The sequence below is a fragment of the Clostridium sp. CM039 genome, assembly GCF_055081075.1.
In genome coordinates this window covers 749,729-980,414 of the sequence record NZ_CM143649.1, presented here as the reverse complement: position 1 = coordinate 980,414, position 230,686 = coordinate 749,729, and the positions used below count along the sequence as shown (strand labels likewise).

Sequence of the window (230,686 nt, the reverse complement as noted above, 5' to 3'; positions counted from 1 at the left end):
TTTCACCATGGTGAAGCTGCCATCCTCTACTGTAAATTTTTTTTCGGGCCTTAGAATAGCAGCAACCTATAGTATTATGGGGGCAGTTATTGGAGAATGGCTTGGAGGAGATGAGGGTCTTGGGGTATATATGATTAGAGCTAAAAATTCATATGCACTTGATAAAGTTTTTGCAGTGATTATAATTATTGTAATATTAAGCATGGGACTATTTGGACTCTTGAATTTATTACAATATTTTTTTACTCCTTGGACTAGAAATAAAGCAGATAACAATGACTAAATTTAAATAGGACATATTATTTTATTTGGAGGTAAAATCATGCTAAAGAAAGTAATTTCATTATTATTAACAGTTTCAATGACTACGGTTTTATTTGTGGGTTGTGCTGCAAAAAAAGAAGATGTAAAGAAGGAAGAAACTTTAAAAAAGGTTACTGTTATTTTAGATTGGATACCAAACACTAATCATACTGGATTATATGTAGCGAAAGATAATGGATATTTTAAAGAAGAAGGACTTGACGTGGAAATTATTCAACCAGCGCAGGGAAGTACTGCAAGTTTAATTGCAGCGGGCAAAGGAGATTTTGGCGTAAGCTATCAAGAAGATGTAACTTATGCTAGAACTGCTAAAGATCCACTTCCAATAAAAGCTATAGCCACTATTATTCAGCATAATACTTCCGGGTTTGCATCGCCTAAGGAAAAAAATATTAAATCTCCTAAGGATTTTGAAGGAAAAACCTATGGCGGATGGGGGTCGCCTTCTGAAAATGCAATTTTAAAGGCGGTTATGGAAAAAGATAATGCGGATTTTTCAAAACTAAAGATGGTAGATGCAGGATCAGAGGATTTCTTTGCTGTAACTAAGAAAAATATTGATATTGAATGGGTATTTTATGGATGGACAGGAATAGAAGCGAAGCTTAAAAATATTCCTATTGACTATATTGATATTGGAAAATTAAATAAAGATTTAGATTATTATACTCCGGTAATTATAGCCAATGAGAACAAATTAAAAGCGGATCCTGAAATGGCAAAGAAATTTTTAAAAGCAGTTACAAAAGGATATGAATACAGCATGGAGAAACCTGAGGAAAGTGCTAAGGTTTTACTGAAAAATGCACCGGAGACAGATGAAGCTCTTGCCGTCGCAAGTCAAAAATATTTAAAGGATCAATATAAAGCTGAAGATGAAAAATGGGGCGTAATGAAAGAATCGGTTTGGAATAATTACACCAAATTTCTTTTAGATAAAAAGCTTATAGGAAAAGATATGAAGGCGAGTGAGGCATTTACTAATGAGTACTTACCGAACTAGTAATGAAAAATTAAGAGTAGAAAATATTAAAAAAACTTTTGGAAGTATGAATATAATAAAGGATGTTTCTTTTTATGCAAGAGAGAATGAGTTTATAAGTTTACTAGGACCAAGTGGCAGTGGTAAAAGTACAATTTTTAATATTATATCAGGCCTTTTGCGTAAAGATTCGGGTGAAATTATATTTGACGGAGAAAAATGCTGCGATACTTTTGAAAAAGTAAGTTATATGCATCAAAAGGACCTGCTACTTCCATGGAAAAACATTGTGGATAACACTACACTGTCTCTTATTATAAAAGGAAAATCTAAAAAAGAGGCAAGGGCTCAGGCGCTTAGTCATTTTAAAACATTTGGGCTTGAAGGCTTCGAATATAAATATCCTTTTCAACTTTCAGGAGGTATGAGGCAGAGAGCTGCATTGCTTAGAACATATATGTCATCATCTGATATTATGCTGTTAGATGAGCCTTTTGGTGCACTTGATGCAATTACTAGGGCAAAGATGCACTATTGGCTAATAGACGTAATTAAAGAGCTAAAAGTTACCATAATATTTATAACTCATGATATTGAAGAAGCAGTATTCTTATCTGATAGAATATATGTATTATCAGATAAACCGGCAACTATAAAAAAAGAAATAATCGTTGATTTACCTAAAAACAGAAATAAGGATATTGTTACATCAGAAAAATTCAATGAAATAAAGAAAATCATTTTACAGACATTATAAGGAAAACACCCAGCTTAAAAGCATTTAAGTTGGGTGTTTCATTTATATTGAGATTGAAAAATGTATGATAAATTTATAGTTGTGAGAAAATAGAACAATAAGCCACATGGAAATAAATAAAAAGTCAATATTGGAGGAAACAAAATGAAACAAGGAGCTATAGAAAGGAATTTTAAAAAAATAAAAAGTCAATTTGCTCAGATTGAAGAAATAGTAAAGCATACTAAGTCAAATGTACTATGGGAACATGAAGCTGCTGTAAGAAAGAAACTAAAGGAATTAAATGAGTTTAAGAAAGAAAATTTTAAAGACTATAAAAGGGTTCATGAAAATTATTCAGCATTACTTAAATATATATCAATAAGGCTTGTTGAGGACTATAACAAGAAAAATAATACAGATTTTAATTTTGAGAACATTTTAAAGGACAAGGGTGAAAGCTATTTAAAATCAGGAATTATAAGTGTGTTAATAACGGAGCATATTCCTGAGATTATATCTAGTGAGTTTGAACGCGTGTTTCCAACTAATCCTAAAAATGAATATGAGGGATCAAGAAAATTTAAAAGAAAATTTTATCTCCATTTAGGTGAAACTAATACTGGGAAAACATATAATGCAATGATGCGGCTTAAAGAGGCAACAAAAGGAATTTACCTTTCTCCCTTAAGAATATTAGCACTTGAGAATTTTGAAAGATTAAATAGAGAAGGTGTAAAATGTAATCTTGCAACTGGAGAAGAAGAAATAATCATTGAAGATGCAGCTCATGTATGTTGTACTATAGAAAAATTAAATATAAATGAGGAATATGAAGTTGGTATTATAGACGAAATTCAAATGATAGATAATGACCGGAGGGGAGCTGCCTGGACAAGAGCTGTTTTAGGATTAAAAAGTAAAGAGATACACATTTGCGGGGCTACGAATGCGAAAGAATTGCTAATAAAAATAATAGAGGATTGCTCTGAGGAGTACGAGATTATAGAGTATAAAAGGGATACCCCTCTTGTAATGGAAAATAAATCTTTTGTATATAAAAGTATTGAGGTGGGTGATGCGCTTGTTACATTTTCGAAGAAGAAAGTATTAGAACTAGCTTATCATTACTCAAACCTAGGTATAAAAGTAAGTTTAATCTATGGAGATTTACCGCCAGAAGTTAGAAAAAAACAGTACAATCAGTTTATTAACAAGGAAAGCACAATTTTAATATCTACTGATGCAATAGGTATGGGAGTTAATCTTCCTATAAAAAGAATAATATTTATGGATATTAAAAAATTTGATGGTAATGAGATAAGGTATTTAACTTCTCAAGAAGTGAAACAGATCGCGGGAAGGGCAGGTAGAAAAGGGATATATGAGGTTGGATATGTAGCATCTTATGGCGATTCTCAAGATTTTATAAGAGAAAGTTTAGATACAAGGGATGCAACTATAGAAAAAGGAGTAATAGGCCCAAGTGAAGCTATATTAAAAATCAGTTCGCTTTCTCTTAGAGAGAAATTAGCGTTATGGAGTACAAAAGAAGAAAAAACACCTTTTTATAGAAAAATGGATATAAGCGAGTATTTAGTGGTATTAGATAATTTAAGGAGTTACAAATTGGAAGAAAGAATTCAATGGAGACTACTAAAAATTCCTTTTGATGTATCTAATGATAAGATGATGAATGCGTTTTTAAAATATGTAGATGAATTGTTTATAACTAAAAGAGAGATTATCTCAAAACCACAGCGTCTATTAGAGGATCTTTATGAATTAGAGCTTTACTACCAAAAACTAAATATTTATTATTCCTTCTCAAAAGTTTTTAAATTAAATTTTGATGAACAATGGGTATATGAGAATAGAATAAAAGTCAGTGAAGATATTAATAAAATTTTGAAAAGTATATAAAACAAATGATAACATCGATGATTCTTATAGAAAATAATATTTAAAAGTATAGCTATTACTTGCTATACTTTTTTTACCTTTGTGCCCATCAAAACGCTGTTATAAAATATATTAAATATGTACATTATATTAATATAACAAAAAATCAACTTAAAGGAGGCACATAGTATGTCATACAGGAGTTTAGTACCAGAAGCAAAAGCAGGATTAAACAAATTCAAAATGGAAACAGCAAATCAATTAGGAGTAAACTTTACGGACTATAATGGAGATTTAACATCAAGACAATGTGGTTCAGTTGGTGGACAAATGGTTAAATTAATGGTAGAACAATACGAAAAAAACTTATAAGTTAAAATTAGATAGGGTGTGCAGCAAAACTGTATACCCTATCTTTTATTAAGGCATATTCACATAAATAATTAATTGGAAATTTATTTTTTATATATAGTTGACTTATACTACATAATGAAGTATACTAGATCTCGTAGTGTTAATTACTAATAAGGCTCCTTGGTCAAGCGGTTAAGACACCACCCTCTCACGGTGGGATCAGGGGTTCAATTCCCCTAGGAGTCACCATTAACACTTTTTTTTATTGGGATGTAGCCAAGCGGTAAGGCACTAGACTCTGACTCTGGCATCCGCAGGTTCAAATCCTGCCATCTCAGCCAAATATATTATCATGATGAATATAAATAATTCTAGCATAATGTTTATTTTGCTGGAGTTATTTTTTTGTATATTTTTTCCTTGAAATAATATTAATAATTATATTGTTAGATGAAGAAGTTAGGCATAATAAAAAGTATTAGTTAGACATTTATAGTTAATACTATATTTAAACTTTGAATTGTTTTGTACTTCAGAGAAGGACAAGGAGGGAAATATATGAAAACAGGTATAGTAAAGTGGTATGATGTTGAAAGAGGATATGGATTTATATCCGCTCAAGAGGGTGAAGATGTATTTGTTCATCATTTAGCAATAAAAGAACAAGGGCCAAGAAAGGATTTACATGAGGGAGAAGAAGTGCAATTTGATGTTGTAGATGCACCTAAAGGCCCTCAAGCTATTAATGTTCAAAAAATGTAAAAATATTCGTTATTATTAAACAATATAAATGGAAAAATTCCGGCACGCTCATTTAATCCTTTGAGTGTGCTTTTTTACAATGTATTTTGAATTTATTTGGTTGAAAAATATGGGCGTGCGTATAGTTTATAATGGTAACACATTCTGGAATTTATAATATATAAAAATAGAAAAAACTCGATGGGGTGAAACTTTTGATTGCTATTAATGAAGAGATTATACGAGAACACAGTGATAAAGATTCTTATAAAAGTGGAACAGAGTATTATTTAAGTAATAAGGTTAAGCATATTGATATAGAAATAAAGAAGCGGGAAGATTACAGGGAAACTAAGATAACTTCAGATGTGGAGTCAACAAATTTCACTCGGTATAAAGTAGACACAAGTTTTAATAATAGTAATTCTTTTATAAGTTATCATTGTCAATGTAATGATTGTTATAGTTATTATGGAGAGGTGAGCATGTGCAAGCATGTAGTGGCTACATTATTAAAGTATTTTTATGAGAAAGACGAAATTATTAAAGCAAAAAGAATGGCTAAAACAAATAGTTTAATTAAACAAATAACTAAAAGTATAAATGGTGATCAAAGGATAAAATCATATCTAAATGTAGATGTAAAATATGAGCATGATCCTAATAGTGATAACCGAAAATCTTTTGTGAGTCTAAAGGTTGGAGAGGATAAGCAATACGTAGTTAAAAACATAAAAGAATTTTTTATTTGCTATAATAAAAGTTTTGAGTCTATGGAGTTTGGGAAAAAATTTACATACAATCCCTATTTGCACTCATTTAAAGAAGGTGATTTAAATATCATAGAACTTTTTAAAGAAGCGAGTGAACTTGAAGCGGTGGCTGGGGCTGCAAATACATATAAGGGAAATACAGTGAAATTTCTGTCTGGTAAAAAAGCTTATTTTACAGATAGCATGGTTAAAAGGTTATTTAAATGCTTATACAATAGGGATCTAACTGTGGTAATAAAAGGCGAAACGTTTACTAATGTACACATAAGGCAGAAAGCCATGCCCTTAGAATTCGAAATCAATAGAGAAGATAGTAAATTTATACTTCAGCAAAAAGAAGATATGCCTATTGCAATAAGCAATGATGGGGAATTCTTTTTCTATAAAGGTGAAATATATCAGCCACCTATTGCTCAAAGGGACGCATATTTACCTTTTTATAATAGATTTAAAGAGGAAAATAATAATTGCATAGAATTTTATGAACAAGAGAAAGATGATGTAGCATCATTTGTACTTCCAACTTTAAACAAGATAAGTGATAGAGTTGCCATAGACACATCATTAGAAAAAGAATTTTATATAGAAGAGCTTAAGGCGGTTGTTCATTTTGAAAAAAAGTCTAAAAATGTAGAGGTGTTCATAACTTTCAAGTATGGAGAGGTTGAGATAAATCCTTTTAATAGTAAAGAAAACAAAGCACAAGAGGGAAGAGTACTTATAAGAGACATAGAGAAGGAAATGGGTATCATAAATCAATTTCTTGAATTTGGTTTTGTTAGTACAAATAAGGGGTTTGATATTCGAGATGAAGCAAAGCTTCTAGAGTTTTTAGTTTCAGGACTGGAAAAGCTTCAGCAAGTGGCGGAGGTATATTATTCTGAAGAATTCAAGAAGATTAAGGTGCACGGAAATGCTGGATATAAGTCGAATATAAAGCTTAATAAGGATAATCTTTTAGAATTCAGCTTTAGCATTGAGGGGGTAGATAATACTGAACTCAGTAATGTTTTCTCAGCTTTAAGAGAAAAAAGAAAGTATCATAGGCTTAAAAACGGCAGTTTTGTTTTATTAGATTCAAATAATTTATTAAAAGTTGCTCAAATGATAGAGTATCTAAATATAAAGGATAGCGATATTGCGAAGAATAAAATTCTACTTTCAAAATATAATGCCATATATATAGAAGAAAAATTAAAACGAGAACAAATGGATTTTGTGAATACAAATAAAAAATTTAGAGACCTAGTTAATACTGTTAAGGATATTAGAGAATTGAAAGTAATAGTTCCTAAAACCTTAGATAGTATAATGAGAGATTATCAAAAGGTGGGGTTTAAGTGGTTAAAAACGCTTGCAAGTTGTGGATTTGGAGGGATACTAGCGGATGAAATGGGGCTGGGTAAAACACTTGAGGCTATAGCATTTATTCAATCAGAAGTGCAGGAAAATGAAAATAAGCAACCATCCCTGGTAGTATGCCCTACGTCGGTTGTATACAATTGGAAGGATGAAATAGAAAAATTTGCACCATCACTAAATTGTATAGTAATATCCGGAAATAAAAGTCAAAGAGTGCAACAAAAACAAAGCATTGATGAGACTGATGTGATTATTACATCATATGCACTTATACGGCGAGACCTTGAGGACTATCAAAAGATAAAATTTAGATATTGTTTCTTAGATGAGGCACAGTATATTAAGAATTTTAATTCGCAAAATGCACATTCTGTGAAAAGTATAAATGCTATAAGTAAATTCGCACTTACAGGAACGCCTATTGAGAATTCTCTTACGGAGCTTTGGTCAATTTTTGACTTTATAATGCCAGGTTATCTTTTAAATCATAGTGCTTTTTCAAAAAAATACGAAGCGCCAATTGTGAAGGATGGAAGTCATGAAGCGCTACAAGAACTAAATAATCATGTAAAACCATTTATACTTAGAAGGACTAAATTAGAGGTTGCAAAAGATTTGCCTTCTAAAATAGAACATAGAATTTCAGTAGAAATGACGGAGCAGCAGAAAAAGGTGTATTTAGCCTATTTAAAGGATGCAAAGGGAGAACTAGAAGAAGATATTAAGGCGAAAGGGTTTAATAAAAGCAAGTTTAAAGTACTGTCAATTTTAACAAGGCTAAGACAGATATGTTGCGACCCTTCTACTTTTATAGAGGACTATGTTGGGGGTAGCGGTAAAATGGAAGCTCTAGATGAAATTTTAAGAAATAGCTTAGAAGAAGGTCATAGAATATTAATATTTTCTCAATTTACTAGGGTGCTTAAAAACATTTCTAAGAGGTTAGATCCTAAAGAGATAAAGTACATGTATTTAGATGGCTCTACTAAGGCAGAAAAAAGAGTAGAAATGGTAAAAACCTTCAATGAAGGAGACACACAGGTATTTTTAATTTCTCTTAAAGCTGGGGGTACGGGTATAAACCTTACAGGTGCAGATATGGTAATACACTTTGACCCTTGGTGGAACCCGGCTGTGGAGTCTCAAGCTACAGATAGGGCTCATAGAATTGGGCAAAAGAAGACAGTAGAGGTGATAAAATTAATAGCAAGAGGGACTATAGAAGAAAAAATATTTAAGTTGCAACAAAAGAAAAAAGAAATTGTTGAAAGCGTTATTAATGATGAAACAGGAGCAGAATTATTTCTTTCTCAGATGAGCCAAAATGAAATTGAAGATCTATTTGTTTAATAATGCAGCTCCGCAGGAGATGATTTAACTGAATAAATTTATTAAGTAGTATCTTGCTATGGGGAAATAATATTGGGATTTTTAGTGAAAAAACGAAAAAAATGTTGACTTATGTAGAAATGAATGTTATTATTTTGAAAAATGAATAATAATAATCCGTATAATCTTGATAATAAGGTTCAAGAGTTTCTACTAGAAGGCCATTAACCTTCTAACTATGGATTAATCCTATAAGTAAAGATTTTTACTGAAATTATGCCCGTGGATTAATCCTTTCCATGGGCATTTTTTTTTTGCTTAATAAGGATTTATAAATTCAACATTATATTTTACCTAGGAGGAAATGGCATGAAATCATTTTTGCAATCATTTTTTAAACTCAAAGAAAATAATTCAAACGTTAGGACCGAAATATTAGCGGGTGTTACTACCTTTATTACTATGGCATATACTATATTAGTAATTCCTAATATTTTAAAGTTTAGTGGTATGAATCTTCCTGGAATAAAGGGCGATGGTGCTGCAGTTTTTACAGCAACAAATGACCCTGTGGTAGGAGCAATTTTTACAGCAGTATGTGTAGGCTCTGGAATTGGTACTATTTTAATAGGTACCTATGCAAATTTACCTTTTGCAATTGCACCAGGTATGGGATTATGTGCTTTCTTTACATATAGTGTATGCTTAACACTCGGCTATACTTGGAATCAGGCTTTAGCAGCTGTATTTATTTCTGGAATTTTATTTATAATAATTACGGTTACTTCAATACGCGAAAAAATAGTAGATGCGCTACCAGCAAATCTCAAGATAGCTATTTGCGGTGGTATAGGATTATTTATTGCGTTAATAGGTTTTAAAACTGGAAGCATAGTAGTTCCGAATCCAGGAACTCTTATAAGTTTTGGTGAATTCACAAATCCACACGCTGCTCTTACAATTATCGGTATAATTATAACAGCAATTTTAATGGCTAGAAATGTAAGAGGAGCTATGCTTATTGGAATAATCGCAACGACAATAATTGGAATACCTATGGGTATAACAAATTTAGCTGGAATAAAGCTCTTAAGTACACCACCATCCATTGCTCCAACTTTTATGGCTTTTGACTTTAAGGGTCTTTTAGGAGCTGGAGGAACAGGTGTTATAGGAGCGATAACTAGCATAATTATGGTGGTTTTAACTTTTAGTTTAGTAGACTTATTTGATACAATTGGTACTTTGGTTGGAACAGCAGAAAAAGCCCAGATGTTAGATGAAAATGGAAAAGTTCGAAATATGAGAAAAGCGCTCTTATCAGATGCTATCGCAACAACTATAAGTGCCTGTATTGGTACACCCACTATGGCAACTTATGTTGAATCTACTGCGGGCATAGCTGAAGGAGGAAGAACTGGGTTAACATCTTGCGTGGTAGGCGTTTTATTTCTATTCTCTTTATTCTTTGCAGGTATAGTTGGGATAGTGCCACCAGAAGCAACAGCACCTGCGCTTATAATGGTTGGAGTCCTTATGATGGGTGCAGTTACTAAATTAGATTTTGATGATTTTACAGAAGCACTTCCAGCTTTTTTTACTATGGCTATAATGCCTTTTAGCTATAGCATAGCTAATGGTATAGCGGCGGGAATAATATTTTACCCTATACTTAAGGTTAGCACAGGAAGAAGGAAAGAAGTTCATCCAATAGTTTATGTGCTTGCAGCGTTATTTATTTTAAGATTTATCTATCTACCGGATTAAGAAGTTATAGTTAATTAATTAAAGATATCATAAATATAACTTCTTGTTTATAAAAAAACAGGCCTAGACTTATTTGAAAGTTCTAGTGCCTGTTTTTTATTTTGTTTAAATCATTATAATTTTACAGTTTGACCGATATCAATAATTTTTATGCTTCCATCATTTATTCTTTTTAAAGTATCACAGGTAACCTCATCTTCATCCTGAGCTAAAATATAGGTTTTATAATGAACTGGGATCATGATTTTAGCTTCTGTCATTTTAAACATTTTAAAGCTCTGCTCAGGAGTACAATGCATTTCTTGAAACTCATCAGGTTTATAGCAGCCTACAGGCATGATAGCAACATCTGCTATTAAATTTTTATATGTATCAGTATATGCAGTATCACCAGCAAAAAAAATCTTTTTTGAACTACTTTCAATTATATAGGAATTGCTCTCAGCTTCAGCTCCCCAAGGATAACGTCTACCATCATGATTTGCTTTTAAAGCCTTTATTTTTATGTGATTATCATTATACGTTTCATCATTGTTTAGAAGAATTATACTTTTAAAACCTAAAAGTTTTAAAGGAACCTTTAGGTTTTTAGGAGCAATAATTATAGCACTTTTATTTAGTTTCATTAGAGTGGAGTAATTCATATGATCCATATGACCATGAGACAGCAATATATAATCAATATTAATGGAGGCTAAGTTTAAAGATGGTTTAACTAATCTTTTTAATTGACCAAGATATATACTAGTTACAGGGTCAGTTACTATAACCTTACCACTTAAATTAATAACTACAGTAGCATGGCCTACCCAATGAATAGAATTTGTTACTACGGGCTCATACGATGGCACACTAATGGGATTGAAGTACAATTTAAAGTTTCTACGATGTAATTCATACATATATTTAAAGATTTTCGGGAATTTATTAAAGCTCATTTTATACCTCTTAATTTTAATATATTCGTTTTATAATAAGATTAAAAAATCTAATTTAATTATAACATAACCTGCTATATTATATATATATATATGTATTAAATTACTAAATAAAAAACAATTGAACTAATATAATATATAATATATAATGTACACAAGAAAGTGTGTACATTATATATTATATACATATTCTATTATTTATGTAAACGGAATCAAAAAAGGGGGACTTATACATGATTGGCTTCTTAAACGCTTTACTAAAAATATCACCAGTATTTTTAATGGCAGGATTAATGATGTCTAAAATGGATGCATTACTAGCGGCACCAATAGCAACTATTTACGCAGCTATAATAGCATCATTAGTATGTAAATTTAAATTTAATGACATTGTTGATGGTGCGGTGGATAACGTAAAAGAAATGCAATTAGTTTTCTTTATACTGATGGCAGCTTATGCAATGGCAGAGGCTTTTATGTCAACAGGAGTGGGTGCATCAATAATTAATTTCTCATTAACACTTGGATTAACAGCTAGAACTGTAGCTGTAACAGGATTTATGGTAACGGCAGTGCTTTCAGTTGCAACTGGTAGTTCATGGGGAACCTTTGCAGCTTGTGCTCCGATTTTTCTATGGCTAAACCATATAGTAGGAGGAAATTTATTACTTACTACAGCAGCAATTGCTGGTGGAGCTTGTTTTGGAGACAATATAGGGCTTATTTCTGACACAACGGTCGTAAGTTCAGGTATTCAAAAAGTGGAAGTTATTGATAGAATAAGGCATCAAGGTGTTTGGTCACTAATATGTTTAACAATAACTGCAATTATGTTCTATGCTGTAAGCGTTGGAATGGGACTTCCAACAGTAATTGGTAATGCAGCGGATGCAATAGATAAAATTCCAAAAGATGTATGGGTATCACTTGAAAAAGCTAGACCTTCAGCAGTTGAACTTTTAAATCAAGTTAAAACCGGGGTTCCATATTATATGGTAATTCCATTATTGGTTGTACTTGTAGTAGCAATTAAAGGACTTCCAACACTTGCATGTTTAGGGCTTGGAATAATAACATCTTTAATCCTTGGATTGACAGCGGGAACAGTAGAATCTGTACCTCAATTTTTAGGATTAATGAAAATAGGTTTCGCAGATGCAGGTTCATGGGTTATTGTCATGATGATGTGGGTTGGTGCCTTTGGAGGCATCATGGGTAAAATGGATGCATTTGCTCCGTTATCAAGATTAGTTTCTAAAATTTCAAAAAATGTACGCCAACTTATGTTTTGGAATGGAATGTTGTCAATTTTAGGTAATGCTGCATTAGCAGATGAAATGGCACAAATAGTAACAGTTGGACCAATAATCAAAAATTTACTTGAAGATAACGTAGAGGGTAGCGAAGAAGATATGTATACATTACGTTTAAGAAATGCTACTTTCGGTGATGCGCTTGGTGTATTTGGGTCACAGCTTATTCCATGGCATGTATATATAGCTTTTTATATGGGGATAGCTTCATCAGTTTATCCACTTCACAAGTTTGTACCTCTTGATATAATAAGATATAACTTTATGGCTATGGTGGCAGTAGGTTCATTATTACTACTTACTATAACAGGACTAGATAGATTTATACCATTATTTAAATTGCCGACTGAACCCAATGTTAGATTAAAGAAAAATATTAAGACGGATAGTAAAGATGAATTATCTGCTTAAATGTAAAGTTTTAATAATATGTAATAAAGCACTATATTGTAAATATACAATATAGTGTTTTTATTAAATATCAAAAAAATAATGAATTTGCTTAAATTAGCTCCTGCGGAGCTGAAGTCGTTAAATTGAGGAAAAGAAAAATTTTATATAAACATACTAGTTGATAAATAATTTAATAGTTATTCATGGTAAAATGTTTATCTATAATCATTTTTGAATCTTCTTCGGAGTCTTCTTGAAAATTTTCTTGGAAATTTTCTTCGAAATCTTCGTTTTTTTCTGGTTTTTGTCCCCATTTAACTTTAATTGAGAAATCACCATAATTTTCGTCCCTAACAAATTTAAATTCATAACCTAATTCTTCATTGTCAGGTATTAAAACACGGGTTCCGTCTATTTTGAGTTTGTCTTTGAATAATCTTATAACTTCATCTTTTAGGAAAAAGTAAAACTCTTCTTTGCTTCCAACATATCTTTCTATAGAATTCATGTATAAACCCCCTTTCATTATAATAATATTCAGATTTAATCATAAAGGTGATAGTAATTGTGTGTATTTTTACTAAAAAGCAATTTTTAACGACATTTTAGAAGGAAAGTCTCCCACTTCTATAAGCGGGAGTTACATAACCTAACAAATAGAAAACTTTAGTGGGAGTATAAATCTCCTTCTGAAGTCGTCAATGCAGCTTCTGTGAAGCTGTTGCAGCTCCGCAGGAGATGATTTAATTATAGCGAAATTAGGATATAATACTTGTTGATAGGCATAGCTAAATAAATAATTCAATAATATTCAATAATATGATATATTAAATAAAGAATATATGAAAATTATATAGGTAATGCACTTGTATGAAATAACTGTAGAAGGAAGGTTTTTTTATGAAAATTTATTCATGGAATGTAAATGGCATAAGAGCTATAAAAAATAAAGGATTTATTGAATGGATTAAAGAAGAACAGCCAGATATTTTATGTGTTCAAGAAACTAAAATCCAAGAAAACCAAATAGTTGAGGAGCTTAAAAATATAAAAGGTTATTACTCATATTTTTCGTGTGCGGAGAAAAAGGGGTATAGTGGTGTAGCTACTTACACTAAGGAAAAACCAATATCTGTTACGTACGGTATTGGAATAGAAAGATTTGATAGTGAAGGCAGAATATTAATAACTGAGTTTGAAAAGTTTACTCTATTTAACATATATTTTCCTAATGGGCAGAGAGACGAAGAAAGGTTAAATTATAAAATGGACTTTTATGATGCACTGCTCTCCTACTGTGAGACGCTTAAACTAAAAGGGAAAAAATTAATTATTTGTGGGGATTACAATACTGCACACAAAGAAGTAGATCTTAAAAATCCAAAAGCAAACGAAAAATATTCAGGGTTCTTACCGGTAGAGAGAGCTTGGATGGATAAATTTATATCATATGGTTATGTTGATACTTTTAGATATCTCCACGGGGCAGAAACCAAATATTCTTGGTGGAGTTATAGATTTAAGGCTAGAGAAAAAAATGTAGGATGGAGAATTGACTATTTTTTTGTAACTGAGGAGTTAGTAAGTGAATTAAAAGAAGCTAATATTTTAAATGATGTTTTAGGATCGGATCATTGTCCTGTGAGCATTATTTTATAGATATATATAAGAAAGGAAGTTATAGTATGAAGAATGAGAAAACATTATATCCTGTGAAATCAAAAAAAAGGTATGGGTATATAGATAAGGAAGGCAATGTAGTTATAGAATGTAAATATAATTATGCTGAGGAGTTTGAAGGCGAACTAGCCATAATTGGAATAGAGGAAAAGTATGGATTTATTAATAAAGCTGGAGAGGTTGTAATAGAACCTAAATATGATGAAGTTCAACAGTTTAGCGAAGGATCTGCAGTAATAAAGTTGGAAGGAAAGAAAGGCTATATTAATTTAAACGGTGAAATTATCGTTGAGCCTAAATATGATGAAGCTAACTACTTTATGGAGGGAAGAGCAGCAGTAAAGAATGGATATATGTGGGGATATATAGATGCTGAAGGTACGGAAATAGTGCCGGTAAACTTTTTAGATGCAAGCGACTTTAGTGAAGGGTTAGCAGCAGTGCAAATAGGTGGTAGAATAGCCTATATTGATAAATATGGAAAAGTTATAATAGATGCGATCTATGAGTATGCCCATGCATTTAACGATGGGATGGCATCTGTTTGCGCTAATGGAAAGTATGGCTATATAAACAATAAGGGAGAAATAATTATACCCCTTCGATATAATGTTTGTGGGGAGTTCAATGATGGACTCGCACCAGTTGAAATGAGGGAAAAATACGGCTATATAGATTGCAGCGGCGAGCTTATTATAAAACCTAAGTTTCAATGGGCAGATAGTTTCTATGAAGGCATAGCTGTAATTTGTGAGAATGAAAAATATGGTTGCATTGATAAAAATGGAAGCATTATAATACCCACTAAGTTTGAAGATGTAGATATTATGAGTGAAGGTTTAATAGCAGCTCAAATAGGAGAAAAGTGGGGTTACATAGATTGCGTTGGGGAAATAGTTATAGAGCCAAGTTTTGAAGAAGCATATGAATTTATTGGTGGAATTGCAAGGGTTGAATTAGGTAAAAGAATTGGATATGTTAATAAATTAGGGGAATATGTTTGGAAATTACAATCATAAAATTTTAATGAATGGAAGTTTCTTAAGTCTATTATAATTAAATAAGTATTGAAACCTCTACTGGAAATCCAGTGGAGGTTTTGTTGTATTGATGACAACATTTACTGTATAATAAGACTTACAACACTAATTAGGAGAGATGTAAATGGAAAAGATTGAATTACTAGCCCCTGCTGGAAGTATGGAAAGCGTATATGCAGCAGTGCAAATGAGGGCAGATGCAGTTTATATAGGAGGAAGTAAATTCTCAGCAAGAGCTTATGCTTTTAATTTTGATAATGAGAACCTCGCTCGGGCAGTAGATTACTGTCATATTTATGGAGTTAAAGTATATGTTACTTTAAACACATTACTAAAGGATAACGAATTAAAAGAAATTATGGAGTATGTAGGCTTTTTATATAGTGTAGGAGTAGATGCACTGATTGTTCAAGATACAGGATTAATATACTTAATAAGAAATAATTTTCCTGATTTTGAGCTTCATGCGTCCACACAGATGACGATTCATAATGGCGAAGCTGCCTTGTTTTTAAAAGAGATGGGATTTACTAGGATAGTTCTCTCAAGAGAGCTTAGTTTAAAAGAAATTGATTACATATCTAACACTTTAAAAGTGGAAACAGAAGTTTTTGTTCATGGAGCTTTATGCATATGTTATTCGGGACAGTGTCTTATGAGTAGTATTATTGGAGGGCGGAGTGGAAACAGGGGCAGATGTGCTCAACCCTGCAGATTACCTTATACACTAACAGATAAAAACACTGACAAAATGTATAAGGCATACCTTTTAAGCCCTAAAGATACTTGTACAATAGAAAACTTAAAAGATATAGCTAAAAGTGGCACGTCTTCACTAAAAATTGAAGGAAGAATGAAAAAACCGGAATATGTTGCAGGTGTTGTGGAAATATATAGACGAGCGCTGGACAATATTTGTAATAATAAAATACAAAAATTAGATAAGGATACTAAAGTTTTAACACAATTATTTAATAGAGAAGGGTTTTCAAAAGCTTACCTATATGGTAATAAAGGAAAAGATATGATGGCATATAAAGTGCCTAAAAATTCTGGGCTACCAATAGGCATCGCAAATGATGATTTGTCAGTAACACTTTTAGAGAATGTAGCATTAAAAGATGGTGTAATGTTTTTAGAGGATGGGTTTGCTATTTCAAAAATAATAAAGAATGGAATAGAGGTCGAAAATGCAGTGACCTCCGATAGAGTTTTATTAAAACCAGCTAAATTTAAAGCTGGAGACTTTTTATACAAAATTTCTGATGTTAAGTTAATGGATGATCTTTCAAATAGGTATAAGGATAAATTTAAGAGGAAAATAGAAATAAATCTTTCGATTGAGTTCGCCACAAATAAGCCTTTAAGTATAAGTACAAGTTATATGGGAAAAGGCTTTAATGTTAAGGGAGATATTGTTCAAGAAGCTTTAAATAAACCACTTGAAAGAGAACGTATAACCAAAAATCTATCTAAAACAGGAGATACTCCTTTCAAAATAAATGAAGTGAATTTTGAAAGCTTTGAAGAAGGTTTTGTGCCAATGGCAACATTGAATTTAGTTAGGCGAGAATTAATAGATGACGTTCAAAATTATATAATAGCAAAATATAAAAGAGAAAAAAATAATGTGCAGATTAATTACAATAAAGGACTTAGCCTACAGGGAGAAAAGAATTATTTAGAATTTAATGAGAATAAAAATAACATTATACCTGAGACACTTATATATGTAACAAATGAAGAGCAATTAAAAGCGGTACTTGAAATGGGTTTTGATAATATTGCTATAAATCCTTTTATGAGAAGATGTAACATCAACTTTAATGAGTATGATGTAAATATTTATTTTAAGGCTCCCAATATTATCAAAGAAGAATTTGAAAGTATTTGTGAATTTATTGAGAATAACTTAGGTAAATTAAAAGGTATTATTACTGCTAATCTAGGAATAATTAGTAGATTTTATAAAAAAATCACTGTAATTGGGGATTATAAATTGAATATTTTTAATAGCTATGCAGGAGATTTTTACAAGGATTTTCTAACGGGAACTTGTATTAGTGCTGAGTTAAACCAAATGGAAATCAAGAAAATTGCAACTAAAAGTTCTTTGCCACTGCAAATTATGATTTACGGAAAATATGAGCTTATGGTTAGTGAATATTGTGCTATAGGAAGCGTTTTTGGAAACAAGAGTGATAATAATACCTGCAAAGAGAAATGCATCAAAGGATTGTATACACTTAAAGATAGAATGGGCGCAGAATTTAGTATTGATACTGACAAATATTGTAGAAGCTATATTTATAACAATGTGCCTGTGAATTTGATCTCAAATATGGATGAAATAAAGAAAAATAATATTTCCTCTTTTAGATTAGATTTTATCCATGAAAATTATGAGGAAACTATAGAGGTTCTTAGAAATTATATCAATAAAGAATGGCAAGGAGAATTTAAAAATTATACTAGAGGGCACTATAAAAGAGGAGTCGAATAAATAATAGTAGGCTTTTAAATTTTTTAACAAAGGAAAGATGGTGAATTATTATGAATACAAAATCATTAAAGGTTTTAGAATACTATAAAATTAAAGAAAAAATCAAAGCATACACGCACACTACGGCAGGTAAAGACCTTATAGAGGGTTTGGAGCCTTACACTAATATTTATGAAGTAAAAGAACACTTACAGGAAACTAATGAGGCATTACTGCTTTTATCAAAAAAAGGAAGTGCACCATTTGAAGGTATATATGATGTTCGATCTGCAATAATAAGGGCATCAAAAGCAGCATCACTTATGCCAACGCAGCTTTTGAGGATAGCGCAAATGCTTAGGTGTGCTAGATTATTTCAAAATTATGTTGGTAACAAGTCAGATGAGCAGTCCTCTAGAGTTTTAGAAGATATATGTATAGGGATTGTCCCAATAAAAAAATTAGAAGATGAAATTTTTATAGCAATAATTAGTGATGAAGAAATTTCTGATAGGGCTAGTAGTTTGCTTTTTAGCTTAAGGAAATCTTTAAAAGAGAAAAATGCTTCAGTAAAAGATAAGGTAACTTCACTAGTTAGATCAAATGCAAAATATCTTCAAGAAAGCCTTTATACTATAAGAGGGGATAGATACGTAATTCCTGTTAAAATAGAACATAAGGGTAGTGTGCCAGGAATTGTGCATGATCAGAGTTCTTCAGGGGCTACACTATTCATTGAGCCAATGAGTTTAGTGAACCTAAATAATGAAATTAAGGAAATTATGCTAAAGGAAAAGGCTGAGGTTGAAAGAATTTTGGCTGAATTATCCTATAAGATATATGAAAATATAAATATTGTTGGTAACAATGCAAATATAGTATGGGAATTAGATTTTATTTTTGCAAAGGCAGGGTATGCAATAGAAATTAATGCTATTATTCCAGGGGTTAATGAAGAGGGAGTAATAGATATAATTGAAGCAAGGCACCCTTTGATAGATCCGTTGGTTGTAGTACCTAGTAATATTTATTTAGGAGGAGAATTTACTTCACTAGTAATAACAGGACCCAATACCGGGGGTAAAACAGTAACTTTAAAAACTGTAGGCTTAATTCAGTTAATGGCTATGAGTGGGATTTTAATTCCAGCTAGAGAAGGGTCCATGGTAAGCTTTTTTCATGAGATTTTCGCAGATATAGGTGACGAGCAAAGCATAGAGCAAAGCTTATCTACCTTTTCTTCCCATATGGCAAATATAGTAAATATAATTGAAAAAGCAGATATAAAATCTCTAGCTCTATTTGATGAATTAGGAGCTGGAACAGATCCTACAGAGGGAGCAGCACTTGCTGTTTCGATTCTCGAAAATTTAAGGGCAAGAGGTACAAAAGTAGTTGCGACTACCCATTATAGTGAATTAAAAGGATATGCTTTAAAAACTACAGGGGTTGAAAATGCTTCTGTAGAATTTAATGTAGACACGTTAAGCCCAACATATAGACTGATAATTGGAGTACCAGGTAAATCAAATGCTTTTGAAATATCTAAGAGACTAGGTCTCCCAGATTACATTATTAAAAATGCAAAAGAGAATATTTCTAAAGATACATTAGAGTTTGAAGAATTAGTTCAAAGTTTGCAAGAAAAGAGCATAAAGGCAGAGCGTGATGCTAGGGAAGCTGAAGCTTTGAAGCTAGAAGCTAGTAAGTTAAAAGACAAATACCAGGAAAAATTATATAAACTTGAAAACATTAGAGAAAATGCAATGTATGAAGCTCAAAGGGAAGCAAAGAGACTTATAAAAGATGCCAAGGAAGAATCAGATGTCATTCTTAAAAACATGAGACAACTTGAAAAGCTTGGATATTCCTCTGAAGCAAGGCAAAAGCTTGAAGAGGAAAGAATGAAAATTAAAAATAAGCTTGAAACATTAGATAGACATGTAGAAAAAAGCAATGACGAACTAGGAGAAAAATTAAAAAATGTAAAACAAGGTCAGGAAGTATATTTACCATCTCTTAACCAAAAGGTTATTGTAATCTCAAAACCTGATAAAAAGGGTGAGGTGCAGGTTCAAGCTGGCATTATGAAGATAAATGTCAAAGTGGGTGATCTGAGAGAATCAAAGCTTACGCAGGAAGATAAGAAAAAGGCAAAGATAATTAAGAGAGAAATGAAGCTAAATATAAGAAGTGTGTCAACTTCTGTAGATTTAAGAGGTATGGATTCGGAGGAAGCTCTTTATACTGTTGATAAATATTTAGATGAAGCTTGTTTAGGAGGACTTAAAGAAGCTACCATTATTCATGGCAAGGGGACAGGAGTTTTAAGAAAAGCTATTACAGATATGTTAAAGAGGCATGGCCATGTTAAAACATATAGATTGGGAAATTACGGTGAAGGCGGTAGTGGAGTTACTGTAGTAGAACTAAAATAAAGGATGGTTATGATATGATTATTGCAAGTGCTTGTTTATGTGGAGTTAATTGTAAATATAATGGTGGCAATAATTTAGATTTAAGGGTGCTTAAACTATTGAAAGAAGGAAAAGTTATGCCTGTTTGCCCAGAACAGTTAGGGGGACAAGAAACCCCTAGGGCTCCTCATGAAATTGTAAACGGGAATGGTAGAGATGTGCTAGAAGGTAAAGCTAGAATTCTTGGGCCAGAGGATGATGATGTAACTGCAAAGTTTATAAAAGGGGCTTATGAAACTCTTGAAATTGCACAAAACGTTGGAGCTAGTATTGCTATTTTAAAAGCACGAAGTCCTTCTTGTGGAACTCCCCAAATATACGATGGAACTTTTAGTGGAACCAAAAAAAAAGGTAATGGAGTTACTGCGGAGTTATTATTATCCAGGGGTATAAAAGTTTTTACAGAAGAAAATCTAGATGATTTAGATTATAACTAAGGGGGAAATAAAATGAATTATAAAGATGTTTTAAAAGATGCTAGAGGGAATTTAAACAAAAGCTGTAGAGTTTGTCCTATATGTAATGGAGTAGCTTGTGCTGGAGAGGTACCTGGAATGGGCGGAAAAGGAACAGGGGATGCTTTTAAAATTAATATAGAGTCACTGGCAGCTTATAAACTTAATATGAGAACTATACATGATGCAAAAAATCCAGATACTTCTATAGAATTATTTGGAAGAAAAATGGATATACCTGTATTTGCAGCTCCCGTATCTGGAACTACTTTAAACATGGGTGGTAAATTTAGTGAAGAAGAATATATATCTTGGGTTATTAGTGGATGCCTTAAGGGTGGTATAATCCCAATGGTGGGAGATACTGCTGTAGATTCTTTTTTTACAACTAATCTTTGTGAATTAGAAAAACAGGGTGGAAACGGCATTGCAATAATAAAACCTTGGGAAAATGCAAACGTTATAGAAAAAATTAAATTAGCAGAAAAAGCAGGCGCATTTGCTATAGGTATGGATATAGATGCTTGCGGTCTTATTACGTTAGCACTTCATGGCAAACCAGTTATGCCTAAAACCGTAGAAGAGATTAAAGAAATTGTTGAATCAACGAAGCTTCCATTTATTTTAAAAGGAATAATGACAGCAGACGAAGCAAAACTTGCGGTGGATGCAGGGGTATCCGCAATTGTAGTGTCAAATCATGGTGGGAGAGTATTAGACCAAACCCCGGGTGTAGCAGATGTTCTTACGGAAATTGCGAAGGAAGTTAAGGGTAAAGTAATTATTTTAGCTGATGGTGGAGTTCGAAGTGGAGCAGATATACTTAAAATGCTAGCACTAGGTGCAGACGCGGTACTTATTGGGAGGCCATTTGTAACCGCATCATTTGGAGGCAAGGCTGAAGGCGTAAAATCTTATATTGATTACCTTAGAGGTGAATTAAAATCAGCTATGGTGCTTACAGGGTGTAAATCTATACAAAATGTTAATAATAGAATTTTATATTAAATTTATTAAAAGGTCACTGAAATATTGTGATCTTTTTAATTCTCTACTCCTTTTAGTAGATTAAATCATCTCCTGCAGAGCTTCACAGCTTCGAGGAAGATGCATCGACAACTTCAGAAGGAGATTTATACTCCCACTTATAGAAGTAGGAGACTTTCCTTCTGAAATGTCGTTAAATTGGCAAAAACATTTGTAAAAACCTTAGAATCGTAAATGAGAAAACAAAGGAGGAATAAAAATGCCAATATACATACTAGCATCTAAAGAAATATTAGAGCATATAAAGCAATATACAAAGAAAGGTGAAGTAGTTAGGATCTCTACCCCTTTAGAATATAATAATATATTATATAGAGAGATTGTATTTTCTAAGAAATTGTTCGGAAATTTTCGTAAAGAAAATTTGGGATATCTTTATATTAATGAAAAAAATGAAACTGCTACTGAAAAATTTTTACAAGAAAGACTAGCGAAATTAGCTTATTTTTCAGAAATATTTTATAATACAGAAAACAGAGCATGCATAGTAAATTCATTTCAAGATGAATCTACAGTTGAAAAGGATAAGAAAGAGTATAAATTAGTGGCTAAGGGTTTAGAGTTATTAACTAAAGAAGGAGTTGTGGACTCAGAGCAGGTAAAACAAATTGTTACTCAATTGCCTGATATTAGAAAAAAGAATAATGAAACTTTAAAACAACTTATAGATAAATCTCAGGAATTTAAAGAGGAGAAAAAATATTTTAATGAACATATGTTGCAAGAATTATTGCCAACATACAGAGATGCCTTAAGCATAAATTTACAAAAGATAAGATTGGTATATTCTGCAAGCGAATGCTATGAAAATATTAAAAGAATTTCCGAAAATAAGAGAAAACAAATGTCCATTAGGCTTAATCAAAAATTAGCTGAACCCTTAAAAAAGATAATTCATGTTATGGAGTATTTTATTAAAACAGTTAATACCTGTGAAAAAATAAGTGAAATGCAAGACACTGAATATTTCAAGTATTTAGGAACTATTGAAAAAGCAAATGTTGATTATAGAGTAAAATTGAATAGAAGAAAAAAGAACTCCTAATTTAGGAGTTCTTTTTCTTCTATTCAACAGTTATATAAACAGCATCTTCTTCTCTAACAACTTTTATATATTCAACTTCAGGGTCTTCAGTTCCTTGAACATATAATCCAGTGTTTTTTAATTTTTCAACATAATCTACGATTTCTTGAGTTATTCTCTCACCGGGGCAAAGTACTGGAATGCCAGGTGGATAAGCCATCAAGAATTCTCCGCTTATCATACCAACACTATTTTTGATTTCAACAGCAGTGTTTACGCTGTTGAAAGCCTCGCGTGGAATTTGAACTTGCTCTGGAATACTAGGAATATCAATAAAATCAGATTTTATTGTGCCTTTGCCATAGTACTCATTGCTTATTTCTACTAAAGCTTGAAGTAATTGCTCCATTCCATCTTTTGTATCTCCATACGAACCAACGGCTAATATGTTATAAAGATCAGATAATTCCATTTGGATATGATATTTGTTAGATAAAATCATATCCAAGTCATAACCAGTTATTCCTAAATCTCTACAAGTTATTGTTATTTTAGTTGGATCAAAAGCGTAAGCACCAAAACCATCTAAAACCTCTTCGCCAAAACAATAAAATCCTGGGATTTTATTTACTTCATTTCTTACATAATTACATAAATCAATAGTTTTTTCTAAAAGCTGAGTGCCCTCTAATGCAATTTGTCTCCTAGCACAATCCAGTGATGCCATTAGAATGTAGGAAGGTGACGTTGTGTGCATTAGGTTTATTAGTTGTTTAACTCTAGCGGGGTTAACACGCTTTGAATTAACATGTAGCATTGAACTTTGAGTTAATGAACCTATAATTTTATGAGTGCTTTGAGCACAGATGTCTGCACCAGCTTCCATTGCTGACATTGGTAATTTGCTATTAAAATTAAGATGAGGGCCATGAGCTTCATCAACTATAAAAGGAATATCGTATTCATGAACAATATCTGCAATTTTCTTAATATCAGTGGAAACTCCATAATATGTTGGGTTAATTATAAGTACAGCTTTTGCATCAGGATTATTCTTTAAGGTTTCTTCCACTGTTTCTGGTGAAACTCCATGAGCAACACCTATTTTTTTATCTAGTTCTGGTTGCATATAAACTGGAACTGCACCTGATAAAATGATACCACCAGTTATGGATTTATGTACATTTCTAGGTACAATGATTTTATCACCAGATCCAACTACAGACATAATCATAGCTTGAATAGCGCCAGAAGTTCCATGTACTGAGAAAAATGATGCATCAGCACCATAAGCATCCGCTGCTAATTCTTGTGCCTTTTTGATAGGTCCAGTTGGGTGGTGAAAACTATCAACAAGTTTAAAAACCGTAACGTCAATTTTAAAAGGGTTTTCCCCCATAAAATTTCTAAATTGTTCATCAGCGCCTATTCCTTTTTTATGCCCAGGTACGTGAAAAGGTAAGGTTTCTCTGTCTACATATTCCATTAGAGCATCAAATAGTGGAGTTTCATTTTGATTTAATCTATACAATCTATACACCCCTTTCAAAAGAATTTATATTAGAAAACATTTAAATAAATAACGAGTCAGTATGTTAGACTATTATATCCTAGTCTATTTATTTAAATGTTCCAAATTTTTAAAACTGTTCTTTATAGTATATTCATTCAGCCAATTTATAATTATAAATGATTAGATATATAAATGCAATTATAATCTTCAAATAAAAGATAATCATGTCGTAAATGCTAGGCAATTAAGCTTTTTAGTAGAAATACAGTAATTGAAAACATGAAAAAGTGGGTTATTTGTAAAAAATGCCTTTTATTTGTAATGCATTGATAGTATAATATAATAGACTAAAGATAGATTAGGAGGAATAGAAAGGAAGATAATAATTGTTTGCTTCCTCAGGGGAATATAAGGAGGGTAATATAAAATGTACAAAGAAAAGTATAAAAGTTGGATTAATTCTAATTTGATAGACTTGAAATTAAAGAAAGAGCTAGAGCAATTAGTAGATGAAAAAGAAATTGAAGATAGATTTTATAAGGATTTAGAGTTTGGTACAGGGGGATTAAGAGGTGTAATTGGAGCAGGAACAAACAGAATGAATATACATACCATAGGTAAAGCTACTCAAGGGTTAGCAGATTATTTGAACTCAAGATATAAGGGGAATATATCAGTTAGCATAGCGTATGATTCAAGAAATATGTCTAAGGAATTTGCAATAGCTGCTGCAGAAACTCTTTGTGGGAATGGTATTTTCGTTAATTTATTTGAACAATTAACACCAACTCCAATTTTATCTTATGCTGTACGCGCACTAAAAAGTAAAGCCGGTATTGTTATTACAGCATCACATAATCCTAAAGAGTACAATGGATATAAGGTTTATGGAGATGATGGTGGACAAGTCACTGATGAAGCTGCAAGCCAAATTATAAATTGTGCAGCTAGCATAAAAGATTTTTCTAAGGTTAAAACTATGGAGTTTCATAAAGCTAAAACCAATGGAATGTTAACAATAATTGGAGAAAATCTTTATTTATCATACATTGATAAGGTTAAAAATTTAACTATGAGAAAAGACCTAGTTAAGGAATATGCCAAGGATTTAAAAATAATTTATACTCCTATTCATGGATCTGGAAACGTACCTGTGAGGAGAGTTTTAAAAGAATTAGGATATGATAATGTATTTGTTGTAAAAGAGCAGGAAATGCCAGATGGGAATTTCCCTACGGCGCCATATCCTAATCCAGAAGAACCAAAGGTATTTGAATTGGCGCTTATTATGGCAAAAGACATTAATCCTGACATTATTTTTGGTACGGACCCTGACTGCGATAGGATTGGAGTAGTAGTTAAAGACAAAGAAGGAAAGTATAAGGTTCTTACAGGAAATCAGACAGGTGTATTATTAAGTAATTATATTTTAAGTTCATTAAGTGAAACTAATGGGTTGTCTAAAAATGGCGTAGTAATAAAAACTATTGTTACTACAAATATGGTAGAGAGTATTGGGAAAAAATATAATGTTGAAGTGTTAGATGTACTCACAGGATTTAAATATATTGGAGAAAAAATTAAAGAGTTTGAAAATGCGGGTGAAAAAGAATTTATATTTGGTTTTGAAGAAAGCTTTGGTTATTTAGCAGGAAATTTTGTGCGTGATAAAGATGCAGTAATAGCTGCAATGCTAATTTGTGAAATGACACTCTACTATAAAAACAAAGGCATGAGTTTGTATGATGCTTTGATGGATATTTATAAAGAACATGGATACTACGAGGAAGGTTTAGTTTCAATAGAACTTGCAGGAAAAGATGGCGCAGAAAAAATAGGTAATATAATAGAACATTTAAGACATTCAATGAATGGCTTAATAGGTAATAACAGAATTATAAAAAAAATGGATTATAGAGCTGGTTTAGAAGTGGATTTAATCACAAATAAAGAAAAAATAATTAAATTGCCAAAATCAAATGTATTAAAGTTTGTCTTAGAGGATGGTTCTTGGTTTGTAGTTAGGCCTTCTGGAACTGAACCAAAAATGAAAATTTATTTATCTGTTAAAGGGAATTCATTAGAGAATACATATAAAAAAATAACTGAGCTAAAAGAAAATGTTATGTCAATATTTGATGAAGCAGGCATAAATTAAAAACGTATCGTAGGTAGTTATTAAATGCATAAAAAACCATAATTTTCATTTTTATGATTTTATATGGTTTACAAAACAACCTCAGTATACTATTATTATTAATAGTAACATTTGTAGCATAAATTTTTAAACCAGTAGGAAGGTGTAATCATGGATATTAAAACATATTTTTCTGAAAAATTATCAGTTCTTCTTTTTCTAGAAATAAAAAAAGACAGCAAAATTAATGATTTTGTGATTTTGGAGGACATATATTTCCCAGTGAGAACTAATGAGATAATCCAAAAAGTAAAGAATAAAGAAGATTTCGATAATATACCAGTTAATCTATTTATAGAAGGGATGTTCTATGTTTTAGGAGCAGATGAACTTTTTAAATACAATAAAGAGTATAAACAAATTATAAATACTATTCCAAATTCAATAGGATTTATTAAGGGCGTGATATTTAAAGAAATTCAGAATGAAAAGTACGAAGAAGCATTTATCTTCTTAAAAGGATTGTTAACTATAGAAGAAAATAAAGATAATTACGATAAGATTTTTTTGTTAGTTGATAAATTAAGAGCTACAAATAGTATATTCAAGGATGAGCAACTAAAACTTGTAGAAAAAGCTAAACAAATCACTAATTACAGTAATCCATATTTATATGAGGCACTAGTTTTAAATAGTGAAAGTAAACATGAATTAGCATTAATAGCAATAAGCAATTATACTATAAATGGTGGAGAACAAACGGAAGCTGTTATTGAACTTAAAAACGATTTGGAAACCATAACAAATTTTCATAAAGCGAAAGATTTAGTATCTAATAACCCTAAAGGTGCACTTGAAATTTTTATTCCTTTAATGGAACAATTAGGAGATAGAGCAGATATATATTATCACACTGCTGTAGCATACAGGAATTTACAAAATTATGAGAAGGCTATATACTATTTAAACGAAGCACAAGCAATTGACAACGATTTGATAGAGGTAGTAAATGAATTTGGTATTAACTATGCTTGTCTTGAAAATTACGAAGCAGCTATTCAATATTTTAGGAAAGCATTTGAGGTTACAAAGTCTATAGAGATATGTACAAATCTTGTTATGTGTTATTTAAATGTTGAAAACTTTGCGCAGGCGAGAATACATTTAGATATGGCTAAAAAAATAGATCCACAAGATGAAATTGTAATGCAACTAGAAAATCAATTGGCGGAGGGTAAATAATGGAGTTAGTGGAGTATTTTAATATTATAAAAAAGAGGTTACTATTAGTAATTTTAGTAACAATAGGAGCAACGGTGCTTAGTGGGGTTTTAAGCTATTTTGTTATTACACCTAGTTATAAATCTGATATATCAGTAATAATTGGAAAACCAGAAAGTAAATCTGCGGCGCCGCAGGATAGTTATAATGATGTAATTATGTATCAAAAATTAGTCAAAACTTATAGTGAATTTTCTAAATCACGAAAAGTTTCAGAACATGTCATTAAAGCACTTAAGTTAAATATAGAGCCTAATCAGCTTCAAGGAATGATATCAGTAGCACCTAAAGGAGATACTGAATTTTTAACGATAACAGTTAAATCTAAGGATCCCAAAGAAGCTATGAACATTGCTAATCAGTTAGCGAAGTCATTAAAATACATAAGTAACGATGTCAAAAAAGTGGATAATGTACAACTTTTAGATGAAGCACTACAACCTACAAGACCAGATAGTCCAAATTCAAAGTTAAACATAGCAATTGCATTTTTTATTGGACTAATGGTTTCGCTTGGAATAGCATTTTTATTGGAGTACTTAGATAACACTGTAAAAAGCCAAGAGGACATAGAAAAATTAACTGGGTTACCAGTTATAGGTATTATTCCTTTAACTCAAGATAAAAAATAGGAGGGTGAGAATATGTTAAAAAAATTAGTAACATTAAGAAATCCAAAATCTAGAACGGCAGAAGCTTTTAGAACATTAAGAACAAATATTCAATTCTCTTCCTTGGATAAAGAATATAAATCCATAGTAGTTACTTCATCTGGCGTTGGAGAAGGTAAAAGTACAGTAATGTCAAATTTAGCTATAACTATGGCTGAAAGTGGTAAAAATGTTATTCTTGTAGATTGTGATTTTAGAAAACCTTCAATCCACAAGAAAATGGGAATTACCAATTCTGTAGGATTAACAAATATATTAGTTCAAGGTGTGAAAAAAGAGGAATGTGTTGTTAAGTCAACTGTTAATAATCTTTTTATACTAACTAGTGGTCCGGTGCCCCCAAATCCAGCAGAATTATTAGGAAGTAAAAAAATGCGGGACTTTATTGAAGTGCTAAAAAGTGAATTTGATTTAGTTCTTATTGATGCACCACCAGTTCTTGCGGTAACGGATGCACAAATTATATCTACAATAGTAGATGGCGTGATTTTTGTAGCTTCATATGGTGAGGCTCAAAAAAAAGCATTGGTAGATGCGAAACAATTGATTGATAAGGTTGGTGGAAAGATACTGGGAGTTGTATTTAATAAAGTTCCTCAATCTGTAAGCGGTTATTATGGAAAATATTATAAGGGCTATTATGGAAATGAAAACTAAAGGTTTAAAAGGTGTAAATTTATGATAGATTTTCATAGTCATATAATATATGCTATTGACGATGGATCAAAAAACTTAGACATGTCCATAGAAATGTTGAAAACAGCAGATAGTGAAGGTGTAGAATATATTTGTGCTACTCCTCATTTTATAACTGAAGAATTTGAATTTAGTCACGAGGAATATATTGAAAAAATAGATAGATTAGTTTTAGCCTCTAGAGAAGAAAATCTTAATATTAAGATTTTATCTGGACTAGAAATTTATATGCACCCCGATTTGCCAAAACTCTATAAAGAAAAGAAGATTTGGGGAATTAACGACTCGGAATATCTACTTATTGAGCTTCCTATGGGGCAGTTTCCTCTGTACACTGAAGATGTATTTTATGAGTTAATGTTACTTGGGGCAAAACCCATTTTAGCACATCCAGAGAGAAATCTTAGGATTATGAAAAATTATGATTTAGTTATTAATTTAATTAACCAAGGGGTATTGATGCAAATAAATTCTGGTAGTTTATTAGGTGATTATGGTAAGGAAGTTAAAAAAACAGCTGAAGAATTTGTAAAAAGGAACATGATACATTTGGTGGGTAGTGACGGACATAATATTACGAGCAGAAAAACGAAGATAAAAGAAGCTTATGCAATTATAAAACATAAAAATCAAGCTGTATATAACTGGATTGCTGAAAATCAAACTAACATTATTAATAATGTTTCCTCATTGGAAGTCTTAGAAATAAAACTTAAAAAAGAAAAAGGCAAGATTTCATTTTTAAGTTTTATCAAATGAATTTTGAGAAATAAGGTTGAAATATAGAAATGCATTATTTGAGGGGAGAAAAACTATGAGAGTAAAAAAAGCTATAATTCCAGCAGCGGGGCTTGGTACAAGATTTTTGCCAGCAACAAAGGCACAACCGAAAGAGATGTTACCAATTGTTGATAAACCAACAATACAGTATATTATAGAGGAAGCGGTTGCGTCTGGGATTGAGGAAATATTAATTATAACAGGAAGAAATAAAAGAGCAATCGAAGATCATTTTGATAAGTCGATTGAACTTGAACAACAATTAGAGAAGAACGGTAAGGAAGATACCTTAACAATGGTTAGGGATATATCTAATATGGCAAACATTTATTACATACGTCAGAAAGAACCTAAAGGACTAGGTCATGCTATAGGTTGTGCAAAAACCTTTGTGGGGAACGAACCTTTTGCTGTAATGTTGGGCGATGATGTGGTGGATAGTGAAGTACCTTGTTTAAAACAACTCATAGATTGCTACGGCAAATATGAAACTTCAATTTTAGGAGTTCAAAAGGTTCCTTTAAGTGAAGTTAGCAAATATGGCATAGTAAAGGGAACTTCAGTAGAAGATAGAGTTTATAAGGTTGAAGATGTTATTGAAAAGCCTAACGCATCCGAAGCACCATCAAACATAGCAATACTCGGAAGATATATTATAACACCTAGAATATTTGATATTTTAGAAAATACAAAGCCTGGTAAGGGTGGGGAAATTCAACTTACAGATGCTTTAAAAACTTTAATAGCAGAGGAAAATATGTATGCTTATAATTTTGATGGCAGAAGATATGATGTAGGGGATAAAGAAGGATTTTTAGAAGCAAATGTAGAATATGCACTTAAAAGAGATGATCTTAAAGAAGCATTTATGAAATATCTCCTAACTATTAAGGATAACGATACCTTTAAAGAAATTTATAATAAATGTAGTAATAATTTATAACAGAGAGTATTAGTAAAAAGCCAAGTGAAACTGGCTTTTTTTTATTTGGTGCGCTCAGTATTGGGGATGAACCAAGTAAATTTATTAGAAAATAGATTACTTGATTTTTAAGAAATTTTAAATAAATAGTTAATAAACTCCCATAGATTGAACAAATAGAAATATTTGGGGTAAAATATTATATGCTAGTATAAAAAATATATTGAGAGGTTTTGGGTAGGAACTTATAATGTGGTAAAATGTAGCCATGAAGCTGTTGATAAAAGATTTGTCAAAATCATATGATCTAAGGCTATAGGAGGTAACAAAATGTTTCAATTTAAAGAGGAGTTATTATTAAAATTGAAAAATAAAACAGCTAAACTTGGTGTAGTAGGCTTGGGTTATGTGGGATTGCCATTAGCTGTAGAAAAGGCTAAAGTAGGATATGAAGTAATAGGGTTTGATGTTCAAGATCAAAAGGTTCAAATGGTAAATGAGGGACACAATTACATTGGTGATATTGTAGATTCAGATTTACTTAGATTAGTACAAGAAGGAAAACTTAAAGCTACCACAGACTTTAGCTTTGTTAAGGATGTTGATACAGTGTGTATTGCAGTCCCTACGCCACTAGATTTATATAAGCAACCGGATTTATCATATGTAGTGGAATCAACTAGAAGTGTAGCTAAGTATTTACATAGGGGGATGTTAGTAGTACTCGAAAGCACTACATACCCAGGAACAACGCAGGAAGTACTAAAACCAATACTTGAAGAATCAGGTTTAAAATGTGGAGTAGATTTTTTCTTGGCATTTTCTCCAGAGAGAGTTGATCCAGGGAATAAGCAGTTTAATACAAAAAACACCCCAAAGGTAGTTGGAGGATGTACTCCTAATTGTACTGAAGTAGCAGGAATGTTGTACAGAAGTGTACTAGAGGGAGAAATATTGGAAGTGTCTTCTCCAGCAGTGGCTGAAATGGAAAAAATTCTTGAAAATACTTTTAGAAATGTAAATATAGCACTAGCTAATGAAATGGCTATTCTGTGTAAAAGGATGAATATAGATGTTTGGGAAGTAATAGATGCAGCTAAAACTAAGCCTTATGGATTTATGCCATTCTACCCAGGCCCAGGGATTGGTGGACACTGTATACCACTTGATCCATTCTATCTAGAGTGGAAAGCAAAAGAGTATGATTATCATACAAAATTAATAGAAGCGTCGGGTATAATTAACGATTATATGCCTGAATTTGTGCTTGAAAATGTTATGAAACTTTTAAATGGTAATAAAAAGGCACTAAACGGAGCAAAAGTTCTCCTTATGGGTGTAGCTTACAAGAAAGACATAGATGATGTGAGAGAATCACCAACATTAAAGGTTATTGATCAATTAGAAAAAAATGGTGCGGATATAATTATAAATGATCCATTTATTAAAAAATTCACACACAAGGGTAAAGAATATGTATCTGTAACTTGGGAATATGAAATAAAAAATGCGGATATAGTAGTAATAACCACAGATCATAGTGGTTATAATTATGAAAAAATTGTTGAAGAAGCTAGCTTACTATATGATACTAGAAATGCTACAAAGCATGTTGTAAATAATAGAGAAAAGATAAATAAACTCTAAATAATGCATGCAAGCATTGTAAAATATTTTATAATATTGCATGCCAAAATCCTAGGAAGGCACCTTTAAGAGTAATTGCAAGGAGGGGTTTAAATGAAAAAATTAAAAATTGCAATAATAGGATGTGGAAGAATAGCATACAAACACGTGGAGGCTATAACACAAAATAAAACAGAAGTTGAACTTGTAGCAGTTTGCGATGTGTTAGAAGTTAATGCTAATTCCAAAAGAGATGAGTATATAGAAGCAATAGGTGAAAATTCAGATGTAAAAGTTTATATAGATTATAAAGAAATGCTTGAGAAAACTGATATTGATATGGTTTCTATAGCTACTGAAAGTGGGTATCATCCAGAAATAGCTATATATTGCATGAATAGTGGGAAACATGTAATTGTTGAAAAACCAATGGCATTATCTATTCAAGATGCTGATAGAATGATTAAATGCTCAAGAGAAAATAATGTAAAGCTTTGTGTTAGTCACCAAAATAGGTTTAATGAGCCAATAAGAAAACTTAGAGCTGCAGTCGACAAAAACAGGTTTGGAAAATTAGTTAATGGAACAGCGAGAATTCTTTGGAATAGAAATATGGAATATTACACGCAAGCACCTTGGAGAGGAACGTGGAGCCTGGATGGTGGTACTTTAATGAATCAATGTATTCACAATATTGATTTATTACAATGGATGATGGGTGGAGAAATAGATACGGTTTATGCTCAGTGTGGTACTTTCCTTCGAGATATAGAAGGTGAGGATTTTGGAGCAATAATTATAAGATTTATAAATGGAGCTATAGGTATAGTTGAAGGATCGGCTTGTGTATATCCTAAGAACTTGGAAGAAACATTGAGCATTTTTGGTGAAACTGGTACTGTTTCTATCGGAGGCATTGCAGTTAATTCAATAGAAACTTGGAGATTTGCTGATAATAAGGATACTGAGCAGGAAATATTAACGCAGCAAAAGGGAAATCCAGATTCAGTATATGGCTTCGGACATACCCCCTTATTTAAAGATATGATAGATGCTATAAATATGCATAGAGAACCGCTTATAAATGGCGAAGAAGGAAAAAAAGGTATGTCTATTATACTTGCAGCTTATAAATCAAGACTTACAGGTCTCCCAGTTAAATTTCCAATGGGGGATTTCTCAACACTCGAAATGAAAAAATAATTTTGAAGATATTATATGAAAAGAGGGTATTTTTATGAATTATGTTTCAGAAAAAAGCAAAATTGGCAATAATGTAACAATGGGACATTTTGTGGTAGTAGAAGATAATGTAGTAATAGGTGAAAATTGTATTATAGGAAGTAATGTAGTTATTCACATAGGAACTGTTATAGCAGATAATGTTAGAATAGATGATAATACGGTAATAGGTAAACAACCTATGAGATCAGTAAACAGTATATTCAAAAGTGAGGAAAAATTGCTTCCAGCTGAAATAAGTGAAGGTTGCATTATAGGGGCAGGAGTGATTATTTATTGTGGATGCGCAATTGCAGAAAAAACACTTATTGCTGACACTGCTGTAATAAGAGAAAATGTAATTGTAGGTTCAAAAACAATTATCGGCCGCGCAGCAACTATTGAAAATTTCTGTAAGGTTGGTTCTAATTGCAAAATACAGACTAATGTATATTTAACAGCTTATTCAGAAGTTGAGGATTATGTATTTATTGCGCCATGTGTTACAACCTCTAATGATAATTATGCAGGCAGATCAAAAGAAAGATTTGGAAAGTTCAAAGGGGTAACTATAAAAAAAGGTGGTAGAATTGGAGCAGGAGCAGTTATCCTACCAGGTATTGTTATACATGAAGATGGTTTTGTGGCAGCAGGTAGTGTGGTCACAAAAGACGTGGAAGCAGGTAAAATCGTAGTTGGTAATCCAGCTAAAGTGCTTCGATCTGTACCAGAGGATCAATTGCTTAAAAATCAATAAAAGGAAGCAAAAGGTGATAATTATGTATAAGAATAAGAAGTTTCTAGCTATTATTCCAGCAAGAGGTGGTTCGAAAGGTATACCAAATAAAAATATTATGGCTATAAGTGGTAAACCACTTATAGCTTATACAATTGAATCAGGAAAAAAATCTAAATATATAGATGAATTAATTGTATCAACAGATAGTGAGGTTATTAAGGTTATAGCACAGCAATATGGGGCTAAGGTACCTTTTTTAAGACCAGAAGAACTATCAAATGATACTTCAAAATCCATAGACGTAGTTATACATTCAATAGATTTTTACAAAAAAAATAATATAAGTTTTGATTACGTAATATTATTGCAACCCACATCTCCATTAAGAACGTTTAAGCACCTGGATGAATCTATAGAAAAGCTTATTGAGAGTAATAGTACCTCTTTAGTAAGTGTATGTGAAGCCTATGAAAATCCTGTACTTATGAGAAGCATAGAAAATGAAAAGCTAAAAGAAGTTATAAGTTTTGAAGGAACAAATATCAGAAGGCAAGACTTACCTGCTTTTTATATATTTAATGGTGCACTATATATAAATTCAAATGATATGTTAGTTAACAAAAAAAAATTTGTTGATGAAAACACAATCCCTTATGTAATGAACAAGGAAAGCTCTATAGATATTGACACGATGCTCGATGCAAGAATTGTAGAGATGATAATAGATACGAGTATTCATGTTTAAGATAGGAAATAAGGCTATAGGCGATGGAAATTCAACTTTTATTATAGCAGAGGCTGGGGTTAATCATAATGGAGACATAAAAATAGCAAAAGAGATGGTAGATAAAGCTGTATTTGCAGGGGCCGATGCCATAAAATTTCAAACATTTATTACAGAAAAATTAGTTACTGGATATGCAGAAATGGCTGAATATCAAAAGGACAACATAGGAAAAATTGACTCACAGTTTAATATGTTAAAGAAACTAGAACTATCGCACGAAAGTTTTATAGAAATACAAGAATACTGTATACATAAGGAAATTATGTTTTTATCTACACCTTTTGATTTTGAAAGCGCTGATTTTTTAGCGTCTATAGGCGTGGAGGCTTTTAAGATTAGTTCGGGAGACTTAACTAATATTCCATTTTTAGAACATATAGCAAGATTTAATAAACCTATAATTTTATCTTCTGGCATGGCGACACTTTCAGAAATCGAAGAAACAATAAATGTAATAAATTTCCTGGGTAATAAAGAAATAGCAGTGCTTCACTGTACTTCAAATTATCCAGCTAAATTAGAAAGTGTTAACTTGAATGCAATGAATACCATAAAAAAATCTTTTGAAATTGTGTCTGGATATTCCGATCACACTGAAGGAATAACAGTGCCTATTGCAGCAGTGGCTATGGGAGCAAATATAATAGAAAAGCATTTTACAATGGACAAAAGTATGGAAGGGCCAGATCATAAAGCTTCTCTGAATCCAATAGAGCTAAAAGAGATGGTTAAAGCGATTAGAGATGTAGAAATAGCACTCGGAACTGGAATTAAAATGTATAATTTTAGTGAAGTTGATACCATTAAGGCAGCTAGAAAAAGTATAGTCGCAGTTAGATATATAAAAGCAGGGGAGAGTATAAGATTCTCGGACTTAGATTATAAAAGACCAGGAAACGGACTTTCGCCTAAATTCTACATTGATATTGTTGGGCGAAAAACTAATAGAGATATAAAAATTGATGAGCAAATATCCTTAAACATGGTGGAATAAAAATTAGCTAAATTATTTCGAGCTCATGGAACATGAGTACATAGAATATGCAATTATAGAATGGGAGATTAAATATGAAAAGAAAAATAGCAGTTATAACAGGTACGAGAGCAGATTATGGTATATTTTATCATGTTCTTAAAGAAATTGAAAAACATGAGGAATTGGATCTTAAGCTTATCGTTTGTGGAATGCATTTATGTCCTGAATTTGGCATGACTATAAATGAAATAGAAAAAGATGGCTTTGTAGTATCAGATAAATTTGAAACTGTTTTAGCTTCTGATACAGGGGCGGCAATGGCTAAATCTATAGGACTTTCAATTATAGGTATGGCTCAAAGCTTTGATAAAATAAAACCGGACCTAGTACTAATACTAGGTGATAGAGGAGAAATGCTAGCGGCAGCAACTGTAGCTATCCATATGAATATTCCTGTGGCTCATATTCATGGAGGAGAAGTAACGGGAACAGTAGATGAGTCTGTAAGGCACGCTATAACTAAACTTTCTCATATTCACTTTCCAGCAAATGAGGACAGCATGCAAAGAATAATTAAATTAGGGGAGAAGGAAAAAAATATTTTTGTAGTAGGAGCGCCGGGACTTGATTATATTGCGAAAGCAAAATATTTATCAAGGGAAGAAATACTAGAAAAATTTAAATTAAAAGATGATAAGATATTTTTAATGACTCAGCACCCAGTAACTACAGAAAGGGACATGGTGGAATGGCAAGTAAGAGAAACTTTAGATGCGGTTGTAGAACTTGGATATCAAACTATAGTTTCATATCCTAACAGTGATAATGGAGGAAGCGAAATTATAAGGGTTATTGAGGAGTATAGCGCTAAATATCCATTTTTAAAAGTATTTAGAAATTTAAGTCAAGTAGAATACCTAAGTTTTTTAAGTATAGCTCAGGTAATGATAGGAAATTCATCGTCAGGTATAATTGAAGCACCTAGCTTTAAACTGCCTGTAGTAAACATAGGGTCAAGGCAGGACGGAAGACTAAGAGCCCTCAATATAATAGACGTACCTTATGGAAAGGAAGCTGTAAAAGCAGGCGTTAAAAAATCAATAGACGATGAGAACTTTAAGAAGCAATTAGAAAACTGCACAAACCCTTATGGTGATGGGAATGCAAGTGGTAAAATAGCACAAATTTTAAGTGAGATAAAGATAGATAGGGAACTTATACAAAAAAGGATAACGTATTAGTTGATAGTTAGGGGTGAGATTATGGAGAAAATCGTACTTGTAGGTGCAGGTGGCCATTGCAAGGTTATTATAGACATTATAAAAAGTGCTTCTAGATATAATATTGTGGGGGTAACTGATAAAGATTATAACTACGATAAATTTGTATTAGATATACCTATAATAGGCGATGATAGCATTTTAGAAGAATTATATAATACTGGTGTAAAAAATGCATTTGTATGTGTTGGTGCACTCCAAAACATTTTAACTCGCGAAAATATATATAATAATTTAAAAGCTATAGGGTTTAACATACCGGTACTTATACATAAGGATGCAATGGTTTCACCTTATGCAAATGTTGCAGGAGGAACTTGTATAATGCCTGGAGCCATAATCAATCCAGGAGCTTACATAGAAGAAAATTGCGTAGTAAACACCGGTGCAGTAATAGAACATGATTGCAAGCTGCAAAGGAATACACATATTTCACCTAAGGCTTGTTTAGCTGGCGGAGTTAGCATAGGGTGTAACACCCATATAGGTATGGGAAGTTCTATAATTCAATCAGTGCATATAGGGAATAATGTAATTATTGGAGCAGGAGCTGTGGTTATTGAAAATATAGCAGATAATGCAGTTGCTGTAGGAATTCCATCGAAAATTATAAAGTGTAGGTGATGTTATGAAATTTCCAATTGATGATTATTGTATAGGAGTGAATTCTACTATAAAAGAAGCTATGAAGGTTATAGATAAAAACTTAACAGGGGGAGCTTTAGTTGTAAATGGAAATAATGAATTAGTGGGAACTATTACAGATGGGGATATACGGCGTGCTATACTTAAAGGCCACAGTATAAATGAGGGTATAGAGAATACATATTTTAAGGATTTTAAATTTGTTACAGAAGAGTATGGCAAAAAGAAAGCAAAAGAGTATATGATTAAGAAAAAGATAAGGCAGGTACCTGTTATTGATAAAAATAAAAAGCTCATAGACTTATATTTTTTAGATGACATATTATCTTATGATAAAAAGCTAAATTATGTTTTTATTTTAGCAGGAGGTTTGGGAACCCGGTTAAGACCATTAACTGAATCACTACCTAAACCTATGCTAACAGTTGGTGATAAACCTATCTTGGAGCTTATAATAGAACAATTTAAAGAATATGGGTTTACGAACTTTATTATTTCTCTTAATTACAAAGGGAAAATGATAGAGGAACACTTTAAAGATGGAAAAGAATTTGATGTAAACATAGAATACATTAGAGAAACTAAAAAACTAGGCACAGCAGGCTCAATAGCATTAGTAAAAGAAAAGTTTACAAAACCTTTCATAGTTATAAACGGAGATATATTAACAGGAATTGATTTTGAAAAATTTTTAAATCATCATATGAATAATAACTTTAATATAACTGTAGGTGTTAGAAATTATGAAATTAACGTTCCTTATGGAGTCTTAGTCACTGATAATATGATTATAGAGTCTGTAGAAGAGAAGCCTACATATAAATTTCACATTAATGGTGGAGTATATGCTGTTAATCCTGAAATTATAAAATACATACAGGAAGATGGAGTCTATAATATGACTGATTTAATAGAAGATGCAATTAACAATAATTGCACGTCAGGTATTTATGAGATAACTGAATACTGGAAAGATATAGGTAGAATGGAAGACTATAAAATGGCCAACACGGATATTAACAAATATTTTAAACTATAAGAAAGGAGTAGATGAAATGAACTGGCAAGGGAAAAAAGTTTTAGTTACAGGTGCAGAAGGTTTTATAGGAAGCCATTTAACAGAAAGATTGGTGGAACTTGGAGCAGATGTTACAGCCCTAGCTCAATATAATTCATTTAATAACTGGGGATGGATTGATACTTTTGATAAGTCAGTAAAAGAAAGTATTAAAGTTGTTACTGGAGACATAAGAGAATACGATGGAATGAAAAGAATTATTAAAGGACAAGAGGTAGTGTTTCATCTTGCTGCACTAATTGCAATCCCGTATTCTTATTTATCGCCTATGGCCTATGTAAGAACAAATGTGGAAGGCACTACTAACGTTTTAGAAGCCTGCAGAGAATATGGGGTAGAAAAGATTGTACACACATCAACGTCTGAAACCTATGGAACAGCACTTTATGTACCAATTGATGAAAAACACCCAATGCAGGGTCAATCTCCATATTCAGCATCAAAAATAGGAGCAGATAAAATGGCGGAAAGTTACTATAAAAGTTTTAATATGCCTATAGCAACTATTAGACCGTTTAATACATATGGACCAAGACAATCTGCAAGGGCTGTAATTCCAACAATAATATCACAGATACTCGCAGGGAAAACAGAAATCAAGCTTGGAAGCCTAACTCCGACTAGAGACTTTAACTTTGTATTGGACACTGCCCAGGCATTCATAAAAATAGCAGAGAGTGAAAAAACTAATGGTGAAGTTATAAATGCTGGTTCAAATCACGAGATAACTATAGGAGAAACAGTTAAAAAAATAATAAGTATAATAGGTAAGGATGTAAAAATTATTTGCGATGATGAAAGGTTAAGACCTATAAACAGCGAAGTTAATAGATTATGGGCTGATAATACTAAAATAAAGGAATTAACGCTCTGGAAGCCTAATTACACTATAGACAGAGGTCTTGAAGCGACAGTAGATTGGATAAAAAATAATATGCAACATTTTAAGACAGACATATATAATATTTAGCAAAAGAATAATGTTTAAAAAGCGGGAGGGTTTTGTTATGATACCTTTATGTATACCAGAAATTAGAGGAAATGAACTTAAATATGTTAAGGACTGTATAGATACTAATTGGGTATCTTCAGTAGGTAGTTATGTTAATTTATTTGAAGAAAAATTTAGTGAATATGTAGGTAGCAAAAGTGCAGTTGTCACAAATAATGGTACATCAGCACTTCAATTAGCGTTAGTAACCCTTGGAATAGGATACGCAGATGAAGTTATAGTTCCATCTTTAACTTTTATATCACCAGTTAACACTTTAAAATACGTAGGAGCACAGCCTGTATTTGTAGATGTATGTAGAGATACCTTTGTCATGGATGCAGAAAAGATAGAGGAATTAATAACACCTAAAACAAAGGCTATAATGCCAGTACATATTTATGGCCATCCTGTAGATATGGATAGAGTAATGCAAATAGCTAAAAAACATAATCTATTTGTTATAGAAGATGCAACTGAATCATTAGGATCTACTTTTAATGGCAGAATGACAGGTACCATAGGGGATATAGGCTGTTTTAGTTTTAATGGGAACAAAATTATAACTACTGGAGCAGGTGGAATGCTTGTAACTAATAATTCAGAATATGGCGCACGAGCGAAATTTTTATCCACTCAAACAAAAGTAGTTACTGAAAATAAAGCGTTCTATCATCCAGAAATAGGATATAATTTTAGAATGCCAAATCTTTTGGCTGCATTTGGAGTGGCTCAACTTGAAAATATTAAAGAATATTTAAAAATTAAAAGACAAAATTCAGCATATTACAATGAACTATTAAGTGAAATTAAAGGAATTACCTTACCGATAGAAAAAGAGAATGTAGAAAATTGTTTCTGGCTATACTCAATCCTAGTTGAAGAAAAGTATGGTATAACTCGCGACGCGCTTATACAAAAATTTAATGAAGAAAAAGTAGAGGCAAGACCATTCTTTATGCCTATACATGATATGATTCCATATAAAACTTGTACACATGGGGATTTAAGTATTACAAATGAGCTTTATCAGCGTGGAATAAATCTTCCAAGTTCTGTTGGACTTAAAAAAGAAGACATTGCAAAGGTATGTGAAATAATAAAAGAATGCAATAAATAACTCTGTTATTTATTTGCATTTAAGGGCGAAAGTCATTAATTAAGCCGCTTTAGTGGAGGGTTATGATACATTGGTAAGGTGGATAGGAGATAATATGAATATAGATTTTATAAAGAAATTGTACAAAAGCAGATTGGTGAGAAGTGGAATTTGGTTTACTATAGGGACCTTTTTTGTTCAAGGCATTTCATTTGTAACTATGCCTATTTTTACGCGGTTACTTAGTACTAGTGATTATGGAATAACTGGGGTATATACCACATGGCTTTCCGTTTTTACAACTATAATTACATTAGGGCTATTGGCTACAGTTAATAATGCCAAAGTGGATTTTCAGGAAAGATATGATGAGTATGCTTCATCTATACTTTTTTTAGTCACACTATTTGCTATTATGTGGCTTATAATTGGATTTGTGTTTAAAAAGCAAATATCTTCTATTATAAATTTAAATTCTATATTAGTCATCTTCCTTATTATTCAAGGTTTTTTTGGATTTATCGTGGATTTTTCTAATGCCAAATTAAATGCTGAATATAAATATAAGAAATATTTACTTATATCAATAAGTAGTGCTATTATAAACACAATTCTGGCTATAATACTCATAAGTAATATTAAAAGTGATAAGTATTATGGTAGGATTGGTTCTTTAATTATTGTAGCTTTAATTTACGGTACAGTTTTATATGTAATTGCTATGAAAAAAGGCAAAAAACTAATTAGTTTTGAATACTGGAAGTATGGATTAGCCATATCTATACCGGCAATTGTACATCTTTTATCAGGCGTGATTTTGCAGTCTGTGGATACGGTTATGATAAATAGTATGATAGGATCTAGTGCTGCAGGAATATATACCTTTGCATATAAAATTGGAATGATAATGTATATTGTATGGTTGGCGTGTAATAAGGCTTGGGTACCGTGGTTTTATGAGAATATGAAAGAAAAAAATTATGATGACATAAAGCTGAAAATTAAATGTTATATTATGTTGTTTTCTGTGATGGGGTTTATACTTATATTTATATCTCCTGAAATAGGAAAACTAATGGGTACAAAAAAATTTTATAAAGGGTTAGATTACGTTCCATTAATCATAATAGGATATTATTTTCAATTTCTATACAGTATACCAGCTAATATTGAATTCTATACTAAAAATACAAAGTTCCTTTCCCTAGGAACCCTTATTGCAGCTTTAATAAATGGTGTATTAAATTATATTTTAATTCCAAGATACGGCGCAGTTGCAGGGGCATGGACAACAATAATATCGTATATCTTATTATTTTTATATCATTATTATATATCTTTACGCATATTAGACGTAAGAATTTATACGTTTAAACCTTTTGCATATGGCATTTTATACATAGTACTTAGCAGTGTAATATTTTTTATAGTCAAAAACAATTGGGTTTTGAGATATGGAATATTAATAGCAACATTAATTGTATTAGGATATGAGATTAAAAAAATCAGTGGAAAATTAATGCAAAAATAAGTTAATAGAGATGATTCAACGACATTTCAGAAGGAAAGTGTCCCACTTCTATAAGTGGGAGTACAAATCTCCTTCTGAAGTCGTTGATATTGCAGCTCCGCAGGAGATGATTTAATGGTTAAATTAATCTATACAGCACAAAAAAAAGAACTGATAATAGATAGAAAAGTTGTGGATTTATTTGAATATATAGGAAATATAAACGCAGAAAAGGAAGCTTTTGAGTATTTAACTTATTTAGAAAATCAAAAGGTTAATGGGTTAAAGCTTGAAGAGTTATATTTATATGATGAAATACCATTATATATTTTTAGTAGACCCACTATTTATAGAAAATTAAATGGTTTGATTTTCTGTATTATGGTTATAAGATATGCTAAGTATAAAACGAATGAAGAAATACAAGTAAAAACAGATGATGACTTTATGGAAAAGGTTTGTGTAGAGGTATTCAACCTTAAATGTGAGAGAATTTATAGTAAAAAAAACATTCAAGCTATAAGTAAAGGCAAGTTAACTAAACGGTTTATTAGGGGAATAGGGAGTTACTGCAAATTTATATTTAAAAACTTTTTAACGAAGAGTAGAAATTATAAAGAACCATTTTTAATTATTTCACATGCTTCAAGTTTAAACTTAGTTAAAGGCAATACCGATGGCTATTACGATACTCAATTAGGGAAAGTTATAAATAAATTAAAAGACACTTATAATATTTTAAATTTTCAACTCTTAAACAATAAATACATCATAGATAAGACTCTAAATTGTCATGAAAATTTTGTACCATTTGAATTATTTATTTTATACAAAAGGCTTAAAGCCAAGAAAAATGTAAATAATAATTTATTAGTAGATAATTTAATTTATTTAGATAAGTTAGATTTTCACTTAAATGAACTTGATCTTAAAAATATACTTTTAGGATTTGTGATGAAGGATTTAAGAACGAGTTATCTTTCCTATTTATATGAACTATTAATGGCAGGAAAAATTATTAGAAAGTTGAAAAGTAAAAAATGTTTGGTAGTAGGAGAAGGCGACAGGGGAAGGTGCTTTATAGTCGCAGGAAATAAGTTGAATATAGATACTTATGCTGTGCAACATGGAATAATAAATGAAACCTCATCTACTTACATAATTAATTCAAAGTATAAAGATTTGTTGGTGCCACGTAATACATTTGTCTGGGGGGGAAAGTATAAAGAATTATTGATAGCTTATACAAATGTATATAATAAAGAAAATGTTAATGTAGTTGGTCAAGTAAGAACAGACATTTTAGTTCAAAATGGATATTTGAAAAAGTCTAAAAAAAATGGGACACTGAGAATACTTTATGCCACCCAATATTTTAGGGATTTACTTGAACCGGCTACCTTAATGCTATTTAAGGCATTAAATTTAATGAAGGAAGATTACGAATTAATTATAAAACTTCATCCTGTAGATTTGAATTTTGAATTTTATGAAGTTATGGTGGAAAAGTTCCACATTAAAAACTGTAAAATAATGAAGGATGGAGATTTGTATGAATTAATTAAATGGAGTGGTTTGGTAGTAAGCGTACATTCTACAGTAGTTGTAGAAGCGGCACTTATTAATAAACCTTCTATATGTATATTACTCCCTAAATATAATGATGCTGGTGGTTTTGTTAAAGAGGGGGTATCCTTTGGAGTTAAGGATGAAAATGAGCTTTTAGAGTGTATGATTAAAATAAATATAGGTGACGTGACACTAAACCACGACATGCAAAAGTATATCCATGAAAATTTCTATAAGTTGGATGGAAAAGTAACAGAGAGGATAATAAATATTATAGTAAATTCTCCTGAGAAGCTTTTAGAAACAATAAAGAATGAGTAATTAAAGATAACTTTCTAAGATTCTTAATTATACTTAAATAGTGTAAAAGAACAGGAGGAAATTTATGAGAAAAATTTGCTTTTTAGCAGATGCACATAGTATACATACAAGAAAATGGGTTCAATATTTTGCGAGACTTGGTAATGAGATTCATATAATTTCTATGAGAGAAACAGATTATGTGTATGAAAACAATGTAAATTTGCATGTGTTAAGAACTATAGGTACAAATAAGTTAAGTTATTTTTTATTAATTAAATCAATTAAAAAATTAGTAAAAGACATTAATCCAGATATATTACACAGTCACTATGCTACTAGCTATGGACTTTATGGGAGAATGTGCAATTTCCATCCATTTGTAATATCTGTTTGGGGTAGCGATGTGTATGAGTTCCCTAAAGATAATAAAGCTAAAGAATTGCTACTTAAGTATATATTAAAAGGAGCGGATAAAGTTTGCTCTACAAGTTATAGTATGACTGAGGAAACAAAAAAATACTACAACAAAGAGATAGTGGTAACCCCCTTTGGTGTAGATTTAGATAAATTTAAATGTAACACACCTATACTAAATAGTAGTTATATTACCATAGGTGTTATTAAGGGATTAGAAAAAATATACGGGTTAAATTATCTTATTGAGGGATTTTCAGAGCTTATACGTAAATACAGTGGAACCAAAGATTTAAGACTTTTAATTGTTGGAGATGGTACCCAAAAATTAGAGCTTAAGTCTTTAGTAAAGAAATTAAATTTAAATTCTAAGGTTACATTTACAGGTAAAATAGATAATGAAAAAGTACCTGAATACATAAACAAGATGGATATAGTATGTCTGCCATCCTTAAGTGAAAGTTTTGGAGTTTCAGCTGTCGAGGCCTGTGCGTGTGGACGGCCAATAATAACTACAGATGTAGGTGGATTAAAAGAGATAATTTTTAATAACTATAACGGTTTTGTAATCAAGCAAAAGAGTAGTTATGATATAACATTAAAACTTATGAAAATCATTGAAAATGAAGATCAAATGAAGGAATTTTCAAAAAATGCAAGAAGATTAGTCCGGGAGAGGTATAATTGGTTTGACAATGCAAAAATCATGAATGATATATATAAAACACTTGAGAAGGTTAGTAAATAGTAATGGTATATTCTAGCTTGCAATGCACTTGTCATTTGAAAATATCAGAAACTATGTAGGAGGATAAAAATGCAATTAACGCAAGAGATTAAAGAGTATTACTATTATTTGAAAAAGTATATTCACATAATTCTAATATTATATGCTGTTATAGAAATAGGGTTGTTTATAAAGATGGGTACATCAAATGTGCTCATGTTCGTAAGTAGCATATTTGTAACCTTGTTCGTAATTTGTAGTTTGATTTTAATGTTTAAAGATTTTGTTACCGCAAGTTTAGTTTACGCGGTAGCAATACCAATAATACCTATGGCATTGTATATTATGAATAGGTTAAATATAGCTGGGATAGGTGAAGTGGTATATTTAGCTTATTTTGCTATATATTTAACAAATATGGCTCGCGAATTTAAATATGGAGGATTTGATTTTTCAAAGCTTACGGTTAAATACACCAAGCTAAGTGTACTCTATATTATATTGTTATTATTAGCGACTATATCTTCTATGCTAAGTATTCATGTTTTAGAAGCATTTAAGCTAGTGCTACTTAACATGGTTTCAATGATGACCTATAGCATAGGTATACTTTGCTATAAAAAAAGCAATAAAGAGTTTTACAAGGATATATTGCTCTATTTATGTATTGGAGTTACGTTATCATCAATACCAGATATAATAGTAACTTTATATAATTTAATTGTACGTAGCAATAATCAGCATCTCTATGGGGTATTAGGTAGCAATTTCATGCTTGGATATACTATAATAGTAATGCCTTTTATATTGTTATATGCTATAAATAAGGAGCTATCAGGGAGACATAATAAAATATATATATTCTTATTATTAATTCAAATAATTAATTTTAGTACTCAAAAATCAAGGGGCATTCTACTAACATTAGCTATGTGTTTTTTTATTGTAATTATAGTAGATATAAATAATTGGAAAAAATATATACTAATTTCTATAGTTGTGATTTTTTGCATGACATTTAATGTTATGCATAGGTGGGAAGTTGAAGAAATTGCAACAGACATAAAGATAAACAGTATAGAAGACCTAGTCAGCAACAATGCCAGAATGCTTAAAAGATTAATAGAGCAAACTAAAAGTCGAAGACCAATATGGGCCTTAGCTTTTGAAATGATAAATGACCACTTTTATTTTGGTGTGGGACCAGGGCACTTTAAATATTACTATTTACAATATGGTGGAAACCCTAAAAAATTGTACATTGATGCTCATAATATAATTCTTAATTTAATTACAGAATTTGGAATTATATTTACTTTTACTTTTATGTTAGCTTGGCTAAGCAGCTTAATAAAGTCAGTATTGGATATAATTAAAAATAATAAGAAAGATTTCAAAGAATTTAAATGGCCAGGAATTATTGGGCTTTTATGTCTCTTAGTTTATGGAAATATTACAGGCCAATCTTTTATGGCCTCAAGAGATCCAATAAGTGTAGTGCCTGCTTTTGTTTTTACTGTAGTGATGATACTAATGATATATTCAGAAGGGAAATCTGTTAGTTAAGAGTTAGGACAATGAGAGGTGTTAATAATGAAAAACATATTAATTGTAGCTTATGTTTACCCACCACTAGGAGGTGCAGGAGTTCAGAGAACTTTAAAATTTGCTAAGTTTCTAAAGAAATTTGGATACAACGTAAACGTGCTTACTGTAAATAATGAAAAGAGCACTATAAAGGATGAGTCTTTGGAAGCTGAATCAACGGATGGAATAAAGGTATTTAGGGCTATGCAAAGAGATAATTTTATTGTCAATACTATTGCTAATAGGAATATAACCCATGTTAAAACCATGAAGGTTGAAAATAAAGAGGATATAATAAAAATAACCTCTGAAATTACACTTAAATCTAAAGTTAAGAGAAAAATAAAAAAAACCTTATTAAATATTTATAGAAATATGTACATACCGGATGATAAAATTTCATGGAAAAAAGATGCGGTAGAATTAGGACTTAAAATAATTAAGGAAGAAAAAATTGATATAATATACTCTACCTCAGCACCATATACTGGGCATTTAATTGCTTGTGAATTAAAGCAAAAATCTAACATAGCGTGGATTGCTGACTTTCGTGACCAATGGGTAACTAACCCATTCGCAGATTACACGCCCTATGCTAAGAGAAAAAATGAAAGGATGGAGACGACAGTTATTGAAAAAGCGAATGTTGTAATATCTGTAAGCAAACCTATAATAGATGATTTTATTGATAGATATAAGAATCAGAGGGCAGATAAATTTAAAATAATTACTAATGGATATGATGAGGATGATTTTGATGATTATAATATAGATAGGATACCTCCCAAATATATTATAACTTATAATGGAACCCTGTATGGGAAGATATCACCAAAGAATTTCTTAATAGCTATAGATAGGCTTATTGAGGATAAAAAAATAAAACTGGAAGAGCTTATCATTAGATTTGTCGGGCAAATAGGCAAGGATGCCCAGGAAGATATTACGTTTTTTCTTGCAAAATATGATAAGGTTATTGAATTTATATCATATTTGCCCCATAAAGAAAGTTTGAGGGAATTAGAAAATTCTTCAGCAGCGCTTCTAATTATAGGAGCTTTTGAAAGAAGCGAAGGCGTATATACAGGAAAGATATTTGAGTACATAAGAAGTGGAAGGGTTGTTATAGGCATTGTACCGGACGGTGTTGCTAAAGATTTAATACTTGATACGAACACAGGATTTTGTTGTCATCCTGAACAAATAGATGAAATTAAAGCAGTTATATATAAATCCTATGGCATTTGGAAAGGCACGCAGGAAAAGTTAGATATTCATTGGGAAAAAGTTAAAAAGTACAACAGAGAAAATTTAACTAGAGAACTGATGAGTATTATAGAAAGTTTATAAATGATGATTTGAAAAGGAAGTGCAATTCTAATTTTTATAAAAAACTTTATTAAAAAAACTTATTAAAAGTCAGGAGTCTATATGAAAATATTAACAGTCGTAGGAGCAAGACCGCAGTTTATAAAAGCAGCTGCAGTATCGAATATAATTAGAAATGAGCATGAAGAAATTTTAATACATACAGGTCAACATTATGATGAAAATATGTCAAAGATTTTTTTCGAAGAACTTAAAATACCTAAGCCTAGTTATAATTTAGAGGTAGGTTCAGGTGGACACGGCATGCAAACTGGTAGGATGTTAATAGAGCTCGAAGAAATTTATATAAAAGAAAAGCCAGATATGGTTTTAGTTTATGGGGATACGAACTCAACCTTTGCTGGAGCAATTTGTGCAAGTAAGTTACGTATTCCAGTAGCACATATAGAAGCGGGACTTAGAAGCTTTAACATGAATATGCCGGAGGAACAAAATAGAATCTTAACAGATCATATTTCAAAATATCTGTTTGCACCTACAACTTCAGCGGTTAAAAACCTAAGTACTGAGGGCATAACTAAGGGTGTTCATAATGTAGGGGATGTAATGTATGATGCGACCCTTAATTTTTCAAAGATTTCAAAAGAAAAGTCTAAGATTATGAAGAAACTTAATTTATACCAGGAAGAATTTATTTTAGCTACCATACATAGAGCAGAAAATACTAATGATATAAATAGATTAAGAAATATTAGTGAGGCATTAAATGAGAGCGGCAAAAAAATAATATTACCCCTACATCCAAGAACAAAAAAATATATGGATGATTATGGTTTGAAATTTAATAATAATATAAAGATAATTGACCCAGTTGGGTATTTAGACATGATCATTTTAGAAATGTACTGTAAAAAGATTGTCACAGACAGTGGTGGAGTTCAAAAGGAAGCTTTCTTTATGAGTAAGCCTTGTATTACTATGAGAGAAGAAACAGAATGGGTAGAAACAGTAGAAAATGGATGGAATATTATTGTTGGAACTGATAAAACTAAGATTTTAGAGGGCATAGTTAATTTTATGCCAAATAAATCTCAGCAAAATGTTTTTGGAGATGGCCATGCTGCAGAGAAAATTTTAAAAATTATAAACAAACAATAGAGGTGAAAACATGCGTATTTTATTTTTAACTCAGTACTGTCCCCCAGAGGTGGGGGCACCTCAAAATAGAATTTTTGAGTTTGCTAAAAAATTACAGGAATTCGGCCATGAAGTTACAATATTAACAGCAATGCCTAACTACCCTAGAGGAGAGATTTTTGATGATTATAAAGGTAATAAGGTGGTCCTAGAAGAAATTGAAGGTATAAAGATAATTAGAACTAGTATTTATGCTACAAAATCTAAGAGTTTTACTAAGAGATTAAGAAATTATTTATCTTTTACTTTTTCTTCTGTACTTCAAGGGGCTATTCATATAAATAAGCAGGATGTAGTAATAACGGAATCTCCACCACTGTTTCTAGGCTTTTCAGGGTATGTAATAGCTAAGCTTAAAAAAGCTAAATTTGTTTTTAACATATCTGATTTATGGCCAGAATCAGCTATAAAATTAGGTGTGCTTCATAATAAGTTATTCATTAAAATGTCTGTATGGTTAGAAGAATTTTGTTATAGACGTGCAGTAGCTGTTACTTGTCAAACAGAAGGAATAGTTGGTGATATAGTCGGTAGAGGATTTGATAAAAACAAAGTACATCTGCTAACTAATGGAGTTGATACAAAGCTATTTAAAAGTGAAAATAGGGATGAGAACTTTAGAAGTGAAATTGGAGTGGAAAATAAGTTTGCACTATGTTACGCTGGTATTCATGGACTTGCACAAGGACTACAAGTTATAATAAATGCAGCAGAGATAGTAAAAGAGGAAAAAAACATTCAATTTGTTTTTGTAGGTGATGGTCCGGAAAAACAAGATCTTGTAAATATGGCAAAAGAAAAAGGATTAAAAAATGTTACCTTTTTACCTCTTCAGCCAAAGGTAAATATGCCTAAAATTGTAGCTTCTATGGATGCTGCAATAATTCCTTTAAAGAAGTTAGAACTTTTTAAAGGTGCTCTACCTTCAAAAATGTTTGAGACCTTAGCTTCAGAAATACCTATTATTTTACCAGTAAAGGGTGAAGCTGCTAAACTAATAAACAGTGCAAATGCAGGAATTGTAGTAGAACCAGAAAATTCAAAAGAAATTGCAGAAGCGGTGTTAAAGTTATATAATAACATGGAGCTTAGAAATAGGTTGGGTGAAAATGGAAGGGCTTATGTTATGGAGAATTATGCTAGAGAGGATATAACAAGAAAATTAGAAAAAATATTGATGAATTTATAAAAATTATAATATTAGTCTATAAAGAGGTGTAAAAAATGAAAGCTAAGTGTAGTATTTTGTATTATTTAATGTGTGCTTATATAGTGATAATGCCTCTGATTCAAGAGGGAACAAATTTAAAAGGAGTATCTGTTTCAGATATTTTATTAGGAATAATTATGTGCTTATATCTCATAAAGTTGATTTTTAATAAGGATACGAGGGGAAGGTTTCTTTATGGGATTAGAGACTTCTTTAGTAGTACTTTAAGTATTTGCATAGTGATGTTATTGGGTATTATGTTATTATCAACCTTTTATGCATTAGAAAAGGGATTAGCATTAAGCGAAAGCGCAAGATTTTTAACATATGTATTTATATTTTTTATAATTAAGTATGAATTTAATACAAAAAAATTAGTGAAAAACTTATTGAGATGCTTTATATTCACATCAGGAGTCTTGAGTATTTTTGGTATAATTCAATACTTTACAATAATTGGATTAGATAAAAGGTTTATTGTGAAATACTCCTATGGATATAGAGCAAGTAAGATTGCTGCAACAATGCAAAATCCTAATGCATATGCGGGCTTTCTTATTTTAATTATTTTTCCATTAGTAATGCTAACAATTTATGAAAAAAATAAAAAATTAAAAAGTATGTATGGAATAATATCAATTCTAATATTTCTCAATATACTTATGACTTATTCTAGAAATGTTTTATTAGGCGTTTGTATCGGTGCAGCGGTTTTATGTGTGCTGTATAGTTTAAAATTAATTGTAGTTTTTGGAGGGGTAGGTATTTTGGCTTTATTTAGTCCGGCGGTTCTTGATACAGTTAAGGATTTAACAAATAATGGACAAAATGTGGCTAGAATTAAATTGTGGAAAACGGCTCTAATGATGATTAAGGAACATCCAATTCTAGGAGTTGGTAATGGTAATTATATCAGTAGGTATAACGAATATATTAATAAGTATAAAGGCCTAAGCTACAACTCGTATACAAGATATCCTACACATAGTTCTTATTTAAAGACTCAAAGTGAATTGGGCATAATAGGAATAACATCTCTTTTAGTAATTTTAATAACAGTGCTTATTAGATTGAAAAAATTAATTACTATAACAGATGACAAATTTTTGCAAGCTTTTTACATGGGTGCATTGGCATCGATGGTAGCATTCTATTTTATGAATTTATCAGACAATCTATTTTTTGTGCCTAAAGTTACAACATATTTTTGGTTTATAGTAGCTACAGCTGAAAGTTTATTAAACGCATCAACAAATAATTTGAATATATAAGTTGGTGAAGAAATTTAGAAATACAGGGGGACGCTTAAATATTCATCAGAAAGTAGGAGTTAACGCAATATGATAAATATAGATAAAAAAGCGCATATTGAGAATAAGAGGCTTCAATTTGGACTTAAGAGATTAATGGATATTACATTATCTTTTATAGGTATAATTATATTATTGCCTATATATTTAATTATCATTATTGCTATTAAACTAGATTCAAAAGGAGCAACTGTATTTAAGCAGGTTAGGGTAGGTAAAGATGGAAAAAACTTTAATATTTATAAATTTAGAACTATGATAGCTCAAGCTGAAAGCAAAATAGAACTTAATATAGATCCGTTTGATTTGGAGAATTTTGTGTTTCAAGACAAGTCGGACGTTAGAATAACAAGGGTTGGAAAATTTTTAAGGTGCAACAGCCTAGATGAGATTCCACAATTTTTCAATGTTTTGTTTGGACAAATGAGCATTGTAGGTCCTAGGCCTGAAATACCAGAGATAGTTAAGTATTATCCCGAAAGCTACTACCAAAGACTCTTAGTTTTGCCAGGAATTACTGGACTTGCACAGATTAGTGGAAGAGGAGAAATCGAACTAGGGAAAACAGTTACTTATGATTTGGATTATATTAAAAATTTTTCAGTCCAATTAGATATAAAAATTATCTTCTTAACAGTTGTATCTGTGTTTAAAAAAGACGGCGCTTATTAGGTAGTTGTTAATTTGGAGGGGTTTTATTTATGATAACAAGAATTTTTCAATTCGAAATTTTTAATGATACCATAGAAGAATTGTTTAAAAACATAAACAGTTTTAAAAAGGTACATATTGTTTCAGGAAATCCACAAGTTCTTTTTAGTGGGCTACAAAATAATTTATTGTTAAAAAATTTCACTAGTAAAAATTCAATCATTATTCCAGATGGAATTGGTACAGTAATATGTTCTAAAATTGTAGGTCAACCGGTGAAAGAAAAAATTGCTGGTGTAGAACTTATGGATTGTATAGTAAAAAAATGTGAAAAAGAAAGCCAAGGAATATATTTGTTAGGGTCCACCCAGGAAACAGTGAATATGTGCAATATTAATCTGCGAACTAAATATCGCAAATTAAATATTTTAGGGAGTCATGATGGATATTTCGAAATGGACAATTGTGAAGAACTATTAAAAGAAATAGAAAAAGTTAGTCCACAAGTCTTATTTGTTGCTATGGGATGCCCAAGGCAAGAAGTATTTATAGCGAAATATATGGACAGACTTCCTTGCAAAGTATTTATGGGAGTTGGAGGAAGTTTTGATATTATAGCTGGTAATGTTAAACGTGCACCTAAATGGATGATAAATATAGGCATGGAATGGTTTTACAGAGTTGCGAAAGAACCATTTAGAATTAAAAGATTATCATCTATACCTAAGTTTATTTTAATGGTAATAAAGGACAAGTATAAACGTAAATAATTGTTATTAACATCAGAGAAGTAAAGGAGAGGATCCATATTAAAGTTTTGCATGTCATATCTGGAAATGATAATGGTGGTGGTGGAAAACACGTATTAAACATATGCAGTAAATACAATAACAAATTTGAGAATATAGTCGGTTGCTTGGGAGAAGGTCCACTTTACTCAAAAGTTAGAGTTATGGATATTAGCTACAAACTTTTTAGTAAGAAGCTTAATAATATTGAGCTAGTGAATTTTATAAGATGCAATTCGATAAGTTTAGTAAATTTCCATGGGGCAAAGCCATTCCTAATGCATTTAATTTTAAAAAGTAAATTAAACGTACCTACAGTAGCTGTAGTTCACAGTGATTTTAGATATGATTTCCTTAATAATAAAGTGAAATATTTTATTTTTACTCCCCTGAGTATTAAGGGTCTAAAGAGCTTTAATAATTATATTTGTGTATCAAATAATTTGAAGGTTTTATTAGAAGAAAAAAATATTCAAGGAAGTAAATCAGTTGTAAATAATGGTATAGATATAAAGAAAATTAGTATTGTGACGCCAACAGAAGATATACGAAATAATTTGAATTTAAAGAAGAATGATTTTGTATATGTTATGGTTGCGAGATTACATCCTATAAAAAATCATAGAGAAGTTATAGTGGGATTTAGAAAACTTACTATTGAATTTCATGATGTAAAATTGCTTTTAGTTGGTGATGGTGAGCTACAATCCGAACTAGAGAAGTTAATAGTGGAGCTAAAAATAGAAAATAAAGTTATAATGACCGGAAATGTTTCTAATCCAATAGACTATATAAACGCCTCTGATGTTAGTGTTTTAGCTTCTTTAAGCGAGGGTGGAGCACCACCCTTAACGGTTTTAGAATCAGCAATTGTAAAGAAACCTTTGATTTATACTGAAGTGGGCGACTTACAAAGTATATTAGGCGAAGACAGCGGGTATAAAGTGAAGAATCAAAACAACGAAAATATTTATAAAGCTATGAAAGAAGCATATTTAGATAAGAGCAATTTAAACATAAAGGGTGAAAAGTTATATAACATTGTTGTAAATAATTTTACTATAGAGAAGTTTTGGAAAAATTATTTTGAAATTTATAAGAGTATACTAAAAAAATAATAAGTACACTTTTTTATTTTTTTAATTCTATCTTTAAAATTTTAGGTGAAACAACTACATTATTTATGAAGCGATTACACATACTATAATTAAAGGAGTGTGTTATATGGAATTTTATGATGTAGTCAAAAGTAGAAAAAGTATTAAAAAATTTAAGAATACCCCAGTAAATAAAGAAAAATTAGCAAAAATGATTGATTCAGCTATGATGTCCCCTTCATGGAAAAATAATACTTCATACAAATTTATTTTAGTGGATGAAAAAAACAAACTAGAACAAATTTCTAAATCTATAATGAATAAGGACAATTCAGCAGCACAATCAATATTAGATGCTCCGATGACGGCGGTTATAGTAGCAAAGCCAGATGCTTCTGGAGAAGTTGAAAACAGAGAGTATTATTTAGTGGATAGTGCCATTGCTATGGAGCATTTTATTTTGTCAGCTACTAATGAGGGTTATGGAACTTGTTGGATTGCTGCAATTGATGAAGATATTATAAAAAAAGCATTAGCCATTCCACAAAATTACAAAGTAGTTGCAATGACTCCTATTGGGGAAATTGCAGAAAGTAAAGAACATAACAATAAAAAAGATGCAAAAGATTATGTATTCTTGAATACTTGGGATAATGCCTATGCTGAAAACACTAAATAAATTATGAGTTAGATGATTTTTTTTAATTACCCTATGTCTGCAAAAGCAGACATAGGGCTTTTATTGTGCGCCCGGCATGGGCGCAATCTAATGGGTGAAAGTCCCTAGCACGGGTTAATAGTGCCAAGTGCATAGCTTAAGACAAGGGTGTCCATCGTGAGATGGAATCTGAAGGAAGTTGGCGGCCAAACTCCGGTCTGACGAACAGAAACTACATATAAGGCATATGCTTGTGGGTAAGTTTGCAATACAAAACGAAGCCCAAAACTATTCGAAACAAGTGGTGTAAATGTAGCAGATAGATGGAGTGAAAGATTGCGTTCTTACCCGGGGAGATCTGATAGGTAAGTTGTGGATATGAATTTAGAAATAACAACCCATACAGTGATGTATGGCTGAACTATCAGAAGTCAGCAGACGTCATAGTACCATGCAAAACGCGTTAGCGTGGGAAGGACTGAACAATAGGAGGTTTGGAATTTTGAAGGATACGAGAAAATATGATAAAAGCAGACAACTTCATAAAGAAGGCTCTCTACGAGAGAATAGAGTGGAACTCGAAGGTAATGTAGAAGTGCATAGTATTTCCTCTATGTCAGAAGAAGGAAGAAACGATGTGAATGAATATGATAATGGTTTACTCGAGCAGATATTATCGAGAGATAATATGAATAAAGCATATAAAAGAGTAAAAGCCAATAAAGGAAGTCATGGGATTGATGGTTTGACAGTAGATGAACTTCTACATTATCTAAAAGAGCATGGACAAGAATTAAGGCAATCATTATTAGAAAGTAGATATAGACCTCTAGCCGTAAGAAGGGTAGAAATACCAAAACCTGACGGTGGAATTAGGCTACTTGGAATACCTACTGTATTAGATAGAGTTATTCAACAAGCGATATCACAAACTCTAATACCAATATATGAAAAGAAATTTTCTGATAATAGTTACGGTTTTAGACCTTTAAGAAGTGGAAAACAAGCTGTTGAAAAATGTAGGGGATATATTAATGCTGGACATACATGGACGGTGAATATAGACCTTTCTAAATACTTTGATACGATAAATCATGATAAATTAATAAGGATACTATCGGAAGATATTAAAGATAGTAGAGTAATTTCTCTGATACGAAAGTATCTACAAAGTGGAGTGATGATAAATGGGGTATTTATGAATACAGAAGAAGGAGCACCTCAAGGCGGGCCTTTGTCCCCATTATTAAGTAACGTAATGTTACATGAACTCGATGTAGAACTAACAAAACGAGGACTAAACTTTTGTAGATATGCTGATGATGCGAATATATACGTCAAAAGTGAGAAATCAGCAAATAGAGTAATGAAGAGTATTACGAGATTTATTGAGGAAAAGTTAAAGCTTAGAGTGAATAAAGAAAAGAGTACAGTAGATAGACCTTGGAAACTTAAATTTTTAGGATTTTCATTTTACCGAGCAAAAGGTGAATACAGAATGAGAGTTCCTCAAAAACCTATAATCAAATTCAAAGCAAAGCTAAAAGAATTAACTTCAAGAAGTAATGCGATGAGCATGAAATATAGGTTTATGAAACTTAAGCAAGTGATAGTTGGATGGATAAATTATTTTGCTATTGCAGACATTAAAAGTATTCTTAAAACACTTGATGAATGGTTAAGGCGAAGAATTAGAATGTGTTTTTGGAAACAATGGAAAAAGATTAAAACAAAATATGGGAACCTTGTTAAATTAGGAATACCAAACAATAAAGCTTTGCAATATGCAAATACAAGGAAAGGCTATTGGAGAACATCCAATAGCCCTATATTAAACAAAACATTGACCAATAAATACCTTAAAAATATAGGATTAGTTTCTATATCTGAGACATATTTATTAAAACATTAATTTCTATTGAACCGCCGTGTACCGAACGGTATGCACGGTGGTGTGAGAGGTCGCTAAATAAATTAATTATTTAGCTCCTACTCGATTTGTTATATATCTATAAATGAGCGAAACGATTCCTGAAGAAATTATTAGTGATATATTGATGATGTTTTTAAATTGGCAAGAAGAAGGTAATACTGTAGAAAGTATTGAGTGCATAAGGTAAGAAAAGCGGGTATAATGAAGTAAGCTAAGTATGTCTATAATTCTAATGGTAACTTACGTATTAAACTTAAATTTTATAAAAAAATAAATATTTATTAACCGTGAAAAATAGAAAAATGAGGGAGTGGCAGTAATGTCTTCAGATCAAGCATGTAATTAAACTCACTCATTTCAATTTAGAAGAGATAATAAGTTGGAAGATTTAAAGCCTAAAAAATATATTTCTATAAAGAAGGTATGTATTAATGAATGAAAATAATATTGTAATCGGTAAAAAATATAGACATTTTAAAGGCAATGAGTATTTAGTGCTTTATGTAGCAAAACACTCAGAAACGCGTGAAGATATGGTGGTTTATCAGGCCCTTTATGGAGAAAGAGGAATATGGGTTAGACCATTAAGTATGTTTTTAGAGAAAAAAGAAGTTGATGGTAAAATGGTAAATAGATTTGAAAAGATTGATAACGAACTGGAATTAGCCGAAGAAATGCATCACAGTAGTTGATGTTATTAAGGTTGAAAACCAAATTAGTGGCATAGATGTGAAAGGTAAACCACTTCAGTAATGAAGTGGTTTGTTAATAAATATTTTTATTTAAAATTTAATTATTCCTATAGAATTTAAGAAAATAATTAAAAGAAGGATTGGTGATATAAATTTAATAAATACATATATAATGTTTAACACAGAATCGTTATTTAAAGTTCCTTGATTTGATAGTTCTAGTTTGAAATCTTCCTTTTTAGTAAAGTATCCAACGTAAATCGCTATTAAAAGCCCACCTATTGGAAGTAATATATCTGAAGATAAGTAGTCAAAGGTATCGAAAAATCCTCTCTGGCCTATTATATGAATATTAGCAAGGGCACTCGTGGGATGAGCCGATAATGTTGCGAGAATTCCAAACACCATCATTATGCTTGTTGTAAATAATACAGCTTTCGTTCTACTCATACCCTTTTCTTCTGTAAAATACGCAACTGGGACTTGAACCATAGATATCAGTGCTGTTGTAGCGGCTATTGCAGTTAAAAAGAAAAATGCGACTAATAATACACTGCCAAAAGGTATTTTTGAGAATACAAGTGGTATAGTCATAAATAAAAGACCAGGACCTTCACTAGGTTTTAGACCAAAAGAGAATACGGCTGGGAATATTGCAATTCCTGCCAATATTGAAATTAGTGAGTCAGATAAAGCAACCTTAACTGAAGTTGCTATCATATTATTATCAGGTGTAAAATAACTTCCATAAGTAATCATTGTTCCCATTCCGAGGGACAGTTTGAAAAAGGCTAGACCAAGAGCTGCTAATATAACACGTCCAGTTAATTGCGAAAAATCCACATGAAATAAAAATTTTAATCCTTGTGATGCACCTGGAAGTGTTAATGCCCTTGCACCACATATAATAATTAGTATGAATAATACAGGCATAAGTGTCTTTGTTATTCTTTCAATTCCATTTTTAACTCCTGCAATTAAGATTATTGAAACTACGATGAGAACTATAAATTGCCATACTATTGGAGACAGTGGTCCAATTAAGGTTGACATGAATTTTGCCGAAGCAGTACTAGAAGTAACCCCCCTAAAATCGCCCTTTATTGCCTTGAATACATAGGAATAAACCCATCCTGCAACACAGCTATAAAAAAATGCTATTAGAAATGCTGTAGATGTCCCCATTAATCCAATAGTTTTCCAGCCTTTAGCAGCATTTAATTTTTTAAAAGCTCCGACTGCATTTTTCCTTGATTTTCTTCCAATGTAAAATTCACATGCCATAATGGGAATACCAACTAATACAACACATAAAAGATATACTAAGAGAAAAGCTCCTCCACCGTTAGACCCTATTAAATAAGGGAATTTCCATATGTTACCTAAACCTACGGCTGAACCTAATGTTGCAAAAAAAATTGCAAATCCTGTAGAAAACATCTCTCTTTTATTTTTCTCTGCCACTGCATATCACTCCTCTTTATCTTTAATTAAACAATTATCTGTACTACAAAATTAGAGTACTGTTTAAATGATATCAAATTTATTTAAAAGGTAAAATTAATTTGTATCTGTTACTTTAACACCTTAGCACGTACATTTAAATATATCAATAAAAAAGTATTATTACGGAACGTTATTTTTATTTATTATTTCTCTTATTAGTGTATATATTCATATCTTATGAAGGTGTACAGACAAAGCAAATTAAGATAAAACACCGATATAAAAAGTAAAACAATATGATTTTACCTATTTATATAGTTTAGGTATGTTTAAGAATAGTTAAAATATTAAAATTTTCCCATCTGCAGAACTTAGTTTAATCTCTAGTTCTCAAAAGGGGGATTCAAAAACCGATACTACAAAATAACAAGCTTATGTATTAGGATAACGCCATAAAACAAAAAAAATCTAGTTTTAATCCACCATTTACTATGCAGTAGAACTGTATTAGGTACATGGTGGTTTTTTATTCTTATTTACATTTAATTCATATAATGATACTGTTATGACACACTATAACAAGAAGGTCTATATGATTAATTCATAAAGTTTTCATGTTAAAGACTATTATAGACTCTGAAAAATAGCTTTACTCTGGAGGAGGAAACAATATGTTTAATTATATAAACAAAAATATCATTAAGAATATCTTCTTTATACTACTGGGAAGTTTGATATCTTCACTCGGAATTAATTTGTTTATTTCCAAAGCCAAACTTCTAAGTGGTGGTGCAACTGGTATATCGTTAATTATCCAATATTTATTTAAATTTCCTGCTGGATATACTATACTCTTATTAAATATTCCGTTATTAATACTAAGTTATAAATATCTTAACAAACGATTTACTATTTTTTCAATTATAGGTATAATCTCATTTTCTTTGTTCTTAATTTTAACTGCTCCTTTAAAAGAACTGATTGGCACAAACGATACGTTACTATTATGTTTATACGGTGGAGTATTAAATGGAATTGGCATAGGAATAATATTCAGCAATCACGGTTCCGGAGGAGGAGCCAACATTGTTTCAGCTTTGATAAAAGTAAAACATGATAACTTTAATATAGGACAAATATCATTTTGTGTTAATATGATAATTGTTTGTATCGGTACTTTCTTTTTTGGAGTAACTAGCGCGTTGTATACTATAGCTTCTATGTATATAACGGCTGAAGTTACCGATAGAATAATTCATGGAATGAAAAAACAAAAATTAGTTCTTATTATTACTACAAAAGAAAAAGAAATTTGTAGTGGAATTTTGTATAAAATGCATAGAGGAGTTACTTTTTTATATGGAGAAGGTGCATATACTGGTAATCATCAAAAAATATTATTCTGTACAGTAGCACTCCATCAAATTCCCGAATTAAAATTAATAATTAAAGAAATAGACAATAATGCTTTTATGATAATAGTTGATGCTTCAGAGGTGAGAGGTAAAGGATTTAAAAACGATTTAATATAGTAGTAACCACTCCAACAGTAACTGGCTGCCTTTCTTAGGTAGCCTTTTTATATAACTTATCACATAAAGTTCACATATTAATTTGATGCTGCTGATACAATTTACCCTTATAATTTTAATTGTGGAGAAACATTTAATAATTAAAGTGAAGGGAATGATAATAATGAGTAATGGAATTATTTTTTCTGTAATAGTGCCTTTGTATAATGAAGAACTTGTTATAAATGAGAGTTACAAAAGATTAAAATCCGTCATGGATCAAACACTTGAAAACCATGAAATTTTATTTATTATAAACCATTAATGATTACTGGCTACTTTGGAGCATTTGCAGGTTTAATAGGTACTATTTTATTAATTAGTAGTATTACAACCTCACTGTTTAAGCAAAGCAATATATTAAATTTAGGTCTAATACTTTCCATTAACTTAATTATGTTTGGCATTATGTTTTGCTTTCTCGCTATTATAGGGCAATATAGTGGAAGAATATCTGATGAGAGTAAAGACAGACCTTTATATATAATTGCAAGTACAATAAGTTACAATGAACTTAAAAACAGAGTGACTTTTAAAGGTAATTGAGGATAGTATTGTGGATATGAAAGGTATAGAAAGTTTAATTGCTGATTTGATACTACAGCTACTAAGCTATGTGGCAGGGGACAATAAATATCAGAGAAGTTTTCACCAGCAAGATACTCCTTTGTTACATAAAAATATTATAAACACCTGAGCGGTATCAAAGATGTGGGTTGAAACATATATTGTTACGAGAAAATAATTAAAATTGGAGATGGGTTTTATTAAAGGAATAGATATATCTAGTTACCAACAAAATGTAGATTTAAAAAAAGTAAAAAACAGTGGAATAGAAATAGTTTATATTAAAGCCACGGAAGGAATCAATTATAAAAATCCACTGTTACAATCACAATATAGTGGAGCAATTGAAGCAGGATTTAAAATTGGGTTTTATCATTTTTTAAGAGCAAATGATCCAATATTAGAAGCAAAACATTTTCTAAGTGTTATAGAAGGGCTTTCATCCGATTGTAAATACGTTATAGATGTAGAAGTGGCATTAGGGCAAACCGTAACTAAGACAAGCTCTAATGTAAGACTTTTCGCGAATTATCTAATATCAAATAATAAGGAAGTATGCATTTATACAGGAGATTATTTTTACGCAAACAATTTAAATAGCTCAGTTAAAGATATACCTTTGTGGGTGGCCCATTATGGAGTAGCAAAGCCCGATGCAATTAATTATATAGGATTTCAATATTCAAGCTCTGGGGGAGTAGACGGAATAAATGGACCTGTTGATTTAAATGAATTTAAATCTGATATATTTATTAATTCAGTCTCACATGTACCTGTAAATATTGTTGTAGTAGCTTTTCAACATGCTGTCAACTTAGTCGGTTTAAAAGATAAAAACGGGGACAAGCTTGTTGAAGATGGCATCAAAGGTACACATACTAATGAGGTTGTAGCTAAGACATTTGTTACTAGAGGCACCCATAATGAACTTGTAAGGTGGATACAGCAGCGACTTATTGCATTAGGATTTAGTTGTGGTAAAACAGGATCTGATTCAAATTTTGGATTGAACACATTATTATCTGTTCAGCATTTTCAGGCTTCAAGAGGGTTAAAACCAGATGGAATTGTCGGGCCAATAACCATAATACAACTTTTAAAATAAAAAGTAGTTTTTGTGAATGTAACTCAAAAGTATTGTGTTACATTCATAAATTTTAATAAATTGGTATTTAATTTCTTCTTTTACTTGTTTATGCCAAATTTATTAGGGAAGGGTCTCTTCCTTCACTTGGTTGCTATTTTTTAATTGTTTTGAGCTAAACCCCTAACAAATATATTTCTTTCTTTTAATTCCTATTTTATCCATATTAATCATTTTTTCTATAATTTCCTTAGCTAGTGGCACTTTACAACTAGTTTTATTCATTAAAACATTAACTTTACCTATATTAATAGCAACCTTTAATGCTTTTTCATTTAATTCTGTTATATAAGTTCCAACATCTATTATAAACCCATTCATAGTATATTTAACCCTATTCTTTTCATTACGTATATTTGCTTCTATTTTATTTAAAAGATATCCTATTTCATTAATATCAATTAGATTATCCTCTGCTACAGATATATAAATGCTATATGTACTCCAACCACAAGCTGCAATCATTTCATTTTCAGATGTTATCCATTCCTTTGCAAGTTCTACTGCATAATCACTTCCGGCCGTTACAGTTGCAACTATATATTCCGCAATTGGATAACAATAAGCTTTATCTATCCACCCTTTCAGTTCTTCCTTTGACATGCTTTTAGGATTTATAGATAATGCTGCTAAATACATAGCATCATAAATCCCTGTTTTATATAATTCTTTCGCCAAATCATCATTTTTCTTTACAAACTTAACTAACTTTTTCAAATTAGCTATTTTAGCTCCAAAGAACGGTTCGCATATTCCATGATTAGACAATACATTTTTTATTTGAGGTGTCCCAAATGCTTCTATTTTGTTTACTATTTCATTTAACTCCATAAAGTCCTCCTAAATTATTTTATATTCTCAAAAGTTTATTTCTTATTTTCCTTATTAATATCAGCGTAATCAACCATATTATTAAACATCCTCAGTGTAGCATTGATACTCATTATCAATTATATTTTACTGAATAAAACATAATCTGTCAAATATATTAAAAAAATATTACCAATAAAAGTTTTAAATTAATTAAAATGGAGTTCTTGGTTTTTGTGAGATTCAGCGACGATAAATCACTTAAAGATTGTACCATATAATAATAGCTATCTTAAACTATATTTTATAGAATTGGGTAAGCTATAGTATACACTTATTAATACAGTGTAATTTATATATTTGAAGGGAGAATACTTATGAATAATAAAAATAAAAACGCTAATGTAAGCAGTAGCACTAGTGGCGCCACATTACAATCAAGTAAAGAATCAACTGGTTTTAAGGTTGGTTCAGTAAAAGTGCTAAGTAATGAACAATCTTATGCATCAAAGGACGATCCAAGCACTGATATGTCTACTATGACTAATAATATTAATTTTAGCACTCCAGAAGATGTAAAAGAATTTAATGAACGTTCAGAAGCTATTATAGCTGCAGGCAAAAAATAAACTAAGTATTAGATTAAGAGGATAAATATAAATTATGGATATAAAAAACTTGAAGAGATTAAAGCTGATGCCATATATGAAATTAATCAAATGGTGGCTCTAATCGATAATCAAATGGAAGAAATGGTATTTTATAGTGAGTATGGTTTTTATGAATGGTAGGAACCATTTTATTTTAAATTTTTTTAGTTAATTAATTTTATATTACACATAATATAACGTAGTGCAATTTTAATATCAGAAGGAGAATTATTATCACTTACATCTATGAAAAATCTAATAAGCCGTGAAGATTAAATAAAGCAAGTCTAAACTAGAGTTTTAGCAATGGAAGGAAGTCACCTTGGAATTATATTTTACAAGGCAATTCCAATAAAATACTGCATTGGGCATTCGTCCTAATGCAGTATTTTATTTATACATCAAGTCTAATAAGATATTTGCATAATATGATAATGTATCCTTTTCAACAATCAATAATTTTGCTGGTAGGTACCCTTTCATATCCCGTGAATATAATAATATCATAGAATTTATTTAGGAGGATTTATTTTGGAAGAAAAAATAAAAGATGGTAAACCAACATATCAACCTTGCCCATTTATGTTGCAACAACCTATGGATTATACTGGTATGATGGGACAAATGTCTATGAGTAATCCAACAGAAAGAGAAGAAGATGAAGACTTTCTTGTAAGACAACACGGTCACGGAGGTGGCGGTGGACATTTTGGACATGGTGGTAACTTCGGTCACGGTGGTGGACTTTTTGGTGTCTTTGATTTTTTTCCATTCTATCCTTATCCATATTATGATTATGATTACGATTATGATTATGATTATCCAACACCTTATTAAAGAAATTATAAAACAACAAATTGGGCAATCTCCTAAGAGGCTGCCCTTTAAATTATTGTGCTACTGTTTGATTAACTATCAAAGTTGCAACTAGCTTAAATGTAGAAAGCTATAAAACAACTATTAACTTTCCAATATCAATTGGTAACTAAACGATGTTCAAATAAAATATCCAATAAGCGCACTCCATATAATTATTAACCTATGTTCATTATATGGTCAGTATAAACAAAATTTGAATAGGGTAATATAATATAGTCGATATAAAATACAAAGGCGATTAACATATCTATCTATTCGTGATATTAACTTATGGATATATCAATGAGTTTAGTTATTTATTAATCCATCCATAGTACTGCATAGGATTGGTACCAATCATAAATAAAAATGAATTTTGTAAATAGTTAAGTTAATGGTGGAGGTATTGAATGAAAAAGAAAAAAATATTTTGGATTTTTTCTGCTATTGTCTTGATTGTTACAATATACTGTTTTCTTTTAATTAAAAACTTTTCTAGAACAGGTGATGGTAAGCTTGATACATTATTTGGTGTAATGTCAAAAATAGAAGAGCATTTTAATCCTATTTCACTTAAAGGAAAATCAATATATGAAATGCGTGCAGCATTGCATAAGTCAACAACTATATGGAATTCCAAACCTATACCCTTTTCCGATATAAAAAATATGGATATAAAAACAGATTCAAATCAAGTGCCAGTGCGAATATATACGCCTGACGGCAATGGGAATGAATTGCCTATCATAATTTATTCACATGGCGGCAGTTGGATTAGCGGTAGTATTGATGACTATGACAATGTTTGCAGGAAGCTTTCAAAAAATTCAAGGGCTATAGTTGTATCTGTAAATTATCGTCTTGCGCCAGAAGATCCATTCCCAGCTGGTCTTAATGACGTATATAATGTGCTCCAATGGGTTTATAAATATGCTAAGAGTATTAATGGGGACTCCAGTCGAATATGTGTTGTAGGGGACAGTGCTGGGGGCAACCTTTCTGCAGTAGTTGCACAAATGGCACGTGATAAAGGTGGCCCACACATAATCTCTGAGGTACTAATATATCCATCAACAAACATTTATCAACTAAATACTAAATCTTGGTCGTATTTTGGTATGGATTATAATCTTACAAGGGAAAACTCTGAAAAATTTATATCCCTATACACTCCAAGTTTAGAAGAAAGAAAAAGTGGATATACCTCGCCTTTATTATCTGAAAATTTTAAAGATTTACCAGACACACTCATAATCACAGCCGAATTTGATCCATTAAGGGATGACGGTGAAGCTTACGGTAATAAATTAAAGGAAGCAGGTGTGAATGTAATTTCTACCAGATATAAAGGTGTTACACATGGCTTTATCTCAATGGATAAGATTACGAATAAATCAGATGAGGCTTTAATCGAAATTTCAACATATCTAAAAGAGCAATTTAATAGAAAGCAAATTTAATATTATGCTAAATAAATATTTTTTAATTACTTATATAATTAAACTTTATGGTGAATACATAAATATACAAAATATTTTAAACTAACCGGAAGTAAAGGGCCATGTAATATTAAGTTTTTAAAGCCACTAATGTTTAAAGTATAGTTTTACATTACAGTACTTGGTTAATGTTGTAAGCCAACATAATGGTGTAGATACCCATTTTATAGTATAATGGAGAAGAATCAAATTCCATTTTAAAGTGAGGTTTTTACATGTTTAAGATAATGATAGTAGAAGATGATATTAGGATAAAAGAAATATTGCTTGAAAATGTAATGAGATGGGGTTTTGATGGAAAAGCCATTGAGAACTTTAATGAGGTGTTTATCGAGTTTTCAAAATACTCTCCACATCTAGTTCTTATGGATATAAACCTTCCTTATTTTGATGGTTTTTACTGGTGCTATAAAATCAGAGAAATATCAAAGGTTCCCATAATATTTGTTTCTTCAAGGAATAACAATATGGATGTAATAATGGCAATTAATATGGGAGGAGATGATTTTATTCAAAAGCCCTTTTCCTTAGAAATATTGATGGCCAAAATAAATGCATTGATAAGAAGAACATATTCCTACGCAGATGCGCAGACTAATGTGCTTGAGTATAAAAACATTGTTTTAAATATGAAGGATAATAGCGTGTTTTTTAAAGATAAGAGGGTAGAACTAAGTAGAAATGAATTTAGCATTCTATATCTACTTATGAAAAATAATGGCAATTTAATAAGCAGAGATAAAATTATGCGAAGTCTCTGGGAGGATGAAAGTTTTGTTGATGATAATACCCTTACAGTGAATATCAATAGACTGCGTAAAAAATTAGAGAATATTGAACTAGAAGACTTAATTAAAACAAAAAAAAGGCAAGGGTATACAATACTATGAGATTTAGAAATTTTTTAAGGGACAGGATATTTTTAATTTTGTTTTATTTTATATTGATGCTATTTATTTCATCGGTGGTGTATTTTAACAATGAAGTAAAAATAAGTGTTGGCGATATAGCCTATATCAATATAGTAGGGTTTATTATGTTTATACTTTACTTAATATTTGAGTATTTAAAAAATAGAAGATATTATAATGTTATTAAATGTATTATAGATAACCAGAAAGAGAATATTGTTAATTCGTTGCCTATGCCATTAAATTATGAACAAAGGCTATTTGGAGAAATTCTTATGAAAGTTAACGAAGAATTCAATTTAAAAACAGATAGATTACATGAAGGGAAAAAAGAAAATGTAGACTTTATAAATTCCTGGGTTCATGAGATAAAAACGCCTATTTCTGCATGTAGATTGGTTATAGAGAACAGTATGTACAAGTCTAAGGAGGAGACCTTAAGTAACTTAGAGGATGAAATAGATCATATAGAGAATTACGTTGAACAAGCATTGTACTATTCACGATTAGATAGCTTTTCAAAGGACTATTTAGTAAATGAAATAAATATGCATAGTCTAATTGTTGGGGTTGTGAAAAAACATGCAAAGGAATTTATAGGTAAAAAAATAAAGATAGAATTAAGTGACTTAGAATTTACTATAGACTCAGATAAAAAGTGGCTTTTCTTTATTTTGGATCAGATTTTATCAAATTCATTAAAATATACAACAAGCGATGGACTTATTAAAATTAGTGGAGTATTAAAGCACAATGAGAAACAGCTTATTATCCAAGATAATGGAATTGGAATAAAATCTGAGGATATTAATAGGGTTTTTGACAAAGGATTTACTGGATATAATGGACGGGATGATTTTAAAGCCACAGGTATGGGACTCTATCTATCAAAAAATCTTGCTACAAAGCTTGGTCACCATATAACTATTGAATCAATGCATTCTGAATTTACTAGAGTAACAGTTCATTTTCCAAAACTTATAGAATATTATAGGGTTACAAACTAAAAATGTGGTTTGTAGCCCTATTTTTTTAAAACTTACAACAATGTAAGTTTAGAATGGACTTTGTAATGTTACACAATGGATTGGGTATTAGATTTGTTATAAAATAGAATTGTAATAAGCGAAAGGAGCGAAAGGGTTTTAGGGACATTTCAGAAGGAAGTCTCCAACTTTTATAAGTGGGGGTATACTACAACAAAGAGAAATTTCAGTAAAAATCTAAATCTCCTTCTGAAGTCGTTAATATTGCAGCTTCGAAGAGGATGATTTAAGGAGGAAATAAAAATGGAAAATGTATTAGTTGCGAGAAATTTGAAAAAGGTTTACGGCTCAAGGGGGAATGTTTACACTGCATTGAATGATATAAACCTTGAAATAAAAGAAGGGGAGTTTATTGGAATAATGGGGCCTTCAGGTGCAGGAAAAACTACATTATTAAATATTATATCAACTATAGATAAACCAACTTCGGGAGTAGTAACTATTGATAAGGAAGATCTTGCAAAAATGAATGAAGATAAGTTAGCTTCTTTTAGAAGAGACAAATTAGGCTTTATATTTCAAGATTTTAATTTACTCGATACGTTAACATTAAAAGAAAATGTGGTGCTTCCATTAGCTCTTGCTAGAATAAACATAAAAGATATTGAAGCACGGGCTAGTATTATAGGAGCTACTTTAGGTATAAAGGATATATTCAATAAATATCCTTATGAGGTATCTGGGGGACAAAAACAGAGAGCAGCTGCTGCCAGAGCTATTATTACTAAACCTAAGATTATACTAGCCGATGAACCGACAGGTGCGTTGGATTCTAAATCTTCCACAGAACTTTTACAATCTTTAAGTGATTTAAATGAAACTCAAAGGGCTACTATTATGATGGTAACGCATGATGCCTTTGCTGCCAGCTATTGCAAACGGATAATATTTATAAAAGATGGTTCGCTATTTACGGAGCTTGTCAAGGGCACAACATCACGAAAAGAATTTTTTAAAAAGATACTAGATGTATTGGCTGCCTTAGGCGGGAACTTCGATGAAGTATCAATTTAACTTAGAAAGGATGTGATATACAGATGAATTTATTTAATATTACTTTTAGAAACATAAAGAGAAATTTTCATAACTATTTAATATATTTTGTATCCATGGTATTTTGCATAATGATTTATTATACCTTTACCTCCATCGAGTACAATAAACAGGTTACAGACTTAGCGGCGGATTCTATGAAAGTAAGTACTGCTTTTAATGCAGCCTCCATTGTTATAGCAGTGTTTGTAGCTATGTTTATATGGTATTCAAACTCATTTTTTACTAAAAAAAGAAAAAAGGAAGTAGCTTTATACTCCATGCTTGGAGTTAAGAAAAAGCAGATAGGAAGAATGTTATTTTATGAGAATCTAGTAATGGGAGCGCTGGCACTTGTGGCAGGCATATTAATAGGAACGTTATTTTCAAAATTATTTGTAATGATTTTAATTCATATTATGAGCTTTGATGTAAATGTTAAATTTGCTATATCGTTAAAGGCTATTATTAGCACAATTATAGTATTTTTAGTGATATTTATTATAGCATCCGTGCATTCATATACACTAATTTATAGATTTCAGCTAATAGAACTTTTTAAATCAGAGAAGGTGGCACAGAAGCAGCCAAAAGCTTCACTAATATTGGCTCTACTTTCTATAATTTTTATTGGGACGGGTTATTATATGGCACTAACCTATAAATTTGATAATTTATCTAAATTGTTAGTTATATTAGTTAGTACAGTTATTGGAACTTATATGTTTTTCTCTTCACTTATAGTATTTATTGTTAAGCTTTCTAAGAAAAATAAGGTTAAATATTTTAGGGGCTTAAATATGATAGGTACTTCTCAGCTTTTATATAGAATAAAAGCTAATGGAAGATCTTTAGCTACTATTGCAGTGCTTAGTGCAACAACTATTACGGCTATGGGAACCGCAGCATCGCTTTATTATGATCAAGTAAATAGTATAAATAAGTTAACCCCATTTAGTTATGACTATAAGAGCAATGGCAAAACGTTAGATGAACAAATTGATCAGATCATAAATAAATATCCGAATAATAAAATTAAAAGTTCTACTAATAGCGAATTTTTAATTATAGATAGTAAATGGCCTGAGATATCAAAGATGAAAACGCAGCCATTAACAAATTCAAAATCCTTTATTATATCAGAAAGTACTATGAAAGAATTATCAAAAGCAAGAGGAATAGATTACAATATATCTTTAAATTCAGATGAAGTATTATTTTTTATGCGTATGTATTCAGATAAGATGATGGAGAATCCTGTTGGGAGGAATATACAGCTTAAAATAAAGGATAGAACAGTTCCCTTAAAAATAAAAGATTTCAAAGAGAGCCTTCTAACTAATTCAATTGATATAAATGATTCATTTATGCAAGATACCGTAGTTGTAAAGGATGAGGTTTACAATAAATTATATGATAAAGATAAGGTTATAAAAAGAAGATTTATAAATATTGAAAATCAGAAAGAAAGTAAAAAGCTTACATCAGAAATAGAAACAGCACTAGGTAGTAAAGAAGCCCTATCATCATATTATAAGAGCTACATACATACTATGACTAGTATGGGTATTATAATATTTTTAGCATCATTTATAGGGTTTGTGTTTTTGATATGCACTGGAAGTATAATATTCTTCAAACAGCTGTCAGAGGCTGGTGAGGATAAGGACAAATACGATATACTAAAAAAAATTGGTGTGAAAAAATCAGAAATAAGGATTTCTATAGCAAAGCAAATGATTTTTATATTTGCACTACCTTTAGTTGTTGGAATAACACATAGTATTATTGCATTAACAATTCTGCAAATTATGCTTAGCTCGAGCTTAGTATATCCCCTTCTTATAACTGTGGGAGTATACACTCTGATTTATTTAATATATTATATATTAACTGTTAATTCTTATTGGAAAATAGTTAATGTAAAAGCATAAAAATTGATTGGAGTATCAAATTTATACTTACATGTTGTATGGAAATCGTAAGAAAAAATTAAGAAATATTGAAATACATTGCAAGAAAAATAGCCTATATACTAATAGTTGTTAGATGTTGGTAAATAATTTTAACAATTAGGCAAAATGTAATGTATATATCAAGAAGTTTAAAGTATGGTAATAAATATGTAACTGGTTTTAAAATCAAAAATGACTTTCCAAAACCAGTTACACTTAGAAATTTGTTAACTCATACTGCAGGCCTTGATGATAGATTGCCACTTTACTATAAAAGTATAGGTGATAAATTTTATGATTCTGTTGAACCCTTAGGAGAACTTTTAAAAAGAGATCTTCCACCAGTTATCAGAAAACCAGGAAGCTTATTTCCAGCATATACATTATTAATTATTTGATAAAAAATAAACTCTTACTCAGATGGAAAGTAAGTTATTTTTCGCCGATACATATATAGGTATATTTTGTTGACTTATGCCAGCTGATATTTCTAAACTTTCTTTCATTAAACATTTTTGTGATTTCAATTTCTGAATATATTCTTACATCACCACCATCACTGAATTTAATAAAAACATTCATAATCTGCCTTATTGGAGTAAACATCCACGTATCGCAAAGAATAAATTTACCCTGTGGTTTTAATACCCTATGAATTTCATCTAAAGCTTTTAATGGGTTAGGATAGTGGTGAAAGGATTCCGTACATATCACTACATCAAAGCTATTGTCTTTATAGGGTAGATTTTCCGAATCACCTTGTATTAGTTCTGCTTTTTCTTCTAATTTTTGCCTTGCGATTGTTAGCATTTCATCTGATAAATCCAGCCCATAAGCATGTATATTAGGCTTTTGTTCTAATAATAAAGCTAAAACACTGCCTGTACCACATCCTAAGTCTAAGATTGTGTCAAACTCTATTTCAGATAATATTTTTATAACGTTAGGATAACATTCTCTTGGATACTTGCTATAATTACTTTCATCATATACTTTAGCTTGCATATTGAAATTTTGTTTTGATTTCTCCTTATAATCTTTCATAGTTCACCTCATTTAATATTTTTAAATAAATATAAGTAAATTCAGTCATTTTTACAGGTGTTAACTAAATTATAGTTCAATTAATTACTAATTATAACATAAATTTCAATTATAAGGGATTGGATTATTTAAAAAGTGGTTCTCTGCCTTTGCAAACTCATACAATAGCTTTAACCATAGCCATTGTATGAAATTTAAGTTCCAAAATTCTTATTAAAGTTTTCGGATAGGTGAACCAACTATCGAACAAAACATAGGTTCCAGGTATGGCATAAGCTACCGCTTGCTTTAGCAGGTCAACCATTACATCTGGTGATTTTTTTACAGCTGTTGCTCCGATTAAAAGGAGTCATTTAATCTCGTGAAAGTATTTTTTCACAATCTCAGTTTATAATAGCAATTAAGATCATTTTAAATGATTTTACCTAAGTAAACGTATTAACTACCCATTTGAGAAGTTGCTAAGCCTTTGTATATCATAGTATAGTTTTAACATAGATTGAAATTATGAGATATTTTAGGAGATGAAAAATCATATGGGGTCAGATATTATAGTAGGAGTTATCGGTAGTGTATTAATAGCTATGGGGTTAATGGGATTTAAAAAAGACATGACATTACTAAAGATGGAATTCGAAGGAACAAAAATGGAAACTGAAAAAACAAAAAAATGTAATTGGCTAAAAGTATTATACGTATAATTCATAAAACAAGAAAAGTTTAGCAATTCCGCTAGGCTTTTTCTTATTTACAAATATATTTTGATTGTCTATATTTAATGTTTTAACTTATTCTGATTTTTAAGTTTTATTCTTGATCTAGTAGTGAGAGTTTAAAAGGAGGTGAGATATACGAATGATATATTGAATAAAATTATTGAACAGGGAAATAAAGATAATGATAATATCGATTTAGCTGTAATAGCTGAAATAGAAAAATATATGGAAAATCACATAAAATGTGATTTTAAATTAGATTATAATTTAGTTTCTAGATTTATATTATTAGAACATAATTTATATGATGATGAAAAATGTATAAATTGTCTTAAGTATTTATTAGAAAAACATAATGTAGATGATGTGAAGTACAAGGCATATCTTGTAATATTATTAGCTTGGATTGAGGATGGTGTTAGCGAGAGATCAGATTTTACAAGGAAATTTTTAGATAATATATTAATGAATAGTACTGATTCATATATAAAATCTATGCTTTATTATTTAAAAGCATTTGATTTTGAAAAATGTTCAAGTATAGATTCAGATAATATAATACAATTATTAAAATTTTCTATTAGTACTGATAAACATGCTAAAAATAGTTATATACTTCTTTCTAATAAATACAAGCAATTAGGAAATATGAATTTATCAAAAAAATATCTTGAAGATGGATTGAAAAGTATAAAAAAAGTACTTTCATTGGACGATTTAAGTAAAAATGATATGACAGATATACAATTTTTCTTTAATTCAGATATAAAAGGTAATATTACTGATCAAGCTTCGTACAAAGAAATTTTTATTTACCGAACTTAAATGATAATATTAAAGGGTCTTTAAATTTTTTATAGAATTATATTAAACATTGAAATGTCGGAATTAATTAGGAATATTAAGAAAATAGGATTAGATATAGAGTAAATTAAAAAAAGAAAAGCTTCTGTCTAGAGAAAATTTGCCTTGAATATAAAAATCCCCCCAATCATAGTTTTCTTATCCTACAATTGGGGGGATTTCGCAATGACCATTTTTAGGGGTTCAGTTCATAGGAAAGGTAGGTTGTCCAACTAATGTTAATATTTTCTATGAAAGTTTATCAGTATAAAGAAAGGTTTTAGACACTTGATTACCGTTCTCATATGTTATTCTAAATACATTTACTTTCTTTCCTACAATTTCATTAACAATATCATATTTTTTATTGTTAAGAATTGAATTTGAGTAGATACTAAATGTTACATTTTTGTTATGTACTGCAGATTCTATATATATAGGATAAGAAGTAGTATTTTTAAACCTATAATCGAGAGAACCGTAGGCAACTGTAGCATCCAATCCTGCACCAATATAGCTAGAATGCATTGTATGCGGATATCTTTCTACAGATGTTAAATTAGTTCTAAGTACTGCATTATAAAGTGTAGTTGAAACTTGGCATACTCCACCACCTATGCCATCTACATATTTGTCGCCTACAATTTCTTTTGATGTTTTATATCCTCGTTCAGAAGTTCTATCACCTACTACATCATTAAAACTAAAAACATCTCCCGGCATAAGTAGCTTCCCATTTATAGCATTAGAAGATACTCTAATATTTTCTGAACGATTTTCATTTGAATTTCTAAAGTTAGTTGTAACACTAGATATTTCAGCATTTATACCTTTTAAATCATTTTCTTTAATTTTAGGTTCAACTTTTTTTAATTTAGATTCGATTACTAAATTTTGATCTTTTTCAATAGTATTAACTTTGTTAATTATAGCTTTTTTTAAACTGGCAGAATCAACACTAAGACCATATTCATCTTCAGTTATAACTAATTGACCTGAATTGTTTCTGAAAATAGTTGCATCTATTGCATTTTTATTGTTGTCCTTAGCAATATCTTTAAGTAAGGTATCTAGAATGGCATAATTGTAGGTATATTTAACATCAAAAGTTTGCTTGCCAGGAGACGTTATAGCAAAATAATTTTTAAATAAATTCTCTTTTCTACCAATATCGTAAGCTTTATTAATGACAACATTGTAATCCTGTTTTATTCCAAGTTTTGATGTATGGACGGTATAGTGTTTTTCATTAAGATTTATTGTTATATCTTTTTTAGCAATAATATTATTACGATTTTTAATAATAGCATTTTTCGCTTCATCCTTAGTCATGCCACCTAAATTTATATCCTCCACCCATACCTCGGGATAGATCTTTAAGTCGTATTTTAATATAGTAGAATACATAATAATTAATTGGACTCCTATTAGAGACACAATTATTCCTACTATAATCAAGGTTGTTCTTAACCTTTTTTTTCTTTTTTTGCTTGCTTTTGACATAATATTTAAACTCATGTTTTTTGCACCTCTCCTTACAATTATTGTTTTTCGACTATAATCCGCATATTAATACATATTTTGTTGCAACTAAGTACATTATAACTGATTTTTGATAGAGAGTTATTACAAAGAAGTTACTTTTATTTTTAATTTTTTATTCATTCTACTATTTATAGTTATACTGATGTATATTAGTAGTTGATAGTTATTTTTGAATATAAAATTAGTTGTAAAGATGAAAGTATTACTTATTAATGGAAGTCCTAAGGCTAAAGGATGTGCCTATGCGGCTTTATGTAAACTAAATAATGAAAGGGTGTTTTTGATGATTTATTCTTTAGAAAATTCAACAATTAAAATAACGGCTAGCGCTCATGGTGCAGAACTACATTCAATAACTGGAAAAAAAGAAGGAACAGAGTATCTGTGGAATGGAGACCAAAACTATTGGAAATATCATTCACCAATTTTATTTCCAATAGTTGGAAAGTTAGTTGATTCAAAATATAAAATTGATGAAAAGCTATATGAATTGCCATCTCATGGATTAGGTAGGATATCAGATTTTAAATTTATATCACAAACTAATGATTCAATTACTTTTGAACTAAAATATTCTGAGGGTACTATAAAAAGATATCCATATAAATTTTCTTTACTTATTAATTACACAATTGAAAAGAATACAGTTAAAGTAACGTATAATGTTATAAATTTAGATAATAAGGATATATCATTTTCAATTGGTGCACATCCTGCATTTATGTGTCCTATTGAAAAAAATGAAAAATTAGAAGATTATTACCTTGAATTTAATAAGAAAGAAACAAGTGATATTATGGAATTAACTAAAGATGCCTATTTTTCACATAAGAGAAAAGAATGTTTAAAGGATACTGATATCATGATACTATCAAAAGAGTTATTTAAAGATGATGCTTTAGTATTTGATGATTTGAAATCTGATAAAATAACTATAAAATCAAAAAATCATGAAAAGTCGGTATCAGTAGAATTTAAGGGATTCCCTTACATGGGAATATGGTCACCAAAAGGCAGAGCACCATTTTTATGCATAGAACCTTGGTTTGGACATGCAGATTATGAAGATTTTACTGGTGAATTTAAAGATAAAGAGGGCTCGATTTCATTAACTATTGGAGAAGAGTTTACATATAGTTATAAGATTTCTATTGTAGAATAATACATGCTAATAAATGCATAGGTTGTTACAAGAAAAAAATAAGCCCAAGACTAGGGCTTATTTTTTTGATTATATTGTACCATTATTTTATTTTAAAATTTCCTATAGTTTGTTTTTTTACATTTAGGACAGGGAGGTAAAGTATCAGTATTATCATCTAATACTACTTTTTGACCGCAAATTTTACAAACGTATGTACCATTTCCGGGTTTTTCACCAGTTGAGTATTTCATAAATAATTCACCTCTTTTTTTATTAAATTATAGTTAATATAATTTTAGCATAGTAGAATTATTTTAACAATACTAGAAAAGGAAGTAGCAATTGCTTTAATTTATACGGATGGAACTTTACCATTTTTTCTAAGTTTAGACCAAGTAACAAGTAACAATATCAACATTATTGCAGAAATACCTGATAATATGAAACAAGTGTTAGCACCGTATTTTTCAGCCACAAACCCTGAAAGAAGACTTCCAAGGGGGGTGAATCCAGCAAATACAAGTGAATATACACTCATAACTCGTCCTCTGTATTCATCCTTAGAATTTAGTTGTAACATTGAATTTGCAGTGGTGGAAAAAAACATATTAAATATTCCTGTTATAGCTAAACTTAAGGCAGTAAAATAATATAAATTACTTATACCTGTAAAAATTAACATTATGCCAATTCCAATAGAGCTACCAATCATAAGAATTTTATTTGGACCATTTTTGCTTTTAAAAGACATGAGAAGTGCTCCAATGAGGGAACCTGCTCCAAGTGCAGATAGTAAAATTCCATAGGTTTTTTCCTGCATATGTAGTACGTTTTTCGTAAATACAGGTATCAAAACGTTGTAGTTAAAAACGAATATTCCCATAATGCTAATTAATATCAAGGTTTCGAGTAAGATAGATTTGCTTTTTATATATTTAAGGCCATCCAATATTTCTTTAAGCATCCCTTTTTCAGAAGTTTTCTTTCTAACATAATTGATTGCTTCAATATGGACCAGTCCATAGATAACTGCCATAAAACTAAAACCATTTAATAAAAAACACCATCCTGCTCCGAGATAGCCCATGAGTAGAGCTCCAATAGCCGGTCCAATAATTCTTGCTAAATTAAAAGTGGCTGAGTTTAAAGCAATGGCATTCATTAAATCGTCCTTTCCTACTATTTCAACATTAAAAGCTTGCCTAGTTGGCATATCTAAAGTATTACAAAATCCAAGACACAAAGCTAAAGCTATTAGATGTTCATACTTTAATGTATTCGTAAAGACTAAGGCAGACAATATAAAAGCTAATATCATCGATACGCTCTGAGTGAAAATCAGTATTTTTTTCTTTGGAAACTTATCAGTTAGTACCCCCGCAAATAATGAGAAAAAGGTTATGGGTAAAAACTGCATTGCTCCGACAAGTCCAAGTAAAAATGGAGATCCTGTCAGAGAAAGTACTAGCCAAGATTGCCCTATATTTTGTGTCCAGGTACCTATTAAAGAAAGACACTGACCCATCCAAAAATATCTATAATTTTTATGTGTAAGAGCATGAAAATTATTGTTAATAATTCTCTTAGTATTAACCACTATATTAATTTTTATCATCTCCTAATGAGCTTAATCATCTTTAGAATAATCATGTGTGAAAGTTGTAGCATTTTCTCCCATCCTTTCGAGTAATGCTAACGATGTTTTCTTTTCATCTTCACTAAATCCTGAAAATAAAATATATATCCAATCCATCATGGCTTTTCTAACCAGAGGTTTTATTTTTAATGCTTTCTCTGTAAGATAAACATTATATGCTCTTTTATCTTTTGCATCTATTTTTCTAATGATATAGTCATCATCTTCCAGCTTTTTTATAGCCTTTGCTGTGGTACCTTTATCAATTTTAAGGTAATCTGATAATTGTTCCTGACGTACTCCATCTTTTTTATATAATGCATTTAAAAATGTATATTGACCCTTACTTATATTATATGGCTTAAGTTGCCTTCCTACGTATACATGACCATTTCTATGTAAAAGAGAAATCCATCTTCCTAATGAGTTCATATTTTTATTCATTGTCGTATTCCTCCTAAATTAGTTGCAATCCCTACTAATTATATAATAGAGCAATATAGTTGTGAGTGCAACTATATTTTATAATAGTAGTGAAGTATGATTTAATTATAGAGATTTAAAATTTAAAGGCAACCTATAGTTGACAAAAATGTTATGTTTAATTGGTAGCAATATGGTTGTTTTATTAGTAGACTTAAATAGGGGTGATTAAAAATGAGTTTTCAGGAACAATTGCAAATCCTTAGAAAAGGAAAAGGATTATCACAAGAAAAATTAGCTGAAATGTTAGGTATATCAAGACAAGCAGTTGCAAAGTGGGAAGTTGGACATTCATATCCTGACATTGCAAGACTAATTGCATTAAGTGATTTCTTTAAAGTGAGTATTGATAAATTAGTTAATGATTATGAAGAAAATTGCCGTTTATGTATAGAAGAGAATAAGGTTGCTTCTATACATGAAAAAATAATAGAATTTTTACGTACAGCAAAGAGATCTACATATGCAGGAAAGGGTGCCGAGATCCAATCTTCAAGACCTAATTCACATGATTTAGAGTATGTAGAAGGAAATCTAAAATATATTGATACCTATTTAGGGGGAGGGCAATTCGCAGGAGAAGAGGCTTTATGGAAGGATGATATTCCATTTTGGTCAATGAATTATACAGGCAGAATTATAGGGGAAGGATTTTCAGGAAACTTTTTAAAAGAAGCCTTGAGCTTAGTTCCAAAAGAAAATCCATATCGTGGACCTATGGTATATCAAAATGGACAATATAAATATCATTGCATTGTTAATGGAGAATTTAAATGGTTTCAAGGATATGAGGAAATTTATTTTGATGATACAAAGGTATATGAGTGCTTTTTTCATGGTGGAACTATTAAATAATAGATTAATACTAATATAGGAGCTACTAAACTGCTTAAAAAATCTAAACAATTTCAAATAAAAGTGAACATATTTAGTTGTTCATGCAGTGAACGTTGCTTTCAAGCTTAAGTGAGTGTAGCATCTGAAAAGATTGTAGCACGATGAACTACGTGAAATGACAGGTTAAAGACGTACCTTTAGATGTACTTCAGTCTGATGCTCTACGATAATGAGGAAAATAATCTAAGGTTTTGCTACGGCTTAATTATGATTAGACACACCGAAATTCAGTGCACCATCATTTTACGAGTTGTAAACAAAATAACCAAATGGATTAAGATAGATTCGATATATTTAGAAAATGTGTTAATAGACATACGAGTTCTAACTGAAGGTAGAAGGCTATACAAATGGCAATATCAAAAATCTAATAGACTGGATAACAACATTAGGATAGCGGCACTCATGAGGGATAACTTTACTTGTGTTGATTGTGGTTCTAAAGAAAATCTACAAGAACACCACATTAAACCAAGACGTGCTAAAGGAGCCGACAGCATACATAATGTTGTAACATTATGCAAGTCATGTCACACAAAAACCTTTGGCAGAGAAATCGAGTTAATAGATCAATATTTAGCTATAATAAAAGGTAGAAAATTAAATCTTAGTGATGCCTTGCATGTTATGCAAGGTAAAAAAAATTTACAAACTGAACTTAAGAAAATAGCCCCATTATATTTAACTACGGGTGGCGATACTGCAAACCATAGAAATGATTGGGATATAGAAAAAACACACTCAAATGATGCTTTAGTTATATGTAACGTAGATATCAAAATAAATAATATTGATATCAAAGACTGGCAAATATCACCTTTACGTAAAAAATCTAAGGGTGAAGCGGAGCTAATTGTAAAAGGATTTAAGCATAGAGATTATGTAAAGTATACCAAGAAAAATGGAACCGAGTATATTGGATATATTACAGCATTATACCCAAATAAAAATCAATTTAACATGACACAAACAAATGGTGAGATATTAAAAAGATATGGTCTAAAAAGCTTGAAACTATTATCAAGACCAAAATGTATACGGTGGATATAATATTAAAAATAAGGAGGTGAACTGGTTAATTAAATCAAATGTACAATTATGTTCAGATTTAATTAACCAGGATGTATATGATTTTAAATAGAAATGATAAATGCTGGTGTGGAAGTGTACTAAAATATAAGAATTGCCATTTGGACTTTGATAAAAAGCTAGAAAACTTGAAGAAACAAGGCTGCATAGTTCCAACAAGAAATCTTATTAAGAGCAAGGATCAAATTGAAGGAATAAGAAAAAGTGCTAAAATTAATAATGCTCTTTTAGATTTAGTTAGTGAGAATATTAAAGAAGGAATGACCACAGAAGAAATTAATAAGCTAGCTCATGAATATACAATATTCAGGGGTGGAACTCCAGCTACTCTTAATTATGATGGGTTTCCAAAAAGTATTTGTACATAATCAATGATGAAGTGTGTCATGGAATACCAAGTAAAGATGTAGTACTTAAAAATGGTGATATTATAAATGTCGATGTAACTACTATACTTAATGGATATTATTCAGACGCATCAAGAATGTTTTTGATAGGAGAAGTTAGTAATGAAGCTAAGAAGATAGTAGAAATAACTAAGGAATGTTTAAATAAGGGAATAGAAGCAGCAAAACCTTGGGGCTTTTTAGGTGATATAGGGGCAGCTATTCAAGAATATGCAGAAAGTAATGGGTGCTCAGTAGTTAGGGATTTTGGCGGACACGGAGTTGGGCTAAATATGCATGAGGATCCATTTGTTTTTCATTTTGGAACTAGAGGAACAGGTATGATTCTAGCACCAGGAATGGTATTTACGATTGAACCAATGATAAATGGTGGAAGTCATAAAATATATATAGATGAAGATAATGGATGGACAGCGCTTACAGCTGATGGATCTCTTTCATCACAATGGGAGCATACACTTCTTGTAACTGAGGATGGTATAGAGATAATATCTAAATAAATAATAATCAAATCATCTCCTGCGGAGCTGCAATATTAACATTAGCAGAACATGGTGGTTATTAAAAAAGCTCTGATTTTCTTAAGAAAATCAGAGCTTTTTAGGAGAATCTAGGTAGAGTACGATTACCAGTTAAATCATCACCTGCGGTGCTGTAATATCAACGACTTCAGAAGGAGATTTATACTCCCCCTAAAGTTTTTTCTTTGTTATAGTCCATAACCCCATCTTATAGAAGAGGGAGACTTTCTTCTGAAATGTCGTTAAATATCGCGTTTCTCAAAAACTAAAAAACCTGCAGCGCAGAATATAACAGAATATATAACTGATACGCCAATAGCAAATGCAAGTGTTGTACCAACGACGAATGATCCGTTAATAATAAAGTTAGTAAAATCCGACAGTCCAAAAGGAAGATATTTACCCCAGCTGAAACGGGTTGAGAATAGTTGCACCATAGAACTACCAGCTAAAAGCAAGAATAAAGAGCATCCGGTTGCAATTGAGCGTGAACGAGATATTATTGAAAGTGCAAAAGCTACTAATACATACACAAGCACAGTAAGAAAATTAAGGCCATAAATAATAATTGTTTTTAGTACGGCTGGTATATATATTATTTTGGTACTCGTCCACATCATTTCCTTAGCACCCATGCCATTGAAACCGAAATATATACCCAGCAATATAAAGTTTAACAAAAATGCTGTTACCAAAAGTACAAGACCATAAAATAATGTAACAATTAGTTTTGCAGTAAGAATTTCAAACCGTTTATAAGGCCGTGATATCATCATTTTCATTGTACCCTCTGAAAATTCACCTGCAAATAAAGCTGAACATGCTATTATTAAAAGAAGTGCAATAATTAAACTATATGGAACATATGAATCAAACTTTGTGATTCTTGTCCAAATGCTGTCTTTGGATTCTGGCCTGATATTGTTAACAATGCTGTATTCATCTTCAGCTATGCTTTTTTTCATATTTCCTATGGATGCTGACGTTTTATCTGTTTTTTCAATTTGCGTTAGAGCAGCTTTTTCTACCGGAAGATTTGCCAGTAAGTCCTGTTTCCAATTTTCGGAAATTTTTGTAGTAGTTGAACTATTATGAGACACCTTGTGATATTTATAAATACTCGTTGCCGCTATTACAATTACAATCATTATGAGTAACATTATTTTTGTAGAAAGTCTTTTCCAAAGTTTTGTATTTTCTAGTGAAATAAGTGTAAAAAAATTCCCCATGTTATTTTTCCTCCCCTGTAAGCTTCATAAATACATCTTCAAGTGATTGAATCACTTGTCTGTCCATAGCGAAAATAGCTATGCCTGCAGAAGTTAATGTTGTAACTACTTCTGGAACACGATTTTTGGTTGTTTCAATATGTAATCCACCTTCCAAGATGCAGTTACTTATATTAACGCTTGTTAGAAGTGAAGCTGCTTTTTCATTATTATCAGATTCTAATATCAGAACAGTTTTATCACCCTTTTGTGACATGTTAAGGAGTTCGTCAATGGATTTTACCGTTATAATTTTCCCCTTATTAATTATACCAACACGGTCGCACATCTGCTGCATTTCACCTAATATATGACTAGATACAAGCACCGTAAGACTAGTTTCTGATGAAAGCTTTCGAAGTAGCTCACGCAGATCCTTGATTCCTGCGGGATCAAGACCATTTGTAGGCTCATCAAGTATAAGAAGTTTTGGACTATGAAGTATGGCCTGAGCAATACCTAGACGTTGCTTCATACCTAACGAATAAGTTTTCACCTTATCATTTATTGCCCGCTCTAAATCCACAATTTTTACAACTTCTTTGATTCGAATCTCATCTACATCTTTATATATTTTAGCGAATAGTTTAAGATTATCGAGTCCAGACATATAATTATACATATCCGGATTTTCAACTATGCACCCAATGTTACGCATTGCTCCTTTGAAATCTTCTTTTACTGAGCATCCATCTACATAAATATTTCCCTCAGTAATTTTGGATAATCCAACAATCATCTTAATAGTAGTGGATTTTCCAGCGCCATTAGGTCCAAGAAAACCGAATATTTCTCCTTTTTTAAGTTCAATGGAAATATCTGAAACGATTGTACGTTTACCAATTACTTTTTTTAGTTTTTTGATTTTTAATACTTCATTAGCCATAATATGCCCCCTGAATTTTTTTCATTTCTCATCACTATAACCATAGTATACTCCACGAGCTGCTAACACTCAATGTCGCTACACTTACAAATAAAAAAGTTATCTTACTATTTTGTAAGAAAGCCCATATTTACAGTTATTAGTTAAGAAAGTAAAAATAGACTAAGGACACTCGAAAGGGTGTCTTTTCTTTTACATTAAATCATCTCCTGCGGAGCTGCATATTAACGACTTCAGAAGGAGATTTACCCCTTTGTAGCGCTCTGGAGTAGATAACAATTCTCAATTGTTATCCCCCCACTGAAGTTTTCTATTTGTTAGGGTAAGTAACTCCTACTTATAGAAGTGGGAGACTTTCCTTCTGGAATGTCGTTAAAATATGGGTGTTACATAATGGCAGTCAAACCTCTGCCAATTTTCGCTATAATTGGTAGAGGAAGGAGGGAAATTATGACACAATTGGATGAAATATTACAAAAAATTGAAAAACACAGAACTTTATTGCATCAGTTAATGGATGAAAAAGAAACCTTAACTGATCCCAGATTAGTAGTACTTAGTCAAGAGTTAGATGAACTACTAAATGAATACGATAAGCTATTAGATTAAATTTAATAGCTTATCGTATCAAATCAATTAAGGAGCCTAAGGGCTCCTTTTCATATTAAACCCAGTAACAATTATATGAATGAATTGTAATATATGGTAATATTTTAACAATGGCATAGTTAAGTTTCCTTCAAGAAATATATCTCATGAAAATGTGATACATAGTAACAAAATATCAAGCAAAAATGAAAGCGTAAAAGTGGAACTTTCAGATATTCATTTATAATTTTGATGTAGTCGGGTGAAATATTTGTTGAATAAGTATTATTGTAAGATTTCATTAATAATTTAAATATATTTCTTTAACTTTTCTTATGTATTATATAATTAAAGAAAGGATGTGTTTAGATGTGGCTTAAAAAACTAAAAAAGAAAAAACTTCAATGTTTTTTAATAGGAGCGTTATTATTTTTATCCTCTTTAATATTTACAAGTAGTTTGTCTATGTTAACTTCTATTCAAGGGTATATTAATAAATTTTATTCTAATGATAAATTTTACTATATAATTTGTTATAACGCTAATGAAAGTTCTACAAATGATGTACTTAAGTGGGGTAAAAATAATACAGAGGTTAATGATGTTAAAGCTACTGAGGCGTTCACTTCTGGTAACGACCTTTATCACAATGGTGTAAATTTAAAGATTTCAATGTACGATGTTGTTCCCATAGAAGATAGCAAAAATATTCCATTTGGACTAACTAAGGGTAACTCATCAAATAATGACAGTTGTCCTAAAAAAGGTGAAGTGTGGATTACTAAGATTCTAGCAGAAAATAATAATATTCACCTTGGAGATAACTTAACCATAAAAACAAAGACAAAGGACGTTACTTTAAAGGTTTCTTCCTTAATTAATGACTCTCTTGAGCCATCTTCTACTATTGGTATAATTAATCTATATACCAATAAGAATAGTGAGCAGGAATTCTCTTCATTAAGGAAAGCATCATTAATTTTTATAGATGTTAAAAGTGGGACTAATGTAGCTAATGTAGAAAAGGATTTGACCGGGGCTATAAAAGTTGGTGGCTTTGTATTTGATAAAGATTTATTAAGCTTAAGTTCAACGATGGCTTCTTCTATGATAGGTGGCATTGCAACCTTAGCTTCAATTCTAGTGTTTATTGTTTCAGTGCTTCTTATGCGATTTATTTTATGGAATAATATTTTAAAAGAATATAAATCTATTGGAATATACAAAGCTCTTGGTTTTTCTAAAAGAGATATTCTCAAATTTTATATTATAGGTTACTCAATAATTGCATTTATTGGAAGTATCCTTGGAGCTCTGTGTAGTATCCCTATATTAAATTATACAGCCTCGAAAGTTTTAAAGTATATTGGTGATTTTAAAGGTGTAAGTATTAATGCATATGTTATTTTAGCTACAGTAATTTTATTTACATTAGTGGTGATTATTAATCTGTATTTTGTAATTAGAAGAACTAATAAGATTACACCTGTGGAGGCTCTTAGAACAGGGATTACATCTTCAAGGCGAAAGCTAACAAAGTCATTGATCAAAGATAATATATCTTCCTTAGCCTTTGCAATAAACGATATGTTTAAATATAAAAAGACTACTGCCTTTATCACATTAACATTAACATTATCCCTAACACTGGTATTGATATTTGGTAATGCAAATGGATCTATGTCAAAGATGAAGGAAAATGCTCCTATTTGGTTTGGACTACCTAAAAGTAATGTAACCATTAGTGCTCCGCAAATGGTTAGACAATCAGAAGTTTTAAATAAGGTTTTGAATGATGTAAAGAAGGACAATAGAATTAAAAATTATGTTTATGGATCTATGATGCTAACGGATGTAGTAGAACTTGATACTAAAAAATACCCTATAAAGAGTACACTTTACGATATATTTGTGATGAATTCTTACACCAGTGATTTAGGCTTTACTATCATAGATGGGCATAATCCCAAAAATTCTAAAGAAGTAGCTGTTTCTTCAAAAATATTAAAAGATGCAGGGTTATCCGTAGGAGACTATATAGAACTATCTATAAATAATAAAAAAGACTCCTATTTAATAACAGGCGCTTATAATTCAATGATGCAAAATGGATATGGTATAAGAATATTAAATGCTGCAATAGAAAAGGAGATTCCAAAATTTATAGGCAGTGAAATTTTTATAACTCTAACAGCTGGTACAGATATAAAACAATTTAAGAAAGAGATTAACAATATATATCCTAATTTAGATGCCAGTGAAATTCCACCTGCAATTAAAGATGTCATAGTATCTATCCCTGGAACAGTACTCCCTATTACCAATTTATTAATTGTGGTATTTATAGCATTTGGTGCAATAACGATATTAAATATTATCATAATCAATATTAGAGATAATAGAAGAAACTTTGGAATAATGAAGGCCCTAGGATTTACATCTAAAGAAATAAGAAACAGATATCTATATAGGATATTAATATTAACATTATTTAGCACAATTATAGCTATCATATTTAATTTAACGCTAGCAAGACCTATGATTGCTGCAGCAGTTAGTAAATTAGATGTGTTAATAATATCTCCAGTAACAATGTTACTACTAATAACTACTATGGTTTGTTTAATATTAGTAACTACACTTATATGCTGTAACTCTATAAAAAATACTAAGATTACTGAATTAATGGAGGAGTGATTTGATGAAAAAATCAGTTATAAAAGCTAATAATCTTTGCAAATCATTTGTCACAGGTAAAACTGCGCTAAATGTGATAAAAAATTTAAGTTTAGACATCTATGAAGGGGACTTTACTGTAATTATGGGAAGCTCAGGCTCTGGTAAATCTACATTATTATATACTTTAAGTGGTATGGACTCACCCACTAGTGGCAGCGTTAATCTCTTAGGAAAGGATATTACATCAATGAAAGAGGATGAACTTTCATCAATTAGAAAAAAAGACGTTTCCTTTGTATTTCAAAGTATAAATTTATTACCTGATATAACGGTTTTTGAAAACATAGCTTATTGTGGTTATGGAGTAAATAAAAATAAAAAAGAAGTAAATGAGAAAACCTTAAAGCTTCTTGAAACCCTGAGTATAAAAGATGCTAAGGAAAAATACCCCTCAGAAATTTCTGGTGGTATGCAACAAAGAGCAGCAGTGGCAAGAGCTATAATCACATCCCCTAAAATACTATTTGGAGACGAGCCCACAGGAGCACTTAACTCCACTGCGGGAGAAGAGGTTCTAGACATATTGTCGGACTTAAATAATAATGGTCAAACAGTAGTTATGGTTACTCATGATTTAAAGGCTGCTGCTCGTGCTTCCAGATTAATATATTTAAAGGATGGTAGAATAGATGGAGAACTTGATTTAGATAAATTCTTTAAATCAGACGATGGAAAAAATAGAGAGGTTTTAATATTTGAATTTTTGAAAGAAAGAGGGTGGTAAACTCTCTTTTTTATATTTTTATGGTAAAATGTAATTATAAAGCATTTGGAGGGTAATTATGGCAAATGAAAAAATTCTTATCATTGAAGATGATATAGATATCAGAAATATATTAAAAGATTATTTTAATAGTGAAGGGTTTATAGTTGATTATTGTGATAATGGAGGAAAAGCTCTTGTCGCGTTTAATTCTTTTAATCCGGATATTGTTGTTTTAGATATAATGCTTCCTGAGGTGGATGGCATAGAAATCTGCAGAATTATTAGGACCACCTCGCGAGTACCCATAATAATGCTTTCTGCTAAAAGTGGGGATATTGATAAGATATTATCCCTGGGAGTTGGCGCTGACGATTATATAACTAAACCTTTTTCTCCCATGGAGATAATAGCTAGAATAAAAGCACATCTGCGGAGATATAAAACTTTTTCAATTCCATTAAAGGATTCTTATCCTTCTAAAAAGTATGATTCTGAAATAAAAGAGTTTGGTAAGTTAGCTATAGATAGTAAAAGCTATAAAGTAACCTTTAAGGGAAAAGAGATTCACTTAACATCCAGAGAATTTGAAATAGTAGACTTTTTATCCGATTATCCATGCCAAGTATTCTCTAAGCAGCAGCTTTATGATAATATTTGGGGACTTAGCGACTTTGGAGATTTAAATACAGTTGCTGTTTATGTAAATCGAATTCGCGAGAAATTTTCTCTGCACAATATAAATTACATTAAAACTGTTTGGGGAGTTGGTTACAAATGGGAGGAAGCAATAGATGAATAAGCAAAGCATAGCTTTGAAAGTTAAAGTTTTCACTTTATCTGTAATTGTATTAGTAGCCTTTGTAATTATTTATTCAACAAATCTTATATATAATAAAAACAGCTTTTATCCTACAGTTAATAAGGGCAGACTTTTAACAAGTTCTATAAAAATAAGTGTAGAAGAAGCATTAGTGAGTAATAATTCTGAATTTTCTTTGAAAAGTGATTTTCCCTATGCTGTTATAGATTTAAATGGAAAGGTTTTGTACTCTTCTATAAGTATTTATAAAAAAGATGCTGTAGCTGATTTAAATGAATTTATGGAATATGATAATAAAGCTTCGATGCAGCATCCGGGACCACAGCAATATTTTTAATTCCTAAGGAGGATTTTTTATCTACTTCACCCAAGCTAGTTACCTTTAGAGATGTATTACCTATTATCATCTCTTTATCTGCAATAATTATACTAATAATCCTCACTTATATTTTATTGAAAAAGGATATTTTATTGCCCTTAGATTCTCTTAATGAAAGTGCGCGGAGAATTTTAAAGGGTGATTTCACATATGAAATTCATTATGATTATGATACAGAAATGGGTGTTTTTTGCCACGATTTCGAAGCTATGAGAGATGAACTTAAATCTTCAAAGGAAAAGGAAATATCAATAAAGGTAAGTGAAAAGGAGCTTTTAGCTTGCTTATCTCATGATATTAAAACCCCTCTAACTGCCATCCATGGATATGTGTCAGGGATTAAGGATGGCATTGTTAAAGATAAGGCGGGTATTGAAAATTATTGTATAATAATATTAAACAGAGTAAAAATGTTATCTAAGCTTCTAGAGGATATACTAGAGCATTCAAAGGCAGAGCTTAACAAAATGAACATATCATTAGTTGAGTTCTACTGTGGCGATTTCTTTAAGGATATATTAGATGATTTATCTGTAGAGATAACCAGTAAGGAAATTCATTTTATTTTCCCAGATAAAATACCTAACCTTTTGTTAAATGGTGATAAGAAAAGACTTTCTCAAGTAATGTACAATTTAGTTTCAAATAGTATAAAGTATTCAAGAGAAGATGGATCCATTTCAATATATTTTGAAAACACTGGTAGGTATCTTAATGTATACATAAAAGATACAGGAATGGGAATTTCTTCGGCTGATATTCCTTATATATTTAATAAATTCTATAGAGCCGAGAAATGCAGAAATCAAAATATTCCAGGATCCGGCCTTGGTCTCTCCATTTCTAAGTATATTGTTGAGGCTCATGGTGGCTTTATAAATTGCGTTGAATCTTCATTGAATGGGACTATTATTTGCTTTGGAATACCAATATAAGTGGTATGGGTTAAGATGTATTTGTTAGATAGTGTACATTAAAATTGTAACTGTATGAGGAGGGGAGGAATATGAAGGGTAAAATTTCAACTAAAAACATTGGAAATATGTTAGTTATTATTTCTTTTACAATACCTTTAATTAATTTTATGTTTATACTGAATTGGTTCTTTGAGATAACTCCATATCAAAAATTAGAAGGGATGCCTTTATTGTTGACGCCTTTAATCTGTCCAATAGGGATGTTATTTGGTGTTTTGTCAATGGCGATTATACGTAATAAACTTGCAAAATATAGTATTATTTTCAATATTATATTAATAACACTACCGTTTTTATATTGGACTTTAGGAACTTTAATTTTTGGACCATGAACTAGCCTCCACTTTATAAGTGGGTCTTGTTGGTGAATATAGATAATGACGGTGAGTATGAATCAATAAAAAAGAAATTTTATTTAAATCTTTCTGGAGATATTAGAGATACGATAGATAGAATAAAAGACCGTGTTGATTTTTTGTCAGTACATCAACAAGAGGAAATTCCATTTTTAAGACAATTATTAGATGCATCAATAAAGCAGGATGTTATTATAATTAACTATGTGACAAATGAGAAAGCCAGCAATAGAAGTGTTCAACCAATTGGTATATATGCAAATGAAGGAATGTGGTATTGTCCATCTTATTGCTTTTTAACTAAAGATTATCGAGTCTTTAGGTGTGACCGTATAAAGTCTGTAAAACTTGATGAAAAAACCGATACTATCGACATGTCTAATATTAATTTAAAGAACCGTTTTTCAATCCTTAATGACACTAAAGAAACATTTGAATTATATGTGGAGTTAACTAATAAAGGTGTAGAAAAATATCAATCTGCAAAATGGCCAAAGATTGAGTTGAATAAACAAGAAGATGGTTCAGGATTTTTGAATGGTAATATCTCAAAACATGATATTGATTTTTTTTCTGATTACTTTATTACATATAGTAAACATGCAATTATCAAAAAACCTTTTGAGTTAATTGCATGCATAAAAGGGAAACTAAATATAATTTTAAATCAGTATACTTAATTTAAATATGAATTATTTAATCAAATTTCCATCTATAATGACCGTGTATAGGAGATGTAAAGTAAGAAAGTTTCAGTATACTAGCATGAGGTTTGGTATTATGAATGACATAAGGAATACCATTTTTATCTCTTTTATTAGAAATAATACCAATATGTTCATAACCCTTAGTAAATACCACAATATCACCAGGTTGCCATTCTTTTAAATTTTCAGCATTCCTAGATTTAACTTCGGTGGTTAAACTTTGAGCGTGCCTACTAAAAAATATATCTTGATTGGGCACTCGTCTGAAATCAATATTAGGGTCTGGCTTTTCATCTACTCTAGGATAAAGTTTAATATTGCTTTTTATGTCCTCATCAATAAGGTCTTTTAAATTAATGTTAGCAGTTTTAAAACCTCGCCAAATTACGTCGGTACATACCCCTTCTTTTTCAGGTGGATAGCCACCATTATAATAATTACTTATATATTTTGTTTTATTAAGAACTTCATTATTAGCACCATTAACTATATCTAGTGCATCTGCTACTCCGTTTTTATTGTTATCAATTTTCGAAAAATTTTCAGATACTATAAATTTGGGTTTAAAGATGCTAAAAACATATTCATTAATGATGGATTTAAAAGGTGAATATATATAAGCACAAGTTAAGATTAAAAAAATCATTATTAAAATTACAACAAATTTTTTTTTCACTTTGTCACCACCCCATCTAGTTTACAATTATGACATTAAAAATATCTTTAAAGAAAAAAAGATTTAAAAATTCTTAGCCCATAATTATCTATCAAAAATAAATGAATTTATTACTGCTAAATATTCCCGAACAAAACAAGTAGGCACTAGAATTGGATGAAGTGGGGCAGGATACCCATATACTTTTAACCCCTGCCTTTCTGCTAAGAACTTAGCTCTAAACATATGGAAATTATTTGTAACAATAGTTACTTCTATATTTTCTTTTTTATCTAATCCTTTTAAAAGCGCTGCTGTAAATTTAAAGTTTTCTAAAGTATCGGTTGACTTTTCCTCCTGTATTATCTGTTCTTTTGCCACTCCGTGCTTTATTAAAAATCTTTTCATAGCCGCTGCTTCCGTAATAGTTTCACCAGGACCTATTCCACCTGAAACCACTACCTTAACATTAGGATTTAATTTAATATATTCTAAACTGGCATAAAGCCTTTGATAAAGTGCAGTTGAAGGAACTTCTCCTCTAATACCAGCCCCTAAAATAACTAGATAATCTGTTTTTTCTCTATGCTTTGATATAGCTGATTGAATTATGCAACCTTCAATAAATACAAAAGAAGCTAGTCCCATAAAAAAGCATATTTTTATCGCTGTTCTAATCTTTCCTGGTTTTATTAAAATATATTCACGTTTACTTTTCCGTTTAATTAATCCTAGTGATATTAATAATACTCCGAGGCCTAGATAAAATTCTGCAAAAGTTACTCTCCCGCCAAATATTATAGTTCCTATAAAATAGACTTCACATAATACACCTAAAACTACATAAACATTGCCCTTATTTTCCATAATATCTCCTAGCCTGCTGTGTGCAGATAACACTTTTATTTATATAATATCATAATATTTTATATAAATGGTATAATATTTATAACAATGCTACTCTGAAACCTAATTAGTATGAAAAACATCAAAAACTATTGACAAAATAGGGTAAACGTTTTAAGATGAAACTATACCAAATGTATATACTTTAGGGAGAAATATAATATGAAAATAACACAAGAAGCAGATTACGCTCTTAGAGTAGTAATTTACTTATGTAAATTAGGCTATGGTGAAAAGATAGAGGCAAAAGTAATTTCAGAAAAAGAGGGTATACCGCTAAGATTTCTTTTAAAACTTTTAGGAAAGCTTATACAAGCAAACATTCTAAAATCTTATAGGGGAGTCAAGGGAGGCTATGCTATAAACAAATTGCCAGAACAAATAACATTAAAAGGTGTTATAGAAGCAATAGACGGTCCAATATGTGTTAATAGATGCGTAATTGAACCAAGCTTTTGTAATTTGAATAGAAGTGGTGAATGCATTGTGCATAGAGCTATGACAAAAGTACAAAAGAATTTAAATGCGGAATTAGAAAGTATAAATTTTAAACAACTAGTAGAGGGAGAAGTTTAGGTATGAAATAAAGATTAGTTATGCATGCCTAATCTTACTGATAAATTATATAAAAAAACAAATATAAATTTAATAGTAAGATGTATACCAAAAGGGACCTGCTCATGAACTTTATCTATGAGCAGGTCCTAAATTTATATTTTTCTAAAATTACTTCATTGACTCGATAATGCTGCCTGCAATGGCATCCATTGAATCCGCATCATCTTCTTTCATGCTGGAGTTCAATGACATCTCATTATCTAAAATAGTCATTTCTTTCATCTCATCCAAAAGTCCACGCATCAATTTGCCGGATTGAGGGGCCCATGAGCCATTTTCTATAAGAGTGAAAGTACGTTTTTGAAGATTTAATGATTTCATATCCATCATATAATTCAGCATCGGTGGATAAATCTTCAAGTTGTAGGTTACAGAGGCAAGAACCACATGACTATATTTGAATGTCTCAGAAATCAAATAGGAGACGTGAGTTTTTGAAACGTCATACATAACCACATTAGTCATTCCCTTTTCCACGAGCCTTGTTGCTAGGTCACTTGCAGCGGCCTCCGTATTGCCGTACATTGTTCCATAAACGATCATTACTCCATTTTCCTCAGGCTCGTATCGACTCCACTTGTCGTACTTATCTAACAAGTACCCCAAATCATTACGCCATACTGGTCCATGTAGCGGGCAGATAATCTTGATGTCGAGAGTGCCCGCCTTCTTTAAAAGATTCTGAACATGAGGACCATACTTTCCTACAATGTTTGTATAATACCTTCTGGCATCGTCAATCCAATCCCGGTCAAAGTTCATTTCGTCATTAAACAGCTGACCATCTAATGAGCCGAAAGAACCGAAGGCATCAGCTGAAAATAATACACCATTGTAAGTATCAAATGTCACCATAGCTTCTGGCCAATGTACCATTGGAGCAGCTACAAATGTAACGTTATGTTTTCCAAAGGACATTGTATCTCCTTCACTAACTTCCATTATTTTGCCATCAATAGCGAAACCGAACTGATGCATGAACAAGGAAGCTTTTTGGGTGCATACAATCTTTACATCAGGATAACGAAGAATAATCTCTTCAATGCACGCTGCATGATCAGGTTCCATATGGTTAATTACCATATAATCTAAAGGCTTGCCTTTTAGAATTGATTGAATGTTCAGAATGAACTGACGGCAAATTGACCAGTCTACTGTATCAAAGAGTACTGTCTTCTCGTCCATTAGCAAATATGAGTTATAAGAAACTCCTCGTGGAATTGGATGAATGTTTTCGAAAAGGGAAAGGCGACGATCGCTTCCACCAACCCAATAAAGATCCTCAGTTATATTTCTAACACAATACATATATATAATCCTCCTTTATACTAAAAACACATTATTATATTTAATTATTATAAAAATTAGACTTCTATAAACATATTTTTTTCTTCATAACAAGACGGACAAGTCCACCCTTCAGGTATGTTTTCAAAGAGAGTGCCTTCAGCTATTTCGCCTTCGGGATCACCCATACCAGGATCGTATTCATAACCGCATCCGTTACATACATAATGTTTCCAGGTTGGAACAACTTTCTTAGGAGTAGCTGACTTTATCTTCACCATTGGTGGAGCATCTTTCTTTGCTTCTCCATTATCTAAAGCAGCAGTAAGTAATGGTAATATCTCCATTAAATCGCCAACGATACCGTAATCAGAGTTCTTAAAAATTTTCGCTTTGGGATCAATATTTATAGCAACTATTGTAGCAGCATCCTTTATGCCCTTCAAATGCTGACCTGCACCTGAAATACCACAAGCAATATAGAGATTTCCTTTAAATTTTTGACCAGACATACCAACATAACGATTGAGTGGTAAATATTTAAGTGTTTCAGCTACTGGACGCGAAGATCCTATAGCTGCACCAGCTTGAACTGCCAAGTCTTCTATAAGCTTCATATTTTCTTTTTCCCCTATACCTAGTCCTACGCTGACTACTCTTTCAGCCTTAGTTATAGGAGTATCCATTGGAATTCCAACTGTAAAATCATATTTATCAGCCTTAAGGGCTTCCACAAGTGCATTTACTTTTTCACTCGCAGTTCCTTCCTTGAAAATCACTTTTCTGCGATAACCTGTTGCAGGTCCACGTTCAGTAGCTTTACCTGTATTCTTGTTTTTCGGCATCTTGCCAATGATGTGAGCAGCGATAACGACACGTTGAATCTCATTAGTTCCTTCATATATTGTGCAAATTTTAGCATCTCTGTAAGCACGCTCAACTTCCATACCTTTCAAATAGCCGTTTCCACCAAATATTTGAAGAGCGTCATTTACAATCTCAAGGCAAACATCTGAAGCATATTGTTTCGCCATAGCAGCTTCCATACTGTAACGCTCATGATTTTCTTTAAGCTCTGCTGCACTGTAAATAAGTAATCTAGCTGCTCTAAGTTTTGTCGCCATATCTGCCAACTTAAAAGAGATAATCTGTTGCTGACAAATAGGTTTACCAAATTGAACCCTTTCTTTTGAGTACTCTAAAGCATTTTCATACGCGCCTTGAGCTATTCCTAGAGCCTGAGCTGCAATACCGATACGACCACCATCCAAAGTTGCCATAGCAATCTTGAACCCGTCACCTTCATTTCCTAGTAGATTTTCCTTAGGGACTTTCACGTCATTGAATATTAGCTCTGCAGTTGCAGATGATCTAATACCCATCTTGTCGTAATGCTTACCGAAGGTAAAGCCCTCTGTATCTTTTTCCACAATAAATGCACTTATACCACGAATACCTATATCCGGCGTAGTAATTGCAAAAACAACGTAAATATCAGCCTTACCAGCATTTGTTATGAAGATTTTTTCACCATTCAAAATGTAATTATCACCATCGAGTACGGCAATGGTTTCCGTACCGCCAGCATCACTACCAGCATTTTCTTCGGTAAGACCGAATGCACCAAGTTTCTCTCCCTTTGCGAGTGGCACTAAGTATTTTTGTTTCTGCTCCTCTGTTCCATAGGCAGAAATTGGGTAGGTGCCCAAAGATGTATGAGCGGAAAGAATTACGCCTGTACCACCATCCACTCTTGATAATTCTTCAACGGCAATTGCATAGCTCATTACATCCAGACCTGCTCCGCCGTATTCTTTTGGATATGGGATCCCCAGCATTCCCATTTTACCTAACTTATTAATTGCTTCCATAGGGAATTTATTTTCCTGATCCAAGGTAAATGCAATAGGTTTAACTTCCTCTTCTGCAAATTCTCTAATCTTTGTCCTCAAATTTTCATGTTGCTGCCTAGTCTTAAAAAACATAAATATACCCCCCTTTAATTAATACGGTTTCGTAAATGTTGCTTTGTGAAATCTGTAAAACCACAACATTGAGCTGCTGCAAGCAAAACTCATCAAACTCCTCCAATTATTTTTACATTTGGAATACATCTAATCAATATGTTTTACTGCATTAACCATACTTGGATTTTTTTTCGAATGTATACCTAAACCGTATAGATTTATTATATACGTAAGAGATTTACATTACAAGCTTAACCAAAACCTTTTTTTCGTCAGGATTCCCCATAAAAATGTGTGGCTTATTCTAAGGCTAAAAGAGGAATTTGCAAAGTGAGATTACTATGTTTTTTACTTCTTTCTACAAATTTAGAAGGGTAATCAGGGTACTTTGTAGAAATATGGTTTAGAAGCATGTCGTTGAAAATAATTTTGAATTTATTAAATTAAGGAGAAATAAATATGAAATACAAAATATATATTGTAGAAGATGATTTATCAATAAGTACTTTATTACAAGAATACATAGCTAAGTATGGGTTTGAGGTAATAGCGGTAAAAAACTTTGAAGAAATAATGATAGGATTTAATGGGTGTAACCCAGACTTAGTATTATTAGATGTTAATTTACCTAAATTTGATGGATTTTATTGGTGCAGAAAGATAAGGCAGCAATCAAAGATTCCTATAATATTTATATCTGCAAGAGATAGTGGAATGGATCAGGTTATGGCTTTAGAGAGTGGCGCAGATGACTATATAACCAAACCTTTTTATGTTGATGTTGTTATTGCAAAGATAAAAAGCCATATAAGAAGAGCTTTTGGAGATTATGCACCTAAGGTAGAGGAAAGAATAGTTGAAGCCGATAGTCTTAAGTTCTACCCAGAAAGGTCAGAAGTAGAATTTAATGGTGAAAGTTTAATTATCACTAAAAGGGAAGGCGTACTACTAGAATGCCTTATGGAAAAGTATCCTAAGGTAGTTAGTAGAGATTTCCTTTTAGAAAGAATATGGGATGACATTGAGTTTGTAGAGGAAAATACCCTAAGCGTAAATATTAGTAGAATAAGAAAGAGGTTGCAGGTTTTAGGAATAGATATGGGCATAGAGACTATAAGAGGAGCAGGTTATAGATTAAATAAAACCTGGTAGTGGAATGATATGAAATTATTTTTAAAGGATAATAGAGGTTATGTTTTTATATATTTATCAAGTTTAGCTCTTACAGTTATGTATTGTAATATTATGGGGTTCATAGAGTTTGGTGAAATCATTTATATACTTGTATTTAATACATTTATTCTGGTATGCTTCTTAGCTTTTAGGTATTATCAAAATAGACAGTTATACAAATTATTAAGAAATGGATTAAATTGTTTGAATGATGCTTTTTTGGAACTTGATAGTTCGGATTTGAGTCAAAATATTTCTGAAATATTAAAGAAGCAACATAATTTATATGAAGCTGAAATACAAAAGTGTAACAAAAATCATAATGAGCATTTAACTTTTATAAATCAGTGGGTACATCAAATGAAGACACCTCTTTCTGTAATACAACTTCTCCTTCAAGAATACGCAGGAGAAGAAAAGGCGCGAAGTATAGAAGAAGAGGTTAATAAATTAAATAAAGGTTTAAATATGGCAATGCATTTTGCAAGAATAGATTCTTTCCAAAAAGATTTTGTAGCAGAGCGAATTTCTTTGAAGAAGTTAGTTATTGATACAGTAAATGAAGAAAAGAAGATTTTCATAAAAAACAGAATAATTCCTAGAGTAGAAATAGATGAAGATATTGAAGTATACAGTGATGTAAAGTGGATAAAGTTTGTATTAGATCAACTTATTATTAATGGTGTGAAGTATTCAAAAGGCATGGGAAAAGAATTGATTATAAAAGCATGGGAAGAAGAAAAAGAAATTAAATTAAGTGTTATTGATGAGGGAATAGGAATCCCAAGGAAAGATATTAAAAGGGTATTTGACCTATTCTTTACTGGAGAGAATGGGCGTAGATATGGAGAATCAACTGGTATGGGATTATATATAGCCAAAGAGGTATGTGTAAATTTAGGCCATGCAATAGAGATAGAATCCACTGTGCATGAAGGAACAGTGGTTACAATAAGATTTACAAAATGAAAAATAGCTTTATATATAGATTATAATGGGGTGGAATATGGATAAAAGAGCTAAGATTTTAGTAGTTGAAGATGAAAATGAAATTAATAAATTACTTTGTAGTATTCTTGAAAATAAGGGTTATAGAGTTAGAGCAGCTTTTTCAGGGACAGAAGCTTTAATGTGTGTAGAAAATGAACGGTGGGATATGATTTTATTAGATTTGATGATCCCAGGGATTAGTGGAGAAGAAGCTATATTAAAAATTAGAGAAATAACAAAAGCACCAATAATTGTAGTAAGTGCAAAAACATCTAAAAAAACTAAGATAGAATTATTAGAAAGTGGAGCAGATGATTTTATTTGTAAGCCATTTGATCCAGATGAAGTTGTTGCAAGAGTTAATTGTAATTTGAGAAGATATCTAGAATTTTTTAAGGATGAGGGAAACAAAAATAGAGATAATATTTTGAGTTATAAAGATATTAGTTTAAATACAGAAAGTAAAGAAGTAAAAGTGGGACAAACTATACTTACGCTAACTGCAAAAGAATTTGCATTACTAGAACTGTTATTAACAAATCCCAATAAGGTATACAGTAAATCTAATATTTTCGAAAGTATATGGGGAGAAGAATTTTTGGGCGATGATAATACTGTAAATGTACATGTGAGTAGACTAAGAAATAAGCTGTTTATTGCAAATGATAGTGAAGATTACATAGAAACAATTTGGGCAATGGGGTATAAATTAAGAAGAATTAAGACTTTTGAAAGACTTTAGTAAAGTTTTCTTATGAAACATTAGTTATGATAAAAGAATGATTCATAAGGAGGTAATAAAATGAGTGAGTATGTAATTATAGCTAGTAACATTACAAAAACATATGGTAGTCGCAAAGTTTTAGATGATTTGTCCATAAAGATAAAAAAAGTGATATATATGGAGTTATAGGGAAAAATGGTGCCGGAAAAACAACTATGATTAGAGTGCTTACAGGTCTTGTTATACCTAATGCTGGACAAGTTGAACTATTTGGACATAGTGAGGAGAAAGAGATTATTAAGGAAAGAAGTAGAATTGGTACATTAATAGAATCACCAGCTCTTTATCTTAACATGACGGCGTATGAAAATCTTGAACTTGTCAAAATTCAAAGAGGAGTTCCAGGAAACAAATGTATTAATGAGACTTTAAATTTAGTAGGACTTAAGGATGTCGCGAAAAAGAAAACTAAGAATTTCTCGCTAGGAATGAAACAAAGACTGGGAATTGCTATGGCATTATTAAGTGAGCCAGAATTTTTGGTTTTAGATGAACCTATGAATGGGCTAGATCCAATTGGAATAAAAGAAATAAGAGAGCTTTTAATTAAATTAAACAAAGAAAGAGGAACAACTATTTTAATATCAAGTCATATGTTATCTGAACTTACTCATATTTCCAATAGATATGGTTTTATAAATGATGGGAAATTAATTGAAGAAATGACGTCTTGTGAACTTTCAAACAAATGTAGAACTTATCTTCATTTGAAAGTAAATTATACTTCGGATGTTTCAGTTATTTTAGAAAATGAGATTGGGATAAAAGACTTTGAAGTTTTTCCAAATAATATCATAAGAATATATGATGAATTTGACGGAGAAAAGATTACTATTGCTCTATCTAAACATAACATAGGCGTTAAAGAAATAATGCAAATGGGTGAATCACTGGAGGATTATTTTACTAAGTTAGTTGGAGGGGAGGATAATGAGTAATCTAATTAGAGGAGAATTTTATAAATTAAGAAAAAGCAGATATTTTATTGGAATGATATTTATGGCAATAGTGCTATCATTTTTTTTAACTACTGTATGGGATAAGGATATACAACGACTGCAGAAAGTACATTCTAATTTTCTTATGAATGGAGCATATTCAATAGAATACGCATTCGAGTATATTATATATACTAGTTTTATATTTGCATTATTAGGCGGAGAATTTATTGCTAAGGATTTTAAGAATAATAATATAATTAAAAGTTTCAGTTATGGATATACGAGAAGTAAAGTTATATTAAGTAAATTAATAGTATTTATAATTGCTTGTTTATTTTTAGAAATAATTTATACAACAATTTTAGTTATCTATGTTTCAATAAATCATGGGTTTTGTGAAGTCTTAAATTTAAGTACTATTTTATACTTAACCAGAGTAATTATTATTGGAATAATGTATAGTGCAGTCACAATATGTATGATTGCTATGATAACAAAGAGTGCTCTTTGTACATTTGTTTCACCAGTTATATTCTTTCTGAGTTTTCAATTGCCAAGCAACATATGTGCATATATACTTCCTTATGTTGCTGGGCGAGTGGCAATATCAAAATTTGCACCTAAAGAAGAGATTATATTTGGGATAATTTCATCACTTTTAACTTTTATTATAACAATTGGAGGGAGTATGTTATATGTACGGCGTGAAGATATTAAGTAAAAGATAAGTAAAAATTTTATTATATGAGTAGGAGAAATGAAATGTATTTAGCTATTATTTTAATGATTATTTTTCTAATATTAATTTTGGCAGTAGCAATTATTAAGTTACATTTATATAAAAGAGAAATAGGAGCTATAACTAAGCAAATCAGAAATTTTAGAGTGCGAGAAACCAATAAAAAAGTTAATACTGAAATAGCTGATAAATATATAGAAAATTTAGCTTTTGAAATTAATGAATATTTAGAACTTTACAGAAGAAATGAACAAGAAAAAGTAATGTTTGAAAATACATTAAAACAAGGCATAGCTAATATGTCTCATGATTTAAGGACCCCCTTAACATCAATAATAGGATATTTAAAACTTCTTAAACAAAATACCATAGATAAAGAAGAGGCATTAGAGATAATTGAAAATAAAACTAACAAATTAAATGTTCTTATAAATGATTTTTTTGAGTTAGCTTCAATAGAGACTGAAGATTATGAGTTAGAGATGGTAAAAATAAATTTAACTAATATAGTACGAGACGAAATTTTATCACTTTATGAATCTTTTGAGAGAAAAGGGATAGAGCCCAAAATATGCATTCCGGATAAGCCAATTTTTATAATGGGGGATAAGGATAGTCTAGAGAGAATAATAGATAATTTGCTATCTAATACATTAAAATATGCTGAGAAAGTTATTGAAATAAAATTAGAAGAATGTGATGCTAAAGTTACTTTTGAAATTTCAAATATATGTACAGGCATTGATGAAAAAGATGTATTACATATGTTTGATAGATTCTATATGGCAGACAAAGTGAGAACGGGGAATGGTGTAGGACTTGGGCTGTCTATTGTAAAAAGTTTAATGGAAAAGATGAATGGAGTTGTAATATCAAAACTCGAAGAAAATAGGATTTCTATAATATGTGAATGGAAGTATATAAAATAGTATTATTTTATATGCTTTTTTTTAGGGCGTTAAATTGTCTTCTGCGGAGCTGCAACAACTAATAATTGCAAAGCTTACAACCATGTCACATTCCTGTAAGCTTTGCAGATAGTACTTTATACATTATTATTATAAACTATATATAAAGTAATAATTAGTTTGTAAGGAGTGATAAGACATAGATATAATATTTTTATTAAAAGCAATCATAATAGCAATAGTAGAGGGGGTAACTGAATTTATCCCAGTATCTTCTACAGGCCATATGATATTAATTGGATGGGCAATTGGGTTTGAGGGAGAATTTGCAAAGATGTTTGAAGTTGTAATTCAACTTGGGGCAATAATGGCAGTTGTTGTTTTGTATTGGGAGAAGATTAACGAAAGTGTAATAGAATTTTTTAAGTTTATATTTACTAAAGGAAGAGAGGGGGAAAAGGGATTTAGATTTGGGATTAATGTTGTTGCAGCTTCTATTCCCATGGCTATTGTAGGAGTAACATTTTACGATAAAATAAAATCGAAATTTATACCCGAAGCTGTCATAGTAGGATTTATAGTTGGTGGATTATTGTTACTGATAGTCGAAAAGAGTTTCGTAGGTAAGAAGCATAAAGTAGATAGTATAGATAATATAACACCTGTACAATCATTAAAAATTGGCATATTACAACTTCTTTGCGTGTGGCCAGGAATGTCAAGAAGTGCATCTACGATTATGGGTGGATGGATTGCAGGATTATCAACACCGATAGCGGCAGAATTTTCATTTTTCATAGCGATTCCAGCTATGATAGGGGCAACAGGTAAGGACTTATTTGAATTTGATTATTCTATAATGACGAAAGCATTATGGAGCTCATTAATAACTGGATTTGTTGTGGCTTTCATAGTGTCTTTAATTGTTATGAAAAAATTTGTTGATTATTTAAAAAAGAAACCAATGAAAGTATTTGCAATATATAGAATAGTAGTAGGGATTTTACTTGGAGTATTAGTATTAACTAAGATTATCATCTTAACATAATCATTTTAACATAATAGGAGGAATAAGTAATATGGATATTTTGAAAGTAAAGAATTTAAGCAAGGTATATGGTAATAAAATATCATTCAATGCTTTGGATAATATAAGTTTCACAATTGACGAAGGAGAATTTGTAGGGATAATGGGCCCATCAGGAAGTGGTAAGACAACATTATTAAATATGATTTCAACAGTAGATAAGCCAACATCAGGAGAAATAAGAATAAAAGATAAAAATCCACTGAATCTTAAGGGCGATGATCTGGCCTTATTTAGAAGGAGAGAATTAGGTTTTGTATTTCAAGATTTCAACCTATTAGATACTTTAACTGTTGGTGAAAATATAGTGCTTCCACTAACATTAGATGGAGTACTAGTTAAAGATCAGGATGAGGAACTTAATAGAATATCAAAGATACTTGGAATAGAGAATCTAATTAACAAGAGAACTTTTGAAATATCAGGAGGAGAAGCTCAGAGAACAGCTATTGCAAGAGCATTAATACATAATCCTACTCTATTACTTGCTGATGAGCCAACTGGTAACTTGGATTCAAAAGCTGCTAAAAATGTAATGGAATTATTTGAAAAAATAAATAAAGATGAAAAAGTAACTACAATGATGGTAACTCACGATACATTTTCAGCAAGTTATTGTAATAAAATTCTATTTATAAAAGATGGAACTATATATAATGAAATTTATAGGGGAGATAGCAGGAAACAGTTTTATCAGGAAATTATTGACGTGATTGCACTAATGGGAGGTGGAAACTAATGAATCTTAGAGAGTTTGCCACTAAAAATGTGTACAGAAATATAAAAGGATATTTTGCCTACTTTTTAAGTAGTAGTATATCAGCAACACTATTATTCTCTTTTACTATGATTATAGTTCATCCTGACTTTGTGGGGCTTAAATTACCTAATAACATAAGAAATGCTCTTTATGTTACAACTGTAATTGCATACTTATTTTTGTGTTTTTTTGTATTCTATTCAGTAAGTGTCTTTTTAAAAAGTAGATATAAAGAATTTGGAATACTTTATATTATAGGCTCATCAAAAAAGCAAATACAGAGAATTATAACCATTGAAAATATAATAATTAGTTCAGTATCTGCAGTAGTAGGGATAATAGTAGGAATTGTATTTTCAAAAATACTTTTAGCAGTCAGTGGAAAGTTGTTAGGATTTAATGCACTAGGATTTTATATTCCAGTTAAAGCTATGATTATTACCTTAATTGCATTTGTATTGATAGGAATAGTAATTTCAATATTTTGTTCATTTGTTATAAAAGAAGATATGGTTTTAAGATTGCTTAAAGGGACTAAAAAACCCAAAGCAGAACCAAAATCATCGGCTATTCTCTCGATTATATGTATAGTATTGCTTACAGTAGGATATTATCTATCAATTACATCAAGTGAAAAGACACTAGCCTATAGAATAATACCTGTAACAATAATGGTGATTGTAGCAACATATCTATTATTTTCTCAATTAAGTGTATTTGTACTCAAGTTACTTAAAAAAAGCAGAAACTTTTATATGAATAAAACTACAGTACTATGGGTGTCAAATTTACTATATAGAATAAAAGATAACACAAGAATGCTTTTCTTAATTACAATAACTTCAACAGTTGCTCTTTCGTCAATAGGGTCAGTATATGCTTATGTGCGACTTGTTGCTAGACAATACTGAGCGAGGGTTCAGAACAAAACTAGCCTAATTTAGAAATAAATTAGAACTATTATCATGATAGGTAGAATGATAGGGTAACGCCTTGAAATGCCTCCCTAAAACTACGATTAGCGTTTTAGTAGGTGAATACTAAAGGGTTAAAAGCTCGTTGAAGTCGGCTGAGATAGTACCCTAACAAATCCGATAGGATGTTGAGGAATAGCGAACCAGAGGTGGTCGAGTACTAAATAGGCCGGGGGTCTATAAAATATCTATGGTTAGTATGATACTAAGTATCTGACAAAATTGGGAATGTACAGGTCTAAAATATGAATACTCATAACTGGGTATACCACTACAGTGGGATAAGTGAGGACTAGTAAAATTATAGGTTATGAAAATCCTTATAGTGTTAAAGGCACTATCAAGCTTATAGGCTTAATCCAATGACCTAAGGATATATGCAAAGATAATGATAATGGAACAAGGTAAGCTGAGAATACGGAGATTTTACCGTCTTTGAAGTAGTAATAAGGAAAACAGCATAAAGCTGTACAACTTATTTTTATCTCAGTAAAGTGGTGCCACAGTACCGATAAAACCTTGATAATAAGGGGTGGAGGGATAGGCACTAGACAATTTGTTATTTGAAAATTAAATACTGAATAATTCAAGGTTCGGGTAAGACTAAGGTGCGACTTGTTGCTAGACAAAAGTAAGCGTGGGTTTACTACAAAACTAGCCTAATCAGCCAATTAAAACTTGGAAATTAGAACTGTTATTACGATAGGTAGAATGATAGGGTAACGCCTTGAAATGCCTTCACAAAGGTATACGAATAGCGTTTAGCTAAATAAATAGTAAAATGTTATAAGCTCGTTAAAATGCTTGAGAGCTACCGTAAGTAGAAGAAAAATAATCCCTACACGAAATGCGAACCAGAGGTGGTCGAGTAGTGATAGAGCCAGTGTCTATAAAATATCTATGGTTAGGATGTTCCATAAGGAACTGACGAAATCGGGAAGGTAAGGGTCTTAACTTACGATACTTAGAAATGAGTATAACACATAAGTGTAGTAAGTGTGGATAAGTAAAACTTTTAGTTATGAAAGTCCATATAATGTTATAGGCATTATCAAGCTTACAGGCTCATACCGATTACCTAAGGATATATGTAAAGATAGTAATAATGGAACAAGGGAAACTTGGAATACGGAGGTTTTACTACCAATGAAGTAGTGATAAGGAAAACGTAAGTATAACTTATCTTAATCCAAGCGAAAGTGGTGGCATAAAGCAAAGATGAATATTGTAATGATGTTCTAGCAATAGCCACTAGACAAAATGTTGATTAAAAATTAAATACTGAATAATTTCAAGGTTCGAGTAAGAAGAAGAGATATGAAACCGAAATTGTGCAAACAAAGGAGGAAGTAATAGACTTGAAGGAAAGCTTAAAATTAGAGAAAAAGCAAAAACTAAGAAATAATGAATATTACGCAATGCAACCAATACTTGACGAATTGTATAAGAAAGCTTGTAGTAAAAATAAATTTACAAACTTGATGCAGTATATAACGTCTAAAGAAAATATTTTACTAGCATATAGAAATATTAAGAAAAATAAAGGTTCAGCAACAGTTGGAACGGATAAACTTAATATAGATTTCTTTAAGGAAATGGATAATGATGAATTTGTGAAATATATACAAAATAAATTCAAAAATTATTTTCCCAAAAGTGTTCGCAGAGTAGATATTCCAAAACCAAATGGTAAAACTAGACCTCTAGGAATACCATGTATAGATGATAGAATAATGCAACAATGTATTAAACAAATAATTGAACCAATATGTGAAGCTAAATTTCACAAACATAGTTATGGTTTTAGACCGAATAGGTCAACAGAACATGCTATTGCAAGATGTATGAGTTTAATGAATCAAGCTAAATTACACTACGTTGTAGATGTAGATGTAAAAGGCTTCTTTGATAACGTAAACCATAGTAAACTAAAAAAGCAACTATGGAATATGGGAATACAAGATAAAAACCTCATAAGCATCATTGGTAAAATTCTTAAATCAGAAATACAAGGAATTGGAATACCGACAAAAGGAACGCCTCAAGGGGGCATAATTAGTCCATTATTAGCCAATGTGGTATTAAATGAACTTGATTGGTGGATAAGTTCTCAATGGGAAACATTTGTGACAAAACATAAATACTCTAAACCTGAACACAGATATAATGCCCAAAAGAAAACTAATTTAAAAGAAATTTGGTTCGTAAGATATGCAGATGATTTTAAAATATTTTGCAGAGATGCTAAAACTGCTCAAAAAATCTATAATGCTACAAGAAAATGGTTAGAAGAAAGATTAGGGTTAGAAATTAGTCCTGATAAATCTAAGATAACTAATCTAAGAAAGAATTATACAGAGTTTTTAGGTTTTAAACTAATGGTTAAACCTAAAAAGAATAAGTATGTATGTCAAAGTAGAATGTGTGATAAATCTGTTCAAAAGACTATTAATAAGTTAAAAGAACAAATTAAAATAGCACAAAAAAAATGTATTGCAAAAGAAATATCAAAGTTAAACTCCATAATATTAGGAAGTCACAACTACTACAGGTGTGCTACCAATGTTGTAAAGAATTTTGGTTACATTAACTTCTTAGTTACAAAAACCTTAGAAATACGATTAAGGAATTATATATCGGATAAACCGAAACTTTCGGAAACCTATAAACGGTTATACGGTCAATATAAAGGTAAAATAAGAACGATACAAGGAATGACTATATTTCCAATCTATGGTTGTAGAACTAAAGTCGCATTATGTTTTAATCAAGTGAAATGCAATTATACTGAAAAAGGAAGAAAGGCAATCCATGTACAACTTAAAGGTAGTAGCATTAAACTAATAAAATACTATTTGAGCACTGTACACGAAAGTCAGACAACTGAATTGAGTGATAATAGTATTTCACTTATAGCAGGACAACAAGGCATGTGTTACGTTACTGGTGAGCCACTAGAAATTGGAAATATGGAATGTCACCACAAGATGCCTAAACAATTAGGCGGAATGGATGAATATAAAAATCTTGTATGGTTAAAAATGAGTGCACATAAATTAATACATTGCACACTACCCACAACTATTGAAAAATATCTAGGTTTATTGTCCCTTGATGAAAAAGGGTTAAAGCGAATTAATTCTCTAAGAAAGCAAGTAGGAAATTCAGTTATTTAATTAAATAAAAACAAATTGTTGGAACGCCGTATGAGCTGGAAACTCTCACGTACGGTGTGAGGTGGGGGAAAAGTTGGAGATAACTTCAAAGATTTACCTATCACTATAGATATGAACCTAAATTTGTATTTATACAAAGGAGGAAGTAGTAGACTTGAAGGAAAGCATTCTAGAGAAAAGACAGATACTAAGAAATAATGAGTACTACACTATGCAAAACACATTCGATAGCTTATATGAAGATAGTAGTAAAGGTAAAAAATTTACTAAGTTGATGCAATATATAGCATCTGAGCAAAATATTTTATTAGCCTATAGAAACGTTAAGAAAAACAAAGGATCTATAACTGCTGGTACTGATAAACTAAACATTTATTATATCAAGAATATGGGTATAGAAAAATATGTAAAACATATTCAAGATAAGTTCAATAACTATCAACCTAAGAGTGTAAGAAGAGTTGAGATTCCAAAAGCTAATGGAAAAACAAGACCACTAGGAATACCTTGTATTGATGATAGAATAATTCAGCAATGTATAAAACAAGTATTAGAACCAATATGCGAAGTTAAATTCCACAATCATAGTTATGGATTTAGACCGAATAGGTCAACCCAACATGCGATAGCTAGAAGTATGTTCTTGATGAACCAATGTAAACTACATTATGTGGTTGACATAGATATTAGCGGTTTCTTTGATAATGTTAATTATAGCAAATTAAAAAAGCAAATGTGGAATTTGGGAATACAAGATAAAAATTTATTAAGCATAGTGGAAAAAATCCTTAAATCAAAGATAGAAGGTATAGGTATTCCATATAAAGGAACGCCTCAAGGCGGGATTATTAGTCCATTACTATCCAATATTGTGTTGAATGAATTAGATTGGTGGATAAGTTCTCAATGGGAAACATTTGAAACTTCTCATGACTACAGAAGTTATAGAAAATCCGGTCAAATAGATGTTAGTCATAAATATACGGCAATGAGAACCACTAAACTAAAGGAACTTTGGCTAGTGAGATATGCGGATGATTTTAAGATTTTTTGTAAGGACATAAAAACTGCACAAATCATTTTTATTGCAACTAAGAAATGGCTTAAAAAAAGATTAGGATTAGACATAAGTATGGAAAAATCTAAAATAACCAATCTTAGAAAAAATCATACAGAGTTTTTAGGCTTTAAGTTAATGGTTAAACCAAAGAACAAGAAATTTGTTTGTCAAAGTAACATGTGTGATAAAGCAAAAATCAATACTATAAATAAGTTAAAAAAGCAAATAAGAAAAATACAGAAAAAACCGACACCTAAAGAAGTATGTAAATTAAATGCAATAATACTAGGTATCCATAACTACTATAAAATAGCAACGAGGGTTAGTATAGATTTTGGTGAAATAAATTTCTTAGTAAGAAAAACCTTGAATATAAGACTAAGAGGGTTAATGAGTAATAAGCATAAAAAATCCAAAAGTTATGAAAAATTATATGGAGATTACAAAGGTAAAACCCATTCAATTAGAGATGTGACAATCTTCCCTATAAGTTTTGTGAGGACCAAAAATGCCACAAGCCTTACTCAGAGCATCTGTAATTATACCCCAAAAGGAAGGGAGCTAATACATAGTAAACTAAAAGGATTTAATACTCTTATTAAGTATCTTTTGATAAATATAGATATTAAAAATAGTGTTGAGTTTAATGATAATCGTATATCCCTAATGATTGGACAAAAGGGTAATTGCTATGTAACGGGTAAAAGACTGATAATAGGTAACATGGAGTGCCATCATAAAAAACAGAAAAGTGATAATGGTACAGATGAATATAAGAATCTAGTGTGGTTAAGTCATGAAGCACATAAATTAGTCCACTGTTCAACAGTGGAAACAATTAATAAATATGTGAATGAGTTGGATTTGAATGCTAAAGGATTGAAATACATTAATTCTCTAAGAAAGTTAGTAGGAAATTCAGTTATTTAATAGAATAAAATACAAAATGTTGGAACGCCGTGTGAGCTTGAAAATCTCATGCACGGTGTGAAGGAGGGGAAAAGGTGGAGATAATCTCAAAGCCTTACCTATTCCTATTGGAGAGATAAAGAGGCGGAGGTAAATAAAATTTCTCCACAAGCATTTTTCTGTGTTGATACTTATAATAATAAAACTAAAGTTGATTATAAAGTCGATTTTATAGAAGATTCATTGAAAAATGAAGAGATAGATTATACTAAGGTTAATGGCGAAATGAAGTTTGTTATACCTGATGGTGGTAAAGATGAAGTAACTATAATTAAAGAAGATATTTATAATAAATTAGCAGTGGAACTATCTTTAAACACTATTATTTTAAAAGAAAATGAGACCAGAATAGTCGAAGCTTTAGCAAAAGATGAAAGAGAAAATGTTACTTTAGAAAATAAGGAATTAAAGGTTGTTAGTAGAGGTGATGAAGGAGTAATCCCAGCAATTTATGAAAAGGTATATGTGGTTAAAGATGATGTATATGAAAAAATGAAGGGGTCTAAGTGCTACTTTGGAGCACTTAATGTAAATAATTACAAGGATACATTAAGTATAGGTAATAATTATTATTATAAGTTTTGCGATGATAAAGGTGATAAATTTTATAATAACTTCCTAAAAGCTTATATATTGGAAAGAACTAAAATAGTCTATGGGGTGATTTTGTTTAGTGCAATATTTATAGGACTTATATTCTTTGTAACAACCGCAAGTTTCTTATACAACAAGTGTTACATGGATCTTATAGAGGATAAAAAGAAGTATAAACAATTGAATAAAATAGGATTAACTTATAGTGAAATAAAGAAGGTATTAAATATTGAGATAGGGGTATTATTTCTACTCCCATATATAATTGCTGTTGTACATTTTTTCTTTGCAATGAGTTCATTAAAATCTGCTTTTGGATTTGAGATTACTGTACCAGCATTACAGGTCATAGGAATTATGTTGATTGTCCAAATTATATATTTCCTTGTTATAAGAAAAAATTATTTATTAGAGATTAAAAAAAGCTTAGTGTAATTTTATTTTAATTGAATTATCTCGTAATATAGTGCACATTTGTTGTTTGCTGATAATAAGAAAAAAATAGAGAGGTTACAATTACTGGTGTTACCTCTCAAGTGTGAAGAGTACTATTTACACAAATATAATACATATGAAGATCTGTCTAATGCAATTGATGAATATATTATATTCTACAATACCAAGCGTTTACAAAAAGATTAAACGGCCTTAGCCCTTTGAAATTTAGGGGTCAGGCCGCTTGATTAGTTTTTATTATTTCCACTGTCTATTTTATAGGGATCAGTTCAACTTTTGTATTACATTAAAAAACACAGCAGAGCATGAAAACACCGTATTATTCAGGAATGGATTTTATGGTGCTTTTGCTATGAAGGAGTATAAATAAGAAGTCACTGCCTTTTACAGAAAGGCCTTACCTCAACTACATTTATACTAATTTTCTTTTTCACACCAAGGATCACACCCATCTTCAGGACAAGTAACGTGATTATGCTTTTTTTCACGCTTTGACTCAGGAGCATCAGTTTGAATGTAGGTCAATTGTCCTCCTGGATACACTCCATTGTTAGTAACTTTATAATCATCATGATTGTGCATAGGATAAAATTGAGGGAAAAAGTTGTCATTAACAGCTGAAGGTTCATCGCAGATATCTACATAATTGACTGTATTTATATTATTGATGTTGACTGGTTCAGTTGGAATATTAGCTATTGCGTTTGGGTCTATATTCTTTATTTCATGCATTTGCTTACACAAAGAGGGTATACAATCTTGTCCATTTACAATATAGTTTCTATATTGTGGACGTTTATCTTCGGCTTCTATCAATAGGTCAAACGTTTCTCCTGAACCTATTGTAGCTGTAAAGCCTCTTTCAAGGCCCTCATGTCCTTGTAAAACTAGTGTTTCAGACATCTTTAAGAATGGGCTTGGATTAGCATCCTTACCTATTACTGCAAAATGCCATCCGTGTATATGCCATGGTACGACCTGATAGCCCATATTAATCATTCTAAGCAGGAACATTTCTCCTGTTTTCACATGCACATAGGATTCGTAGTTAATCTGAGATACATCTTTATTACTGCCTGGAGAAGGAGTTAAGGGATGTGGAAGTAAGGTGTCCGGGAAGGCACGACCATTTACAAGCCAAAAGTCAGGTTTAAAATCCACAGGATTAAAATTACCACCGGTTTGAACACTATCATGCCATCTGGTATCTATATCAGAAAGTAACATGATATATTCCTTGTCAAAATAAGAACGTATATCATTGTATGCAAAATTTCTATTTGTAGCAGTTTTAGAAATATGGTGTTGTAGTTTTCCTTTGTATACCCAGCCGCCATTACATAATTTACTTATACCTACCAATTTAAGACTTTTCATGGACGGATAGACAACCAGGGCTCCGTACATACCCATCTGAACATGCTCAGATGCCTCAACATGACAGTGATACATATAGGTTCCGGGATGTTCCGTATCAAAAAGATAAGTTGCCACGGATGGGGCTTTATCAAAATCCATCCACATAGGAACTCCAAAGGATGATTCCGGGAAGCCATCCAGCTGAGTCGCTACATGGGCACCGTGCATATGCACAGTGTGATTATCCATAATACCTGCGGTAGGCATGCCTAAATTTATCAAGGTTATATAAACTCTATCGCCCATTTCCCCCCAGATCATTGGTGAAGGTATGGTAGCAGTTCCTATCAAGTCTTTAAATTTTGGCCAATTAGAGGGCTTTGTCCAATCAAGGTCTTCATTTACTACTTTACCATTAACACTTAACAGCCCACCAACAAAACCAAATACATACACTTTTCTACGCTCAGTTCCTACTGGCGGTAGGTCTGGAGAAGTAGGAAGTTCTATAAACCCATCAGTGGCAACAAGCACATAATGTCTAACACTCATTTTCTTATCACTCCTGTTTATTTATTTTTGATCAATATTGAAAGAAATATAGTAGTTTGTATACAGATCCAGCTCTTTGAAAGATATAATTTCAAATATATAACTGCATCTTTAGTTCATAATATGACAAATATAATAGAATTGATTCTAAATTCAAGTGAATATATTATACTTAATCTAGTATCTAAAGTTACATTTCTTGATCAAAATGCTTTACTTCACCGCTAGGATTAAACTCTTTACTACTCTTACCCTTTTCTTGAATGAATTCTATGAGTTTTTCTATATCATCTGTTTCCATTCTTACTGAAAAAGGTGTAGTAACCGCTAAGCGTAAATTTACCACGTTAAGAAAATATTATTAAAATAACGATAAATCCAGGGGAATATTAAATATACTCGTGTTATTTTAATATTGTTCTCAAAGATATTACATTAGCTAATATATGCTAATAATATTTTCAATTTTTATCACCTTGAGGTAATGCTCTCATTAGAAAGAATTGTGTGAAAAAAGGAGAAGAAAAGATTATGTCTCAAGGTATATTTTTTTCTCTTAAGGACATGAAGATATAAAAAAATCAAGAGGAGATATTTTTAAGTAATACAGAACTGAAATTATTCAAATATTTAATTATTAATCCTAAGCAATTTCTAGCAAAGGAGCAGCTTTTAAATGAATTGTGGAATATTGATGGGGATTTTATAGATCCAAATACTATAGCTGTAAATATAAGAAGTTTACAGTAATAGCTGTGATTGGCATCGCTTTTTTGTGGTACATAATAAAATATTTTGTTCGGAAACTAGATAGCTTTTCTTTAGAGGTAGATGAAATAATGAAGGGGAATTATTCTTTCAACATGGTGGATTATGACCAGGGTGTTTTATCTAGGCTTAATTTTCAATTTAGGCAAATGAGTAAGAAACTTGAAATGTGGTGTGATGTTTGATGCTAATAAAAAAAATATATATGCCATAATAAGAAAAGATAGCAAAGTGATTTAGAGGGAAGAATTTTAGTTAAATCATCACCTTTTGAAATGTCGTTAAATATGGATAAAAGTAAAAAAAGATATTTTAGGTAAAATAAAGATAAAATGATAAAATTTGCAGTATAATGAAGATAGAATAAGGTTGAGGACTGCGAGGATTATATTGGAAGAGAAAATATGAGCAAAGAAATGAATTATGAATAAAATAAGGGGCTTAGAAAGCATGAAAAGAGAAAAAATACTAGAAAATTTAAAATTACAAATAAAAATGGGTAATCATATTATTGGGGTAGCTGCAGGTGCAGGAATAACAGCAACGTATGCCAAACAGGGTGGGGCTGATTTTCTTTTGATGTTAAATTCAGGTAGGTTTCGCCAAATGGGGAGGGGCTCACTAGCAGGTTTTTTACCGTTTTGTAATAGCAATGATATGGTAATGGACTTTGCTTCTAAAGAAATAATGCCTTTGGTAACTGACATACCTATTATTTTTGGCCTTAATGCAACAGACCCTACAAAAAACATAAATAGTTACATAGATGAAATAAGGGGCATGGGTTTTTCTGGTATTAATAATTACCCGACAGTTGGACTAATTGACGGTCAATTTAGCGAGGCTCTTAAAGACAATGGACAGCATTATCTAATTGAAGTACAAGCAATAAGAATAGCCCATGAAAAAGATATGTTTACAGTTGCATTTGTGTTTGACGAGGTACAAACAGCTCAGATGATTGATGCTGGAGCTGATATAATTTGTGCACATTTAGGATTAACGGGAGGCGGGTTATTAGGGGCAAAAAAAGTATTCTCTCTGGAAGCTGCAAAGGTTAAAGTGGACAAGATATTTAATAAATGTAATGAATTAAAGCCAGAAGTAATTAAGTTGGTTTATGGTGGCCCTGTAAAGACACCAATTGATATTCAGTATATGTATAGTAGTAATAAAAGCTTAATGGGATATATAGGTGGGTCTGCATTTGAGAGGATTCCATCAGAAAAGGCGATTACAAATATAACAAAAGCCTTCAAAATAGCAGGGCAGCTGAATGAAGAAGATTTAATGATTAAGATGTTGGATGGAGTTTCAAAACACTATGATTATGTTGGATTTGTGCAGGAATACGTTTCTGAAAATTATATGAATGATATTTCGTTTTTAGATTTAGCTACAGTAGCGCATGTATCTAGGAGTTATTTAAGCAGTCTATTCAAAAAGAAAATTGGTTGCAGTTTTCCACAGTATATAGTTAAATTCCGTATAAATAAAGCAGTAGAAATTTTAGAAAGAGAAAATATCCAGTTATCAGAGTTAGCATCATTAGTTGGTTATCATGATTATTCACAATTTAGCAAAATGTTTAAAAAGTACAAGGGATTGTCTCCCAAACAATATAAAGCTAAAAATAATACATAAGCACAAAAACATAAGACATAAAAGCGTTTACGGTAAGAAGCTATGGCAGTATGATTAATTTAGAGTTGTATAGGGGGTTAAAAATTGAAAACAATTGCAATTGCAGGAACATTTGATACTAAAGGTGATGAGTATTTATATGTAAAAGAATTGATTGAAAGTTTGGGGATAAGTACTCTTACGATTCACACAGGCGTGTTTAAGCCAACATTTAAACCTGATGTATCAAACAATAAAGTAGCAGAGGCAGAAGGCGTAGACATTAAAACTCTCGTTGATAAAAAGGACAGAGCATTAGCAACGGAAATATTATCAAAAGGTATGGAAAAATTAGTACCTAAATTATATAAAGAAGGTAAATTTAGTGGAATCATATCCCTTGGAGGTACTGGAGGAACTTCACTAGTAACACCAGCTATGAGGGCACTTCCTATTGGGGTTCCAAAAGTTATGGTATCTACAGTAGCATCGGGAAATACTGCTCCATATGTAGGAACAAGTGATATTGTTATGATGCCATCTGTAGTAGATGTTTCAGGGCTTAATTCAATTTCAACTAAGATTTTTGCAAATGCAGCATTTGCAATCGCAGGTATGGTTAAATTTGAAAACATAAAAGTAGTAGAGAAAAAAAGATTGATTGCTGCAACTATGTTTGGGGTAACAACTCCATGTGTAACGGCAGCCAGAAAATATCTTGAGGATAGAGGATATGAAGTGCTTGTGTTCCATGCAACAGGTATAGGTGGACAGTCGATGGAAGCACTTATTGAGGCTGGATTTATTGAAGGAGTTTTAGATCTTACAACAACAGAGTGGGCAGATGAAGTTATCGGTGGAGTTTTGAATGCAGGGGCACATCGTTTAGAAGCCGCAAGTAAAAATCATGTTCCACAAGTTGTGTCAGTAGGGGCACTTGATATGTGCAACTTTGGGACATACGATACAGTACCAAAAAAGTTTGAGGGACGTAATTTTTACAAGCACAATCCGACAGTGACACTTATGAGAACAAATGTAGCAGAAAATGAAGCAATCGGGAAAAAGCTTGTTGAGAAATTAAATATGGCAAAAGAGAGAACTGCTTTATTTTTACCACTTAGAGGCATATCGGGCATTGATGTAGAAGGTCAAGAGTTCTATGGTGTAGAAGAAGATAAGATGCTATTTGACACCTTAAGAAATGGTGTGAATAAAAACATTGTAGAAGTAATTGAAATGGATTGTGAGATTAACAATGCAGTATTTGCAGAAGCAGCAGCACAAAAATTAATAGATTTAATGAGTAAATAGGCTATAATGTTCGGATATATTAGCGTAGTAATAGGGATTTTAGGTAATAATCCCAAAATTGAAAAACTAGTGACCAAAATTCAAACTATTTAAGGAGGATTTGGAAATGAATAAAATGACGAGAAAAGAAATTATTATAAAGTTTAAGGATGAAGTTAAAAATGGAAAGATACTATTAGGAGTAGGAGCGGGTACAGGTATTACTGCTAAAAGCAGCGAAGCTGGTGGAGCTGATATGCTAATTATATATAATTCTGGAAGATATAGAATGGCAGGCCGCGGATCACTTGCAGGATTATTATCTTATGGTGATGCAAATCAAATTGTGGTTGAGATGGGTTCAGAAGTATTACCTGTTGTAAAACATACACCCGTTTTAGCAGGGGTATGTGGTACTGATCCTTTTAGAGTTATGGAAATATATTTAAAACAACTAAAGGATCAAGGGTTTAATGGAGTTCAAAATTTCCCAACAGTAGGTTTAATTGATGGCGTATTCAGACAAAATTTAGAGGAAACAGGTATGGGATATGGATTAGAAGTAGAAATGATTAGAACAGCACATGAATTAGACATGCTTACGACTCCTTATGTATTTAATCCAGATCAAGCAAAAGCTATGGCAGCAGCAGGAGCAGATATCTTAGTCGCACATATGGGTTTGACTACCAAAGGTACAATTGGAGCAAAAACAGCTCTTACATTAGATGATTGTGTTAAGAAGATTGAAGCTATTATTAAAGCGGGTAGAGAAGTTAATCCAGATATTATGGTAATTTGTCACGGTGGACCGATTGCAGAACCAGAAGATGCTACATACGTAATTGAAAGAACAGAAGGGATAGATGGTTTCTTTGGTGCATCAAGTATTGAAAGATTTGCAGCTGAGAAAGGTATTAAAGAACAGACAGTATTATTTAAATCGATAGCAAAATAAATTATTAAGATTATACTTTAAAGGGAAAAGAAAGGGTTATGAGGTGCAAGATGCTTATTAAACAACCTATGGAAAGTTTAATGGAACAACAAAGTGTAACAGATGAAATTATGAAATATAAAGAATTATTAGATGAACGAATTATAACAGAAGAAGAATTTTTTATTAAGGAAAAAGAATTATTAAGAAAAATAATAAAATAAATATGGAATAATAAGAAGCTTAAAAATTGGCTTCTTTTTTATTACGTAATATAGTAGTTCAATTTATTGTAATTAATTGGGTTTAGGCTGTTAACAAAAATTAGAAAAGCATAAGTATAGTTTAAGACTCATGCTTTTCTAATTTTAACTACTACATACTTATTAATTTTTCCTGCATTTATTTCTTATCCATATTCTCAATCTTATTCATTTTATCCATCATTTTCATAGTATTCATTTGTATAGTTATATACATTTGCATCATGATATGCATGTGCATCATTTGCATATGCTCAGGCATAGTCATAGGCATAGTACTGTTAGATATAGGCATAATGGGCATAGGAATATTGGGCATATTGGGCATGTTTGGCATATTAGGCATAGGTGCAGGTGCCATCCTCCACGGCATCATAGGTTCTTCCATATTGTACATTTGATTCATATTGTTCCTCCAAAAATTATTATGTTACCCTATTATATATATTCAAATGAAGTCAAAATGTGTTTGTATGATAGAAAAATATAAGTAGGAATTTATAGAAGAAGCTCGGATGCATTTAATTTAAGCTCTGAGTTTTGCTTTTCACTTTGCACTGCACCTGTAAGTTGGGTATTTTTGCCCATCCCCCCAAAAATGGGAAATAAGCAAATTACTAGTCAGGTAATACCTGAAACTGAGATAACTCCTTAATGATTACATCCATGTTGATAAGCTCAGGGTTTTTATTAAACTCATATCGACCATAGAGATTAATATGCTGGCATTATAATAAATGATGCAATTTGCTAACAAGCGACTGAATTCACCACGTATGTCGGATGTACACGTTATTGTTTATATGATATTATTAAATATATTTTGTTAAGTAGTTATGAAAAAATAACTTAACAGATCGATTAAATAACAAGGAGAATTTATATGAAAAAATTAGTAAATTCAAAATTCAAGGTAAATAAGTTTAAAGTTGCTATACTTATGCCGCTTATGATCTTTTCTCTTACTAGCTGTGGAAAGGTAGCAACTCAGACACCTGTAAACACGAAGTCTGACACACAATATAATTCGGCATTTTCACAACTTGAAAGTGATTATGGTGTTAAACTTGGTGTATATGCTTTTGATACAGAGGCGAATAAAGAAGTCGTATATCGTGCTGATGATAGGTTTGCTTACTGTTCTACATTCAAAGCTTTAGCCGCTGGTGCTGTTTTAAAACAAGATTCATTAGAGCAGCTTAAACAAGTAGTTAAATATAACAAAGAAGATGTTCTCTCTTATGCTCCAATTACAAAAGATAACGTTGATAAAGGCATGACCATTGAAGAAATTTGCAATGCAGCATTACGTTTTAGTGATAATACAGCTGCAAATCTTTTATTTGATCATATAGGTGGACCTAATGGTTTTAAATCAGCACTTAATCAATTAGGGGATAACGTTACGCAACCTACACGTATAGAACCAGATCTAAACGAAGCCATACCTGAAGATATTAGGGACACTAGCACACCAAGACAATTGGCAACTGATTTACAAGCATACACAACTGGAGATATATTAACAGACGATAAGAAAAAAATTCTTATTGATTGGATGACATGTAATGCAACAGGTAATACACTAATTCGTGCAGGAACACCAGAGGGCTGGGTAGTTGCTGACAAAAGCGGAAGTGGTTCTTACGGAACAAGAAATGATATTGCCATAGTAATGCCCCCAAACAAAAAACCTATAATTATTGCAATATTGTCAACTCACGATACAAAAGAGGCTAAACATGATGACAAACTAATTGCTCAAGCTTCTAAAATTGTATTCGATTCTTTTACCACAACTGAAAATAACAAAAAGTAAGTTTGTTTATATTAGGGGTAGGGCTCGCAATTTGTGCAAAAGTCCCATTAAGAAAAAACGGTTACCATAAATTCAATTTAATTGAAATAGGTAACTGTTTTTTTTCCTAAATTGCTTTTAATGGTCTCATATTACTTTATAATTTTCATAAAGTTCGTCATAAACAACTGCAAGAATTCTTAAAGAATAACGGGGGTATGTCAAACTTATATTCTTATAGGAAGCAAAGCTAATTTATATTTTAAGAGGTGATGAAGTGAAGCCAATAGCAAATTATATATCAATTGCGAGAATATTTTTTTCCATTACATTGCTTGTGGCAAAACCATTAAGTATAGTGTTCTTCGCAATCTATCTCGTTTGTGGAATTAGTGATGTTTTTGATGGATATATAGCAAGAAAAACAGATACCGCAAGTAAATTGGGTGAAAAACTTGACTCTGTTGCAGATTTGATAATGGTTGTGATACTGACACTTGTGCTATATCCAATTATTAATTCAATTATAAATCCAACAGTTCAAATCATTGTTTGGGTAGTTATCATCGGAATAGTTAGAGTAGTGTCAATGATAGTGGTGTTTATAAAGTATAAAACATTTGGGATACTTCATACTTATGGGAATAAAATTACAGGGCTTGTGCTATTTACATTCCCACTATCACTTGCTTTTTCCCAATCAGATGTGCTGATGTATATAATTTGTATGGTTGCAAGCGCCGCTGCTTTTGAAGAATTATTCATTCATCTATTATCAAATGAATTGCAAGCAAATAAGAAAAGTATATTCTTTAAGTGATAATAATTCTAGTTCTGGACAGGAGTTTATTAAATCCACAGGTGCCAGCTTTGATAACTCTGAATATGAGATGTTTTTAAGAACTAAATTAAAACAAAATACAATAGAACATGATGTAGTTTTAAGAAAAACTACAAATAAGGATGCAAAAGAAATTGCAGTGCAGGATTATATATATTCAAATGTGGAATTCAAAGAAGAGGATATTTGTATGTTTGAGGAAGAAGAAAAATGTGGCGCAATTACTTATATAGCAGAAATTAATAATAAAACATAGGAAAAGTTCGTTTAGAAATGGATACTATATTCTAAATGTATGGTAAATGGTTATTCTATAAGAAAATGTGCAGAGCTAGTTGGAATAAGCATACCTACATCATTCTTTTGGAGACATAATTTTTAGATGCTATCAGAGTCTACATGGGTGTGGGTAATGTCGGTGGTGTAATTGAAGTGGACGAAACTTTTTTTAGAGAATCGTTTAAAGGTAACCACAAGAAAAGCACGACTTTTATCATGCCCCGAAAAGCTCATATGCGAGGGGTTGAGGGTAATAGAGGTAGTAAAGATGAAAAGCGAAAAAGAGGAGTTTTCAAAGAACAAATTTGTGTTCTTTGTGCTATTGATAGAACTGGAAATATTATAACAGAACTAATTTGTAAGGCTAGAATAAAGCACACAGACTTAGAAAGGCTTTTTAAAGACAGAATTGAGGATGAATCTATTCTGTGTACTGATTCACATAAGAGGTATATTAAATTTGCTCAAAATTAAAATGTTGAACTACAACAGATTAAACGTGGTAAGCGCAAGGAAGGCATATATCATATACAGCATATTAATGCGTTCCATAGCAAATTAAAAGAGTGGATGTATCAGTTTCATAGTGTTGCAACAAAATATCTTGCTAATTACATGTACTGGTTTAAGTGGTTAGAGTTCTTTAAAACAGAGAAGGATACTGAAAAAAGCAAACATTTATTAGTTCAATCACATACATCTCATTCTGATACAAAGTTAAAGGATTTTAAAATTAGGGAAGCGATTTATATGCAATAATGTTAAATATTTGAAATATATACTTAATTATTGTATAATATAATAAAGACATAATGATTTAATAAATTGAAAGGAGTAGTTGTTTATGAAAATTTTTAATAAAACATATTTGGGTATTATTTTAGGCACTATTGTAGGAATTATAAATGTTTTACCGATGATATTGCAAAAGGTAGCTTGGGATGCTAATATATCAACTTTCTTGACTTGGGTTATAGTGGGCTTCTTTATTTCAACAACAAAGTTGGGATTCCATGGAGTTATAAAAGGAATTATTATTTCTATACTTATATTTATCCCCTCAACTATTTTTGTAATAGAATCTAATTTAACAGGAGCAATTTGGACTATGGTAATGACATTGATTTTCGGTGGTTTATTAGGGTATTTAATTGATAAACTTGAAAAACAACAATTCGTGAATTTGTAAAATATTGATTAAAGGAATCCTAAAATGGATTCCTTTAAAATTGGCATATTATCAACACTATGATTAAACATAGCCTAATATTTATATAAAAGCAATTTAGATAAGCTTAACTCCCCGATTATAAAAATACAAAATGAAAGTTTTTTAGGTAAGGATTTAGATTTATATAAAAAAAGAGTCAAGTTGACTTCGCCAATATTTTACATAAACAAAAAATTCCCTCCAGCTTTTATATGTACAGGTGAAGTAGATATTATACATCCTCAATCGGTTGAACTTGCTAAAGAATTAAGTAAATATAAGGTGAATTATAAGTTATTAATGCTAAGTAAACAGGAGTATCCTGAAGCAAAACATGCATTTTTGAATTTTTATAAAAGAAAATGTTCCAGAGTAGCAATGGATGAAGCAGTAAAGTTTCTTAATTCTATATAGAATATAAAAAAACTAAAAATGACCCAATGGGAATGCTCTTATTCACATATCCATTATTAGTTTTTGTATTATCTTTAGGATTAGAACTTATAGTAAAAAAAAGGGTGATTATTTTATTGATTAGCTTTATATGTTGTTTGATTGAAACATTTACTGTAATGGGTTCAATTTTTCTAATTTATTGTTTTATATATACTTTCATTTCTTTATTAGGAACATTTGTAGCAGATTTGATTATTATATGTAAGAATAAGCGAATCAATCATAAATCTATGATTGATGATAAAAAACTGTGTCAACAATTTTAACAAATGAGCGTAATATTTAGTTTTAATTAGTACACAATTTCCATAAAGTTTTTCATAAACAATTGTAAGAATTACTAAAGAAATTAGATGAATTGGACAGGATATGCCTATAATGTGAAGATGAAAGGATGTGTATGTTAGTGAATTTGGGAACAGCATTAATACATGGATTAATTTGGGCACTTATGTGGAGCAGTACGGTTACATTTATTGAAATAAAGTGGCCTCATTTATTTCTACAAGATTATCCAAAAGTACTACAGGAGGTTATTAATCTTCCTCCATTTACAAATAAAAAAGCTGCATATATGTTTGAAACAATAACGATGCTTTTAATCGTAGCTTTTATATTTTGGAGTGGGATATATACATATCATAAAAATCAAGTAAGTTATTGGATAATCTTTTGCCATATACTTATAGTCTGCCTGTGTTGGAATATATTTGATTTAATCGTGATGGACTGGCTTATTTTTTGCACTTGGCAGCCGAAGTTTATTGTACTTCCTGGGAGTGAGGGAAATAAAGCGTACAAAGATTATAAATTCCATTTTATCGGGTTCTTAAAGGGAAGTGTAATATCAGTAATTGGGTCGATTGTTATTTCAGGGATATGTTTTGTGATTTTAAAGTATTTAATATGGTAAGAGCATGAGCACAATGTGTGGTTGTGTTAAGTCCGATTTTTATAAAGTTCAGCATAAACAACTGCAAGAATTTTAAAGAAATTAGATGAACAGGACAGGGTATGTCTATACTGAGTGTGGCTATAATAGGAAGATGGAAAAATGAATACTTAATTGATTAGTGTAGGGAATATCGTAGTTAGCGGAAAATTTATTTTTTAAAAAGTAAGGTCTTCGTTAAAAAAATAACGGTAATATGTCAAACTTGTAAAATATTGTTCGTCGTCAATCATAAATCCATGATACCTAAACATTTGTAGAAAATTGAGAAGATTATTTTTATTGGGAGGTAATAACTTGAAAAAAGCTAGAGTTATAAAAATATTAATCTCAGCAATAGTTATTACATTATCGCTTTTAGGTTTATTTAATATCATTAATATAAAAATTATAATGCCAATTGCATTACTATTATTAGGTATCTTGAGCATATCAAATGGGTATGACTCATATATTAATAACAAAAAAGGAGAATCAATTTTGTTAATTCTAAGTGGAATATTCGTAATCTTTGTTTCTGTAATTATAACATTTTTTTAGTAAATTTAGGATTAGTAAGATAAGTTATACGATAAGGAGCGTGGTTTTTACTTTTTGTTTAAATAAAAGATAAGATTATCAAAGGTGGTCCGCGCCATAAATGACGTAGATTTTTTTAAGTTCTTCACTTAAATAGGGATTTCAACTTCAACTGAAATTTTAGTTAAATAATTGTCGTAGCCTTTTCCTGTTACTTCATCTAAAAGAAATTCTTCATAAGAATATTTTCCTATAGCTATATTAGAGTTTTTTAAAAATTGTAGTATTTTATTATAGGTTTTGTCGATAGCATTATAGTCGCCCTCATGATACGCAACGCAATAGAGTCCTTTTGGTTTAGTAAAAGTAAAAACAAGATCATTATTAGAATCTAGCTTTGTATATAAAAAGGAATAATTTTCAGCTACTCCTTTTAATATATTATCCTTACTAATCATCGCTCCAATAGAATGCCCAGAGTTAAGATTATTTAAAGTGCAATAATTCATATGATCTGACACAATTTTAAAATAATCCTTATGGCTTACATTTTCAATCGAATTACTAAGAAGTAGATACTCCTCATCAAAAAATTCTAAACTAATCTTAGAATAATCTATTATACACGCATTTTCTGTTATAAAAATTTTTGTTTCCATAAGTTTACGTATTCTTTTTAGATTTTCTATTTCAATATCTATATCCAATACTTTATTTTTAAATAACTCAACTAATGTGTTGGGGCTCCTATTATCAAGATAAGCTTTAATCTCCTTCAAAGACATATGTGTTTCTTTTAAAATAGTAATGACATTAAAAACATCAAATTGTTGATAGGAATAATATCTATATCCGTTATCATCTCTTATTTCAGGGGAAAAAATGCCAATGTCATCGTAATGGAAAAGAGTTTGTTTCTTTACATTGCATAACTTCGCAAAATCTCCAGTATTAAAATATTTATTAAATTTTTCATTCATAGTAATTACTCCTCTTGACTATACGGTAACTGTATACTTTATTATAATATTATTGCAACAAGATTTCAAGTGTACTTAAAAAAGGAGTGGATAGAAGGAATGAAACTAATATTAAAATATATAAAAAAATATAAACTGCTTCTAGTGCTGAATATAATATCCGTTTTTGGATTTGTATTAGTGGAATTAGGAATTCCAACAATAATGGCTAGAGTGATTGACACAGGAATAGCTAATAAGGATATAGAATACACAAAGCATATGGGTATTGTAATTGTAGGAATATCTATAGTTGGAGCCATGGGTACAATATTATTAGGATACTGTTCTTCAAAAATCTCTACTAGTATGATTAGAGATTTAAGAAACGATATTTTTAAAAAATCTCAGGAATTTTCACATAGTGAATATGATAAGTTTGGGATATCGTCAATGATAACCAGAACAACCAATGATGTTTTTCAATTACAACAATTTACAAATACATTATTAAGAGTAGCATTCCTTGCACCGGTTATGTTTATTGTAAGTTTGGTAATGATTATAAGAACGAGCTTACATTTGTCTGTAGTATTAGCGATAACGGTACCATTCATAGTGCTTGGGGTAATTATTATATCTAAGATATCTTATCCAATATCAGAAAAGCAACAGAAAAAATTAGATAAATTAAATAGAATATCAAGAGAAAATTTAACTGGAGCGAGAGTAATTAGGGCATTTGGTAACGATGATCATGAAAACCAAAGATTTGAAGAAATTAACAATGAGTATACAAATCTATCTAAGAAGTTATATAAGCTTATGGCAATTTCTCAGCCAACTTTCTTTTTCTTGTTGAATTTAGCAGTGCTCGCTATTTTTTGGATTTCTAGCAAAATGATAAATGCAGGAACGCTACAAGTTGGACAACTGGTAGCATTTATAGAATATTTGTTTCATGCAATGTTCTCAATTATGCTTTTTTCAATGATGTTTATCATGTATCCAAAAGCACAAATTTCAGCTAATAGAATTAACGAGATATTAGCTGAAGAGCCTATTATTAAAAATCCTAAATATGGTGTTAAAAATACGGCTATTAGGGGGATTGTGGAGTTTGATAATGTTACCTTTATTTATCCAGATGGAGAGATTCCAGTTTTAAGTGATATATCCTTTACAGCAGTAAAAGGAGAAAAAGTTGCATTTATAGGAAGTACAGGCAGTGGGAAAAGTACGTTAATTAATTTAATTCCAAGATTTTATGATGTTACAAAGGGTAGCATAAAGATAGATGGCGTAGATGTGAGAGAATATGATTTAAAAGCACTACGTGAAAAAATGGGGTTTATACCTCAGAAAACATTGTTGTTTACTGGCAGTATAGGCACTAATATTAAATTTGGTAAAGCTGCTGCAGATAAACAAGAACTTGAACATTCGGCTAAGGTAGCCCAGGCTTATGATTTTATTAATAGTAAACATAAAAAATTTGAAGAATTAATAAGTGAAGGTGGATCTAATATGTCAGGAGGTCAAAAGCAAAGATTATCTATTGCAAGAGCATTAGTTAGAAAGCCTGAAATTTATATTTTTGATGATAGTTTTTCCGCTTTAGATTTTAAAACAGATGCAATGCTTAGAGAAAAGTTAAAGGACGAAACTAGAGATTCCGTAGTTTTAATGGTTGCACAACGGATAGGATCCATAATTGATGCTAATAAGATTATAGTATTGAATGAAGGCGAGATAGTAGGAATAGGAACTCATAAAGAATTACTAAAAACCTGCGAAATCTATTATGAAATTGCATCATCTCAACTTACAAAGGAGGAACTGGAACAATGAAAAAGTTAACGGATAATATAAGAAAAATTTCTCCCTTCGTAAAACCATATAGGAGAGCACTGATTGGCGCAATTTTATTTATAGTAGTAGCGTCTATTTTTACTGCTATTGCTCCAAAAATAGAGGGATTAATTACAACTAGTCTTGCCAAAGATGTTGTGAATATAGCAAAAGGTATAAAAGGAGCTTCAGTTAACTTTAATTATATTTTAAGGGTATTGGTAATATTGGCTTTTATTTATATATTTGGAACATTATCAACATATGCAGCAAGTTTGTTGTTAACTAATTCTATTCAAAACACTATGGAAGATTTAAGAAATGCTGTACAAGGTAAAATTAGAAAATTACCTATAAGTTATTTTGATAAAAATAGCTATGGGGATATGCTGAGCCGCATAACAAATGATATAGATACTATCTCTAATGCACTTCAACAGAGTTTTAGCCAAGTTATAAATTCAATATTGGCAATAACTCTAGCTATTGCGATGATGTTTACAATTAATATAAAACTTGCATTGGTAGCTATACTTATAATACCGATAAGTTATTTAGTGTCAAAATTTATAGTAAGTAAATCACAAAATTTATTTTATAAACAGCAAAATGTTTTGGGGGAATTAAATGGTAAAGTGCAAGAAATATATACTGGTTTTAATGAAATAAAGCTGTATGGAAAGCAAGAAGATGCTATAAAAGATTTTGAAAATATTAATGAAGAACTTTTTAATACTGGATTTAAGGCGCAATTTATATCTAGTATAATTTCTCCATTAGTTTCTTTGGTAAGTTATTTAGGAATTGCAGCCATTGGAATTCTTGGCGCAACATATGCTATAAATGGAATAATGACAGTGGGTAATCTTCAAGCATCTATTCGTTATATCTGGCAAATAAACCAACCAATTTCTCAAGTAACACAATTATCTGCTGCAATACAATCAGCCTTTGCGGCAATTGAACGTGTATTTGAAATATTAGATGAGAAGGAGGAGATTCCAGATAAAGCCTCTTTTATAAAGCTCGCGAATGTACGTGGAAATGTTACTTTTGAACATGTCAAATTTGGATATAGTGGAGATAAGATTTTAATTGAGGACTTAAACGCAGAGATAAAAAGTGGTCAGATGGTTGCTATTGTAGGTCCAACAGGAGCAGGTAAAACAACATTAATAAATTTATTAATGAGATTTTATGATATTCAAGGGGGAGCTATAAAGATAGATGGAGTGGATACTAGAGATATGAAACGTGAAGATTTACGTTCTATATTCGGTATGGTTCTTCAGGATACTTGGCTATACAATGGAACAATTTATGAAAACATTGAGTATGGTAGATTTGGAGCTACCAAGGAAGAAATTATTGAAGCGGCTAAAATAGCTAACGTACATCACTTTATTAAAACACTTCCAGATGGGTATAACATGTTTCTAAACGAAGAGGCTTCTAACATATCTCAAGGAGAGAAACAACTTTTGACTATAGCAAGAGCTATAATATCAAATCCAGCAATATTAATATTAGATGAAGCAACTAGTTCAGTTGACACTAGATTAGAAATATTACTTCAAAAGGCTATGAGGAATATAATGAAAGGAAGAACTAGCTTTGTTATTGCACATAGACTTTCAACTATTCGTAATGCAGATTTAATATTGGTTATAGATGAAGGAAATATTATAGAACAAGGAACCCATAATGAGTTAATGAAAAAGGGCAGTTTCTATGAAAAACTCTATAATAGTCAGTTTGGGAGTCCGGTAGCAAATTAAACTAATTATTAATGAATATTTAAAGTATCATGGTCGTATTGTACTTTATTGTGTATAAAAAAGTTATATGCAGAAAGGGAGTTTAGTATGTTTGAAGAACTTAACAGGGAACTTATAAATGTCAAAGAAAAATTGTTGAGAAAAAAGAAATTTCAAAGTTCGGTTAACCAGACTAGGGAAGTGTTGCAAAAAGAATTAGATAGAAAGATAGAGCTCGAAAATATTCTTAAAGATGAGGATAAGGATGTCAAAAAACTTGAATCATTAAGTATTACTAGTATATTTTATTCGATACTCGGGAGTAAACATCAACAGCTTGAAAAAGAGAGGCAAGAGTTGCTTTCTGCTAGGTTAAAGTATGATGAGTGTTGTAAATCAGTTTTAGCATTAGAGAGGGAAATTGTATCGTATAAAGATTCATTAAACAGTCTACTTGGCGTAGAGTGTGAATATGAAACTGTATTGAAGCACAAAGAAGAGTTTATACTGCGATTAAATGATGGTAAATCTCAAAAGTTACTTCAACTTATAGACAACCTAGCTGACCTTGAAGCACAGAAGAAAGAATTGAAGGAAGCAATTGCGTCAGGTGAGGCTGTACAAATTGAACTTGGACGGGTAAAAAATTCTCTTGAAAGCGCTGAAGGCTGGGGAACATGGGATATACTAGGAGGAGGCTTACTTGCAACTGCAGCTAAGCACTCACATATTGATGAAGCTAAGGAATATGCAAATAATACAAAAATTGCATTGATACGATTCCAAAATGAATTATCCGATGTGAATTTAATAATGAATATAGATATAAATATTGGGTCTTTCGAAACATTTGCAGATTATTTTATTGATGGTCTTATATCTGATTGGGTTGTACAATCAAGGATCTGTGAATCATTAGATAGTGTACATCGTGTTGCAAACAATGTAGAAAATGTAATAGGTTCACTGAAAGAAAAGCTCGATAGTATACAAAATGCCTTGCTTTCAACGGAAGAAAATATTAAATTGCTTGTTGAACAAGCGTAAATGTAGATTGAGGAAACATAAAAGTTATTTTGTTTAAAGGTAGGCATTAATTAAGGAGGAGTAGATGTTGATATCAGCGCAAACAAATATACACGATGAGGAAGTGGTTTTTTGAATGTATTAATCGCAGAAGATGAAAAGGACATCAGAATCCTTTTAAAGTTAGAGCTTGAGCAGGAGGGATACTCTGTATTTGCTGCAGAGGATGGCATTGAGGCTTTAGAAATCATACGAAACAAAGCAATTGATATTGCTATCCTTGATGTTATGATGCCACGACTGGATGGATTCAATCTGCTACGAAAAATCCGTCAAACAAGTAATCTTCCTGTCATATTTCTAACCGCTAGAGGTGATGATATGGACAAGATTTTAGGACTCGGGATTGGTGCTGATGATTACATAGTAAAGCCGTTTAGCATGCCAGAACTGCTTGCAAGAGTTGGTGCACAGCTTAGGCGAAACCTTGAATACTCGGTGCAAAATACGCACGCATTCTCCAAAATAAAGTATGGCAGCTTGTGCTTGGATAAAGATGCCTGCTGCGTCTATAAAGAGGATGTGCTGGTGGTACTGAATGCAAAAGAATATATGTTGCTTAAGTACCTTATGGAGAATCCGGAAAGGGTTTTTACCAGAAAGCAGTTATACAAGGCAGTATGGGATGAGGATATTTATTGTGACAATAACACCATTATGGTGCATATAAGTCATATCAGAAATAAGATTGAGACTGATCCAAGAAATCCGGAATATGTCAAAACCATTAGGGGTATTGGATATAAGTTTCATAAACAGAGCACGGTTAGCTTATGAACAGAAAAATAGAAAGCAGATTCTTAGCAAACTATGTCCTCATGTTTATTATTTCCATAATGATAGCTCTATTCGCACTTATGCTTTTAGGTTTTACAAACGATGTTATATCCAAGAATCTTGTTAAGAATAATTATACCGCAGAAAGCCTAATGAAGGATGATTATAAAAGGATTGACGTAGAACAGGTTATTGATAATGGCGGCGGTGTACAGGTAATTAACACCGATTATGAAGTTGCATATTCTTTAGGGCTTAACACTATTTCAAAAGGTAAACTTACCACAGCGGAGTTTACTGATTTTTTGATGAAGAGTAAAAGTATTGAAAGACGTTATAGCTATAGTATTAAATATAATTCTAAAAAGCAATTTTGGCTGGTAGTGACGTTTCCAACTTCTATTAGAATTGATTTGAATTTCGTATACAACAAAGAATACAATTCCGTTGATAAACAGGGAGTAGTTGGTGTTATTGTTGCTGTTACCTTACTTTACTTCATACTGCTTGCAATATGCACCGTGATATATTCAAAGCTATCATCTATAAGCATTATAAGCCCATTAAAGAAACTTTGTAACAGTGCTGGTCGATTGAAGGATGGAGATTATTCTTCAAGAGTTGAGCTTAATTTGAAAAATGAGTTTGGAGAATTAGAATATATATTTAACGAAATGGCAGAACAAATTGAACAGGAAATATATCTTAGAAAGCAGTCTGAAGAAAACCGTAAAAGGCTTATACTTAATATTTCTCATGATCTTAAAAACCCTCTTGCAAGTATTATGGGTTATGCAGAGTTTAGCTATAACAAACCTGATTTATCAAAAGAAGAATACCGTACATACATGAAAGTAATATGTGAAAACAGCGTAAGAGTAAATAATTTAGTTACTAACCTATTTGAGCTGTCTAAAATGGAAAGTTCGAAATATTTATTGAATAAAACCAGAGTTGATATATGTGAGTATATGAGGGAAGAAATAGGTTTTTTTATAACTACATTTGATAAGGCACAATTTACATATGATTTTGAGATACCAGAAAAAGAAATCTTTATTGACATCGATTTAAAGCAGATGAATAGAGTAATCCAAAATCTTGTTTCTAATACAATAAAATATAATCCCAAAGGAACACTCTTAATGATCAGCTTATTTGAGCAGGGTGATGGAGTCGTTATTATCTTTAAGGATAATGGGATTGGAATGCCTTCAGAAATCGCAAAAGATATATTTAATCCATTTGTACGCGCGGATATGGCAAGAAACTCACAAACAGGTGGCACAGGCCTCGGACTGGCCATAGTTAAAAAAATCATTGAAACACATGGAGGTAGTATTCGTCTAAACACAGAGGTAAACTGTGGGTGTGAGTTTATTATCAATATCCCCAAAATTTAAGATGGATTTAAGATTAGAAACAGCCCCAGTTAAGTATACCTTGTTATAGTAATAGCAAGGGGTACTAAATGGGGTTGTTTTCCATTTTTTTTTGTGTCAAATAAGAATTGGAGGTATCTGAGAAAACAGACTAAATATTTGTAGAAGGGAGACTAATATGAAATCATTATTTAAAAAAGATACAACTTCTCGTGGGTCAAAAACCAATTTGTTGCTTCAACTACGTTTTCTTTTACCGCTACTCACAGCAGTTATAATCGCTTTGTATATTATTGTTATACGCCCACATCTTATGATTACAATGAAAACTGTCCCTATAGAGTTAGGGTTTGCGTTAATATTGATACTTTCTTTGGTTGTAGCAATAGCAACTCTTTTCATCTCAATTTTGATTACAGTAATTATTGCTGTTTGTACACGTAAAAAAGCAAGGATAACGCCCTGGCTTTTGAAACTGCGGAGTCAGTTGATTGTAGCAGTAGTATTATTATTTGTGAATGTTGTTTCTATACTATGTAGCCAGTGGATGGCATACACGCCACCTATACTTGGAGATAATGGCAAACCATTAGTGGGTAGTATTGCTACCTTAGAGAAAGTAAGTCTAGGTGGTAGTGATCAGTGGATAACTATTCATGGAAAAAATAAAAATAATCCGGTGCTACTTTTTCTAGCTGGTGGTCCCGGTGGAACACAGCTAGCCGCAACCAGAGAGCAACTAAAAAAACTTGAAGATAATTATGTGGTTGTTAACTGGGATCAACCAGGGGCGAGTAAGTCAATTAATGCTGTACCTCTTAAATCAATTACCCCTGAGCGATATATTTCTGATGGACATGAGCTAACACAGTATCTGTGCAATAGATTTAAACAAGAAAAGATATATGTACTTGGTGAGTCGTGGGGAAGTGCACTAGGTATATTGCTTGTACAACGTTCCCCAGAACTATTTTCTGCTTTTATTGGTACTGGTCAGATGGTTGAATTCGTTAAAACCGATGTTGGTATGTATGAACTAGTGCTTAAGATGGCAAAAGATAGCAGAGATACAAAACAAATTGAGAAAATGAAAAATCAAGGTCTTCCCCCATACTATGGTAAAGGAATGGTTTGGAAATTTGCTACCCTCTCACAGTATTTGAGTAAATATATAACAAAAAATCTTGAAATTGAACGACCAGGATATAATACACTAAGCGAAATTGGAGGTCCTGAATATGGGTTATACGATAAAGCAAATTTTCTAATTGGTTTAGTTACTACTTTTAATCACGTATATCCACAGTTATACAATATTGATCTACGAAAACAAGCTATAAAATTAAATGTTCCAGTTTATTTTATGGAAGGTCGTCACGATGTCAACGCGTCACCAACAATGGTTGAGGAGTATTTCAATTCACTAAAAGCCCCTTCTAAAGAGCTCATTTGGTTTGAACACTCAGGGCACGAGCCATGGAGAAACGAACCAGACAAGTTTGTTGATTTGATGATAAATTTGATATTGAAGGAAACAAAGATAAAGTAACAGAGTTATTGAAATGGGACTGTTTTCCGTTTCTTGTACTGAGTCTCCACATTATTGATATATCAATGAAGTGGGGACTATGAGTCGTCCCTATTATTATCGTAGTAGCGCCAACATTGCTTGTTTATCTATACTAATTCACATATAAATGGCTTGGACAATTGATTTTAGTGTTGCGTATATATAAACAATGTATGATCTTTATTTATGAGGAAATTGTTCCAAAGTGTGGTAAATTATGATAATATTACATTAGTTACGACGCAGTTGTATTTTATTATGTATTAAAAGTTATTTGAATTGGGGGAGGATTAAGATGTTTGAAATTAGTGATAAAGAAGAAAAATGGTTTTTTAAACCTCGAAATTATGTAATTGGAAGAGATAGAGTTGAAATTATAACAGACCCTAACACTGATTTTTGGCAAAGAACTTATTATGGATTTAGAAATGATAATGCTCATGTTCTTTATATTACAACAGATGAAAGATATTTTTCATTTACAGTAAAGGCAGAGTTTAATAGTACAGCATTGTTTGACCAATGTGGAGTTGCAATTTATCAAAACAGTGAAAATTGGGTAAAGGCAGGAATAGAATTTCATGACAATAATACTGCATGGCTTGGAAGTGTGGTAACAAATCATGGATATTCTGATTGGGCAACTACGGATATTGGAGCATTTGTAAATTGTATGTGGTATAGATTAAGCAGACGAGAGAGTGATTATTGTCTTGAAAATTCCTTTGATGGTGTAAATTTCAAACAGATGCGGATTTTCCACTTGTTTGAAGGTGAAAAAGAAATTAATATTGGGTTACTTGCATGTTCACCAAGTAAAAATTCTTTTAAGGCTGTTTTTACTGAAATGAAGATAGGGGATTGTTTATGGAAAGAGCATAAATAATAAAATGAGAAAATAACATATGTGTAGGCGTTATGATATTAAGTGCTGTATTATTGTATTCCCATTTGGAACACCAGAAACATTTAGTAAATTAGGGATTAAAAAAACTATCTTAATTATTAGAATTTTAGGATTGATATTATTAATAGGAAGTTTTATTTGCTATAGTAATCCTCAGATATTATTTTAAGTAGTTAGGTTACATGTTTCTTAAATTGTTTAGTAATTGTAAAAAAAGTGAATAAGGGGTTTGACTTTGACAAAAAATATTTTGTTAGAATGCTTGACAAAATATTTTTTGTTAGATATAATTGTAAATATAAGTAATTGCGGAGGTGCTAATTATGAAAATTACAACAGGGCAAGCTGCACGAGGTGAAAATTTTTTTAAAAGACCTATTTTAATAAATAAATTATGGAGAAAAATCGATTCAGCTAGTAGTATTATAATTTCAGCTCCAAGAAGGGTTGGGAAAACATCTTTAATGAGGTATATAGAAGATAACCCAAGGGATAAATATTATATAATCTATGTAATTACGGAGTCTGTTTACAACGAAAATAAGTATTATAAGGAAATTGTAAAGGCCATTTTAAATTGCGATTCAATAAAGAAAAGAGACAAAGTAATAAATTCAATTAAAGATTTAGCTAAAACCATTTTTAAAAGTATTGACGAAGTAGGCATAGACACTGTTAAGTTTACTAAGACTATTGAACTTAATTATTATGAAAAGTTTATAGAAATTATGAGATCTATTGATTTAGAAGGGCACAAATTAATTATAATGATAGATGAATTTGCTCAAACAATAGAAAATATTCAACAAAATGAAGGCACTACATATGCAGTTCATCTTCTTCAAAGTAATAGAGCATTAAGACAAAATAGTGATATAAATAATAAATTTCAATTCATATATACAGGGTCCATAAGCCTCGAGGGTATTGCAAGACGAATGGACTCTTCAAAGTTTATAAATGATCTAGATATTTTAAAAGTCACTCCACTAAGTGAATTAGAGGGGAAAAGTCTTATAAATGAACTACTTAAAGGGCTTGATTTCACAATGGATACCGCTACTATAAATCATATGCTACATGAAATTAAGTGGTTGATTCCTTTTTATATTCAACTTGCTATGGATAAAATTCAGGATATTTATGATGAAGATCAAATATGCTCTATATATAATAAATCGGTTGATATAGCAATTAAACGGATGATAGAGGAAAATAATAAATTTAGCAGTTGGCATGAGAGGCTTAAGGTGTACAAAAATAATGACTATAAGTTTATTATAGAAGTATTAAACATAATAGCTATAACAGAAGCTAAGAAGATAACTTATAACGAAATATATGATTTAGCTGTAAAATATAATCTTTGCGAAACATATAAAGATCTCTTAAATACTATTATTGATGATGGATATATAAATAATGATGAGGAGGAAAAATTATATACATTTACCTCTCCTATATTAAGAATGTGGTGGTGTAAAAAAAATGCAAACTAGTACTTTAAGTTTTTATAATCCCAATAATTTATCGCATCAAGAATTAGTTGATAGATTTGTAATAAGGAAAAAAGAATTTCAAAAGATTTTTAAAGATATAAAAAATTCTGACATGAAATATCCAGAGCAGCATTATATCATAGAAGGTCAAAGAGGATATGGTAAAACAACTTTATTAAAAAGAATATACTTTGAAATAAAAGGAGATAAGCAGCTAAAAGCAAAGTTTATCCCTGTTATATTTCCTGAGGAGCAATACAGTATACGGAGACTGTTTAAACTTTGGGAGGTAACGGCTGCGAATCTTGAAATGGAAAATGATGAGTTTGTAGGGCTTTATGATGAAATGGATAAATATGCAGAGGTAGAAGACTACGAAGATATATGCTTTAAAATACTTGAGCAAAAACTTAAAGAAAAAAATAAAAAATTAATACTATTAATAGATGATACTTTCGGTATTCTAAAGAAGTTTAAAATCTATGAGCAGCAAAAACTTAGAGAAATTCTATTAACCTCTGCTGAAATTCGAATTATAGGAGCATCTTCAGAAGTTTTAGAATTTACTTTTGATTATAGTAAGCCCTTCTATAACTTCTTTAATCTGATAAAATTAGAAGGATTAAATTCAGAAGAAACTGTGGAATTTTTTGAAAAGTTAGGTGGAATTTTTAATAAGAAGGGTATAAATGAGATACTTAAAAGTAACAGTGGGAAAATAGAAGCTTTAAGGCGGTTAACAGGTGGGGTGCCAAGAATCATGGCATTACTTTTCGATATTTTAAATGTTGACAACGGACCCGTATTTAAACAATTAGATACATTACTAGATAGAGTAACACCTCTTTATAAACATACAATGGATAGGTTATCTCCAGTGCAACAGGAAATTGTTGATGTTATAGCTTTACGCTTTGATGCCATAACCACAAAAGAAATAGCAGATAAAATAAGAATGCAAAGTAAAGAAGTATCCGCTCAGTTAAATCAATTAGAAAAAAACGGAGTAATAAATAAAACACCTGTAAATAAGAAAAATTATATGTACAAAATAAAAGAACGATTTTTTAACATATGGTATATGATGAGGTTTGGGGGAGAAAAAGAAAAACAGCAGGTGAAATGGCTTGTGGGTTTTTTTGAAAGCTGGTGCAATAAAGAGGAACTAATTAACAAAAGTGAAAAAAAAGAAAATGATTTTAATACCATTTATGTTTTATCTGAAACCTTACTTTCTAATGATCGAATAGAAGAATCCTTAGAAAAAGCTCGCTTATTTTTAAGATCAGCTAATAATACAGATAAATATAATAAATCTATTAATGAATATTTAATTTTTCTAATGGCTAAAAAACAATACAATTCCTTATTTAAAATGTTTAATGAAGCTGAATTTAAGCTAAAGGATAAATTTAAGCCTACTTATTATGCGTTAATGTATTTTATGAAAAATCAAAATGAAAAATCTGAAATTGAGTATAAAAAAGTTGGAAAAGAATTAGAGGAAACTGTTGAAGAGATTATTGAAAAAGTTAAATCATCACCTGCGTTGCTGTAATAGTAAAGAAAGAGACAATTAAATACATACTAATATGATTGATATATAAATAAAACTATTCTACATCGGTATTATTTATGTTACTATTATTACGGTAGTTAAAGTTTAAAACACATAATATATACATAATAAAAAGGGGACCTGGAATCATGATAGACATAACAAAAGAATACCTTCAAAAGAAGTATAAAATAAGTTCAAAAACGCTAAAACTCTATGATATAGCAATACAAGATGTACAAGATGAGTTTAAAATTCTTGATGAAATAAGAGAGTTTAATCAACTTAAGGTTTTGACCGCACTACAAGATGAACGAATTAGCGAATGCCATTTTACAAATTCATCTGGATACGGTTATGGCGATATTGGGAGAGATTCATTAGATAAAGTATATGCAAGAATTTTCAATTGTGAGAGTGCACTCGTTCGGCCGCATTTCGTAAATGGAACACATGCAATTGGAGCGTCCTTATTTGGTAATTTAAGACCTAATGATACCATGATATCGGTATGCGGAACACCTTATGATACACTTCTTAATATAATAGGTATAAATGCTAAGGAGGATATAGGCTCATTAAAAGATTATGGTGTAAAATATAAACAATTAGAATTAAACGATAACTCTAAAGTTGATATTGATTTAATGAAAAAGACACTGATTGAAGATAAGTCAATAAAGCTAATTCATATTCAAAGATCTACTGGATATGGCTGGAGAAAAGCATTATTAATTTCTGAAATAGATGATATTATAAGCGCTGCAAAAGCTATAAATCCAAAGGTTATTTGTTTTGTAGATAATTGTTATGGTGAATTTATTGATGTTACGGAGCCTACAGATGTAGGAGCAGATATAGTTGCTGGATCCCTCATAAAAAATATTGGTGGTGGAATTGCACCTACAGGTGGATATATTGCAGGTAAAGAAGAATATGTACGACAAGCTTCTTACAGACTAACAACTCCTGGAATAGGAGGGGAATGTGGTTCTACGTTTGGAGTTATGCGTTCTTTATATCAAGGACTATTCATAGCACCACATATAGCTATGGAAGCATTGAAGGGCGCTATTTTCTGTGCAAGAATTATGGAACTTGCAGGTTTTGAAGTTCTTCCTAAGTATACTGATAAAAGAAGTGATATAATTCAAGCAATTAAATTTAATGATAAGGAAAAGTTAATTAATTTCTGTAGGGGTATACAAGAGGGGTCTCCCATTGATTCTTTTGTTCAATGCGAACCATGGGACATGCCAGGATATGAAGATAAGGTTATAATGGCAGCAGGTGCATTTATTCAGGGAGCATCTATAGAATTATCTGCAGACGCTCCAATAAGAGAGCCTTATATAGCATATTTACAGGGTGGATTAACGTTTGATCATGCTAAAATTGGAATACTAATAGCACTTTCAAGAGTTATTTGAACTAGAAAGTAAATATTTATGACTTAATAATAGAATAAAAAAATCCTGCAATTGATATATTCATTGCAGGACTTTTTTGTTACATAAAATCTTTAAAGGTGGATATTTAATACTTTCTGTAAATACCAACAAGTACACCTAAAATTACACAGTCATCAACTATGATAGGGGACATAGTTGAATTTTCAGGCTGAAGCCTTATATGATCTTTTTCCTTGAAAAATCTTTTAATAGTTGCTTCATTATCAATAAGAGCTACAACTATATCGCCATTTTTAGCGGTATTGATTTTCTCAATTATAGCAAGGTCTTTATCCAATATTCCTGCTTCAATCATGCTGCTACCAGAAACTTTAAGCATAAATAGTTCATTATTGGTTTTAGTGAAATTTAAAGGAAGTGTAAATGTATCTTCAACATTTTCAACTGCGAGTATTGGTTTGCCAGCAGTGATTTTCCCTATAATAGGTATATCTATAAGTTCTTTTCTTATGACAGAATCCTTTATTAATTCAATTGCACGAGGCTTGGTAGGGTCTCTACGGATAAATCCTTTTTTTTCTAGTCTTGCTAAATGCCCATGAACAGTCGAAGTAGATCTTAATCCTACGCCATCACATATTTCTCTGACTGAAGGTGGATATCCTTTTAGTTGTACCTGTTTCTTTATAAAGTTATATATTTCACTTTGCTTATCTTTTTTTTCAGTTAACATGTAAACGCCTCCCATTCATAGTATAATTATACCATATAAATTTAATAACATCAAACTTACGTTCTGTTTTATAGTTATTAATAAAAATAAAAAATTATATATTATTATGTATGAATACATAAGTCATTATTAAGGGGTGTTAGTGTTTGATTATTGAAAATATATTTGCTATAATAGTCTATTATGAAAGTATTTGAAATAAATAGATTGGAGTGTTGTATGTCTAAAAATTGTATATTTAATAATAAGAAAATTTGTAATAGTTGTGGAGAATGTGAAGTCTGTGAATTAAATTCAAATAAGAAATGTAATAATTGCGGTAAATGCTTAGAAATGGAAGGTTACGATGTAAAAGCTATAAAAATTGATGAAGTTTTTGAGGATAATGAGATTGAAGGGGTAGAAGAGGTAGACGAAAATATTTGTGACAGGTCTGAAATTAATTTAGCGGAAGAAGTAGATAATGATGAAAATGAAAATGATGAACTACCAAAACTTGAAGATTATGACTCAGTGGTAGCCAGCGATGAATTTTTAAAACTACATAAAGATGAGTTCATACCTGAAAACAATGAGGTTTGGGAATTTATAGATGACATAGACGGGGCAAAAGAGCTACTTGAAAATGAAGATGATAACTCAGGATTACTTCAAGAAGAATTCCCAGGGCTTATAAGACTAAAAAAAATATAAGTATTAGAAAGTATATATTACGCATAATGCATTAATAGTAATATATACTTTTTTTTATTCATCAGAAAGTGGGTTTGACTTAACCGCATTTCTTAATTTATCATTATCTACATGAGTATATATTTGGGTGGTAGATATATTTTCATGGCCTAATATTTCTTGTAGACTTCTAATGTCTACATTTCCATATTTATACATAAGAGTAGCAGATGTATGCCTTAATTTATGAGGAGTATACTTATCTTTATTAAGTCCAGCATTACCTATATATTTTTTTACAATTCTCTCCACAGTGCGTTTATTAATTCTTCCATATTTACCACTTATAAAAAGGGCATCCTTATCTTCAGAATGAATTTTATCTATGTTCGTATTTCTAATAGGCAAATATTTATAAATTGATTTCAATGAAGCTTTATTCAAATAAATGGTTCGTTCTTTATTTCCTTTCCCAATAATAGATAATGTATCATCTTTAAAATCGGATATATTTATACTACAAAGTTCTGACAGCCTGATACCACAATTTAAGAATAATGTAATAATACTATGGTCGCGAATAGAATGCTTATCTCTAGAGCTTGTAGCGTCGAGTAGTGCCTTACTTTCACTTAATGTTAAAAAAACAGGACTTCTTTTACCAAGTTTTGGTGACTCTAAATCTATTGTCGGGTCTATAGTTAGCACTTTAGCCTTAGTGGTTAAATACTTGAATAGAGACTTTATAGATGCAATTTTTCTTGCTTTAGCGTAGTTACCATTAGCCCTATATTTCCCAAGATAGGAGATATAGGCATATAAATCCTGCAATGTAAGGGTTCTTAATGTATCTAAAGTTAGGTCACTAATTATAATGGTCTCAAGAGGTAGAGCATTTTCTGAAGAGACTAGACCTTTGTATATTTTTAAGAACTTTAATAGCAATGATAAATCAGCAGTATAAGCAACAACAGTAGAACTAGAACATCCTTTAATAGTAGATAAATAATTCAGATAATCATTTAGAAACGGTGGGAGTTCATTGTTATAAATAGTATTTATATTCGATTTCATAAGTACCTCCAAAAATCATAATAATGTCGTGAAACTTACATTTCACGACATTATTATACTACAAGAGGGGGAGCAAAATCCTGATTTTTCTAAAATAATAAAAATAAACAAATGTTTTTATTATTTTTATTATTTCCACATGCAATTTGAATTTTATTCTTCGAAAGTTATAGTGAAATCATGGCCTGTGGAGCTACAATATTACCGACTTCAAAAGGAGATTTATACTACCACTGAAATTTTCTATTTGTTAGGTTATGTAACTCTTACTTATAGAATTGGGAGACTTTCCTTCTAAAATGTCGTTAAACTAAAAAAGCTATCAGTTTTGTTTGCATCACTGATAGCTTTTTATAGTATAATTTCTATCCAATACTAAGGATTATACGTTTATAGAAGTTTCTACTCCTAATGCATCTTTATTGGCCTCGATTATTGGTTTTACATATTCATCTATAAATTCTATTACTTGACTTGGAGCTCTACCTACAAATTTAATCGGGTCAATTACAGCAAATATCTCTTCTTTTGACATCCTAAAACTATCATCATTTATTATTCTTTCTATAAGATCATTATTTAAGCCTTCTTCTTTAACGCGTTTTGCTGCAGCCATAGAATGAACTCTAATGTTCTCATGAAGTTCTTGTCTGTCCCCGCCCCTTTTAACAGCTTCCATAAGGATATTTTCTGTAGCCATAAATGGAAGCTCGTGGTTTACATGAGCAGTAATTACTTTTTCATATACTACCATATTTCCAGCTATATTCATATACAAATTTAATACTCCATCAAGTGCTAAGAAAGCTTCAGCTACGGATATTCTCTTATTAGCTGAATCATCTAATGTTCTTTCAAACCATTGTGTTGCAGCTGTTATAGCAGGATTTAATGAATTCACTATAATATATCTTGATAAAGAGCTAATTCGCTCAGAACGCATAGGGTTTCTTTTGTATGCCATTGCAGAGGATCCAATTTGATTTTTTTCAAAAGGCTCTTCCACTTCTTTCATGCTTTGAAGTATCCTTAAATCATTACTGAATTTATATGCACTTTGAGCTATTTCTGATAAAGTATTTAATACTATAGAGTCTACTTTTCTAGAATAAGTTTGACCAGTAACGGGATATGTATCTTCAAAGCCCATTTTATTCGCTACATATTTATCTAAGTCTTTTACTTTTTTCTCATCATTTTCGAATAGATTCATAAAGCTCGCTTGGGTTCCAGTTGTTCCTTTAACCCCTAGTAACTTTATTCTATCTATTACAAAGTCTAAATTTTCTAGATCCATTATTAATTCTTGAATCCATAGGGTTGCCCTTTTACCTACAGTAGTTAATTGAGCTGGCTGTAAATGGGTAAAACCTAGTGTAGGAACATCTTTATACTTTAATGCAAATTCTGAAGATTTACTAATTACATTAATTAATTTTTTCTTAATTAATAGTAAAGCCTTTTTCATGACTATTAAGTCTGTATTATCGCCTACATAGCAGCTAGTAGCCCCTAAATGAATAATACCCTTCGCATTAGGACATTGAACCCCATATGCATATACATGGCTCATTACGTCATGTCGTATTTCTTTTTCTTTATTTTCAGCCACTTCGTAATTCACATTATCTACATAGGATTTAAGCTCTTCAATTTGAGATTCTGTAATATTGATTCCTAATATCCTTTCACCTTCAGCTAGTGCAACCCAAAGCTTTCTCCATGTTCTAAACTTCATATCATCTGAAAATAAATAACTCATCTCTTTTGATGCATATCTACTATTTAATGGTGTATTATAAGAATTTCTCATATTCTGCCTCCATACGTACAATTTTAAATATAAAACAAGTTTCATTCATATTATAACATACAATAGTGCTAAAAGTAATGAAAATGTTCGTATACTTAATTTGTACTTTCCAAATTATTTTTTAGTATATAAATTTATATACCATAACATTATATACGCTTTAAAGAAATTATTAAACAGTTCTAAAATATTATATTTATAATATAATTTATACAAATAGAATAATTATATTAGTCTGGGGGTAATTATGTATAAGCTTAGTATTATCGACAAACTTTCATTCGTGTTTGTATTGATTGGTGCTTTAAATTGGGGACTTTTAGGATTGTTAAATGTTAACTTAGTTAGTCTTATCTTTGGATTTGTTCCCTTCCTTGCTAGAGCAATATACATTTTAGTAGGATTATCTGCTGTGAATATTATTGTTTTCATAGCGAGAAATAAAAAAAATTAGATCCTCTTTTCTATTAATATTATCTTAAATAGTGTAATATTAATAGAAAAATACTCCGTAAATTATTATGGAGTATTTTTGATTATATTAAATCATCTATTGGGTTTCTAGGCCCTCTTAATTGGGCTCAGTTCACAATTGCTAAGTTATACTGGCCTACGTTCCAATACTTTTATTTTAATTTCTGATATATCGATTTTTTCCATTATCACATCCTAGCTAACTAGTTACTTGGAGTTACAGTTGATTGTTTTTCGTCTGGAGTTACAGTTGGTTCTTTTTCATCTGGAGTTACAGTTGGTTCTTTTTCGTCTGGAGTTACAGTGGGTTCTTTTTCATCTGGAGTTACAGTTGGTTCTTTTTCATCTGGAGTTACAGTTGGTTCTTTTTTATCTGGAGTTCCAGTTGACTCTTTTTCATCTGGAGTTCCAGGTGATTCTTTTTTATCTGGAGTTACAGGTGATTCTTTTTCATCTGGAGTTCCAGTTGATCCTTTTTTATCTGGAGTTCCAGTTGATTTTTTTTCATCTGTGGATAGTTTGGGAACGGGAGTTTTTACATTAGGAGATGTCCCTTTAAAATAAAATCTTCCTAAACCCCCAACAATTATAACTAAAATAATTGTTGCGATAATTATAATTGCCTTTTTATTCTTACTAGTTTTCTTATTTCTAGAGAGCGCTTCCCTATTTTCTTTATTTATTGTTTGTTCAGCGCCTGTTACCTTATTCATAACCGCTGTAAAATCTTCTTTTTCATTAGGAACTATTGCTTCGTTCTTTCTCACTGCCTTAAGGATTACCTGTTTTACATTTTTAGGTATATTAAACAAAAATGATAGTATTCCCTTTTGTTCTACAGAGTCTATCTCCTTAAAATTTTCAGGTGATCTGATTACAATAATAGGCTTATTATTGTAATTAGATTGTTTTTCTACATATACTGTAACTGAAAACTCATCACCCTTACTTATAAAAGGGATATAAACCTCTAAAATGTTATCCTTTATTGAAGAATCAAATTTTAAACCTTTTGTTATTGTGGCACCCGCACTCTTTAAGTTAGTCTGTGAACCCTGTATATTTATAGTTAACTCATGAATTGTTTTATTTGATGGGTTCTTAACAGTAATAATGTATGTGCAATGTTCTTTTCCATCCGTTTTTATAGGTTTACCATTTCGTACATTACATAATATTCTAGGTCCTAAATTTCTATAATAATCTAATAGTAATCCAGATATAAATGATATTATTATAGTTATAATTGCAGTTTTAATAATATTCATAAAATTAATTTTCGCTCCCTTATTTTTTACTGTTTTTCCAGCTACATAATTATATAATTCACTTTCAGTAAATTATAAAGTAGATGGATACTTGTGACAAACTTAAAAATTGAATTGAGAAGATTTATACAAGAGCCTAAGTAATAGTAGCTACGCATCTTAATGTAGACATGGTCTTGCCAACGCCTCCCTTTTGATTGCTCACTACACTGAAATTTTCTCTTTGTAGTCCCCCTAGAAATATAATGAAGTATCGTTAAAATACTTGTTTCATTATATTCCATATATCGAATGATAGCAAATCAAATTCCCCAAATGTGGTATCATTAATAAAAATTTAACATCATAAAATACTTCATTATGATGTTGACGCTAACCCGTATAGTAACATTAATTGCTTTTTTCTACTTGCTGATTTAAATAACATACAAGTATGTCTCAACAAAGGATATTTTAAGTTGTAGTTGGAAAATAATTTTGTTAATAATTATTTTTGATGCCTTATTTATTTGTTTGATTAAATTTGTTCCATTGTTAGTATTCTCTTGTTCCCATTTTGAGTTTCTTCAATAAAGAGAATATTATATTTTGCGAGATATATGTGATTAAACTAATCAAGTTTTACTTGAAATTTTTTTATTAACAAAAAAAAGCATGTATAAATTAATATAGATGCTTTGTCTAAATGAATTTTTGATTAGTTAGGCACTAGAATTACTACTCCAATTATTACAATAAATTGCTATCATATCATTGCAGCCATTCTATTTCCTACTCTCTATGTATTTTATAATTATTATAACTTACACACTAACCATCTATTGGGTTTTCAGGGCCTTTAAGCTCTAATTGATAAAAAACAAGATTGAGCCACTTCCCAAATTTAAATCCAGCTTTATTTATCTTACCTGAATACTCGAACCCCAATTTTTCGTGCAATTTGATACTTTTTTCATTTGATTCATCAATTGCCGCCACCATGGTTGCAAATCCTCTTTCATTGGAAAATCTTATTAGTTCTTTAGCTAGTAGTGTTCCTATGCCTTTGTTTCTACAGTTACCATTAACATAAATAGAGTGTTCAATAGTATATTTATATGCAGGCCATGCTCTGAATGGCCCAAATGTAGCAAATCCGATAACCTTATTATTTTCTTCAACTACTAATATTGGATACCCCTCTTTCTTCTTTTTTTCATACCATTGTTTTCTGTCATCAATTGTGTGAACTTTATAATCATAGACAGCTGTTGTATTTAATATTGCATCATTACAAATTTCTAAAATATCAATCAAATCATTTTCTACTGCTTCTCTTATCATTTTTATACCCCTCTCACAATAAAAAGTTGCCACTAAAAATTTCTTAACGATCATTCTATACAACATTATACAATATTTTTGTTTTTTAAAACATAACCTTTTATAATTGGTTTTTTCTTTTTCTTATAAGGGTTTTTTATTAGTGTTAGACCCTAAAGTTAAAATTGCTACTGTAGATATAATACACATTCCTCCGATTACTTCAAACAATCCAAAAGGAACATGTAACCAAAATATAGAAGCAAGTGTAGCGGATAAAGGTTCTGCACTTGCCAATAAGCTAGCTTCAGTAGGTGCAATATATTGTAAACTAGCTATGTACAAATAAAAGGCAATTAGTGTACCGAATAAAACCACAAATCCAACAAATAAACTAGAAAGCAAAGACCAATTTTGACCTTGTATATTCCATGGCGGGTTTATGAAACTCAGCCCAACTCCGCCTATAAGCATACCCCAACCTACAACAATCACAGCCCCCCACTCCTTAAGCAAACTATGTGGATATAATGTATAAAAGGCAAGGGCAATTGCTGACCCAACTCCCCAAGCGATGGCAGGTAACGAAATAGTAAGCCTATCAACCGTGCCGTTAGTCACAAGAAGAAATGTTCCCAAAATAGCTAAACCAACTGAAATAAATTCTTTTGGGCTTGGGACTTTTTTTAATCGTATTGCCAAATATGCTACTATAAATATCGGAGCTAAATATTGCAACAAAGTGGCTGTCGCAGCGTTACCTGATTTGATGGACATAAAATAAGTATATTGTACTCCGAGCATCCCAATTATCCCGAATATAATCAAATGTAATCGTTTAGAAGAGTCTTTCCATACAGACCAAACCTTATGTTGTCCATTAGTTTTAATACTTGCGAATAAGAGCAATAGTACACCTGATGTTATCATTCTTACTGTTACTAGCCAGCCAGGTTGAAATCCTTCGTTTTGAAAAAGTTTCTGTGCAACAGTACCAGAAATCCCCCACAAAATCGCACCGACTATAGCCATTGCATATCCTTTGTAGCGTAAATTCAGCATAATTCTAAACTCCTTTTTTCTATTCATTATGTTAACTACCAATAACTTTGTTTACTGATTACAAAACAACAGCATAGGTGTCATTATTTTCAATAAACATTTTTATGTACTGTCAACCAGCATTAGGACCAATTAGCTCACACCTAAAATAATACCTAAATATATTTTGTTAAATTTTCTCATAAACGGCTAGATCCCTCCCCATTAAATTACCATTGCGTAATTATTCAATTATACATAATATTAATATAAGTTTCAAATATTTAGTAAAATTATGTATAAATTGATTTCATATTTTTTATCAATACAAAAAAGCATCTATAAATATATTATAGATGCTTTTTTGTAATGTATTTAATAATGTTTAATTACTCTTTTTCCGTTTTAGTATCTTCTTCAGACCCTTCTTTTTTGTTCTTACTACATCCCATTTTTGAGCTTACTTTAGATACTATTTCTGGTACCATTTCAATAAGACTTTCAAGATTACATTTACCCTTTATAGGAAGCATTGTTACTTCTCCATTTTTTATAACTAAAATAGCAGTTGGGGTTATTCTAGCTCCTGCTCCAAGTCCGCCTCCAGAACCCTCACCATCCTTAGTAGAGTTGCCTGTGCCACCGCCAGTTCCACATCCGAATGAAACTGTAATAAGTGGTATGAGTGTTGTTTCCCCTATAATTATTGCCTCCCCCACTACTGTTTCTGTTTTTAAAAATTTTTCAAGGTTTGAGAATAATGCTTCGGTATTTTCTGTAATATTTATCATAACTTAATCCCCCTAATATTTTAAATTTAAGTATTTATTGATTGCGCAATCATTATTAACTTTATACTTAACAATACACATAAATTATTAATAAGTTTCAGATTTTCTAAAGTTTTTAAATATTTTTCCTCTATTATTTTTCTTAAGAATGAATTTAAGTGTTTTTATTGTAGCTACCAATAAAGAAATTCTGCCATGAATTTCACAATAAATATCAATTATTTCATCATCAAACACTGGTTGCAAATTAATATCGCTTGTAGGAATAAAACTTGATACTAAAGGGACAATTCCACAAGCTATACCCGTTAATGAAGGATCTTCAAATCCATAAACGCCATTGAGTTTGATTTTTTTTGGTTTAGTAATATTTATTATATCTTTAAAGTAATTAATTAAATCATTTATGAATGCCCCTTGGATATAATCCTTTATATTAAAATCAACATTTTTCTTCTTTTTCTTTTTTAGTTTTACCTTTTCATTTTCTTTTTTTCTATTAGACATTTTAATTTTTTTTCTAATAATGCATAATCCCATCACCTTTATTAAAAATAATGTTTCTTTATCCTCATATGCCACCATCATCTTTAAAAAATTTTTAAAAAATGATAGATTTACATCTGTCCTAATTTTTTCATCAATTTTTGTATTGAATTCATATTCAAATGGTATTATTATAAACAATAAAATCAAGCCCAATATAGTGATTAATAAATAAAGTAGTATTTTTATTATTGAAAATAAAACAAACAAGCTTGCACCTCCTTTTCCTTTAGCAGTCTAACCTACTTTTAATTTTAATTTTTTTACTATACTCATTTCATTTATCTTGTTTTTAATCATATGTTTTACAGGCGTTTTAATATAGTTAAAAGTAGCATCAATTCTATTACTTATGAAATTATTATATGGATTATTTTTATATGCTTCGCTTGATTCTGTTATAACGTTATGTATGCCCTTGTATGTCACAATAATATTGTGAACCTTCATCCTAATGCTAATATTGTCCATTTCCGATATGCAGTTTTCTGCAACAAGTTGTGAAATTATGCTTAGTTTATCAGGAAATTCAATATGACTTAGCTCATCTTTAATATTTTCATTAATAATAGTTATTAGCTTTAGGTCTTTTTGACAGTCAGTACAGTATTTTATGTGCTCTTCAATGAATATTTTCTCCAATGGTTCAATTGTCTTATCATCAAAAGCATATAACAGTTCCTTATCAAATTTACAGCACATAATTACGCCTCCATCTCACTTTCTAGTTGTTTCTTTAATATCGCTTTAGCCCTATACAAGTCCGTTTTAATTGTTCCAAGTGGTTTATTTAACAATTCTGAAATTTCCAAGTAACTCAGATCATCAAAATATCTTAATGCAATTACCATTCTATAATTATCAGATAAGTTCTTAAGTCCAGCCTCAATAATCTTTTTAAACTCCTTTTTCTCAACTTCCTCTTCTAAATTGTAGTCAGAAACAATAGTATCTTCTAAACAAAGTTTATTAGCATATTCATAATTTAATGAAATGACGTTGGTTTTAATATTTCTTTTAAAGTTAATACAAGTATTTACTGAAATCCTTCGTAACCAGGGGCGAAAAGGCATTGTCTCATCAAAACTTGATATATTTTTAAAAATCTTTATATAAATTTCTTGTACAATATCAAGAGAATCCTGTTCATTTTGAGTGTAACTATAGCAAATGCTATACAAATACCGCTCGTAAATCTTAAAAAGTTCCATAAAGGAGGATTTGTCATAGTTTTTGCATCTCGATATTAATTTTTTTTCAATCTCCACAACATCCCCTCCGGCTTCTACCTTAAATCATCTCCTGCGGAGCTGCAACATCTCCGCAGGAGATGCATTAACGACTTCAGAAGGAGATTTATACTCCACTTATAGAAGTGGGAGACTTTCCTTCTGAAATGTCCTTAAACGTTAAAATAATTCTCTCTATTATATACACATAATTAATGAATAAAGTTTCAAATATATATTATTTTTATTTATATCAAAAATTAAAAGGTGTTCATAATAAATTTGTATCAATTTATTATGAACACCTTTTTTATGTCACTTAATTATTAAGGTATAATACCAAATCCAATAATAATTAATATAGAGCATATAAATAAAACTATATTCCCTCCAAATCCTACTTTAGATAAGATTCTAATAACTTTATTTTCTGGAGGTTTTTGAGGAGTTAATGCATCCTGCTCCTAATGTCCAATAAACAAATAATAGAAACAAATTCAAATGTTGGCGACACCCCTGCTATTCTTAACCCAATAAACAAATAATGATGAAATTATTAGAACTATTGCTGCTACAAGCAGATAATATTTTTCTTTAAAGCTATTATTTATTAAAGAAAATATACAAAAGTTCTTTGTGTATTTACCCTTTGTCATGATATCAAAGACAAAATAAACTATTGGTATCATATACCCTATGCTTACATTTTCAGTAAGGGAAGCAACAAATAACCCTAATCCACCTAGAAATAATGCAGATACAAATGTTCCCATTATTAACCTTCCTGAAGTAAAGGTTCCACCAAGATAAATCAATATATTAACAAATAATGCTATTAGTGATACTAGTAAAATTACTGATATTAGTATTCTTATTATATAAACCAATATAGGAGAAATAGCCTTTGCGTTTATTGTCTCTTTTATATTTCCATCTTCCTCCGGTGTAAAGATTGGCACTAGAATTACTACTCCAATCATTACAATAAATTGCTCACATATTCTTGCAGCCATTGGAAAATCCAAGTTGGTAATGCTAAAGATTATGGGAGCTACAATTAATAATACAATTGAGAATAATATATTATTTCGAAAAGCTATTCTTAAATTTACCTTTGAAATTTGTAAAACATTTCGAATACTTATCATAAAAATCAATCCTTCCTATTCTCTTTAGATTTAATATATAAATAGATGCAACCACAAAAATTGCCGATAATGAAATAAAGAACATTCTATTTAAAAATATATTATTTATAATAGAAACAAATTCATCTCTCTCCTTTATTGTATTGAATCTTATCATTAATTGACTTAAATCATAACTTCCAATTAATACGTCTTTAGATATAGAGGAGTACCACCAAATCATCTGAACTGGAATAGCTATTGCTGTCTCTGTAAGAAGGGTTAAAAACATCCCTACCGCAGTTACTGCCATAAGCGTTGGCATAAGCCACCCTATTGAATATTTAAAAAACGCAAAATAATCTACCGTTAAATTAAGTTTTCTACTAAAACTTGCGGCCTGAAACGTTGAGACGATTGCAAGTAAAAAAATTGGAATCATCATCATTATAACTAAGGCACTATATCTCGACAGGATTAACTTAGTAGAGCTTACTCTTCTACTATAAATGACTTGTTTCATATTGCTTTTTATATCTTTCATAAAAAAATATATTATAACAAACACTGGGAATAAACCCATTACGATTCCCATATAATCGCAAAATATCCTTGCAAACCCATTTGTAATCTTATCCTTTTCTATTAGATTTTTATAAGTTTTCATTGCTTCCTCATATGTTATTGGTTTAAAGCCAAACCTTCTTAAATTTTCTTTTGAATAATTGGATTGCTCTCCTATTATATTATTAGCTTCCTCCATTAATACTTTAAAACTAGCATAGTCTTTTGAGCTGCTACTGAAATGTATTTCACTCCATTTTTCAGTTTTATGCAATTTGTCTAACTCACTTAGAGATTTTCCTGTTGTTTTATATAAAATCTCTTCTATCTTTTTCGTGTCTTCCTTATTTAATTTAACATTTTTGACCAAGCCATGTGGATAAGCCATGTATGTTCCTTGCATATGCTCCCCATACATCATTAATGTTGAGTTAGACATAACTTGTTCTGGTATTTCTTCGTGGGTAGATCCATAAGGATACCCATCATTCTCTTTATTGTACTTTTCAACGTCTTGAACATAAGAAGGCTTTATCAATGCACTTCCTAGATACTGTGGATCATTTCCTTTTATTTCTGAAAAGTATTGGGTACTATAAAATACTATGGCGATACAAATAAAAACTATATAAATTAAGCTCTTACCTAATTGCTTACATTCCTTTGAAAATAGATTAAACATTATCTATCCCTCCAATCATAAGCATGTACGAATCTTCAATATTGGGTTTACAGATTTGGGAATTATCGCTTGGAGGAACATCTGAGATAACCCTAATGGAGATAGTGTCCCCTAACATAATCATACCTGTTATAATATATTTTTGTTTTATTCTTTCTAATTCATCGGGGTTAACGTTCATAGAAAAAACTTTTCCTTCTGCTTTGCTTTTTAATTCCTGAACAGTTCCTTTAAATATAAGGCTCCCATTGTCTAATATTCCAATGTTTTTGCAGGTAGCTTCAATATCTCCGATTATATGTGTTGAAAGAATAACTATCTTATCCTTTGCTAGTTCACAAAGAAGGTTTCTAAATCGAATTCTCTCCTTTGGATCTAACCCGGCAGTTGGCTCATCAACTATTAAGACTTTTGGATTATGCAAAATCGCTTGAGCTATTCCAAGTCTTCTTTTCATTCCGCCAGATAGAGCCCTAACCTTTACTTTTTTACAATCTAACAAGTTAACCTTTTCTAAAAGTTCTGGAATTACTCTTTTCCTCTCACTTGAGGGAACTTCTGATAAAACTCCTAAATAATCCATAGCTTCATAAACGGATAGATTTGGATAAACTGAGAAGTCCTGAGGAAGATATCCAATAAGTTTTCTTAATTCTTTAGTTTTTAAAATATCTATTCCACAAATGCTGATTTCGCCACTACTTTTATTAAGCAGAGTTGCTAGTATTCTCATCAAAGTAGTTTTGCCTGCGCCATTTCTTCCAAGCAGTCCAAACATCCCCTGATCTATTGTTAAATTAACATCCTTTAAGGCACTCATACCACTAAATTTTTTTGATAAATTATTTATATTAATTTGCATGATTCCTACCTCCTAATTAATTACTTGTGTAAAATTCATTGATTTAGATTCATAATTCATTGACGATAAAAGAGCAATAAATGATAAAATGGCGATTATAGATATATCAATATAAACAAATAAAGAGAGAACTGAAATTCCTATAAACATTAGAATTAAAGCGAAATAGATAAAACACTGTCTTTTCTTAATTTCCTTATCTCTTATTAAAATTCTTTCTATTTCCAATTGTTCATTTTCAACTATTTCAACCTTCTGCCACATTACGCTTAGAAATTCTTCATCTTTTACATATTTCTGTGCAAACCTTAAAGCCTTTAATCTGTGCCTAATAACAATCTCCTCAAAAGCTTTTTTATTACCACTTTTGACTAGATCCATTATTATATTATCATCAATCAAATCATCACCTCTTTGCGAAAAAACCATAGCCTAACTATTTTATTATACTTCTTACACGTATAAGTTCATAAAAAGTTACACTATAAGAGAAATTTCCATGTGAGTTAAATTATCACCTGCGGTGCTGCAATATTAAAAAGCTAGCCAGGAGATGCTAACCTCCAAACTAGCTTTTTAGAAAAACATTAATGTTACATTATATATTTTCTATTTTTAGTGCATCAATAATATTCTCTTTTTTAATCTTTGAAGTTGCATATATCATCGTTGAACGGACAATTGCAAATACAGCAATTATAGTCACAATAACACTACCCCATGGAACAGCAAATTGAATATCGAATGAGTCCCTCAAAACCCTGTAAATCAAATACATCATTCCAAAACTAATAGGAAGCCCATAGATCAAGCTCTTAATTCCATAAAACCAGCTTTCGTAATTAATCATTTTATTGAAACTCTTTGGTGTCATTCCAACGGATTTAAGCATTGCAAATTCCCGTCTACGTAGGGATATGCTAGTTGATATGGTATTTAAAATATTAGCTACGCAAATAGAGGTAATAATTGCTATAAAGCTATAGAAAAATACATAGATAAAGGTCATTTGTTGCCTGGCTTGTTTATTTTGCATTGTAAAATCAGTAATAGTTACACTTGCAATTGAGGTCTTATTTTCATATTCCTTAATACTTTCCACAAGCTTTGTAGGATTAGAACTTTTAATAAGCATATCAACCTGGCTAATCTCAGATATTTTTGGCAGCTTCCCTTGTATACTAGCATACACATCCTTTGATACTATGATCATAGGTTCTTCTATATTAGTTAACTTGGTTTCACCAATAGGCGTCTTATCTGCAAGGGCTGCTATTTCTAATAAAACACTATATTCATTAGGCTTATTACCTACAGTATACGTAAATTTCAATTTTTCTCCTGGCTTAATATTAAATCGGTTCATACGTAGGTATTTATTATCCGCTTTGATAGACACAGTGTTAATGAGTATGCCAGATGGATTTACAATATCTTTTAAACTAGTAAGATCAGTTCCCGTTTCTTTAGCGTATCTTTTAAGTGCGGCCTCATCAATAGATTTTATCGTAAAATGTGTTTTATAATTTTTAGCCTTTTCATCTTTATTATTTGGTGAAATCCTTGCTTTAATTTCATCAGGAATTAAACTGCTTTTAACATCTACTACAGCATTAGTCATAGTTTCTTCAATAATACTTTCATCCACATATTTCATTTTTGTTATGGCATTATAAAAATACTTTTTCTCTTGTAATGTAGCAGAGGATGTTACAAAAACATTAACATCATAAGGCATATTATTAACTTTACTTTCTGCTGATTTTTGAAACAGCAAGGATAGGGATGAAACTGATAAAAATAGGACAATACTAATAACTAAGGAAAATATGGTAGTTTTATATCTGCGACTATTGCGCTTTAAGTTTTTAAGCCCAAGCTCTGCTTCAAATCCAAATATAAATCTTGTCTGTTTAGATGTTTTCACAACTCTACTGGTGAGCTTGATGTCTCGTGATTGACACAGCGCATCAATAGGCGATATCTTAGATGCACTCTTTGCGGGAATGTAAGCTGATATTAAAATAGTAATAATAGAAAGTAATATAGCCACTAGTATTGCACCTGGAGATATTACAAGCTTTAGTTTAACAACTATTCCGAAGCCTTCTATTAGCGGTTGCACAAGCTTAAAAGTTATACCCATTGCTACTGTCCCCAAAAATACACCTATAGGAATACCGATAACCCCAACAACAAAACCTTCAAAAAATACAGATTTACTCTTTTGCTTTTTTGTTGCGCCTACACTTGCAAGCATCCCTAAATAACGGCTACGTTCCGAAATTGAAATTGCGAAGGAATTATATATAAGCGCTACGGAACCTATAATTATAATAACCATCATTATACTTGCAAGAATATATAGAGTTAAGAGTAAATGATCATTAATAATTCCATAGTACCTTAAAAGGCTACTATTGTAGATTTTATTATCGCTAGGAATTCCTATTCTTTCTGAAAGCTTATTTGCTTGTGTATTTACTTTTTTGCTCACATTTTTCCAAACTACTGATATATCAACAGTGTCAGTAGGCGCAAGCTCCGTTTTATCAAGATAGGATATCACTGTATAGCCAGGTGACCAGTAGAGTTCGAAGTTGGGTCTACTTATAATTCCTGTTATAGTATATTCTTTTTTATATTCCTCAATAAGTTTTTCACCTTTTTTATCTTTGCCTTGCTTTTGGAAGCTATAAATCTGTCCAAGGGCTACCTTATTTCCATCTTCATAACGCTTTCCGACATCTAATTTAAGCACGTCGCCAACCTTATATGCCACGCCACCATTTTCTGAAATCTGAGAAGATATAACTATTTCATTTGATTTTTTAGGGAGACGACCCTTAACTAAATCTAAATTAAAGCTTTCCATGCCCTGCTTATCATATTCTTCTATAAAAAGATAGGGTTTACTCTTATTTTTAGAACCTTCAAGCTTTGAATATCCTATATTCCTGCTTAAAGCTGCATTTGCCGTATTTTTATCATTCATCACTTCATTAATGTTTTCACTACGTAAATTGTTATAGCGTACATGCCAATTTCCTGTATCCTCTATGGTATTTTTCTTCATCATACTAAGGAAAGACATCACGGAGGTAGGTATGGCTGTTATCATAGAAACTGATAATATAACACCAATAATTGTAACAATAGTACGCTTTTTATTTAATTTCATGTGACGAAGGGTCAAAGAATTTATGATATTCATCTTCGAATCACCTCATCCTTCGCGATATGGCCATCTTCAATTGAAATTATTCGGTCTGCCTGCAAAGCAATGCGTTCATCATGAGTGATTATTATTAAGGTCTGATGGTATTTTTTATTTGACAGCTTTAGAAGTTCTATTATTTCTCCACTGTTTTTGCTATCAAGGTTTCCTGTAGGCTCATCTGCAAGTACGAGCGCTGGGTTATTAATCAATGCCCTTCCTATTGATACACGTTGCTGTTGACCACCTGAAAGCTGATTAGGCAGATGATTTAATCTATCTACAAGGCCCAGCGTGTTAATTATCTCATCTAGTTGCCCATTTTTTATCTTTTGACCATCCAGTAATAGCGGTAGGGTAATATTTTCTTCCACATTCAAAACTGGTATTAAATTATAAAATTGATAGATAAGACCTATTTGCCTACGTCTAAATATGGCAAGCTTTGTTTCATCCATTTCGTAAATGTCAGCATTCTCTACAAAGACCTTTCCACTTGTTGGCGTATCAACGCCACCTAATATATGTAAAAGTGTTGATTTGCCCGACCCCGATGGTCCAATAATTGCAACAAACTCCCCTTTATTGACTGAAAACGACACATTATCTAGAGCCTTTACAGATGATTCACCCCTACCATATATTTTAGACAGATTTTCTACTCTTAATATCTCCATTGCTGCTCACTCCTCTGTTAGTTTGTAACCTTAGTATATCTGTCTAATATGACTTTACAGTGACTATTTGTGTGACGATTTTGTCACACAACACTTTTATAAATCTTTATAATAAATTTTGTACCTTTGTTTTTCTCACTGGTAACTTCAATTGTACCACCTTGTTTCTGCAAAATGATTTTTGACATGGCGAGTCCAATACCTATACTGTCGTTGGGAGCATTGATGCCCTTATAAAAGCGATCGAATATATGTGGTAAATCCTCCTTATGGATCCCCTCACCATTATCAAATATTTTCATCATTGTATATATTGGAGTTTCGCAAAAATCAACACCTATATTTCCACCACAAGGTGTATGCTCAACACAATTTTTTATTATATTTGAAGCAGCCTCTGAGGACCAATTAAAATCGCCAATAAACTCAGTATGCTCATCACCGCTAATTTCAAGGGTTTGATCTTTAAGTTCCATAGGAATTAGCAGATGATGCGTAGCCCTACTGATAAGCTCCCGTACATTTACATTCTCTTTTTTTAACTCAATTGTACCTGCATCAATCTTAGATAACTTTAGTAGTGACGCAACAAGCCACTTAAGTCTTTCAAGTTGTGACCGAATATTTTGGGTGAATTCTTGGCGTTTATCCTGGGGTAGACTTTTGTCACATATAAGGTCTGTCATAACAAACATTGAAGTTATTGGAGTTTTAAGTTGATGGGAAATATCAGAAATTGAATCCGAAAGAAAAAGTTTATCTTTCTTTAATAGTTCAGCCTGTTCATATAAAGTCACAGTTACTTTGTATATTTCATTTTTAAGTATACTAAGCTCGCCTTCATCATTATCTCTAATATCAAGGGAATAATCTCCACTTGTAATTATCCTTAGATACTCAGATAATTGGTCTAATTGATTATATCTCCATCTGGTAAAAATGAAAGATATAACAATTATTAAAAGCAAAACTAAAAGTGCTATAATTCCTGCAATTATATTAACGAAAAAACAGGCAACTGATCCTATTAGTGAAATTGAAACCAAAAGAGTTATATATATCTTTATTTCTTTATTTCGTAGAATATTAATCACCTCCCTTATATCCAATTCCACGAACTGTTTTTATAATTGTTGGATTTTTGCTGTCATCCTCAATTTTTTCACGCAAACGTTTAATATATACCGTTAAAGTATTGTCATTCACAAAATCCCCTGCAAAATCCCATAGACCTTCTAAAAGTTGATTGCGATCAATAACTTGCCTCTGATTATTTGCAAAGATTAGAAGTAGTCGGTATTCAAGAGATGTTAATGTAACTTCATTCGCTTCTTTATACACTTTTGCCTGTGTAGTGTCTATCTTTATACCGCTAAACTCAATGATTGTTTTTGTAATTTCTGTTTTATCATATCTGCGAAGTACAGATTTAATTCGAGATAGAAGCTCTCTTATACGAAATGGCTTTGTTATATAGTCATCTGCCCCCATATCAAGCCCCATAACTACATTAACTTCATCATCTATTGCCGTTAGAAATATTACTGGTATATCTTCCTTTGCCTTAATTATTTTACAAATATCGTAGCCGCTTCCATCTGGAAGAGATAAATCAAGTATTGCCAAGTTAAAGCTATTTTTATGCAGCATAGTTTTTGCTGACTCCACATTCAAGCAGTGGGTAACAAAATACCCCTCCTGAGTCAGTGAGTAGCAAAGCCCTGATGCAATTATTCTATCATCCTCAACAAATAGTATTTTCATTGTGTAAATCTCCTTTGTATACCTAGTAAGTATTATCTTTCTTCTATTTTATCACATTATCTATCTCATAATTTAAATAAAAACGATAGTTTGATGTTAAAATGAATAACCCTACGTAAAGGTATTCCTTTGCGTAGGGTTAAAAACTTATAAAATGTATTCATAAAGTATAACAAAACATTTTAACAAATTAGATATTCGTGTTCTTTATGTCAACAGACGTTTATTTTAATATCCATGATGGAACATTCTTCTCCGTCTTCTTCTCCTTCGTCCAAGTAAATCTCTGATAAACAGTATTCTGGTTAAATCTTGAATCGGACCTCTTCTGCCTTGACGGCGTGTGTCTCTCATATCCTCATCATCATTATCATCGTCATCCCTATAATGTTTTTCACACTTTTCAGATACTTCTTTACACATATGCTCCATTTCATCCTTACTAGGGCAATACATTGGGCCATACTTGGATTCCATCATATCACAATGTTTTTTTACCATGGGATATATCATTCTATAGATTTTAGGATACATGCTTTTTAAATCTTCATCAGCTTCATCATGCATTGCCATATTCATCATAGGCATACTCATCATGGCCATATTCATCATGGCCATATTCATCATGGGCATGCTCATCATGGGCATGTTCATCATAGGCATGTTCATCATAGGCATATTCTCCATAGGCATATTGGCCATAGGCATATTGGCCATTGGCATATTGGCCATTGGCATATTGGCCATTGGGATTTTCGTCATAGGCATATTGGCCATAGGAATTTTTTGTCCAACATTTTCACAGTCTTTATAACGGTAGTCGTACATAAGTACCTCCAAAATAATATTCACCATTTATATTATTCTGCTTTCGCTGTTTTGTTACAAATACCTATTTCCAGTGATTCCTTTAAGCCTTATTATATTGTTTAACACTATTTTAAATTCTATTTTTAAGAATTTTTCTATAAATCAAAGTTCCAAATCGAATTGGTAAGGCAAGAAACATTCCTATGGATGCAATTGCGTTACCAATAAATAATGAAGAAAGTGGATCCATTAGTGAATTGTCATTAACAAGATAAGTCCAAGTTGAAGAGGGTGGGTTTATCCGCTGTTTTAAGTTAATGAGTCCCTGCGTTGATAAATCTAACGTTTCAAAATCTTGTAAAATTCTCGTTTGTATCTCTTGCTGCATCGTCTGAAATATGCCAGCTGTTTCTATTTGAAATGCTTGCAACGGATCTTTAAGCCTTAGTATACTTAACTTTACTCCCTCTTTAAGATATTCTACATGAGCGAGGTAATCAGCCCAAACTTCATCGATATTATATAGTGCTACTTGTTTTTCAAGTTCCTTTACGATGTCTTCACTAAAGAAGTTAATTAATTTTGTAAATAGCTGTGGATTTTCCAGGCTTAATATATTAAAAGGTAAAATATCATATACTATTTCCATTCTCCTTTGGTGAACAACAAGTCGCTGATTTTCTATGATAAAGGAATACTGCCATAATTCTCTACGTAAATCAGAATCCTGGCCCTGGATAATCCTCTGAACGTGTTCTATTTTACTTGCTATCTTAGTATTAATCAACGGTTCTTCTTGCATAGAAGGTCTAATTTCCACGGGCACTATTTCATTGATACCATATCTTTTAATGAGGTCATCTTCAAGGCTTATAAAGAATTTTGACATGCCAATATCACCTTGACGGCCAGTTCTTCCTTTAAGCTGCTTATCAATGCGTTTACTCTCATACCTATTAGTACCTATAACATATAATCCTCCAAGGGAAACTATCTTATCTTTATTAGCTCCATCTAGGCCCCCAAGTTTTATATCAGCACCCCTGCCAGCCATATTAGTTGAAACAGTAACTGCATAAAGAGTACCTGCTTGTTCAATGATATGTGCTTCAAGTTCATCATTTTTTGCGTTTAAAATTTTATATTTAACGCCTAGCTTATTTAATTCTTCAGCCAAATATTCTGATTCTGCTACACTACAAGTGCCGATTAAAATAGGCTGTCCTGTGTCATGTACTCTTTTGATTTCCGAGCTCAAAGCTTTGTATTTGGCTTTTTTGTGCGTGAATATTACATGAATACGTTCCTTTTAACTTCATCTTTCTCATAGTCAACTTCAGGCTCTAGTTTTCTTAAAGCTTCCATTGTTAAACAAAGAGTATCATCAGCAGCGTTCCCTCCTATTGCAATAACTAATGGTATTCTGGCTTCATCAATTATTATGGAATCTGCCTCGTCTATTATGGCAAAATTAAATGGACGTAGCACAATTTCACTTTTTTTATAAGAAAGTGAGTCCATTAAATAATCAAATCCAGCTACCTTGGCAGTTACATATGTAACATCACAACCATAAGCTCTTTGTTTTTCAGGCCGTTTCATAGTTTCCTGTACGAACCCCACAGTTAATCCAAGCATTTCATATACGGGTTCCATCCAAGTTGCATCTCTATTAATCTTCCATTATGCATAGCTATGCCAGCAATCAGTTGCTCGTCGTAAGTAATGAGTCCTAGTACTCTTTTAACCGCCTGTTTTGTAAGTGCAAAGACTTCTATAATTATGTCATCCATAGATGTATACTCTAAAAGCTTACTCCTGAGCCCATGTGATTTATTTAGAAATTCAGTATTATCCAATGAATCAAATCTAAGACGATTTATTTGTTCTACTGTTTTTTCATAGCTATTATATTCTGCCTTATTTACTAAGTCATGAAATTTTTTTCTAATACTAATGGACATATGAATCACCACTCTTTCAACATAAAATAATTTGATTCTCAATTCACTTAAATAGTACAAACACGTTAGATATTGTAAATTATGACACTTTGTTTTTAGTAATTCAAATCATGCAATAATTTTAAGTCAATTATACCATTATGAACCATAAATTACTGTTTTTTAAAATGGATGAGTTAATTTATACATACTACTAATTTTCTTTGTCTTGATTGTTTATATTATCCATATTTTTATTTATGTGTTAAACTCAAGGTGAAACATTCGAAAAGGAGGATATTATGAAAAGACAAAGAAATGTTATAGAGGGCAGTATTTCGGAAAAAGTTTATGTTAAAATTAACGGAGCTAAGATGGGAATGATTATTAAAAGTGAGAATGCATCAAATCCAGTACTGCTTTTTGTTCACGGAGGCCCTGGTATGCCGGAATATCCACTTACCGAAGCATACCCTACGGGACTTGAGAAATATTTTACGGTAGTATGGTGGAATCAGCGTGGCGCGGGTTTGTCCTATAGCAGTGAGATCTCAGCAAAAACAATGACAACAGAACAGTTTGTATCTGACACAATAGAAGTAACGAACTATCTGCGTAAACGGTTTGGACAAGATAAAATATACCTTATGGGACACTCATGGGGTTCATACATAGCTATAGAGGCAGCGGCAAAATCATATGAGTTATACCATGCTTATATTGGTGTCGGACAAATATCAAATCAAATGGAATCGGAAAAAATTGCATATAAATATATGCTTAAGTACTACAAGGTAACAGGTGATAAAAAAACTGTAAAGAAGCTTCAGGCAATACCTATTGAAACAATAGATCATCTGCCAGATGCATACAATAAAATAAGGGATAATGTGATGCATAGAGCAGGAATTGGTTCAACGCATAAGATGAAATCAGTAGTCACCGGAATTTTTATGCCAGTTATGCAGAATCGCGAATATACCTTGAGAGAAAAAATTAATATATGGCGTGGAAAAGCATTTTCAAATTCTACTGTTTTAAACGAGGAGCTTTACAGAACGGATTTGAGTAACAAGATAACAAAACTTGATATTCCGGTATATTTCTTTTCGGGAATATATGATTATACGGTAAACTATTCGATGTCGGAAGCTTATCTTAAAAAACTTGGTGCACCTGCAAAAGGATTTTATCTTTTTAAGGAATCTGCCCACAGTCCAATATTTGAAGAGTCTGAAAAAGTGTTACAGATTATACAGCAGGATGTATTAAAAGGCAGGAATGATCTAGCTGACACATATTAATACAAAGTATGATCATAATATTTAGTACAAATTATTTATCTATTATAGATCAGTAAGATAAGATGAATTTTTATGACATAACATTTTCAGTGTATTCTTTGATAGTAATATTGTTACCATAAATTTACTACTATTCAAATTCGCTTAGAAATCAACATTTATATATCTCGCTTTGAAATCTCAGTTTGGTCTAAATTTGACTTTACCGTTTTAATACTAGAAGATTCCTCTTTTTCATTGCTTCTCTTTATATCTTTTTCAAGAAAATTGGCCTAATGAAGTGCCCAATTATAAAATTAATTCCGCTTGTCATGATAAAAATAACTACTTATTTCAGCAATCATCATAATCGTAAAAATGATGCCGAAACAACTGAAAATGCCGAGACACACATCATTTTTTGTTACTCCCCATACAACCATTGATAGTATTAAAAAAGTAACACAAATGATCAGTGTAATATTAAAAGCACTGGTTTTTGATTTCATATTAATTAAATTTACTCTTTCATCATCATTTTGAACATCTTGTTTTGTACATCTGCTACTCAAACCTTTCCATATTTCTGTAACTCCAAATAGAATACAAAAAATATCCAATATAATAGACTTGGTAATTCTTAAAGCATTCAAAGTATTAAACCGCGTAATTGTATCTGGAATGCTAATTACTGCTAAGAATAAAAATATTATACCACTCCAAAAGTTCTTTTTATTATATGTTTTTTTCTTCATTTTCTAAATTCTCCTTTAAACAATATAATTTTTCAATAGTGGTGTTGAAAACGGAAGCTATCTTATATGCAAGCATAATTGAGGGGTTATACTGTCCTTTTTCAAGTGAAATAATCGTTCTTGATGAAACTGAATATATTCCTTAATTGTGTATCCGTCCAGAGAATAAAAAATTCTATATAAACCAGCAAGTTACATACAGGCTTCATTAGCAACGCTTTGTAGTTCAAACTTGTTTTAATATTTAATTCAATATAATTCATTACGTAACCCTCATCAGCTGATATATTCATGTTAACTTTTTTTCAGTCCCTTGCCTTGACTTTTTTCTCAATTTTTAATACAACTTAATAAAGTATATATTTACTAATTTCTTGGCTTCCTCAACAGAGGCTACAAGCTCGCACCATGGCATTACAGATTCTAACGTTTTAAATGGGTCTAAATTCTCATCCCTTGCCTTATTTCAACCAGTCAGTCAAAACCAACCTGCCAGGATGATGAGGCGCTGATTAAACGGCTTTATGTATAGCTTGATAAAAATTATTATTTCCATTTTATCTTTAAGTTTGGTAGAAAACACTTTTTTTATAGCTGAAACACGAAAACTCAAATTAAGTTCTATTGCTTTTTCTGTAATTTGAAACGATAATAATATAAGAGGCATTATGCAATTTTGATACATTGTAGTATTATTAGACAGAAAAAGCAGGGAGGGATCAACAGTGAATACAATTTTATTGGTAGAAGATGATTTGAGTATTATTGCTGGGCTAGAGTTTTCACTCCGAAAGAATGGCTTTCATATTGCCTTAGCACGAACCGTAAGGGAATGCTTTTTGATGCTTAGTGATAAGAAGTATGATTTGTTGCTACTCGATTTGACCTTACCCGATGGAAGCGGTTTTGACATCTGTAAGAAAGTACGGCAATCCTCCGATGTACCAATTATATTTTTAACGGCTTCCGATGAAGAGGTCAATATTGTAATGGGTTTGGATATTGGTGGGGATGACTATATTACAAAACCTTTCAAATTAAATGAACTGATTTCGCGAGTCAATGCTTTGCTTCGCCGTTCTCACATTCCTAGCCAAGAACCTATTGAATTGAAATCTAATGATATTACCATCAAACTGTTGGAAAGCCGAGTATTTAAGGATTCTAAAGAAATAGAACTTACTACGGCGGAGTACCGTCTTCTGCGCCTGCTCATGCAAAACCAAAATATTGTGCTCACGAGAAACGTTATATTGGACAAGCTTTGGGACAATAACGGCAACTTCATCGATGATAACACCCTATCCGTCTATGTACGAAGACTAAGAATGAAAATTGAAGATAACGCTGATAAACCGAAATTTTTATTGACAATACGACGATTAGGCTATAAATGGAGTGTGTTAAAGTGAGGCTATTATATGAGAATTTTTATTAATTACAATATAAGGAGACTATTTTCAATCGTATCCATAATTCTTTTGTGTTTTATTCTAATAACACAGGTCATGGTATATTTCATGACAAACCAATATAAAAAGGAAATCATTACACACGATTATGCCATTGCCGGATATTTATATCAACAGGATGCAACAACAGACCAGATTGTACCTGCCTTCACTGGTAAAAAAGGTATGAAAGATTATACCATTGGGCGGGAGCTTTTGCAGCCTAAAGGGTATACAGACAGTATAAATAACAAGCTTCTGCCTGAAATTCAAAGTTTCCATCACAAACTCGAGATTCTGGTACTGATACTTTCCGTTGTTGTATCGCTTCTCATGCTTTCAACATTATTTATTTTTTTTGTCCGGCAGGACAGAAAGCTTGAAAAGGCCAACACGGATATCTTAAGTTTTATGCATGGCAATAAAGATATCCGCTTCAGCGACAATGAGGAAGGTATTGTATCTCAGCTTTTTTCCTCTATAGATGTAATGGCAACATCTCTAACTGCCCATATAACAAAGGAAAAACAGACAAAGGAGTTCCTAAAGAATACGATATCTGACATATCACATCAGTTAAAAACACCATTGACTGCGCTAAAAATGTACAATGAAATTATTCAGGAAGAAAACATAAACAACGGTGTTGTCGACAGCTTCACCATAAAAAGCAGTAATCAACTGGAACGGATGGAGTATCTAATTCGGAACCTTCTGAAATTGGCACGGCTAGATGCTGACACCATCGAATTAGAGAAAAGCAACTGCCTTATGAAAGATTTGCTAGAATGCATCGTTATAGGTTTCTCCACCCGTGCAAAATCAGAGGACAAGTCAATTATGCTAATGTGCAATAGCTATACCCTGTTAAATTGTGATGGAGGTTGGATACTGGAAGCTTTCAGTAATATTATGAAAAATGCATTGGATCACACCGTTTCGGGAAATGAAGTTCAAATTCTATGCGACGAAACGCCTGTGTTAATCTGTATCACAATTAAAGACAACGGTAGTGGCATCCACCCAGAGGACATCCATTATATTTTCAAACGATTTTATAGAAGCCGATTTTCCAAGGATAAGGATGGTATCGGCATTGGACTTACCCTTGCGAAAACCATTGTCGAAAAACATGGAGGCTCTATAACGGTGGAAAGCACGTTGAACCAAGGAACGACTTTCTATTTGACTTTTCCAAAGCTTACAAATCTGTAAGAAAGAATACACCTATCTGTAAGCTTAGCTTGTTATGCTAATAATAATTTAGAACATTGTGCATCATTGTTTCGGGTGGGATATGTTCAATAAATGATCTTAATAAAAATTCAGAAGAGGTGTTTATATTGGATATTTTAATAGCCAAAAATTTAAGTAAAACTTATGGAAAGGGTGAAGTGAAAGTTGACGCACTGAAAGAGGTATCTTTTTCAGTTGCAAAAGGGGAATTTGTCTCAATAGTAGGACCATCCGGTTCAGGAAAAAGTACACTGCTTAATCTCCTTGGGGCATTGGACTCTCCAACCTCTGGAAATGTATTTCTTGATGGCAAAGACATTTCTACCATGAAGGAAAAGAATCTCTCCGTCTTCCGCAGACGTAACATTGGATTTATTTTTCAGGCATTCAATCTAATTCCCGAACTAAATGTAGAAGAGAACATTTTGTTGCCACTGCTACTTGACTACAAGAAACCGGATATGAAATATATTGCTGAACTTTTGGACATACTTGGGCTCTCCAGCAGGAAACACCACCTTCCAAACCAGCTTTCTGGGGGACAGCAACAGCGCGTAGCAATCGGGCGTGCCCTTTCAACTCGTCCGGCAATTATTCTGGCAGACGAACCCACGGGAAATCTTGATACAAAAAACAGCAAAGAGGTAATCAATCTTTTAAAGCTTTCTGTCGAAAGATATAATCAGACATTAATTATGATTACCCACAATCCGAGTTTTGCCTCCTTCTCGGATCGGGTGCTAAACGTAGAGGATGGTATTGTATCCGAACTAGGGAGGGCTAAAAAATGAAAAACTATCTTGAGCTCGCACCAAAATACCTCTCTGCCCATAAACGAAAAACACGCCTGACTATCACCAGCGTTGCCATGGCTGTTGCACTGGTTGTCGGTATTTTTTCTATGGTAGATGCGTTAGTGAAATTTGAAAAAGCACAAGTACTAAAGGATCAAGGTAACTACCATATTTTAATTCGAAATCCGTCCCCAAGAGAGATTCAAGTCATTGGTAGCCGTATTGATGTACAAAATGCTGGAACCTGGAAAGACCTTGGTGAAGGAACCATCAACAGTGAGAACTGTGCCCTCACATCTCTAGATGAAAATTTCGCGAAAAATATCAACTTTAATCTTAACCAAGGCCGTTACCCGACTTTTAAAAATGAAATTATGCTTGAAAAATGGTTTATGGAAAAATCTAAGCCGGCACATAAAATCGGTGATGCAATGACAATTACCTTACCAGACGAAACAGTTCAAGAGTTCATCATTAGCGGTATATACAATGACTGGGGTGCTACCAAAGCTGCTGCTATACCTGCCGTATTCGTGTCAACAAAAATGTCGGAACAGCTAAAACCGAAATCAAGCCAATATTTTGTGCTATTTAAAGATGGTGTAAATATCACACAGGTTGAAGGAGAAATCAAGAAAACTTTGAATATAGCAGATGACCGCATAGGGCGCAACGAAGGTCTTTTAGCCCTCATGATGCAAACAAAAAACAATACCATTTTGAAGATGTATGCTATCGGCGGCGTCTTATTCTTTATCGTCCTTATTACAAGCGTTGTAATGATCTATAACACTTTCAACATTTCAGTAATGGAAAGAGTTCGCCAATTCGGAATTCTGAGATGTATAGGGGCGTCACAGACACAAATAAAGCGTTTGGTAAAAAGAGAAGGCTTATCCATAAGTTTGAGAGCAATCCCCCTTGGCGTATTCGCCGGTATTTTGATAACCTTTATTTGTTCGGCAATAATAAAATTTTACAATAACAAGCTTTTTGGTGATATTTCATTGATTAATTTCAGCGCATTCGGCATTGGCGCGGGTATTGTAATAGGGTTTCTGACAGTCTTTATCTCTTCCTTATTACCTGCAAAAAAAGCTGCAAAAGTTTCTCCTGTAAGTGCCTTGAACGGAAGCGGGGATACAAATATATCCCAAAAGACCAAGAGAGGCCTTCTTATGAAGATATTTCACGCTGAAATTGTTATTGGCATTAGCAACGCTGTTTACAAGAAGAAAACTCTTTTCTTGATATCTAGTTCTATTGCTCTCAGCATCATTATGTTTATGTGTTTTAGTGTAATCGTCAATCCCACGTTTTTGGGAATGAAAGCTACGGAAGTCTATACTCCTGACGTTTCAATCACATCCTCGCAAGGTATTGGCGAAAATATATACAAGAAACTGTCAACGCTTGGCGGTGTAAAAAGGGTGTATGGAAGAATGTCAAACTATGTGTATGCTACGTTTGACGTTACAAGGCTGACGGACACCTATAAAAAGGAAATGGGTCCCATCAAGACAGAAAGCAATGGCCTTATGGTTGCAACGGAGAGGTCATGGATTGTTTCCTATGATTCAATGCAAATGCAATGGGCAAAGAAATCATTAATGGCTGGAGGTATGGATGAAAATGAACTCAATGCTCAGAATGGTATTGTGGCCGTTGTTAAAAATTACAGAAAAGGAGAATTAGCGGCAGACGCAAGCCTGAAAGTTGGTGATGCTGTCTATATTAAAACTGCTACAGAGACTAAAGAATATAAAGTCATGGGAGTCTTGAGCTCTATGCCTTATGAAAGCGAAAAACAGGCATTAACTACATTTATCACCACCCAAAAGCAGTTTACAGAAATCACTGGAGATATAACCTCTAACTATAAGACAATCGATATACAACTGAACAAGGATAATCAAGCACAAACCATAAATGAAATAAAAGCGTTAGTCGGAAATTCAGTGACACTACATGACATTCGTCAGCTAAGCGCAGAAGCAAATAACTCATTTATGACTATCGCAGTATTTATTTACGGATTTGTAGGTATAATTACACTCATCAGTATTCTAAACATTATCAATACGATGAATACCAACATCACATCCAAAACTAAGTATTTGGGAATTATGCATGCAATAGGCATGTCTGAGAGACAACTCACAAGAATGGCATTGGCAGAAGCTGTCGTCTATACGGTGAGCGGCTGCATAGCAGGATGCACCCTAGGGGTTCTACTACAGAAAACCCTGATGTCCTTACTTATTTCTAACTGGGAGTTTCCTGTATTGCAAGTCGTACTGATATTCATTATTTCCATTCTAGCTGCATCGTCCTCTATCATCAGCCCATTGAAGAGAATAAAGGCTCGTGGGATTTCTGAAGTCATTGGATCGCTCTAACTGCCAAAAGGACTCATAAAGAAGTGACAAAAACCTCCAATATTTCGCAGATAAACAGATGAAATATGGGGAGGTAACTTTAGATCATGCCTATTTTGTTTTTTATAAATAGGGTGTTTTTGCCTATCCTCGCGAAAAGATGGATTAAGCAATTTATCTAAAATGACTTTTCTTTATATTCTAGGGTAAGTTCTAAATCACTCTTTTTTATTCCTATTGGTGTGATTCAGAGAAATGTTGGCGAGACGCCCTAAGGGCCTATTTATAGGGGTTTGTGTAGTAATGGAACAGAAAGCTGGTATAAGAACAGAAAATAATGGTATTCATCTTTTTCAAATTTAATATCTCCAATGTTACACAATGTACTTATTAAACTTTTCTTTTCCTAACTCCTCGAATTAGTGTTGACTTACTTATTACAGTTATCTCTGCAACTGCTGTATATGAATTGTTTTTAGCATTTCAATCGCATTATTTATTCGTTTTGATGTATATATCTTAGGTCTACCCTCTTTAAAGCCTTCTTTAGTTTTTGCAATTGCTTTACCTGTTTGGGTACGTTCAATAATTGTATTCTCTAGCAGTCCAACATTAATTACATGGACAGATATTCCTTTATTAAATAGCTCTTGAACTATAAGTCCTAAAAATATAGATTTAGTAATATTATTTGATGATAATACTATTGATGAAAATGTAAAAAATATTATAACTAATTCTGGTGGAAAAGTTGTAGAAGAATTTCCTGAATTAGTAATTAATAACCTGAATGTAACACAATAAACAATTGTGTTACATTCACATTGAGTCTATTACTCGTTTTGAAAGAATTGTAAATATACTCTATTTTTAAAATCAGTCTTTTAAATTTGAAGTTATTGTTTCCTAATATAAAAAATCATACAACACAATAAAAATTATGTTATATGCTTTTTCTCCTATTTATGACTCATATGATACACCTAATTATCTAGCATTTTACCATCAATCTCCTGTGTGATCCTTGAAATAAAGGCCTCTAGTGAACAGTTACCCTCATCACCATTTTTTCTACTTCTGAGGGATATACTCTCTGAGTTTTCTTCTTTTTCACCAATAACTATGATATAGGGCAATCTTTCTATGCTACCCAAAATCACTCTGTGTATAACAATAGGTCTATGCTTTTCTCCATCACTGCCGATATATTGTAAGTCAAATCTTTGGGGAAGCTGTAAATCTAGTTGTATAGTTCCACATTTCTTTGTTTAATATCATAGGAGTTTCTATCTCAACATAACCATTTTTCTTATGAAGTTCTCTCTAGTACTCAATTAAATTATTCTTTAAAACTACACCATTGGGAAGGAAAAATGGAAATCCTGGTCCCTCACCCATTAAAGCAAATAATTTTAGTTCTTTACCAAGTTTTCTATAATCCCTTTTCTTCGCTTCTTCAATCATATTCAAATATTCATCAAGTTCACTTTTCTTAGCAAATGCCGTTCCATATATTCTTTGAAGCATTTTATTTTTTTCGCTGCCTCTCCAGTAAGCTCCTGCAACTGATAATACATGTGGCCCTGCACAGAGTTCTATAAAATCTCCCTGCTTAAAAAAAACTAATTCTTCTCCTTCTGGTAAATCATTAATGAGTTCTATTTTATAGATTTGTCCCTTATCTTCCATAATCTTCAAAGCTTCTTTTATAGAAACTACTGATCGCTCTGATCTTAAGTCTTCTTTAACTATTTTTCTCATTTCTACTTCTATTTTTTCGAGTATATCCATAGTAAAGGGTTCTACTACATCAAAATCGTAATAAAATCCATTATCTATTGCAGGACCGATAGCTAATTTAGCATTTGGATATAATAGCAAGTATATGAGAGGCGGTGTGTCTAAGTGCCCTTCTTCTTCTTCATTAGAATTTATTACAGTGCCATCCTTTATTACAACCTTTAACATAAATATTCCTCTTTAAAAAAATAATAAACCCGCCCCAAAGTAAGGGACGAGTTTTATCGCGATTCCACCCAAATTACAGAAGCATAAATAAAAACACTTCTATCACTCAACACCACTAACGCCGGCTCGCGGAATTACCTACTTAAGTTCAGTAATCAACTCAGAGGTGGTTTTCAATATTGCTTGTTCAAGAAACCTTACAGCCGGTGAGTTTCTCCCTCTTAGAACAGCATACTATTTACTTTTCCTCTTCACAGTTTTTAATTAAAATTAGTATATTCTAAATTGTTTTCATTGTCAATATATGTTTCACTTTGGGGCTATTGCCTATTCCTTAAAAAATTCATTTTCAATGTAACATAACGAGTTGACTCTTTACTTTGAATGTATTACAAATCAGTCTTAATATAATAATAAGACTCCGCAGTCAAAGGCTGGTCCACATCCGATTTTCTCCTTCATGCTTCATACGAAAACCTGATGTGGCACAAGCTCTTTCACTGCTCTAGGTCACAAATGAAGCTTTGGACAATCTTACTCACTGCCTAGAAGTAAACTAATCTATTAAAGTACCTAAGCATTCATCATTCTATTTAAGTTTAGTAGCAGTCAGTAAACTTCTCCAAAGCAAATGAAATTATTCCCCCTTCATCCAGGGGAAACAGATCCTACTGCACTACAGCAGGATCTGTTTTTTGTTTTCAACCTACTAGGGGTATAGGTAGTAACGGAACTAAAAACGGCTATAAGTATGTAAATAAATGGAGTTGAAATTTAAGAATACATTTCTTAAAGCATCATATATATTTAATAATGCTTTAGGATGGAGATGTTATTTATGAAATTCAAATCAATAACAATGATACTAGAAATACTTTTATTTGTTGTTGGTGTGGCTGGATGTACAATGATGTTTATGAAAATGGGATTACCAACAGCCATGTTAACAATAATTACAATGCTTTTAATTATTAGTAGCACCTTTGAATTTATAAAAACTCAAAAACTGCGAAAATTAGTATACCCTATAATTACAACTTATTTTTTTGTAGGAATGCCTATTATAGAAAAGTTCACAAATAATGAAGTTTTCTTTGTGGGCTTTGCTGTATTAGGGTGTGTTATTACTATCATATTTGTTTATAAGGACTTAATAATAACCAACAAAGAAAAAGAATTACCACATTAAGAGGTCTCACCAACATAATTTTGAATCACACCAGTAGCAATTTTATAATATCTACGTAAATCTTAATGTATTTTACGTAGATATTCATAAATGTTTTGTTATACTTTACGAATATATTTTATAGCTTTTTTCAACCCTACGTAAAGGTATACCTTTACGTAGGGCAATTCGTTTTAACATCAAACTATAGTTTATAAAAATGGTGTTTAATGGTATGATTTTTCTAGTGATTAAGTCACAACGGTAAAATATTGTTCATTAAATGACTTTAAAATGAAGAGGGTTTTTATATGAAAAAAATAATAGCTTTTCTTTGTCTAATTTTAGTAGTATTATTTTTATTGGTTTATAAACAAGTTGGTAAAACCAACAATGCTGTAGTAAGTATTGGAAAATCAGATAAGTTTAGCCAAGGGGAAATGAATGATGCAACAAATTGTGTAAAGAAAAAATTCAAGGATTTTAGGGGATGTAGTCTTACAAAATTATGGTATGACGAAAAGAAATCAAATTATTTTATTGGAGGTTACTTGAAATATGGAAAAGGTTCAGCGAATGGTGTCAAGTCTGAGAATGTAATTGTTTTGCCTTCTACTTTTAATGTAGATTTTTCAGGAGGTGATGGGAGTTTTAATCCAAATTCAACTTATTCTAATTGGAATTGGACATTAATAAGGGATAGTAAAACAGGTAATTGGCGAGTTGACGATTGGGGATATTAAAACTAATACAACTGAAATGTTAGCATTACTCTTAATAGAATGTGTCGAATTAGATATTAAAAAAGTCTTAATTACTTGCGACAAAAATAATATTGTATCGGTAAAGACTATGATAAATAATGGAGCTAAATTGGCAAATGAAATACCAGAAGGAAGTAGAATTACTCAAAGATATTGGATAACTTTAAATTAAATTAATAGCATTATCTATAAATAGAATAATCCGCATTTTTCTTATATTGATGATAAACATTGATATTAGTTAGTTTTAGGCTATTTTTTATTCTTGTTGGTGTGATTCAGAGAAATGTTGGCGGGACCCCTCTTATCATTTAAAACCGCAAAATTCTTTATATGGAATATATGTTATATATAGTATAATCAAGCAAATGGCGTGGAGCCAACGGAACCGACAAAACCCACGTTAATGAATATAGTTCCATAAACCTTCGTTTTCGGTACTTAAATATAAACCTTAGGAATAGTCACTTTATACGTGATTTTCAGTTCCAAAACTATTACCAAAAACAAAGTATCAAAACAACTCTAATATAACTTTTATGGTACTTATTTTTAAATATTATTTGCTTAACGTAGGCGAAAGTCATGTTTTATATCCATTTTATGTCTTAGCGTGGGGTTTGTCGGAAATGTTAGCGCTCCCCCTAAATAAGCTAATTAATAAAATTATGCGGAATATAAGGAGGACTTCGATATGACTGATTTAGAAAAGAATAACGATAGAGAAAGCATTGATGAAAATATAAAAAAATCTAAAAGCAAGCTACTAGTTATGGAGCCTATTTAAATGCCGTGAAATTTTGGTTTCACAGCATTGTATCTTTGAAATATATTTTTAAAGGATTGTAGATCTATAATATAGAATAAGCTAATTAAGCAAGTATTTTGTGTCGTGCTCGTATTTTTATGAGAGTTAGTTGTCTCTCAAACTAATAGAGAAATAGGAATTGATATAATATAACAATAATAAAATGCAGGAGATTTTATATGAGGAATACGGATGTATATGGGTTAATTATAATTACATTAATTATGGGAGGGATGTTTACATTTTTAGGATTGATAATTAAAAGTCAAAATGCAGGAGATATGCTGAATGGATTTGATGCGAAAAAATATGATAAAGATAAAGTATCAAGGATAGTAGGCGGAGATATGTTGTATACTGGTCTATTAATTATTCTTATAGGGGTTGGTGGGGTTTTTTTTAGTAGCAAATTTTATAATTATTTAACTATTGCACAGGTCGTTATTTTCATACTAGGAATTATAAAAAGTATATATGATATGGATGAAAAATGTAGAATAAAAAAATAATTATGCAGTCTTAAAGTAAACGATATAAGAAGATAAAGTGGTAGGTAATATTCATATATTTCGTCGCAAGTACCCCCAAGATCTTAACTATGGGTGGTACTTGCTTTCAGTGTATATCTATACACTGAAAGTAACACATTACTAATTGTGTTACTTTCACATTGGATCTATTGCCTATTCCTTTGAAATTTCATTTTGAATGTAACATAACGTATTGACTATTTACTTTGAATGTATTACAAATCAGTCTTAATATAATAATAAGACTCCGCGGTCAAAGGCTGGTCCATAGCAAATTTTCTCCTTCATTCTTCATACGAAAACCTGATGTGGCACAAGCTCTTTCACTACTCTAGGTCACAAATGAAGCTTTGGACAATCTTACTCACTGCCCAAAAGTAAACGTCCCAGAGGGCACAAAATCAATGTACTATATTTATAATATATCTTATAAAACAATACATTCAAATGTACAATAATAAAAAAGGCTTTAGTTAAACCTACTATAAACCTTTATATATCAACGCTTTATGTTATTTTTACGAATGTAAGGTTTTAGTCAAAATCGTACATTCGTTTGTGACGTAATTTATGAAGAGTGTGAACTAATATGCTCAAAATATAAGTATGTTTATATATTTTATGTTTATAAATTGTTAAGGATTTTGTTTGTTATCTCCATACAAATTCTTGCGGATTCATTAATCGCGTTTTTAAATTCACTAACTCCACCAGCAATGCTGTCAGATACAGTTTTTATCAACAAGCAGGGAATTTTGTTTTTATTACAAGTCAATATAATTCCAGCAGCCTCCATTTCACATATATCTGCATTAAAACTATTATGTAATTCTTCTTTTTTCTCTTTTGATGCAATGAATTTATTCCCTGAAGCACAAATTACTTTTTTTAACAACGGTTCAATTTCAAGGGCTTTATCCACAATTTCTTTTGTTGTGGATATATAGACACTCGGGTATTCAAGATGTCTTCCAACACTACATCCATCAGCCTCTGATGTATCAAAATCATAATGAACAACACTTTCAACAATACACGTTCTCGCTAATGCCATCTCATGTGTCAACCCACCTACAATACCAAAGTTTACAATGAAATTTACTTTAAATTGTGATATTAAAAACTGTGTTGACGTAGCCGCAGCAATTTGTCCAGCTCCGGTATGTATAACAAATAAATTATTTTCACCCAATTTATATTGATATACCGAATAGCCTATAAATTCTAATTTTTTTATCGGTATTCCATATTTATTTAAAACAGATTCTATTTCAACAGCAACAATCATTCCTATATTTTTCACTTTAGTCACCTCCATAAAATATATATAATCTTTATGTCGTACTTTTTTACTGTTGCGACACAAAACATTTATTTAATTATACTATTATTACCGTTAATTAACGAGTAAAATATTTACATTTATGGCATTTTAGTTTCCTTAACGTACGAAATATCATTTTTGCGTATGCTACCCCCTATTAAATATACTCGTGTTAATTTAATGTTTTTCTTAAATTTCACATTAACTAATATATATTTTTTATTACTGTTTTAGTTAGCGTTATCAATACTATGACTGCATTTTAACTAACTTGTTTTGAGTAAAAAAATAAGAGCTTTACATTGATATTATATATTTTTTTGAGTTGGAACTATTGTCTATTAATTCTAACTCGGAATATTCAAATAATAGTGTCAAATTGTAAATAACTGGCTTAATGTTGTAAATTTACGCTTTGCGAGCCCTACCCCTAGCTAAAATAACCCAGACCTCTGGCTTTCCTCTTCCATTATTATATTTCTTTGCGAATTCATCACCCGGATGGACCTGCACTGGTAAATCAGCAATTGGATCTAAAATATTTACACGAACAGGCAACTCACTGGTATTACATTGAAACCATTTTGGCTCTGCTTCATATAATTCAGATAATGTCATTTTCATTTCCGGGATTTCACAATCTGCATGATTCTTTAAAGCCACAACATTATATACTTCTCCCAACATAGTGGAATTCATTGACCAGCCGGTCCCCCCCCACCCCACATTCTTGCTTTATAAAATGGCATGATTTTAACAATTTGCACTTGAAAATTTAATTTCTGCAAAAGAAAAATGGGGAAGTAAATATCCAAATGCTATTAAGAGTTGGGAAGATAATTGGGATAATCTTATAACTTTCTTTGTATTTCCAGATTATATTCGTAGAATAGATAAAAAACTTTAATCGACTTTAAATAATATTATTTTACAAAAATTAATAGATCGATTTTTTGCCTATAGAAAGAGTATACACAAAATAATTTACACGCCTGAAAAAATAGCAATTCATTTGTAAGTAATTCAAAGAATGATTCACATTTAGAACCTATTTTATCCATTCATCATGACATTAATGAGTACAGACTTAAAGAAGCATTCTCTATCATTAAATTTAATTGTATTAAACACAAAAGATATACGCTACCAGATGGCAAAGAATTTATAAGGATGGACTTCAAACAATGATTATATATTAGTTCTCAATTCTCTTTTTTTACGTTATAATAGGCACAAAATAGTAGTCACGATTTTGATTTATAATTCATTATGGGAAATACTGTCTTGTGGCTGTTTTTTGACAAATTGTTGCCTTACCCCCTATTATAGTTATTAAATACAGTATTTGACTTATTAGTAGCTGCTCCAGTGCTATTATAAGAGTAACTTCCTGTCTTGACATTAAAAGTTATATTCGTACCATTACTAGTATAGCCTACTTTTAATAAAAGTATGCTCTTTTACTTTTTAAAAAAAACATTTACTGTTTTTTATCAATTTATATACACTCAAAAATTTAGATTATCCACCTAAAACTTGTCTTGGTAATTAACAAAAAAACACAGTCATGAGCTGTGTTTATCTATAAATCTTGACTTACTATTTAACAATCAAATTAAGTGCTCCATCTAAATCAGAAATAATATCTTTAACATTTTCAAGCCCTACTGCCAACCTTATTAAACCATCAGTTATACCAGCTTCCAATCTTTCTTCTTGTGGATATGAAGAATGAGTCATTGAAGCAGGATGTTCAATTAAAGTTTCAGGATCTCCTAAACTAACAGCTAATTTGCACATTTCAACTGCATTTATAACCCTTTTGCCTTCTTCTACTCCACCCTTTATTTCAAAAGCAATTACCGCTCCTGGAAGGCTCATTTGTTTTTTTGCTAATGCATATTGTGGGAAACTCTCAAGTCCTGGAAAATATACATTTTCTACTGCTGGGTGAGCTTCTAAAAATTTAGCTACAGACATTGCACTTTCACAGTGTCTGTCCATTCTAATTTCTAGTGTTTTCATTCCTCGTATAATCAAATATGCATCAAAAGGACTTAAACAAGCTCCTGTCATATCCTTAACACCGAATAATCTAACTTCATCAATAAATACTTTAGATCCGATAACAAAGCCAGCAATTACATCACCATGTCCATTTAGAAATTTGGTTCCAGAATGCACTACCACGTCTGCGCCTAGTTCTAATGGTCTTTGTATATATGGCGTGCTGAATGTATTATCCACCATTACTATGCAATTTTCTACTTCATGTGCAATCTTTGATATTTTATCAATATCTGTTATGAGTAACGTTGGATTTGCAGGTGTTTCTAAGAAAACAACCCTTGTATTTTCTTTCATAGCATTTCTTACATTTTCTAGATTCGTAACATCAACAAAAGTAACCTCAACGCCAAATCTTGCAATCCCATTACTTAAAAATGCATGAGTACAGCCATAAATAGTTTTTGATGCCACTACATGATCTCCAGCCTTTAATAATGACCACATTGCTGAAGTTATGGCTCCTATGCCTGATGACATAGACATGCATGCTTCTCCACCTTCAAGTATTGCCAGTTTTTCTTCTAAAACTGTGTTAGTGGGATTTCCCAGTCTTGAATAAATATAGCCATCTTCTCTTCCTGCAAATCTATTACCACCTTGATCAGCTGAGTCAAAAACGAAGGTAGCTGTTTGATGTATTGGAGTAGCTAGTGCTCCGTATTGATCCACCTTACTTCCTCCATGTATAGCTTTAGTAGCAAATCCTTTGTTAATTAAATATTCTTTATTCATTATTAATTCCTCCTAATATTTAGTTATTACATAAATTAGTTAACACTATCAACACTTATTTCTTCACTCTATCTAAAGCTCAAGCTTTGTACAAAAACTTTATCAAAGTCTTCATAGTTTGAAAGTTCAATAATATCAACCTTTTTAACTACTGTCTCCATTTCCTTCCTATAAGACTTATTTAATAAAAATATTTGCCCTCCAGATTTTGAAGTATTTCCGACAAAGTCAATTTTGTCTTCAAGTTCTAAGGGTAGTAGACCTATATTTATTAAACTTTTTGCTCTGAGGTGGTAGCCAAAAGACCCTGCAATCAGTACTTTGTCTACTTTATTAGCCGTAATGTCTTTACTCCTCAGTAAAAATTCTATTCCAGCCCTAACTGCACCTTTTGCAAGCTGTACTTGCCTTATATCCTTTTGTGATAAGTAAACTTTATCAGTTATTTTAAATACCGTTTTGCCTTCATGTTTAACTATCTTTTCCTTCAATAGAGGTTTCACTTCTTCTTTATCTGTATCAACAAACTTACCATTTTTCTTAATTACTCCATGTTTAACAAGCTCACCAACAATGTCTAAAAGTCCACTTCCACAAATTCCAATTGCTTTGTCATCACCAATTGTTTTGACAGTTATGTTTCCGTCATCTTCTATATTGAAAAACTCTATAGCACCATTAGACGCCCTCATGCCATGAGTTATATTCATTCCTTCAAAGGCGGGGCCTGCAGCAGTGGAGGCCGCTGATAATTCTCCGTCTAAACTTAGAACCATCTCACCATTTGTCCCAATATCCACAAAAAGTGTAACACCATCTTTTTCATATAATTTAGCTGCAAGGATACCTGATGTTATGTCTGATCCAACATAAGCAGAAATTATAGGTGGAAGATATATTAGTCCAAAAGGGGAAATATTAAAGTCATGATGCAACGCTTCAACATGGTTCCCGCCAAAAATTTTAGGAGTATAAGGATACCTACCAAGCGAACTAGGGTTTATATTTGTTGCTAGATGTAACATACAAGTGTTTCCGCTTAGAATAACCTCATAGATATTTTCATTGGCTATACCTGCATTTTTACTTATTTCACTTATCATATTTTTAATTTCACGAGTAACACCACTATACATGGTATTTAAGCCCTTTTTCTCAGATGCAAACTTTATTCTCGACAAAACATCCTGTGCATGAATTGCTTGTGGATTTAGACAAGAAGTTGAACTAATTTCCACTCCATTAAATAAATCTATAAGAGAAGCAACCATGGTAGTTGTACCAATATCAACTACAACACCAAAATTCTTATTTTCCGTATTATTTGCTTCAATTCCAATAATTTGTTCCCCTGAATATACTCTCGTTACGCCTTCATCATCAAAATACTTCTTTTTAATTATAGGGTTAATTTTAAATTCAAAACTTTTGCCATGATTTAGAATTTTTAAGCTTTCATTTTGTTCCTTACGAGTTACCTCAACTAAAACATCCCCTATAACTTTTGTAGCACAGGATAATACAAATCCTGCCGTCTCTTCTTCTTTGGATAAATGATGTACTCCATTTGAAATTACATTCTTTATTGAGATGTTATCAAGCTTTACCTTGCATTTACCACAGGTTACAGCTGCATTACAAGGGGACTCTATTACTACCCCTGCAAGTCGCGCTGCTTGAAGAATTGTAGTTCCAACTTCAACACTAATTGTTATATTATCCGGAACAAATTTTACCTGCACCATTATTTTACACTTCCTTCCCTAACTGTTTTCGTAAAAGTATATATATTTTCAAGAGACGAAGAAGTACTTAACCCACATGCAGGAGATATAATATTTATACCATCTCGCAAAAGCTTCTCAGTTTGACTGGCAACTTTCTCTGTAGAACCAAATTCTAATAGGTAGGTACTTAAATTCCCCATAGTAGTAAGAGACGGGTACTCTTCTTTAAGAATACGCAAATTCACTAGTGAATCTGTGCTTATAGCATTGCATTTTATATTGGGCAACAGATTTTTTACAGCATTTAATTTACCACAAATATGAACTATAACAGGTACATTCAAAGAATGAATACCATTGATAAGCTTATTTAAATATCTTACAGCATATTCTTCAAACATTTTAGGTCCAAGTATTTCTCCAGTTGCTGTAGGATCTGCAATGGATATAACAGTAACTCCGTTATCAATCATAAGTTTTGCATACTCTATTAAAAAATCTGTTACATAATCAATAACTTTATGTGATCCTTCTTTATTCTTTCTTAACTCCTTCAAAAATGTCATTGGGTCAACCATAGAGGCAGCAGTACTTATAGGTCCAGTCAAACTGCCAATTACAGGCACGTCATCATTTTGCTTTGATATATAATAAACTGCCTGAATAATGGTATCAACACGTCCGTTTTTAAGAATTTCACTTATATTTTTAAATTCTACATTTGAAACGGAAGAAAATACTTCTGTAATAATTTTAGGTTCACAGGCAAGTGTTCCAAAATCTACTTTACTTCCAAGAACCTCAGCTTCTACAGTCATACAAAATGGAATCCCCAAGTTTTCAAAGCCTGTATGAGTATGAACATCCTTTGAAAGCAAGCACATAAGCTTACCATCCTTATGTGCCTGAGGCAAAGTATGCCCGGTTTTTTTCATTACATCTATTATAGCCGCATTCATCATTCCCCCTGGGCAAATAACAGGAGGCCTATCTACTTTTTCTTTATTTAAAACTCTTAGCAATCTTTCTTTTTGAGTAAGTACTTCCATTTTTAACCCTCTTTTCTTTTTAATTTTAAAAAGTAATTAGACTACAATTGAAGCAGCAACTAATTTCCTTGCCAGTCTTACAGCTTCTGCTGCATTTACCGAATACCCGTCTGCTCCAATTCTATCCGCAAACCCTTGTGAAATTGGACCTCCACCTATCATAATCTTAAATTTATCCCTGATATTTTGCTTGTCTAAAATTCTTATAACTTCTGCCATGTTATCCATAGTTGTAGTCATTAAAGTTGAAAGTGCTATTATATTTGCATTTTCCTCTTTCGCTCTTTCTACAAATATTGAAGGTGGAACGTCTCTTCCAAGATCAATAACATCAAAGCCTGAAGTCTCAAGCATAATCTTTACAAGATTTTTCCCTATATCATGAGTATCTCCCTCAACTACACCTATAATAACCTTGTGTTTCACTTCATTTTTATCTATTTTTATATGTGGTTTTAAAATATCAAGTCCTGCATACATTGCATCGGAACACATTAAAAGCTCTGGAATAAAATATTCTTCTTCCTCAAAAAGCTCTCCTGCTCTTTCCATACCTGCTGATAATCCTTTATCAATTGCTTCAAATGCATCATACTTCTGCGCAATTACCTCTTTTGAAATAGCTATTGCTACATCTTCATCCATATCAACCACTGATTCCGCTAGTTTCTTAAATAATATTTCTTTATTATCTGACATTTTATACCCTCCATTTTTAGTGCATTATTTTATACCAATATTAAAATCATCCTCTTTAACAATACCCCCGGGACTTATATTTATAAATTTATCATTGTCCCATGGACCTTTTACAATCTGTTCAATAAAAGTATCACTTCCTTTAATTGTGTCATGACTTAGGCTAAGCAGTTTTGCTATTTCTTCGGATTGTTCAATATCAGCCTTTTCGCTGCAACAACCGGTTTTAATAAACAATATCTGGTTATAACCTTCATACATTCTTGAGAGGACTTTTAGAGCTTTCTTTTCACCATATTTATCTTTAATACGATTGTGCTCAGCAAGTATTGATTTCTCTGAGTTCATATAACCACAAGATAAATAAAAGGTACCTGTTTTCTTTTCATAAATACCTTGATTTAATTTACCTGAATCAAGAAAAATTGAAATACAATCGTGTACTTTAGGTATTGTTAGAGTGCAATGGGTGGGCACCAAACCCTTAGCTGCCCCACCGCACAAGCCGAAAGCTAAAATAATTCTCGAATACCCTGTTGATCTTTCAATTATGCACTGCAATTCTTTCCTAAGTTTTTCAGGATAAAGATGTAGATTCATAGATATAAACTCAAATTCAACATCAAGTACTGGCGTTATAGAAAGCAACTCTTTTTTCATAACCTCACAAGCAATAATTTTCATAGTCATATAAATCCCCCCTTATCTAAAAAGTTCAGGATCAAATGGATATTTGCCGTATTTCCTAGCTGCAGCACGTAAGGAAAGAATATTTTCAGGCGGAGTATCTATTGGCAAACCACAACCTAAAGCAAGTATATATCCCTTTGGACTGTCATAAGCTTTTCTAAGACAATCCTTTGCTTCTCTTTCAACATCTTGAGGAGTACCCAAATACATGGTGGCCGTAGGCTTCACATTGCCTACAAGGACTACTCTGTGACCTATAACCTTTTTTGCTTCTTTTAAATCTATAGTTTCATCAAGACTTAAAGCGCCTGCCCCGGCATCTGCCATAAGTGTCCAAATCTTTGTTGTATTTCCGCAAATGTGTAGGGAAGGAGCACTTTTACCAGAACTGATAATTGCATCAATAACTTCTTTTAAATATGGCAAAGTAAATTTTGCAAACATGTCCTTACTTATTAAAGCCCCTGAAGCAGTTGGTTCATCAATTTCTATGCTCACATCACGCTTAGCCACTTCCTTAATAAACGCAATAGTTGTATCTGTTACAAGTCTAAGAATCCTATGTGCAAATTCTGGATTTTTTCTTAAATCTCGTAAGAAATTTACTGTACCTCTAAGATTTCCTGCAGTTGTAAAAGGTCCTGGAATTCCAACAGAAACTGGTATTTCTTTTCCTAACTTATCTACAAGAGCTTCAGCAGTCTGTAAAATAAAGGGAAACCTACCGGACTTTTGAGGATCTGTCAAGGAAATCTTGTCCAAATCCGAAAAGTTCTTTATTGCGTAATCTGCAACATAAGGAGCCCCATGGTCAGGGAAAACAAGTTTACTTCCCAATGCTTCTGCGATTCCTCCAAGGCCTGGCCCGATAATGGTTGACTCAATGGCATATTTTTCATTTGCTGCAATTTGTCCCTGTAAAAATTTTTCTACTGAAAAATGAAGTTCAGACACCTTTACATTTATAAGATTTGCAGCATGATCACCAATACTAGGTCCACATTGAATTCTATCGTAAGACTTACCTTTTGCTATTGCTTCCGCTCTTTCTTTTGGAGTCATTTCATCTTTTAAATTTTGCCTATTCATATTTTCATTTCCTTTCTTGATTTATTTGTTTAAAATATAAATAAAAAGGTCAAAACAGCTTCTATAATTTAGAAATAATTTCATCCTCCAGTTTTCTGGTGAACCTCATTAAATTTTTTTATAATACCTATATGTTTAATGGGTATTATATTAGTAATATACTACTTTGTCAACTTTTTGTGACTCAAACCTTTGAGAATGTAGATTGCAATATAAAATGTCCGGAAATTAAAAGAAAAATATAATGTTGGGGTATCGTCAGCAAAAATGTTATTTCGTACGCTAAGGAAAGTGTAGTTACATAAATGTAATTATTTCACTTGCTGAATTCATAGATCAGATTATTTTTATAAATCTCAAGTTTTAAATTCTTATGTACGAATGTAATCTTTTAAGCAAAACCTTACATTCATAAAAGCAACATAAAGCGTTGATATATAAAGGTTTATATCAAATTAAACTAACGCCTTTTCCCTTATTGTATATTTGAATGTATTGTTTTATCTGATATATTATAAATGGAGTACATTGATTTTGTGTTCTCAGGGACACTTTTTAGGAGTGAATTTATGATAGTAATAACCACTCACTTGATGAATAATATTGATTGTTTAGGACATCATAAATTTAATTTATATTGAAATTGACATCTTAAAGATTTAAATTGTTAAACTAAGCACTTTACAGCCTTAATCATTACATTGTAAATATATTTTAAAACATTAATTATTTTACTCCGCAGTCAAAGGCTGATCCACAGCATATTTTCTCCTTCATTCTTCATACTAAAACCTGATGTGGCACAAGCTCTTTCACTACTCTAGGTCACAAATGAAGCTTTGGACAATCCTACTCACTGCCCAAAAGTAAACTAATCTATTAAAGTACCTAAGCATTCATCATTCTATTTAATCTTAGTAGCAGTCAGTAAACTTGTCTAAAGCAAATGAAATTATTTCCCCTTCCCCCAAGGGAAACAGATCCTACTGCACTACAGCAGGATCTGTTTTTTTGTTTTCAACCTACTATGGGTATATGTAGTAACGGAACCAAAAACGGCTATAAGCATGTAAATAAATGGATTTGAAATTCAAGAATACATTGCTTATAGCATCATATATATTTGATAATGCTTTAGGATGGAGATGTTATTGGGGTAGAAACCGCAAAGCGTAACTTCGCCCGGTTAAGCATATATTCCCAAGACGCTGATGCAATAAAACAGTTATTAAATATATGGGGTATTGAGACGATTCGTGAAAAAAACAGCCATAAGACAGTATTCTCCATTTTTGATGAACTATAAATCAAAAACGGAACTACTATTTCGTGGCTGTTATGATGTAAAGTATGAAGAATGGGACACAACTAATGCGTAAGACTTACGTATTTTATTAAATTCTATAACCTATAAATTATTAAAACTAAATTTTAGTTAATTGGTACACAAATTTCACAAAAATGGTTTTTAACCATTTCAGTTTTATACCTTTCAAGAATAGGTCTTGCCTCATCCAGTTGATACCCTTTCTTGAATAATTCCGGAAAAATTGCAAGCCACGCTTTTTGAACTTCTTCAGCTGTATGTCTTATTTTAAAAACTGCATATTTTCCTCCAAGAATGTTACCATCACTAATATAATCATCACTAATGCAATAATCATTTGAAATAACGAGACCTGTGTCATAACGACAATTTTCAGGTTCTACTATTTTAGGGTTATCATGGGCAATTCCTAGTATGATAGATTGCTCATTAAGCAGTCCATTAGACTTAGCCCATTTCTTTAATTTTTCCATTACTTTAATATTATTCTGCCCATAAGATCCAACCTGCCTTATATAAGCAATTCTATAAAATGAAGTTTTTTCAATTTCTATATTCATAATTCTTCCTTTCTTTATAAAGTACATCGATGTCTATAAACATCATATAATGCTTTAAAATAGAAAACAAGACATTTTTTTAAATTACTAAATTACCACTTACATGTGTTTATTAATACTTTATATGACGCATTAATTTATCAATTTGACGTAACTTTTAGGAATATTATACCCATTATCGGAGTAATGTTAAATTACTTTCAAAGGTCTCATGTTATCTACTAAATCATAATCAGAATTATCGCCATTTTTATCTCTCGCTTAGTTAGTGTTATCAATACTATAATTCTACTTTAACTAACTTGTTTTGAGCAAAAAAATAAGAGCTTTATCATTTAGTGATTAAATCCTTGGTATATCAATGATTTACACTGATGTTATATACTTTTTTGAGGTAGAACTTTTACATATTAATTCTAACTCGCAATATTCAAATAATAATATCCAACTGTAAATAACTGGCTTTGCGGTTACTACCCCTCTTACAGGAATACTTGAGGAATATAAAAAATATAAAGTTGAAGTGGAACAGTATAAAAGTCACTTGCAGATACTCAATCTAAAAATATGGAGTTATTAGTTAGCATTAAATACAAATTTTTACTGTTAGTAATTTAGGAAAAGACATTGAGAAGGTTGTTAACGGGTTGAATGAGAGTCAAGAGCAATTAGGTTTTTTTGCAATCATAAGTTCATCACATGCTTACGTATTTAATAATAATTATAAAATTATAAAATCGGGTTATAGTAGAAATTATAATAAGAATTTTGCATCGGCCACTGCATGTATTTACGGTAGGCCTGCAGGTACTTTTTGGTATGGTTTGAGTGCAAATTATTTTATGGATAGTTACTATGGTAATTTTGATGGAACTATTAAGTCGCCTAACATGACATGGTAAGAATATGAAGGATAGATTTTAAAAGCTATCCTTTTATTTTTACTGGAATGTTTTTTCGTATAGTATGTTATTTTCTTTATCCAAAATATAAATATGTTGTAAATCTAATTTGCCTGAAGAATTTGTTATGATTACACCTTTCTTTCTATCATCACTTTGGCTATTTTCAGTTCTGAAAATTTAGAATTTCAAAAAAATAAATTTATAGTAGAGGTCACAAACTCGTCCATTTACCAGCATCCTACAAATTTTAAAAAAGTAATTAGTCTTCGTGTTTTCCTTCTTGGATATCGAAATATTATTATAGTATATATATTTTATAAAACCTTATTATAATAATTATTATATTTTATAGCTACTAGTAGTATAGGGAATTTGGAAGGACAAGGTCTGGGCACGTATACCGTCACCCAAAAAGAGAACAAGCTTCAGCATAAGACTCTCTAAGCTTCCCAGTGTTTTCGTCCCTCAAACCATGGTAAACTAAGAGCTACTAATGATAAAGCTAGTCCTTTTTTGGGTACCCGACGGCGTGCATCGATTCTAGTTAAATTAATGACATGAAGATTAGAATTAGAAGTGGTAAAGGAAATAAAGAGAGATATACTTTATTATCAGAAAGAAATTTAGAATTATTAAGCGTATACTGGCGTGGTTTAGGAAGAAAGAATTACTCTATGCTCCGAAACTTAAGTTATTATTATCTTGATTTTACTATATTTTTATCCATATATATTTCATAAATTCTGTTATCAGTGGGTTCCTGTTTTTCTAATTAATCAACTTCAAAAGCAGGGTAATTCATGTTAATCAACACGAATCACCCTGCTAGGTATATCTTTTATAAAACTTGATAATTATTTTTATCAGTTCCTGTATGTGATCTCCTATCTTGTCTTTCATGATATTTACCTAGTCCAAATCTTTCATCCAAACTTAAATATCCTGTTACTCTTTAAATTCCACTTATAGGATTATTATAATTCAATCGGTACATCTTTTTCTTATATATATTCTTGTTTCTACTCTATTATAAAATTATCATTGTCTATTTTTTATTATTTTATCTTTTAAATATTGTATTTCTGATATGCTACCAGGGTTTTTACTTTACTATGGAGAGTTTGCTAATATTAATTTTATTCCATCCTTATAATTACTATCTTATCAGCTATTAGTGCTCCATCAGAACTTTCTCCCCAAACATCTAACTTGTCGCCCTTTTTCATATCATCTATAGAAGTTGATTTTATAGACCTTACTTCTCCTGCTGAAGTTATAACTTTAATAATATAATTTGTATCATCCTGTACTTTTATTTTCACCTTATTATCGGATGAAACGGAAATAGTAGACTCCCCACTTTCGAAATTATCTATACGGTTAATTGTTATTACATCATTTTCATACTCTTTAAAGCAACCTTCTATATGAGACTTCGCTTCTGGAATTTGAATATCATCTTTTGATTTATTGTCTGTAGTCTTCTTATTTCTTTTATCCTCTGTATGACTTATAGTAGACCCTTCTTGATTTATGATTGGTTTTTGTATAACAATTATTTCCGCTACTATCTTACCCTCTACCTTTTTCCCCCAAATAGATAAAGTAGAATTTTTTTCTATACTACTTACTGAGTCCGTATATTCATTATATTCAGTAGTCATTTTATTTTTTTTACTTTCCATTGTATTTAGATATATCTTTGTATCTTCATTAACTTTTACATTTAATTTTTCCATTAATGAAGTGTCTACATTGCTATCTACAATCATACCATCATACATATTTATAATATTAGCATCATAACTAATAAAAGCTCCTATATAATCGACCCTTGATTCTGGTATAACATCTCCTCCGATTACTTCGTGCTCAAATTTTGTTATTCCAATCATATTTCCGAATTCAGCCTTTGCAACTGTAAATCCACTTACTAAAAATAAAACTGTTAGTGTTATTGTACCTATACATATTTTTTTATTAGTTACTAATATTTTAGTAACTACTTTATAACACAAATATCCTATTACTCCACCTAATGTATTTAAAATAATATCATCAATATCAGAACTCCCTATTGCTAATACATATTGTAAAGACTCAAGCACTAAGCTAAATACAAATGACATACATGCTACCGGCAATATACTCTTAGCCTTTTTTAAGATTAAAGGTAATAAATATCCTAGTGGAATAAATATTATTATGTTACCAAATAAATTAGATATAGCCCATGCCCATCCCAGACTGGATGCATTTTCAAAGAAATCAACCCATAGCTTAAATGGAATTAAATTTAAGCGTCTTAAACTAGCTGCTCTTGTTGAAAATATATGTATAGATCCAGGATATTTAAATACAACTATCTTAAATATTATTGCAATATATGCTACAAAAATACATATAATTATAAATTTTGATATACTCTTATACTTTGACTTCTGCTCCACTCTAATCACTCTCACTTATAATTTGTTGTTTATTTTTTAACCAACTGATATTGTACAGTCTTTCATTTCTACATCAACCTGTCTTATATTATCTACTATAAAACTCTCTTCATATGATTCTGATTGAATCCTATACAATCTATAATATATACCCTTATCTCTAATAAGCTCTTCATGACATCCTATTTCTACAACTTCCCCTTGCTCTATAACAATAATTTTATCAGCCATCTTTGCTGTTGAGAACCTATGTGAAACTATAATACTATTTGTATCTTTTATAAGCTCTTTAAAATTATTAAATAGTTCATATTCACCCTGTGCATCTAACGAGGCTGTCGGTTCATCTTTCTTAAAGTTGTTTTCCGCATTAATAATTCCCCCTTATTTAACATTAACTTCAAATAATAATACCATGGTAACCATAATAATACAATTTTATAAAAATACTTACAACCATTTACAAAATTTGAGATTAAATGCATAGCCAATATATTCAATAAATAAAAAAAGTGCCATGAGTGGCTTGCCGGTTTAGTTGGCGGTACCCCTAAAACCCCGAAAAATTATATTGTGTTAAATTGGAATATATAGGAATTATAGCGATAAGTGATCACTTATTTGAATAGTGGTTTGAGTCGCAATTTGGCAAGACAGCATTTATGGTTTTATAAGAATGATTCGCTTATTGTACAAGGAGATGTTGTTACTGGTGGTGTTAGCAATCATCATCAAACACCGACATGGGTTTGGAAATTAAAATATAAACAAAGAAATTTTATATTAAATAGTCCGGGTTATAGTGTGCCTGCATCGGTTTTTATGACTTTTAATGATGGAATTGAAATGCATGATCTAGGTTCTAGACCTTTATTTGGCGGAAGTGTATATTGGGCAAATGGTTCTCGTGGTTCTATAAATTGTACACCTAGTTTAGCAAAAACTATATTTAATAATATTGACGCTAATACTCCTATTATTTGTTATAATGACTGATTTAATAATGTATTAATCAATTTCTTATTTAGATAGAGCAATATGGATTAATAGAAAAAATCATCTAATCTTCTTAAATGGGTGTTTTGACCTTTTTTTCCTACAAACTCATCAAACCTTTTACGTTCTTCCGTATCAATCCTAATTCCTAATACTGTACATTTCTCATCTGCCATTATAAAAATACCTCACGTTTAATTGTGTTAATACAATTAAACGTAGTATAAAGTCACTATGTTATAAGTAAATTGCCACCAATAAGATTAATGGTGGCAATTTATTTAATATTATGGAATGTACAGTTTAGAAGCAGGATATTTTATAGTAAAGTATACCTCTTATTTCTTTATTCAATTTTACCTTTTAAAAATATAGGTTATATCAGTCTCTGTTGGTGTGTTATTTATTATTAGCAATAACGTTAGCTTCATTTTCTTTTTTATCCATTTCTAAAATCATATTTTTAAATTTTTCCGCCGCTTCCTCTTTTTCTTTTAATAAATTAGTAATTTTCTCATTAAAGCTTTCTTGTAATTCCTGTGTTTTGATTTGTTGCCCCTCTTTTAATTTTAAAAGTTCTTTGTCCATTTCAAAGATTGTTCTTTCCCGCTGCATTTCAACATCTTGCTTAGCTTTAATTTGCAGCTCATCTATTTTATTTTTGTTTATTTGGTTTAATTGATCTATCTGTTTTATTAATTTATCTTGTTCATCCTTTTTACTTAACAATTCATTCTTAAGTTGCATATTTTCATTCAATGATTTATCAAGGGATGTTTTAAGCTCTATAATCTCATCTTCGAATTTAATGTATTTTTCATTGGTATTAGCTAGGCTTAATATTTTTTCTTCCTGCATATTATTAAGGGTTTTTAAGTTCTTAATATTTTCTTGTAATTCTTTAGTTATATGCTTTGCATCAGATAGGTCTTTTCCCAATGAGCTTATTTTTTTGTTGTCTTCTTTTAATAATGTAATTTCTCCTTTTAGTTTTTCATTTTCCTTATTATTGTCTATTAACTCATTTCTATGGATATTTTTTACCTCTAAGGCTTTAATATTATTTCTTTCTACTATGTTTATGTATATATCTGCCATTCTACTGGTTATTGTTTGTAATTCTTTTATATCTTCGGACATAGTACTGTCCCCTTCTCTTGCTCTATTTAATTCGTAATACTTAACTACTTGCTCCATCAATTCCTTATTATTTATTCCTTCACTCTGAGCTAACTCGTTAAATTTTTGTTTTAATTCATCACTGATTCTTACGCTTAATATTGCATCCATTTCGTACTTCCTCTCTTAGGCCTGTATTTTCTATAATATATAGAATAAATTTAATTATTTTCATAACTTAATGGCATTTATACTCTAAATTTATCTACAGCTTGTTAAATCATCTCCTGCGGAGCTGCAACATCTTCACAGAAGATGCATTGACGACTTCAGAAGGAGATTTATACTACCACTTATAGAAGTGGTAGACTTTCCTTCTGAAATGTCGTTAAATCATCACCTTCGGCGCTGTTCATCTTCTTAGAAGTTGCTCTATAAACAGTATAATTCCTAGGATGCTTGGTTTCAATGATTTTTTAGTGATTTACTTATATTTATCATTGAATTTTTTTATATAATATAAATAATTTTTAATTGTTAACGCATGTATACCACTGTTTACAATGCATTTTACTATGTATACTTTATGTTTACATTATAAGTATACCATGAAATCTTTGAAAAATACATATAAAATCAGTAAAAAGGCTTGAAAACAAGTAAAAACAGAACCATTCAATATAACTTTTATTATATTGAATGGTTCTGATTGTGGTTATAATGATAATTTATAAGTAATATTAACTAAATAACATATTGAATAAATTACGACGTGTGAGGAACGGGGATAGTGTCCATAAAAACTTATCGTTCAAAAAGAGGAAGCAAGTTATAATACCGTTTATCAGCTTTTAACATTCTTACTTATTAACTCCATAAATGTTTCAGGGGTCACTATTGCCACTTTGGGATTTTCCTTTAACCTATCCACAACCCTCTCAATATTACTAAGGCTTTTGCTCCAAGCATGAACATAGACAAAGGTGTAGCTATTAGAATTAGAAATATCTACTTGCCCAGAGTCAACTCTATGATTAATATTTTTCACGAGCTCATCTTCACTTTCAAGAGTATCCCAAAGTAAATCTCTGCAGGACACTATAGGTTTATTATTAGACCAAATAATTTCTCCGTGATAATTATCGTGCCTATGATAATCAAGATAAAACAACCCATGTATATTAGACTTAATAGTAAATTTACCCCAAAGCTCCTTGTCATAAAAAGACAAGTCATCTATAATTGATATATATTTTTGATCTACTTTTTTCATATAATCATTTAATCTATTAATATATATTCCGAGAGCATTCTTATCAAATTTACTTGGGTACATATACCCATTTCCAGATGGTGGAACTATAAAATAATCATTAGTAGATCCATGAGCTGCACTTTCATAATATAATCTAAATACAGTAGGTGCAAGGTAATATAAAGATGGGCTTAATGACCACCCTAAATTAAATTTACCTTTATAAGGAGAACCATACCATTTGTGAGAACCATAATTAGTTCCAAGGTTCCACTGTTGATTATCTCCATCTGACACAATAAATGTTACATTATGAACATTTTCTTTATTAGGAATGTTCATTAACGTTTTTTGAGTCATTGGTAATGATGGGAATGAACTTAATACAGTTAAATTATATGACCAATCTGCAGCAACCATGCTAATACCATATTTCGAAACCGTACTTATATTAATAAATTCATCGGGTCCCCACCCGAGGCAAATGGAGTCCTTTTCCATGGATGAAAATATTTTATCGCGTAGCGTTGTATCATTTATTTTATCCTCATAAAATATTAGGGATTTGGTCATTATACCATAATCTCTTAAGGCGGAATCTTTGCTCGGGGATAACTCAATTATTATGGAATGATTGAGGCCAGAATCCCATAAATTATCGTACGCCCATTTTTCATCTGTGCTTCTGCAATCGCCTTTAATATTTGTAATTCCATAGGCGCGTACTTTGTCTTGGATAGCTTCATCAACTGCAATGCAATTATTTAACGAGGCAAGTGAACAAGCATTATTTATCGAAGGATCTTTTAGCGATTTATTATTGTAAAGTACATATCCATCAATATAATCCTTAAATACATCTAATAAGCGCCACGGATCTGATATATTTTCGTATAAAACTCCATAACTATTTTTTAAATCATCTAGCCATATTTGATAATCTGGTTGTGAGGAATTAAGTGTATATATTTGAATAGATGATTGACTATTAATAAGCCCTTGAAGGGTTGCTATCATTGTCCGCTCATAAGGCGTCATTGTATCTTGAGAAATAACATATAAATAAGTTGGAGTTGTAGGATTTTTCATAAAATTACTACTATTGAGAGTTTTTTTAAAGTCGCTCCATTTAATATTAGACATCCATATTTCCATTACAGTATTTATAGAAATTTTGCAGAAAATTAATTCTTTCATTATTATTATAAAAAGATTTAATATGACTCTCATCAAAATTTGCTAATAGTAATTGTCTATTTATAATATCATCTGCCATAACCTGGTGGGCATTTTTCATCATATCATACATAATCATGAAAGTAGTAGTCCTTCCTATACCTTGTTTACAGTGAAAATGAACCCAGGTATTTTTAGATTGTGATTTTACGAGCTCTACGAAGTAATCAACCATATCATCTGTTGGAATCTTACCATCAGTAACAGGAATGCGTTTATATGATAGTGATTTAGAATTAACAAGATGCTCTTCATCTTCAACTTTTTTTGGAACTATACCTATATTATTATGATTGTAAAAAGTAATAGGCACATTTAATTTAATACTATTTAGTTTATTATATTCATCAGACATTACTTGATCCTTTGTTAACCCTATGTTAGCATCATTTCTTGCATTAGCCCAGCTAACAGGGATTCCATTAATAAACCCATGTGATTCTTGCCTCAAGTCAATAACTGCTATAGGTAATGAAGTGCCTAGACTATTTATTAGAAGAGGCAGATTATACTCGGAAAATTGTTGACTACCTGAAATGTTTAATGTGTTTAACCCACTAAGATTTAATTCTTTACTACTTTGTGTACTTAATATATCAGTCGACTTACGAAAATGTTTTGGAATTTCATAGAGATGATTTTTTAAATCTAAAATTAAATTTATATTGGTGTCATTTAAGGATACATCAGAAGCTCGCGCTATGGATCGCATCGTATTAGCAAGCATCATTTCATTGTTCAGCTGCATATATTTATTTAATTTCATCATATTATAAAAATAGGGACACATGTACATGTATATCCTCCATAAAAAATAGTTTTCACCATATATTATGAATAAAAAATTATTTTGTTACGGAGTTTTGATCTTGATGTTTGAGTTGGACCAAGATTACAACCCTAGCAAAAAGTCGTTATTATATAACGTTCGCTAGGGTTGTGAATAGAATTTGAAATTTTAATTTTTATGAACATTCTCACTGTCTTTATCATAGAATTTAATAATAGTAATTTTATGGAGTGTAACATGGATTTTTTTAGATCAAATCAATATTCTAGAATAAATGCGGTTAATTATGCAATGACCTATGCCTTGCATCCAAACCCCAGTTTTAGGTACTTCTCTCTTATTAATAATGAGACTAGTGGCGACTGCGCAAACTTTGTATCTCAGTGCCTACTCGCTGGTGGAGCACCTATGAGGTTTAATGGCTCACATCCTTGGTGGTACAGAAAGGCTAATACCAGTAGTACAAAGGATGACACATGGTCTGTTCCATGGGCTGTGGCAAATTCCCTTTATTGGTCTTTAAAGACTAATCAACAATCTGAAGCTTCAGGGATTAAGGGTCTTGAAATATATGATACTCGCCTTCTTGAATTAGGTGATTTGATTTTTTTTGAAGATAATAATGGAAATATTTTTCACTCTGCGATTATCACCGGTTTTAGATATTTACAGCCTTTAATTTCTCAACATACCTTTGAGGCTTTAAACATATTTTATAGAGATTCTTGGGGAGCAAATCGTATACATTTTTTAAAAATAAGTTTATAAAAATTATAATTTAAATATGTAATGGCATGTAAAATGATAGTTACGACTCAGCTATTCACTATTGGACTGCCTGAGTCGTAACGATAAAGCAAATCATTTTACATACCATTTTTGAAATATAGTAGCTATAATTACAGGCTAACTATTGTTTTTTTAAAATAAAATAAAATTGAACTCCAATTTCTGTGTTTTCTACTCCGCAGCTACCACCATGAAGTAATACTATGTTTTTTACTATGGAAAGACCTAGACCAGTGCCACCAAGCTTTCTAGTCCTTGATTTATCGATTTTATAGAAGTTATCCCATATCTTATTTTTTTCAGTGTCATCAATTTTACTTCCGCTATTTTCCACTTCGACGCGGATAGCACCCTCTATATTTATCATTTTTACTGTTATGGATCCGCCATCATAATTATGTCTTATCGCATTAGTCATATAGTTTGTTAGTACCTGTTCTATTCTGTTCCAATCTGCATTTACTTTTACATTTTGGATTAAATTTAATTCGAGCTTAATGTTTTTTTCATTAAGTAGGGATGAAAATTTCTTAGTAACTGGATTTATTAGTTCATCAAGAAAAAATACTTCCTCAATCAATTTAAAATTCCCAGATTCTAGTTGAGACAAATTCAACATATCTGATACTAAATTGTTCATTTTCCTTGATTCATCCATTATGACATCAATAAAATATTGTTTTTCTGCGCCTTCTAAAATATCATCATTTAACGCTAGTGTATACCCCTCTATAAGGGTTATAGGAGTTTTAAGCTCGTGGGAAACTGATGCCACAAAGTCTTTCCTCATTTCTGTTAGTTTCTTTTCTTTCTCAATATCCTTTTCTAATTGTACGTTAGATTCTTTAAGTGAGGTTAATGCTTCATTTAAATTTTCTGATAGAAGGTTAAGTGAAGTCGCGAGAGCTCCTATTTCATCTTCACTTTTAACCTCACATTTTTCTGTAAGGTCAAGCTTTGCCATTTTAGCTGCCGTCTTAGTTATTTTTATCAATGGCTTTGCAATCATGCTTGAATAAATTAAAGAAAGAAATAGAGTTATAACTAGGGCACCTATGTAGAAATACAAGTAAAATACCTTTATAACTTGAACTGCTTCATTTACTGGCTGTAGCGAAGCAAAAGCATACACAATTTCATCGCTATTTTCAGCATATAATATACCTGATACACTTTCTACCATATCGGGGGTTTCTTCAGTAGTAAAAATCAGGGTTTTTCCTTCTTCTTTAAATTTATTAATACCACCGCTATTTTCTATTTCAGATGACATTATTTGGTTCATGATTCTAACTTTTATAGAGTCTTTTCTTTCATCAATTGTTTTTGTAAGATATTTCAAATTTCCTAATCTATCTCGTGTAATTATTTTATAGTTATTGTTTTCTTCAAAAGAACTAACTAAATTAATTTTATCTTCATCTTTTTGGAGTAAAGAATATTCGCTTTTGAATTTAACAAGATTATGTTCAAGGTTATTCTTTTTCCATTTTATATAAAACTGCTCAAAGAATGCAGACTGTACTATCAAATTAGTAGTTATAAACACTATAAAAACTATAGAGGTTATAGCGAAAAGCTTTCTAGTGATGCTCTTTTTACTTTTCATTTTTCGCCTCGAATTTATATCCAGCTCCTCTTATGGTTGCTATAAGATAAGATTTTTCACCTAGCTTCTCTCTTAATCTTTTTATAACAGTATCTACAGTTCTTAAATCTCCAAAGTAGTCAATACCCCATAAAGCATCCAATATTTTTTCTCTACTTAATACGATACTTTTATTAAGTATAAAATAATTTAGTAGTTCAAATTCCTTTGGGGATAGATATATTTCACTATTATCTACAGTAACCTCATGGCTTAAATTATCAACTACAAGGCCGTCAAAGTTATTTCCTTCCTTTAGAACAGGTTCAGTGCTGTAAGTTCGCCTTATAATTGCTTTCACTTTAGCAACTAGTAGCTTTGGGACAAATGGCTTCGTAATATAATGATCCGTGCCTAATTCAAACCCCAATAATTCATCATCTTCTTCGGATTTAGCTGTGAGCATTATAACAGGGATATTTGAGGTCTTTCTTATTTCCTTGCATACATCCCAGCCATCCATAATAGGCATCATTACATCTAAAATAATCAAATCTACTTTATTTTTATTAAATATATTAACAGCTTCATTGCCATTTTCTGCTTGCAAAATATTATATTGTTCTTTCCTTAAATAAATGGACACAAGATTTCTAATTCTTTCTTCATCATCTACAATTAAAATGGTTTCATTCATATATTTTCTCCTTTATATATCTAGTGTAGCACTTGCTAATTTTCAACTTTCTTTTATATTATATAATAATACCAGTAATAATCATAATTTATTATATTTCAACTAACATAAAAGTAATATGAAAACTTATAAGTAGGAGTTACTTGCCCTAACAAATAAAAAACTTCAGTGGGGGGTATAAATCTCCTTCTGAAGTCGTCAATGCAGCTTCTGCGAAGCTGTTTGCAGCTCCGCAGGAGATGATTTAAGGGGGCTGCTTTACACCTACCAATTAAATATAAGCGCTATTAATACTAATATGATGTGAGTCATGTTCATTAATGCAAAATTTTTCACGGATAAAATGAAGGTTTCACTTTTAATAGGTTTTTGGTGAAATAATTTTATATTTTTATTCAATGGTATTATAGTTAAAATTACCAGCAATGATGGAACTGGTGAAATTTTCAATATAACTAAAATTATAATATCTAGGTATGCAATATAATATAGGGTCTTAAATAAGGTAAGTGCATTCCCCTTACCTAAATAGTAAGGCAACGTGTATCTCTTATTTGTTATATCCTCTTCAAGATCGCAAATGTTATTAGCAAGCATTATATTTGCTATGCCATTGATTGTTGGGATGGAGATCAAAAAGATATAAAATAATTCTACTAGATTTATGCTGATGTTTAACAGATTACTAACATACATGATAGAAATTATATTTCTATCAGATATATGAATGTAACAAGCTAAAAATAGAATTATAAATCCCATAAATACTCCAGAAAATACTTCGCCTAGTGGCATACGTGAAATTGGAATAGGCCCATATGTATAGAATATACCTGCTAAAAATGAAATAATTCCGATTAAGAGCACAACTACATTAGTGTTTAAAGTTAATAGAATCCCAAAGAAAATTGCTATTGCAAGTAAGGTAAAAATTATAGCTACAGCTGTGGATTCTTTGATGTTATATCTTATGATTCCATTTTTATTTTCATGATTATGTCTGTTACACTTTAAATCTTTTTTGTAATCAATATAATTGTTAATTGCGGTTGTAGCCATATCGAATGTTAATAGTGAGATACCCATAATAATAAAATTTTTCAAATTAAAGCTTTTATATCGGTATAAAGAATAAAGTGTTCCCAATATAAATGGTATCATACTGGCCAATTTTGTTTTAATTTCAATAAATTCAAGAAAACTAATCAAATACAATTTTAATCCCTCCTGTTGAATAATAAATTCTTAGCTATAGTTTGTTTGACTTTCAAAATAATCCATGATATTATCATTGTAAACCATAAATTTAATCGGGTTTACAATGTTTCAGACATCATATTTATAATTTTTTAGGGAGGAATTTATTTTGAAATTATCTACACGAGATTTAATAATTACTGCATTATTTACTGCATTAACAGCAGTAGGAGGCTTTATTTCTATACCTCTAGGTCCAGTTCCTATAACGCTACAATCTTTTTTTGTTCTTTTATCTGGACTTATATTAGGTGCCAAGTTAGGTGCACTATCTCAAATCACATACCTTATTTTAGGGTTAATTGGATTACCTGTTTTTTCTGGCGGAACAGGAGGATTAACTTCTGTAGTAAGTCCTACCTTTGGATTTTTAATATCTTTTATTGTTGTAGCATATGTAATTGGCAAGATTACAGAGAAAAATAAATCTCTTTCTACAATAATATGTTCTATTATTTTAGGAAGTTCCGTAATGTATCTTATGGGGATACCCTACTTTTATTTTATTTTTACGAATTATTTAGGGAAAAATATAAATTTTTATGCAGCTCTTAAATACGCTTGCATACCATTTATACCTGGAGATATTATAAAGGCAATTATAGCTATAATCATAGCTAAACAATTAATCTCTAGATTATCAAAACATTCGAATTCCAATTAATATTCATAAGTTATTGTAGTATTTTAGGAGATAATCTAATGATATCTTCTAAAATACATATTTAATATCATTTAGGGGCATGAAAATAAATAACAAGTCAAAGCTGTTAGTATACTGACTTATTATTTATTTGAATATCCCTTATTCCCAGGTTGTCCATATCTCTGGTACATAGCCCACAGTGGCTTCCTTTCCATTACGTACTATAGGGGTATTAAGAAGTTGAGGATTTTTCAATAAAATTTCTTCTTTAGTCTCCTCACCTCTAATTTGCTGTAAATTTGATTTTTTATAATCCTTTGCTTTCGTGTTAATTAAATTGTTTAATCCTACAGAATGTTTCACACTTTGTAATTCACCCTTACTTAGTCCTTTAATATTTAAATCTATAAATTGATATTTTATATTTCTTTCCTTAAAATATCGTTCAGTTTTTTGTGTGTCAAAACACTTTTTTCTTCCAAAACATTGAATATTCATCTTTGAAATTCTCCTTAAAATATATTATTCTATTTTTTTAAAATGGTTAAATAATCACCTGCGGTGTCGCGGCAAAGACTTCTGAAATGTCGTTAGACTATAATATTATCATAGCTAGTAGCACGGTAGCAACTATTCCACAAATAACAGGAATAACATTTTTTCTAGCTACGTCAAAGGGTTCAACCTTACATATTCCTGCTGCAGCAACTACACTCCAAGGGATTATAGTTCCTCCGCCTATCCATATTGTAATTATTTGACCAAATGCCGCAACCTTTTCCTTGTCTATATTAATAGTATTTGAAAAGGTGTTAGCCAAAGTGCCTACGAGCGGTAACCCTGCGAAACCTGAACCGCTAAGTCCAAGAAGAGTACTTACTGCTGTTTGTATGCCTATAACAGAGTATTTAGATAATGGTATCTTGCTTGCAGCATATATTCCTATATCACTTAGAAGTCCGCTAGCTCCATTACCCAATATATCAACTGCGGTCCCTTCACTTCCTAGAAAAAAGAACGCACCAATAATTATAATTGGTGCAAATATGTTTATACCAAAAGTAAAACCGCTTTTAATATATTTAGTAACCTCTCCTAATGACGTTCTAAAATCAGTATGTATTATAGATGAAATAATCATTATTATTGCTGCTGTACCACCTATTAGAGCTGTAGAGTCTGAACCTATGAAGTTGAATTTTTTAATGAATATGATATCTATTATAAATGATAAAGGGGTAACAATTGCCATTATTTTTATTCCTATTGAATGATTTTGTATTAATTTTTTAGTTTCAATTATTGTTGCATCAACCATAATTTTAGAGGTTTTATCTTTTTTCATAAGTATAAATGCTAAAGTTATAGTAACTATACTCATTATACCCCAAAAAGGAAGACATTCTTTAATAATTCCTAATGCATTAGGCAAGTTTGCAGTCTTAGCGGTTATTGATGGTGCTGCTTGAAGAACAAAATCGCTTGATAAAGCAACTCCATTTCCGAATAAACATAAAACAACTGCGGCCCATACAGGTGGCAATCCAGATTCTATTGCTGCAGGCACCATTAAAGCACCTATAAAAACTATTGCAGGTGTGGGCCAAATAAACCACGAGGTTACAGTAACCGTAATTCCTAGAATAAAAAATGACATTGTTTTATTTATCATCAATTTCCTTATAGGTTTTATAATTAATTCATCTGCACCCAGGTCATGTAATGAACTAGACATTGAATTAACTAATGCAATAACTACAACTATTTCAATAAATTCTTTACCCGACACTACTACGGCCTTATATATAATCTGAACAGCACTTAGAACATCACCTGTAAAAATATAACCTATTACGCCAATGCCTAAAATACATAGAAGTATTATATCTTTTTTAAGTGTAATTATAACTGTAATTATTAGAATAATGATTATATATGCATAATGAATTACACTTAAATTTATCATATGTTGTTGCCCCTCCTATGTTTTATTCTCGATGCATACAAATATTGGTGTATTAATTTGATTAACTATTTTAAGAATCGAAATGCTCTATCTAGTTGTTTTTTTAAGATATCTTAAATTGAGTATATGCAATATTCAAAGAAAATAATCAATTTTTACTATTTCAATTAAGATAAAAAATTTGCAATATATTTTGAGGAACATAAATATAAATAGGCTAGTATAATGTATTACTATTTATGTTTATGGACATAACATATTGCATGACTTTAGCTTTCATTTATGATAAACTTGTGATTAGCAAAAAATATTCGACTCTATGGAACATTTAATCAACTGATGTTTTCTAAACCAAGAGGATAATAGATAACAGCTGTTATCTATATGCAAAGATAAGCAAGGAGGCAAACATGTTAAAAATCTGGGGTAAATTAATCAAAGATAATAGAATTATTATGGATGAAGTGTCAATGTCGAAGCTAGAAGATAATTACCAGGAAAATCTAAAAGCGTGCATTTCAGAGTTATGTTACAAATTTGATATTTCAACACCGTACTGGCTAAAATCTAATATTAATGAATACAATAAAAGACATAAAACTAGTTTTGACGAAAATAATTTTATAGAGGAAATTTACTTTGATAAGTTTATGATAGAAGAATTAAAACCAACTGAAAAATAGTGCTAATAAGCACTATTTTTTAATCTTCATTTTCATCATAAAAGTCTAAATACGAATAATCCTCACCATTTTTTTGCCAACCTAAGATAGAATCCATATTAACATTTTGTGCGGCTCTAAAAATAGATTTATCAGCACCGCTAAAATTCTTCTTTAACTCTTTAACTAAATCTTTAATTTCATGACGTTTATTGCCTATCTTTTTAGCTGCCACCATGCATGCACAATTTAGTGGCCAAATACCACTGTTCTGAGTGAAATCCACAATATATTGTTCTTCAATATAATAAAGAGGACGAATTAATTCCATACCTTGGAAATTTTGTGCTTTTAATTTTGGAAGCATAGTCTTAAAATTTCCTGAATAAAGAACATTTAACATAGTGGTTTCGACTACGTCATTAAAATGGTGTCCAAGGGCAAGTTTATTACAACCTAACTCTTTTGCCTTTGCATATAATGCACCTCTTCGCATTTTTGCACACATGTAACAAGGATAATCCTTAGCTATACTATCAATTATATCAAAAACTCTTGATTCAAATATTTTCACAGGAATATTTAGATGTTTACAATTATCAATTAATAGTTCTTTTATATTTTTATGGTAACCAGGATCCATAGCAATATACTCTAATTCAAAATTAAATTTACCGTGAAGTTGTAATTCTTGAAATAATTTAGCCATTATTAGACTATCCTTACCTCCCGAGATAGCTACAGCAATTTTATCACCCTCGCAAACTAAATTATAATCTATTATAGCCTTAATGAATTTTCTCCAAATAGGCTTTCTAAAGGTTGTAATAAGACTACGTTCTATTTCCGCTAGTGGTTTTCTATCATTAAATGGAACTAATATTTCACAACCTTCTCCTGCAATGCTACTCATAAAATCACCCCTCCTGTATATTAGAATATTATAACATAATCCAGAAGGGTTTGTCTTTGGAAAGTAATACACGCTGATACACATTATTATAATAACAGAAACTTAAACATCTGATCAAACCACTATAAATGATATATTGATGTAATCCAAAAAAGATGACTTCTGTTTATGTTACAGAAATCATCTTGTAAGCAGAATAAATATGTTGGCATGTTTATTTAAAGAGTAAACACTGTGTCATCTGGAAAAATTGAGCCGCTAAAACCATCGAATGCTTCGAAGTGCTCTTCCACATTATCAGGGGTTTCTTTCGAATTAATAATAGATATTTCATCGTCACCTATTATATTTAACTCCATCAAAGTAGTTACACCAAAGCTTATAACATTCTGAAGAATTTTTGGAGCATCTGTAAGCTCAGTGATTGTTTTAATATTGAGTTGAAATTCATTTAATTCACGGTCTTTAGGAATATCTAAAAAAACTTCTATAGGTTTTTCAAAAAATCCATTTATACTGCTATTTTTGTTGTCTTCAAGATAATCAATTATATAATTAACTCTTTCAATAAATTTAATACTTGCGAACCCAGATGTTGTAGATAAAAGGCTTCTAAATTCGGAATGCTCTACAATAATACCAGGTTCAAATTTTATTTTTTCAAAAATATAAGAAGAATTTATATTTTTAGGTAAATTTATATTTATGATAGGGAAATTAAGATTTTCATTGTATGATGCAAATATTTTTTTTGCTATAATGGTTATTATCTGATTGCCTGGTTGTAGATTAGTTATTGCAGCTGGTGGAACATATGTATAAGGAAGTCTCAGTGAAATAACATCATAGGGCTGGCTATTAAGTGTATTCATCAGAATTGAACCAATTACAGAATTAGATTTTAAATCAATTATATCAATCCCGCCATGATTTTCACGGTTTCTGTTAGCTACCAAGAGCTTAGTATTGTCGTCAGTTATAAAAAGTCTGGTAGGTTCAGGTTTTGAGGTAATAATAAAATCATATGCTTCATTAGTATTAGTATTTATTAACTCTATTCTGTTTAGTCCAAAATTTGATGCGTATAAGGTAGCGTCTTTTAAGATCATTCCAGCAATTAATGATCCCTTAGGTAAAATTAAATCAGTAAATTTTTCTGAGTTAATATCTATTTTTAATATAGTATTTCGCATTGAAATGTATGCAGTTTTATCATCTTCGGATATTAAAAGATAAGTTGGATTTATACCTAAGTTTTTAAATGAATGTATAAGTCCATAATTTTCTGTACTATAAATTCTTAATTCCTTTAGTAATGTATCTAATACATATAGTTTAGTCCCTTCTTTATTAAGTCTTAAATCAATAATTGCTGACAATCCTTTAATGCGACCTATTAAATTGTCTAAGTTTATATCATATACAGTTACTTCAGAAGTATTTGAAATGTATATTTTTTTGTTTATGGTATCAATTTGAAAGTTGCCATTATTGGGAATAATATTTTCTTTTATTTCACCAGTAATACAGTTAATAAATGAGATAGTATTACTCATATCACAAGCAACGCCAATGGTATTGTTATCTTTCAAGGCTAATCTAAATGGGCTTTTCCCTACAGATATTTCTTTTAATATAGTATTGCAAAGACTATCAATTATAGTTAAGGTTCCAGTTTTAACGTTTGAAACAAAATAAAAACTTTTTCTAATATTTTCAGCTATTTCAATCACACCCTTTATCTTTCTTAATAGAAAATATGCTCTAACGATAGAAAATATGCTAAATCGAGTAGGAGCTAAATAATTAATTTATTTAGCGACCTCTCACACCACCGTGCATACCGTTCGGTACACGGCGGTTCAATAGAAATTAATGTTTTAATAAATATGTCTCAGATATAGAAACTAATCCTATATTTTTAAGGTATTTATTGGTCAATGTTTTGTTTAATATAGGGCTATTGGATGTTCTCCAATAGCCTTTCCTTGTATTTGCATATTGCAAAGCTTTATTGTTTGGTATTCCTAATTTAACAAGGTTCCCATATTTTGTTTTAATCTTTTTCCATTGTTTCCAAAAACACATTCTAATTCTTCGCCTTAACCATTCATCAAGTGTTTTAAGAATACTTTTAATGTCTGCAATAGCAAAATAATTTATCCATCCAACTATCACTTGCTTAAGTTTCATAAACCTATATTTCATGCTCATCGCATTACTTCTTGAAGTTAATTCTTTTAGCTTTGCTTTGAATTTGATTATAGGTTTTTGAGGAACTCTCATTCTGTATTCACCTTTTGCTCGGTAAAATGAAAATCCTAAAAATTTAAGTTTCCAAGGTCTATCTACTGTACTCTTTTCTTTATTCACTCTAAGCTTTAACTTTTCCTCAATAAATCTCGTAATACTCTTCATTACTCTATTTGCTGATTTCTCACTTTTGACGTATATATTCGCATCATCAGCATATCTACAAAAGTTTAGTCCTCGTTTTGTTAGTTCTACATCGAGTTCATGTAACATTACGTTACTTAATAATGGGGACAAAGGCCCGCCTTGAGGTGCTCCTTCTTCTGTATTCATAAATACCCCATTTATCATCACTCCACTTTGTAGATACTTTCGTATCAGAGAAATTACTCTACTATCTTTAATATCTTCCGATAGTATCCTTATTAATTTATCATGATTTATCGTATCAAAGTATTTAGAAAGGTCTATATTCACCGTCCATGTATGTCCAGCATTAATATATCCCCTACATTTTTCAACAGCTTGTTTTCCACTTCTTAAAGGTCTAAAACCGTAACTATTATCAGAAAATTTCTTTTCATATATTGGTATTAGAGTTTGTGATATCGCTTGTTGAATAACTCTATCTAATACAGTAGGTATTCCAAGTAGCCTAATTCCACCGTCAGGTTTTGGTATTTCTACCCTTCTTACGGCTAGAGGTCTATATCTACTTTCTAATAATGATTGCCTTAATTCTTGTCCATGCTCTTTTAGATAATGTAGAAGTTCATCTACTGTCAAACCATCAATCCCATGACTTCCTTTATTGGCTTTTACTCTTTTATATGCTTTATTCATATTATCTCTCGATAATATCTGCTCGAGTAAACCATTATCATATTCATTCACATCGTTTCTTCCTTCTTCTGACATAGAGGAAATACTATGCACTTCTACATTACCTTCGAGTTCCACTCTATTCTCTCGTAGAGAGCCTTCTTTATGAAGTTGTCTGCTTTTATCATATTTTCTCGTATCCTTCAAAATTCCAAACCTCCTATTGTTCAGTCCTTCCCACGCTAACGCGTTTTGCATGGTACTATGACGTCTGCTGACTTCTGATAGTTCAGCCATACATCACTGTATGGGTTGTTATTTCTAAATTCATATCCACAACTTACCTATCAGATCTCCCCGGGTAAGAACGCAATCTTTCACTCCATCTATCTGCTACATTTACACCACTTGTTTCGAATAGTTTTGGGCTTCGTTTTGTATTGCAAACTTACCCACAAGCATATGCCTTATATGTAGTTTCTGTTCGTCAGACCGGAGTTTGGCCGCCAACTTCCTTCAGATTCCATCTCACGATGGACACCCTTGTCTTAAGCTATGCACTTGGCACTATTAACCCGTGCTAGGGACTTTCACCCATTAGATTGCGCCCATGCCGGGCGCACAATTATAAAGGATTTGGAAATTCCAAATCCTAATAATTTCTTTGGATACAAACTAGACCCTTTCGTAGCTATCAAATTTTCCATTTTTAACGATTCTGTACACACCTTTTGCTTTTATATTAATCTTTCGAATTTCATCGCTAACAATATTCATATAGACTTCTTTGAATTTGATGGATAGACTACAACCATAGGATATTTTTGTTGGGGTTGATACTAATTCAACCTTGCAAGATTTTTTTAGAAGCCTTTGGTACAAAAGTGTTGCAACATTATGACCTGGGTAAACAACTAAATATTCACTTTCTACTACTTCTACCTTCATAGCTTGAACATCTCCCTTATAGCTAATCAAGTTTATAAATTAATTTGTATCATAGATAAACTAGTAGACCAATCCATAATATGAAAATATCTTCTTAATGTGATATCTATCTGACCGGTCTTTTTTTTAAAATTCTATCTACAATTCCTATGTTTTTTTCATATTTTAGATCTTGTTTCAGACCTTCTTTTTCACTAGTTAGTTGCTCTAATTTATTGTTCAATTCATTTACTACAATATCTTTGAACATCTTCTGTTTTTTCAACCCTTCGTATTCATTAGTAAGTTGCTCTGATTTATTCTTTAACTCATTTATTACTCTGTCCGTAGATGTTTTTTCTATTTTCATTACTTCTAATTTTTTTATAGAAGTTTGTTGTATTTCAGCTATTATATTTAATTTCTCTTCAGCTTTTTTCTTTGCATTTGAAATCTTAAAGAAATTATTATCTGATTCCGCTAGAATTCTTAGTTTTTGCTGATATTTTATTTGTAAATCTATTAGTTTTTTTTCTAAATCTTTGTTAATTTTTTTTAGAGCTAAAATCTCTTCTTGAATATCTAGTTTGTTTTTTTTCACATTAGAATCTAATTTAGTTTTAGGAGCTACACTATTTAGTTTTGGAAAGTCATCTCTAGAGTCATTATCTTTGTAATGAGGTAATAATAAATTTATTTCAGGAGGATTAGTTCCTATCATATATTTACACTGTATATTACTATGCTTTTTACTTAAAGATAAAAATTTATACAGTGAAATTTCATTGTTTAATTGGGTGTAATCTTTATTGGGTTCACTCCATTGATTTTTATATGAAGAAGTTAGAATGTTTTTGCCTTCACTCCATATCGACCAAAGGACTCCACTAATTTCAACTAGCGATAAATTAGTTGGCTTATCACAACCTTCATGAATTTTATAGCTTTTCATTTTTCCATCAGGTTCAATTAATACATGTTCTATAAAATACAATGATCCCTCTTTAGACAGATTTATTATATTTATTTTATTTACATATAATAATGTGCAAAAATTAATACTATTGCCGATAATACCATATAATCTTCTTGGAATACTCCAGTTATTGTTTTTGTATTCTGTGAAATTAATTACTATTTCATTTTTTTCATGCTTAATAAATACTAGGGATAAATCACCATTTTCTAAATTTTGTACCTGGTAATGGCAGAAAACCTCTTTTAGAAATGGTATGGTATCTATTGTATTAAATAAACTTTCATTTTTATTTAAGCACAAATGCATTAAAGAACATTGGATTCTCTTTATGCTATTTTTACCAATGAAAAATATATGCATTTGTTCACCAATTGTAATAACATTTAATTCAGTCATCTCATAGCCTTCATTTTCAAAACTATAAATGGTTTTTCCAAACCATTTATTCTGTTCCCATTCGCAATACTTAAGATCGCTATTTCCAACACTATATATAATGTAAATTTTGTTATCTATATCAAAATTAACGGTAAAATCAATAACTTCATTGTCAATTTTGTTTTCCTTAGTCCATTTATTCTCATCATACATAATACTGTACATTAAATTCCTATCATCATTTACATAGAAGCTCCATATATGATCTTCACTATCATAAAATAAACATGGACTACATATCCTCATATTACTCATCTCCTTATAGAAATTATATTTTATTCCAAAGTAATATATGACCTAAAAATTAATATTAAAGGCCATATATAAAGTATTTACATAATATAGTAATAGATAATTTAAAATTAACACTTAGGAACTATTTGTATTACTAAACAAGTATACCAATCACACCTCCTGGATACCTGCATACTATAATATCGAGAACACGCATTAGAAGTGTATCCCTTGACATAAAAGGAGGATGATTTATGGCTATTACTCGTGATGAATTTATTGCAAGACCCGGTATTGTTAACAAACAAGGACACCTTCCTGATCCATCAGAGCTGGTTTGCGTTGAAATTCCAAAAGTTTTTGACCAGTGCCTGATTAAAAGATGTTTAGTTTATGATTGCAGACCGGATACGCTAGATACAGATGCTGAATTAAGAAGTGGCATTCTTGATAATCCAAAAACATTTACAGGATGTAGGGATTTTGATCTAAAGCTTATTTCAGTAGAGAAGATTCCACTAAAGAAAAATCCTAATTATAAGAAAGTAAAAATTTGCTTTGTAATTTCATTTTATGCGGATTTTATAAATTGTAACGGTGAGAGAAAATGCGAGTTTTACAAAATTAATCGTACAGAAGTTATATCAAAATTATATTGTCCAGATTCAATAGCGCAAATGTCTACTAACTTTGTGTCTGGTTCATCTCAGGATCTTGATTCTGAAATTGTAAAACTTGAATTGGTTGCAGAATGTTTAGATGGAGCTTTTTGTAAAGATGATGATTGTCACAGTTTTTTAGATATCACTTTAGGATTCCATCTTATTGTAAAATGTGAACTAATTGTTCAATTATTAATTCCTGCATATGGTTATTGTCCTGTACCTTGTCAATGCGAAGAGGAATGTGAAGAAGATTCTTGTGAAAAATTTGATCACGCACCAGTTCCAAAATTCTTCCCAGATCAAAAACTTAGACCTTTATTTGATGATGACTGTGAAGATGATGAAAGTGAAGCTGATAAATAAGTGAATTCTAATAAAAAAACACAAAGCAACTAAAGTTTTTTAAGTGTTGAAATCAAACCTCAGTACAAATGGTAGACGTACTGAGGCTTGATATTGTTTACAGGGTTAGTTCTAAATCTCCATATATAAATTTTAATCAATAAAAATATCATTCACAACTTATAACCACCTGCATACTATAATATAGAGAACACGAATTAAAAGTGTATCACTTAACATAATAAAGGAGGATAATTTATGGCTATTACTCGTGAAGAGTTTATTGCAAGACCTGGTATTATTAACAAACAAGGGCACCTTCCTGATCCATCAGAACTAGTTTGCGTTGAAATCCCAAAAGTTTTTGACCAGTGCCTAATTAAAAGATGTTTAGTTTATTCTTGCGGACAAGATACGGTGGATACAGATGAAGAATTAAGAAGCGACTCCCTTTGTAACCCGAAAATATTTACAGGATGTAGGGATTTTCAACTTAAACTTATTTCGGTAGAGAAAATCCCACTAAAGAAAAATCCTAGTTACAAGAAAGTATTAATTTGCTTTAGAATTTCATTTTATGCAGATTATATAAATTGTAATGGAGAGACTAAATGCGAGTTTTTTGAAATTAATCGTACAGAGGTTATATCGAAACTATATTGCCCAGATTCAATAGCCCAAATATCTGCTAGCTTTATGCCTGGTAAATCAGAGGATCTTGATTCTGAAATTATAAAACTTGAATTGGTAGCAGAATGTTTAGATGGAGTTTTTTGTAAAGATGATGACTGTCATAGTTTTTTAGATATAACTTTAGGATTCCATCTTATTGTAAAATGTGAACTAATTGTTCAATTACTAATTCCTGCATATGGTTATTGTCCTGTACCTTGTCAATGCGAAGAAGAATGTGAAGAAGATGCTTGTGAAAAATTTGATCGCGCACCAGTTCCAAAATTCTTCCCAGATCAAAAGCTTAGACCTTTATTTGATGATGAATGTGAAGATGATGAGTAAGTAAATTCTAGAAAAATTACGAATAATTAGAACATTTATAGGCCTATCTCATATATTGTAATATGAGAATTCTAAGATATCCGACCTCGTAAACAGTACATTTAGAATTCTTTTACTAGATATAACGACTTAAAATTTAGGAGGAATTAATATATGAATTCAATGTCATGTCATTGTAAATCTGAAAAAGAGGATTGCTTTAAAAGAGAAAGAGAAAATGAGGAATGTTGTAAAAGAGACAGAGATAGAGAAAAAGAGGAATGTTGTAAAAGAGACAGAGATAGAGATAGGGATAGAGAAAATGAAGCTGAAATTTTATTAAAGTGTAAGCCTGGAACCGCAGCATCAGTGGCAGCAGCAACTGATGATGAAGTTACTAAAAGACTTGCTACTCTTAGTATAAATACTGAAAGATTTTGTAATCCATGCTTTAAGTTTGAATTTTCAACCAATATATTTTCTACACTACCAAAAGCAGATGATGAAGGTAATGATAAAAAAATGGCAAGTGTAACTGTTAGATTCCAACTATTTAAGCTTTGTAAACGTGATAGAGTTGCAACCGAAGTTGGACCTGAATGGATATTTGATTTATCAAATCCTTCAGACGATTTCCAATTAATGAAGCATGATATTGTTACTTTTATCGTTTGTGATTGTGATTGTGATTGTGATTGTGATTCCGAATGCTGCACCTATTTTGTACAGTCAACTACTACGGGCACACCCGGTGATGATCGTAAGCCCGCAAGCATCACTTTTAACAATCCAACACTTTCAGTTTTAGTAGCAGAAAACAAACGTCATTGCTGCTAGTACTATAACAGATAAAAAAGGCTCTATAAAAAGGGCCTTTTTTCATGTATATCCTTTAAAGCTTTAATAAGTTTTTCAATATCTTCTAAATCATTAAAATATCCTGGACTTATTCTAACTGTGCCTTTACGATTTGTGCCAAGTATTTCATGTATTAGTGGTGCACAGTGAAACCCGGTTCTCACAGCTATTCCTTTTTTATTTAAGAAATATCCCACTTCAGAAACATCAATATCGTCTATAGCCAAAGAAACTACAGCTCCTCTGTTATTATAATCGCATCCTCCATAAATTTTAACATAAGATAATTTACACAATTCTTTTACTAAATATTCTACGAGCATTATCTCATGTTTTCTTATATTTTCTATTCCGACTTTTCTAATAAACCTTATACCTGCGCATAGGCCTGCTATTGCTGGCGTATTTAAGGTTCCACTTTCAAATCTATCAGGTAAAAAGTCAGGTTGCTTCATAGAAAAGGACTCACTTCCAGTGCCACCTTGAATAAACGAATCCAGCTCAATCCCTTCTCTTATATATAAGCCTCCTGTTCCCTGGGGACCATATAATCCTTTATGACCCGGAAAAGCTAATAAGTCAATATTATCTCGTACTACATCTATTGGGATAACACCAGCACTTTGAGATGCATCAACTACGAATATTATTCCTGATTGTTTCGCGATTTCCCCTATAGCTCTTATATCTTGAACGGTTCCTAATACATTGGAAGTATGGTTTATTATTATTGCTTTTGTGTTTCTACGTATTTTTCTTTTTAAATTATTCATATTCAAATATCCATTTTCATTTACACCAAGAAGGGTAAATGCTATCCCTTTTTCACTTAGATAATTTAATGGTCTAAGAACTGAGTTATGTTCAATTATTGAGCTAATAACATGATCTCCTGACTTTAATATTCCTTTTATACCTATATTCAGAGCCTGGGTAGCATTACATGTAAAAATAATATTTAATAAATCAGGGATGTTGAAGAATTCACTTATCTCTTGCCTGGTATCCATAATTTTAGATGAAGCCTCAACTGCCATATCATGCGAACCCCTACCAGGATTTGCAGCGTAATTCTCCATGCATCTTAACACTTCGGAATAAACTGCCACAGGCTTTGGAAAACTTGTGGCAGCATTATCAAGATATATCATAAAATCCTCCTATTTTGAATATAGCGTTTTATTCTTTATATAGTATAAATATTTTGATATACTTAATAGTATGCTTAATAAAGTGTTAATTTTTTTACTTATCTAATTTTTAACGACAATTCTCCATTTGTAAATTTCAAATTGGATTTTAAACTAATGTATTAAAATAATAACACAAAAAATGAGCCTCTAAAAATAAGAGCTCATTTATTTTAACCATTACTAATTTAATTTTAGTATTATCGTATAAATATATTATCGAAACAAGATCCCATTAATAATATAATCCTATTTATCAAATAAACCGCCAGTTTTTTTAGTGCTCCTTGCTGCTTTTTTTGATTTTCCGATTACTTTATCAGCTCTTGAAAGACCACTTTGCTCAGAACTTTTCTTTTTCTTTTCCTCGATAAGTTTTTTCATCATTTCAATATTATTACTTGACATAAATTTTTCCTCCTTTGGCATCAAATCAAAGAATGTTAGATCCTATAGAATTTATGTTTCAATTCATAATCTCTACATTTTTATTTTCTACACTCAAACTCAACTTGTTGTTTTCCCTACTAATCAGTTTATCTCAATTCTTGTAAAAATTCAATATAATATTGAAAGATAACAGTACTTTTTTATTAAAATGCCATTTAGTCTGTAAAATATTTTTAGATTTTCATATACATAGCAATTAATAAGTAATTCTGTTTAACTTAATAAGTACATTTTTATATCCTGGTTTTATAATTTCATTATCATACAAATTTTCATAGGTTGCTTTATCGATATCAAAGGCTAATGCTTTTGAGAAATTGTTTCCGTAAATCTTTTTAATAAACGTCTCAAAATCTCCTTTTATTAATGTATAATGTATTTCATCACAATGATACCCTTTTATATCATTATTCAATTTTTCTATAATTCCATATAATTGATAAATATAGCTCATTTCTTTTAAACTGAAAATTTTATCTAAAGCTACAATAGCTTCAGCATATTTAAAGTTCATAGGTATAGGATAAATACTAATTTTATTCTTACCATCAATTTCTTTCAACATTCTTAAACTTTGAAATAAAGTGGTACATATATCTAATTGAATAATAGCAGCATATTCACTGAGCCTTAAAGATTTACTTTGCTTCTGATGCTCTCTATTAGCTTTTTCAATTTTGCTTTCCCTCTCAATTGCAATATTAGTAGAATTTTTATTTATGAACCAACTAAAAACGCCGCCTAAAATAGCGCCAATTATAATGGATACAGAGGATATAATTGGATTTATAAGATTAGCAGGTATGAATAGTAACGATTTTAGCATTCCTATTTCTCCTTTTTAAAAAAGTATTTTCTACAATATAGTTTCCTTACAAATTAAATTTATTCGTCTACCCTTCTATACTTTTAGTTTATATTCTAATCATTGAAGAATTAACAGGTTGAAATATATTTTGACAAGTAAGAGGTAATTAGGGTATTATTTGTATGTAAAGCTTACAAAAATACGATTTTTACTAGATTAAAAATATACTTTAAAGTAATTTTAATGAAGGAGACTACAAACTCATGAATACACAAAGTGATAACAGAGGACAAATAAGAAATAATATACCAATAGGTATTACAGTAGACGTTGTATTAAAAAAAGACCAAAGAACAACTAAACTAACCAGAGGTGTAGTAAAAAGGTTGTTAACCAACTCTGCAGTACACCCAAGAGGTATAAAAGTTATGCTAGAAGATGGCCAGGTAGGAAGAGTCCAAGCCATTATATCAAAATAAAAACTAATAGTTTGAAGTCAATTTACTATTGTAAATTGACTTTTAACTTTTATTATAGATCATACCCTTGCATTTCTAACCGAAATGATATATAATAATAAAGTTACCTAGTAAAAATAGAATATCTGCAAATACATGCAAAGTCGGATCATTAAAACACTTAGCAAAAGAGAAGACCTGAATTTTAAAATTCCAATTCTTAAATTCTTACCCTTTTCACTCTGAAATTTCTTAATGAATCCCTTATTAAAATTATGTTGAATAACGTACTGATAACGCTTATAACATATCCTAATTTGTTTTAGCGGTATTTCAAATCACTCTAAGGAAGCAAAGCAATTAATATTTGTTTCATGTGCTCTCATAGAATAGCAAGGAGGTGTTTATATGAGAAAAGACGAACTAGTTGAAATTACAGAAGATGTAATTAATGAATGTTTAGAATGTTTAGACTAACAACAAAAAAGCAAATCTGTCACTATTGACGTTCTAGTGTAGGTTTCTTTTTTTTATTAAAATACAATTTATAAGTTTTTACTTTAAAGTTATATTATGGAGTATTACCAAGTTCTTAATCTCTAATGAATATTTTAAAATAAATAATGCTATAAATAGAGGAAATTTCTTTTAAGTAGAGAATATGTGTTAGTAGAGAGAATGTAATTAAAAAGGAGTGTTTATAATGTTAACGATTTCTTTTATTAGCGGTGATACGGAACTATTTGATTTAAAACAATCTGAATGTGATCTGTTTAAAAGTTGGTTTTATAATTTTGAAAACTCCAGGCCTCATGAAGTTAATTCTATGGGTAAAAAATATTTGTTTAATAAGAAAGCAATAGCTTATATTGAGATAGAGCCTTAGGTTTTGGTGATATATCAAAGTAATGAATAATTCTTCATATGAATTGGAATAAAATACAAAGACCTGCATTTCTATAAGGATGCAGGTTTTTTGTATATATTAATTATAAACTTACGTATTTTCAGGTTATCCAACAAGACAACCTTTAGGTTTTCTTTTTAATGATTATTTACATAATATATAGGTAGAAAGAGAAGGTACACTTACCTCATTAATACAAGTTTTAATGCCTCTACTTACCCCTGTTTTATCAACTTCATATTCGTTTGCTATAATAGACCATTCTTTACTATCTGGTAAAATTATTTTTATTTCTTCTTTGTTAGCATTATGAATTATAATTAATTTACTATAACCATCTTTGAATGGGGAAGTTAATTCATAAGCTACACAGTTGCGAGGCGAATCAAGGAATATCAAGGATTCTCTTACTTCACAAGCATTGTCTAAGGTCATAACTTTTTGGCTTTTTCTTAAAGAGATTAGCCCTTTAATATATTCATAGGTTTCTGGGAACTCAGCTTTTCTACTCCATAGTATTTCGTTCACAGCATCACTAGAGTTATAGCTATTATGATTTCCTTGTTTGGTCCTTAGTATTTCTGTTCCACCTTGAATAAAAGGCACTCCTTGAGATGTAAGGACTATAGATAAAGCCAATCTATTCATTTTTTCTCTTTCCAAAGGAGTATTATTAGAATTGCTTTTTTCAAATTTATCATATAAGCATAAATTATCGTGAGCACTTACATAGTTTATTGTTTCTCCAGGATCTTGCGAGAAATCATATATTTCATTGTTATATTGAATGCCACCAACAATCCCCTTTTTAATTTCTACCTCAAGGCCTACCCTACCACTTACAAACCCTGATTGGATACCATCATTATCTCCCTTAATTGCATTTCTTAGAGCATCATTATATACAGACACTTGCATACCCTTTTGGCTACCTTTTCTAAGCTGCATAGAAGATGGTAATGATGATGTTCCCCCTGTCCATGGTTCACCATAAATAATAATATTCGGATTAATAATTTTTGCTTGTAGCGTTACTTCTTTCATTGTATCAATGTCATGAAGCGCCATTAAATCAAATCTAAAACCATCTATCTTGTATTCTCGTGCCCAGAATTTAACACTATCAACTATAAATTTTCTCATCATTGGTTTCTCTGACGCTGTTTCATTTCCACAGCCTGAACCATTAGTATAGTTGCCTTCGCCATCTGTTCTATAATAATAGCCAGGCACCAAGATATCCATTGGTGAGTTACCGGTTGTAAAAGTGTGGTTATATACAACATCCATAATTACGCTGATGCCATTTTCATGCAAAGTTTGAACCATGATCTTAAACTCGCGAATTCGCACAGTACCATCATAGGGATTCGTAGCGTAAGAACCCTCTGGAACATTATATAAATAAGGGTCATATCCCCAATTATATCCACCCTTAGTTTCATCCACACTTTTGAAATCAAAAACAGGCATCAAATGAACATGAGTTATTCCTAAATCTTTAAGGTGGTCTAGTCCTGTAACAACACCCTTTGAAGTTTTGGTGTTTTTTTCACAAAGCGCTAAGTATTTCCCTTTGTTTTCCATTCCGGAATCTTGTGATACTGAAAAATCTCTAACATGAATTTCGTATATTACTGCCTCGGTTCTATTAATTGGTAAAGGTTTTTTATGATTATCCCAATTAGGGGGATTTAAAGAAGTAAAATCAATAATCATACCCTTTTCACCATTAGCACTTGATCCTTTAGTATATATATCTGGTGTTTCCTTTTCCTCGGAACCATCTGATACTAAATAATTATAGTATTTATTTTTAAAATCACCCTTAAGTTTAAATTCCCAAACTCCTTTTTCTTCCTTGTTCATTTCATATTTTTGTCCTAAGTCATCATCGGGAGTTTCATACACTATTACTACAAGTTTCTGAGCAGTAGGTGCCCAAACCTTAAATGTGGTGTATTCAATAGTATAAACTGCGCCTAAATCATTCCCATAGTATGTGAATTCTGGGTTTTCTAATACTTTTATCATCATCAATCTCTCTCCTTAAAAATCCATTAAATCATCACCTGCAGAGCAGTACATCTTTTTTAAGATGTACTAACGGCGTCAGGAGGATATTTATACTCCAACTGAAGTTCTTTTTTTCTAGGGCAATAAACACCCACATATAAAAATGACGGACTTTATTGTAAAATGCTGTTAGACATTTTATGAAATAGGACATGCGTTTGCATAGGTATAAAACAGAGTAAGTGATTCTTTATTCATAATATGTAGTACGCATGAAAAATAATCCTAAAAAGTTATAGTTATTTAGTTGATTCCCTTTCAACTAATTTTGTCTCAATAATATAATTGTATATTGACTCTTTTTCGTTTTCTAATTTGTTTATTAACAGCTTAACTGCAAAATAGCCTAATTCTTCAGAATTAATATCCACTGAAGATAGCGAGGGCTTTCTATAAGCTGCGAGTGGCGTGTTGTTAAATCCAACAATTGAAATATGACGCTCTGACATTTCACTTATAGCTTTGGATGCACCAAAGGCAATTAAATCATCAGTAGTGACAACAGCTGTAGGGGTAGAGGTATTTAAAATTTTTTTCATAGCATTGTAACCACTAATTTCTGTAAACTCTCCTAATTGTACCATATTTCCGTCTATTTCCACTCCGATATTTTTAAGAGCCATCTTGTAACCTTCTAATCTATTTATAGTTACATTAAGCATAGGAGAACCTCCTATAAATGCAATTTTTCTCTCACCCTTTTGTATAAGCGTATTAACAACATTGTACATAGCGTTAAAGTTATCATTATCAACCCATAAGACCCCTTCGGTACTCTCGGGTTTACCTATTACTACGAAAGGATAATCTGCTTCTTTTAAATAAGCAACACATTTGTCATCCTTCCTTACTGTTGGTAAAATAATCCCATCAACTCTTCTACTATTCATTAAACTTGATATGTATTCAACCTCTTGATCTTCATTGCTGCTGTAAGCATACATGATATAATATCCTTTTTTTTGAGCATAGTGACTTATTCCTCTCATAACTTGAATGAAAAAAGGATTAACAAATAAATCTTCATCAGTATTAGGTAAAATAAGCCCTATAGTCTTTGTTGTTTGGCTGACCAGACTTCTAGCTATCGCATTAGGATGATAATTTATTTCCTTCATTGCTTTATAAACCCTATCTTTTGTGGCGTCACTAATTTTCGGATTATCCGCAATTACTCTTGAAACTGTGGATGGCGATACATTGGCTAGCTTAGCCACTTCTTTTATAGTTACAGACATTAAAACTTCACTTCCTAATTTCTAAAAATATTCTATGCTCATTATATTATTAAACATAATATTAATCAAGGCTAGCTTAGTTTATTTTTATTAATGAAATACCTATATTATTCATCTTTATTCAGGAAATATTTACAGGACTTAATCATATAATATAGTAATATCTCTTATAAAGAAGATGCTAATATGAATGAGGACAAAAATTATTATATTCAATTAAATAGTAGGGTTGAAAAAATGATTAGAAAATCAGAATTTTTAGGTTCGGGTCATAATGGAATAGTTTATTTACTTCCAGGCAAAAAAGTAATTAAAATTTTTAAAGATAAGAAAGTTTGTGAGGGTGAATATAATATTCTCATAAAAACTAGAAGAAGTAAATACTTCCCTAAAGTTTATGAACATGGTGCCTACTACATTGTACGAGATTATGCATGCGGAGAGCGGTTAGATAAGTATATCAAGAAGCATGGTATAAACAAAAAAATATCACTCAACATAATCAAACTTATTGCAGAATTTAAGAAGCTTAAATTTAAAAGACTAGATATTAGGTGTAAAGATTTATACTTAACGGATGATTTTTCGATTAATGTAATCGATCCTAAAAACAATTATTCTAAAAATGTAATTTACCCCAGACATCTAATGAAAGGCCTAAACAACTTAGGTGTAGTTGATGAATTTTTATCAACAGTTAGTGATGAAAATCCTGAAATCTATAAGTTGTGGAATCTTAAATTCAAACAGTATTTAGAAGAAACCATTAAATAAGTGAACATCAAAATAGTATAAGAGGCTGTAATCCACTAAAGGAGCAGCCTCTTATATTAGTGTATTATTATAATACATTTAATTCTCTTAACTCATCTAGAAATTCTTGAAAGTTTATTGCCCTTGAAGAATCTAATATAATTTTTGCGCTTCGAATTAGTTTTTTATCATCCGTCACAAGGATGTAGTCTTCATTCTGCTTGCAAATATCAATTAAACTATAGTCATTTATAGAAATTTTATCTCCATTAACTAAATATATATTTTTATTCTGCTCATATTTAATAAAATCACGACCTACACACTCTTCAATAAAAGTATGACCATTATTAGTAATTATATGTCCTAATAATTTTAAAAATTTATTAGAGAGTATAAAGTCTTCATTGAATTTTACATACTCTTTCACTGATAATTCTCCAGCTATATCTTCAGATATTTTAAAATTAATACATTTCATATTTTCAATAGTATCAAGCAAGGTAGGATATTTATTCCACATTTTTATAATTATATTGGTATCCAACAAATACTCTTTACAAATCATTGTACTATCTCCTTTTCTAAGTAAGTCTATATTGAATTTTTAATAAAAAGATATCTGAATCATTAGTTTTATTTATATTATATTCATTAATAATTAAATGGTTAACGACATTTCAGAAGGAAGGTCCTAGCTTCTATTAAATTGTTGCTTCTTAACCTTGATAAATATAAATAATGGCATTATAATTTAAATAGTAATATATAATTTTGAAAATGCTTAAACAAAAGCCTTAATAAATCAAAAATAAATAGGAAGGAGTAGCTGCTTTGCAGCTAATAAATAAAACTATGGAAGTACACATATTTTTAAAAGGTAATAAAAAGGCTGTTATTTACAAAGGCGACAGAATTGATGTTTTAGATTTTGAAATGAATGGAATTAAATATAAGCAAATCAGATATTTTAAAAAGGGTTTCAGTAAAAGTGAACTGGTTGAAGAAGAAAGTATAAGCAAAATAGTTAAAACAGAATTGTAATAAATACCTACATCCACGGCGTGGATGTAGGTATTTATTATAACGTTCTATTTTCTTTTTTTGTTCTTTGCCTTATTTTTATTATCTTGTCTGCTTCCATAATTTGCTCTGTCTTGGGTGCTTAGGGGCTTACTTTTCTTTTTAAAGTTTTTATCTATCGGAGTATCTTTGCTCTTACTTTTTATATTTTTCCCTTTATCTTTGCCATTTTGTTGTTTTGGGTTTATATTTGTGTTATTTAAATGTTCCTTATTTTTTTTGCTTCTTGGTTTTATTAAACACTTAGGTTCATAACCAATGAGATCTTCTCTATTAGCCTCTGTTAAAGCTGATAATACTAAATCATATTTCATAGGATCTTTATATTGAAGCAATGCCCTTTGCATAGCTTTTTCATTTTTAGTTTTAGGTATATGAACTTCTTCAAGGGTATTTGGATCAAGTCCCGTATAAAACATGGTTGTTGATGGTGTTCCTGGAGTTGGATAGAAATCTTGAACTTGTTCAGGTTGGTAATTAGTATCCCTAAGGTATTCTGCTAGTTCTACTGCTGAACTTATTGTACATCCTGGGTGGCTAGACATTAAATAAGGAATAAGATATTGTTTTTTTTCAATTTTTTCAGTAGCCTTATAAAATTTTTCCCTGAATTTATCATAAGTTTTACCTGCTGGTTTCCCCATGAATTTTAAAACTTTATGAGAAACATGCTCTGGTGCAACTTTTAGTTGGCCGCTGACATGATGCTTAATTAGTTCATTAAAAAAGGTGTCATTTTTATCTGCCATAATATAATCATAACGCAGCCCTGAACGCACAAAAACTTTTTTAATATCCGGCAATTCTCGAAGCGATCGTAGTAAATTTAAATACTCCATATGATCAACATTTAAATTCTTGCAAGGGCTTGGATGCAAACACTGCTTATCTATGCAAGCCCCTACTTTTAATTGTTTATCACATGCAGGTCGCCTAAAATTAGCGGTAGGCCCTCCTACATCATGAATATACCCTTTAAAATCCTTGAGTTTTGTAATTTGAATTGCTTCTTCTATTATTGAATTTTGACTTCTACTTTGCACAATTCGGCCTTGATGAAAGGTTATGGCACAGAAAGCACAGCTACCAAAACATCCTCTTGAACTAACTAAGCTGAATTTAACTTCCTCTATAGCAGGTATTCCACCGAGCTTTTCATAAATAGGATGATAATTTCTTTCATATGGCAGGCCATAAACAGTATCTAATTCTTCTCTAGTAAGGGGCATTTCTGGTTTGTTTTGCACAAGATACTTATTAGAATGTTTTTGAATTATACCATTTCCCCTAATAGGGTCTTGCTGATCATATTGTATTTTAAAGGCTTGTGCATATTTCTTTTTATCTCTGCAGACCTCTTTATATGATTCTATTTCAATGTAGTCACATATATTTTCAATATTATCTACCACATAACATGTTCCAGGTACCTGAGTAATGAATTTTATATCTACACCTTCATTTAATTCTTTTGCAATTTTAACGACTTGTTTTTCTCCCATACCATATATTAACAGGTCAGCTCCACTATCAATTAGCATAGATTTCCTTACTTTGTCACTCCAATAATCATAATGTGCGAAGCGCCTTAAACTTGCTTCTATTCCTCCAATAACAATAGGAACATTTTTATATGCTTCCCTTATTCTATTACAATAAACTATTGTTGCTCTGTCAGGCCTTAGGCCCATCTTTGCACCAGGGGAATACATATCTTTTTCTCTTATTTTTTTACTTACTGTATAATGATTAACCATAGAATCCATATTCCCAGAGTTAACTAGGAATCCAAGCCTTGGTTTGCCTAATTTTTTAAAATCCTCTATATCTTTCCAATCAGGTTGAGCTATTATTCCTACTTTATAACCTTCACTTTCAAGAACTCTTGAAATGATTGCAGTTCCAAAACTATGATGATCTACATAAGCATCACCAGTAACTATAATAAAATCTAATTCAGTCCAACCTCTATCTATAATATCTTTCTTACTAATAGGTAAATATTTATTATCACTCATTACTTCCACCTTCTTTTGCTTTAATCGTGAATCTCAATATATAATTTAAAATATAATTATATCATTCTTTACTATTTAATTCTTTGAAAATAATAAATAACATTAATAATAACATTTCTTATATACTTACGTATAATAAAATATAATGAATTTATCTTAGAAAATTAACATTCGATGAGAATAATAAAAAGGAGAAAATATATGAAAAAGTTAATTAATAATATAAAAAATGAAAATATTGAATTAACAGAAGAAGCAGCAACAAGTAGCAGTGACAATATTCAACAAGCTTTTGAAATAAGTATTCATGATGGAAAAGGCTTTTACGAAACTGGGGTAAGCACCGCGTTTTGGTCAACTTTAATGATTACAGCAAAAATTTTTCAGCCTGAAACGGGAGAATGGACAATTAAAATTAAAGATAAAGCTAGAAAAAATTTAGTGGTTTATGAAAATTATCATGTGGTACATGATAAAGAGATTTCATTTAATTATAAAACAAGCTTAAAAGTAAATCTTTTAATTGAGGCTACTTGGAACCAAGTTAAAGACACAATTTTAAGTGGAGAATTATCAATTAAGTACTAAAGCGCTGTTATTCTTTGAAAATAAACCTTTTCATATTAAAACATAAAATCCATTAAAACCTTAAGATTTTAATGGACTTTATGTTTTATAGAAAATTTAAAAGTGATTATAATATTAGACTTGTTCATTAACTTTTTCTAACAAAATAAAAAAGTCTTCTTCATTTTTACGTTCTAAATATGTGTCTATAAGTGACTGAGTAGACAATTTACTAAAGCCCTTATATCCATTGTCCAATATATCAGTTAAAACACTTATGAAATAATCTTTACTTTTATCTATATCCTTAAGCATCTTATATGATATATCCTTTATTAATTCTTCTTTTATATTTTCTCGTAGCTTTTCAGTATATTTTTTCATAAAAATTTGTGTTTCTTCAGGATATGCAGAAAAATCTCCTGAAATTATATCTTGAATTTCCAACATAACCACTCCTTAGTAATTTCTGTTTTAAAATGTATTTTTATTAATTATATATATTTATTTAGTTTTTAGTGAGGCGTTCTTTTACTATCACAAGTCCAAGTAATCCAGGCCCTGTATGAACTCCAGCCACTGGACTAATTTCTCCAAAGGATAATCTTGTAATATTTTGAAGACCAGCAATTGTGTCAGAAAAGATCTTTGCTTCTTCATAAGCGCCACCGTGCATAATCCAAACTTTACAAGGCGATATTGCAAGAGCTTCTCTTGCAATATCTACAAGTTTACTTGTAGCTTTCTTTTTTCCTTTTGCCTTTGCATAAGTATAATATGCGCCCTCTTTATTAATTGATATTATTGGTTTTATGTTTAAAATTTCCCCTATGGTACCGGAAACTTTTCCAATTCTACCGCCTTTAGTTAGATATTTTAGTGTATCCACCGCATAGTAAACAGTGATTCTATTTCTTATTTCAGGCAGATCTTTTACAATTTCCTCAAAGCCTTTTCCACAGCTGATCATTTCACCACATTCTTCAACAATTGCCGCCTCGCCAATAGTTAATGATTTAGAATCAAAAACGCAGGTTTCTATAGATGGATGATTTTCACTTACCAATCTCAATGTATTATATGTGCCTGATAACGCTTCAGATATTACTACTGCAATGGCATGTGTATATCCTTTCGCTTCAAGCTTTAAATACAAGTCTTCCATATCATTCATTGAAGGTAATGAAGTTGAGGGGATCTCATATACGAAATTATCATAAACTTCTTTTGGGGTAATAGTTACCCTGTCAATGTACTCTCTATCCTTATATATTATTCTTAGAGGAAGTACAAATAGATCGTATTTTTCAATCATTTCTTTATCAACATCAGAAGTACTATCCGTAATAAGTGCAATCTTACTCATTTTAATTTCACCTTTCTTATTTTAATGTTTATTCAATAGTTCCATGTTTTGCAATCATCGCTGCACCAATTATACCTGCTTTATTACCTAGTTCTGCTAAAACAATTTTAGCAATAGGTAATTCAGAATAAGACTTGTTCGCTGCAACTTCATTTATAACCTTATCCAAAAGATATTGGCCTGCCCCTGCAACACCGCCACCTAATGCTATTATTTCTGGATCAATGAAATTGACTATATTAAGTATTCCTATGCTTAGATATTTCACTAAGCGATTCACTGCTAAATTTGCTATTATATCTCCTTCTCTAGCACAATCAAATATTATTTTTGCATCTATATTGTTAACATTCCCTCCTGCCCTTTCTATTATTATAGTGCTTTCATTCATTTCCTCAATTAGTTTTATTGTATGTTTTATTATAGCAGTAGATGAAGCGAAGGTTTCTAAGCAACCATTTCTTCCACAATTGCAATTGTAAAAATTTTCACCAACAACCATATGTCCAATTTCCGAGCCTATACCATTAAATCCACTATATACTTCACCATTTAAAATAATTCCCCCACCAATACCTGTTCCTAATGTAAGCATCAAGCTACTTTTACAATTCTTCATTGAGCCATTCTCATATTCCGCAAGTGCGGCCACCGTAGCATCATTATCTATATAAATTGGTTTATTAAGTGCATTTCCCAACATCTCTCTTAAATGTACATTCTTCCATCCAAGATTCACACAAAATATTACATTCCCATTTTTATCAGCTAAGCCCGGAATACCGATACCTATCGCCTTTATTCTTTTTAGTGGCATATTGAAATCCTCTAAAGTGTTTAAAACTAGAACTACCATATCCTCTATTATCTCATTGGGGTCCCTCCCCACTCTTGTAGCACATGATTTTTCATACTTTATGTTTCCTTGATCATCAACGATGCCAACTGCAATATTAGTGCCTCCTAAATCAATACCTATATACATATACTTCTTCCTTTCATAGCCTCTGCTACAGTTCTTTTATTTAATAAATATATATTCAATTTAAAACCATAAATTTCATTTAAAGGTATTCGCCATCAAACTAAAAAATAATTAAATTTTCATCGTTTTTATTCCAATATGCTTTGACATTATATTCATAAAGGCTTAGAAAGATATCAATTTAAACAGTTTCAGACAGATTAGTAGTGAATATTTTTAAAATTGGTTTGGTTTTGTATATGAATAAATTATACCATATATACGTATTTTTACTTTGTAAATTTAAAAAAGAACCCAAGTAATTTTAAATTACTTGGGCTCTTGTTTAACAGATTTATATTTTGAATTATTTTTTTCATCCGGATTTATATATTCATAATCACCTACTTCATTTTTCCTGATTCCTAAAGATGCCATTTGTTTATTAGTAGTTTTAAGTTTATTAGCCATGTATCCACCTCTTTCTATAATATGGTTGCCATAAAAAAAATATTTATACGTTATTTTTATACAAGAACTGGAGTTAAATCATCTCCTGCGAAGCTGCAACATCTTCGCAGAAGATGCATTGACGACTTCAGAAGGAGATTTATACTCTCACTGAAGTTTTCTATTTGTTAGGGCATATAACTCCCTATTGTAGAAGTGGGAGACTATCTTTTTGAAATGTCGTTAAAATCACTTCGCATATTTCATCTGAATTTAGGTAATTATAATATTAAAATAAATTTAAAAAATAAATATAAATGTGAAAGGTGGTGTTTTATATGGGAGTTTTACGTTGGATAGGCGGAATAGTAGTATTCTTTTGGGCATTAGGGCTTATATTTAGAGTTGGTGGCAGTATGATCCATATATTACTTCTAATAGCTGCAATTGTATTCATCGTGGATATGCTTTCAGGAAAAAGAAGAACCTAGGGACATATCCTATTGGATTCATGAGAAAAAATAATGCTACACAGGATATCTATTGTTAAATATCCTGTGTAACATTATTTTTTCGCCTTTTTTGCTATTCCAGCATATAAATATTCTAGGTGATTCGTATTAACGTCTCCCATTTTTAATATATCTATTCTACTTTTAGCCTTATCTAGAACTTCCTTTGCTTCATCAAAGTCCAGTTGCTTTATGCAAGAACTTGCATATTCTAGTAAATAATCAATTTTTATAACTACTTTTGCTAAGTCTTCCTTATCCTCATTTATCAAATTAATTAATATAGAATATATTTGGGGAGAAGCCGTTCCCTTATAATTATATAAAAGATCATTATTTTTACTGCTTTTTTTTGTCATATCTAACACCTCTTTATTTTTTGAAGTTTTATATTTAACATTACTTTTAAAGACATTTCAGAAGGAAAGTCTCCCAGTTCTATATTGCAGAGCTCCGCAGGAGATGATTCACCATATTAACTACATATGAATATATGCCTTTTAAAGGTCCCTTTAGACACCGTACACCGATCATCTATGTGAAAACCAACGGAAGTAATTCCCTCTTCCATATCATCAAAAGTAATTATTACCATTCTATCCGCTATTCTACGAGTACTACTTATAATAGCTAGCTGTTCCTCGGTCGTAATTTGAGTAAATATACCATAAGGAAGATCAACTATGGCCACATTAAATTTATTCGCAATATCATTCATATCACAAATAGTTATTACATCATCATATCCAAAATACCGGAGGTTTGCCTTTGCATTTTCACCAATGTATGGATTTATCTCATAACCTTTAATATTAATATCCATTGAAATAGCTTCAATTAGTACCGTCCCAATGCCACAACATGGATCTACAACGCTGCAATTTAGATTATTAGCTACAGCTATATTAACAAGGGCCCGACATACATTCACCTTTAGTGCATTTGAATAAGAAAAAGGTTTTTTATTGTGCAATAGCCATTCAGAAGCATTGCTCTCACATTCACCAAATATCCATTTGTTAGCTATTTTTGTTATGCCAAAGATAATTCCGGGATTTTTCATTTCAGCTTCTCCTAGTATATTAAAGCCTATTTCGAACTCAATCCTACGCCTCTCATGAAAACCAATATTTTCATCAGTAGCATTGATATAAGCAACTTTATAATTTATTCCGGTAAGTTTATCCATAACAATTTGATCGATAATCTGTTTCATTGTTTCTCCGGTATACATTATAGAAATGCATTTTTTTATAAAAGGACTTCTAGATGGATCCACATAAATATCAGAAAACAAGTGCTTTTCATCAAGGTGTTTATTAAAGAGGCACTTTATTTCCATTTTGCATAGGCTTTCTTCATCACTCGAATAATTAGTTGTGTATAAATACTTCTTTTCATTTTGTGGTAGCTGAAACATTAAAGCACATCCTTTTAAATTATATTGATAGCTTTTAAAAATCCATCAACTTTTTTTTCGTAATCATCTTTGTTCTTCCAATACGCCTCGGCATGGCCTGCACTCGGTGCAATATATATATCTTTGTAGCCCTTCTTTACTGAGTACATTTGGTTACACATAAAAGTAGGTACATAGTCATCTTCTTCACCATGAATAAACAATATCGGAGTTTTCACATTAGGTAAAGTAGTTATAGGTGATACATCTTTGAAGTCCCATCCAACTCGAATTTTGCTGATTTTACTTGATAATTTTATGAGTGGAAATCTCTTTATACCGTAATCTTTTTCTAATCTGTGTTTAAATAAATCTTCTGCATCAGAATATCCACAGTCATCTATACAAAACTTAATTCTATCATCTATTGCAATATTTTGAAGAACTATGCCGGCACCCATGGACTCGCCATGTAATCCGACGATGATATCATTTCCTAATTTATTAAACAGCCAATCGGTGCATTTTTTTAAATCAAACTTTTCATAATAACCAAAAGAAGTATTTTTCCCACCACTTAGACCGTGATTTCTATGATCATAAATAAAGATAGCAAAACCTCTTTTTAAAAACATATCCATATATTTAACAGAGCCATACAAACTCGAAGTTATTCCATGACACAATATTATAGCTTTTTTTGAATTGTTATTTGGAAAGAAGAAACCATGAATTTTATAACCATATTGGGAATCTAGGTATACTTCTTGTTTTTCCAAATTATTAAATTTTTCTATATCTATTTTACCTTGTTCTACTTCATAATCGTATGTATAATTATATTTTGCAACCCTAGGATATATAATTATACTAGAAAAATGCCACCCTATAATAAAAATAGTAATAATAATTAAAATTAACATAAAAAATGTTATATTTATCATGACAATACCCCCCTCTAAAAAAAAGACCCTTGTATTTTATAATAAGGGCCCTTCAAAATACACAATAAGTTATAATACTAAGATTTCTTTCTAACCTTTAAAACATATATCATGCAAGCAATCCCAGCTAAGATTAATACAGCATAAATCCAAAAGGTTAATGTCATAAAAATATATTCTGATTCGAAATAAATTACAGTAGAGCTTAGAGCAGGGACTACTAATGAATCACCTTTAAATTGCTTTATAGTTTTAACACCTGCTTGTTCTCCATCTACTACAATATTCCACGTGCCTATCTTAGATAATTTAATGGTTGTGTCTTCTCTATTTGCATTAAAAGCTACTACAATATTCGCCCAAGTATCCATATTTGCACTGTAGTTCATTTCGTATGCTACCACATTTTCAGGGACTGTTAAAAAATTCAAGTTTTTCTTAATCATATCCGCTGAAGACATTCTGAAGGCCGGATGTGCTTTTCTTAACTCTATTAAACCTTTGAAATAATTAACAGTGTTGATGTTTTCTGATTTTCGAGTCCAATCAAGTTTATTTACACTATCAGGAGACTTATAGGAGTTGTTATCGCCACCTTTAGTTCTCAAAAATTCCTGTCCTGATTGAAAGAATGGAATACCTTGGGAAGTAAGAATTATAGCCTCTGCCATTTTGTGCATTTTTAATCTTGCTTCATCATTATCTTTTGGGTTTGTTAAAATAAGTTTATCCCATAATGTATTATTATTATGACATTCAGCATAAGTAATAGATTGTACAGGGTCAACTTTTTCCCAAGTTTTTATACCACTTGAGTAATCTATACCTCCGACTATTCCTTTTTTAATGTCTGTCTCCGCATTAGTTTTACCGTTAATAAAGCCCTTTGATTTTGATTCAAGTACGCTACCTTTTATTCCATCTTTCATTTTATCATTGAAATGTGATATTCCAGGCATTTTACTCGCATTTTTCTGTATTGCTGCTTTATCTTCTGAAAGAGTAGTCCCAATATTAGAGCTCTCTCCGATAATGAGAATGGAAGGATCTATATTATTTAATTTTTTTCTAACTTCATTCATTGTATTTATATCAATGAGCCCCATATTATCGAATTTAAATCCATCTATATTATATTCTTTTGCCCAATACATTACGGAATCTACAATAAACTTTCTTGTCATTGCATTTTCTGAAGCAAGGGTATTCCCATACCCACTTTCATCTGTGTTGCTACCATCTTTATCGTATCTATAATAATATCCTGGTACTAATTTATTGAAATTAGAATCATAGCTATT

The 230,686-nt window shown here is 31.1% G+C and carries 215 protein-coding genes, 2 tRNA genes, 8 pseudogenes, 1 riboswitch and 1 other annotated feature (2 of these 227 cut by a window edge); of the genes and pseudogenes, 141 read left to right on the top strand and 84 right to left on the bottom strand.

The genetic code is table 11. From position 1 onward, the window contains the following. The 10 genes from ACWJJ2_RS04640 to ACWJJ2_RS04595 form a co-directional block, all read left to right on the top strand. Nucleotides 1-283, top strand: the 3' end of a protein-coding gene (locus ACWJJ2_RS04640; protein WP_462953913.1) for an ABC transporter permease. The gene continues 494 nt to the left of window position 1, outside the view; only the last 283 of its 777 coding nucleotides appear in the window; its start codon lies beyond the left edge, outside the window; it ends in the stop codon at nt 281-283. 39 nt (nt 284-322) lie between these two features. Beyond that, nucleotides 323-1,327 (top strand): ABC transporter substrate-binding protein, encoded by a 1,005-nt coding sequence (locus ACWJJ2_RS04635; protein ID WP_462953912.1) that lies wholly within the window; start codon nt 323-325, stop codon nt 1,325-1,327. Further along, nucleotides 1,308-2,063 (top strand): ABC transporter ATP-binding protein, encoded by a 756-nt coding sequence (locus tag ACWJJ2_RS04630; RefSeq protein ID WP_216303569.1) that lies wholly within the window; start codon nt 1,308-1,310, stop codon nt 2,061-2,063. The genes ACWJJ2_RS04635 and ACWJJ2_RS04630 overlap by 20 nt, the downstream gene beginning before the upstream one ends. A gap of 144 nt (nt 2,064-2,207) precedes the next feature. Next, entirely contained in the window at nt 2,208-3,965 is a 1,758-nt protein-coding gene (locus tag ACWJJ2_RS04625) for a helicase-related protein (protein ID WP_462953911.1), read from the top strand. Between the two features lie 168 nt (nt 3,966-4,133). After that, on the top strand, nt 4,134-4,316 hold the full coding sequence (locus ACWJJ2_RS04620; protein ID WP_216303567.1) for an alpha/beta-type small acid-soluble spore protein: 183 nt from the start codon (nt 4,134-4,136) through the stop codon (nt 4,314-4,316). A gap of 156 nt (nt 4,317-4,472) precedes the next feature. Continuing rightward, nucleotides 4,473-4,547: transfer RNA gene (locus ACWJJ2_RS04615), tRNA-Glu, on the top strand. 17 nt (nt 4,548-4,564) lie between these two features. Then, nucleotides 4,565-4,639: transfer RNA gene (locus ACWJJ2_RS04610), tRNA-Gln, on the top strand. Nucleotides 4,640-4,856: 217 nt separating this feature from the next. Continuing rightward, a complete protein-coding gene (locus tag ACWJJ2_RS04605) occupies nt 4,857-5,060 on the top strand; it encodes a cold-shock protein (protein WP_216303566.1) in 204 nt (67 codons plus the stop codon). A gap of 197 nt (nt 5,061-5,257) precedes the next feature. After that, nucleotides 5,258-8,524: an SNF2 helicase associated domain-containing protein gene (locus ACWJJ2_RS04600; RefSeq protein ID WP_462954311.1), complete on the top strand. Its 3,267-nt coding sequence runs from the start codon at nt 5,258-5,260 to the stop codon at nt 8,522-8,524. Between the two features lie 136 nt (nt 8,525-8,660). Continuing rightward, nucleotides 8,661-8,762: riboswitch (purine riboswitch) on the top strand. A gap of 110 nt (nt 8,763-8,872) precedes the next feature. Then, the gene (locus ACWJJ2_RS04595; RefSeq protein WP_462953910.1) at nt 8,873-10,270 is read left to right on the top strand and encodes an NCS2 family permease; all 1,398 of its coding nucleotides are present in this window, start codon (nt 8,873-8,875) and stop codon (nt 10,268-10,270) included. A 113-nt stretch (nt 10,271-10,383) separates the two neighbouring features. Here the strand turns inward: ACWJJ2_RS04595 and ACWJJ2_RS04590 are convergent, their stop codons facing one another. Beyond that, nucleotides 10,384-11,208 carry an MBL fold metallo-hydrolase gene (locus ACWJJ2_RS04590; RefSeq protein WP_462953909.1) on the bottom strand — a complete coding sequence of 275 codons (825 nt, stop codon included), beginning with the start codon at nt 11,206-11,208 and terminating at the stop codon, nt 10,384-10,386. A 233-nt stretch (nt 11,209-11,441) separates the two neighbouring features. On the opposite strand from ACWJJ2_RS04590, the gene ACWJJ2_RS04585 reads away from it, so the two are divergent. After that, nucleotides 11,442-12,932 carry a Na+/H+ antiporter NhaC family protein gene (locus tag ACWJJ2_RS04585; RefSeq protein ID WP_462953908.1) on the top strand — a complete coding sequence of 497 codons (1,491 nt, stop codon included), beginning with the start codon at nt 11,442-11,444 and terminating at the stop codon, nt 12,930-12,932. A 172-nt stretch (nt 12,933-13,104) separates the two neighbouring features. Here ACWJJ2_RS04585 and ACWJJ2_RS04580 read toward each other — a convergent pair whose 3' ends face one another. Beyond that, entirely contained in the window at nt 13,105-13,422 is a 318-nt protein-coding gene (locus ACWJJ2_RS04580) for a hypothetical protein (protein ID WP_220286805.1), read from the bottom strand. A 392-nt stretch (nt 13,423-13,814) separates the two neighbouring features. Here ACWJJ2_RS04580 and ACWJJ2_RS04575 point away from each other — a divergent pair, with 392 nt between their 5' ends. The 7 genes from ACWJJ2_RS04575 to ACWJJ2_RS04545 all read left to right on the top strand — a co-directional run bounded on the left by ACWJJ2_RS04575 (nt 13,815) and on the right by ACWJJ2_RS04545 (nt 23,140). Then, complete coding sequence (locus tag ACWJJ2_RS04575) at nt 13,815-14,573, top strand: exodeoxyribonuclease III (protein ID WP_216303560.1); 759 nt, start codon at nt 13,815-13,817, stop codon at nt 14,571-14,573. A 26-nt stretch (nt 14,574-14,599) separates the two neighbouring features. Further along, nucleotides 14,600-15,613 carry a WG repeat-containing protein gene (locus tag ACWJJ2_RS04570; protein WP_216303559.1) on the top strand — a complete coding sequence of 338 codons (1,014 nt, stop codon included), beginning with the start codon at nt 14,600-14,602 and terminating at the stop codon, nt 15,611-15,613. Nucleotides 15,614-15,758: 145 nt separating this feature from the next. Continuing rightward, nucleotides 15,759-18,137: a U32 family peptidase gene (locus ACWJJ2_RS04565; protein ID WP_462953907.1), complete on the top strand. Its 2,379-nt coding sequence runs from the start codon at nt 15,759-15,761 to the stop codon at nt 18,135-18,137. 50 nt (nt 18,138-18,187) lie between these two features. Further along, entirely contained in the window at nt 18,188-20,554 is a 2,367-nt protein-coding gene (locus ACWJJ2_RS04560) for an endonuclease MutS2 (RefSeq protein ID WP_462953906.1), read from the top strand. 14 nt (nt 20,555-20,568) lie between these two features. After that, on the top strand, nt 20,569-21,030 hold the full coding sequence (locus ACWJJ2_RS04555; RefSeq protein ID WP_165413608.1) for a 2-thiouracil desulfurase family protein: 462 nt from the start codon (nt 20,569-20,571) through the stop codon (nt 21,028-21,030). Between the two features lie 12 nt (nt 21,031-21,042). Then, nucleotides 21,043-22,056, top strand: a complete 1,014-nt coding sequence (locus ACWJJ2_RS04550) for an alpha-hydroxy-acid oxidizing protein (RefSeq protein WP_462953905.1) — start codon at nt 21,043-21,045, stop codon at nt 22,054-22,056. A gap of 238 nt (nt 22,057-22,294) precedes the next feature. After that, entirely contained in the window at nt 22,295-23,140 is an 846-nt protein-coding gene (locus ACWJJ2_RS04545) for a hypothetical protein (RefSeq protein ID WP_462953904.1), read from the top strand. A 19-nt stretch (nt 23,141-23,159) separates the two neighbouring features. Here ACWJJ2_RS04545 and ACWJJ2_RS04540 read toward each other — a convergent pair whose 3' ends face one another. After that, nucleotides 23,160-24,650 carry an aminotransferase class I/II-fold pyridoxal phosphate-dependent enzyme gene (locus tag ACWJJ2_RS04540; protein WP_165413611.1) on the bottom strand — a complete coding sequence of 497 codons (1,491 nt, stop codon included), beginning with the start codon at nt 24,648-24,650 and terminating at the stop codon, nt 23,160-23,162. A gap of 409 nt (nt 24,651-25,059) precedes the next feature. Between ACWJJ2_RS04540 and ACWJJ2_RS04535 the strand changes: the two genes are divergently transcribed. The 30 genes from ACWJJ2_RS04535 to ACWJJ2_RS04390 all read left to right on the top strand — a co-directional run bounded on the left by ACWJJ2_RS04535 (nt 25,060) and on the right by ACWJJ2_RS04390 (nt 58,536). After that, nucleotides 25,060-26,790, top strand: a complete 1,731-nt coding sequence (locus ACWJJ2_RS04535; RefSeq protein WP_220286808.1) for a phospho-sugar mutase — start codon at nt 25,060-25,062, stop codon at nt 26,788-26,790. A 150-nt stretch (nt 26,791-26,940) separates the two neighbouring features. Then, nucleotides 26,941-28,011, top strand: coding sequence for a tetratricopeptide repeat protein (locus tag ACWJJ2_RS04530; protein ID WP_462953903.1), 1,071 nt, complete (start codon nt 26,941-26,943; stop codon nt 28,009-28,011). After that, nucleotides 28,011-28,682: a YveK family protein gene (locus ACWJJ2_RS04525; protein ID WP_165413614.1), complete on the top strand. Its 672-nt coding sequence runs from the start codon at nt 28,011-28,013 to the stop codon at nt 28,680-28,682. Before ACWJJ2_RS04530 ends, ACWJJ2_RS04525 begins: the two co-directional genes overlap by 1 nt. Before the next feature lie 12 nt (nt 28,683-28,694). After that, the gene (locus ACWJJ2_RS04520) at nt 28,695-29,378 is read left to right on the top strand and encodes a CpsD/CapB family tyrosine-protein kinase (RefSeq protein ID WP_165413615.1); all 684 of its coding nucleotides are present in this window, start codon (nt 28,695-28,697) and stop codon (nt 29,376-29,378) included. 21 nt (nt 29,379-29,399) lie between these two features. Continuing rightward, a complete protein-coding gene (locus tag ACWJJ2_RS04515; RefSeq protein WP_216303550.1) occupies nt 29,400-30,176 on the top strand; it encodes a tyrosine-protein phosphatase in 777 nt (258 codons plus the stop codon). Between the two features lie 55 nt (nt 30,177-30,231). Next, nucleotides 30,232-31,140, top strand: coding sequence for a UTP--glucose-1-phosphate uridylyltransferase GalU (gene galU / locus ACWJJ2_RS04510; RefSeq protein ID WP_216303549.1), 909 nt, complete (start codon nt 30,232-30,234; stop codon nt 31,138-31,140). 309 nt (nt 31,141-31,449) lie between these two features. Then, on the top strand, nt 31,450-32,766 hold the full coding sequence (locus ACWJJ2_RS04505) for a nucleotide sugar dehydrogenase (protein WP_216304330.1): 1,317 nt from the start codon (nt 31,450-31,452) through the stop codon (nt 32,764-32,766). 93 nt (nt 32,767-32,859) lie between these two features. Continuing rightward, the gene (locus tag ACWJJ2_RS04500; protein ID WP_462953902.1) at nt 32,860-33,948 is read left to right on the top strand and encodes a Gfo/Idh/MocA family protein; all 1,089 of its coding nucleotides are present in this window, start codon (nt 32,860-32,862) and stop codon (nt 33,946-33,948) included. 34 nt (nt 33,949-33,982) lie between these two features. Continuing rightward, on the top strand, nt 33,983-34,723 hold the full coding sequence (locus ACWJJ2_RS04495; RefSeq protein ID WP_216304328.1) for an N-acetyltransferase: 741 nt from the start codon (nt 33,983-33,985) through the stop codon (nt 34,721-34,723). 22 nt (nt 34,724-34,745) lie between these two features. Next, nucleotides 34,746-35,450 (top strand): acylneuraminate cytidylyltransferase family protein, encoded by a 705-nt coding sequence (locus tag ACWJJ2_RS04490; protein WP_462953901.1) that lies wholly within the window; start codon nt 34,746-34,748, stop codon nt 35,448-35,450. Then, a complete protein-coding gene (gene neuB / locus ACWJJ2_RS04485) occupies nt 35,443-36,486 on the top strand; it encodes an N-acetylneuraminate synthase (protein ID WP_462953900.1) in 1,044 nt (347 codons plus the stop codon). Before ACWJJ2_RS04490 ends, neuB begins: the two co-directional genes overlap by 8 nt. A 74-nt stretch (nt 36,487-36,560) precedes the next feature. Continuing rightward, nucleotides 36,561-37,709 (top strand): UDP-N-acetylglucosamine 2-epimerase, encoded by a 1,149-nt coding sequence (neuC, locus tag ACWJJ2_RS04480; RefSeq protein ID WP_462953899.1) that lies wholly within the window; start codon nt 36,561-36,563, stop codon nt 37,707-37,709. A 21-nt stretch (nt 37,710-37,730) separates the two neighbouring features. Beyond that, entirely contained in the window at nt 37,731-38,372 is a 642-nt protein-coding gene (locus ACWJJ2_RS04475) for an acetyltransferase (RefSeq protein WP_216304324.1), read from the top strand. 4 nt (nt 38,373-38,376) lie between these two features. Continuing rightward, nucleotides 38,377-39,432, top strand: coding sequence for a nucleotidyltransferase family protein (locus tag ACWJJ2_RS04470; protein WP_462953898.1), 1,056 nt, complete (start codon nt 38,377-38,379; stop codon nt 39,430-39,432). Between the two features lie 16 nt (nt 39,433-39,448). Next, nucleotides 39,449-40,441, top strand: a complete 993-nt coding sequence (locus ACWJJ2_RS04465) for an NAD-dependent 4,6-dehydratase LegB (RefSeq protein WP_216304322.1) — start codon at nt 39,449-39,451, stop codon at nt 40,439-40,441. Between the two features lie 37 nt (nt 40,442-40,478). Further along, entirely contained in the window at nt 40,479-41,582 is a 1,104-nt protein-coding gene (locus ACWJJ2_RS04460) for a LegC family aminotransferase (RefSeq protein WP_220319729.1), read from the top strand. Between the two features lie 94 nt (nt 41,583-41,676). Further along, nucleotides 41,677-43,092: a lipopolysaccharide biosynthesis protein gene (locus tag ACWJJ2_RS04455; RefSeq protein ID WP_462953897.1), complete on the top strand. Its 1,416-nt coding sequence runs from the start codon at nt 41,677-41,679 to the stop codon at nt 43,090-43,092. Between the two features lie 114 nt (nt 43,093-43,206). Beyond that, the gene (locus ACWJJ2_RS04450) at nt 43,207-44,961 is read left to right on the top strand and encodes a hypothetical protein (RefSeq protein WP_462953896.1); all 1,755 of its coding nucleotides are present in this window, start codon (nt 43,207-43,209) and stop codon (nt 44,959-44,961) included. A gap of 64 nt (nt 44,962-45,025) precedes the next feature. After that, a complete protein-coding gene (locus ACWJJ2_RS04445) occupies nt 45,026-46,105 on the top strand; it encodes a glycosyltransferase (protein WP_462953895.1) in 1,080 nt (359 codons plus the stop codon). A gap of 69 nt (nt 46,106-46,174) precedes the next feature. Beyond that, nucleotides 46,175-47,650 carry an O-antigen ligase family protein gene (locus ACWJJ2_RS04440; protein WP_462953894.1) on the top strand — a complete coding sequence of 492 codons (1,476 nt, stop codon included), beginning with the start codon at nt 46,175-46,177 and terminating at the stop codon, nt 47,648-47,650. 27 nt (nt 47,651-47,677) lie between these two features. Then, nucleotides 47,678-49,021: a glycosyltransferase gene (locus ACWJJ2_RS04435; protein ID WP_220286822.1), complete on the top strand. Its 1,344-nt coding sequence runs from the start codon at nt 47,678-47,680 to the stop codon at nt 49,019-49,021. Nucleotides 49,022-49,102: 81 nt separating this feature from the next. After that, entirely contained in the window at nt 49,103-50,158 is a 1,056-nt protein-coding gene (wecB, locus tag ACWJJ2_RS04430; RefSeq protein WP_462953893.1) for a non-hydrolyzing UDP-N-acetylglucosamine 2-epimerase, read from the top strand. Nucleotides 50,159-50,168: 10 nt separating this feature from the next. Next, a complete protein-coding gene (locus tag ACWJJ2_RS04425) occupies nt 50,169-51,386 on the top strand; it encodes a glycosyltransferase family 4 protein (RefSeq protein WP_462953892.1) in 1,218 nt (405 codons plus the stop codon). 35 nt (nt 51,387-51,421) lie between these two features. Beyond that, entirely contained in the window at nt 51,422-52,678 is a 1,257-nt protein-coding gene (locus tag ACWJJ2_RS04420) for an O-antigen ligase family protein (RefSeq protein WP_462952999.1), read from the top strand. A 69-nt stretch (nt 52,679-52,747) separates the two neighbouring features. Beyond that, on the top strand, nt 52,748-53,389 hold the full coding sequence (locus tag ACWJJ2_RS04415; RefSeq protein ID WP_216304312.1) for a sugar transferase: 642 nt from the start codon (nt 52,748-52,750) through the stop codon (nt 53,387-53,389). 29 nt (nt 53,390-53,418) lie between these two features. Next, nucleotides 53,419-54,138, top strand: coding sequence for a WecB/TagA/CpsF family glycosyltransferase (locus ACWJJ2_RS04410; RefSeq protein ID WP_216304311.1), 720 nt, complete (start codon nt 53,419-53,421; stop codon nt 54,136-54,138). Between the two features lie 47 nt (nt 54,139-54,185). Then, on the top strand, nt 54,186-55,274 hold the full coding sequence (locus ACWJJ2_RS04405; RefSeq protein ID WP_253198292.1) for a glycosyltransferase: 1,089 nt from the start codon (nt 54,186-54,188) through the stop codon (nt 55,272-55,274). Between the two features lie 106 nt (nt 55,275-55,380). Then, nucleotides 55,381-55,932 (top strand): nitroreductase family protein, encoded by a 552-nt coding sequence (locus ACWJJ2_RS04400; RefSeq protein WP_216304310.1) that lies wholly within the window; start codon nt 55,381-55,383, stop codon nt 55,930-55,932. Nucleotides 55,933-56,413: 481 nt separating this feature from the next. After that, entirely contained in the window at nt 56,414-57,823 is a 1,410-nt protein-coding gene (gene ltrA / locus ACWJJ2_RS04395) for a group II intron reverse transcriptase/maturase (RefSeq protein WP_462952630.1), read from the top strand. Between the two features lie 452 nt (nt 57,824-58,275). Next, entirely contained in the window at nt 58,276-58,536 is a 261-nt protein-coding gene (locus tag ACWJJ2_RS04390) for a DUF1653 domain-containing protein (RefSeq protein ID WP_165414112.1), read from the top strand. A 90-nt stretch (nt 58,537-58,626) separates the two neighbouring features. On the opposite strand, the gene ACWJJ2_RS04385 is transcribed toward ACWJJ2_RS04390, so the two are convergent. After that, the gene (locus ACWJJ2_RS04385) at nt 58,627-59,976 is read right to left on the bottom strand and encodes a sodium-dependent transporter (protein WP_165414114.1); all 1,350 of its coding nucleotides are present in this window, start codon (nt 59,974-59,976) and stop codon (nt 58,627-58,629) included. A gap of 677 nt (nt 59,977-60,653) precedes the next feature. On the opposite strand from ACWJJ2_RS04385, the gene ACWJJ2_RS04380 reads away from it, so the two are divergent. The 4 genes and pseudogenes from ACWJJ2_RS04380 (at nt 60,654) to ACWJJ2_RS04365 (ending at nt 63,225) form a co-directional block, all read left to right on the top strand. Next, nucleotides 60,654-61,514: a YitT family protein gene (locus ACWJJ2_RS04380; protein WP_165414108.1), complete on the top strand. Its 861-nt coding sequence runs from the start codon at nt 60,654-60,656 to the stop codon at nt 61,512-61,514. A gap of 163 nt (nt 61,515-61,677) precedes the next feature. Beyond that, nucleotides 61,678-61,806 (top strand): annotated as a pseudogene (locus ACWJJ2_RS04375) (glycosyltransferase); the annotation flags it as partial. 11 nt (nt 61,807-61,817) lie between these two features. Then, complete coding sequence (locus ACWJJ2_RS04370) at nt 61,818-62,099, top strand: hypothetical protein (RefSeq protein ID WP_462953891.1); 282 nt, start codon at nt 61,818-61,820, stop codon at nt 62,097-62,099. 211 nt (nt 62,100-62,310) lie between these two features. Then, complete coding sequence (locus ACWJJ2_RS04365; RefSeq protein WP_462953890.1) at nt 62,311-63,225, top strand: GH25 family lysozyme; 915 nt, start codon at nt 62,311-62,313, stop codon at nt 63,223-63,225. A gap of 162 nt (nt 63,226-63,387) precedes the next feature. Here ACWJJ2_RS04365 and ACWJJ2_RS04360 read toward each other — a convergent pair whose 3' ends face one another. Then, entirely contained in the window at nt 63,388-64,095 is a 708-nt protein-coding gene (locus ACWJJ2_RS04360; protein ID WP_220319722.1) for a DNA alkylation repair protein, read from the bottom strand. A gap of 356 nt (nt 64,096-64,451) precedes the next feature. On the opposite strand from ACWJJ2_RS04360, the gene ACWJJ2_RS04355 reads away from it, so the two are divergent. The 8 genes from ACWJJ2_RS04355 to ACWJJ2_RS04320 all read left to right on the top strand — a co-directional run bounded on the left by ACWJJ2_RS04355 (nt 64,452) and on the right by ACWJJ2_RS04320 (nt 72,423). Beyond that, on the top strand, nt 64,452-64,703 hold the full coding sequence (locus tag ACWJJ2_RS04355) for a hypothetical protein (RefSeq protein ID WP_220286829.1): 252 nt from the start codon (nt 64,452-64,454) through the stop codon (nt 64,701-64,703). Between the two features lie 552 nt (nt 64,704-65,255). Continuing rightward, nucleotides 65,256-65,561, top strand: coding sequence for a hypothetical protein (locus ACWJJ2_RS04350; RefSeq protein WP_220286830.1), 306 nt, complete (start codon nt 65,256-65,258; stop codon nt 65,559-65,561). Nucleotides 65,562-65,992: 431 nt separating this feature from the next. Further along, a complete protein-coding gene (locus tag ACWJJ2_RS04345; protein WP_462953889.1) occupies nt 65,993-67,042 on the top strand; it encodes an alpha/beta hydrolase in 1,050 nt (349 codons plus the stop codon). 254 nt (nt 67,043-67,296) lie between these two features. Beyond that, on the top strand, nt 67,297-67,971 hold the full coding sequence (locus ACWJJ2_RS04340) for a response regulator transcription factor (RefSeq protein ID WP_216304352.1): 675 nt from the start codon (nt 67,297-67,299) through the stop codon (nt 67,969-67,971). Between the two features lie 38 nt (nt 67,972-68,009). Continuing rightward, entirely contained in the window at nt 68,010-68,999 is a 990-nt protein-coding gene (locus ACWJJ2_RS04335) for a sensor histidine kinase (protein WP_268064147.1), read from the top strand. 282 nt (nt 69,000-69,281) lie between these two features. Further along, on the top strand, nt 69,282-70,052 hold the full coding sequence (locus ACWJJ2_RS04330; RefSeq protein ID WP_220286832.1) for an ABC transporter ATP-binding protein: 771 nt from the start codon (nt 69,282-69,284) through the stop codon (nt 70,050-70,052). A gap of 23 nt (nt 70,053-70,075) precedes the next feature. After that, nucleotides 70,076-72,004, top strand: a complete 1,929-nt coding sequence (locus tag ACWJJ2_RS04325) for an FtsX-like permease family protein (RefSeq protein ID WP_220286833.1) — start codon at nt 70,076-70,078, stop codon at nt 72,002-72,004. A gap of 152 nt (nt 72,005-72,156) precedes the next feature. Then, on the top strand, nt 72,157-72,423 hold the full coding sequence (locus ACWJJ2_RS04320) for a serine hydrolase domain-containing protein (RefSeq protein ID WP_216304356.1): 267 nt from the start codon (nt 72,157-72,159) through the stop codon (nt 72,421-72,423). A 34-nt stretch (nt 72,424-72,457) separates the two neighbouring features. Here ACWJJ2_RS04320 and ACWJJ2_RS04315 read toward each other — a convergent pair whose 3' ends face one another. Next, nucleotides 72,458-73,069, bottom strand: a complete 612-nt coding sequence (locus ACWJJ2_RS04315; protein WP_220286834.1) for a class I SAM-dependent methyltransferase — start codon at nt 73,067-73,069, stop codon at nt 72,458-72,460. Nucleotides 73,070-73,226: 157 nt separating this feature from the next. After that, nucleotides 73,227-73,373 (bottom strand): transposase, encoded by a 147-nt coding sequence (locus ACWJJ2_RS04310; protein ID WP_216304358.1) that lies wholly within the window; start codon nt 73,371-73,373, stop codon nt 73,227-73,229. Between the two features lie 232 nt (nt 73,374-73,605). Between ACWJJ2_RS04310 and ACWJJ2_RS04305 the strand changes: the two genes are divergently transcribed. Continuing rightward, entirely contained in the window at nt 73,606-73,770 is a 165-nt protein-coding gene (locus tag ACWJJ2_RS04305) for a hypothetical protein (RefSeq protein ID WP_220286835.1), read from the top strand. Nucleotides 73,771-73,932: 162 nt separating this feature from the next. Further along, nucleotides 73,933-74,610, top strand: a complete 678-nt coding sequence (locus ACWJJ2_RS04300) for a hypothetical protein (protein ID WP_462953888.1) — start codon at nt 73,933-73,935, stop codon at nt 74,608-74,610. Nucleotides 74,611-74,877: 267 nt separating this feature from the next. Here ACWJJ2_RS04300 and ACWJJ2_RS04295 read toward each other — a convergent pair whose 3' ends face one another. After that, nucleotides 74,878-76,146: a VanW family protein gene (locus tag ACWJJ2_RS04295; RefSeq protein WP_462953887.1), complete on the bottom strand. Its 1,269-nt coding sequence runs from the start codon at nt 76,144-76,146 to the stop codon at nt 74,878-74,880. 310 nt (nt 76,147-76,456) lie between these two features. Between ACWJJ2_RS04295 and ACWJJ2_RS04290 the strand changes: the two genes are divergently transcribed. Continuing rightward, nucleotides 76,457-77,335 carry an aldose 1-epimerase family protein gene (locus tag ACWJJ2_RS04290; protein WP_220319764.1) on the top strand — a complete coding sequence of 293 codons (879 nt, stop codon included), beginning with the start codon at nt 76,457-76,459 and terminating at the stop codon, nt 77,333-77,335. A gap of 92 nt (nt 77,336-77,427) precedes the next feature. Here ACWJJ2_RS04290 and ACWJJ2_RS04285 read toward each other — a convergent pair whose 3' ends face one another. The 3 genes from ACWJJ2_RS04285 to ACWJJ2_RS04275 form a co-directional block, all read right to left on the bottom strand. Beyond that, nucleotides 77,428-77,568, bottom strand: a complete 141-nt coding sequence (locus tag ACWJJ2_RS04285) for a zinc ribbon-containing protein (protein WP_216304163.1) — start codon at nt 77,566-77,568, stop codon at nt 77,428-77,430. 101 nt (nt 77,569-77,669) lie between these two features. Further along, complete coding sequence (locus tag ACWJJ2_RS04280; RefSeq protein WP_216304164.1) at nt 77,670-78,932, bottom strand: MFS transporter; 1,263 nt, start codon at nt 78,930-78,932, stop codon at nt 77,670-77,672. 12 nt (nt 78,933-78,944) lie between these two features. Then, nucleotides 78,945-79,397, bottom strand: a complete 453-nt coding sequence (locus tag ACWJJ2_RS04275) for a MarR family winged helix-turn-helix transcriptional regulator (protein WP_216304165.1) — start codon at nt 79,395-79,397, stop codon at nt 78,945-78,947. 213 nt (nt 79,398-79,610) lie between these two features. Here ACWJJ2_RS04275 and ACWJJ2_RS04270 point away from each other — a divergent pair, with 213 nt between their 5' ends. The 3 genes and pseudogenes from ACWJJ2_RS04270 to ACWJJ2_RS04260 all read left to right on the top strand — a co-directional run bounded on the left by ACWJJ2_RS04270 (nt 79,611) and on the right by ACWJJ2_RS04260 (nt 82,329). Continuing rightward, a complete protein-coding gene (locus tag ACWJJ2_RS04270) occupies nt 79,611-80,291 on the top strand; it encodes a DUF5680 domain-containing protein (RefSeq protein ID WP_216304166.1) in 681 nt (226 codons plus the stop codon). Nucleotides 80,292-80,540: 249 nt separating this feature from the next. After that, entirely contained in the window at nt 80,541-81,383 is an 843-nt protein-coding gene (locus ACWJJ2_RS04265; RefSeq protein WP_220319717.1) for an HNH endonuclease, read from the top strand. A gap of 77 nt (nt 81,384-81,460) precedes the next feature. Next, nucleotides 81,461-82,329, top strand: a pseudogene (locus ACWJJ2_RS04260) (methionyl aminopeptidase). A gap of 263 nt (nt 82,330-82,592) precedes the next feature. Here the strand turns inward: ACWJJ2_RS04260 and ACWJJ2_RS04255 are convergent. Next, on the bottom strand, nt 82,593-83,579 hold the full coding sequence (locus ACWJJ2_RS04255) for an ABC transporter permease (protein ID WP_462953886.1): 987 nt from the start codon (nt 83,577-83,579) through the stop codon (nt 82,593-82,595). A 1-nt stretch (nt 83,580) separates the two neighbouring features. Then, the gene (locus ACWJJ2_RS04250; RefSeq protein ID WP_462953885.1) at nt 83,581-84,504 is read right to left on the bottom strand and encodes an ABC transporter ATP-binding protein; all 924 of its coding nucleotides are present in this window, start codon (nt 84,502-84,504) and stop codon (nt 83,581-83,583) included. Between the two features lie 450 nt (nt 84,505-84,954). Here ACWJJ2_RS04250 and ACWJJ2_RS04245 point away from each other — a divergent pair, with 450 nt between their 5' ends. From ACWJJ2_RS04245 to ACWJJ2_RS04210, 8 genes are all read left to right on the top strand, one after another. Next, nucleotides 84,955-85,113 carry an aspartyl-phosphate phosphatase Spo0E family protein gene (locus tag ACWJJ2_RS04245; RefSeq protein WP_216304170.1) on the top strand — a complete coding sequence of 53 codons (159 nt, stop codon included), beginning with the start codon at nt 84,955-84,957 and terminating at the stop codon, nt 85,111-85,113. Between the two features lie 348 nt (nt 85,114-85,461). Next, nucleotides 85,462-87,789, top strand: a complete 2,328-nt coding sequence (locus ACWJJ2_RS04240; protein WP_220287115.1) for an ABC transporter permease — start codon at nt 85,462-85,464, stop codon at nt 87,787-87,789. A gap of 4 nt (nt 87,790-87,793) precedes the next feature. Beyond that, nucleotides 87,794-88,555, top strand: coding sequence for an ABC transporter ATP-binding protein (locus tag ACWJJ2_RS04235; protein WP_462953884.1), 762 nt, complete (start codon nt 87,794-87,796; stop codon nt 88,553-88,555). A gap of 58 nt (nt 88,556-88,613) precedes the next feature. Beyond that, nucleotides 88,614-89,336, top strand: coding sequence for a response regulator transcription factor (locus ACWJJ2_RS04230; protein ID WP_216304174.1), 723 nt, complete (start codon nt 88,614-88,616; stop codon nt 89,334-89,336). Next, the gene (locus ACWJJ2_RS04225) at nt 89,329-89,694 is read left to right on the top strand and encodes a hypothetical protein (RefSeq protein ID WP_462953883.1); all 366 of its coding nucleotides are present in this window, start codon (nt 89,329-89,331) and stop codon (nt 89,692-89,694) included. Before ACWJJ2_RS04230 ends, ACWJJ2_RS04225 begins: the two co-directional genes overlap by 8 nt. 116 nt (nt 89,695-89,810) lie before the next feature. Continuing rightward, complete coding sequence (locus tag ACWJJ2_RS04220; protein ID WP_462953882.1) at nt 89,811-90,671, top strand: HAMP domain-containing sensor histidine kinase; 861 nt, start codon at nt 89,811-89,813, stop codon at nt 90,669-90,671. 71 nt (nt 90,672-90,742) lie between these two features. Then, nucleotides 90,743-91,045 (top strand): hypothetical protein, encoded by a 303-nt coding sequence (locus ACWJJ2_RS04215; RefSeq protein ID WP_216304176.1) that lies wholly within the window; start codon nt 90,743-90,745, stop codon nt 91,043-91,045. Nucleotides 91,046-91,077: 32 nt separating this feature from the next. Continuing rightward, nucleotides 91,078-91,749 (top strand): WYL domain-containing protein, encoded by a 672-nt coding sequence (locus ACWJJ2_RS04210; protein WP_216304177.1) that lies wholly within the window; start codon nt 91,078-91,080, stop codon nt 91,747-91,749. A 16-nt stretch (nt 91,750-91,765) separates the two neighbouring features. Here the strand turns inward: ACWJJ2_RS04210 and ACWJJ2_RS04205 are convergent, their stop codons facing one another. Next, a complete protein-coding gene (locus tag ACWJJ2_RS04205; protein WP_258280687.1) occupies nt 91,766-92,452 on the bottom strand; it encodes a DUF1287 domain-containing protein in 687 nt (228 codons plus the stop codon). An 84-nt stretch (nt 92,453-92,536) separates the two neighbouring features. Then, nucleotides 92,537-93,298, bottom strand: a complete 762-nt coding sequence (locus ACWJJ2_RS04200) for a YdcF family protein (protein WP_462953881.1) — start codon at nt 93,296-93,298, stop codon at nt 92,537-92,539. Nucleotides 93,299-93,499: 201 nt separating this feature from the next. Between ACWJJ2_RS04200 and ACWJJ2_RS04195 the strand changes: the two genes are divergently transcribed. Further along, a complete protein-coding gene (locus tag ACWJJ2_RS04195) occupies nt 93,500-93,913 on the top strand; it encodes an RrF2 family transcriptional regulator (protein ID WP_165414758.1) in 414 nt (137 codons plus the stop codon). 150 nt (nt 93,914-94,063) lie between these two features. On the opposite strand, the gene ACWJJ2_RS04190 is transcribed toward ACWJJ2_RS04195, so the two are convergent. Further along, a complete protein-coding gene (locus ACWJJ2_RS04190) occupies nt 94,064-95,263 on the bottom strand; it encodes an FprA family A-type flavoprotein (protein WP_216304180.1) in 1,200 nt (399 codons plus the stop codon). Between the two features lie 56 nt (nt 95,264-95,319). Continuing rightward, nucleotides 95,320-97,227: an acyl-CoA dehydrogenase family protein gene (locus ACWJJ2_RS04185; protein ID WP_216304181.1), complete on the bottom strand. Its 1,908-nt coding sequence runs from the start codon at nt 97,225-97,227 to the stop codon at nt 95,320-95,322. Nucleotides 97,228-97,668: 441 nt separating this feature from the next. On the opposite strand from ACWJJ2_RS04185, the gene ACWJJ2_RS04180 reads away from it, so the two are divergent. From ACWJJ2_RS04180 to ACWJJ2_RS04115, 14 genes and pseudogenes are all read left to right on the top strand, one after another. Continuing rightward, the gene (locus ACWJJ2_RS04180; RefSeq protein ID WP_220287127.1) at nt 97,669-98,361 is read left to right on the top strand and encodes a response regulator transcription factor; all 693 of its coding nucleotides are present in this window, start codon (nt 97,669-97,671) and stop codon (nt 98,359-98,361) included. A gap of 9 nt (nt 98,362-98,370) precedes the next feature. Continuing rightward, complete coding sequence (locus ACWJJ2_RS04175) at nt 98,371-99,351, top strand: sensor histidine kinase (RefSeq protein ID WP_216304182.1); 981 nt, start codon at nt 98,371-98,373, stop codon at nt 99,349-99,351. Nucleotides 99,352-99,388: 37 nt separating this feature from the next. After that, nucleotides 99,389-100,114, top strand: coding sequence for a response regulator transcription factor (locus tag ACWJJ2_RS04170; protein ID WP_216304183.1), 726 nt, complete (start codon nt 99,389-99,391; stop codon nt 100,112-100,114). Between the two features lie 60 nt (nt 100,115-100,174). Continuing rightward, nucleotides 100,175-101,094, top strand: a pseudogene (locus ACWJJ2_RS04165) (ATP-binding cassette domain-containing protein). Further along, complete coding sequence (locus ACWJJ2_RS04160) at nt 101,087-101,818, top strand: ABC transporter permease (RefSeq protein WP_462953880.1); 732 nt, start codon at nt 101,087-101,089, stop codon at nt 101,816-101,818. The pseudogene ACWJJ2_RS04165 and the gene ACWJJ2_RS04160 overlap by 8 nt, the downstream one beginning before the upstream one ends. 41 nt (nt 101,819-101,859) lie before the next feature. Next, entirely contained in the window at nt 101,860-102,765 is a 906-nt protein-coding gene (locus ACWJJ2_RS04155; protein ID WP_216304185.1) for a sensor histidine kinase, read from the top strand. A gap of 178 nt (nt 102,766-102,943) precedes the next feature. Continuing rightward, entirely contained in the window at nt 102,944-103,792 is an 849-nt protein-coding gene (locus tag ACWJJ2_RS04150) for an undecaprenyl-diphosphate phosphatase (RefSeq protein WP_216304190.1), read from the top strand. Nucleotides 103,793-103,823: 31 nt separating this feature from the next. Then, a complete protein-coding gene (locus tag ACWJJ2_RS04145) occupies nt 103,824-104,570 on the top strand; it encodes an ABC transporter ATP-binding protein (protein ID WP_216304186.1) in 747 nt (248 codons plus the stop codon). Next, nucleotides 104,570-105,475: pseudogene (locus ACWJJ2_RS04140) on the top strand (FtsX-like permease family protein); the annotation flags it as partial. The gene ACWJJ2_RS04145 and the pseudogene ACWJJ2_RS04140, both read left to right, overlap by 1 nt. 1,086 nt (nt 105,476-106,561) lie before the next feature. After that, nucleotides 106,562-106,720, top strand: a complete 159-nt coding sequence (locus ACWJJ2_RS04135; protein ID WP_462953509.1) for a hypothetical protein — start codon at nt 106,562-106,564, stop codon at nt 106,718-106,720. 203 nt (nt 106,721-106,923) lie between these two features. Continuing rightward, nucleotides 106,924-108,741: a group II intron reverse transcriptase/maturase gene (gene ltrA / locus ACWJJ2_RS04130; RefSeq protein ID WP_258876409.1), complete on the top strand. Its 1,818-nt coding sequence runs from the start codon at nt 106,924-106,926 to the stop codon at nt 108,739-108,741. Nucleotides 108,742-108,895: 154 nt separating this feature from the next. Continuing rightward, nucleotides 108,896-110,731: a group II intron reverse transcriptase/maturase gene (gene ltrA, locus ACWJJ2_RS04125; protein WP_462953508.1), complete on the top strand. Its 1,836-nt coding sequence runs from the start codon at nt 108,896-108,898 to the stop codon at nt 110,729-110,731. A 222-nt stretch (nt 110,732-110,953) separates the two neighbouring features. Further along, the gene (locus ACWJJ2_RS04120) at nt 110,954-111,799 is read left to right on the top strand and encodes a hypothetical protein (RefSeq protein WP_216303997.1); all 846 of its coding nucleotides are present in this window, start codon (nt 110,954-110,956) and stop codon (nt 111,797-111,799) included. A gap of 87 nt (nt 111,800-111,886) precedes the next feature. Further along, a complete protein-coding gene (locus ACWJJ2_RS04115) occupies nt 111,887-112,006 on the top strand; it encodes an IS3 family transposase (RefSeq protein WP_216303998.1) in 120 nt (39 codons plus the stop codon). A gap of 231 nt (nt 112,007-112,237) precedes the next feature. On the opposite strand, the gene ACWJJ2_RS04110 is transcribed toward ACWJJ2_RS04115, so the two are convergent. Continuing rightward, nucleotides 112,238-113,731 (bottom strand): multicopper oxidase domain-containing protein, encoded by a 1,494-nt coding sequence (locus ACWJJ2_RS04110; protein WP_216303999.1) that lies wholly within the window; start codon nt 113,729-113,731, stop codon nt 112,238-112,240. A gap of 591 nt (nt 113,732-114,322) precedes the next feature. Between ACWJJ2_RS04110 and ACWJJ2_RS04105 the strand changes: the two genes are divergently transcribed. The 6 genes from ACWJJ2_RS04105 to ACWJJ2_RS04080 all read left to right on the top strand — a co-directional run bounded on the left by ACWJJ2_RS04105 (nt 114,323) and on the right by ACWJJ2_RS04080 (nt 118,576). Then, entirely contained in the window at nt 114,323-114,481 is a 159-nt protein-coding gene (locus ACWJJ2_RS04105) for a winged helix-turn-helix domain-containing protein (RefSeq protein ID WP_216304028.1), read from the top strand. A gap of 23 nt (nt 114,482-114,504) precedes the next feature. After that, complete coding sequence (locus ACWJJ2_RS04100; RefSeq protein ID WP_258280686.1) at nt 114,505-114,684, top strand: hypothetical protein; 180 nt, start codon at nt 114,505-114,507, stop codon at nt 114,682-114,684. Nucleotides 114,685-114,949: 265 nt separating this feature from the next. Next, nucleotides 114,950-116,143: a phosphoenolpyruvate hydrolase family protein gene (locus tag ACWJJ2_RS04095; RefSeq protein WP_216304002.1), complete on the top strand. Its 1,194-nt coding sequence runs from the start codon at nt 114,950-114,952 to the stop codon at nt 116,141-116,143. An 84-nt stretch (nt 116,144-116,227) separates the two neighbouring features. After that, nucleotides 116,228-117,436: a Tm-1-like ATP-binding domain-containing protein gene (locus ACWJJ2_RS04090; RefSeq protein WP_462953879.1), complete on the top strand. Its 1,209-nt coding sequence runs from the start codon at nt 116,228-116,230 to the stop codon at nt 117,434-117,436. A gap of 106 nt (nt 117,437-117,542) precedes the next feature. Beyond that, complete coding sequence (locus ACWJJ2_RS04085; protein ID WP_216304004.1) at nt 117,543-118,373, top strand: phosphoenolpyruvate hydrolase family protein; 831 nt, start codon at nt 117,543-117,545, stop codon at nt 118,371-118,373. Between the two features lie 50 nt (nt 118,374-118,423). Next, entirely contained in the window at nt 118,424-118,576 is a 153-nt protein-coding gene (locus tag ACWJJ2_RS04080; RefSeq protein WP_216304030.1) for a hypothetical protein, read from the top strand. Between the two features lie 178 nt (nt 118,577-118,754). Here ACWJJ2_RS04080 and ACWJJ2_RS04075 read toward each other — a convergent pair whose 3' ends face one another. Then, nucleotides 118,755-119,021: a hypothetical protein gene (locus tag ACWJJ2_RS04075; protein WP_216304005.1), complete on the bottom strand. Its 267-nt coding sequence runs from the start codon at nt 119,019-119,021 to the stop codon at nt 118,755-118,757. Nucleotides 119,022-119,498: 477 nt separating this feature from the next. Here ACWJJ2_RS04075 and bla point away from each other — a divergent pair, with 477 nt between their 5' ends. The 10 genes from bla (at nt 119,499) to ACWJJ2_RS04025 (ending at nt 124,691) form a co-directional block, all read left to right on the top strand. Next, the gene (gene bla, locus ACWJJ2_RS04070) at nt 119,499-120,434 is read left to right on the top strand and encodes a class A beta-lactamase (RefSeq protein WP_462953878.1); all 936 of its coding nucleotides are present in this window, start codon (nt 119,499-119,501) and stop codon (nt 120,432-120,434) included. Between the two features lie 256 nt (nt 120,435-120,690). Then, nucleotides 120,691-121,233, top strand: coding sequence for a CDP-alcohol phosphatidyltransferase family protein (locus tag ACWJJ2_RS04065; protein ID WP_462953877.1), 543 nt, complete (start codon nt 120,691-120,693; stop codon nt 121,231-121,233). Further along, the gene (locus tag ACWJJ2_RS04060; RefSeq protein ID WP_462953876.1) at nt 121,193-121,510 is read left to right on the top strand and encodes a hypothetical protein; all 318 of its coding nucleotides are present in this window, start codon (nt 121,193-121,195) and stop codon (nt 121,508-121,510) included. The genes ACWJJ2_RS04065 and ACWJJ2_RS04060 overlap by 41 nt, the downstream gene beginning before the upstream one ends. 149 nt (nt 121,511-121,659) lie before the next feature. Beyond that, complete coding sequence (locus ACWJJ2_RS04055; protein WP_462953875.1) at nt 121,660-122,007, top strand: hypothetical protein; 348 nt, start codon at nt 121,660-121,662, stop codon at nt 122,005-122,007. Nucleotides 122,008-122,103: 96 nt separating this feature from the next. After that, the gene (locus tag ACWJJ2_RS04050) at nt 122,104-122,292 is read left to right on the top strand and encodes a hypothetical protein (protein ID WP_258280684.1); all 189 of its coding nucleotides are present in this window, start codon (nt 122,104-122,106) and stop codon (nt 122,290-122,292) included. Between the two features lie 85 nt (nt 122,293-122,377). Continuing rightward, nucleotides 122,378-122,722, top strand: coding sequence for a hypothetical protein (locus tag ACWJJ2_RS04045; protein WP_220287148.1), 345 nt, complete (start codon nt 122,378-122,380; stop codon nt 122,720-122,722). Between the two features lie 117 nt (nt 122,723-122,839). After that, nucleotides 122,840-123,157 carry an alpha/beta hydrolase gene (locus ACWJJ2_RS04040; protein WP_462954310.1) on the top strand — a complete coding sequence of 106 codons (318 nt, stop codon included), beginning with the start codon at nt 122,840-122,842 and terminating at the stop codon, nt 123,155-123,157. A 26-nt stretch (nt 123,158-123,183) separates the two neighbouring features. Beyond that, the gene (locus tag ACWJJ2_RS04035; RefSeq protein ID WP_462953874.1) at nt 123,184-123,465 is read left to right on the top strand and encodes a DUF2651 family protein; all 282 of its coding nucleotides are present in this window, start codon (nt 123,184-123,186) and stop codon (nt 123,463-123,465) included. Nucleotides 123,466-123,599: 134 nt separating this feature from the next. Beyond that, nucleotides 123,600-124,112 (top strand): hypothetical protein, encoded by a 513-nt coding sequence (locus tag ACWJJ2_RS04030; protein WP_462953873.1) that lies wholly within the window; start codon nt 123,600-123,602, stop codon nt 124,110-124,112. Between the two features lie 336 nt (nt 124,113-124,448). Continuing rightward, nucleotides 124,449-124,691, top strand: a complete 243-nt coding sequence (locus ACWJJ2_RS04025; RefSeq protein ID WP_462953872.1) for a hypothetical protein — start codon at nt 124,449-124,451, stop codon at nt 124,689-124,691. A gap of 128 nt (nt 124,692-124,819) precedes the next feature. Here ACWJJ2_RS04025 and ACWJJ2_RS04020 read toward each other — a convergent pair whose 3' ends face one another. Further along, the gene (locus ACWJJ2_RS04020) at nt 124,820-125,650 is read right to left on the bottom strand and encodes a MerR family transcriptional regulator (RefSeq protein WP_462953871.1); all 831 of its coding nucleotides are present in this window, start codon (nt 125,648-125,650) and stop codon (nt 124,820-124,822) included. 99 nt (nt 125,651-125,749) lie between these two features. On the opposite strand from ACWJJ2_RS04020, the gene ACWJJ2_RS04015 reads away from it, so the two are divergent. From ACWJJ2_RS04015 to ACWJJ2_RS03970, 10 genes are all read left to right on the top strand, one after another. Beyond that, nucleotides 125,750-127,480: an ABC transporter ATP-binding protein gene (locus tag ACWJJ2_RS04015; RefSeq protein ID WP_462953870.1), complete on the top strand. Its 1,731-nt coding sequence runs from the start codon at nt 125,750-125,752 to the stop codon at nt 127,478-127,480. Continuing rightward, nucleotides 127,477-129,258, top strand: a complete 1,782-nt coding sequence (locus tag ACWJJ2_RS04010; RefSeq protein WP_462953869.1) for an ABC transporter ATP-binding protein — start codon at nt 127,477-127,479, stop codon at nt 129,256-129,258. Before ACWJJ2_RS04015 ends, ACWJJ2_RS04010 begins: the two co-directional genes overlap by 4 nt. An 87-nt stretch (nt 129,259-129,345) precedes the next feature. Next, the gene (locus ACWJJ2_RS04005) at nt 129,346-130,284 is read left to right on the top strand and encodes a hypothetical protein (RefSeq protein WP_462953868.1); all 939 of its coding nucleotides are present in this window, start codon (nt 129,346-129,348) and stop codon (nt 130,282-130,284) included. Between the two features lie 111 nt (nt 130,285-130,395). Then, nucleotides 130,396-131,100: a response regulator transcription factor gene (locus ACWJJ2_RS04000; RefSeq protein ID WP_220287155.1), complete on the top strand. Its 705-nt coding sequence runs from the start codon at nt 130,396-130,398 to the stop codon at nt 131,098-131,100. Next, nucleotides 131,097-132,503, top strand: coding sequence for a HAMP domain-containing sensor histidine kinase (locus ACWJJ2_RS03995; protein ID WP_462953867.1), 1,407 nt, complete (start codon nt 131,097-131,099; stop codon nt 132,501-132,503). The genes ACWJJ2_RS04000 and ACWJJ2_RS03995 overlap by 4 nt, the downstream gene beginning before the upstream one ends. 157 nt (nt 132,504-132,660) lie before the next feature. Continuing rightward, nucleotides 132,661-134,031 (top strand): alpha/beta fold hydrolase, encoded by a 1,371-nt coding sequence (locus ACWJJ2_RS03990; RefSeq protein WP_462953866.1) that lies wholly within the window; start codon nt 132,661-132,663, stop codon nt 134,029-134,031. Between the two features lie 316 nt (nt 134,032-134,347). Next, nucleotides 134,348-134,938 (top strand): DUF1349 domain-containing protein, encoded by a 591-nt coding sequence (locus ACWJJ2_RS03985; protein WP_216304020.1) that lies wholly within the window; start codon nt 134,348-134,350, stop codon nt 134,936-134,938. Between the two features lie 344 nt (nt 134,939-135,282). Further along, a complete protein-coding gene (locus tag ACWJJ2_RS03980; RefSeq protein WP_462953865.1) occupies nt 135,283-136,458 on the top strand; it encodes an ATP-binding protein in 1,176 nt (391 codons plus the stop codon). After that, nucleotides 136,448-138,016 carry an ORC-CDC6 family AAA ATPase gene (locus ACWJJ2_RS03975; protein WP_462953864.1) on the top strand — a complete coding sequence of 523 codons (1,569 nt, stop codon included), beginning with the start codon at nt 136,448-136,450 and terminating at the stop codon, nt 138,014-138,016. The genes ACWJJ2_RS03980 and ACWJJ2_RS03975 overlap by 11 nt, the downstream gene beginning before the upstream one ends. 149 nt (nt 138,017-138,165) lie before the next feature. Then, nucleotides 138,166-139,446: a methionine gamma-lyase family protein gene (locus ACWJJ2_RS03970; protein ID WP_220319690.1), complete on the top strand. Its 1,281-nt coding sequence runs from the start codon at nt 138,166-138,168 to the stop codon at nt 139,444-139,446. Nucleotides 139,447-139,552: 106 nt separating this feature from the next. On the opposite strand, the gene lexA is transcribed toward ACWJJ2_RS03970, so the two are convergent. Next, entirely contained in the window at nt 139,553-140,161 is a 609-nt protein-coding gene (gene lexA, locus ACWJJ2_RS03965) for a transcriptional repressor LexA (protein WP_216304024.1), read from the bottom strand. Between the two features lie 219 nt (nt 140,162-140,380). On the opposite strand from lexA, the gene ACWJJ2_RS03960 reads away from it, so the two are divergent. After that, the gene (locus tag ACWJJ2_RS03960) at nt 140,381-140,854 is read left to right on the top strand and encodes a hypothetical protein (protein ID WP_216304025.1); all 474 of its coding nucleotides are present in this window, start codon (nt 140,381-140,383) and stop codon (nt 140,852-140,854) included. 54 nt (nt 140,855-140,908) lie between these two features. Here ACWJJ2_RS03960 and ACWJJ2_RS03955 read toward each other — a convergent pair whose 3' ends face one another. Both ACWJJ2_RS03955 and purB read right to left on the bottom strand, forming a co-directional pair. Next, nucleotides 140,909-141,907, bottom strand: a complete 999-nt coding sequence (locus ACWJJ2_RS03955; protein ID WP_216304026.1) for a tyrosine recombinase XerC — start codon at nt 141,905-141,907, stop codon at nt 140,909-140,911. Between the two features lie 382 nt (nt 141,908-142,289). After that, the gene (gene purB, locus ACWJJ2_RS03950) at nt 142,290-143,720 is read right to left on the bottom strand and encodes an adenylosuccinate lyase (protein WP_216304027.1); all 1,431 of its coding nucleotides are present in this window, start codon (nt 143,718-143,720) and stop codon (nt 142,290-142,292) included. A 247-nt stretch (nt 143,721-143,967) separates the two neighbouring features. On the opposite strand from purB, the gene ACWJJ2_RS03945 reads away from it, so the two are divergent. Continuing rightward, nucleotides 143,968-144,174, top strand: a complete 207-nt coding sequence (locus ACWJJ2_RS03945; protein ID WP_165412978.1) for a DUF378 domain-containing protein — start codon at nt 143,968-143,970, stop codon at nt 144,172-144,174. Between the two features lie 223 nt (nt 144,175-144,397). Here the strand turns inward: ACWJJ2_RS03945 and ACWJJ2_RS03940 are convergent, their stop codons facing one another. The 18 genes and pseudogenes from ACWJJ2_RS03940 to ACWJJ2_RS03855 form a co-directional block, all read right to left on the bottom strand. Continuing rightward, nucleotides 144,398-145,462 carry a hypothetical protein gene (locus ACWJJ2_RS03940; RefSeq protein WP_462953863.1) on the bottom strand — a complete coding sequence of 355 codons (1,065 nt, stop codon included), beginning with the start codon at nt 145,460-145,462 and terminating at the stop codon, nt 144,398-144,400. A gap of 810 nt (nt 145,463-146,272) precedes the next feature. After that, nucleotides 146,273-146,785: a GNAT family N-acetyltransferase gene (locus ACWJJ2_RS03935; RefSeq protein WP_216304055.1), complete on the bottom strand. Its 513-nt coding sequence runs from the start codon at nt 146,783-146,785 to the stop codon at nt 146,273-146,275. A 123-nt stretch (nt 146,786-146,908) separates the two neighbouring features. Continuing rightward, the gene (locus ACWJJ2_RS03930) at nt 146,909-147,826 is read right to left on the bottom strand and encodes an EamA family transporter (protein ID WP_253198262.1); all 918 of its coding nucleotides are present in this window, start codon (nt 147,824-147,826) and stop codon (nt 146,909-146,911) included. A gap of 368 nt (nt 147,827-148,194) precedes the next feature. Next, a complete protein-coding gene (locus tag ACWJJ2_RS03925) occupies nt 148,195-148,596 on the bottom strand; it encodes a GerW family sporulation protein (RefSeq protein ID WP_220287171.1) in 402 nt (133 codons plus the stop codon). Between the two features lie 87 nt (nt 148,597-148,683). After that, complete coding sequence (locus ACWJJ2_RS03920) at nt 148,684-149,352, bottom strand: DUF2953 domain-containing protein (protein WP_216304058.1); 669 nt, start codon at nt 149,350-149,352, stop codon at nt 148,684-148,686. 27 nt (nt 149,353-149,379) lie between these two features. Then, nucleotides 149,380-149,844: a zf-HC2 domain-containing protein gene (locus ACWJJ2_RS03915; protein WP_216304059.1), complete on the bottom strand. Its 465-nt coding sequence runs from the start codon at nt 149,842-149,844 to the stop codon at nt 149,380-149,382. 2 nt (nt 149,845-149,846) lie between these two features. Beyond that, nucleotides 149,847-150,410 (bottom strand): RNA polymerase sigma factor, encoded by a 564-nt coding sequence (locus tag ACWJJ2_RS03910; protein ID WP_165412985.1) that lies wholly within the window; start codon nt 150,408-150,410, stop codon nt 149,847-149,849. Between the two features lie 458 nt (nt 150,411-150,868). After that, nucleotides 150,869-151,384 (bottom strand): ABC transporter permease, encoded by a 516-nt coding sequence (locus ACWJJ2_RS03905; protein ID WP_462953862.1) that lies wholly within the window; start codon nt 151,382-151,384, stop codon nt 150,869-150,871. Between the two features lie 70 nt (nt 151,385-151,454). Then, nucleotides 151,455-152,744 (bottom strand): ABC transporter permease, encoded by a 1,290-nt coding sequence (locus ACWJJ2_RS03900; RefSeq protein WP_462953861.1) that lies wholly within the window; start codon nt 152,742-152,744, stop codon nt 151,455-151,457. Beyond that, nucleotides 152,737-153,606 carry an ABC transporter ATP-binding protein gene (locus ACWJJ2_RS03895; protein ID WP_462953860.1) on the bottom strand — a complete coding sequence of 290 codons (870 nt, stop codon included), beginning with the start codon at nt 153,604-153,606 and terminating at the stop codon, nt 152,737-152,739. The genes ACWJJ2_RS03900 and ACWJJ2_RS03895 overlap by 8 nt, the downstream gene beginning before the upstream one ends. A 12-nt stretch (nt 153,607-153,618) precedes the next feature. After that, entirely contained in the window at nt 153,619-154,008 is a 390-nt protein-coding gene (locus ACWJJ2_RS03890; RefSeq protein WP_462953859.1) for an RNA polymerase sigma factor, read from the bottom strand. Nucleotides 154,009-154,204: 196 nt separating this feature from the next. Next, nucleotides 154,205-156,820, bottom strand: coding sequence for an ABC transporter permease (locus tag ACWJJ2_RS03885; protein WP_462953858.1), 2,616 nt, complete (start codon nt 156,818-156,820; stop codon nt 154,205-154,207). Beyond that, nucleotides 156,817-157,500 (bottom strand): ABC transporter ATP-binding protein, encoded by a 684-nt coding sequence (locus ACWJJ2_RS03880; RefSeq protein WP_462953857.1) that lies wholly within the window; start codon nt 157,498-157,500, stop codon nt 156,817-156,819. Before ACWJJ2_RS03880 ends, ACWJJ2_RS03885 begins: the two co-directional genes overlap by 4 nt. An 83-nt stretch (nt 157,501-157,583) precedes the next feature. Beyond that, entirely contained in the window at nt 157,584-158,615 is a 1,032-nt protein-coding gene (locus ACWJJ2_RS03875; RefSeq protein WP_268064138.1) for a sensor histidine kinase, read from the bottom strand. Next, nucleotides 158,587-159,264 (bottom strand): response regulator transcription factor, encoded by a 678-nt coding sequence (locus ACWJJ2_RS03870; RefSeq protein ID WP_216304066.1) that lies wholly within the window; start codon nt 159,262-159,264, stop codon nt 158,587-158,589. The genes ACWJJ2_RS03875 and ACWJJ2_RS03870 overlap by 29 nt, the downstream gene beginning before the upstream one ends. A gap of 228 nt (nt 159,265-159,492) precedes the next feature. Next, entirely contained in the window at nt 159,493-160,092 is a 600-nt protein-coding gene (locus ACWJJ2_RS03865) for a hypothetical protein (RefSeq protein ID WP_462953856.1), read from the bottom strand. A gap of 112 nt (nt 160,093-160,204) precedes the next feature. Then, complete coding sequence (locus ACWJJ2_RS03860) at nt 160,205-161,332, bottom strand: preprotein translocase subunit SecA (RefSeq protein WP_462953854.1); 1,128 nt, start codon at nt 161,330-161,332, stop codon at nt 160,205-160,207. Between the two features lie 32 nt (nt 161,333-161,364). Next, nucleotides 161,365-162,038, bottom strand: a pseudogene (locus ACWJJ2_RS03855) (hypothetical protein). A gap of 281 nt (nt 162,039-162,319) precedes the next feature. Between ACWJJ2_RS03855 and ACWJJ2_RS03850 the strand changes: the two are divergent. Further along, nucleotides 162,320-163,321, top strand: coding sequence for an alpha/beta fold hydrolase (locus ACWJJ2_RS03850; RefSeq protein ID WP_462953853.1), 1,002 nt, complete (start codon nt 162,320-162,322; stop codon nt 163,319-163,321). A 296-nt stretch (nt 163,322-163,617) separates the two neighbouring features. On the opposite strand, the gene ACWJJ2_RS03845 is transcribed toward ACWJJ2_RS03850, so the two are convergent. Together ACWJJ2_RS03845 and ACWJJ2_RS03840 are read right to left on the bottom strand one after the other, a co-directional pair. Then, nucleotides 163,618-164,055, bottom strand: a complete 438-nt coding sequence (locus tag ACWJJ2_RS03845; RefSeq protein WP_216304072.1) for a hypothetical protein — start codon at nt 164,053-164,055, stop codon at nt 163,618-163,620. Then, nucleotides 164,036-164,194 carry a helix-turn-helix transcriptional regulator gene (locus ACWJJ2_RS03840; protein WP_220287238.1) on the bottom strand — a complete coding sequence of 53 codons (159 nt, stop codon included), beginning with the start codon at nt 164,192-164,194 and terminating at the stop codon, nt 164,036-164,038. Before ACWJJ2_RS03840 ends, ACWJJ2_RS03845 begins: the two co-directional genes overlap by 20 nt. 586 nt (nt 164,195-164,780) lie before the next feature. Between ACWJJ2_RS03840 and ACWJJ2_RS03835 the strand changes: the two genes are divergently transcribed. From ACWJJ2_RS03835 to ACWJJ2_RS03820, 4 genes are all read left to right on the top strand, one after another. After that, nucleotides 164,781-165,467, top strand: a complete 687-nt coding sequence (locus tag ACWJJ2_RS03835; protein WP_216304073.1) for a response regulator transcription factor — start codon at nt 164,781-164,783, stop codon at nt 165,465-165,467. Between the two features lie 108 nt (nt 165,468-165,575). Then, entirely contained in the window at nt 165,576-166,721 is a 1,146-nt protein-coding gene (locus ACWJJ2_RS03830) for a sensor histidine kinase (RefSeq protein WP_216304074.1), read from the top strand. A gap of 128 nt (nt 166,722-166,849) precedes the next feature. Continuing rightward, nucleotides 166,850-167,533, top strand: a complete 684-nt coding sequence (locus ACWJJ2_RS03825; protein WP_216304075.1) for an ABC transporter ATP-binding protein — start codon at nt 166,850-166,852, stop codon at nt 167,531-167,533. Next, nucleotides 167,530-169,935: an ABC transporter permease gene (locus tag ACWJJ2_RS03820; RefSeq protein WP_462953852.1), complete on the top strand. Its 2,406-nt coding sequence runs from the start codon at nt 167,530-167,532 to the stop codon at nt 169,933-169,935. Before ACWJJ2_RS03825 ends, ACWJJ2_RS03820 begins: the two co-directional genes overlap by 4 nt. A gap of 962 nt (nt 169,936-170,897) precedes the next feature. On the opposite strand, the gene ACWJJ2_RS03815 is transcribed toward ACWJJ2_RS03820, so the two are convergent. Together ACWJJ2_RS03815 and ACWJJ2_RS03810 are read right to left on the bottom strand one after the other, a co-directional pair. Continuing rightward, nucleotides 170,898-171,068: a His/Gly/Thr/Pro-type tRNA ligase C-terminal domain-containing protein gene (locus ACWJJ2_RS03815; protein ID WP_462953851.1), complete on the bottom strand. Its 171-nt coding sequence runs from the start codon at nt 171,066-171,068 to the stop codon at nt 170,898-170,900. A 100-nt stretch (nt 171,069-171,168) separates the two neighbouring features. Continuing rightward, nucleotides 171,169-171,829: pseudogene (locus ACWJJ2_RS03810) on the bottom strand (threonine--tRNA ligase); the annotation flags it as partial. Between the two features lie 92 nt (nt 171,830-171,921). Further along, nucleotides 171,922-172,146, bottom strand: a binding site (T-box leader). A gap of 574 nt (nt 172,147-172,720) precedes the next feature. Between ACWJJ2_RS03810 and ACWJJ2_RS03805 the strand changes: the two are divergent. The 4 genes from ACWJJ2_RS03805 (at nt 172,721) to ACWJJ2_RS03790 (ending at nt 175,131) form a co-directional block, all read left to right on the top strand. Beyond that, nucleotides 172,721-173,071, top strand: a complete 351-nt coding sequence (locus ACWJJ2_RS03805) for a hypothetical protein (RefSeq protein ID WP_462953850.1) — start codon at nt 172,721-172,723, stop codon at nt 173,069-173,071. A 290-nt stretch (nt 173,072-173,361) separates the two neighbouring features. Continuing rightward, complete coding sequence (locus ACWJJ2_RS03800; RefSeq protein WP_462953849.1) at nt 173,362-173,793, top strand: DUF4829 domain-containing protein; 432 nt, start codon at nt 173,362-173,364, stop codon at nt 173,791-173,793. Continuing rightward, nucleotides 173,774-173,986 carry a GNAT family N-acetyltransferase gene (locus ACWJJ2_RS03795; protein WP_462953848.1) on the top strand — a complete coding sequence of 71 codons (213 nt, stop codon included), beginning with the start codon at nt 173,774-173,776 and terminating at the stop codon, nt 173,984-173,986. Before ACWJJ2_RS03800 ends, ACWJJ2_RS03795 begins: the two co-directional genes overlap by 20 nt. Nucleotides 173,987-174,801: 815 nt before the next feature. After that, entirely contained in the window at nt 174,802-175,131 is a 330-nt protein-coding gene (locus ACWJJ2_RS03790) for a DUF3784 domain-containing protein (protein WP_462953847.1), read from the top strand. Nucleotides 175,132-175,777: 646 nt separating this feature from the next. Here ACWJJ2_RS03790 and ACWJJ2_RS03785 read toward each other — a convergent pair. Beyond that, on the bottom strand, nt 175,778-176,455 hold the full coding sequence (locus tag ACWJJ2_RS03785) for a 5'-methylthioadenosine/S-adenosylhomocysteine nucleosidase family protein (protein WP_216303497.1): 678 nt from the start codon (nt 176,453-176,455) through the stop codon (nt 175,778-175,780). A gap of 429 nt (nt 176,456-176,884) precedes the next feature. Further along, nucleotides 176,885-177,175: a hypothetical protein gene (locus tag ACWJJ2_RS03780; RefSeq protein ID WP_268064135.1), complete on the bottom strand. Its 291-nt coding sequence runs from the start codon at nt 177,173-177,175 to the stop codon at nt 176,885-176,887. A gap of 64 nt (nt 177,176-177,239) precedes the next feature. Between ACWJJ2_RS03780 and ACWJJ2_RS03775 the strand changes: the two are divergent. Continuing rightward, nucleotides 177,240-177,368: pseudogene (locus ACWJJ2_RS03775) on the top strand (transposase); the annotation flags it as partial. Nucleotides 177,369-178,075: 707 nt separating this feature from the next. On the opposite strand, the gene megL reads toward ACWJJ2_RS03775, so the two are convergent. From megL to ACWJJ2_RS03740, 7 genes are all read right to left on the bottom strand, one after another. Beyond that, on the bottom strand, nt 178,076-179,278 hold the full coding sequence (gene megL, locus ACWJJ2_RS03770; protein ID WP_220287207.1) for a methionine gamma-lyase: 1,203 nt from the start codon (nt 179,276-179,278) through the stop codon (nt 178,076-178,078). A gap of 68 nt (nt 179,279-179,346) precedes the next feature. Next, nucleotides 179,347-181,023: an ASKHA domain-containing protein gene (locus ACWJJ2_RS03765; RefSeq protein WP_462953846.1), complete on the bottom strand. Its 1,677-nt coding sequence runs from the start codon at nt 181,021-181,023 to the stop codon at nt 179,347-179,349. After that, nucleotides 181,023-182,054: an MtaA/CmuA family methyltransferase gene (locus ACWJJ2_RS03760; RefSeq protein WP_216303493.1), complete on the bottom strand. Its 1,032-nt coding sequence runs from the start codon at nt 182,052-182,054 to the stop codon at nt 181,023-181,025. The genes ACWJJ2_RS03765 and ACWJJ2_RS03760 overlap by 1 nt, the downstream gene beginning before the upstream one ends. A gap of 36 nt (nt 182,055-182,090) precedes the next feature. After that, nucleotides 182,091-182,753 (bottom strand): corrinoid protein, encoded by a 663-nt coding sequence (locus ACWJJ2_RS03755; protein WP_216303492.1) that lies wholly within the window; start codon nt 182,751-182,753, stop codon nt 182,091-182,093. A gap of 24 nt (nt 182,754-182,777) precedes the next feature. Then, nucleotides 182,778-183,443: a DUF1638 domain-containing protein gene (locus ACWJJ2_RS03750; RefSeq protein WP_462953845.1), complete on the bottom strand. Its 666-nt coding sequence runs from the start codon at nt 183,441-183,443 to the stop codon at nt 182,778-182,780. 12 nt (nt 183,444-183,455) lie between these two features. Further along, nucleotides 183,456-184,532: a uroporphyrinogen decarboxylase family protein gene (locus ACWJJ2_RS03745; RefSeq protein ID WP_462953844.1), complete on the bottom strand. Its 1,077-nt coding sequence runs from the start codon at nt 184,530-184,532 to the stop codon at nt 183,456-183,458. Between the two features lie 1,431 nt (nt 184,533-185,963). Beyond that, complete coding sequence (locus ACWJJ2_RS03740) at nt 185,964-186,419, bottom strand: AraC family transcriptional regulator (protein ID WP_216303489.1); 456 nt, start codon at nt 186,417-186,419, stop codon at nt 185,964-185,966. A gap of 647 nt (nt 186,420-187,066) precedes the next feature. Here ACWJJ2_RS03740 and ACWJJ2_RS03735 point away from each other — a divergent pair. Continuing rightward, nucleotides 187,067-187,321: a hypothetical protein gene (locus ACWJJ2_RS03735; protein ID WP_216303488.1), complete on the top strand. Its 255-nt coding sequence runs from the start codon at nt 187,067-187,069 to the stop codon at nt 187,319-187,321. A gap of 1,139 nt (nt 187,322-188,460) precedes the next feature. Here the strand turns inward: ACWJJ2_RS03735 and ACWJJ2_RS03730 are convergent. Both ACWJJ2_RS03730 and ACWJJ2_RS03725 read right to left on the bottom strand, forming a co-directional pair. After that, nucleotides 188,461-189,789: a VanZ family protein gene (locus tag ACWJJ2_RS03730; protein WP_462953843.1), complete on the bottom strand. Its 1,329-nt coding sequence runs from the start codon at nt 189,787-189,789 to the stop codon at nt 188,461-188,463. A 21-nt stretch (nt 189,790-189,810) separates the two neighbouring features. Next, nucleotides 189,811-190,005 (bottom strand): hypothetical protein, encoded by a 195-nt coding sequence (locus ACWJJ2_RS03725; RefSeq protein WP_216303486.1) that lies wholly within the window; start codon nt 190,003-190,005, stop codon nt 189,811-189,813. A gap of 414 nt (nt 190,006-190,419) precedes the next feature. Between ACWJJ2_RS03725 and ACWJJ2_RS03720 the strand changes: the two genes are divergently transcribed. After that, nucleotides 190,420-190,770, top strand: a complete 351-nt coding sequence (locus ACWJJ2_RS03720) for a L,D-transpeptidase (protein WP_462953842.1) — start codon at nt 190,420-190,422, stop codon at nt 190,768-190,770. Between the two features lie 47 nt (nt 190,771-190,817). Here ACWJJ2_RS03720 and ACWJJ2_RS03715 read toward each other — a convergent pair whose 3' ends face one another. From ACWJJ2_RS03715 to ACWJJ2_RS03705, 3 genes and pseudogenes are all read right to left on the bottom strand, one after another. Then, nucleotides 190,818-190,946 (bottom strand): hypothetical protein, encoded by a 129-nt coding sequence (locus ACWJJ2_RS03715; protein WP_258876400.1) that lies wholly within the window; start codon nt 190,944-190,946, stop codon nt 190,818-190,820. Nucleotides 190,947-191,169: 223 nt separating this feature from the next. Then, nucleotides 191,170-192,060, bottom strand: a complete 891-nt coding sequence (locus tag ACWJJ2_RS03710) for a hypothetical protein (protein ID WP_220287226.1) — start codon at nt 192,058-192,060, stop codon at nt 191,170-191,172. Nucleotides 192,061-192,733: 673 nt separating this feature from the next. Continuing rightward, nucleotides 192,734-195,107 (bottom strand): annotated as a pseudogene (locus ACWJJ2_RS03705) (GxGYxYP domain-containing protein). Nucleotides 195,108-195,407: 300 nt separating this feature from the next. Here ACWJJ2_RS03705 and ACWJJ2_RS03700 point away from each other — a divergent pair. Next, nucleotides 195,408-195,938, top strand: coding sequence for an amidase domain-containing protein (locus ACWJJ2_RS03700; RefSeq protein WP_462953841.1), 531 nt, complete (start codon nt 195,408-195,410; stop codon nt 195,936-195,938). Between the two features lie 142 nt (nt 195,939-196,080). On the opposite strand, the gene ACWJJ2_RS03695 is transcribed toward ACWJJ2_RS03700, so the two are convergent. The 3 genes from ACWJJ2_RS03695 to menA all read right to left on the bottom strand — a co-directional run bounded on the left by ACWJJ2_RS03695 (nt 196,081) and on the right by menA (nt 199,459). Then, on the bottom strand, nt 196,081-197,568 hold the full coding sequence (locus ACWJJ2_RS03695; RefSeq protein ID WP_462953840.1) for a sensor histidine kinase: 1,488 nt from the start codon (nt 197,566-197,568) through the stop codon (nt 196,081-196,083). After that, nucleotides 197,558-198,244: a response regulator transcription factor gene (locus ACWJJ2_RS03690; protein WP_165412834.1), complete on the bottom strand. Its 687-nt coding sequence runs from the start codon at nt 198,242-198,244 to the stop codon at nt 197,558-197,560. The genes ACWJJ2_RS03695 and ACWJJ2_RS03690 overlap by 11 nt, the downstream gene beginning before the upstream one ends. Before the next feature lie 264 nt (nt 198,245-198,508). Then, nucleotides 198,509-199,459 (bottom strand): 1,4-dihydroxy-2-naphthoate polyprenyltransferase, encoded by a 951-nt coding sequence (menA, locus tag ACWJJ2_RS03685; RefSeq protein ID WP_462953839.1) that lies wholly within the window; start codon nt 199,457-199,459, stop codon nt 198,509-198,511. A 151-nt stretch (nt 199,460-199,610) separates the two neighbouring features. Between menA and ACWJJ2_RS03680 the strand changes: the two genes are divergently transcribed. Next, on the top strand, nt 199,611-200,165 hold the full coding sequence (locus ACWJJ2_RS03680; protein ID WP_462953838.1) for a biotin transporter BioY: 555 nt from the start codon (nt 199,611-199,613) through the stop codon (nt 200,163-200,165). A 141-nt stretch (nt 200,166-200,306) separates the two neighbouring features. Here ACWJJ2_RS03680 and ACWJJ2_RS03675 read toward each other — a convergent pair whose 3' ends face one another. Then, nucleotides 200,307-200,645, bottom strand: coding sequence for an arsenate reductase family protein (locus ACWJJ2_RS03675; protein WP_220320178.1), 339 nt, complete (start codon nt 200,643-200,645; stop codon nt 200,307-200,309). 97 nt (nt 200,646-200,742) lie between these two features. After that, complete coding sequence (locus tag ACWJJ2_RS03670; protein ID WP_462953837.1) at nt 200,743-202,113, bottom strand: hypothetical protein; 1,371 nt, start codon at nt 202,111-202,113, stop codon at nt 200,743-200,745. Between the two features lie 410 nt (nt 202,114-202,523). Between ACWJJ2_RS03670 and ACWJJ2_RS03665 the strand changes: the two genes are divergently transcribed. Further along, complete coding sequence (locus tag ACWJJ2_RS03665) at nt 202,524-202,796, top strand: hypothetical protein (RefSeq protein WP_220286554.1); 273 nt, start codon at nt 202,524-202,526, stop codon at nt 202,794-202,796. Nucleotides 202,797-202,815: 19 nt separating this feature from the next. On the opposite strand, the gene ACWJJ2_RS03660 is transcribed toward ACWJJ2_RS03665, so the two are convergent. From ACWJJ2_RS03660 to ACWJJ2_RS03640, 5 genes are all read right to left on the bottom strand, one after another. Continuing rightward, nucleotides 202,816-203,688, bottom strand: coding sequence for a tRNA 2-thiocytidine biosynthesis TtcA family protein (locus ACWJJ2_RS03660; RefSeq protein ID WP_462953836.1), 873 nt, complete (start codon nt 203,686-203,688; stop codon nt 202,816-202,818). Between the two features lie 218 nt (nt 203,689-203,906). Continuing rightward, nucleotides 203,907-205,421: a YncE family protein gene (locus ACWJJ2_RS03655; RefSeq protein ID WP_462953835.1), complete on the bottom strand. Its 1,515-nt coding sequence runs from the start codon at nt 205,419-205,421 to the stop codon at nt 203,907-203,909. 139 nt (nt 205,422-205,560) lie between these two features. After that, nucleotides 205,561-206,970 carry a group II intron reverse transcriptase/maturase gene (gene ltrA, locus ACWJJ2_RS03650; protein WP_462952630.1) on the bottom strand — a complete coding sequence of 470 codons (1,410 nt, stop codon included), beginning with the start codon at nt 206,968-206,970 and terminating at the stop codon, nt 205,561-205,563. Between the two features lie 468 nt (nt 206,971-207,438). After that, nucleotides 207,439-207,711 (bottom strand): DUF3343 domain-containing protein, encoded by a 273-nt coding sequence (locus ACWJJ2_RS03645; RefSeq protein WP_216303469.1) that lies wholly within the window; start codon nt 207,709-207,711, stop codon nt 207,439-207,441. Between the two features lie 106 nt (nt 207,712-207,817). Next, nucleotides 207,818-209,353, bottom strand: a complete 1,536-nt coding sequence (locus tag ACWJJ2_RS03640; RefSeq protein ID WP_462953834.1) for a hypothetical protein — start codon at nt 209,351-209,353, stop codon at nt 207,818-207,820. 242 nt (nt 209,354-209,595) lie between these two features. Between ACWJJ2_RS03640 and ACWJJ2_RS03635 the strand changes: the two genes are divergently transcribed. The 3 genes from ACWJJ2_RS03635 (at nt 209,596) to ACWJJ2_RS03625 (ending at nt 212,181) form a co-directional block, all read left to right on the top strand. Continuing rightward, nucleotides 209,596-210,369 carry a hypothetical protein gene (locus ACWJJ2_RS03635; RefSeq protein ID WP_462953833.1) on the top strand — a complete coding sequence of 258 codons (774 nt, stop codon included), beginning with the start codon at nt 209,596-209,598 and terminating at the stop codon, nt 210,367-210,369. 237 nt (nt 210,370-210,606) lie between these two features. Next, entirely contained in the window at nt 210,607-211,365 is a 759-nt protein-coding gene (locus ACWJJ2_RS03630) for a hypothetical protein (RefSeq protein ID WP_216303466.1), read from the top strand. A gap of 153 nt (nt 211,366-211,518) precedes the next feature. Beyond that, nucleotides 211,519-212,181 carry a DUF4489 domain-containing protein gene (locus tag ACWJJ2_RS03625; protein WP_462953832.1) on the top strand — a complete coding sequence of 221 codons (663 nt, stop codon included), beginning with the start codon at nt 211,519-211,521 and terminating at the stop codon, nt 212,179-212,181. A 23-nt stretch (nt 212,182-212,204) separates the two neighbouring features. Here ACWJJ2_RS03625 and ACWJJ2_RS03620 read toward each other — a convergent pair whose 3' ends face one another. From ACWJJ2_RS03620 to ACWJJ2_RS03610, 3 genes are all read right to left on the bottom strand, one after another. Beyond that, nucleotides 212,205-213,353 (bottom strand): aminotransferase class V-fold PLP-dependent enzyme, encoded by a 1,149-nt coding sequence (locus tag ACWJJ2_RS03620; protein WP_216303464.1) that lies wholly within the window; start codon nt 213,351-213,353, stop codon nt 212,205-212,207. A 288-nt stretch (nt 213,354-213,641) separates the two neighbouring features. Further along, nucleotides 213,642-213,800, bottom strand: a complete 159-nt coding sequence (locus ACWJJ2_RS03615; RefSeq protein ID WP_165412809.1) for a hypothetical protein — start codon at nt 213,798-213,800, stop codon at nt 213,642-213,644. Nucleotides 213,801-214,038: 238 nt separating this feature from the next. Continuing rightward, entirely contained in the window at nt 214,039-214,668 is a 630-nt protein-coding gene (locus ACWJJ2_RS03610; RefSeq protein ID WP_462953831.1) for a hypothetical protein, read from the bottom strand. 245 nt (nt 214,669-214,913) lie between these two features. Here ACWJJ2_RS03610 and ACWJJ2_RS03605 point away from each other — a divergent pair, with 245 nt between their 5' ends. Continuing rightward, nucleotides 214,914-215,129: a YwbE family protein gene (locus tag ACWJJ2_RS03605; RefSeq protein WP_165412807.1), complete on the top strand. Its 216-nt coding sequence runs from the start codon at nt 214,914-214,916 to the stop codon at nt 215,127-215,129. 682 nt (nt 215,130-215,811) lie between these two features. Continuing rightward, nucleotides 215,812-215,994: a hypothetical protein gene (locus tag ACWJJ2_RS03600; RefSeq protein ID WP_165412806.1), complete on the top strand. Its 183-nt coding sequence runs from the start codon at nt 215,812-215,814 to the stop codon at nt 215,992-215,994. Between the two features lie 165 nt (nt 215,995-216,159). Here the strand turns inward: ACWJJ2_RS03600 and pulA (ACWJJ2_RS03595) are convergent, their stop codons facing one another. Together pulA (ACWJJ2_RS03595) and ACWJJ2_RS03590 are read right to left on the bottom strand one after the other, a co-directional pair. Then, the gene (gene pulA / locus ACWJJ2_RS03595; protein WP_462953830.1) at nt 216,160-218,052 is read right to left on the bottom strand and encodes a type I pullulanase; all 1,893 of its coding nucleotides are present in this window, start codon (nt 218,050-218,052) and stop codon (nt 216,160-216,162) included. 278 nt (nt 218,053-218,330) lie between these two features. Beyond that, on the bottom strand, nt 218,331-219,329 hold the full coding sequence (locus ACWJJ2_RS03590; RefSeq protein WP_165412804.1) for a LacI family DNA-binding transcriptional regulator: 999 nt from the start codon (nt 219,327-219,329) through the stop codon (nt 218,331-218,333). 186 nt (nt 219,330-219,515) lie between these two features. On the opposite strand from ACWJJ2_RS03590, the gene ACWJJ2_RS03585 reads away from it, so the two are divergent. Further along, on the top strand, nt 219,516-220,103 hold the full coding sequence (locus ACWJJ2_RS03585) for a protein kinase (RefSeq protein ID WP_216303460.1): 588 nt from the start codon (nt 219,516-219,518) through the stop codon (nt 220,101-220,103). A gap of 67 nt (nt 220,104-220,170) precedes the next feature. Here the strand turns inward: ACWJJ2_RS03585 and ACWJJ2_RS03580 are convergent, their stop codons facing one another. Then, nucleotides 220,171-220,650, bottom strand: a complete 480-nt coding sequence (locus ACWJJ2_RS03580) for a PIN domain-containing protein (RefSeq protein ID WP_216303459.1) — start codon at nt 220,648-220,650, stop codon at nt 220,171-220,173. 287 nt (nt 220,651-220,937) lie between these two features. On the opposite strand from ACWJJ2_RS03580, the gene ACWJJ2_RS03575 reads away from it, so the two are divergent. Further along, nucleotides 220,938-221,126: a hypothetical protein gene (locus tag ACWJJ2_RS03575; protein WP_165412840.1), complete on the top strand. Its 189-nt coding sequence runs from the start codon at nt 220,938-220,940 to the stop codon at nt 221,124-221,126. 47 nt (nt 221,127-221,173) lie between these two features. On the opposite strand, the gene ACWJJ2_RS03570 is transcribed toward ACWJJ2_RS03575, so the two are convergent. Continuing rightward, nucleotides 221,174-223,183 carry a YgiQ family radical SAM protein gene (locus ACWJJ2_RS03570; protein ID WP_216303458.1) on the bottom strand — a complete coding sequence of 670 codons (2,010 nt, stop codon included), beginning with the start codon at nt 223,181-223,183 and terminating at the stop codon, nt 221,174-221,176. A gap of 201 nt (nt 223,184-223,384) precedes the next feature. On the opposite strand from ACWJJ2_RS03570, the gene ACWJJ2_RS03565 reads away from it, so the two are divergent. Continuing rightward, nucleotides 223,385-223,771 (top strand): hypothetical protein, encoded by a 387-nt coding sequence (locus ACWJJ2_RS03565; protein ID WP_216303457.1) that lies wholly within the window; start codon nt 223,385-223,387, stop codon nt 223,769-223,771. A 114-nt stretch (nt 223,772-223,885) separates the two neighbouring features. Here the strand turns inward: ACWJJ2_RS03565 and ACWJJ2_RS03560 are convergent, their stop codons facing one another. The 4 genes from ACWJJ2_RS03560 to ACWJJ2_RS03545 all read right to left on the bottom strand — a co-directional run bounded on the left by ACWJJ2_RS03560 (nt 223,886) and on the right by ACWJJ2_RS03545 (nt 226,551). Next, nucleotides 223,886-224,200: a hypothetical protein gene (locus ACWJJ2_RS03560; RefSeq protein ID WP_462953829.1), complete on the bottom strand. Its 315-nt coding sequence runs from the start codon at nt 224,198-224,200 to the stop codon at nt 223,886-223,888. Between the two features lie 58 nt (nt 224,201-224,258). Next, nucleotides 224,259-225,116, bottom strand: a complete 858-nt coding sequence (locus tag ACWJJ2_RS03555; protein ID WP_462953828.1) for a DegV family protein — start codon at nt 225,114-225,116, stop codon at nt 224,259-224,261. A gap of 28 nt (nt 225,117-225,144) precedes the next feature. Further along, nucleotides 225,145-226,101 (bottom strand): ROK family protein, encoded by a 957-nt coding sequence (locus ACWJJ2_RS03550; protein ID WP_216303454.1) that lies wholly within the window; start codon nt 226,099-226,101, stop codon nt 225,145-225,147. Nucleotides 226,102-226,410: 309 nt separating this feature from the next. Continuing rightward, entirely contained in the window at nt 226,411-226,551 is a 141-nt protein-coding gene (locus tag ACWJJ2_RS03545) for a hypothetical protein (protein WP_462953827.1), read from the bottom strand. 317 nt (nt 226,552-226,868) lie between these two features. On the opposite strand from ACWJJ2_RS03545, the gene ACWJJ2_RS03540 reads away from it, so the two are divergent. Continuing rightward, nucleotides 226,869-227,021 carry a lmo0937 family membrane protein gene (locus ACWJJ2_RS03540; protein ID WP_165412795.1) on the top strand — a complete coding sequence of 51 codons (153 nt, stop codon included), beginning with the start codon at nt 226,869-226,871 and terminating at the stop codon, nt 227,019-227,021. A gap of 74 nt (nt 227,022-227,095) precedes the next feature. Here ACWJJ2_RS03540 and ACWJJ2_RS03535 read toward each other — a convergent pair whose 3' ends face one another. The 4 genes from ACWJJ2_RS03535 to pulA (ACWJJ2_RS03520) all read right to left on the bottom strand — a co-directional run. Beyond that, on the bottom strand, nt 227,096-227,401 hold the full coding sequence (locus tag ACWJJ2_RS03535; RefSeq protein ID WP_165412794.1) for a hypothetical protein: 306 nt from the start codon (nt 227,399-227,401) through the stop codon (nt 227,096-227,098). 116 nt (nt 227,402-227,517) lie between these two features. Further along, nucleotides 227,518-228,462 (bottom strand): TRM11 family SAM-dependent methyltransferase, encoded by a 945-nt coding sequence (locus ACWJJ2_RS03530; protein WP_462953826.1) that lies wholly within the window; start codon nt 228,460-228,462, stop codon nt 227,518-227,520. 14 nt (nt 228,463-228,476) lie between these two features. After that, nucleotides 228,477-229,385, bottom strand: a complete 909-nt coding sequence (locus ACWJJ2_RS03525; protein ID WP_462953825.1) for an alpha/beta hydrolase — start codon at nt 229,383-229,385, stop codon at nt 228,477-228,479. 77 nt (nt 229,386-229,462) lie between these two features. Continuing rightward, a protein-coding gene (gene pulA, locus ACWJJ2_RS03520; RefSeq protein WP_462953824.1) for a type I pullulanase crosses the window boundary here: on the bottom strand, nt 229,463-230,686 show its end. 1,524 nt of this gene lie beyond the right edge of the window; 1,224 of the gene's 2,748 nt are visible here — the last part of the coding sequence; the start codon falls outside the window, past its right edge; its stop codon occupies nt 229,463-229,465.

What these genes read in the sequence shown, in the direction of transcription:
- ACWJJ2_RS04635 (WP_462953912.1), top strand. Translation starts at nt 323, where the DNA reads ATGCTAAAGAAAGTAATTTCATTATTATTAACAGTTTCAATGACTACG.
- ACWJJ2_RS04630 (WP_216303569.1), top strand. Translation starts at nt 1,308, where the DNA reads ATGAGTACTTACCGAACTAGTAATGAAAAATTAAGAGTAGAAAATATT.
- ACWJJ2_RS04625 (WP_462953911.1), top strand. Translation starts at nt 2,208, where the DNA reads ATGAAACAAGGAGCTATAGAAAGGAATTTTAAAAAAATAAAAAGTCAA.
- ACWJJ2_RS04620 (WP_216303567.1), top strand. Translation starts at nt 4,134, where the DNA reads ATGTCATACAGGAGTTTAGTACCAGAAGCAAAAGCAGGATTAAACAAA.
- ACWJJ2_RS04605 (WP_216303566.1), top strand. Translation starts at nt 4,857, where the DNA reads ATGAAAACAGGTATAGTAAAGTGGTATGATGTTGAAAGAGGATATGGA.
- ACWJJ2_RS04595 (WP_462953910.1), top strand. Translation starts at nt 8,873, where the DNA reads ATGAAATCATTTTTGCAATCATTTTTTAAACTCAAAGAAAATAATTCA.
- ACWJJ2_RS04590 (WP_462953909.1), bottom strand. Translation starts at nt 11,208, where the DNA reads ATGAGCTTTAATAAATTCCCGAAAATCTTTAAATATATGTATGAATTA.
- ACWJJ2_RS04585 (WP_462953908.1), top strand. Translation starts at nt 11,442, where the DNA reads ATGATTGGCTTCTTAAACGCTTTACTAAAAATATCACCAGTATTTTTA.
- ACWJJ2_RS04580 (WP_220286805.1), bottom strand. Translation starts at nt 13,422, where the DNA reads ATGAATTCTATAGAAAGATATGTTGGAAGCAAAGAAGAGTTTTACTTT.
- ACWJJ2_RS04575 (WP_216303560.1), top strand. Translation starts at nt 13,815, where the DNA reads ATGAAAATTTATTCATGGAATGTAAATGGCATAAGAGCTATAAAAAAT.
- ACWJJ2_RS04570 (WP_216303559.1), top strand. Translation starts at nt 14,600, where the DNA reads ATGAAGAATGAGAAAACATTATATCCTGTGAAATCAAAAAAAAGGTAT.
- ACWJJ2_RS04565 (WP_462953907.1), top strand. Translation starts at nt 15,759, where the DNA reads ATGGAAAAGATTGAATTACTAGCCCCTGCTGGAAGTATGGAAAGCGTA.
- ACWJJ2_RS04560 (WP_462953906.1), top strand. Translation starts at nt 18,188, where the DNA reads ATGAATACAAAATCATTAAAGGTTTTAGAATACTATAAAATTAAAGAA.
- ACWJJ2_RS04555 (WP_165413608.1), top strand. Translation starts at nt 20,569, where the DNA reads ATGATTATTGCAAGTGCTTGTTTATGTGGAGTTAATTGTAAATATAAT.
- ACWJJ2_RS04550 (WP_462953905.1), top strand. Translation starts at nt 21,043, where the DNA reads ATGAATTATAAAGATGTTTTAAAAGATGCTAGAGGGAATTTAAACAAA.
- ACWJJ2_RS04545 (WP_462953904.1), top strand. Translation starts at nt 22,295, where the DNA reads ATGCCAATATACATACTAGCATCTAAAGAAATATTAGAGCATATAAAG.
- ACWJJ2_RS04535 (WP_220286808.1), top strand. Translation starts at nt 25,060, where the DNA reads ATGTACAAAGAAAAGTATAAAAGTTGGATTAATTCTAATTTGATAGAC.
- ACWJJ2_RS04530 (WP_462953903.1), top strand. Translation starts at nt 26,941, where the DNA reads ATGGATATTAAAACATATTTTTCTGAAAAATTATCAGTTCTTCTTTTT.
- ACWJJ2_RS04525 (WP_165413614.1), top strand. Translation starts at nt 28,011, where the DNA reads ATGGAGTTAGTGGAGTATTTTAATATTATAAAAAAGAGGTTACTATTA.
- ACWJJ2_RS04520 (WP_165413615.1), top strand. Translation starts at nt 28,695, where the DNA reads ATGTTAAAAAAATTAGTAACATTAAGAAATCCAAAATCTAGAACGGCA.
- ACWJJ2_RS04515 (WP_216303550.1), top strand. Translation starts at nt 29,400, where the DNA reads ATGATAGATTTTCATAGTCATATAATATATGCTATTGACGATGGATCA.
- galU (WP_216303549.1), top strand. Translation starts at nt 30,232, where the DNA reads ATGAGAGTAAAAAAAGCTATAATTCCAGCAGCGGGGCTTGGTACAAGA.
- ACWJJ2_RS04505 (WP_216304330.1), top strand. Translation starts at nt 31,450, where the DNA reads ATGTTTCAATTTAAAGAGGAGTTATTATTAAAATTGAAAAATAAAACA.
- ACWJJ2_RS04500 (WP_462953902.1), top strand. Translation starts at nt 32,860, where the DNA reads ATGAAAAAATTAAAAATTGCAATAATAGGATGTGGAAGAATAGCATAC.
- ACWJJ2_RS04495 (WP_216304328.1), top strand. Translation starts at nt 33,983, where the DNA reads ATGAATTATGTTTCAGAAAAAAGCAAAATTGGCAATAATGTAACAATG.
- ACWJJ2_RS04490 (WP_462953901.1), top strand. Translation starts at nt 34,746, where the DNA reads ATGTATAAGAATAAGAAGTTTCTAGCTATTATTCCAGCAAGAGGTGGT.
- neuB (WP_462953900.1), top strand. Translation starts at nt 35,443, where the DNA reads ATGTTTAAGATAGGAAATAAGGCTATAGGCGATGGAAATTCAACTTTT.
- neuC (WP_462953899.1), top strand. Translation starts at nt 36,561, where the DNA reads ATGAAAAGAAAAATAGCAGTTATAACAGGTACGAGAGCAGATTATGGT.
- ACWJJ2_RS04475 (WP_216304324.1), top strand. Translation starts at nt 37,731, where the DNA reads ATGGAGAAAATCGTACTTGTAGGTGCAGGTGGCCATTGCAAGGTTATT.
- ACWJJ2_RS04470 (WP_462953898.1), top strand. Translation starts at nt 38,377, where the DNA reads ATGAAATTTCCAATTGATGATTATTGTATAGGAGTGAATTCTACTATA.
- ACWJJ2_RS04465 (WP_216304322.1), top strand. Translation starts at nt 39,449, where the DNA reads ATGAACTGGCAAGGGAAAAAAGTTTTAGTTACAGGTGCAGAAGGTTTT.
- ACWJJ2_RS04460 (WP_220319729.1), top strand. Translation starts at nt 40,479, where the DNA reads ATGATACCTTTATGTATACCAGAAATTAGAGGAAATGAACTTAAATAT.
- ACWJJ2_RS04455 (WP_462953897.1), top strand. Translation starts at nt 41,677, where the DNA reads ATGAATATAGATTTTATAAAGAAATTGTACAAAAGCAGATTGGTGAGA.
- ACWJJ2_RS04450 (WP_462953896.1), top strand. Translation starts at nt 43,207, where the DNA reads ATGGTTAAATTAATCTATACAGCACAAAAAAAAGAACTGATAATAGAT.
- ACWJJ2_RS04445 (WP_462953895.1), top strand. Translation starts at nt 45,026, where the DNA reads ATGAGAAAAATTTGCTTTTTAGCAGATGCACATAGTATACATACAAGA.
- ACWJJ2_RS04440 (WP_462953894.1), top strand. Translation starts at nt 46,175, where the DNA reads ATGCAATTAACGCAAGAGATTAAAGAGTATTACTATTATTTGAAAAAG.
- ACWJJ2_RS04435 (WP_220286822.1), top strand. Translation starts at nt 47,678, where the DNA reads ATGAAAAACATATTAATTGTAGCTTATGTTTACCCACCACTAGGAGGT.
- wecB (WP_462953893.1), top strand. Translation starts at nt 49,103, where the DNA reads ATGAAAATATTAACAGTCGTAGGAGCAAGACCGCAGTTTATAAAAGCA.
- ACWJJ2_RS04425 (WP_462953892.1), top strand. Translation starts at nt 50,169, where the DNA reads ATGCGTATTTTATTTTTAACTCAGTACTGTCCCCCAGAGGTGGGGGCA.
- ACWJJ2_RS04420 (WP_462952999.1), top strand. Translation starts at nt 51,422, where the DNA reads ATGAAAGCTAAGTGTAGTATTTTGTATTATTTAATGTGTGCTTATATA.
- ACWJJ2_RS04415 (WP_216304312.1), top strand. Translation starts at nt 52,748, where the DNA reads ATGATAAATATAGATAAAAAAGCGCATATTGAGAATAAGAGGCTTCAA.
- ACWJJ2_RS04410 (WP_216304311.1), top strand. Translation starts at nt 53,419, where the DNA reads ATGATAACAAGAATTTTTCAATTCGAAATTTTTAATGATACCATAGAA.
- ACWJJ2_RS04400 (WP_216304310.1), top strand. Translation starts at nt 55,381, where the DNA reads ATGGAATTTTATGATGTAGTCAAAAGTAGAAAAAGTATTAAAAAATTT.
- ACWJJ2_RS04390 (WP_165414112.1), top strand. Translation starts at nt 58,276, where the DNA reads ATGAATGAAAATAATATTGTAATCGGTAAAAAATATAGACATTTTAAA.
- ACWJJ2_RS04385 (WP_165414114.1), bottom strand. Translation starts at nt 59,976, where the DNA reads ATGTTTTCTACAGGATTTGCAATTTTTTTTGCAACATTAGGTTCAGCC.
- ACWJJ2_RS04380 (WP_165414108.1), top strand. Translation starts at nt 60,654, where the DNA reads ATGTTTAATTATATAAACAAAAATATCATTAAGAATATCTTCTTTATA.
- ACWJJ2_RS04370 (WP_462953891.1), top strand. Translation starts at nt 61,818, where the DNA reads ATGATTACTGGCTACTTTGGAGCATTTGCAGGTTTAATAGGTACTATT.
- ACWJJ2_RS04365 (WP_462953890.1), top strand. Translation starts at nt 62,311, where the DNA reads ATGGGTTTTATTAAAGGAATAGATATATCTAGTTACCAACAAAATGTA.
- ACWJJ2_RS04360 (WP_220319722.1), bottom strand. Translation starts at nt 64,095, where the DNA reads ATGGAGTTAAATGAAATAGTAAACAAAATAGAAGCATTTGGGACACCT.
- ACWJJ2_RS04355 (WP_220286829.1), top strand. Translation starts at nt 64,452, where the DNA reads ATGAATAATAAAAATAAAAACGCTAATGTAAGCAGTAGCACTAGTGGC.
- ACWJJ2_RS04345 (WP_462953889.1), top strand. Translation starts at nt 65,993, where the DNA reads ATGAAAAAGAAAAAAATATTTTGGATTTTTTCTGCTATTGTCTTGATT.
- ACWJJ2_RS04340 (WP_216304352.1), top strand. Translation starts at nt 67,297, where the DNA reads ATGTTTAAGATAATGATAGTAGAAGATGATATTAGGATAAAAGAAATA.
- ACWJJ2_RS04330 (WP_220286832.1), top strand. Translation starts at nt 69,282, where the DNA reads ATGGAAAATGTATTAGTTGCGAGAAATTTGAAAAAGGTTTACGGCTCA.
- ACWJJ2_RS04325 (WP_220286833.1), top strand. Translation starts at nt 70,076, where the DNA reads ATGAATTTATTTAATATTACTTTTAGAAACATAAAGAGAAATTTTCAT.
- ACWJJ2_RS04320 (WP_216304356.1), top strand. Translation starts at nt 72,157, where the DNA reads ATGTATATATCAAGAAGTTTAAAGTATGGTAATAAATATGTAACTGGT.
- ACWJJ2_RS04315 (WP_220286834.1), bottom strand. Translation starts at nt 73,069, where the DNA reads ATGAAAGATTATAAGGAGAAATCAAAACAAAATTTCAATATGCAAGCT.
- ACWJJ2_RS04310 (WP_216304358.1), bottom strand. Translation starts at nt 73,373, where the DNA reads ATGGTTGACCTGCTAAAGCAAGCGGTAGCTTATGCCATACCTGGAACC.
- ACWJJ2_RS04305 (WP_220286835.1), top strand. Translation starts at nt 73,606, where the DNA reads ATGGGGTCAGATATTATAGTAGGAGTTATCGGTAGTGTATTAATAGCT.
- ACWJJ2_RS04295 (WP_462953887.1), bottom strand. Translation starts at nt 76,146, where the DNA reads ATGAGTTTAAATATTATGTCAAAAGCAAGCAAAAAAAGAAAAAAAAGG.
- ACWJJ2_RS04290 (WP_220319764.1), top strand. Translation starts at nt 76,457, where the DNA reads ATGATTTATTCTTTAGAAAATTCAACAATTAAAATAACGGCTAGCGCT.
- ACWJJ2_RS04285 (WP_216304163.1), bottom strand. Translation starts at nt 77,568, where the DNA reads ATGAAATACTCAACTGGTGAAAAACCCGGAAATGGTACATACGTTTGT.
- ACWJJ2_RS04280 (WP_216304164.1), bottom strand. Translation starts at nt 78,932, where the DNA reads ATGATAAAAATTAATATAGTGGTTAATACTAAGAGAATTATTAACAAT.
- ACWJJ2_RS04275 (WP_216304165.1), bottom strand. Translation starts at nt 79,397, where the DNA reads ATGAATAAAAATATGAACTCATTAGGAAGATGGATTTCTCTTTTACAT.
- ACWJJ2_RS04270 (WP_216304166.1), top strand. Translation starts at nt 79,611, where the DNA reads ATGAGTTTTCAGGAACAATTGCAAATCCTTAGAAAAGGAAAAGGATTA.
- ACWJJ2_RS04265 (WP_220319717.1), top strand. Translation starts at nt 80,541, where the DNA reads ATGATTAGACACACCGAAATTCAGTGCACCATCATTTTACGAGTTGTA.
- ACWJJ2_RS04255 (WP_462953886.1), bottom strand. Translation starts at nt 83,579, where the DNA reads ATGGGGAATTTTTTTACACTTATTTCACTAGAAAATACAAAACTTTGG.
- ACWJJ2_RS04250 (WP_462953885.1), bottom strand. Translation starts at nt 84,504, where the DNA reads ATGGCTAATGAAGTATTAAAAATCAAAAAACTAAAAAAAGTAATTGGT.
- ACWJJ2_RS04245 (WP_216304170.1), top strand. Translation starts at nt 84,955, where the DNA reads ATGACACAATTGGATGAAATATTACAAAAAATTGAAAAACACAGAACT.
- ACWJJ2_RS04240 (WP_220287115.1), top strand. Translation starts at nt 85,462, where the DNA reads ATGTGGCTTAAAAAACTAAAAAAGAAAAAACTTCAATGTTTTTTAATA.
- ACWJJ2_RS04235 (WP_462953884.1), top strand. Translation starts at nt 87,794, where the DNA reads ATGAAAAAATCAGTTATAAAAGCTAATAATCTTTGCAAATCATTTGTC.
- ACWJJ2_RS04230 (WP_216304174.1), top strand. Translation starts at nt 88,614, where the DNA reads ATGGCAAATGAAAAAATTCTTATCATTGAAGATGATATAGATATCAGA.
- ACWJJ2_RS04225 (WP_462953883.1), top strand. Translation starts at nt 89,329, where the DNA reads ATGAATAAGCAAAGCATAGCTTTGAAAGTTAAAGTTTTCACTTTATCT.
- ACWJJ2_RS04215 (WP_216304176.1), top strand. Translation starts at nt 90,743, where the DNA reads ATGAAGGGTAAAATTTCAACTAAAAACATTGGAAATATGTTAGTTATT.
- ACWJJ2_RS04200 (WP_462953881.1), bottom strand. Translation starts at nt 93,298, where the DNA reads ATGGAAAATAAGGGCAATGTTTATGTAGTTTTAGGTGTATTATGTGAA.
- ACWJJ2_RS04195 (WP_165414758.1), top strand. Translation starts at nt 93,500, where the DNA reads ATGAAAATAACACAAGAAGCAGATTACGCTCTTAGAGTAGTAATTTAC.
- ACWJJ2_RS04190 (WP_216304180.1), bottom strand. Translation starts at nt 95,263, where the DNA reads ATGTATTGTGTTAGAAATATAACTGAGGATCTTTATTGGGTTGGTGGA.
- ACWJJ2_RS04185 (WP_216304181.1), bottom strand. Translation starts at nt 97,227, where the DNA reads ATGTTTTTTAAGACTAGGCAGCAACATGAAAATTTGAGGACAAAGATT.
- ACWJJ2_RS04180 (WP_220287127.1), top strand. Translation starts at nt 97,669, where the DNA reads ATGAAATACAAAATATATATTGTAGAAGATGATTTATCAATAAGTACT.
- ACWJJ2_RS04175 (WP_216304182.1), top strand. Translation starts at nt 98,371, where the DNA reads ATGAAATTATTTTTAAAGGATAATAGAGGTTATGTTTTTATATATTTA.
- ACWJJ2_RS04170 (WP_216304183.1), top strand. Translation starts at nt 99,389, where the DNA reads ATGGATAAAAGAGCTAAGATTTTAGTAGTTGAAGATGAAAATGAAATT.
- ACWJJ2_RS04160 (WP_462953880.1), top strand. Translation starts at nt 101,087, where the DNA reads ATGAGTAATCTAATTAGAGGAGAATTTTATAAATTAAGAAAAAGCAGA.
- ACWJJ2_RS04155 (WP_216304185.1), top strand. Translation starts at nt 101,860, where the DNA reads ATGTATTTAGCTATTATTTTAATGATTATTTTTCTAATATTAATTTTG.
- ACWJJ2_RS04145 (WP_216304186.1), top strand. Translation starts at nt 103,824, where the DNA reads ATGGATATTTTGAAAGTAAAGAATTTAAGCAAGGTATATGGTAATAAA.
- ACWJJ2_RS04110 (WP_216303999.1), bottom strand. Translation starts at nt 113,731, where the DNA reads ATGAGTGTTAGACATTATGTGCTTGTTGCCACTGATGGGTTTATAGAA.
- ACWJJ2_RS04095 (WP_216304002.1), top strand. Translation starts at nt 114,950, where the DNA reads ATGAAAAGAGAAAAAATACTAGAAAATTTAAAATTACAAATAAAAATG.
- ACWJJ2_RS04085 (WP_216304004.1), top strand. Translation starts at nt 117,543, where the DNA reads ATGAATAAAATGACGAGAAAAGAAATTATTATAAAGTTTAAGGATGAA.
- ACWJJ2_RS04080 (WP_216304030.1), top strand. Translation starts at nt 118,424, where the DNA reads ATGCTTATTAAACAACCTATGGAAAGTTTAATGGAACAACAAAGTGTA.
- ACWJJ2_RS04075 (WP_216304005.1), bottom strand. Translation starts at nt 119,021, where the DNA reads ATGAATCAAATGTACAATATGGAAGAACCTATGATGCCGTGGAGGATG.
- bla (WP_462953878.1), top strand. Translation starts at nt 119,499, where the DNA reads ATGAAAAAATTAGTAAATTCAAAATTCAAGGTAAATAAGTTTAAAGTT.
- ACWJJ2_RS04060 (WP_462953876.1), top strand. Translation starts at nt 121,193, where the DNA reads ATGAATTGCAAGCAAATAAGAAAAGTATATTCTTTAAGTGATAATAAT.
- ACWJJ2_RS04050 (WP_258280684.1), top strand. Translation starts at nt 122,104, where the DNA reads ATGTATCAGTTTCATAGTGTTGCAACAAAATATCTTGCTAATTACATG.
- ACWJJ2_RS04045 (WP_220287148.1), top strand. Translation starts at nt 122,378, where the DNA reads ATGAAAATTTTTAATAAAACATATTTGGGTATTATTTTAGGCACTATT.
- ACWJJ2_RS04035 (WP_462953874.1), top strand. Translation starts at nt 123,184, where the DNA reads ATGGGAATGCTCTTATTCACATATCCATTATTAGTTTTTGTATTATCT.
- ACWJJ2_RS04030 (WP_462953873.1), top strand. Translation starts at nt 123,600, where the DNA reads ATGTTAGTGAATTTGGGAACAGCATTAATACATGGATTAATTTGGGCA.
- ACWJJ2_RS04020 (WP_462953871.1), bottom strand. Translation starts at nt 125,650, where the DNA reads ATGAATGAAAAATTTAATAAATATTTTAATACTGGAGATTTTGCGAAG.
- ACWJJ2_RS04015 (WP_462953870.1), top strand. Translation starts at nt 125,750, where the DNA reads ATGAAACTAATATTAAAATATATAAAAAAATATAAACTGCTTCTAGTG.
- ACWJJ2_RS04010 (WP_462953869.1), top strand. Translation starts at nt 127,477, where the DNA reads ATGAAAAAGTTAACGGATAATATAAGAAAAATTTCTCCCTTCGTAAAA.
- ACWJJ2_RS04005 (WP_462953868.1), top strand. Translation starts at nt 129,346, where the DNA reads ATGTTTGAAGAACTTAACAGGGAACTTATAAATGTCAAAGAAAAATTG.
- ACWJJ2_RS03995 (WP_462953867.1), top strand. Translation starts at nt 131,097, where the DNA reads ATGAACAGAAAAATAGAAAGCAGATTCTTAGCAAACTATGTCCTCATG.
- ACWJJ2_RS03990 (WP_462953866.1), top strand. Translation starts at nt 132,661, where the DNA reads ATGAAATCATTATTTAAAAAAGATACAACTTCTCGTGGGTCAAAAACC.
- ACWJJ2_RS03985 (WP_216304020.1), top strand. Translation starts at nt 134,348, where the DNA reads ATGTTTGAAATTAGTGATAAAGAAGAAAAATGGTTTTTTAAACCTCGA.
- ACWJJ2_RS03980 (WP_462953865.1), top strand. Translation starts at nt 135,283, where the DNA reads ATGAAAATTACAACAGGGCAAGCTGCACGAGGTGAAAATTTTTTTAAA.
- ACWJJ2_RS03975 (WP_462953864.1), top strand. Translation starts at nt 136,448, where the DNA reads ATGCAAACTAGTACTTTAAGTTTTTATAATCCCAATAATTTATCGCAT.
- ACWJJ2_RS03970 (WP_220319690.1), top strand. Translation starts at nt 138,166, where the DNA reads ATGATAGACATAACAAAAGAATACCTTCAAAAGAAGTATAAAATAAGT.
- lexA (WP_216304024.1), bottom strand. Translation starts at nt 140,161, where the DNA reads ATGTTAACTGAAAAAAAAGATAAGCAAAGTGAAATATATAACTTTATA.
- ACWJJ2_RS03960 (WP_216304025.1), top strand. Translation starts at nt 140,381, where the DNA reads ATGTCTAAAAATTGTATATTTAATAATAAGAAAATTTGTAATAGTTGT.
- ACWJJ2_RS03955 (WP_216304026.1), bottom strand. Translation starts at nt 141,907, where the DNA reads ATGAAATCGAATATAAATACTATTTATAACAATGAACTCCCACCGTTT.
- purB (WP_216304027.1), bottom strand. Translation starts at nt 143,720, where the DNA reads ATGAGAAATTCTTATAATACACCATTAAATAGTAGATATGCATCAAAA.
- ACWJJ2_RS03945 (WP_165412978.1), top strand. Translation starts at nt 143,968, where the DNA reads ATGTATAAGCTTAGTATTATCGACAAACTTTCATTCGTGTTTGTATTG.
- ACWJJ2_RS03940 (WP_462953863.1), bottom strand. Translation starts at nt 145,462, where the DNA reads ATGAATATTATTAAAACTGCAATTATAACTATAATAATATCATTTATA.
- ACWJJ2_RS03935 (WP_216304055.1), bottom strand. Translation starts at nt 146,785, where the DNA reads ATGATAAGAGAAGCAGTAGAAAATGATTTGATTGATATTTTAGAAATT.
- ACWJJ2_RS03930 (WP_253198262.1), bottom strand. Translation starts at nt 147,826, where the DNA reads ATGCTGAATTTACGCTACAAAGGATATGCAATGGCTATAGTCGGTGCG.
- ACWJJ2_RS03925 (WP_220287171.1), bottom strand. Translation starts at nt 148,596, where the DNA reads ATGATAAATATTACAGAAAATACCGAAGCATTATTCTCAAACCTTGAA.
- ACWJJ2_RS03915 (WP_216304059.1), bottom strand. Translation starts at nt 149,844, where the DNA reads ATGTGCTGTAAATTTGATAAGGAACTGTTATATGCTTTTGATGATAAG.
- ACWJJ2_RS03905 (WP_462953862.1), bottom strand. Translation starts at nt 151,384, where the DNA reads ATGGCTGCAAGAATATGTGAGCAATTTATTGTAATGATTGGAGTAGTA.
- ACWJJ2_RS03900 (WP_462953861.1), bottom strand. Translation starts at nt 152,744, where the DNA reads ATGTTTAATCTATTTTCAAAGGAATGTAAGCAATTAGGTAAGAGCTTA.
- ACWJJ2_RS03895 (WP_462953860.1), bottom strand. Translation starts at nt 153,606, where the DNA reads ATGCAAATTAATATAAATAATTTATCAAAAAAATTTAGTGGTATGAGT.
- ACWJJ2_RS03885 (WP_462953858.1), bottom strand. Translation starts at nt 156,820, where the DNA reads ATGAATATCATAAATTCTTTGACCCTTCGTCACATGAAATTAAATAAA.
- ACWJJ2_RS03880 (WP_462953857.1), bottom strand. Translation starts at nt 157,500, where the DNA reads ATGGAGATATTAAGAGTAGAAAATCTGTCTAAAATATATGGTAGGGGT.
- ACWJJ2_RS03870 (WP_216304066.1), bottom strand. Translation starts at nt 159,264, where the DNA reads ATGAAAATACTATTTGTTGAGGATGATAGAATAATTGCATCAGGGCTT.
- ACWJJ2_RS03865 (WP_462953856.1), bottom strand. Translation starts at nt 160,092, where the DNA reads ATGTACGACTACCGTTATAAAGACTGTGAAAATGTTGGACAAAAAATT.
- ACWJJ2_RS03850 (WP_462953853.1), top strand. Translation starts at nt 162,320, where the DNA reads ATGAAAAGACAAAGAAATGTTATAGAGGGCAGTATTTCGGAAAAAGTT.
- ACWJJ2_RS03845 (WP_216304072.1), bottom strand. Translation starts at nt 164,055, where the DNA reads ATGAAGAAAAAAACATATAATAAAAAGAACTTTTGGAGTGGTATAATA.
- ACWJJ2_RS03830 (WP_216304074.1), top strand. Translation starts at nt 165,576, where the DNA reads ATGACAAACCAATATAAAAAGGAAATCATTACACACGATTATGCCATT.
- ACWJJ2_RS03820 (WP_462953852.1), top strand. Translation starts at nt 167,530, where the DNA reads ATGAAAAACTATCTTGAGCTCGCACCAAAATACCTCTCTGCCCATAAA.
- ACWJJ2_RS03805 (WP_462953850.1), top strand. Translation starts at nt 172,721, where the DNA reads ATGAAATTCAAATCAATAACAATGATACTAGAAATACTTTTATTTGTT.
- ACWJJ2_RS03800 (WP_462953849.1), top strand. Translation starts at nt 173,362, where the DNA reads ATGAAAAAAATAATAGCTTTTCTTTGTCTAATTTTAGTAGTATTATTT.
- ACWJJ2_RS03790 (WP_462953847.1), top strand. Translation starts at nt 174,802, where the DNA reads ATGAGGAATACGGATGTATATGGGTTAATTATAATTACATTAATTATG.
- ACWJJ2_RS03780 (WP_268064135.1), bottom strand. Translation starts at nt 177,175, where the DNA reads ATGAATTCCACTATGTTGGGAGAAGTATATAATGTTGTGGCTTTAAAG.
- megL (WP_220287207.1), bottom strand. Translation starts at nt 179,278, where the DNA reads ATGAATAAAGAATATTTAATTAACAAAGGATTTGCTACTAAAGCTATA.
- ACWJJ2_RS03765 (WP_462953846.1), bottom strand. Translation starts at nt 181,023, where the DNA reads ATGGTGCAGGTAAAATTTGTTCCGGATAATATAACAATTAGTGTTGAA.
- ACWJJ2_RS03760 (WP_216303493.1), bottom strand. Translation starts at nt 182,054, where the DNA reads ATGGAAGTACTTACTCAAAAAGAAAGATTGCTAAGAGTTTTAAATAAA.
- ACWJJ2_RS03755 (WP_216303492.1), bottom strand. Translation starts at nt 182,753, where the DNA reads ATGTCAGATAATAAAGAAATATTATTTAAGAAACTAGCGGAATCAGTG.
- ACWJJ2_RS03750 (WP_462953845.1), bottom strand. Translation starts at nt 183,443, where the DNA reads ATGACTATGAAAATTATTGCTTGTGAGGTTATGAAAAAAGAGTTGCTT.
- ACWJJ2_RS03745 (WP_462953844.1), bottom strand. Translation starts at nt 184,532, where the DNA reads ATGAATAGGCAAAATTTAAAAGATGAAATGACTCCAAAAGAAAGAGCG.
- ACWJJ2_RS03740 (WP_216303489.1), bottom strand. Translation starts at nt 186,419, where the DNA reads ATGAATATAGAAATTGAAAAAACTTCATTTTATAGAATTGCTTATATA.
- ACWJJ2_RS03725 (WP_216303486.1), bottom strand. Translation starts at nt 190,005, where the DNA reads ATGGCTGATAAAATTATTGTTATAGAGCAAGGGGAAGTTGTAGAAATA.
- ACWJJ2_RS03715 (WP_258876400.1), bottom strand. Translation starts at nt 190,946, where the DNA reads ATGGCAGATGAGAAATGTACAGTATTAGGAATTAGGATTGATACGGAA.
- ACWJJ2_RS03710 (WP_220287226.1), bottom strand. Translation starts at nt 192,060, where the DNA reads ATGGATGCAATATTAAGCGTAAGAATCAGTGATGAATTAAAACAAAAA.
- ACWJJ2_RS03700 (WP_462953841.1), top strand. Translation starts at nt 195,408, where the DNA reads ATGGATTTTTTTAGATCAAATCAATATTCTAGAATAAATGCGGTTAAT.
- ACWJJ2_RS03695 (WP_462953840.1), bottom strand. Translation starts at nt 197,568, where the DNA reads ATGAAAAGTAAAAAGAGCATCACTAGAAAGCTTTTCGCTATAACCTCT.
- ACWJJ2_RS03690 (WP_165412834.1), bottom strand. Translation starts at nt 198,244, where the DNA reads ATGAATGAAACCATTTTAATTGTAGATGATGAAGAAAGAATTAGAAAT.
- ACWJJ2_RS03675 (WP_220320178.1), bottom strand. Translation starts at nt 200,645, where the DNA reads ATGAATATTCAATGTTTTGGAAGAAAAAAGTGTTTTGACACACAAAAA.
- ACWJJ2_RS03670 (WP_462953837.1), bottom strand. Translation starts at nt 202,113, where the DNA reads ATGATAAATTTAAGTGTAATTCATTATGCATATATAATCATTATTCTA.
- ACWJJ2_RS03665 (WP_220286554.1), top strand. Translation starts at nt 202,524, where the DNA reads ATGTTAAAAATCTGGGGTAAATTAATCAAAGATAATAGAATTATTATG.
- ACWJJ2_RS03660 (WP_462953836.1), bottom strand. Translation starts at nt 203,688, where the DNA reads ATGAGTAGCATTGCAGGAGAAGGTTGTGAAATATTAGTTCCATTTAAT.
- ACWJJ2_RS03645 (WP_216303469.1), bottom strand. Translation starts at nt 207,711, where the DNA reads ATGAAGGTAGAAGTAGTAGAAAGTGAATATTTAGTTGTTTACCCAGGT.
- ACWJJ2_RS03640 (WP_462953834.1), bottom strand. Translation starts at nt 209,353, where the DNA reads ATGAGGATATGTAGTCCATGTTTATTTTATGATAGTGAAGATCATATA.
- ACWJJ2_RS03635 (WP_462953833.1), top strand. Translation starts at nt 209,596, where the DNA reads ATGGCTATTACTCGTGATGAATTTATTGCAAGACCCGGTATTGTTAAC.
- ACWJJ2_RS03630 (WP_216303466.1), top strand. Translation starts at nt 210,607, where the DNA reads ATGGCTATTACTCGTGAAGAGTTTATTGCAAGACCTGGTATTATTAAC.
- ACWJJ2_RS03625 (WP_462953832.1), top strand. Translation starts at nt 211,519, where the DNA reads ATGAATTCAATGTCATGTCATTGTAAATCTGAAAAAGAGGATTGCTTT.
- ACWJJ2_RS03620 (WP_216303464.1), bottom strand. Translation starts at nt 213,353, where the DNA reads ATGATATATCTTGATAATGCTGCCACAAGTTTTCCAAAGCCTGTGGCA.
- ACWJJ2_RS03615 (WP_165412809.1), bottom strand. Translation starts at nt 213,800, where the DNA reads ATGTCAAGTAATAATATTGAAATGATGAAAAAACTTATCGAGGAAAAG.
- ACWJJ2_RS03610 (WP_462953831.1), bottom strand. Translation starts at nt 214,668, where the DNA reads ATGCTAAAATCGTTACTATTCATACCTGCTAATCTTATAAATCCAATT.
- ACWJJ2_RS03605 (WP_165412807.1), top strand. Translation starts at nt 214,914, where the DNA reads ATGAATACACAAAGTGATAACAGAGGACAAATAAGAAATAATATACCA.
- ACWJJ2_RS03600 (WP_165412806.1), top strand. Translation starts at nt 215,812, where the DNA reads ATGTTAACGATTTCTTTTATTAGCGGTGATACGGAACTATTTGATTTA.
- pulA (WP_462953830.1), bottom strand. Translation starts at nt 218,052, where the DNA reads ATGATGATAAAAGTATTAGAAAACCCAGAATTCACATACTATGGGAAT.
- ACWJJ2_RS03590 (WP_165412804.1), bottom strand. Translation starts at nt 219,329, where the DNA reads ATGTCTGTAACTATAAAAGAAGTGGCTAAGCTAGCCAATGTATCGCCA.
- ACWJJ2_RS03585 (WP_216303460.1), top strand. Translation starts at nt 219,516, where the DNA reads ATGAATGAGGACAAAAATTATTATATTCAATTAAATAGTAGGGTTGAA.
- ACWJJ2_RS03580 (WP_216303459.1), bottom strand. Translation starts at nt 220,650, where the DNA reads ATGATTTGTAAAGAGTATTTGTTGGATACCAATATAATTATAAAAATG.
- ACWJJ2_RS03575 (WP_165412840.1), top strand. Translation starts at nt 220,938, where the DNA reads ATGGAAGTACACATATTTTTAAAAGGTAATAAAAAGGCTGTTATTTAC.
- ACWJJ2_RS03570 (WP_216303458.1), bottom strand. Translation starts at nt 223,183, where the DNA reads ATGAGTGATAATAAATATTTACCTATTAGTAAGAAAGATATTATAGAT.
- ACWJJ2_RS03565 (WP_216303457.1), top strand. Translation starts at nt 223,385, where the DNA reads ATGAAAAAGTTAATTAATAATATAAAAAATGAAAATATTGAATTAACA.
- ACWJJ2_RS03560 (WP_462953829.1), bottom strand. Translation starts at nt 224,200, where the DNA reads ATGTTGGAAATTCAAGATATAATTTCAGGAGATTTTTCTGCATATCCT.
- ACWJJ2_RS03555 (WP_462953828.1), bottom strand. Translation starts at nt 225,116, where the DNA reads ATGAGTAAGATTGCACTTATTACGGATAGTACTTCTGATGTTGATAAA.
- ACWJJ2_RS03550 (WP_216303454.1), bottom strand. Translation starts at nt 226,101, where the DNA reads ATGTATATAGGTATTGATTTAGGAGGCACTAATATTGCAGTTGGCATC.
- ACWJJ2_RS03545 (WP_462953827.1), bottom strand. Translation starts at nt 226,551, where the DNA reads ATGGCTAATAAACTTAAAACTACTAATAAACAAATGGCATCTTTAGGA.
- ACWJJ2_RS03540 (WP_165412795.1), top strand. Translation starts at nt 226,869, where the DNA reads ATGGGAGTTTTACGTTGGATAGGCGGAATAGTAGTATTCTTTTGGGCA.
- ACWJJ2_RS03535 (WP_165412794.1), bottom strand. Translation starts at nt 227,401, where the DNA reads ATGACAAAAAAAAGCAGTAAAAATAATGATCTTTTATATAATTATAAG.
- ACWJJ2_RS03530 (WP_462953826.1), bottom strand. Translation starts at nt 228,462, where the DNA reads ATGTTTCAGCTACCACAAAATGAAAAGAAGTATTTATACACAACTAAT.
- ACWJJ2_RS03525 (WP_462953825.1), bottom strand. Translation starts at nt 229,385, where the DNA reads ATGATAAATATAACATTTTTTATGTTAATTTTAATTATTATTACTATT.